165 protein-coding genes, 1 other RNA gene and 2 pseudogenes (1 of these 168 only partly in view) are annotated in these 176,702 nt (G+C 73.5%); 54 read left to right on the top strand and 114 right to left on the bottom strand.

Annotated elements, in window-relative coordinates; translation table 11 throughout:
* Positions 1–332: 332 nt before the first annotated feature.
* Together JOF41_RS38475 and glnA are read right to left on the bottom strand one after the other, a co-directional pair.
* Positions 333–3,980, bottom strand: a complete 3,648-nt coding sequence (locus tag JOF41_RS38475) for an FkbM family methyltransferase (protein ID WP_189224581.1) — start codon at positions 3,978–3,980, stop codon at positions 333–335.
* 59 nt (positions 3,981–4,039) lie between these two features.
* Positions 4,040–5,383, bottom strand: coding sequence for a type I glutamate--ammonia ligase (glnA, locus tag JOF41_RS36000; protein ID WP_189224580.1), 1,344 nt, complete (start codon positions 5,381–5,383; stop codon positions 4,040–4,042).
* A 98-nt stretch (positions 5,384–5,481) separates the two neighbouring features.
* Between glnA and JOF41_RS35995 the strand changes: the two genes are divergently transcribed.
* Both JOF41_RS35995 and JOF41_RS35990 read left to right on the top strand, forming a co-directional pair.
* Positions 5,482–6,126: an LppX_LprAFG lipoprotein gene (locus tag JOF41_RS35995; protein WP_189224579.1), complete on the top strand. Its 645-nt coding sequence runs from the start codon at positions 5,482–5,484 to the stop codon at positions 6,124–6,126.
* Positions 6,123–7,643, top strand: coding sequence for an MFS transporter (locus tag JOF41_RS35990; protein WP_209623958.1), 1,521 nt, complete (start codon positions 6,123–6,125; stop codon positions 7,641–7,643). Before JOF41_RS35995 ends, JOF41_RS35990 begins: the two co-directional genes overlap by 4 nt.
* On the opposite strand, the gene JOF41_RS35985 is transcribed toward JOF41_RS35990, so the two are convergent.
* A complete protein-coding gene (locus JOF41_RS35985; protein ID WP_209623957.1) occupies positions 7,618–9,333 on the bottom strand; it encodes an NAD+ synthase in 1,716 nt (571 codons plus the stop codon). The genes JOF41_RS35990 and JOF41_RS35985 overlap by 26 nt on opposite strands.
* Positions 9,334–9,405: 72 nt before the next feature.
* Between JOF41_RS35985 and JOF41_RS35980 the strand changes: the two genes are divergently transcribed.
* Together JOF41_RS35980 and JOF41_RS35975 are read left to right on the top strand one after the other, a co-directional pair.
* Positions 9,406–10,965 (top strand): alpha/beta hydrolase, encoded by a 1,560-nt coding sequence (locus tag JOF41_RS35980; protein WP_209623956.1) that lies wholly within the window; start codon positions 9,406–9,408, stop codon positions 10,963–10,965.
* A 179-nt stretch (positions 10,966–11,144) separates the two neighbouring features.
* Positions 11,145–11,924, top strand: a complete 780-nt coding sequence (locus JOF41_RS35975; RefSeq protein WP_209621087.1) for a transposase family protein — start codon at positions 11,145–11,147, stop codon at positions 11,922–11,924.
* 252 nt (positions 11,925–12,176) lie between these two features.
* On the opposite strand, the gene JOF41_RS35970 is transcribed toward JOF41_RS35975, so the two are convergent.
* From JOF41_RS35970 to JOF41_RS35960, 3 genes are all read right to left on the bottom strand, one after another.
* On the bottom strand, positions 12,177–12,860 hold the full coding sequence (locus JOF41_RS35970) for a response regulator (protein ID WP_189224575.1): 684 nt from the start codon (positions 12,858–12,860) through the stop codon (positions 12,177–12,179).
* Complete coding sequence (locus JOF41_RS35965; protein WP_209623955.1) at positions 12,857–14,083, bottom strand: sensor histidine kinase; 1,227 nt, start codon at positions 14,081–14,083, stop codon at positions 12,857–12,859. The genes JOF41_RS35970 and JOF41_RS35965 overlap by 4 nt, the downstream gene beginning before the upstream one ends.
* A 169-nt stretch (positions 14,084–14,252) precedes the next feature.
* The gene (locus tag JOF41_RS35960) at positions 14,253–15,113 is read right to left on the bottom strand and encodes a helix-turn-helix transcriptional regulator (protein ID WP_189224574.1); all 861 of its coding nucleotides are present in this window, start codon (positions 15,111–15,113) and stop codon (positions 14,253–14,255) included.
* A 102-nt stretch (positions 15,114–15,215) separates the two neighbouring features.
* Here JOF41_RS35960 and JOF41_RS35955 point away from each other — a divergent pair, with 102 nt between their 5' ends.
* Entirely contained in the window at positions 15,216–15,962 is a 747-nt protein-coding gene (locus JOF41_RS35955; RefSeq protein ID WP_189224573.1) for an SDR family oxidoreductase, read from the top strand.
* A 192-nt stretch (positions 15,963–16,154) separates the two neighbouring features.
* Here the strand turns inward: JOF41_RS35955 and JOF41_RS35950 are convergent, their stop codons facing one another.
* A complete protein-coding gene (locus tag JOF41_RS35950) occupies positions 16,155–16,517 on the bottom strand; it encodes a VOC family protein (RefSeq protein WP_189224572.1) in 363 nt (120 codons plus the stop codon).
* A 123-nt stretch (positions 16,518–16,640) separates the two neighbouring features.
* On the opposite strand from JOF41_RS35950, the gene panB reads away from it, so the two are divergent.
* The gene (panB, locus tag JOF41_RS35945; RefSeq protein ID WP_189224571.1) at positions 16,641–17,498 is read left to right on the top strand and encodes a 3-methyl-2-oxobutanoate hydroxymethyltransferase; all 858 of its coding nucleotides are present in this window, start codon (positions 16,641–16,643) and stop codon (positions 17,496–17,498) included.
* 35 nt (positions 17,499–17,533) lie between these two features.
* The gene (pip, locus tag JOF41_RS35940; RefSeq protein WP_209623954.1) at positions 17,534–18,469 is read left to right on the top strand and encodes a prolyl aminopeptidase; all 936 of its coding nucleotides are present in this window, start codon (positions 17,534–17,536) and stop codon (positions 18,467–18,469) included.
* Here pip and JOF41_RS35935 read toward each other — a convergent pair.
* The 11 genes from JOF41_RS35935 to JOF41_RS35885 all read right to left on the bottom strand — a co-directional run bounded on the left by JOF41_RS35935 (position 18,441) and on the right by JOF41_RS35885 (position 29,350).
* The gene (locus JOF41_RS35935; protein ID WP_209623953.1) at positions 18,441–19,211 is read right to left on the bottom strand and encodes a helical backbone metal receptor; all 771 of its coding nucleotides are present in this window, start codon (positions 19,209–19,211) and stop codon (positions 18,441–18,443) included. The genes pip and JOF41_RS35935 overlap by 29 nt on opposite strands.
* 4 nt (positions 19,212–19,215) lie before the next feature.
* Positions 19,216–19,887, bottom strand: coding sequence for an NADPH-dependent F420 reductase (npdG, locus tag JOF41_RS35930; protein ID WP_189224568.1), 672 nt, complete (start codon positions 19,885–19,887; stop codon positions 19,216–19,218).
* A 12-nt stretch (positions 19,888–19,899) separates the two neighbouring features.
* The gene (locus JOF41_RS35925) at positions 19,900–21,303 is read right to left on the bottom strand and encodes an RNB domain-containing ribonuclease (protein ID WP_189224605.1); all 1,404 of its coding nucleotides are present in this window, start codon (positions 21,301–21,303) and stop codon (positions 19,900–19,902) included.
* 21 nt (positions 21,304–21,324) lie between these two features.
* Complete coding sequence (locus JOF41_RS35920) at positions 21,325–21,510, bottom strand: hypothetical protein (protein WP_189224604.1); 186 nt, start codon at positions 21,508–21,510, stop codon at positions 21,325–21,327.
* A 94-nt stretch (positions 21,511–21,604) separates the two neighbouring features.
* Complete coding sequence (locus JOF41_RS35915) at positions 21,605–22,207, bottom strand: hypothetical protein (RefSeq protein ID WP_307867691.1); 603 nt, start codon at positions 22,205–22,207, stop codon at positions 21,605–21,607.
* 20 nt (positions 22,208–22,227) lie between these two features.
* A complete protein-coding gene (locus JOF41_RS35910) occupies positions 22,228–23,235 on the bottom strand; it encodes a C40 family peptidase (RefSeq protein WP_189224567.1) in 1,008 nt (335 codons plus the stop codon).
* A 2-nt stretch (positions 23,236–23,237) separates the two neighbouring features.
* Positions 23,238–23,846: a hypothetical protein gene (locus JOF41_RS35905; protein WP_189224566.1), complete on the bottom strand. Its 609-nt coding sequence runs from the start codon at positions 23,844–23,846 to the stop codon at positions 23,238–23,240.
* Positions 23,846–25,729 (bottom strand): hypothetical protein, encoded by a 1,884-nt coding sequence (locus JOF41_RS35900; RefSeq protein WP_189224565.1) that lies wholly within the window; start codon positions 25,727–25,729, stop codon positions 23,846–23,848. The genes JOF41_RS35905 and JOF41_RS35900 overlap by 1 nt, the downstream gene beginning before the upstream one ends.
* Positions 25,726–28,620 (bottom strand): ATP-binding protein, encoded by a 2,895-nt coding sequence (locus JOF41_RS35895; protein WP_189224564.1) that lies wholly within the window; start codon positions 28,618–28,620, stop codon positions 25,726–25,728. The genes JOF41_RS35900 and JOF41_RS35895 overlap by 4 nt, the downstream gene beginning before the upstream one ends.
* Positions 28,595–29,068 carry a hypothetical protein gene (locus JOF41_RS35890; RefSeq protein ID WP_189224563.1) on the bottom strand — a complete coding sequence of 158 codons (474 nt, stop codon included), beginning with the start codon at positions 29,066–29,068 and terminating at the stop codon, positions 28,595–28,597. The genes JOF41_RS35895 and JOF41_RS35890 overlap by 26 nt, the downstream gene beginning before the upstream one ends.
* Positions 29,069–29,071: 3 nt before the next feature.
* Entirely contained in the window at positions 29,072–29,350 is a 279-nt protein-coding gene (locus JOF41_RS35885) for a hypothetical protein (RefSeq protein ID WP_189224562.1), read from the bottom strand.
* Between the two features lie 504 nt (positions 29,351–29,854).
* On the opposite strand from JOF41_RS35885, the gene JOF41_RS35880 reads away from it, so the two are divergent.
* Positions 29,855–30,079 carry a ParB family protein gene (locus JOF41_RS35880; RefSeq protein WP_229795875.1) on the top strand — a complete coding sequence of 75 codons (225 nt, stop codon included), beginning with the start codon at positions 29,855–29,857 and terminating at the stop codon, positions 30,077–30,079.
* A 173-nt stretch (positions 30,080–30,252) separates the two neighbouring features.
* Here JOF41_RS35880 and rnpB read toward each other — a convergent pair.
* An RNA gene (rnpB, locus tag JOF41_RS35875) (RNase P RNA component class A) lies at positions 30,253–30,650 on the bottom strand.
* Positions 30,651–30,872: 222 nt separating this feature from the next.
* Between rnpB and ssuE the strand changes: the two genes are divergently transcribed.
* Positions 30,873–31,418, top strand: a complete 546-nt coding sequence (gene ssuE / locus JOF41_RS35870; RefSeq protein ID WP_189224560.1) for an NADPH-dependent FMN reductase — start codon at positions 30,873–30,875, stop codon at positions 31,416–31,418.
* Positions 31,419–31,758: 340 nt separating this feature from the next.
* On the opposite strand, the gene JOF41_RS35865 is transcribed toward ssuE, so the two are convergent.
* The 5 genes from JOF41_RS35865 to JOF41_RS35845 all read right to left on the bottom strand — a co-directional run bounded on the left by JOF41_RS35865 (position 31,759) and on the right by JOF41_RS35845 (position 36,982).
* A complete protein-coding gene (locus JOF41_RS35865; protein WP_209623952.1) occupies positions 31,759–32,883 on the bottom strand; it encodes a bifunctional RNase H/acid phosphatase in 1,125 nt (374 codons plus the stop codon).
* The gene (locus JOF41_RS35860; protein ID WP_189224558.1) at positions 32,880–33,617 is read right to left on the bottom strand and encodes a zinc ribbon domain-containing protein; all 738 of its coding nucleotides are present in this window, start codon (positions 33,615–33,617) and stop codon (positions 32,880–32,882) included. Before JOF41_RS35860 ends, JOF41_RS35865 begins: the two co-directional genes overlap by 4 nt.
* On the bottom strand, positions 33,614–34,759 hold the full coding sequence (locus JOF41_RS35855) for a Nif3-like dinuclear metal center hexameric protein (RefSeq protein WP_209623951.1): 1,146 nt from the start codon (positions 34,757–34,759) through the stop codon (positions 33,614–33,616). Before JOF41_RS35855 ends, JOF41_RS35860 begins: the two co-directional genes overlap by 4 nt.
* The gene (gene cobC, locus JOF41_RS35850) at positions 34,756–35,814 is read right to left on the bottom strand and encodes an Rv2231c family histidinol phosphate aminotransferase CobC (protein ID WP_209623950.1); all 1,059 of its coding nucleotides are present in this window, start codon (positions 35,812–35,814) and stop codon (positions 34,756–34,758) included. The genes JOF41_RS35855 and cobC overlap by 4 nt, the downstream gene beginning before the upstream one ends.
* Before the next feature lie 181 nt (positions 35,815–35,995).
* A complete protein-coding gene (locus tag JOF41_RS35845) occupies positions 35,996–36,982 on the bottom strand; it encodes a polyprenyl synthetase family protein (protein ID WP_209623949.1) in 987 nt (328 codons plus the stop codon).
* A 315-nt stretch (positions 36,983–37,297) separates the two neighbouring features.
* Between JOF41_RS35845 and JOF41_RS35840 the strand changes: the two genes are divergently transcribed.
* Genes JOF41_RS35840 through JOF41_RS35825 form a run of 4 tightly spaced genes read left to right on the top strand, consistent with a single transcriptional unit; the run spans position 37,298 to position 40,001 of the window.
* On the top strand, positions 37,298–37,750 hold the full coding sequence (locus tag JOF41_RS35840) for a low molecular weight protein-tyrosine-phosphatase (RefSeq protein WP_189224603.1): 453 nt from the start codon (positions 37,298–37,300) through the stop codon (positions 37,748–37,750).
* Positions 37,747–38,577 (top strand): fructosamine kinase family protein, encoded by an 831-nt coding sequence (locus JOF41_RS35835; RefSeq protein ID WP_209623948.1) that lies wholly within the window; start codon positions 37,747–37,749, stop codon positions 38,575–38,577. The genes JOF41_RS35840 and JOF41_RS35835 overlap by 4 nt, the downstream gene beginning before the upstream one ends.
* Before the next feature lie 7 nt (positions 38,578–38,584).
* On the top strand, positions 38,585–39,148 hold the full coding sequence (locus tag JOF41_RS35830; protein ID WP_209623947.1) for a DUF1349 domain-containing protein: 564 nt from the start codon (positions 38,585–38,587) through the stop codon (positions 39,146–39,148).
* A 16-nt stretch (positions 39,149–39,164) separates the two neighbouring features.
* Positions 39,165–40,001: an SURF1 family cytochrome oxidase biogenesis protein gene (locus JOF41_RS35825; protein ID WP_189224552.1), complete on the top strand. Its 837-nt coding sequence runs from the start codon at positions 39,165–39,167 to the stop codon at positions 39,999–40,001.
* 98 nt (positions 40,002–40,099) lie between these two features.
* On the opposite strand, the gene JOF41_RS35820 is transcribed toward JOF41_RS35825, so the two are convergent.
* Positions 40,100–41,038: a cobalamin biosynthesis protein gene (locus JOF41_RS35820; protein WP_189224551.1), complete on the bottom strand. Its 939-nt coding sequence runs from the start codon at positions 41,036–41,038 to the stop codon at positions 40,100–40,102.
* A 51-nt stretch (positions 41,039–41,089) separates the two neighbouring features.
* Here JOF41_RS35820 and JOF41_RS35815 point away from each other — a divergent pair, with 51 nt between their 5' ends.
* The 3 genes from JOF41_RS35815 to JOF41_RS35805 are packed head-to-tail and all read left to right on the top strand — an operon-like array spanning position 41,090 to position 47,759.
* The gene (locus JOF41_RS35815; RefSeq protein ID WP_189224550.1) at positions 41,090–42,571 is read left to right on the top strand and encodes a DUF2397 domain-containing protein; all 1,482 of its coding nucleotides are present in this window, start codon (positions 41,090–41,092) and stop codon (positions 42,569–42,571) included.
* Positions 42,571–43,737: a TIGR02678 family protein gene (locus JOF41_RS35810; protein WP_209623946.1), complete on the top strand. Its 1,167-nt coding sequence runs from the start codon at positions 42,571–42,573 to the stop codon at positions 43,735–43,737. Before JOF41_RS35815 ends, JOF41_RS35810 begins: the two co-directional genes overlap by 1 nt.
* Positions 43,734–47,759 carry a TIGR02680 family protein gene (locus JOF41_RS35805; RefSeq protein ID WP_209623945.1) on the top strand — a complete coding sequence of 1,342 codons (4,026 nt, stop codon included), beginning with the start codon at positions 43,734–43,736 and terminating at the stop codon, positions 47,757–47,759. The genes JOF41_RS35810 and JOF41_RS35805 overlap by 4 nt, the downstream gene beginning before the upstream one ends.
* Before the next feature lie 184 nt (positions 47,760–47,943).
* Here JOF41_RS35805 and JOF41_RS35800 read toward each other — a convergent pair whose 3' ends face one another.
* The 6 genes from JOF41_RS35800 to JOF41_RS35775 form a co-directional block, all read right to left on the bottom strand.
* Complete coding sequence (locus JOF41_RS35800) at positions 47,944–48,792, bottom strand: enoyl-CoA hydratase/isomerase family protein (RefSeq protein WP_209623944.1); 849 nt, start codon at positions 48,790–48,792, stop codon at positions 47,944–47,946.
* 229 nt (positions 48,793–49,021) lie between these two features.
* Positions 49,022–50,236, bottom strand: coding sequence for an ROK family transcriptional regulator (locus tag JOF41_RS35795; protein WP_209623943.1), 1,215 nt, complete (start codon positions 50,234–50,236; stop codon positions 49,022–49,024).
* Positions 50,237–50,372: 136 nt separating this feature from the next.
* The gene (gene nudC, locus JOF41_RS35790) at positions 50,373–51,332 is read right to left on the bottom strand and encodes an NAD(+) diphosphatase (RefSeq protein WP_189224545.1); all 960 of its coding nucleotides are present in this window, start codon (positions 51,330–51,332) and stop codon (positions 50,373–50,375) included.
* Entirely contained in the window at positions 51,329–52,717 is a 1,389-nt protein-coding gene (locus tag JOF41_RS35785) for a M16 family metallopeptidase (protein WP_209623942.1), read from the bottom strand. Before JOF41_RS35785 ends, nudC begins: the two co-directional genes overlap by 4 nt.
* Entirely contained in the window at positions 52,714–54,021 is a 1,308-nt protein-coding gene (locus JOF41_RS35780) for a M16 family metallopeptidase (RefSeq protein WP_209623941.1), read from the bottom strand. Before JOF41_RS35780 ends, JOF41_RS35785 begins: the two co-directional genes overlap by 4 nt.
* A 70-nt stretch (positions 54,022–54,091) precedes the next feature.
* Complete coding sequence (locus tag JOF41_RS35775) at positions 54,092–55,744, bottom strand: DUF2207 domain-containing protein (protein WP_189224542.1); 1,653 nt, start codon at positions 55,742–55,744, stop codon at positions 54,092–54,094.
* 75 nt (positions 55,745–55,819) lie between these two features.
* Here JOF41_RS35775 and JOF41_RS35770 point away from each other — a divergent pair, with 75 nt between their 5' ends.
* Positions 55,820–57,127 (top strand): neutral zinc metallopeptidase, encoded by a 1,308-nt coding sequence (locus JOF41_RS35770; protein ID WP_209623940.1) that lies wholly within the window; start codon positions 55,820–55,822, stop codon positions 57,125–57,127.
* Positions 57,128–57,240: 113 nt separating this feature from the next.
* The gene (locus JOF41_RS35765; RefSeq protein ID WP_209623939.1) at positions 57,241–58,152 is read left to right on the top strand and encodes a neutral zinc metallopeptidase; all 912 of its coding nucleotides are present in this window, start codon (positions 57,241–57,243) and stop codon (positions 58,150–58,152) included.
* Here JOF41_RS35765 and JOF41_RS35760 read toward each other — a convergent pair.
* Entirely contained in the window at positions 58,122–58,556 is a 435-nt protein-coding gene (locus tag JOF41_RS35760; protein WP_189224539.1) for a hypothetical protein, read from the bottom strand. The genes JOF41_RS35765 and JOF41_RS35760 overlap by 31 nt on opposite strands.
* A gap of 111 nt (positions 58,557–58,667) precedes the next feature.
* Here JOF41_RS35760 and JOF41_RS35755 point away from each other — a divergent pair, with 111 nt between their 5' ends.
* Both JOF41_RS35755 and JOF41_RS35750 read left to right on the top strand, forming a co-directional pair.
* Positions 58,668–59,345 (top strand): response regulator transcription factor, encoded by a 678-nt coding sequence (locus JOF41_RS35755; protein ID WP_189224538.1) that lies wholly within the window; start codon positions 58,668–58,670, stop codon positions 59,343–59,345.
* Positions 59,342–60,607: a sensor histidine kinase gene (locus tag JOF41_RS35750; RefSeq protein ID WP_209623938.1), complete on the top strand. Its 1,266-nt coding sequence runs from the start codon at positions 59,342–59,344 to the stop codon at positions 60,605–60,607. The genes JOF41_RS35755 and JOF41_RS35750 overlap by 4 nt, the downstream gene beginning before the upstream one ends.
* Positions 60,608–60,614: 7 nt before the next feature.
* Here the strand turns inward: JOF41_RS35750 and JOF41_RS35745 are convergent, their stop codons facing one another.
* Positions 60,615–61,298, bottom strand: a complete 684-nt coding sequence (locus JOF41_RS35745; protein WP_307867685.1) for a class I SAM-dependent methyltransferase — start codon at positions 61,296–61,298, stop codon at positions 60,615–60,617.
* Between the two features lie 90 nt (positions 61,299–61,388).
* Here JOF41_RS35745 and JOF41_RS35740 point away from each other — a divergent pair, with 90 nt between their 5' ends.
* The gene (locus JOF41_RS35740; protein WP_229795874.1) at positions 61,389–61,964 is read left to right on the top strand and encodes a helix-turn-helix domain-containing protein; all 576 of its coding nucleotides are present in this window, start codon (positions 61,389–61,391) and stop codon (positions 61,962–61,964) included.
* A gap of 16 nt (positions 61,965–61,980) precedes the next feature.
* Here the strand turns inward: JOF41_RS35740 and JOF41_RS35735 are convergent, their stop codons facing one another.
* Complete coding sequence (locus JOF41_RS35735) at positions 61,981–63,063, bottom strand: potassium channel family protein (protein ID WP_189224535.1); 1,083 nt, start codon at positions 63,061–63,063, stop codon at positions 61,981–61,983.
* Entirely contained in the window at positions 63,060–64,472 is a 1,413-nt protein-coding gene (locus JOF41_RS35730; RefSeq protein WP_209623937.1) for a M20/M25/M40 family metallo-hydrolase, read from the bottom strand. The genes JOF41_RS35735 and JOF41_RS35730 overlap by 4 nt, the downstream gene beginning before the upstream one ends.
* Positions 64,473–64,531: 59 nt before the next feature.
* Here JOF41_RS35730 and JOF41_RS35725 point away from each other — a divergent pair, with 59 nt between their 5' ends.
* Positions 64,532–64,909, top strand: a complete 378-nt coding sequence (locus JOF41_RS35725) for a DoxX family protein (RefSeq protein ID WP_209623936.1) — start codon at positions 64,532–64,534, stop codon at positions 64,907–64,909.
* An 83-nt stretch (positions 64,910–64,992) separates the two neighbouring features.
* A complete protein-coding gene (locus tag JOF41_RS35720) occupies positions 64,993–65,526 on the top strand; it encodes a hypothetical protein (protein ID WP_209623935.1) in 534 nt (177 codons plus the stop codon).
* On the opposite strand, the gene JOF41_RS35715 is transcribed toward JOF41_RS35720, so the two are convergent.
* Positions 65,523–66,101, bottom strand: a complete 579-nt coding sequence (locus tag JOF41_RS35715; RefSeq protein ID WP_189224532.1) for a TetR/AcrR family transcriptional regulator — start codon at positions 66,099–66,101, stop codon at positions 65,523–65,525. The genes JOF41_RS35720 and JOF41_RS35715 overlap by 4 nt on opposite strands.
* Before the next feature lie 68 nt (positions 66,102–66,169).
* Between JOF41_RS35715 and JOF41_RS35710 the strand changes: the two genes are divergently transcribed.
* A complete protein-coding gene (locus tag JOF41_RS35710; RefSeq protein WP_209623934.1) occupies positions 66,170–66,772 on the top strand; it encodes an NAD(P)H-dependent oxidoreductase in 603 nt (200 codons plus the stop codon).
* Between the two features lie 4 nt (positions 66,773–66,776).
* Here the strand turns inward: JOF41_RS35710 and JOF41_RS35705 are convergent, their stop codons facing one another.
* The gene (locus JOF41_RS35705; protein ID WP_209623933.1) at positions 66,777–67,526 is read right to left on the bottom strand and encodes an SDR family oxidoreductase; all 750 of its coding nucleotides are present in this window, start codon (positions 67,524–67,526) and stop codon (positions 66,777–66,779) included.
* A 91-nt stretch (positions 67,527–67,617) separates the two neighbouring features.
* Between JOF41_RS35705 and JOF41_RS35700 the strand changes: the two genes are divergently transcribed.
* On the top strand, positions 67,618–68,229 hold the full coding sequence (locus JOF41_RS35700) for a TetR/AcrR family transcriptional regulator (RefSeq protein ID WP_307867684.1): 612 nt from the start codon (positions 67,618–67,620) through the stop codon (positions 68,227–68,229).
* A gap of 36 nt (positions 68,230–68,265) precedes the next feature.
* Here the strand turns inward: JOF41_RS35700 and JOF41_RS35695 are convergent, their stop codons facing one another.
* The 3 genes and pseudogenes from JOF41_RS35695 to JOF41_RS35685 form a co-directional block, all read right to left on the bottom strand.
* Positions 68,266–71,730, bottom strand: a complete 3,465-nt coding sequence (locus JOF41_RS35695) for an ATP-dependent DNA helicase (protein ID WP_209623931.1) — start codon at positions 71,728–71,730, stop codon at positions 68,266–68,268.
* A gap of 75 nt (positions 71,731–71,805) precedes the next feature.
* A pseudogene (locus tag JOF41_RS35690) lies at positions 71,806–71,955 on the bottom strand (DUF397 domain-containing protein); the annotation flags it as partial.
* Between the two features lie 296 nt (positions 71,956–72,251).
* The gene (locus tag JOF41_RS35685; RefSeq protein WP_189224527.1) at positions 72,252–72,983 is read right to left on the bottom strand and encodes an SDR family oxidoreductase; all 732 of its coding nucleotides are present in this window, start codon (positions 72,981–72,983) and stop codon (positions 72,252–72,254) included.
* 70 nt (positions 72,984–73,053) lie between these two features.
* Here JOF41_RS35685 and JOF41_RS35680 point away from each other — a divergent pair, with 70 nt between their 5' ends.
* Positions 73,054–73,911, top strand: coding sequence for a LysR family transcriptional regulator (locus JOF41_RS35680; RefSeq protein WP_209623929.1), 858 nt, complete (start codon positions 73,054–73,056; stop codon positions 73,909–73,911).
* Between the two features lie 282 nt (positions 73,912–74,193).
* Here the strand turns inward: JOF41_RS35680 and JOF41_RS35675 are convergent, their stop codons facing one another.
* Positions 74,194–77,364: an ATP-dependent helicase gene (locus tag JOF41_RS35675; protein WP_209623928.1), complete on the bottom strand. Its 3,171-nt coding sequence runs from the start codon at positions 77,362–77,364 to the stop codon at positions 74,194–74,196.
* A gap of 56 nt (positions 77,365–77,420) precedes the next feature.
* On the opposite strand from JOF41_RS35675, the gene JOF41_RS35670 reads away from it, so the two are divergent.
* Positions 77,421–77,747, top strand: coding sequence for an MGMT family protein (locus tag JOF41_RS35670; protein WP_189224524.1), 327 nt, complete (start codon positions 77,421–77,423; stop codon positions 77,745–77,747).
* Here the strand turns inward: JOF41_RS35670 and JOF41_RS35665 are convergent.
* The 12 genes from JOF41_RS35665 to JOF41_RS35610 all read right to left on the bottom strand — a co-directional run bounded on the left by JOF41_RS35665 (position 77,710) and on the right by JOF41_RS35610 (position 93,038).
* A complete protein-coding gene (locus tag JOF41_RS35665; protein ID WP_189224523.1) occupies positions 77,710–78,099 on the bottom strand; it encodes a tetratricopeptide repeat protein in 390 nt (129 codons plus the stop codon). The genes JOF41_RS35670 and JOF41_RS35665 overlap by 38 nt on opposite strands.
* Before the next feature lie 431 nt (positions 78,100–78,530).
* Positions 78,531–79,196 (bottom strand): sirohydrochlorin chelatase, encoded by a 666-nt coding sequence (locus JOF41_RS38045; protein WP_189224522.1) that lies wholly within the window; start codon positions 79,194–79,196, stop codon positions 78,531–78,533.
* Positions 79,193–80,311: a uroporphyrinogen-III synthase gene (locus JOF41_RS35655; protein ID WP_209623927.1), complete on the bottom strand. Its 1,119-nt coding sequence runs from the start codon at positions 80,309–80,311 to the stop codon at positions 79,193–79,195. The genes JOF41_RS38045 and JOF41_RS35655 overlap by 4 nt, the downstream gene beginning before the upstream one ends.
* Positions 80,308–80,628, bottom strand: coding sequence for a nitrite reductase small subunit NirD (gene nirD / locus JOF41_RS35650; RefSeq protein WP_189224520.1), 321 nt, complete (start codon positions 80,626–80,628; stop codon positions 80,308–80,310). The genes JOF41_RS35655 and nirD overlap by 4 nt, the downstream gene beginning before the upstream one ends.
* Complete coding sequence (nirB, locus tag JOF41_RS35645; RefSeq protein ID WP_209623926.1) at positions 80,625–83,123, bottom strand: nitrite reductase large subunit NirB; 2,499 nt, start codon at positions 83,121–83,123, stop codon at positions 80,625–80,627. The genes nirD and nirB overlap by 4 nt, the downstream gene beginning before the upstream one ends.
* A 123-nt stretch (positions 83,124–83,246) precedes the next feature.
* A complete protein-coding gene (locus JOF41_RS35640; protein ID WP_209623925.1) occupies positions 83,247–84,599 on the bottom strand; it encodes an MFS transporter in 1,353 nt (450 codons plus the stop codon).
* A gap of 99 nt (positions 84,600–84,698) precedes the next feature.
* Complete coding sequence (locus JOF41_RS35635; protein ID WP_189224518.1) at positions 84,699–86,144, bottom strand: FAD-dependent oxidoreductase; 1,446 nt, start codon at positions 86,142–86,144, stop codon at positions 84,699–84,701.
* A complete protein-coding gene (locus JOF41_RS35630; RefSeq protein WP_372448514.1) occupies positions 86,141–88,156 on the bottom strand; it encodes a molybdopterin oxidoreductase family protein in 2,016 nt (671 codons plus the stop codon). The genes JOF41_RS35635 and JOF41_RS35630 overlap by 4 nt, the downstream gene beginning before the upstream one ends.
* Before the next feature lie 148 nt (positions 88,157–88,304).
* The gene (locus JOF41_RS35625; RefSeq protein ID WP_189224517.1) at positions 88,305–89,102 is read right to left on the bottom strand and encodes a TIGR02569 family protein; all 798 of its coding nucleotides are present in this window, start codon (positions 89,100–89,102) and stop codon (positions 88,305–88,307) included.
* Positions 89,103–89,558: 456 nt separating this feature from the next.
* Positions 89,559–90,731 (bottom strand): adenylyltransferase/sulfurtransferase MoeZ, encoded by a 1,173-nt coding sequence (gene moeZ / locus JOF41_RS35620; RefSeq protein WP_189224516.1) that lies wholly within the window; start codon positions 90,729–90,731, stop codon positions 89,559–89,561.
* A 99-nt stretch (positions 90,732–90,830) separates the two neighbouring features.
* Positions 90,831–91,871 carry a DUF3152 domain-containing protein gene (locus tag JOF41_RS35615; protein ID WP_209623924.1) on the bottom strand — a complete coding sequence of 347 codons (1,041 nt, stop codon included), beginning with the start codon at positions 91,869–91,871 and terminating at the stop codon, positions 90,831–90,833.
* A 159-nt stretch (positions 91,872–92,030) separates the two neighbouring features.
* On the bottom strand, positions 92,031–93,038 hold the full coding sequence (locus tag JOF41_RS35610) for an alpha/beta fold hydrolase (protein ID WP_307867682.1): 1,008 nt from the start codon (positions 93,036–93,038) through the stop codon (positions 92,031–92,033).
* A gap of 136 nt (positions 93,039–93,174) precedes the next feature.
* Here JOF41_RS35610 and JOF41_RS35605 point away from each other — a divergent pair, with 136 nt between their 5' ends.
* Positions 93,175–93,822, top strand: coding sequence for a TetR/AcrR family transcriptional regulator (locus JOF41_RS35605; RefSeq protein ID WP_189224513.1), 648 nt, complete (start codon positions 93,175–93,177; stop codon positions 93,820–93,822).
* Positions 93,823–93,940: 118 nt separating this feature from the next.
* On the opposite strand, the gene JOF41_RS35600 is transcribed toward JOF41_RS35605, so the two are convergent.
* Positions 93,941–94,798 (bottom strand): alpha/beta fold hydrolase, encoded by an 858-nt coding sequence (locus JOF41_RS35600; RefSeq protein ID WP_209623922.1) that lies wholly within the window; start codon positions 94,796–94,798, stop codon positions 93,941–93,943.
* Positions 94,799–94,858: 60 nt separating this feature from the next.
* Here JOF41_RS35600 and JOF41_RS35595 point away from each other — a divergent pair, with 60 nt between their 5' ends.
* On the top strand, positions 94,859–95,584 hold the full coding sequence (locus JOF41_RS35595) for a TetR/AcrR family transcriptional regulator (protein ID WP_189224511.1): 726 nt from the start codon (positions 94,859–94,861) through the stop codon (positions 95,582–95,584).
* A gap of 66 nt (positions 95,585–95,650) precedes the next feature.
* Here JOF41_RS35595 and JOF41_RS35590 read toward each other — a convergent pair whose 3' ends face one another.
* Entirely contained in the window at positions 95,651–95,881 is a 231-nt protein-coding gene (locus tag JOF41_RS35590) for a DUF3107 domain-containing protein (protein ID WP_189224510.1), read from the bottom strand.
* Positions 95,882–95,947: 66 nt separating this feature from the next.
* Entirely contained in the window at positions 95,948–96,625 is a 678-nt protein-coding gene (locus tag JOF41_RS35585) for a ferritin-like fold-containing protein (RefSeq protein WP_189224509.1), read from the bottom strand.
* A 344-nt stretch (positions 96,626–96,969) separates the two neighbouring features.
* On the opposite strand from JOF41_RS35585, the gene JOF41_RS35580 reads away from it, so the two are divergent.
* From JOF41_RS35580 to JOF41_RS35570, 3 genes are read left to right on the top strand one after another with little or no spacing between them, the layout of a single operon-like run.
* Complete coding sequence (locus JOF41_RS35580) at positions 96,970–98,640, top strand: DEAD/DEAH box helicase (protein ID WP_209624657.1); 1,671 nt, start codon at positions 96,970–96,972, stop codon at positions 98,638–98,640.
* Between the two features lie 34 nt (positions 98,641–98,674).
* Positions 98,675–99,994, top strand: coding sequence for an Rv3212 family protein (locus JOF41_RS35575; RefSeq protein WP_209623921.1), 1,320 nt, complete (start codon positions 98,675–98,677; stop codon positions 99,992–99,994).
* A 14-nt stretch (positions 99,995–100,008) separates the two neighbouring features.
* Positions 100,009–100,884 carry an alpha/beta fold hydrolase gene (locus JOF41_RS35570; RefSeq protein WP_189224507.1) on the top strand — a complete coding sequence of 292 codons (876 nt, stop codon included), beginning with the start codon at positions 100,009–100,011 and terminating at the stop codon, positions 100,882–100,884.
* A 13-nt stretch (positions 100,885–100,897) separates the two neighbouring features.
* Here JOF41_RS35570 and JOF41_RS35565 read toward each other — a convergent pair whose 3' ends face one another.
* The 7 genes from JOF41_RS35565 to JOF41_RS35535 all read right to left on the bottom strand — a co-directional run bounded on the left by JOF41_RS35565 (position 100,898) and on the right by JOF41_RS35535 (position 105,957).
* Positions 100,898–101,203, bottom strand: a complete 306-nt coding sequence (locus JOF41_RS35565) for a hypothetical protein (RefSeq protein WP_189224506.1) — start codon at positions 101,201–101,203, stop codon at positions 100,898–100,900.
* Between the two features lie 40 nt (positions 101,204–101,243).
* The gene (locus JOF41_RS35560) at positions 101,244–102,083 is read right to left on the bottom strand and encodes a RecB family exonuclease (protein ID WP_189224505.1); all 840 of its coding nucleotides are present in this window, start codon (positions 102,081–102,083) and stop codon (positions 101,244–101,246) included.
* A 62-nt stretch (positions 102,084–102,145) separates the two neighbouring features.
* On the bottom strand, positions 102,146–103,003 hold the full coding sequence (locus tag JOF41_RS35555; RefSeq protein WP_189224504.1) for a PHP domain-containing protein: 858 nt from the start codon (positions 103,001–103,003) through the stop codon (positions 102,146–102,148).
* Positions 103,004–103,017: 14 nt separating this feature from the next.
* Complete coding sequence (locus JOF41_RS35550) at positions 103,018–103,578, bottom strand: PH domain-containing protein (RefSeq protein ID WP_189224503.1); 561 nt, start codon at positions 103,576–103,578, stop codon at positions 103,018–103,020.
* A 38-nt stretch (positions 103,579–103,616) separates the two neighbouring features.
* Complete coding sequence (locus JOF41_RS35545; protein WP_189224502.1) at positions 103,617–103,775, bottom strand: hypothetical protein; 159 nt, start codon at positions 103,773–103,775, stop codon at positions 103,617–103,619.
* A 570-nt stretch (positions 103,776–104,345) separates the two neighbouring features.
* Entirely contained in the window at positions 104,346–105,452 is a 1,107-nt protein-coding gene (locus tag JOF41_RS35540) for a DUF2332 domain-containing protein (protein ID WP_189224501.1), read from the bottom strand.
* 1 nt (position 105,453) lies between these two features.
* Positions 105,454–105,957 carry a MaoC family dehydratase gene (locus JOF41_RS35535; protein WP_189224500.1) on the bottom strand — a complete coding sequence of 168 codons (504 nt, stop codon included), beginning with the start codon at positions 105,955–105,957 and terminating at the stop codon, positions 105,454–105,456.
* Between the two features lie 277 nt (positions 105,958–106,234).
* Here JOF41_RS35535 and corA point away from each other — a divergent pair, with 277 nt between their 5' ends.
* Positions 106,235–107,317, top strand: a complete 1,083-nt coding sequence (corA, locus tag JOF41_RS35530; protein ID WP_189224499.1) for a magnesium/cobalt transporter CorA — start codon at positions 106,235–106,237, stop codon at positions 107,315–107,317.
* 153 nt (positions 107,318–107,470) lie between these two features.
* Here the strand turns inward: corA and JOF41_RS35525 are convergent, their stop codons facing one another.
* Positions 107,471–108,559, bottom strand: a complete 1,089-nt coding sequence (locus tag JOF41_RS35525) for a DUF2332 domain-containing protein (protein ID WP_189224498.1) — start codon at positions 108,557–108,559, stop codon at positions 107,471–107,473.
* A gap of 98 nt (positions 108,560–108,657) precedes the next feature.
* Between JOF41_RS35525 and JOF41_RS35520 the strand changes: the two genes are divergently transcribed.
* Positions 108,658–109,335 (top strand): metallophosphoesterase family protein, encoded by a 678-nt coding sequence (locus tag JOF41_RS35520; protein ID WP_189224497.1) that lies wholly within the window; start codon positions 108,658–108,660, stop codon positions 109,333–109,335.
* Positions 109,325–110,164: a ParB N-terminal domain-containing protein gene (locus tag JOF41_RS35515; protein WP_189224496.1), complete on the top strand. Its 840-nt coding sequence runs from the start codon at positions 109,325–109,327 to the stop codon at positions 110,162–110,164. Before JOF41_RS35520 ends, JOF41_RS35515 begins: the two co-directional genes overlap by 11 nt.
* Positions 110,165–110,214: 50 nt before the next feature.
* On the opposite strand, the gene JOF41_RS35510 is transcribed toward JOF41_RS35515, so the two are convergent.
* The 13 genes from JOF41_RS35510 to JOF41_RS35450 all read right to left on the bottom strand — a co-directional run bounded on the left by JOF41_RS35510 (position 110,215) and on the right by JOF41_RS35450 (position 123,290).
* Positions 110,215–111,171 (bottom strand): hypothetical protein, encoded by a 957-nt coding sequence (locus JOF41_RS35510; RefSeq protein WP_189224495.1) that lies wholly within the window; start codon positions 111,169–111,171, stop codon positions 110,215–110,217.
* Between the two features lie 89 nt (positions 111,172–111,260).
* Positions 111,261–112,160 carry a nucleotidyl transferase AbiEii/AbiGii toxin family protein gene (locus JOF41_RS35505; protein ID WP_209623920.1) on the bottom strand — a complete coding sequence of 300 codons (900 nt, stop codon included), beginning with the start codon at positions 112,158–112,160 and terminating at the stop codon, positions 111,261–111,263.
* On the bottom strand, positions 112,157–112,747 hold the full coding sequence (locus JOF41_RS35500; RefSeq protein ID WP_189224493.1) for a type IV toxin-antitoxin system AbiEi family antitoxin domain-containing protein: 591 nt from the start codon (positions 112,745–112,747) through the stop codon (positions 112,157–112,159). Before JOF41_RS35500 ends, JOF41_RS35505 begins: the two co-directional genes overlap by 4 nt.
* A 174-nt stretch (positions 112,748–112,921) precedes the next feature.
* Positions 112,922–113,815, bottom strand: coding sequence for an SDR family NAD(P)-dependent oxidoreductase (locus JOF41_RS35495; protein ID WP_189224492.1), 894 nt, complete (start codon positions 113,813–113,815; stop codon positions 112,922–112,924).
* Between the two features lie 217 nt (positions 113,816–114,032).
* Complete coding sequence (locus tag JOF41_RS35490) at positions 114,033–115,217, bottom strand: ABC transporter ATP-binding protein (RefSeq protein ID WP_189224491.1); 1,185 nt, start codon at positions 115,215–115,217, stop codon at positions 114,033–114,035.
* Between the two features lie 7 nt (positions 115,218–115,224).
* Positions 115,225–116,070, bottom strand: coding sequence for a carbohydrate ABC transporter permease (locus tag JOF41_RS35485; RefSeq protein ID WP_189224490.1), 846 nt, complete (start codon positions 116,068–116,070; stop codon positions 115,225–115,227).
* Complete coding sequence (locus JOF41_RS35480; protein WP_229795880.1) at positions 116,070–116,975, bottom strand: carbohydrate ABC transporter permease; 906 nt, start codon at positions 116,973–116,975, stop codon at positions 116,070–116,072. Before JOF41_RS35480 ends, JOF41_RS35485 begins: the two co-directional genes overlap by 1 nt.
* 44 nt (positions 116,976–117,019) lie before the next feature.
* Positions 117,020–118,273 (bottom strand): ABC transporter substrate-binding protein, encoded by a 1,254-nt coding sequence (locus tag JOF41_RS35475; protein WP_189224489.1) that lies wholly within the window; start codon positions 118,271–118,273, stop codon positions 117,020–117,022.
* A 192-nt stretch (positions 118,274–118,465) separates the two neighbouring features.
* Positions 118,466–118,957: a YflT domain-containing protein gene (locus JOF41_RS35470; protein ID WP_189224598.1), complete on the bottom strand. Its 492-nt coding sequence runs from the start codon at positions 118,955–118,957 to the stop codon at positions 118,466–118,468.
* A gap of 255 nt (positions 118,958–119,212) precedes the next feature.
* The gene (locus tag JOF41_RS35465; RefSeq protein ID WP_209623919.1) at positions 119,213–120,409 is read right to left on the bottom strand and encodes an acyl-CoA dehydrogenase family protein; all 1,197 of its coding nucleotides are present in this window, start codon (positions 120,407–120,409) and stop codon (positions 119,213–119,215) included.
* Positions 120,410–120,519: 110 nt separating this feature from the next.
* On the bottom strand, positions 120,520–121,176 hold the full coding sequence (locus tag JOF41_RS35460; RefSeq protein WP_209624655.1) for a DUF4276 family protein: 657 nt from the start codon (positions 121,174–121,176) through the stop codon (positions 120,520–120,522).
* Between the two features lie 2 nt (positions 121,177–121,178).
* Positions 121,179–122,288 (bottom strand): AAA family ATPase, encoded by a 1,110-nt coding sequence (locus JOF41_RS35455; RefSeq protein ID WP_209623918.1) that lies wholly within the window; start codon positions 122,286–122,288, stop codon positions 121,179–121,181.
* Between the two features lie 42 nt (positions 122,289–122,330).
* Positions 122,331–123,290: an HpcH/HpaI aldolase/citrate lyase family protein gene (locus JOF41_RS35450; RefSeq protein WP_189224486.1), complete on the bottom strand. Its 960-nt coding sequence runs from the start codon at positions 123,288–123,290 to the stop codon at positions 122,331–122,333.
* Between the two features lie 113 nt (positions 123,291–123,403).
* On the opposite strand from JOF41_RS35450, the gene JOF41_RS35445 reads away from it, so the two are divergent.
* Both JOF41_RS35445 and JOF41_RS35440 read left to right on the top strand, forming a co-directional pair.
* Positions 123,404–123,739 (top strand): hypothetical protein, encoded by a 336-nt coding sequence (locus tag JOF41_RS35445; RefSeq protein ID WP_229795867.1) that lies wholly within the window; start codon positions 123,404–123,406, stop codon positions 123,737–123,739.
* On the top strand, positions 123,736–124,602 hold the full coding sequence (locus JOF41_RS35440) for an aminoglycoside phosphotransferase family protein (RefSeq protein ID WP_209623917.1): 867 nt from the start codon (positions 123,736–123,738) through the stop codon (positions 124,600–124,602). Before JOF41_RS35445 ends, JOF41_RS35440 begins: the two co-directional genes overlap by 4 nt.
* Here the strand turns inward: JOF41_RS35440 and JOF41_RS35435 are convergent.
* The gene (locus JOF41_RS35435; RefSeq protein WP_209623916.1) at positions 124,583–125,437 is read right to left on the bottom strand and encodes a PhzF family phenazine biosynthesis protein; all 855 of its coding nucleotides are present in this window, start codon (positions 125,435–125,437) and stop codon (positions 124,583–124,585) included. The genes JOF41_RS35440 and JOF41_RS35435 overlap by 20 nt on opposite strands.
* Positions 125,438–125,471: 34 nt before the next feature.
* Here JOF41_RS35435 and JOF41_RS35430 point away from each other — a divergent pair, with 34 nt between their 5' ends.
* Positions 125,472–126,725 (top strand): magnesium transporter MgtE N-terminal domain-containing protein, encoded by a 1,254-nt coding sequence (locus tag JOF41_RS35430; RefSeq protein WP_209623915.1) that lies wholly within the window; start codon positions 125,472–125,474, stop codon positions 126,723–126,725.
* A complete protein-coding gene (locus JOF41_RS35425) occupies positions 126,718–127,227 on the top strand; it encodes a DUF1003 domain-containing protein (RefSeq protein ID WP_189224482.1) in 510 nt (169 codons plus the stop codon). The genes JOF41_RS35430 and JOF41_RS35425 overlap by 8 nt, the downstream gene beginning before the upstream one ends.
* Positions 127,228–127,293: 66 nt before the next feature.
* On the opposite strand, the gene JOF41_RS35420 is transcribed toward JOF41_RS35425, so the two are convergent.
* Positions 127,294–127,728 (bottom strand): MarR family winged helix-turn-helix transcriptional regulator, encoded by a 435-nt coding sequence (locus JOF41_RS35420; RefSeq protein ID WP_229795866.1) that lies wholly within the window; start codon positions 127,726–127,728, stop codon positions 127,294–127,296.
* A 162-nt stretch (positions 127,729–127,890) separates the two neighbouring features.
* Between JOF41_RS35420 and JOF41_RS35415 the strand changes: the two genes are divergently transcribed.
* Positions 127,891–129,036, top strand: coding sequence for an Mrp/NBP35 family ATP-binding protein (locus JOF41_RS35415; RefSeq protein ID WP_189224480.1), 1,146 nt, complete (start codon positions 127,891–127,893; stop codon positions 129,034–129,036).
* A 98-nt stretch (positions 129,037–129,134) separates the two neighbouring features.
* Here JOF41_RS35415 and JOF41_RS35410 read toward each other — a convergent pair whose 3' ends face one another.
* From JOF41_RS35410 to sigE, 4 genes are all read right to left on the bottom strand, one after another.
* The gene (locus JOF41_RS35410) at positions 129,135–129,512 is read right to left on the bottom strand and encodes a sec-independent translocase (protein WP_189224479.1); all 378 of its coding nucleotides are present in this window, start codon (positions 129,510–129,512) and stop codon (positions 129,135–129,137) included.
* A gap of 56 nt (positions 129,513–129,568) precedes the next feature.
* Positions 129,569–131,107 (bottom strand): S1C family serine protease, encoded by a 1,539-nt coding sequence (locus JOF41_RS35405; RefSeq protein WP_189224478.1) that lies wholly within the window; start codon positions 131,105–131,107, stop codon positions 129,569–129,571.
* A gap of 93 nt (positions 131,108–131,200) precedes the next feature.
* The gene (locus tag JOF41_RS35400) at positions 131,201–131,809 is read right to left on the bottom strand and encodes a zf-HC2 domain-containing protein (protein ID WP_244989773.1); all 609 of its coding nucleotides are present in this window, start codon (positions 131,807–131,809) and stop codon (positions 131,201–131,203) included.
* Positions 131,806–132,387, bottom strand: a complete 582-nt coding sequence (gene sigE / locus JOF41_RS35395; RefSeq protein ID WP_189224477.1) for an RNA polymerase sigma factor SigE — start codon at positions 132,385–132,387, stop codon at positions 131,806–131,808. Before sigE ends, JOF41_RS35400 begins: the two co-directional genes overlap by 4 nt.
* Before the next feature lie 216 nt (positions 132,388–132,603).
* On the opposite strand from sigE, the gene JOF41_RS35390 reads away from it, so the two are divergent.
* Positions 132,604–133,230, top strand: coding sequence for an O-methyltransferase (locus tag JOF41_RS35390; RefSeq protein WP_189224476.1), 627 nt, complete (start codon positions 132,604–132,606; stop codon positions 133,228–133,230).
* Positions 133,231–133,537: 307 nt separating this feature from the next.
* On the opposite strand, the gene glgC is transcribed toward JOF41_RS35390, so the two are convergent.
* Positions 133,538–134,752, bottom strand: coding sequence for a glucose-1-phosphate adenylyltransferase (gene glgC / locus JOF41_RS35385; RefSeq protein WP_209623914.1), 1,215 nt, complete (start codon positions 134,750–134,752; stop codon positions 133,538–133,540).
* A 112-nt stretch (positions 134,753–134,864) separates the two neighbouring features.
* Between glgC and glgA the strand changes: the two genes are divergently transcribed.
* Complete coding sequence (glgA, locus tag JOF41_RS35380; protein ID WP_189224474.1) at positions 134,865–136,028, top strand: glycogen synthase; 1,164 nt, start codon at positions 134,865–134,867, stop codon at positions 136,026–136,028.
* A 1,319-nt stretch (positions 136,029–137,347) separates the two neighbouring features.
* Here the strand turns inward: glgA and JOF41_RS35375 are convergent.
* On the bottom strand, positions 137,348–138,631 hold the full coding sequence (locus tag JOF41_RS35375; RefSeq protein WP_189224473.1) for an MFS transporter: 1,284 nt from the start codon (positions 138,629–138,631) through the stop codon (positions 137,348–137,350).
* A 55-nt stretch (positions 138,632–138,686) separates the two neighbouring features.
* Here JOF41_RS35375 and JOF41_RS35370 point away from each other — a divergent pair, with 55 nt between their 5' ends.
* Positions 138,687–139,553, top strand: a complete 867-nt coding sequence (locus JOF41_RS35370; protein ID WP_229795864.1) for a LysR family transcriptional regulator — start codon at positions 138,687–138,689, stop codon at positions 139,551–139,553.
* Between the two features lie 65 nt (positions 139,554–139,618).
* Here the strand turns inward: JOF41_RS35370 and JOF41_RS35365 are convergent, their stop codons facing one another.
* Both JOF41_RS35365 and JOF41_RS35360 read right to left on the bottom strand, forming a co-directional pair.
* Positions 139,619–141,079, bottom strand: coding sequence for a leucyl aminopeptidase family protein (locus JOF41_RS35365; protein WP_372448513.1), 1,461 nt, complete (start codon positions 141,077–141,079; stop codon positions 139,619–139,621).
* 106 nt (positions 141,080–141,185) lie between these two features.
* Positions 141,186–141,353, bottom strand: coding sequence for a DUF3117 domain-containing protein (locus JOF41_RS35360; RefSeq protein WP_012783412.1), 168 nt, complete (start codon positions 141,351–141,353; stop codon positions 141,186–141,188).
* A 263-nt stretch (positions 141,354–141,616) separates the two neighbouring features.
* Here JOF41_RS35360 and JOF41_RS35355 point away from each other — a divergent pair, with 263 nt between their 5' ends.
* Complete coding sequence (locus tag JOF41_RS35355; RefSeq protein WP_189224471.1) at positions 141,617–142,396, top strand: PaaX family transcriptional regulator; 780 nt, start codon at positions 141,617–141,619, stop codon at positions 142,394–142,396.
* A gap of 17 nt (positions 142,397–142,413) precedes the next feature.
* Complete coding sequence (locus JOF41_RS35350) at positions 142,414–143,196, top strand: enoyl-CoA hydratase-related protein (protein WP_189224470.1); 783 nt, start codon at positions 142,414–142,416, stop codon at positions 143,194–143,196.
* A gap of 48 nt (positions 143,197–143,244) precedes the next feature.
* Here JOF41_RS35350 and JOF41_RS35345 read toward each other — a convergent pair whose 3' ends face one another.
* The 6 genes and pseudogenes from JOF41_RS35345 to folP form a co-directional block, all read right to left on the bottom strand.
* Positions 143,245–143,784, bottom strand: a complete 540-nt coding sequence (locus JOF41_RS35345) for a DNA-3-methyladenine glycosylase I (RefSeq protein WP_209623913.1) — start codon at positions 143,782–143,784, stop codon at positions 143,245–143,247.
* On the bottom strand, positions 143,781–144,197 hold the full coding sequence (locus JOF41_RS35340) for an SRPBCC family protein (RefSeq protein ID WP_189224468.1): 417 nt from the start codon (positions 144,195–144,197) through the stop codon (positions 143,781–143,783). The genes JOF41_RS35345 and JOF41_RS35340 overlap by 4 nt, the downstream gene beginning before the upstream one ends.
* 91 nt (positions 144,198–144,288) lie before the next feature.
* A pseudogene (locus JOF41_RS37575) lies at positions 144,289–144,579 on the bottom strand (DivIVA domain-containing protein); the annotation flags it as partial.
* A 73-nt stretch (positions 144,580–144,652) separates the two neighbouring features.
* Positions 144,653–145,324: a permease prefix domain 1-containing protein gene (locus tag JOF41_RS35330; RefSeq protein ID WP_209623911.1), complete on the bottom strand. Its 672-nt coding sequence runs from the start codon at positions 145,322–145,324 to the stop codon at positions 144,653–144,655.
* Positions 145,312–145,644, bottom strand: a complete 333-nt coding sequence (locus JOF41_RS35325; protein ID WP_189224465.1) for a PadR family transcriptional regulator — start codon at positions 145,642–145,644, stop codon at positions 145,312–145,314. The genes JOF41_RS35330 and JOF41_RS35325 overlap by 13 nt, the downstream gene beginning before the upstream one ends.
* Before the next feature lie 125 nt (positions 145,645–145,769).
* Positions 145,770–146,639, bottom strand: a complete 870-nt coding sequence (folP, locus tag JOF41_RS35320; RefSeq protein ID WP_209623910.1) for a dihydropteroate synthase — start codon at positions 146,637–146,639, stop codon at positions 145,770–145,772.
* A 105-nt stretch (positions 146,640–146,744) separates the two neighbouring features.
* Between folP and JOF41_RS35315 the strand changes: the two genes are divergently transcribed.
* Positions 146,745–148,223, top strand: a complete 1,479-nt coding sequence (locus tag JOF41_RS35315) for a CocE/NonD family hydrolase (RefSeq protein ID WP_307867674.1) — start codon at positions 146,745–146,747, stop codon at positions 148,221–148,223.
* A 115-nt stretch (positions 148,224–148,338) separates the two neighbouring features.
* Here JOF41_RS35315 and JOF41_RS35310 read toward each other — a convergent pair whose 3' ends face one another.
* The 3 genes from JOF41_RS35310 to dapE are packed head-to-tail and all read right to left on the bottom strand — an operon-like array spanning position 148,339 to position 150,737.
* On the bottom strand, positions 148,339–148,878 hold the full coding sequence (locus tag JOF41_RS35310; protein ID WP_209624653.1) for an LOG family protein: 540 nt from the start codon (positions 148,876–148,878) through the stop codon (positions 148,339–148,341).
* The gene (locus tag JOF41_RS35305) at positions 148,878–149,648 is read right to left on the bottom strand and encodes an LOG family protein (RefSeq protein WP_189224462.1); all 771 of its coding nucleotides are present in this window, start codon (positions 149,646–149,648) and stop codon (positions 148,878–148,880) included. The genes JOF41_RS35310 and JOF41_RS35305 overlap by 1 nt, the downstream gene beginning before the upstream one ends.
* Before the next feature lie 27 nt (positions 149,649–149,675).
* A complete protein-coding gene (gene dapE / locus JOF41_RS35300) occupies positions 149,676–150,737 on the bottom strand; it encodes a succinyl-diaminopimelate desuccinylase (RefSeq protein ID WP_209623908.1) in 1,062 nt (353 codons plus the stop codon).
* 25 nt (positions 150,738–150,762) lie between these two features.
* Between dapE and dapD the strand changes: the two genes are divergently transcribed.
* Positions 150,763–151,731, top strand: a complete 969-nt coding sequence (gene dapD / locus JOF41_RS35295) for a 2,3,4,5-tetrahydropyridine-2,6-dicarboxylate N-succinyltransferase (RefSeq protein WP_307867671.1) — start codon at positions 150,763–150,765, stop codon at positions 151,729–151,731.
* A 50-nt stretch (positions 151,732–151,781) separates the two neighbouring features.
* On the opposite strand, the gene dapC is transcribed toward dapD, so the two are convergent.
* On the bottom strand, positions 151,782–152,873 hold the full coding sequence (gene dapC / locus JOF41_RS35290) for a succinyldiaminopimelate transaminase (RefSeq protein WP_189224459.1): 1,092 nt from the start codon (positions 152,871–152,873) through the stop codon (positions 151,782–151,784).
* Positions 152,870–153,196, bottom strand: a complete 327-nt coding sequence (gene fdxA / locus JOF41_RS35285; protein WP_189224458.1) for a ferredoxin — start codon at positions 153,194–153,196, stop codon at positions 152,870–152,872. Before fdxA ends, dapC begins: the two co-directional genes overlap by 4 nt.
* Before the next feature lie 145 nt (positions 153,197–153,341).
* On the opposite strand from fdxA, the gene JOF41_RS35280 reads away from it, so the two are divergent.
* A complete protein-coding gene (locus tag JOF41_RS35280; protein ID WP_209623906.1) occupies positions 153,342–154,115 on the top strand; it encodes a GNAT family N-acetyltransferase in 774 nt (257 codons plus the stop codon).
* On the opposite strand, the gene JOF41_RS35275 is transcribed toward JOF41_RS35280, so the two are convergent.
* From JOF41_RS35275 to typA, 10 genes are all read right to left on the bottom strand, one after another.
* A complete protein-coding gene (locus JOF41_RS35275; RefSeq protein WP_209623905.1) occupies positions 154,091–154,813 on the bottom strand; it encodes a hypothetical protein in 723 nt (240 codons plus the stop codon). The two genes, JOF41_RS35280 and JOF41_RS35275, sit on opposite strands and share 25 nt — an antisense overlap.
* A gap of 155 nt (positions 154,814–154,968) precedes the next feature.
* Entirely contained in the window at positions 154,969–155,349 is a 381-nt protein-coding gene (locus JOF41_RS35270; protein ID WP_189224455.1) for a hypothetical protein, read from the bottom strand.
* The gene (mshB, locus tag JOF41_RS35265; protein WP_189224454.1) at positions 155,339–156,193 is read right to left on the bottom strand and encodes an N-acetyl-1-D-myo-inositol-2-amino-2-deoxy-alpha-D-glucopyranoside deacetylase; all 855 of its coding nucleotides are present in this window, start codon (positions 156,191–156,193) and stop codon (positions 155,339–155,341) included. The genes JOF41_RS35270 and mshB overlap by 11 nt, the downstream gene beginning before the upstream one ends.
* Positions 156,194–156,253: 60 nt before the next feature.
* Positions 156,254–157,324: an ABC transporter ATP-binding protein gene (locus JOF41_RS35260; RefSeq protein ID WP_189224453.1), complete on the bottom strand. Its 1,071-nt coding sequence runs from the start codon at positions 157,322–157,324 to the stop codon at positions 156,254–156,256.
* The gene (locus tag JOF41_RS35255; protein ID WP_189224452.1) at positions 157,321–158,499 is read right to left on the bottom strand and encodes an ABC transporter ATP-binding protein; all 1,179 of its coding nucleotides are present in this window, start codon (positions 158,497–158,499) and stop codon (positions 157,321–157,323) included. Before JOF41_RS35255 ends, JOF41_RS35260 begins: the two co-directional genes overlap by 4 nt.
* Positions 158,496–159,443 (bottom strand): ABC transporter permease, encoded by a 948-nt coding sequence (locus JOF41_RS35250; protein ID WP_189224594.1) that lies wholly within the window; start codon positions 159,441–159,443, stop codon positions 158,496–158,498. Before JOF41_RS35250 ends, JOF41_RS35255 begins: the two co-directional genes overlap by 4 nt.
* Position 159,444: 1 nt before the next feature.
* Positions 159,445–160,443, bottom strand: a complete 999-nt coding sequence (locus JOF41_RS35245) for an ABC transporter permease (RefSeq protein WP_189224451.1) — start codon at positions 160,441–160,443, stop codon at positions 159,445–159,447.
* A gap of 160 nt (positions 160,444–160,603) precedes the next feature.
* Positions 160,604–162,424 (bottom strand): ABC transporter family substrate-binding protein, encoded by a 1,821-nt coding sequence (locus tag JOF41_RS35240; RefSeq protein ID WP_189224450.1) that lies wholly within the window; start codon positions 162,422–162,424, stop codon positions 160,604–160,606.
* Between the two features lie 297 nt (positions 162,425–162,721).
* Positions 162,722–164,425 (bottom strand): ABC transporter family substrate-binding protein, encoded by a 1,704-nt coding sequence (locus JOF41_RS35235; RefSeq protein WP_189224449.1) that lies wholly within the window; start codon positions 164,423–164,425, stop codon positions 162,722–162,724.
* A gap of 95 nt (positions 164,426–164,520) precedes the next feature.
* A complete protein-coding gene (gene typA / locus JOF41_RS35230) occupies positions 164,521–166,422 on the bottom strand; it encodes a translational GTPase TypA (protein WP_189224448.1) in 1,902 nt (633 codons plus the stop codon).
* 161 nt (positions 166,423–166,583) lie between these two features.
* Here typA and JOF41_RS35225 point away from each other — a divergent pair, with 161 nt between their 5' ends.
* Positions 166,584–166,793 carry a hypothetical protein gene (locus tag JOF41_RS35225; protein ID WP_189224447.1) on the top strand — a complete coding sequence of 70 codons (210 nt, stop codon included), beginning with the start codon at positions 166,584–166,586 and terminating at the stop codon, positions 166,791–166,793.
* Positions 166,794–166,865: 72 nt separating this feature from the next.
* Here JOF41_RS35225 and JOF41_RS35220 read toward each other — a convergent pair whose 3' ends face one another.
* Positions 166,866–167,165 (bottom strand): YciI family protein, encoded by a 300-nt coding sequence (locus tag JOF41_RS35220; protein WP_189224446.1) that lies wholly within the window; start codon positions 167,163–167,165, stop codon positions 166,866–166,868.
* A 191-nt stretch (positions 167,166–167,356) separates the two neighbouring features.
* Here JOF41_RS35220 and trpS point away from each other — a divergent pair, with 191 nt between their 5' ends.
* Positions 167,357–168,322 carry a tryptophan--tRNA ligase gene (trpS, locus tag JOF41_RS35215; protein ID WP_209623904.1) on the top strand — a complete coding sequence of 322 codons (966 nt, stop codon included), beginning with the start codon at positions 167,357–167,359 and terminating at the stop codon, positions 168,320–168,322.
* Positions 168,323–168,706: 384 nt separating this feature from the next.
* Here the strand turns inward: trpS and JOF41_RS35210 are convergent, their stop codons facing one another.
* The 3 genes from JOF41_RS35210 to JOF41_RS35200 are packed head-to-tail and all read right to left on the bottom strand — an operon-like array spanning position 168,707 to position 171,557.
* A complete protein-coding gene (locus JOF41_RS35210) occupies positions 168,707–169,522 on the bottom strand; it encodes a (deoxy)nucleoside triphosphate pyrophosphohydrolase (protein ID WP_209623903.1) in 816 nt (271 codons plus the stop codon).
* Between the two features lie 50 nt (positions 169,523–169,572).
* Positions 169,573–170,841 carry an ATP-binding protein gene (locus JOF41_RS35205; protein WP_209623902.1) on the bottom strand — a complete coding sequence of 423 codons (1,269 nt, stop codon included), beginning with the start codon at positions 170,839–170,841 and terminating at the stop codon, positions 169,573–169,575.
* Entirely contained in the window at positions 170,838–171,557 is a 720-nt protein-coding gene (locus JOF41_RS35200; RefSeq protein WP_189224442.1) for a response regulator transcription factor, read from the bottom strand. Before JOF41_RS35200 ends, JOF41_RS35205 begins: the two co-directional genes overlap by 4 nt.
* Before the next feature lie 143 nt (positions 171,558–171,700).
* Between JOF41_RS35200 and JOF41_RS35195 the strand changes: the two genes are divergently transcribed.
* From JOF41_RS35195 to JOF41_RS35180, 4 genes are read left to right on the top strand one after another with little or no spacing between them, the layout of a single operon-like run.
* Positions 171,701–172,828: a LolA family protein gene (locus JOF41_RS35195; protein WP_209623901.1), complete on the top strand. Its 1,128-nt coding sequence runs from the start codon at positions 171,701–171,703 to the stop codon at positions 172,826–172,828.
* Positions 172,825–173,841, top strand: a complete 1,017-nt coding sequence (locus JOF41_RS35190; protein WP_189224440.1) for an ABC transporter ATP-binding protein — start codon at positions 172,825–172,827, stop codon at positions 173,839–173,841. Before JOF41_RS35195 ends, JOF41_RS35190 begins: the two co-directional genes overlap by 4 nt.
* Positions 173,838–174,677 (top strand): ABC transporter permease, encoded by an 840-nt coding sequence (locus JOF41_RS35185; RefSeq protein WP_189224439.1) that lies wholly within the window; start codon positions 173,838–173,840, stop codon positions 174,675–174,677. The genes JOF41_RS35190 and JOF41_RS35185 overlap by 4 nt, the downstream gene beginning before the upstream one ends.
* Before the next feature lie 2 nt (positions 174,678–174,679).
* Entirely contained in the window at positions 174,680–175,195 is a 516-nt protein-coding gene (locus JOF41_RS35180) for a GNAT family N-acetyltransferase (protein WP_372448512.1), read from the top strand.
* 399 nt (positions 175,196–175,594) lie between these two features.
* Here JOF41_RS35180 and JOF41_RS35175 read toward each other — a convergent pair whose 3' ends face one another.
* A complete protein-coding gene (locus tag JOF41_RS35175; RefSeq protein WP_372448540.1) occupies positions 175,595–176,566 on the bottom strand; it encodes an ABC transporter ATP-binding protein in 972 nt (323 codons plus the stop codon).
* Positions 176,563–176,702, bottom strand: the 3' portion of a protein-coding gene (locus tag JOF41_RS35170; protein WP_372448511.1) for an ABC transporter permease. It continues 1,480 nt past the right edge of the window; only the last 140 of its 1,620 coding nucleotides appear in the window; the start codon falls outside the window, past its right edge; its stop codon occupies positions 176,563–176,565. Before JOF41_RS35170 ends, JOF41_RS35175 begins: the two co-directional genes overlap by 4 nt.

Here is a 176,702-nt window from a genome sequence, read left to right as displayed (position 1 = left end):
GCGTTCCGCGTCTTACCGCGGTTCATTCCGGGGCTTGTGTTGAAAGCTTAGCTCGTTCGTTTTCGCCTTGTCAAATCGGCCGTTCCGACCTCTTCGGCTCAGCGGGAAACTCGCTTCGCATTCAGTTTTGCTTGTGTCCAGAAGCTATCCGAGCGGTATTTCGCGTGTCAAATCCGGTCTGTTTCCAGGTCCGGGGCGCACGAAGCCCGCTTGTTCAGTTCTGGTTGGTTTGACGCCGAACTACTCTACCCGGCCCGCTTCGCGGTGTCAACCGCTCGTTCCGGGGGTGTCGCTGGCGACTTGGAGAAAGTTACTCGTGACCTTCAGCCAAGTCAAATCGCCTGGTCAGCGGGGTGGCGGAGGGGCACGGACACCTGCGGGCCGGGGGTCTTGGCCTGGATCGGACGCGGGCGCAGCCACAGGGTGGTGCTGCGCATCCCCTCCATCGCCGCCACGATCTGCTCCGGCGACGCGGGCTCGCGGGTGGCCACCGGCACCAGGTCGTAGCCCCAGACGCGGAACTCCTTGAGCACCGTCACCGGGTCGTCGCCGAAGCCCTCGGTCGCCGAGGCGGAGAACTCCAGCAGCACGTGCGGCCGGTCCCGGCGCAGCAGCCGCACCAGCCCGGCCAGCGCGCGGTGGCCGCGACCGGGCGCGTCGACCCGCACCACGGACAGCTTCATGCCCTGCAGCGCGGGCATGTCCTCCAGCTCCTTGTCCAGCCGCGTCGAGCGCACCCGCAGCACGCCCTCCGGCGCGTCGTCGGGCACCGGCGCGACGGACACGCCGCCGGTCAGCGCGGGCTGCGCCACCAGCTCGCCCGCGCTCTCCCAGGCCGCGGCGTCGACCAGCACCAGCCGCTCGGCGATCCGCTCGGGCAGGTTGACGCCGACGTTGTGCCGCAGCAGCTCGCGCGCGGCGGGCGAGGGCTCGACCGCCACGACCGCGCCGCTGGTGCCGAGCCTGCTCAGCATCCGCACCGCGTGGTAGCCCACGTAGGCGCCGATGTCGACGAAGATCCCCTCCGGGTCCACCAGGGAGTCGACCAGCTCCGACAGCTCCGGCTCCCACACCCCGTTGCTGGACAGCAGCGGCAGCATGAAGGCGTCGTCGGAGGGCAGCCGCAGCAGGCCCACGTCGGTGAGCACCAGGGAGCTGCGCACGTCGGGCGCGGAGTCGGAGTGCCGCTCGTGCTCGCGCACCACCACGCGGCGCAGCGCGTCGGCGGTCAGCTGGGCCTGGTTGGCGGCGCGCAGGCCCGCGTCCAGCCTGCTGTCGCGCTCCCGCAGCACGTCGACGACCTTGGACTCCAGCGAGTCGATCCGGTCCAGGGTGCGCTCCAGCGCGACCGCGAGCTTGTCGATCCGCTGGGCCAGCGCGTCGCCCTGCTTGGCGCGCTTGGCCGCCTCGGCGACCAACGCGTCCTCGATCTCGCGCAGCCGCTTGCCCTGCCCGGCCATGTCCGCGCGGACCCGCACCACGCCGTCGTCCAGGCCGAGCACCTGGTCGGCCAGCTGGCCCTGGCGCTCGGCGTGGTGCTCGACCTCGTTGCGCAGCACCTCCAGCTCACCAAGGCCGATGCCGGTGCTCAGCTCGTCCTGCCTGGTGACCAGGTCGGCGACGGTGCGCTCGACCCCGTCGACCAGGGTGCCGAGCACGTCGCGCATGTGGTTGTCGTAGTGGTCCAGCACGCGCAGGACCACCTTGCGCAGCTGGGGAGCCATCGGGATGCGGCTGGCCACGCCCACGTCGGGCTCGCGCAGCAGCGCGTGCTTGGCGGAGTGCAGCGCCTTCATCGGGTCGGCGGGCGGCGTGGGCTTGGCCGCGGCGCGGCGCGCGCGCCAACCCCGGTAGGCGTGCTCGACGCGCTCGCGCAGCAGCTCCCCGACCTTGGCCACCGACCGCGTGGCGCGCAGGTGCTCCCGGCCCTTGGCGCCGATCGCCACCGCCGTGCCCAGGTCGTCGACCAGCGCGCGGAGCAGCTTCACCGCGGCCTGCACGTCCGGTTCGACGCCCTGGCGGCACGGCACGAACACCACCGAGGACTTGTCGAACAGCTCGGCCACCGCGCCGTGGTCGGAGGTCAGCACCGGAATGCCCGCGGCGACCACGCCCGCCAGGCGCAGCGCGACCCGGTCGCACGCGCCGCCGCGGTGCAGCGAGATCACGCAGTCGACCGGTCGGAAGTCCTCGGCCAGCTCGACGCGCGGGTCGGCGGCGGTGGCCAGGCGCAGCCGCTCGGCGGCCTCGGGGTGCTCGGCCGCGCCGGTCACGGTGATCCGCAGCCGCACGTCCGCGCGGTCGGGGAAGGCGGCCAGGAACGCCGAGACCGCGCCGAGGACGTTGCCCTCGCGGTCCGCGGCGTGGTCGGCGAACGCCCCGAAGATCACCCCTTCGTGGTCCTCCGGGAGGGCGATCTCGGCTTCCGGCACCGGCAGCGGGAGCACCCGCACGACCGGTCCGCCGGGGCGCTCGGCGGCGGCGCGGGTGGCGTCGGAGGGCACCCACACCTCGGTGGCCTCACGCGCGGGGCCGCCGCCGTCGACCACGAAGTCGACCAGGAACCGGTCGGCGGGCACCGGCTCGGCGGAGTCCACCCGCAGCACGACCGGGTAGCCGACGCCGTCGGCGGTGGGCAGTCCGGACGCGCGGGCGGCGGCCCGCAGCAGGTCGGCCACCTCGCCCTCGCCGAGCACGGACACGCCGAGCTGGTCCAGCAGCGCCGGGGCCTCGGCGCACGGGCCGGGCACCGCGGGCACGGGCAGCCTGCCGCCCGCCACGGCCACCGTCGCGCACCAGTCGCGGAACGCGGCGCTGTCCGCGCCGAACGGGTCGGGGAACTGGGCGCGCAGCGCCTCGTCCGAGCGCCACAGGGCGGCCGCCCAGCGGGTGCTGCCCGGCAGCTTGGGGGCGGGCTCGCAGGCCCAGGCCAAGAAGCCTGCGCCGCGGTCCGGGCCGAACGCGGGCGGCGGCACGTGCGGCTGCTCGCCCTGCGCCGGGGCCGCGCCGAACGCGCCCCACGAGGACTGGTCGCGGGCCGCGGCGCGGTAGTCGGCGCGCAGCTCGTCCGGGATCGGGGTGCCGTCGGCGAGCCTGCCGAAGCCGTAGGGCACCGGCTGGGGGGTGTGCCCGCAGCGGACCAGCTCGGCCCGGTAGGCGGTGCACAGCTCGGCCAGCAGCGGGTGCTCCGACAGCAGCACCCTGGGCCGGTCGGCGAACCGGGCCGACAGCAGCCACGGCCGCTGCGGGTCGAACCCCGCGAAGTGCACCGTGCGCAGCGGCTCGCCCAGCACGGTCAGCGTGCCGTCCTCCAGCCGGTGCAGGGCGCGCTGGCCCGCGTTCCACGCCGACAGGCCGACCGTGGCGTCCCGCAGCACGTGCAGGCTGACCAGCGCCGGGGCCATGTCCAGCACGGCCTTGGTGGCGTCCGGGGTGCGCCGCAGCTGCTCGCCCAGGGTGCGCAGGAACGGCTCCGCGCCGGGCGCGACGGCCAGGAAACCGGGGTCGAACACGCCGGTGCGCAGCAGCTCCGACGGGGTGGGGCGCAGGCCGTCGTCGGGCAGCGGGCGCAGCGAGCGGGGCAGCAGCACCAGCGGCCCGCGCCGGGTGGCGTCCAGCACCGGCTCGGTCAGCGAGCCCAGCACCTGCACCCACGGGTCCAGGTAGAGCACCGGCAGGCCCTGGCCCAGCAGCTGCTCCAGCAGCTTGGGCCGCAGCACGTCGCACAGCTGCTCGGCGGTGCAGCCGGTGGCCAGCACGGCCAGCTCCTCCTCGCCGACGCCCAGGTCGGCGGGGGTGACCAGGCCCGGCCCGGAGTTCTCCGGCGCGGCGTCGACCACCAGGGCGAGGAACCGCGCCTCCGGGTGGTGGGCCAGGAAGGAGCTGGAGAGCACCTTCACGGCGGGCAGCTCGGCGGCGGTGGCCACCGTGCAGCCGATGAGGGCGGGACGGGTCTCCGGGTTCGCGGGCACCTCGGTCACGGTCTGCAAACCTAGCTTTTCGGAGTGCTCGGTGTGGACCACGCGCACGGTTCGTCGACTCACAGGACCGGCAGCAGCGTGCGCAGCTCGTAGGGCGTGACGCTGCGGCGGTAGGCGTCCCACTCCGTGCGCTTGTTGCGCAGGAAGAAGTCGTAGACGTGCTCGCCGAGCACCTCGGGCAGCAGCTCGGAGTTCTCCATCTCGGTCAGCGCCTCCCCCAGGTTCTGCGGCAGGTTGTCGTACCCGGCCGCGCGGCGTTCGCGGTCGGTCAGCGACCACACGTCGTCCTCGGCGGCGGGCGGCAGCTCGTAGCCCTTCTCCACGCCCTTCAGGCCCGCGGCCAGGATCACCGCGAACGCCAGGTACGGGTTGCACGCCGAGTCCAGCGTGCGGATCTCCACCCGGCGCGAGGAGGACTTGCCCGGCGAGTACATCGGCACCCGCACCAGCGCCGAGCGGTTGGCGTGGCCCCAGCACACCGCGGTGGGCGCCTCGCCGCCGACGATCAGCCGCTTGTAGGAGTTGACCCACTGGTTGGTCACGCCGGAGATCTCCCGCGCGTGCTTGAGCAGGCCCGCGACGAACGCCTTGCCGATGTCGGAGAGCTGGTAGGGGTCCTCCGCGTCGTAGAAGGCGTTGCGGTCGCCCTCGAACAGGCTCACGTGCGTGTGCATCCCCGAGCCGGGCTGGTCGGTGAACGGCTTGGGCATGAACGAGGCGCGCACCCCCTGGGTGATCGCGACCTCCTTGATCAGGTACCGGAAGGTCATCACGTTGTCGGCCATGGTCAGCGCGTCGGCGTAGCGCAGGTCGATCTCCTGCTGGCCGGGCGCGCCCTCGTGGTGGCTGAACTCCACCGAGATGCCCATCGCCTCCAGCGACTCGATGGCCAGCCTGCGGAAGTGCGTGGCCATCTCGTGGCTGGTCTGGTCGAAGAAACCGCCGTTGTCCGCCGGGATCGGCTCGCTCCCGTCCGCGGGCAGCCCCTTGAGCAGGAAGAACTCCATCTCCGGGTGCACGTAGCAGGTGAACCCGGCCTCGCTGGCCCTGGCCAGGGTGCGGCGCAGCACGTGGCGCGGGTCGGCCCACGACGGGGAGCCGTCGGGCATCGCGATGTCGCAGAACATGCGCGCGGAGTAGTGGTTCTGGTCGGGGGTGCGCCACGGCAGCACCTGGAAGGTCGCCGGGTCGGGGCGGGCGACCATGTCCGACTCGTAGACGCGGGAGAAGCCCTCGATGGCCGAGCCGTCGAAGCCGATGCCCTCGTTGAAGGCGCCTTCGAGCTCGGCGGGGGCCACCGCCACGGACTTCAGGAAGCCCAGGACGTCGGTGAACCAGAGCCGGACGAACCGGATGTCGCGTTCCTCGAGGGTGCGGAGCACGAACTCCTGCTGGCGGTTCATGGGTCGCAGCCTAGGGAAGACCGGTGGACAACGTGTGGCCGACTCGCCCTTGACCTGTTCGCCGCTCCCGCGCGGGCCCGCCGTCCTAGGATCGCCGCATGTCCCCACGCGGTGCCCTGATCGGGTCGCTCCTGCTCGCGCTGGCCGCGGGTTGCTCCTCGTCGTCGCAGGACCTGCCCGCCGGGCCGGAGGTGCTGGAGAAGTCCTCCACCGCGATGCGCTCGGTGACCAGCACGCACTTCCGCATCAAGGTCGAGGGCGAGCTGCCCGACGTGGCGGTCAAGGACGCCGAGGGCGACCTGGACGCCCAGGGCCGGTCCGAGGGGCGGGCCAAGGTCGAGCAGTTCGGCCAGCTCATCGAGGTGGAGTACGTGCTGGTCGACTCGGACCTGTACTTCAAGGGGCCCACCGGCGGGTTCACCAAGCTGCCCGCCGCGCTGGCGGGCCAGGTCTACGACCCCACCGCGATCCTGGACCCCGAGCGCGGCGTGGCCAAGGTGCTGGCCAGCGCGAAGGACGCCAGGACGGTCAGCGCCGAGGACGGGGTGAACGTGGTCGAGGCCACCGTTCCGCGTGATGTCGTGGCGGGCCTGGTGCCGGGGATCGACGCCGACGTGGCGTCACGCTTCTCGGTGAAGGACGACAAGCTCTCGGGTGCTGTTTTCACGCTGCCGAGTGGTGCGAAGGTCGCCATCGACCTGGCCGAGTTCAACAAGCCCGTCGACGTGGCGCCGCCCGCGTGAGCTCCCGTCGCCTGGCGATCGGCGCGGGCGCCGTCGCGGTGCTGCTCGGGGCGCTGGACGCCTACGTGGTGGTCGGCGTGCTCATCGACATGGTGCGCGACCTGGGCATCCCGGTGAACCACCTGGAGCGCGCCACCCCCGTGGTGACCGGCTACCTGCTCGGCTACGTGGCCGGGATGCCGCTGCTGGGGCAGCTGTCGGACCGGTTCGGGCGGCGCTGGGTGCTGCACCTGTGCCTGCTCGGCTTCGCCGCCGGGTCGGCGGTGACCGCCCTGGCGGGCGACCTGCCGCTGCTGGTGGCCGGGCGGGTGGTGCAGGGCGTGGCGGGCGGCGCGCTGCTGCCGGTGACCATGGCGCTGGTGGCCGACCTGTGGGACCCGCGACGGCGGGCCGGGGCGCTGGGCGTGGTCGGCGCGGCCCAGGAGCTGGGCAGCGTGCTGGGCACGCTGTACGGCGTCGGGGTGGCGGCGCTGTTCAACGCCTGGTCGGTGTTCGAGTCGCTGGAGCCGCAGAGCTGGCGGTGGGTGTTCTGGGTGAACCTGCCGCTGGCCGCGGTCGCCGCGGCGGTGGTGCAGGCGACCGTGCCCGGCGGCGGCGGGCGGCGGGTGCGGATCGACTACCCCGGCGGGGCGCTGCTGGCGCTGGCGCTGGGACTGCTGGTGGTGGGCCTGTACAACCCCGACCCGGAGCACGCCGTGCTGCCGCCGTGGGGGTGGCCGGTGCTGGCCGCGTCGGCGCTGGCGTTCGCCGGGTTCGTGGTGTGGGAGCGGCGGGCGCAGGTGCGGCTGCTGGACACCTCCGGCGTGGCGATGCGGCCGTTCCTGGCCTCGCTGGGGGTGTCGCTGGCGGCGGGCGCGGCGCTGATGGTGACGCTGGTGGACGTGGAGCTGTTCGCGCAGGCGCTGCTCGGGCACGACTCCGCGGCGGCGGCGCGGATGCTGACCCGGTTCCTGGTCGCGCTGCCCGTCGGGGCCGTGCTGGGCGGGTGGGTCGCCGCCCGCTGGGGCGACCGGTGGATCACCGCCGGGGGCCTGGCCGTCGCGGCGGGCGCGTACCTGCTGATCGCCCGGTGGCCCGCCGACGTGGCGGCCTCCGTGGTGGACCGCGACCTGGCGGTGGCCGGGTTCGGCCTGGGGCTGGTCATCGCGCCGGTGTCCGCGGCCGTGCTGCGGGTGGTGCCCGCCGAGCAGCACGGCGTGGCCTCGGCGGCCGTGGTGGTGGCGCGGATGACCGGGATGCTGGTCGGCGTGGCCGGGCTGTCCGCGTGGGGCCTGCACCGGTTCCGGGAGCTGACCGCCGACCTGGCCACGCCGCTGCCGTTCGGGGTCTCCCCGGAGGAGTTCCAGCGGCAGGCGGCGGCCTACCGGGAGGCGCTGTCCGCCGCGCTGCTGACCGAGTACCACGAGATCTTCCTGATCACCGCGGTGATCTGCGGTCTCGGCGCGGCGGCAGCGCTGCTGCTGCCCGGCCGGGTCGGCCTCCCCCCGCAGGTCAGCCCTCGCGCCACCCGCTCGTGATCGGCAGGCGGCGGTCCCGGCCGAACGCCTTGAAGGTGATCTTCGTGCCCGGCGGGTACTGGCGCCGCTTGTACTCGGCCCGGTCGACCATCCGCAGCACCTTGTCCACCAGCTCGTGGGTGAAGCCCATGGCGATCAGGTCCCGATAGCCCTTGTCGCCCTCGACGTAGTCGTCGAGCACCGAGTCCAGCAGCTCGTAGTCGGGCAGCGAGTCGGTGTCCACCTGACCCGGCCGCAGCTCCGCCGACGGCGGCTTGGTGATCGAGTTTTCCGGGATCGGCGGCAGCTCGCCCAGCTTCTCCGCCTCCGCGTTGCGCCACCGCGCCAGGTCCCACACCAGGGTCTTGAGCACGTCCTTGATCGGCGCGAACCCGCCGACCGCGTCGCCGTAGATGGTGGAGTAGCCCACCGCCAGCTCGGTCTTGTTGCCGGTGGCCAGCACCAGGTGGCCGTGCTGGTTGGACAGCCCCATCAGGGTCACGCCGCGGCAGCGGGCCTGCACGTTCTCCTCGGCCAGACCGGTCAGCCCCAGCTGGTCGACGAACACCCCCACCATGTCCGCGATCGGCTGCACCGAGTAGTGCAGGCCGGTGCGCTGCGCCAGGTCGGCGGCGTCGGACTTGGAGTGCTCCGACGAGTAGTTCGACGGCATCGACACGCCGTGCACGGCGTCCGCGCCCAGCGCGTCCACCGCCAGCGCCGCGACCACCGCCGAGTCGATACCGCCGGACAGGCCCAGCACCACCGAGCGGAAACCGTTCTTGTGCACGTAGTCGCGCAGGCCCGTGACCAGCGCGTACCACACCTCGGCCTCGTCGGGCAGCGGCTCGGCGGGCTGCGGGACGGGCAGCGGCTCGTAGCGCGGCAGCGGCCGCTCCGACAGCGTCCGGCGGTGCACGGTGAACTCGCCGACCACGCCCTCGGCGCGCGCCGCGCCACCGGGCAGGTCCAGGTCCAGCACCACCAGGTGCTCCACGAACTGCGGCGCGCGGGTCACCAGCGCGCCGTCCGCGGTCACCACCATCGAGTCGCCGTCGAAGACCAGCTCGTCCTGGCCGCCGATGAGGTTGACGTAGGCCAGCGGGGCCTTCGCCTCGGCCGCCCGCCGGGTCACCAGCGCCAGCCGGGCGTCGTCCTTCTTGCGCTCGTAGGGCGAGGCGTTGGGCGAGACCACCAGGTCGACGCCCGCCTCGCCGAGCGCGGCGATCGGGCCGCCGTCCTGCCACAGGTCCTCGCAGATCACCATGCCGACCTCGACGCCGTGCACGCGCACGACGTCCAGCGAGTCACCGGAGGCGAAGTAGCGGCGCTCGTCGAACACGCCGTAGTTGGGCAGGTGGTGCTTGAACTGCCGGGCCACGACCTGCCCGCCGTGCAGCACCGCCGCCGCGTTGCGCACCCCGCCCGCGTCGCGGTCGAGGTAGCCGACGAACACCGCGATGTCGCCGCAGCCCTCCTCGGCCAAGCGCGCGGCCAGCCCGTCGAGCGCCTCCTTGGACGCCTGCGCGAACGACTCGCGCAGCGCCAGGTCCTCGACCGGGTAACCGGTGAGCACCATCTCGGGGAACACGGCCAGGTGCGCCCCGGCCTCGACGGCCTTGCGGGTCCACCGCACGACGAGATCAGCGTTGCCGGCCAGGTCGCCGACACAGGCGTTGACCTGGGCAAGGGCGAGTCGGAGCTGAGGCATGCGGCCATCTTCTCCCACTCCGGCCGCGCGTGGTGGAAGTTGTGGCCTGGCAGTCACACCTACGATCGACCCGTGCGCCGTTCACTGCTGCTCGCCCTCGCCCTGCCGCTGCTGGCCTCGTGCACGACCCTCGTGACGGGCGAGCCGCGCGCGGGCACCACGCTGGAGCAGCGCGGGCCCGCGGGCGCGGTGCCGTCCGGGCTGGAGCGCTTCTACGGGCAGCAGCTGGCGTGGGAGGACTGCGAGCCCTACGCCACCAACGAGACCACCCAGCGGCTCTACCGGGGCAAGAAGAACCTGGAGTGCACCCGGCTGGAGGTGCCGCTGGACTACGGCAAGCCCGACGGCCGCACGATCAAGGTCGGCCTGCTGCGGCAGCCCGCCTCGGGCGAGCGCATCGGCTCGCTGCTGCTCAACCCCGGCGGCCCCGGCGTGTCCGGCATGTCCACCGCCGCGCAGCTGGCCCCCGGCGTCCGGGGAGGCGAGCTGGGCGAGCGGTTCGACCTGGTCGGGTTCGACCCGCGCGGGGTCGGCTCCAGCGAGCCCAGGGTGCGCTGCCTCAGCGACGCCGACCGCGACGCCGAGCGGCTGGACGTCGACCTCGACACCTCCCCGCAGGGCATCGCGGAGACCGAGCGGGAGAACAAGGTCTTCGCCGACAAGTGCGCCGCGAGCACCGGCGTGGAGCTGCTGGCCGCCATCGGCACCCGCGAAGTGGTGCAGGACCTGGACGTGATGCGGTCCGCGCTGGGCGACGAGAAGCTGACCTACCTCGGCTACTCCTACGGCACGCACATCGGCGCCGAGTACGCGGAGAAGTTCCCCGGCAACGTCCGGGCGCTGCTGCTGGACGGCGCGGTCGACCCGGCGCAGAACCAGGTGGAGAGCCTGGTCGCGCAGGGCGCGGGGTTCCAGAAGGCGTTCACCGAGTTCGCCGCCTGGTGCGGGCAGCGCCAGGACTGCGCCCTGGGCTCGGGCGACCCGAACACCGCGTTCCGCGAGCTGACCCTGCCGCTGGCCGAGCGGCCGGTGGAGGTGGGCGACCGCAAGCTGTCCTACAGCGACGCCATCACCGCCGCGATCCAGGCGCTGTACTCCTCCCAGCTGTGGCAGGCGCTGAACACCGGGTTGAACGAGCTGCGCGACAACAACGGCGAGACCCTGCTGACCCTGGCCGACGCCTACTACGACCGGGACGGCCAGGGGCGGTACTCGACCCTGACCGACGCCTTCGTGGCGATCAACTGCGTCGACGACGAGCGGGTGACCGACCGCGCGGTGCTGGACGAGGTGGCCCGCCGGTACAAGCAGGCCGCGCCGTTCCTGGACGACGGCAGGCCCGCCGTGGGGGCGCTGGACCCGTGCGCGTTCTGGCCGGTGCCGGTGACCAACTCGCCGGGCGTCGGGTCGGTGCAGGGGCTGCCGCCGGTGCTGGTCGTCTCCACCACCGGTGACCCGGCCACCCCCTACCAGGCGGGCGTGTCGCTGGCCGGGGCGCTGGGCGGGCGGCTGCTGACGTTCGAGGGCACGCAGCACACCGTGTACCTGCAGGGCAACACGTGCGTGGACGAGGCGGGAGACGCCTACCTGATCTCCGGCACGCTGCCCGCCGAGGGCACCCGCTGCTCCTAGCAGCCGTCAGCCCCACACGCCCGGCGCTGATGTCACCCGGCTATGGGCGTGTTGGGCGTGTCGCCCCGCGAGTCGAAGAGCGTTATTCATAGCTTCTGAGCTGGGCTGGTAGCGCAACAGCCCTGTCCGGGTAGGGTCGGTTTCCTTCCACAGAAACGATCCACCACGAGGCAGGGCTGTTGCGCTACCAGTCTACGACCGGGCTCGACCATGATCAGATCCGGGAGTTGGTCGCCCGTGTCCACCAGCTCGTCCACTCCCGCCAACCGCCGGTGGGGCGGCCGCCGTTGCTGGGCCTGTACCGGCAGGTGCAGTTGACCCTGGTGCTGCTGCGTCAGAACCTGTCCCAGACCGTGGCCGCGGACTGGTTCGGGGTCAGCCAGCCCACCGTCTCCCGCGTCTTCCGGCGCATCACACCCCTGATCGAGCAGGCGCTGTGCCTGCACACTCCACCCCTGCCCGCAGCGCTGACCGGGCGGGTGGTGCTGGTGGACGGCACGTTGATCCCGACCGGCAACCGGGCCGGGCACAAGCAGAACTACAACGGCAAGCGCCACAAGGCCGGTCTGGGCGTGCAGGTACTGGCCACCCTCGACGGCGTCCTGCTCGACGTGGCCGCCCCGGTGGCGGGACGCACCCACGACCGACTGGCTTTCACCGAAGCCGGCTACGACACCCTGCCGGCCGACACCCCGACCATCGGCGACCTGGGCTACCAGGGCACCCCGGCCATCCGACCCCGCCGCAAACGCCCCGGACACAAGACCCACACCCCCGAAGACGAGGTGTGGAACACCGGCATCAAACAGATCCGCTGGGCCGTCGAACAGGCCATATCCCACTTGAAGAACTGGAAGATCCTCGCCACCGGCTACCGGGCACGTCTGGCCGAACTACCCGACATCATCCGCATCGTCGCCACCCTGGAGTACTACCGCCTCGGCTGGCAACCCCTCTGAATAACGCTCGAACGCTCAGACACCCTGAACTCAACATTCGCGCACCCCGACCCGCACTTTCGCACCCCGACCCGCGCTTCCGCGCGCTCCGCTCCGCGCTTCCGTGCCTCGGGTAGTAGTTACCGGCCCTGCCAACCCCGTCGGGTAGTACTTGCCCACGCACCAGGGGGGCGACCCGCCGTCCTTGGCGACCTGCCGCGCGGCGAGCGCGCTTTTAAATCCTCCAACGCTCAGTTCACCGTGCCTGAACGCTCAGTTCACGGTGTCCGGAGGTTCGACTCGCGGGGTGACCAGGCCGGTCTCGTAGGCGACGACGACGGCCTGGACGCGGTCGCGCAGGCCGAGCTTGGCCAGGACGCGGGCCACGTGGGTCTTCACGGTCGCCTCGGACAGGTGCAACCGCTTGGCCAGTTCGAGGTTGCTCAGCCCGCGCGCCAGCAGGCGCAGCACCTCCAGCTCGCGCGGGGTCAGCGAGGACAGGTCCCGGTGCACCGGGGGCGCGTCCTCGTTCCGCCGGGCGAACCGCTCGACCAGCCTGCGGGTGATGGTGGGGGCCAGCAGGGCGTCGCCGGAGCGGACCAGCCGGACCGCCGCGACCAGCTGCTCGGGGCTGACGTCCTTGAGCAGGAAGCCGCTGGCCCCGGCGGTCAGCGCGGCGTAGACGTAGTGGTCGAGGTCGAACGTGGTCAGGATGATCACCTTCGGGTCGTCCGCCGCCCCGGTCAGCACGCGCCGGGTCGCCTCGAGGCCGTCCAGCTCGGGCATCCGCACGTCCATCAGCACCACGTCCGGCCGGGTGCGGCGGACCGCCTCGACGGCCTCGGCACCGGTCGCGGCCTCGGCGACCACGTCGATGCCGTCGGCGGCGAGGATCATCCGGAAGCCGGTGCGCACCAGCGCCTGGTCGTCGGCGACCACCACGCGCGGGCCGGTCACGGGGCCTCCAGGGGGATCAGCGCCGTGACGCGGTAACCCCCGGCGGGGCGCGGCCCGGCGCGCAGGGTCCCACCGTAGACGGCCAGGCGCTCGCGCAGGCCGAGCAGACCGAGCCCGTTGCCGGAGGTGGACCCGTCCGGCTCGCCACCGGTGTCGGTGACCTCCACGCGCAGCCGGTCCGCGCCGTAGTCGACGGTCACCTCGGTGCTCGCGCCTGCCGCGTGCTTCACCGCGTTGGTCAGCGCCTCCTGCACCACCCGGTAGGCGGCCAGCCCGACCCCGGAGGGCACCGGGCGCCGCCTGCCGCGCACGGTCAGCTCGACCGGCACCCCGGTGTCGCGCACCCGGCCGACCAGGGCGTCGAGCTGGTCCAGGTCCGGCTGCGGGGCCAGCTCCGCGGCGGTGTCCGGCGCGAGCAGGCCCATGACGTGCCGCAACTCGGCCATCGCCGCCCGGCCGCCCGCCTCGACCGCCAGCAGCGCCTCGCGGGCCTGCTCGGGGGCGGTGTCCATGACCTTGCGGGCGGCCCCGGCCTGGATGACCATCACGCTGACGTTGTGCGTCACCACGTCGTGCAGCTCGCGGGCGATGCGGGCGCGCTCGCGCTCGGCCGCGCGGCGCACCGCCTCGGCCTGCTCGCGCTCCAGCGCCGTGAGCTGCCGCAGGCTCTCGTCCGTGCGCAGCTTCCACGTGCGCAGGCCGTTGGCGGCTACCACGATCGGCACCAGGACCAGCATCGTCACGTACTTGGTCGGCACGGTCGGCAGCGTCGTGTTCCCGGCCAGGCCGACCGCGGCGACCGCGCCCACCACGCTGGCCAGCGCCCATCCCCGGTGTGGGCTGTAGGCGGCGGCGCTGTAGGCGGCGATGACGCAGGCGTAGAAGGTGAGCCTGGCCCCCTCCGGGGGCGTCAGCAGGGTCGCGGCCAGCACGACCCACAGCACCGCCAGCGGGTAGCGGCGACGCAGCGCCAGTGGCACCGATGCGGCGACGGCCAGGAAGACGCCGAACGCCACCACTTCCTGAGTGGGCGTGGCCATGACCGGCAGGCCGCCGACGACCGAGGGAACGAGGTCGTCGGCGCGGTCGAGGGCGTAGTCGACCGTGCCGACGCACACGATCAGCGCCAGCGCCGCGTCGAAGGCGTAGCCGCGCCAGGTCGGTCGCGGTATCGGCCCCGGTGGGCCCAGCAGCAGCCCGGCCCAGTGCCGCAGTCGTTCCACCGGCTCATTCTGGTCGACCGCCGCGCCCGCGCGGCATCCTCCGAGATGATCATCCGCGTACACCGGACGCCTACGCCCCCAGGATGACGCGCCGGCAAGTACTACCCGGCGTGGTCCTGGGGGCCGGTAACTACTACCCGCCCACGGCGTCACCCCGGGCGGGTAGTAGTTATGCGCTCGGTGGGAGCCCTCGGGTAGTACTTGCAGGTGCGGGGATGGAGGCGGCCCAGCTCGCCAGCAGGCGCAGGCGCTCCTCGCTCGGCGAGCCCACCGGGGCGGCGTAGGTGTTGATCGTGATGTCCGGGTCGTCCGCGAGCACCAGCGTCTCGTAGTTCAGGTCCAGGTCCCCGACGACCGGGTGCCGCATCCGCTTGACCCCGTGGGTCTTCTCCAGCACCGAGTGCTGCGCCCACAGCTTCCGGAACACCTCGTCCTTCACCGACAGCTCCTCCACCAGCGCGGTCAGGCGCTCGTCCTCGGGGTGCCGCCCGGCGTCCAACCGCAGGAACGCGACGGTCTCCGCGGCGATCCGGTGCCAGTCGCGGTAGAAGGTGCGCGCCGCGGGGTTCAGGAACGTGTAGCAGACCGCGTTGTGCATGGACCGGGGCAACTCCTCGAAGCTGTAGAGGGCGCCCGCCAACCTGTTCCACGCCAGCACGTCCGTGCGGCGCCCCATGACGAACACGGGCATGTCGCCCATCATCTCCAGCATCCGCCGCATCCCCGGCCGCAGGCGCTGCGGGGCCGGGCGCTTGCGGGGCGCGGGGCGGACCAGGTTGCGCAGGTGCAGCCGCTCGGTCCCGTCCAGGCGCAGCACGCGCGCCACGGCGTCGAGGACCGCGTCCGACACGGCGGGCGTGCGCCCCTGCTCCAAGCGCATGTAGTAGTCGACGCTCACGCCCGCCAGCAGGGCCAGCTCCTCCCGCCGCAGCCCCGGCACGCGCCGCCTGCCGCCGCCGGGCAGGCCCACGTCCTCCGGGCTGATGCGAGCTCGGCGGGAGCGCAGGAATTCCCCCAGTTCGTGGCTCACGCAGCCAGTATGGCCCGGTCGCGAGCGCCGAACCTAGCCCTGCCGGACCTAGGGAAAAGCGGAGCCAACGGACCTCCGCGCCACCCGCCCCAAGGTTGGGCCATGACCACTCACGACCTCAGCAACCGCACCGCCGTCGTCACCGGAGCCGCCAGCGGCATCGGCGCGGCCACCGCCGTCGCGCTGGCCCGCTCCGGCGCGAAGGTGGTCCTGCTGGCCCGCCGCGCCGACCGGCTCGCCGAGCTGGCCGCCGGGATCACCGCCGAGGGCGGGCAGGCGCTCCCCTTCGCCGCCGACGTGACCCGCGACTTCGACACCGCGCCGATCCGCGACGCCTTCGGGCGGGTGGACATGGTGGTGAACGCGGCGGGCGTCATGCTCGTCAACCCCTTCACCGACAGCCGCACCGACGAGTGGGCGCGGATGCTGGACACGAACCTCGCGGGCCTGCTGCGGGTGACCGACACCTTCCGGCCCGACCTCGTCGAAGCCGCCCAGGAAGGCCCGGCCGACCTGGTGAACGTCTCCTCCATCGGCGCCCACCTGACCCTCCCGACCTTCGCCGTCTACTCCGCCACGAAGGCCGCCGTGACCCACCTGTCCGCCAACCTGCGCACCGAACTGGGGCCGCTGGGCGTGCGGGTGACCAACGTCGAGCCCGGTGTGGTCGACACCGAGCTGTCCCAGCACATCGACAACCCGGAACTCGTGGCGCAGCTGCCCGCGGTGTTCGCCGGGGTCCAGCCGCTGTCCGCCGAGGAGGTGGCCGATGCCATCGGGTACATCACCAGCCTGCCGCGCAACGTCAACCTGCCGCAGGTCGTCATCCAGCCGACCAGCCAGTTCTGACCGGCCAGGTCCGACCGGCCAGGTCCGACCGGCCAGGTCCGACCGGCCAGGTCCGACCGGCCAGGTCCGACCGGCCAGGTCCGACCGGCCAGGTCCGACCGGCCAGGTCCGACCGGCCAGGTCCGACCGGCCAGGTCCGACCGGCCAGGTCCGACCGGCCAGGTCCGACCGGCCAGGTCCGACCGGCTGAGCTCAGCCCGCCACGCGGCGGCTGAGCAGGCAGAACTCGTTGCCCTCCGGGTCGGCCAGCACGTGCCAGCTCACCTCGCCCTGGCCGATGTCGACCCGGCGGGCGCCCAGCGCCTCCAGGCGCTCCAGCTCGGCGGCCTGGTCGCGGTCGGTGGGGCTGACGTCGACGTGCAGCCGCAGCTTCCGCACCTTCGGCTCGTCGACGGGCTGGAACAGCAGCGTCGGGTGCTGGTCGGGCAGACCTATCTCCACCGAGCCGTCGTCGTCGCGGCCGAGCACCCGCCAGCCCAGCACTTCGCACCAGAAACCGGCGAGCGCTTCGGGATCGGTGCAGTCCAGGACGAGTTCCGTGATGCGGCAAGCCACGGCGTGTGAGGCTACTCGCACCGGGTGCACATCGCGGCCCGCCGGTGTCACGCTGGTCGGGTAACCGTGCAACGAGACCCGGAGACCCGCGACGGCGCGGGCTTCGAGGGAGGACGGTCGGCGATGACCTCAGCGGCTGAGGTGGCGGCGCCCTACGGCAGCGGGGCGGGCAACCAGGCCCCCGCCAAGCGGGTCCGCATCCACCACCTGCAGGAGCTCAAGGAGCGCGGCGAGCCGTGGCCCATGCTCACCGCCTACGACATGTACACCGCCGAGCTGTTCGACGAGGCGGGCATCCCCGTCCTGCTCGTCGGCGACTCCGCGTCGAACAACGTCTACGGGTACGACACGTCCCTGCCGGTGACCGTCGACGAGCTGATCCCCCTGGTCCGCGGCGTGACCCGCTCGGTGAAGCGGGCGCTGGTCGTGGCCGACCTGCCCTTCGGCTCCTACCAGGTGTCGGTCGAGCAGGCCGTGGCGACCGCCGTGCGGTTCATGAAGGAGGGCCGCGCCCACGCGGTCAAGCTCGAAGGCGGACGCCACTTCGCGCCGCACATCGAGGCCATCGTCAACGCGGGCATCCCGGTCATGGCCCACATCGGGTTCACCCCGCAGAGCGAGCACCAGCTCGGCGGCTACCGGGTGCAGGGCCGCAACGACAAGTTCGAAGCCGTGGTCGCCGACGCGCTCGCCGTCGAGGCGGCCGGGGCGTTCGCCGTCGTGCTGGAGATGGTCACCTCCGAGGTGGCCAAGCAGATCACCCACGAGCTGCGCATCCCGACGGTGGGCATCGGGGCCGGGCCGGACACCGACGCGCAGGTGCTGGTCTGGCAGGACATGCTCGGGCTGCGGCGCGGCCGGGCACCCCGGTTCGTCAAGCGGTACGCCGACCTGGCCGGGGTGATGACCTCCGCGGTCCAGCAGTTCGCCGCCGAGGTCCGGGGCCACCAGTTCCCCGGTCCGGAGCACGCCTTCCACTGATCGCGGTCGGGGCGGGGTCGGGCAGAGTAGGGGGCATGTACCCCGAGATCGAACCCCACGAGCAGGGCCTGCTCGACGTCGGCGACGGGCACCGCGTGTACTGGGAGGTCAGCGGCAACCCGGAGGGCAAGCCGGTGGTGTTCCTCCACGGAGGACCCGGCGGCGGCAGCACGCCCGGCCACCGCAGGCTGTTCGACCCCGCCGCCTACCGGATCGTGCTGCTGGACCAGCGCGGGTGCGGCCGGAGCACCCCGCTGGCCAGCGAGCCCGGCGCGGACCTGTCCGCGAACACCACCTGGCACCTGGTCGCCGACCTGGAGCTGCTGCGCGAGCACCTGGGCATCCAGCGGTGGCAGGTGTTCGGCGGGTCGTGGGGCAGCACGCTCGCGCTGGCCTACGCCGAGACCCACCCCGAGCGGGTCACCGAGCTGGTGCTGCGCGGCGTCTTCACGCTGCGCAAGAAGGAACTCGACTGGTACTACGGCGGCGGCGCCGGGTTCCTGTTCCCCGAGCTGTGGGAGAAGGTCGTCGCGCACGCGCCCGACGGGGACGTGATCGGCACGTACTCGCGGCTGCTCAACGACCCCGACCCGGCCGTGCACGAACCGGCCGCGGTGGCGTGGAGCGTGTGGGAGGGCTCGACGGTCACGCTGCTGGAGCGGCCCGATCTCGTCGCCCACTTCGCCGAACCCCAGTACGCCCTGGCGTTCGCCCGGATCGAGAACCACTACTTCGTCCACAAGGGCTGGTTCGAGGAGGGGCAGCTGATCCGCGACGCGGGCAAGCTCGCGGGCATCCCCGGCGTGATCGTGCAGGGGCGCTACGACGTGGCCACGCCCCCGGTGACCGCGTGGGAGCTGCACCAGGCGTGGCCCGGCTCGGAGCTGGTCATGGTGCCCGGCGCGGGCCACGCCTACGACGAGCCCGGCATCCTCGAAGCGCTCATCGCAGCGACCGATCGATTTCGCTGAGCAGCGCGGCCCTGGCCGCCACCAGTGACGGGCCGTACCAGGTGAGGTGGCGCCCGGAGACGTGCACCGGTGTCATGCCGGGGAACGACTCCGGGCCGTCCTCGGGCGTGAACCGGTACGGCTCGTCGGGCAGCACCACCAGGTCCGCCCCGCAGGACCGCAGCTCGGCCAGCGGCGGGCGCGGGTAGCGCTCGGGGTGGTCGGCGTAGGCGTTGGCCACCCCCAGCCGCAGCAGCACGTCACCGGCGAAGGTGTCCCGGCCGACCACCACCCACGGCCTGCGCCACACCGGCACCACCGCCGTGGCCCGCACCGGTTCGCGCTGCCGCCACAGGGTTTCCGCCTCGACCAGCCACCCCGGCTCCACGTCCCAGGCGGTGGCCAGCAGGCGGCGCAGCGACCCCAGCGCGGCCAGGACGGTCGCGGGCGCGACCGTCACCCACACCGCGATCCCGTTGGCGCGCAGCCGCTGCACGTCCTCTGGCCGGTTCTCCTCGCTGTTGGCCAGCACCAGGTCCGGAGCCAGCGCCAGCACCCGGTCCACGTCGGGGTACTTCGACCCGCCCACCCGCGCCACGTCCAGCTCCGGCGGGTGGGTGCAGTAGTCGGTCGCGCCGACCAGCACCGCCGGGTCGACGGCGTCGGTGAGCACGGCCTCGGTGAGCGAGGGCACCAGGCTGACCACGCGGCGCGGCGGGCCGGGCAGCGGGACCGGCTCGCCCAGGTCGTCGACGGGGATCACGGGGTCAGGGCAGGTCGGTGATCCGCAGGCCCGCGTGGGCCTTGTAGCGGCGGTTGATGGCGATCAGGTTGGCGGTGAACGCCTCCACCTGGTGGGCGTTGCGCAGCCTGCCGCCGTAGACGCCGCGGAAGCCGGGCACGGTGTCGGCCAGCGCCCGCACCAGGTCGGTGGCCTCGCGGTCGTCGCCCAGCACCAGCACATCGGAGTCCAGCTCGGTGACCGACAGGTCGGCCAGCTTGACCGCGGAGACGTGGTGGAACGCCGCGACCACGCGCGAGTCCGGCAGCAGCGCGGCGGCCTGCTGGGCGGCGCTGCCCTCCTCCACCGGCAGCGCGAACGGCCCCTGCTTGTCGAAGCCCAGCGGGTTGACGCAGTCGATCACGACCTTGCCCGCCAGCGGCTCCCGTAGCGACCGCAGCAGCTCGGCGTGGCCCTCCCAGGGCACCGCCACCAGCACCACGTCGGCCCGCTCGGCGCAGGCGGCGTTGTCCGCGCCGCTGACGTGGTCCACGCCCGCCGCGTCGCGGACCTCCGCGGCGGCGGCCTCCGCGCGCTCGGCCCCGCGCGAGCCGATGACCACGGTCAGCCCGGCCTTCGCCCAGCGCAGCGCCAGGCCCCTGCCCTGCGCCCCGGTTCCGCCCAGGACGCCGATGGTGAGTTCCCCGATCTCCGTCACCGGGCCATCACATCACACGCGCTCGAAGACGACCTTCCGGCGCTCGGGGTCGGCCTCCACCAGGCGAACCGCGATCCGCTCGCCCTCGGGCAGGTTCTCGCCGGTGCAGCGGCCCATCACCGGTGGCTGCGGGGTGAACACGTCCGCGCCGTTCGCGTCGGCGCGCAGCACCACCGCCTCGAACCGGTGGCCCACCCGGTCGGCCAGCACCCACGCCTCCACCTGGTCCAGGCACGCCCGCTCCACCTTGGCCGCCAGCGCGTCCGACCCGCCCATCAGCCCCGGCAGCCGCGGCAGCGCGGCGCGCAGCCAGTCCGGCACCTCGCGGCCCGCCGTCACCGCCAGGCACACCTCGGCGGCGAACCGGTCCACCAGCCGCCGCAGCGGCGCGGTGACGTGGGTGTAGGGGGCGGCGACGCCTGCGTGCGTGGTGACCGCCGGGATCTCGCCGTCGAACGCGGTGTAGCCCGCGCCGCGCAGCAGCTTGGTGGCGTCGACGAACAGCGCCAGCGACTCGGGCCTGCTCGGGTCCAGCCCGGCCAGCAGCCGCGACGGCGTCACCTCGGCGGGCCAGGGCACGCCCAGCGCGTGCGCGGAGCGGCGCAGCGCGGACACCGCCTCCCCGTCCGCGTCCGGCAGCGTGCGCAGCACGCCGACCCGCGCCTCCAGCATGATCTTCGCCGCGGACATGCCGGTCAGCAGCGAGATCTCGGCGTTCCAGGAGTCCACCGCGGCCCTGGGGCGCACGGCCAGCTTCCAGTCGCCGTCGCCGTTGGGCACGATCTCCTGCTCGGGCAGCTGCAGCTCGACCGCGCCCCGGTCGACCGCGCGCTCGCGGCGCAGCGCGCCGAACTCCGGCAGCGCCGCCACCGACGGGTGCGCGGCGCCCCCGTCGAACGCCGCCTGCACGCCCTCGTACTCGAACTGCGCGGTGGAGCGGACCACCGCCCGCCGCACCCGCACGTCGACCGGCTCGCCGTCCGCGTCGCACTCGAAGGTCCACAGCACCGCGGGCCGGATCTGCCCCGGCAGCAGGCTCGCCGCGCCCTCGGACAGCTCGGTCGGGTGCAGCGGCACGTTGCCGTCGGGCAGGTACAGCGTCTGGCCGCGCCTGCGCACCTCGGCGTCCAGCGCGCCGTCCGGCGGCACGAACGCGCCCAGGTCGGCGATGGCGTAGTGCACCCGGAAACCGCGTCCGGCGCGCTGGACCAGCAGCGCCTGGTCGAGGTCCTTGGCGCCGGGCGGGTCGATGGTCACCAGCGGGAGGTCGGTCGCGTCCTCGCGGTCCGCGCCGTCGAACCCGGCGGAGACCGCGCGCCGCGCTTCGGCCAGCGCGTCGGCCGGGAACTCCTCGGGCAGCGCGAACTCGCGCCGGATGCCGGTGAAGTCCAGGTCGGCGCGGCCGGTGCGGATCACCACGGAGGCCACGCGTGCACCTTAACGCGCGTTCCACTCCTCGTCGGCCTCGTCGGCGGCCTTCGTGCGCTCGCGGGCGATCTCCAGCGCCCGCGCGGCGGTGGCCCGGTCGGGGTAGGGGCCCATCCGGTCCATCGCCCGGCAGCCGAGGCCGTGCTCGGGCTCGCGGTGGGTCAGGCAGTAGTACCAGGCGTCCGGGTCGACCATGCCGTCAAGGTTGGCACGCCGCGTGTCCGCTGTCATGCCAGGAGCGTCTGCAAGTACTACCCGACGGGGGTCGGGTAGTACTTGCAGACGCCGGTCACCACTTCCACTTCTTGCGCGGGGCCTGGACCGGGACCTGGGGCGGGGCCTGGGGCGGCACGGGCAGCGGGCCCGAGGGCGGGCCCTGGTACGGGCCTGGGTGGGGACCGGGGTGGGAGCCTGGGTGCGGGCCGGGCTGGGGGTGCCCCTGCGGCGGGAAGCCGCGCGGCGGGGTGTTCTGGGTGGCGTTGGCGAACTCGGCCGGGATCGGGTCCAGGCAGGACACCAGCACCACGCGGTTCTCCGGGTCCTCGATGCGCTTGCCGTAGCGGTCGCGGTAGACCAGCTCGCCGTCCGAGTCGATCTCCGCGATCGCGCCGACCTCGGCCAACTGGTCCTCGTCCAGGTCCACCAGCCGCTCCCGGCGGGAGGGCACCACCCGGTACACCGGCCACCTCAGGTGCGCGTAGGACCGGTGGAACTCGGCCAGCAGGTGCGCCATCTGCTGCTGCCACGGCAGCGGCATGGCCTCCACCAGCGACCGGGGCAGCACCGCGTAGTGCTGGTCCACCCCCGGTGGCTGGGAGCTGAGGTAGTCCCTGGTCGGCGTGGTGGAGGCGGGCGGTCCCGCGGGGCGCTGGATGGGGTCGGGGGTGAACATCAGTGCCTCCCTCGCACGACTTACACGCCCGGCCGGACGGCCAGCGGCATCAGCTCGTGGTAGTCCCAGTTGATCTTGCTGATCTTCACCACGTCACCGGTCTGGGGGGCGTGGATGTACTCGTCGTTGCCCAGGTACATGGCCACGTGGTGCACGCTCACCGGGTTGGCCGGGTTGGTGGCCCAGAAGATCAGGTCGCCCGCCTTGGCCTCGCGCACCGGCAGGTGCGCCCCGCCGGACATGTACTGGTCGTTGGCCACGCGCGGGATCTTCACGCCCACGCTGGCGAACGCCTTGACCAGGATGCCCGAGCAGTCCCACTGGTCGGGCCCGTTGCCACCCCACTGGTACGGCTCGCCGAGCTGCTGCTTGGTGAACTCGATCGCCCCGGCCGCCACCGAGGACGCCAGCAGGAACTGCCCCGCCGCCTGGCCGCAGCCCGCCGGGTCGACCACGTCGCCCAGCTCGCCGATCAGGAAGGCCGCCATGGCCTCCCAGTTGTGGTACCGGTCCGGGAACGCCGAGCGCTCCACGGCCTGCGCCGAGTCGCCTGGCCTGCGCTCCTGCCAGTTCGGCACGGCCTCCAGCACGTCGTAGAACTTGTTGATGGCGTAGATCGGGTCCATGACCTGCTCGGGCGTGCCCCAGCCCATCGACGGCCGCATCTGGAAGATGCCCAGCGAGTCGCGGTCGCCGTAGTCCAGGCTGCGCAGCCCGGACTCGGTCATGCCCGCCTGGATGGCGATCTGCCAGGCCAGCGGCGGCAGCTTGCGCTCCTGCCCGATGGAGATGATCTTGGCGACGGTGCCGCGCTGCTCCTCGTTCAGCCTGCTCGCGTCGTGCCTGCCCTTCTCCGCGCCACCGCCCTCCCACGGGCCGATGGCCGCGTTGCAGCCGACGTTGCGGATGCCGAACGCGCCCCCGCCCTCGGTGGGCGTGGTGCCGCTGATCACCGTGGACACGCCGTTGGTGACGGCGACCGCGACCACGGCCACCACCGCGGTGACCACCAAACCGACCTTCAGCATCCTCAGCCCACCCTGCTGTACTTGTGCACGCGCCAGCCCTCGGGCAGCTTCACCACGGTCAGCACGAGCTTGCCGGTCTCCAGCGCCGCTTCGAAATCAGCCGAATCGGTGGTCGCCCCCGTCCGGGTGATGGGGCCCTTGATCTCGTTCGGCACGTTGGCCGGGTCGACCGACTGCAAGGTGGGCAGCAGCTCCTTCGACGTCCACGGCTCCAGCCCCTTGAGCCACTGCTCGTTGCTGGTGCCCGGCGGGTGGTCGACCCAGGCGTCCACCCAGTTCTCCGCGGTCAGCTGCACGTCGCCGGGCAGCTGGACGGCGGAGGAGGGCGGCGGGGTCGTGGGGCTGGGCGCCTTGGTGGGCAGCGGGCTGGAGGTGACCGAGGGCAGCACGCCGATCTGGTTGCCCGACGGCGGGGGCGCGGCCGGGGTCGAGCCGCCCGCCGGTGGTGTCGCGGACTTCGAGCCCACGGTGTTGGGCAGCACCACGCTGAGCGTGGCCACCAGCGCGGCGAAGCCCACGATGGTGGCGACGAGGTGGTTGGGTGAGCGCAGCGGCCAGCCCCACAGCCTGCGGTAGACCGCGGCCCGGCCCCGGTTGGTCCTGATCGGCATCAGCTGTCCCTGACTTCCAGCCCGCGCGACGGCCGGTAGATCACGTGCACCTGCCGCCCGGCCACCACTTCCGTCTCAGCCCGCCGCGGTCCCGGCACCACCGGGCTGTCCGCGGCCCTGGCGAAGGCGCCGGTCACCCGCGAGGGCACCAGCACCGCGTCGTCGACCCGGTCCCAGCCGCGGTCGGCCACCGGCGGGGCGTCCACCAGCCTGGACCCGCCCGCGACGGGCAGCGCCTGCGTCGGGCCGCCGTAGCCGCCCGCGGGCAGCGCCGCCACACCCGCGCCGCCCGACGCGGCGGGCAGCTCGCCCGAGGCGGGCCGCCGGTCCAGCCGCTGCGCGGTGGCCACCACCGGGTTGGCCGCCTCCGGCCGCACCCGCCGCCGGTCCCGCTGCGGCACCTCGACCTCGTCCGGGTCGCTGTCGCGCACCGTCTCCCAGAACTCGTCCTGCGGCGACGGGCCGGGCTTGCGCTTGCGCAGGCGGGAGAGCAGGCCGCCGCTCATCGGCAGCGCGTTGCTGGCCGAGCCGACCGACATCTCCACCATCTGCCACATCCGCCGCATCGGCTTGCCGATCACGAAGCAGACCAGCGTGAGCATCAGCGCCAGCAGCGTCCTGGTCAGCAGCGACAGCCCGCCGGCGTTGAAGATCGCCTGCAGCATCAGCGCGTGCGTGCCCGCCAGCACGGCCAGCACCAGCACGTTGAACACCGTCGCCGCCGCCGCCCGGCCCACCTTGCGCAGCAGGTCGTGGTGGATCAGCGCGACCAGGCCGATCAGCGGCCCGGCCAGGGTGAGGATGCGCAGCAGCAGCTGCGCCAGCAGCACCGCGGCCTTGGCGAACAGCTGGAACAGCGAGAACGCCACCGCCTGCAGCAGCGACAGGAAACCCGCGCCGGTGCGCCCGCCGTCGGCCCCGGTGAAGTAGCCCTTCACCGGCCCCAGCTGGCTGCCGATGGCCTTGTACTCGTTCCTCTTGGCCTCCAAGGCGGCCTGGTCGCCGTCCTTGTGCTCGGCCAGCTCCTGCGTCGTCCACGCCTGCGTGCCCAGCAGCCGGGGGCCGAACTCCTTGGCCTGCGGCGCTTCCGGCGAGCCGAACTCGCCGCGCAGCCAGCTCTGGTAGACCACCGCGTCGTGCAGCCGGGACGGCAGCACGTGCAGCGTGCCCTGCTCCTCCGGGGCCTCGATGAACCCGGCCTGGATCTCCGAGGTCTTGGTCACCAGCGTGCTGTCGAGCAGGTTGTAGAACTGCGGCAGCGCCAGCGTCGAGGTCGCCAGCCACATCGCGGCCAGCGCCCACAGCCCCCGCTTGCTGATCGAGGCCAGGTCGCCCTGCCAGATCTGGCGGAACATCAGCACCGCCAGGATCAGCGCCACCAGGCCGAACCAGCGCAGGTAGACGTTGTCGTAGACCTTCTGCACGCCGCTCTTCACCGCGTCGTCCAGCGGCACCAGCAGGCCCCGGCCCATCACCGTGTAGTGCAGCGCGTTGGTCGCGCCCACGATGTTCTTGCCGATGTTGAACAGCTCGTTGCCCATCCAGGTGTCGATCACCGCGGCGGTGTCCGGCAGCTGCAGGCAGCTCTCCTGGTAGACGTGCCACACCATGCCCGCGTACCCGTAGGTAAGGTACGGGGTGTCCTTCAGGCCGTTGCCGATCGGCGGGTCCAGCGCGCCGACCATGCCCGAGCCGGGGCGCTCCGGGTTCGGGGCCTCGCCGCAGGCCGCCGCCTGCGCCGCCGGGGCGCCGATGACCACCTGCAAGCCGAGGACGGCGGCCACCAGCAGCACGGCGCGCGCGCGGGGGCGGGGACCGCGCTTGAAACGCCGCCGCGCGTAGAGCGCGACGGCGACCAGCGCCACCAGCGACAGCAGCGTCATGCCCGTCCTTCCCGGCCGGTGCGGCGGTTTCCTCCCTCGCCGTGCGCGGAGTCGACCAGCTCGTCGACCAGCCCGACCTCCAGGTCCGCGGCCAGCTCGTCGTCGTAGTCGTCCGGGTAGCCGTCCGACGAGGCGGCGGCGGGCGAGCTGTCCTCGGTCCGGGCGAACGGGTCCTGCCTCGGCGCGGAGACCTCCACCTCGGCGGGCAGCCTGGTGTCGCGCAGCGCGTCCGGCGTGGTGTCCAGCGCGTTGCGCAGGTGCTCCAGGTGCGGACCGGAGAAGTCGATCCGGATGCGCTCCACGCCGCCCGCGCCGTCGGCGAAGATGAACTGCCGGGGCGCGCGGTCGCGCTCGGTGGCGTTGCGCGCGCCGCCGGGGCGGCGGCCCAGGCTGGCCACCACCTGCTCGTAGCCCGCCCCCACCGGCACCTTCAGCAGCCGCAGCGCGTCGGCCTGCGCCTGGTCGTCGTCCAAGCGGCCGACGAACACCGAGTCCAGCAGCGCCACGAAGCCCTGGATCTTGAGGAAGTCCGCGGGGATCTGCGAGGACAGCAGCACGCGGACGTTCCACTTGCGGGAGTCGCGGGCGAACCGGTTCATCAGCACCCGGCCGGTGGGCACCTCGGACAGGAAGAACGCCTCGTCGATCCAGACGCCCTTGCGCAGGTCCTTGGGCCGCTCGTAGATGGAGCGCTGGGTCAGCCACGCGGCCAGGTTCAGCATCTCCACGCCGAGCGCTTCCGCGTCGGTCCAGTGCTCGCGGCCCACCCCGTCCTTGGGCAGGTTCAACCCGGCCATGGTCAGCACGGTGAGCCGGTCGTCGCGCTGCTCGCGGTAGGGGTCGGCGTCCTGCTCGGGGATCAGCAGCGACATGCGCTCGCGCATCTCGTCGAGGAAGTCCGCGACCACCACCGCGTGCTCGTGGTGCTCGCTGGCGTCCCGGCGCAGCGCCTCGAACACCTGGCCGGGGTGGGCGTCGGGACGGCCGCCGACCGTGCGCACCGCGCGCAGCAGCACGATCCGGGTCTGCGGCAGCCTGGCCACCTCGTACGGCAGCAGGCCGGTCAGCGCGTCCAGCACCAGGCGGCGCCGGGTGGCCGCGGCCAGCGCGCGCTCGCGCCGCCACGCCCGCTCCGGGTCGTCCTCGTCCAGGAAGTGCTCCAGCAGCGGCTCGGCCACCACCCGGTAGGGGTTGAGGATGCCGGGCTGGGCGTTGAGCAGGTTGATCAGCCGGGCGTGCGGGCGCAGCTCGGGCAGCTCGCACAGCGCCGCCAGCGGGCCGGAGGGGTCCAGCAGCGTCCAGTGCGCGCCCGCCCGCAGCGTCTTGTAGACGATGCCGCCGCCCAGGAACGACTTGCCCGCGCCCAGACCGGCGACCATCGCGGTCAGGCCCGAGGCGTCGCGCAGCTCCTGCGCCATCCACGGGTCCCAGGCCACCGGGCGGCGGGTCGCGGTGCAGGTCTCGCCGAGCAGGATGCCGCGCCGGTCGCCGACCTCGGCGGTGGCCGTGGGCACCGCGCTGGCCGCCCACAGCACCGAACCGCGGCGCAGGTAGGCCGAGGACGACAGCGGCTCGCCGGGGATGAACTCCCGCGCCAGCGCGTACTGCGCCTCCGGGTGCTCGATGGCCACCTTGGGCTTGTAGAGGTCCAGTAGCGCCTGCGCCAGCCGCAGCGCCTCGCGCTCGGTCGGCCCGGACACCGCCAGCCGCCACCAGCTGCGCACGCGGGTGCCCAGCGAGGTGAAGCCGGAGGTCATCTCGTCGTCGATCTCCAGCACCCGGCTCGCCTGCCGGGCCAGCGACTGCGGCGGCTCCAGCTCGTGCTCGTCGGTGTAGTGCCGGACCTGCGAGCGGACCTTGTTCATCTGCCGCTGCAGCTCGCCCGCGACCTCCTCCGGCCTGCGCACGTAGATCCGCGCCGACCACTCCACCGCGGCGGGCAGCCGGTCCGAGCGCTGCACCCACGGGTCGTCGACCTCGGGGATCTGCAGGCCGTGCATCAGGCCCACGGTGAGCACCGCCACGTGGCGCTTCATCCCGGCGTTGGAGCCGGTGCGCCCGCGCACGGTGACCGTCGGCGAGTACGGCTCCTGGTGGAAGTCCGCCGCGTCGGTGAAGCTGGCCAGGTCCTCCGGCTCCCAGGGGGCGCCGGGCACGGCGGGCAGGTTGCGCGGCGCGGGCAGGCCCAGCGAGCACGACCGGTGCATCAGCCAGGACATCTCCTCGGCGGTGGCCGGGCGGCCCTCCAGGCCCGCCGAGCCGATCACCTGGTCCAGGTGGTCGACCTCGGACTCGATGGCCACCAGCTCGGCGTCCACCGCGTCCGGGAAGACCTTGCGCAGCACCGGGGCCGCGCGCTCGACCGCGCGGTCCATCATGTTGCGGGTCTGCACCTGGACGCCGAGGTAGACCTCCTTCTCCGCCATCGAGCGGCCCATCAGCTGCTGCTGCTCGCCGACCATGTAGTCGTCGAAGCTGAGCGTGCCGGGGGTGTCCGGGAGCCGCCGCACCGCGTTGTGCACGTGCGCCTCGGCCCACATCCTGATCGGGTACGGGCGCGTGGTCACCCGCAGGTGCATCCAGCGGCCCTGCAGCTCGGCGTACTGGCCCGCGATGGCCGCGATCAGGTCCTGGCGCTGCGAGTCCGACCGGAACGACCAGCGCTGCGGCGCCAGCTTGTACCAGGCGTAGACCTCCTGGCCGGTGCGCAGCAGGTGGCCGTCGATGCTGCGCGCGGCGATCGACGGCGTGTAGCTGGGCACGGCCTGCTCGCCCGGCAAGCGCCTGCCGCGCTTGCTGTAGACCTTGCGGTCCTGCCCCGCGGCAGCAGCGTGCTGGGCGACGTGCTGGGCCGCGGAGCGTCGGTCACGGTCTCGCCGGCGTCCGAACACCGCGAACCTCCTTCTTACGGCGGTCTGGCTGCCTGCGCTGGGATCGGGCGCTCGCGGCAGCGCGCTGCACACCCCTTGGACGTTTGCGAGGCCGCTGCTGGTTGACCCGGATTCGCGCGGCGCTGGCCGCGCCCCCGGCGCCGGAGGTCCGCTCGCGGGGCGCGGTCAGCTCCCGGACCCACATGGTCAGCACCGCGGACAGCGGCCGCTCGTGGCTGATCCGGGAGGTGATGAACCTGGTCAGGATGATCGTGCCGACGAACGCCCAGGCCGTGCTGAAGAAGCCGAACCCGACGCCCACCTGCCGCTCGACCGTCATGATCAGCAGGAACACCGCGATGCCGACGCCCCACGCGACGTAGCGGGCACGCCACGGGAAAGTCGCCTTGGGCGGGCCGAGCCAGACGGCGTCGACCCGGTAGACCTCGTCGTCAGTGCGTACCCGCAAGGGTCACCCGCCGGTGAACAGGCCGGCGATCCACTGGCCGATGTTGGCGCCCGCGTTCGTGGTCACGGCCAGCCCGATGATCGCCAGCGCGATGATGACGCCGCCGAGGCGGCGCATGACCCCGGCGTTGTCCCCCTTGCCGCCGCCCAGCCACAGCAGCAGCACGGCCACGGTGAGCAGCAGCAGGGGCACCAGGTTGTCGAGGATCCACTGGCGCACGCCGCCTGTGCCGAAGGTTGGCCCTTGCTGCTGGGCGAGTGTTACCAGGGTCATGGCGGTCATCTCGTACTCCTGAGTACGCGGGACTTCGCCGGACGGGCCGAGGGGGGCACGCCCGGTTGGTGCGCTATCGAGTAGAACACGTCTTCGTCACGAGGTGTATCGCTCGCTGAGCGCTCGGTAGGTCAAGGCCCGTTCCCCTCGCACTGGATTACGTCTAATCTGACCACGGACATCATGGGGTGGGGGGAGCGGGTGGAGAACCGGGAGCACCGGATTCTCCCGTTTGCTGGGACAGTTCACCTGACTGCGAACACGCTGGTCACGCACCGTGTGCACGACCCCGGCCCCCTGTCCGCCCGCCAGCTCGACTGCCCCGTTCGACCGGATCACCGTTGGTCCGTTCGGGTCAAAACCCGACAGGGACGACTCCGAGGAGGCGCCCGCATGGCACACCCACCCGAAGCCACGCCCGAACCAGCCGCCGGAGTGAACGAGATCACCACGCCGGTTCCTGGTTCGGCCACTGATCAGGTTACCGGGAGCGAGCGGTCCACGGGGCGTCGGGTGCAGCGGACGGTCAACTTCGACCAGGAGGTGCTGGAGCGGGCCCGCGCCGCCGCGACCCACCTGGCGGCCTACGAACCGGCGGCCGGGGTGCGCAGCCTCGCCGACATCGTCAACCCCGCGGTGGCCGCCTACGTGGCCGAGCTGGAGCGGGAGTTCAACCGGGGCGAGGCGTTCCGCCCGGTGCACCGGATGCCGCCGGGACGGCCGGGCAAGCGGACGTGAGCCGGTGCCGTGAGCCGGTGCCGTGAGCCGGTGCCGTGAGCCGGTGCCGTGAGCCGGTGCCGTGAGCCGGTGCCGTGAGCCGGTGCCGTGAGCCGGTGCCGTGAGCCGGTCCGGAAAACCGCCCGTTCGGCGGTAACCCGTCGGAGTCGACCCTCTGGAGGCGGCCCGGGGGGCGGAGGAGTCGGCATGTAAGCCGGATTCTGTTCGCGGGCGCCTCTCGGCGGCCCCGCTCGACGGCCATCCATCTGGGCCTGCCGTCGCCGACAGGCTCGTGCGGCCTACCCGCAGGCATCGGACGGGCCGCCCTCGATCGCCTGCGCAGGTGCCTGAGCACCCTCTTGGCCTTGCTCCGGGTGGGGTTTGCCTAGCCGCTCCCGTCACCGGGAGCGCTGGTGGTCTCTTACACCACCGTTTCACCCTTGCCCCGGCTCGCGCCAAGGCGGTCTGTTCTCTGTGGCACTGTCCCGAGGGTCACCCCTGGTTGCCGTTAGCAACCACCCTGCCCTGTGGAGTCCGGACTTTCCTCGGCGGCGGACCGGGGGCCCGCCGACGCGGCCGTCCTGCCGACTCATCCGCCCGCACAGGATAGAGGACCCCGTCCCGGGTGCTGGAACCCGGCTCCCGCACCCTTGTCGCGGTGGTCGAGGACTGCTCTACTCCCGGCCATGGCAGGAACAGCGGGGCTGACCCGCCGCCGCCACGTGGACTACGGCCGAACCGCCGCCGCGATCTGTCGCCGCTGACGCTTTTTACCTCGTGATCCGAGCCTTCTCCCAGTGAGGTGTCAGCGACCATGTCGACCGTTCTGGTGATCTCCGGCAGTCCCTCCCCCGCCTCGCGCGCGGGCGTCCTCGTCTCCCACGTGGAAGACCTGCTCACCGAGGCGGGACACGGGGTGAAGACCCTGCACGTGCGGCAGCTGCCCACGCTGTCGCTGCTCACCGAGGACCTCCAGGACCCCGAGATCGCCGACGCGATCGGCGCGGTGCTGCGCGCCGAGGGCATCGTGGTGGCCAGCCCGGTCTACCGGGCGGCCTACAGCGGGCTGGTCAAGGCGCTGCTGGACCTGCTGCCCAAGAAGGCGTTGCGGGGCAGGGTGATCCTGCCCCTGGCCACCGGCGGCAGCCAGGGGTTCCTGGTGGCGATGGACTACGCGCTCAACCCGCTGCTGGCGGGCAAGGGCGCGGACACCGTGCTGCGCGGCGAGTTCGTGCTGGACCAGGACGTCGTCGGCGGCGACCTGACCCCCGGCGCGGCCGAGGCGGTGCGCGGGGCGGTGGACCGGTTCGCCACCGCGCTCGACCGCGCCCGGTTCCGCCGCCTGCGCCCCACCGGCTGACCCACCCCCGCGAGTCGAACGCTCAGGACCCCTGAGTTCGTCGTTCGGGTTGGGTTATCCAGCAAGGGGTGCGCTCGCCGCGCGGCAGGTCGCCAAGGACGGCGCTCGCGGGCACCCCGCTGCGCGCTCTCCGCGCGCCCCCCTGGTGCGTCGGCAAGTACCACCCGACGGGGCTGGGGAGGCCGGTGGCTACTACCCGAGGCATGGAAGCGGGGCGCGCGAGCGCGGGCTGGGGCGCGGAAAGCGCGGGTCAGGGCGCGACAGTGCGGGTCGGGGTGCGCGAATGTTGAATTCGGGGGTTCTGAGCGTTCGACTCGCGGGGTGGGTGGGGGCTTGGAGGTCAAACGCAGTGGGAGGTGTCGTTGATCAGGCGGACGGAGGCGTGGCCGTCCGGGTAGAACTCCGCCACCGACAGCGACGCGAGGTCCAGGTGCAGTCGGAACAGCAAGGACGGCCCCACGTCCAGCGCCATCCGCAGCAGCGACTTGATCGGCGTGACGTGGCTGACCACCACGACGTCCGCGCCGCCGTAGCGGGCGATCAGCTCGGTGCGGACCCGCCGCACCCGGCTGTGCACCTGGTCGAAGGTCTCCCCGCCCGGCGGCGGCACGGACGGGTCACCCAGCCAGGTCCGGTGCACCTCCGGGTCGCGGGCGGCGGCCTCGGCGAAGGTCAGGCCCTCCCAGGCGCCGAAGTCGGTCTCGATCAGCCCGTCGTGCACCACCAGTTCCGCGCCGGTGGCGGCGGCGACCGCCTGGGCGGTGCTCCTCGCCCGGTCCAGCGGCGAGGTGACCACGGCGGCCAGCCCGTCGAGCTTGGCCAGCCTGCGCGCGGCGGCTTCGGCCTGCCGCCTGCCCACGTCGGTCAGCGGCGGGTTGCCGCGCCCGGAGTAGCGGCGGGCCACGGACAGCTCGGTCTGCCCGTGCCGCAGGAGGTGGAACCTGGTGGGCGTGCCGACCGCGCCGGTCCAGGACGCGGGCGGCGCGCTCTGGCTCGCGGGCTCGGCCTGCTGGGGCTCAGCCTGCTGGGGTTCGGCCTGCTGGGGTTCGGCGCGGGTGATCCCGGCCTGCTCGTCCATGGCCCGGTTCGCCAGCCGGTCGGCGTCCTTGTTGCGCTCGCGGGGGATCCACTCGTAGCCGACGCGGTCGAACCGCCGCGCCAGCTCCCGCGCCTCCAGGGCGAGCGGCTGCATCGCCGGGTGCTTGACCTTCCAGCGGCCCGACATCTGCTCGACCACGAGCTTGGAGTCCATCCGGACGGCCACCTCGCGCGCGCCCAGCTCGGCCGCCGCGCGCAGGCCCTCGATCAGGCCCCGGTACTCGGCCACGTTGTTGGTCGCGACGCCGACGCCGTCGAACCGCTCGGCCAGCACCTCGCCGGTGCCCGCGTCCCGGACGACCGCGCCGTAGCCCGCCGGGCCGGGGTTGCCGCGCGAGCCCCCGTCCGCCTCGACGACGACCTTCACAGCCCGGATTCCGCCGTTCGCACCATGATCGCGCCGCACTCCTCGCACTGCACGACCTCGTCCGCCGCGGCTTCCTTGACCTTGCCCAGGGCGCTGCGGTCCAGCTCGATCCGGCACGCGCCGCAGCGCCGGGACTGCAGCAGCGCCGCGCCGGTGCCCTTGTGCGCGCGCACCCGGTCGTAGAGCGCCAGCAGCGGCTCGGGGAACTGGGTGGTCATGAGCTTGCGGTCGGCGGTGCGCTTGGCCTCGGTGGACTCCAGGTCGGCCAGCGCGGCGTCGCGCCTGCGGGCGGCGTCGGACAGCGCCTCCTGCGCCTTGTCCAGCTCGACCCGCGCGTGCTGCACGTCGGCCTCGACCGCCTCGCGCCGCTCCATCAGCTCCAGCAGGTCGTCCTCCAGCGCGGACTGCCTGCGCACCAGCGTGGCCAGCTCGTGCTCCAGGTCGGTCAGCTGCTTGGCGGCGATCTTGCCCGACTGCAGCAGCTCGCGGTCGCGGGCCGCGCGGGCGCGCACCTGGTCGATCTCGGTCTCCTGCCGCTTGACGTCGCGGTCCAGGTCCCCGAGCGTGGTCTGCACGGTGGTCAGCGCGTCCTGCTTGGCGCGCACCAGCTTCTCCGCCTCGGCGATTTCCGCGATCTCGGGCAGCGTGCGGCGGCGGTGCGCGACGCGCGCCAGTTCGGTGTCGACCTGCGCCAGGTCGAGCAGCCTGCGCTGCACGGCGGGATCGGCTTTCACTTCAGCGGTCCTCCTGTTCGGCTCGTCGCGCCGACGGTCCACGGGTCGGTCCGGCGGGTGGAGACGAGGACTTCGACGGTACCGCCGAACGCGGTGCGCACGACGTCGGCCGCCTGCTCGCACCACGGCCACTCGCTGGCCCAGTGCGCCACGTCCACCAGCGCGGGTCCGCCCGAGGCCAGGTGCTCGCCCGCCGGGTGGTGCCGCAGGTCTGCGGTGACGTAGGCGTCCACGCCCGCCCTGGTGGCCGCGGACAGGTAGCTGTCGCCCGCGCCGCCGCACACCGCGACCCGGCGGATCGGCCGCTCGGGGTCGCCCGCGGCGCGCACGCCCCATGCGGTGGCGGGCAGCGCGTCGGCGACGCGCTGGGTGAACGCGCGCAGCGGTTCGGGCTCGGCCAGCTCCCCGATCCGCCCGATGCCGGTGTCGGCCGGGAGGTCGGCGATCTCGTTGAGGTTGAAGGCGACTTCCTCGTACGGGTGGGCGGCGCGCAGGGCGCGCACGACCTCGGCGCGCAGGGCGCGGTCGAGCACCAGCTCGACGCGGGTCTCGGCGACGCGCTCCAGCCGTCCGACCTCGCCGACGGCCGGGTTCGCGCCCTGGACGGGGCGGAACTGGCCGGTGCCGTCGACGGTCCAGGCGAAGTCGCGGTAGTCGCCCAGCGCCCCCGCGCCCGCCTCGTGCAGCGCGTCGAGCACCCGCTCCGCATCGGCGACCGGGACGTAGGTGGTCAGCACGTCCAGCCTGCGCGCGGGCGCCGGGACCAGCGGGCCGGTGACGCGCAGGCCGAGCGCGCCCGCGAGCGCGTCGGACACGCCGGGGTTGGCCGCGTCGGCGTTGGTGTGCGCGGTGTAGAGGGCGATGCCGCCGCGGATGAGGCGGTGCACCAGCGCGCCCTTGGGGTCGTCGGCGGGCACGCCGTTGACCCCGCGCAGCATCAGCGGGTGGTGCGCGACCAGCAGCTGCGCGCCCACCTCGACCGCTTCGTCCACAGTGGACTCGGTCGGGTCGACGCAGAACAGCGCGCGGGACACCGGTTCGGCCCGGTCCCCGCACACCAGCCCGACCGCGTCCCACGACTCGGCGGTCGCGGGCGGGTAGGCCGCCTCCAGCGCCTTCAGCACGTCCCCGAGGCTCGTCATCGCCGCTCCTCCAGCACCACGCGCAGCGCGTCGGTCAGCACCGCGAACTCCTCCGGCGGGCGCACCGCGACCCTCAGGTGGTCCGGCGTCAGACCGGGGAAGGTGTCCGCCCGCCGGACCGCGACCCCCTTGTCCCGCAACGCCTTGCGCACGCGCTCGCCGTCGGGCACGCGCAGCAGCAGGAACGGCGCGCTGGGCGGGACCACCACCAGCTGGCCCAGCTGCCGCGCGGCGTGCCGGGCGTGCTCGCGGCCCGCCACGGCCATCCGCTCGGCCTCGGCGACGGCGGCGGGCTCGCAGCAGGCGGCGACCGCTTCCAGGACCAGGCTGCCGACCGGCCACTGCGGGCGCGGGCTGGCCAGGCGGGTCAGCAGGTCGGGCGAGCCGAGCAGGTAGCCCGCGCGCAGGCCCGCCAGGCCCCAGGTCTTGGTGAGGCTGCGCAGCACCAGCAGCCCCGGCACGTCGCGGTCACCCGCCAGCGACTCGGGCTCGCCGGGCACCGCGTCGGCGAACGCCTCGTCCACCACCAGCACCCGGCCCGGCCGCGCCAGCGACCGCACCACGTCGGCCGGGTGCAGCACGGACGTGGGGTTGGTCGGGTTGCCCAGCACCACCAGGTCGGCCTCGTCGGGCACCAGCTCGGGGCGCAGCCGGTAGCCGTCGTCGGCGGAGAGCAGGACGCGGTGCACCGGCACGCCCGCGTCGCGCAGGGCGACCTCGGGCTCGGTGAAGGAGGGGTGGACCACGGCGGCCAGCGCCGGGTTCAACGCGGGCAGCAGCGCGAAGCCCTCGGCCGCGCCCGCCAGCACCAGCACTTCCTCCGGGAGCCTGCCGTGGCGGCGCGCGGCGGCGCGGCGGGCGCGGTCGTCGGCGGCGCGGGCGGGGTAGGCGCCCAGGTGGTCCAGGGCGGCGGCCAGCCGGTCCCGCAGCCACCTCGGCGGGGCGGGCGTCCGGACGTTGACCGCGAAGTCGGCGAGACCGGGCCCGGCGTCGACGTCCCCGTGGTGGCGCAGCAGGTCGCGCCCGCCGTCGTGCCCGGAATCGTGGCTGGTCATCGCCGGGAGTCTAGGCGATCAGGCCCGGCCCGCCGGACGGAGCCCGAGCCCGGCGGCGCGTGCAAGTACTACCCGCCCGGTCTCGTCGAGCGCGTAACTACTACCCGCCTGGGTCGACGTCGTGGGCCGGGTAGTAGTTACCGGCCCACGGAGGTGGGACGGGTAGTACTTGCAGGCGCGGTCAGGGGGTGAGCTGGGAGGTGGCCCAGGCCAGGTAGGCGGCGGGGAACTCGCGCAGGACGCCGAGGGCCTCGCCCTCGGGCAGGGCGGGCAGGGCCTCGACGGTCTGGGCGGCCAGGTTGGCGCAGTAGGCCAGGGTCTCCGGGACCAGCGGGCCGGTGCGCAGCTCGGCCAGCAGGTCCGCCACCTCCGCGTCGGTCAGCGCCGAACCGCGCTCGTCGAGCAGGGTGCGCTGGGCGGGGGTCAGCGCGCGCAGCAGGGGAAAGGTGTAGACGCCCTGCCGGATGTCCTCGCCCACCGGCCTGCCCAGCCGCTGCGCCGTGGACGCCAGGTCCAGCAGGTCGTCCAGCAGTTGGAACAGCAGCCCGAAGTGGGCGCCGTACTCGGCCAGGCGCGTGGCGGTCTCCTCGTCCGCCTCGGCGCAGTGCGCGGCCAGCACGCACCCCACGCGGAACAACGCCCCCGTCTTCAACGCGATCGAGCGCAGCGCGCTGTCCGGGTCGCGGTGCGCGTCGAACAGCTCCAGCGACTCCAGCACCTGCCCCTCGACCAGGTCCGCGGTGGCCGCCGCGAGCTTGGCCGCCGCGTGCGCCGAGATGCCCTCCAGCGCCGCCTGCCCCGCGCGCACCAGCATGAAGTCGCCGACCAGCACCGCGTGGCCGGTCCCCCACTCCTCGTCGACCGTGCGCACCCCGCGCCGCCGCGCCGCGCCGTCGACCAGGTCGTCGTGCACCAGCGACCCGGCGTGCAGCAGCTCGACGCAGGCCGCCGCGGTGATCACCTCGGCGGTGATCTCCCCGGTCAGCGCCAGCGCGCTGGACAGCACCAGCACCGACCGCAGGCGCTTGCCCCCGGCGGAGGTGACGCGGCCAGCGGAGGCGTTGAGCGCGGGCAGCGTCGAGGAGGTGGCGAGGGCGCGGATCTCGTCCTCGACCAGCGGCAGGGCCTGCGCCAGTGCCGGGAGGGAGGCGATGGTCGTGGCGGACACACCCCGATCGTGGCTCGCGCGAACTGAGAGGGGGCTGAGACCGGCTACAGGGCCGAGATCGCCACGGCGAGGGCCAGCAGCAGCGCGCCCGCCACCCAGTGCCACCGCACCGGCGGCCGGTCCGGGCACGCCGAGTCCCGCAGGAACGACCCCGCCACGACTGCCACCACCCCGGAGAAACGACTGGTCAACCCGCTTGCGGAGTCGCTGGGACCGCTCGGGTCGTTACCCCGCAAAGGTCTGGACCTTTAGGGTAGCCCCCGGCGCGGAACCGCTCCCCCGAGCACCCGGCCTGGCAGACTCGCCGCCGTGACGCTGCACGTGAGCTTCATCTGCACAGGCAACATCTGCCGCTCCCCGGTGGCCGCGATCGTCTTCCGCGAGCACCTGCGCCGGGCCGGGCTGACCGGGGTCGAGGTCACCAGCGCGGGCACCGGCGGCTGGCACGTGGGCGACCCGGCCGACCCCAGGGCGGCGAAGTCGCTGGCGGACAACGGCTACCCCACCGAGCACACCGCCGCCCAGGTCGAGCAGAACCACCTGGACGCGGACCTGCTGGTGGCGCTGGACTCCGGCCACGCGCGCACGCTGCGCCGGATGGTCGCCGACCCCGACAGGGTGCGGCTGCTGCGCTCGTTCGACCCGGACGCGGACGACACCGACGTGCCCGACCCGTACTACGGCGACGAGGAGGACTTCGACACCGTGATCACCATGGTCGAGGCCGCGATGCCGGGGCTGCTGGCGTGGGTGCGCGAGAACCGGTGAACCCCGCCGCCGCGGTCGCGGAGATCACCGGGACGCCCGCCGTCGAGGTGCGCCAACTGGCCGGGTCGGTCTACGAGGTCGACCTGGCCGACGGCGACCTGGTCGTGGTCAAGCACCACGGCGAGCCCGACGCGGTGCTCGCCGAGGCCGCGTCGCTGGAGTGGCTGGCCGAACCGGAGGGGCCGCCGGTGCCCGGCGTGCGCGGGCACGACGAGCACTGGCTGGTGGTCGACCAGGTCGAGCCGGGACGGCCCACCGAGCGCGCCGCCGAGGAGCTGGGCAGGCGGCTGGCCGCCCTGCACGCCACCGGCGCACCCGCGTTCGGCTCGCCCCCGCCCGGCGGCCCGGTCCACGCCGCCATCGGGCTCGCGCCCATGCCCAACGTCGAGTCCCCCACCTGGGCGGACTGGTTCGCCGAGCACCGCATCGCGCACTACACCCGGCTGGCCGTGGACCGCGGCGCGCTCACCCCGCAGGAAGCCCGCCGGATCGAGGCGGTCCGCGTGGCGGCCCCCGACGAGCCGCCCGCCCGGCTGCACGGCGACCTGTGGAACGGCAACGTGCACTGGGCCGCCGACGGCCGCGCGTGGCTGATCGACCCGGCCGCGCACGGCGGGCACCGGGAGAGCGACCTGGCGATGCTGGCCCTGTTCGGCTGCCCGCACCTGGAACGGGTGCTGGCCGCCTACCACGAGGTCGCGCCGCTGGCCGACGGCTGGCGCGAGCGGGTGCCGCTGCACCAGCTGTTCCCGCTGCTGGTGCACGCTGTGCTGTTCGGGCGCGGCTACGCCCAACAGGCCTTGGCGGCGGCCCGTTCGCCGGCATGATCGGCGGATGGCGATCACGGCGTTCGGACGCGACGACTGGCAGTGGCTCAACGAACCGGGGCGGTGGTCGGCCGAGGACGGCCTGACCGTCGTGGCCGACGCGGGCACCGACTTCTGGCGCACCACGCACTACGGCTACGACCGCGACACCGGTCACGTCCTCGGCGTGCCGCTGGAGGGCGACTTCACGCTGGTGGCGTCGTTCAGCGCGGAGTACGCCGCGCAGTACGACCAGGCCGGGATCGCGCTGCGGGTGGACGAGCGGAACTGGATCAAGGCAGGCGTCGAGCTGGTCGACGGCGGGTTCCAGATCAGCACCGTGGTGACCCGCGAGGTGTCGGACTGGTCGGTGCTCCCGGCGCCGCGCGCCGACCGCGTGACCATCGCCGCGGAGCGCTCCGGCGACGCGGTGACCCTGCGCTTCGGCGTGGGCGAGGAGGAGCCCGCGACCCTGCTGCGGCTGGCCTACTTCCCGCCCTCGGTGCGCGCGCTGGCGGGGGTCATGGCGGCGGCGCCGGAGGGCCCCGGCTTCACCGCCCGGTTCGACCGGGTGCGGGTCACACCGGCGTAGGGCTTACCGTGGTGACGTGCGGTTGAAGTTCCTGTTGCGGCCCGGCTGGCTGGCGTTGACGCTGGCCGTGTGGGTGTTCGCGGGCGCCTGCTTCGCCCTGCTCGCGCCCTGGCAGTTCCGCCGGGACGCCGACCGGGAGGCGCAGAACAACGCGGTGGTGCAGTCCATGCGCACCGACCCGGTGCCGGTGGCCGAGGTGCTGGACCGGCCGGGCGCCGAGGTCGAGTGGCGGCGGGTCGAGCTGACCGGCCGCTACCTGCCCGAGGCGCAGGCGGTGGCGCGGCTGCGGACCGTGCAGGGCGAGGCCGCCTTCGAGGTGCTGACCCCGTTCGCGCTGGTGGACGGTCCGACGGTGCTGGTCGACCGGGGGTACGTGCGGCCGGTGGACGGCATCAGGGTGCCCGACGTGCCCGCGCCGCCCACCGGTGAGGTGACGGTGGTCGCGCTCACCCGGTCGAGTGAGTCGGACAACCGCGACGCCTTCGACCAGGACGGGCACCGGCAGGTCTACGCGATCAACCCGGCCGTGGTGAGCCGCGCCACCGGCGTCGAGCTGCGGCCCGGCTACTTCCAACTGGTGGAGGGGCAGCCGGGGGTGACCGCCGCGCTGCCGCTGCCCAAGCTGGACGCGGGCCCGTTCTTCTCCTACGCGCTGCAGTGGATCGCGTTCGGCGTGATGGCGCTGGGCGGCTGGGTCTACTTCAGCTGGCGCGAGGTCCAGCCCGGCGGCGCGCTGGCCGGGGAGCGCCCGGAGCGGGGACCGCGCCCGCGCCGCAAGTCCGTCGCCGAGATGCTCGCCGAGGACGAGGCCCCCGCCGGTCCCAGTGCGTCGGCAAGTACTACCCGAGCCTGATCCGCGAGCGCACAACTACTACCCGCCCGGCGGCAGCGCTGAGCCGGGTAGTGGTCAGCGGCCCCGCGAGGGGGGTCGGGTAGTACTTGCAGGTGCGGTTAGCGGGGGCGGGCGAACAGGGCGATGAGGGCGGTGACCACCGCCGCCGACGCGCCGACCACCCGCGACAGCTCCACCGCGCGCGTGACGTGCCCGGCGTCGGGCTGGCGGCCGTGGCCCAGCACCGGCCGGTCCTCCGCGCCGTGCGCGTACACCGTGCGCCCGCCGAGGCGGATCTCCAGCGCGCCCGCGAACGCCGCCTCGACCTGGCCCGCGTTGGGACTGGGGTGCGCCGCCGCGTCCCGCCGCCACGCCGTCCACGCCTCCGGGGCCGAACCGCCGACCACCGGGGCGCCCGCCGCGGTCAGCAGCGCGGCCAGCCGGGACGGCAGCAGGTTGGCCACGTCGTCCAGCCGCGCGGCGGCCCAGCCGAACCGGCGGTAGCGCTTCGAGCGGTGGCCGACCATGGCGTCCAGCGTGTTGGCCGCGCGGTAGCCCAGCAGCCCCGGCACGCCCGCGACCGCGCCCCAGAACAGCGGCGCCACCACGGCGTCGGAGGTGTTCTCCGCCACCGACTCGACGGTGGCCTTGGCCAGCGCCAGGGTGTCCAGGTCGCGCGGCTCGCGCCCGCACAGGTTGGGCAGCCGCTCGCGGGCCGCGGCCAGGTCGCCGCCGTCCAGCTCGCGCCCCATCGCGGTGCCCTCGTCGGCCAGCGACGCGCCGCCCAGCACCACCCAGGTGGCCGCGGCCGTGGTCAACGCCCGCGCCACCGGGTGCCGAGCGGCCAGCCGCTCCACCGCGGCCCCGGCCAGCGCGGTGCCGCCGACCAGCACGACCGTGTGCGCGACCCCGGCGGCCCGGTGGTCACGGTACAGCTTGCGCTCCAACGCACCCGCCACGCGGCCGAACGCCGCCACCGGGTGATACCTCTTCGGGTCGCCGAACACCGCGTCCGCGGCCACGCCCAGCAACAGCCCCACCGCGCGTCCCACGCTCACACCGGCACGGTAGCCAAGTCGTGTCGGTGGTCCGCATTAGGGTTGCCCATCGTGGAACCAGCGGGCCGCCTCAAGCTCTACGCCTACTTGGACGCGCGCGAGCACCAGCGCACGTACCTGGCGATCATGCGGCTGTTCACGTCCACGCTGCTGGCCGACCTGTCCGCGGGCGAGGTCGCCGGGGCGCTGGCCGGGGCCGAGCGCGAGGGCCGGGTGGAGCCGGGCGAGTCGCGCATCGAGAACGTGATCAACCGGCTCAAGCAGCTGGTCGAGTGGGGCAACCTGGTGCAGGGCCGCCGCGAGGTGGTGGCCTCCAGCATCGCCGAGTTCCAGCACGGCAGCGTGCGCTACCAGGTGAGCAAGCTCGCGGTGCGGGTGCAGCGGGACGCGGACGAGCTGCTGCGGGTGCCCGAGGGCGCGCGGGAGGTCTCCCGCGAGCTGCTGCCCGCCGTGGAGCGCGGCCTCGGCCAGCTCGGCCGGTCGCTGTCCGAGGCGCTGGTCAGCGGCGCGCCCAGGGCCCGCGAGGTGCTGGCCGAGCAGGTCACCACGCTGTTCCTGCAGCACGCGGAGCTGGCCGCCACGGTCCGCGACTTCTACGCCTACCTCGGCCAGGTCGTCACCCGGCACCACCTGGACCCGGAGGAGATCAGCGGGTTCCGCAACCTGCTGGTCGAGTACATCCAGATGGTGGTGGAGGACGTGCTGCGGCACACCCCCGCCATCGCCGAGGCGCTGGCCGGGCTCAACGCCGCCCGCTCGGAGCTGCTGCGCCTGCTGGGCCGCGCCGAGCTGGGCGAGCGGGTGGAGCGGGCGCGCGGCCGGTCGGCGGAGGACTGGCAGGAGCTGACCGACTGGTTCGTGGACCGGCCGGGGCGGCCCAGCCAGGTCACCGCGCTGCGCGAGGCCACCGCGCGGGCCATCGGCTCGCTGCTGGCCAGCGTGAAGCGGGCCACCTCCGGCGGCGGGCTGCTGCCGGGGCGGCGGGCGGAGCTGCTGAAGCTGGCCGCCTGGTTCGACGCGAGCACCCGCGAGCAGGCGCACGAGCTGTACGCGGCGGCGTTCGGCCTGTACTCGGCGCGGCACGTCTCCCCCGCGCCGGAGCACGACAGCGACAACGAGCGCACGCCGTGGCGCGACGGGCCGGTGCACGAGGTGCAGGTCAGCGTGCGCAGCCGGGGCGATCGCGGGGCGCGCGGGCGCACCTCGCGCATCCTGGACGACCCGATGACCGAGCAGTCGCTGCTGGCCGAGGCCCGCGAGGCGGACGAGCGGCGGGCCGCGTCCGTGGCGGAGCTGGCCGCCGCCGCGCCGAGGCTGGCCGAGACCACCCTGTCCGGCGAGGCGCTGGGCGTGCTGTGCGAGCTGCTGACGCTGGCCATGGCGCAGCGCGACAGCGCGCAGGACTCGGGCTCGGCGTCGGACCCGGTGCGCGGGCTGCGGGTGACCGTCGAGCACGCGCGGGGCCGCACGGCCACGATCCGCTCGCACGCGGGCACGCTGACCCTGCACGACTCCACGCTGGTGCTCGACTGATGTTCGACGACCTCTCCGAGATCGACGCGGCCGACGTCGTGCGCTGCGCGCGCACCCTGCTGCGCAGGCCGTTCCTGCGCGCGGACGGCCCGGACGGCGAGCTGGTGGCCCTGGTGCACCGGCACCGGTTCGCGCTGCAGGACCTGTTCGCGGGCCTGCTGGGCTACCGGCTGGTGGTGGAGCGGCGGTTCGCCCGGCTCTACAAGGCCGGTCCCGGCGCGGACGACACGCGCGGGGTGCTCGGCCTGTCCCCGCGCGGCTACGCCTACCTGGCGCTGACGCTGGCGGTGCTGACCGGCGTGGCGCGGCAGACCCTGCTGTCCCGGCTGGTCTCCGACATCCGCGCGGCGGCGGTGGAGGCCGGCATCGCGGTGGTGGACGACGTGGCCGACCGGCGCGCGCTGACCGCCGCGCTGCGCCACCTGGTGTCGCTGGGCGTGCTGCACGAGACCGAGGGCACCGTCGACGCCGGGACCGAGGCGCTGATCACGGTGGACACCGACCTGCTCGGCCAGCTGCTGACCGGCCCGGTCGGCGAGGCGGACAGCGCGCGGCGGCTGGTGGAGCTGGCGGCCCGGCCGGGCCCGCGCGGCGTGGAGCACGCGGTGCGGCGCAAGCTGGTGGAGAACCCCGTGGTGCTCTACGCGGACCTGCCGCCGGAGCAGGCCGAGTGGCTGCGGCGCAACCAGCGCAAGGAGCGGGCGCTGCTGGAGACCGCGTTCGGGTTGCGCGCCGAGTGCCGCGCCGAGGGCGTGCTGACCACCGACCCCGAGGACTACCTGAGCGACCTGTCCTTCCCCGGCACGTCCACGGTGGCGCGGATCGCGCTGCTGGCGCTGCCCGAGCTGCTGGCCGACGAGCCGCGCGCGGACGGGCGGCACCCGGTGTCCCGGCAGGCGCTGCGCGAGCGGTGCGCGCGGCTGGTGGAGGACTACCCGGCGGCGTGGTCCAAGCAGTTCACCGACGACCTGGAACGGCTGGTCGACGAGGTGCTGGAGCTGCTGCGCCGGATGGGTCTGGCGGTCGCGGAGCAGGACGGCTGGGTGCTCAACCCGGCCGCCCACCGCTGGCTGCCCGAGCCGGACGGCGACCCGGAGCGCGAGGTCGTGGTGGCGGCGGCGCCGGAGGTGCCCAGCTGGTCCCTGTTCGATGAGGAGAGCGCGTGAACGACCGGTGGCGGCTGCACCGCGGCGGCATCGTCAACATCTGGCAGTACGCCGAGCAGACGTTCGACTTCTCCGGCGGGCGGGCGATCTTCCAGGGCACCAACGGCTCGGGCAAGTCGCGCACCCTGGAGCTGCTGCTGCCGCTGTGCCTGGACGGCGACCTGCGGCAGGTCGGCTCCAAGGGCTTCGACACGGTCAGCCTGCGGCGGCTGATGCTCGACGACTACGACGGCGGGCCGAACCGGATCGGCTACGCCTGGGTCGAGCTCAAGCGCGGCGAGGACGAGTACCTGACCTGCGGGTTGGGCGTGAAGGCGTCCAAGACCTCGCAGGCGATCACGGACTCGTGGCGGTTCATCACCCCGCTGCGGGTGGGCAGGCAGCTGCAGCTGGTCGGCGCGGAGCGCACCCCGCTGGGGCCCGCGCACCTGCGCGAGGCGATCGGCGCGGACTGCGTGCTGGAGGAGGCCGCGTTCCGCGCCAAGGTCGCCGAGACCGTCTACGGCGTGCCCGCCGCCCGCTACGGCGACCTGCTGCACCTGCAGCGCACGCTGCGCAACCCCGACGTGGGCCTGAAGGTGCTGGAGGGGCAGCTGGAGCAGATCCTGTCCGACGCGCTGCCGCCGCTGGACCAGGCGATGGTGGAGCAGCTGGCGACCTCGTTCGAGGACCTGGAGTCGATCCGGGAGAACATCACCCGGCTGTCCTCGGCGGACGCGGCGCTGGGCGCGTTCCTCAAGACCTACTCCGACTACGCCTTCGGCGGGCTGCGCGCGTCGGCGGACAAGCTCGGCGCGGCCGAGGACGCGGTGCGCAAGCTGGAGCGCGAGTCGGCGAAGCTGGCCGCCGCGCTGGAGCGGACCCGCGCCGCGCGGGCCGAGGCCGAGCGCTCGCAGGCCGAGCTGGAGAACGGCGAGCAGCGGGCCGAGGAGACCATCGGCGCGCTCAAGGAGCTGCCCGCGTTCCGCGACCTGCAGGACCTGCGCACCCGCGAGAAGCTGGTGGCCGAGAAGCGCTCCTCCGCGGTCAGCGCGCTGGAGGTGGCGGCCAGGCAGCGGGCGCAGGAGGACGGCGCGGTGGACGCCGTGCTGCGGCTGCTGCGCAGGCTGGCCGAGGACCTGGCGGCGGCCGACGAGCTGGCCGAGCCGCTGCGCCACCACCTGCGGGCGGCCGGGCTGGACCCGGCGCTGGCGCCGGAGGTGCCCAGGCCGGGCACCGTCGAGGCCCAGGCGCACGCCGAGTCGGTGCGCGCCAAGCCGGACCCCGAGGCCGAGCCGCTGCCCGTCGAGCGGCGGGTGCCGCCCGCCGTGCCCGACCTGCCGCTGGACGCGGTGGCCGGCCGCGCGGCGGAGGTCGCCTCGGCGGCCCGGCGGCACGGCGCGCTGGCGCTGGCGCTGGAGGAGCGGGCGGCCGGGCTGGACGCGGCGCGGCGCGAGCTGGACGCGCTGCGGCGGACCGCCCAGGACGCGGCGCGCGGCGCGGTGGAGTCGGCGGCGCTGCGCGACCGGGAGGCCGAGGAGCTGGCCGAGGTCGCCCAGGCGTGGCTGGAGGCGGTCGCGCGGTGGTGCGAGTCCGGGCCGCTGGTCGAGCAGCGGCCCGCCTCGCCGCTGGCGCTGCCTCCGTCGGTGGACCCGGCGGGCGCGCGGTCGGTGACGGCGGCGGCGCGGGAGTGGGTCGGGCCGCTGGTCGCGACCGCGCGGGAGGCCGCGCACGCGGCGACCGGGCGGGTGGGCGGGCTGCGCGCGGCCATCGACGAGGGCGACGCCGAGCTGGCCGGGCTGCGGTCGGGCACCGCGCGCTCGCCGGAGCCGGGCCGGTTCACCGCCGCCGAGCGCGATCCCGGCGCGGGCGCGCCGTTCTACCGGCTGGTCGACTTCGGGTCCGAGGTGGACGCCGACGCGCGGGCCGGGCTGGAAGCCGCGCTGGAGGCGTGCGGCCTGCTCGACGCCTGGGTCACCGCTTCCGGCGAGGTCGCTTCGGGCGATGTGGTGGCGGTGGCGGGCGAACCGGTGGCGGGGACGTCGCTGGCCTCGGTGCTGTTGCCCGCCGTGGAGCCCAGCTCGCCGGTGCCCGCCGAAGTGGTGGCGCGGCTGCTGGAGTCGGTGGCGCTGGACGAGGGACCGGCGGCGGTGTCGGTCACCGGGCGGTGGCGGGCGGGCGTGCTGACCGGTGGCTGGCACAAGCCCGCGGCGGAGTTCATCGGCGCGGGCGCGCGCGAAGCCGCCCGGCGGCGGCGCATCGCCGAGCTGGAGGACGAGCTGGCCGCGCTGCGCGCCGACCTCGGCGCGGCCGAGCGGGACCTGACCGCCGCACGTGACCTGGTCGGGCAGTGGGAGGCGCACCTGGAGCGGTTCCCCGCCGACCGCGAGCTGGTCGCCCGGCGCGGCAGGCTCCAGGCCGCGCAGGAGTCCGCCGACCGCGCCGCGCGCCGGGCCGAGGAGCTGGACGCGGAACTGGCGCGGGCGACCGAGCACGGCGAGGCCGCGCACGCCGAGGTGGTGCGGCAGGCCGGTGACGCCGGGCTGCCCGCCGACACCGAGGGGCTGCGGCAGGCCCGCCAGGCGGCGGCCGAGGCCCAGCGCACCGCCGACCGGCTGGCCGACGTGCTGCGCCGCCAGTGCCGGGGCACGGTCGCCGACCTGGCCGACGCCGGGCACCGCTACCGCTCGGCGGTCGCCGACCGGGTGGCCGCCGAGGCCGACGCCGACACCCGGTGCGCCGACTACGCCGCCCAGGCGGGCGCCGTGGCCGAGCTGACCGAGGCGATCGGCGGCGAGGCGCGGGCCGTGGCCGACCAGCTCGGCGCGCTGGAGACGTCCCGGCGCGACCTGCGCGCACGGCTGCGCGTCGCGCGCGAGGAGGTGGCGGCGGCGCGCGAGGAGGCGGCCAAGCTGGAGGCCCGGCTGGACGGCGCGACCGCGCAGCTGGCCGCCGCCCAGGACGCCGCGGCGCGGGCCGTCGAGCAGTTCGAGGCCGTCCTGCGGGCCCCCGGCGTGCTGGTGGCCGCGCTGCCCGACGTGCCGCAGGACGTGGCGTCGGTGCGGGCCGCGCTGGCCGAGGCGGGCGACCGGCGCGGCGCGGGCGAGGCCACCGTGATCACCAAGCTCCAGGCGCTGCAGACCGCGCTGGCGGGCAGCCACGACATCGCCGCCGAGCAGCACGCGGGCCTGCTGACGGTGACCGTGACCGGCGAGGAGGGGGCCCGGCCCGCGGCCGTGGCGGCCCGCCGGGTCACCGCCAAGCTGGCCGAGCAGCGCGGCTTCCTCGACGAGCGCTACCAGGGCATCTTCGCCGACTACCTGATCCGCGACCTGGCCGAGTGGCTGCGCGGGCAGATCGCGGTGGCCGAGGACCTGTGCAAGCGGATGAACGACGTGCTCGGGCGGGCCCGCTCCAGCCAGGGCGTGCACGTGAAGCTGGCGTGGAAGCCGTCGGCGGCGCTGGACGAGCCGACCCGCGACGCGCTGGCGCTGGTGCGGCTGCCCTACGCCGAGCGCGGCCCGGAGCAGGACGCCACCCTGCGGCGGGTGTTCACCGAGCGCATCGAGGCCGAGCGGGACTCGCGCACCGGCAGCTACGCGGAGATCCTGTCGCGGGCGCTGGACTACCGGACCTGGCACCAGTTCACCGTGACGGTGGCGGACACCGGCCCGGACGGCGGGCCGCGCGAGCGCAGGCTGCGGCAGCTGTCCTCCGGTGAGACGCGGCTGATCTCGTACGTGACCCTGTTCGCCGCGGCGGCGTCGTTCTACGACGCGGTCAGCGACGAGTTCTCGCCGCTGCGCCTGGTGCTGCTGGACGAGGCGTTCGAGCGGCTGGACGACCCGACCATCGCCCGGATGCTGGGGCTGCTGGTGGACCTGGACATGGACTGGGTGATCACCTGGCCGTCGGGCTGGGGCGTGTCGGACAAGATCCCCCGGATGCACATCTACGACGTGCTGCGCCCGAAGAACGGGCGCGGCGTCGCGTGCACCCAGACCACCTGGGACGGCGCCGCCCTCGACCGCGTGGACCCCTGACCCCCACTCCGCGAACCGAGCGTTCCGACACCGCGAACTCCGCGTTCGGGCATCCCGAACGCGGAGTTCGCGCTACCCGTCGAGCTGGTCCAAGGCTTTCGGGAACTGCGCGACGCACTGCTCCACCGACTTGGCCCGAGCCGCCCTGGCACTCCACCTCAACGCCGGATGAGGTCGGAAGGGCTCAACGCCGGACGAGGTTCGCCCGCAGGACCTCTTCGAGGTCCAGCTCCACCTCGCGCGTGTGAACCCCGGCCGCGAGCGCTGCCCTGGCGAGCTCTCCGGACGCGGACGTGAACGTTTCCCCGAGCAGGCGGTCTTCCGCGCGCAGTGCGTCCTCCAGCGTGCCGTCGGCCGCGTCGATCGCTTTGGTGGCCGCGGCGCGGACACCATCGGGCAGAGTCGCGATGGTCAGTGCGACCCGCTCGACGTACTCGTCCAGTTCCGCGGCGGGCAGGGCCCGGTTCACCCATCCCCAGCGCTCGGCGGTCGCCGCGTCGACCAGACCGCCTGTCAGCACGATTTCGAGGGCGCGAGCGCGCCCCACGAGGCGGGGCAGGTGGGCAGTCGCACCAGCTCCGGGGACGATGCCGAGCAATGCCTCGAACTGGCCGAACGCCGCGGTTTCGAGGGCCGCGAATCGCAGGTCCAGGCTGGAGGCCAGCTCGGCCCCACCGCCTCGGGCGAGTCCCGCGACCTTGGCGATGGTGGTCTGGGGCAGACGCCGCCAGCGTTCGTGGAGCCGCATCATCGGGCCGGTCCCGACAAGCGTCTCCTCCGCGACCGGCAGGGCGGCGTACGTCGCGGGGTCCTCCACGAACGACAGGTCGCCGTGGGCCAGGAAGAACTCCGGATTGGCGCTCTGGACCACGATGACGTGCAGGTCGGGATCTTCCTCCGCCGATGCGGCGACGGCGTCCAGGTCGAGCATGAGCTGGGCCGTCATCAGGTTGACGGGCGGAACGTCGATGGAGACCCACAGCACCCCGTCTTGGCGCTTGACGTGGAGGCTGGGCAGGGACTGTTCGGTCACGGGATTCCTTTCGACCGGCGGTATCCCTGGTGTACCAGGTATATAGCGGGTACTTCAAAGAAACCTGGTATCCGCGAAGGTCGTCGGCGAGGATCGCGGCAGCTTGATCGAGGTCGAGGACGGCCGCTCGACTTCTTCGACGCGAAGCCACGGGAGCGGGAGAAAGCGCGGAAGCCCGTCAGCGACAGCCGAAGCGCGCGTACGTGGATCTCCGAACGCGGAGTTCGCGCTACCTGAGCGTTGAACTCGCGCTACCCGTGCGTTCGACTCGCGGGGGGCGGCGGACGCCGCCGGTGGCCAGGAACTGGGCCACGGGCAGGGTGGCCGCGCCGAGGGCGACCGACTCGGGGCCCAGCTCGCACAGCACGATCGAGGTCTGCTCGAACGGGCGACGCAGGGCGTGCCGGGCGGCCTCCGCCCGCACGTCCGCCAGCAGCCGCCCGCCCAGCAGCAGACCGGCCCAGCCGCCGACGACCACCCGCGAGGGGTTGAACAGGTTGATCAGGTTGGCGATGCCCAGGCCGGCGTAGCGCGCGGTCTCCGCCAGCACCCGCTCGGCTTCGGGCGTGCGCGCGGACACCAGCGCTCGCAGCGCCTCCTCCTGGTCCTCCGGGACGCCCGGCGCGGTCGCGCGATACCGGTCCACCACGCCGTACGCGCCGATGTAGGCCTCCAGGCAGCCCAGCGCGCCGCAGCGGCACGGCCGGCCGTCCAGCGCCACCGCCGTGTGCCCCCACTCCCCCGCGCCGCCGGACACCCCCCGGTACAACGCGCCGCCCACGATCACGCCCGCGCCGACGCCGGAGCCGATGAGCGCGATCACCGCGTCGGACGCGCCCCGGCCCGCGCCGAACCACACCTCGGCCTGGCCCAGCGTGTTGGCCCCGTTGTCCAGGTACAGCGGCAGGTCGGTGCCCTCGCGCAGCATCCGCGCCAGCGGCACGCCGTGCCAGCCGACGGTCTGCGCGTGCACCACGCCGTCCTCGACCACGCCGGGCACGCCGACGCCGACGCCGAGCACCTCGCGCGGCCCGATCGCGGCCAGGCACCGGTGCAGGCCCTCCAGGACGCGGGCGGCGACCTCGTCGGCGGGCTGGCGGTCCGGCGACATCGGGAAGGTCGCCTCGGCCAGCCGCTCCAGGGTCAGGTCGAACACCTCGACCAGCACGCGGGTCTCGCCCACGTCCACGCCGACCACGGCGGCGTGGTGGGGGTTCACCCGCAGCAGCACCCTCGGCCGGCCGCCGTCGGACTCGACCTGACCGGCCTCGACCACGACGCCGTCGATGATCAGCTCGCCCACGACGGTGCTCACCGACGCCTGGCTCAGCCCGGTCAGCCCGGCCAGCTCCTGCCTGCTGCGCGGCTGGTCGAAGTACAGGGTGCGCAGGACCCGCGCCCGGTTGACGGTGCGCAGGTCGCGCACGGTCAACTTCCGCTGCACGGTACCCCCTATCGCCAGCCCAGACGGTACGGCACGGCGAGCACGCCACCACCGGGTGAACCGCCGGACGTCGGCGAGTACCACCCGGCACCCCGAAGGCTCGGTTCGGGGTGCCGGGACGCTCGACTCGCGCGGGTCAGGCGGTGGCGGCGGCCCAGGAGGTGAGCATCCGGTAGGCGATGGACGAGTTGGGCGGCAGCAGCAGGTCGGGGATGCCGCCGGGGTCGGCCAGCGCCCGCCGGACGTCGGCCCGGTCGACCCACTTGGCCTGGGCGATCTCGCCGTCGGCTGGCCGCAGCGGCTCGGCCGGGTCGGCGACCGCCTCGAACCCGACCATCAGCGAGCGCGGGAACGGCCACGGCTGGCTGCCCAGGTAGTGGATGGCGCCGACCCGCACGCCCACCTCCTCCTCGACCTCCCGCGCCACGCACGACTCCAGCGACTCGCCCGCCTCGACGAACCCGGCCAGCACCGAGTACCGCCCCTCGGGCCAGCCCTCGCCGCGCGCCAGCAGCACCCGGTCCGCGCCGTCGTGCACCAGGCAGATCACCGCCGCGTCGGTGCGCGGGTACTCCTCGCGCCCGCAGTCGGAGCACACCCGCGCCCAGCCCGACTTCACCGGCTCCGTCGTCCCGCCGCACAGCCCGCAGAACTTGGCCGTGCGGTGCCACTGGAACAGCGCGACCGCCGTGGTGAACAGCCCGGCGCCGGTGTCGTCCAGCAGCGCGCCGGTGGTGCGCAGGTCCAGCCACTGCGGCCGGTCGGTCAGCTCCGGCGGCGTCCACGAAGCCGTCCGACCGGGGGGTGCGGCCACGTCGGTCTCGTCGCCCGCCGACGGCACGGCCCAGAAGGCCACGCCGTCCTGCTCGCCGAGCAGCACCGCGTCCGGCGGCGGCCCGTCGCCGAACTCGGTGGCGGGCCGGTCCACCAGCCGGGTGCCCCGCTCCGCCACCAGCGCCCGACCCCACGGGTCGACTTCCACGACGCGCGCCTTGGGCCACAGCTGCGCGATGCGCTCGGCGTCACCGCGCAGCGGCTCCCTGCGGTCGACGGTGAACCGGGACAGCGCGGGCAGCCCCACCAGCTCGAAGCTCACGGCAGCGTCACGTCTCCCAGCGCGCGCAGCTGCGGGGCCAGCACCTCGGCGTCGCCGACCAGCACGCCGGTGAACGCGCTGGGCGCGAAGAACTCCAGCGCCGCCTCGGCGACCTGCTCGGCGGTCACCGCGGCCAGCCGCTCGGGGTGGCCGAGGAACCAGTCGATGTCCAGGCCCAGCCCGAGCAGGTTGACCAGGAACGAGGCCAGCCCGCCCTGCGAGGAGGTGGCGGTCAGCAGCGAGCCGATCGCGTACCGGCGGGCGGTGTCCACCTCGGCCTCGGTCGGCGGCACCAGGCCCAGCCTGCCCAGCTCGTAGCGGGTCTCCAGCAGGGCGGCGGCGGTCACCTCGCTGGCGGTGTCCGCGTCCACCAGCAGCGTGGCGCTGCCCGGCGTGAACTCCGGGTGCGAGCGGGCGCTGTAGGTGTAGCCCTTGTCCTCGCGGATGTTCTCCACCAGCCGGGAGGAGAAGAACCCGCCGAAGACCAGGTTGGCGATCTGCAGCGCCGGGTAGCGCGGGTCGGTGCGGGTCAGCCCCTGGCCCGCCAGCCGGATCTGCGACTGCACCGCGCCGGGGCGGTGCACCAGCAGCACGTCGCCGCCCCTGACCGGGGGCAGCGGGCGCAGCTCGACGGCGGCCCGCTCACCGGTCCACCCGCCGAGCGCGTCCTCCACCGCGCGCACGGCCGCGTCCGGCTCCACGTCGCCGACCACCACGAGCACCGAGCCGCGCGGCAGCACGGCATCGGCGTGCAGCGCCAGCACGTCCTCGCGGGTGACCTCGGCGACCTCGTCGGCCTCGGGCATCTCCTTGGCGAAGGGGTGGTCGCCGTAGAGGTGGCGCTGCAGCGCCTCCCTGGCGATCACGTTGGGCTGCGAGCGGGCCAGCCGGATGCGCTCGACCAGCCGGGCGCGCTCCCGCTCGACCTCGTCGGCCGGGTAGGTCGCGCCGGTCAGCGCGTCGCGCAGCACGTCGAGCACGGTGCCAAGGCCGGAGGCCAGCGCGTTGCCCGACAGCGCCAGCCGCTCGGGGTCGACCACCGCGTCCAGCTCGCCGCCGACCAGCGCCAGCTCGGTGTCCACGTCCACGCGGGAGCGCTTGGCGGTGCCGGTGAGGATGGTGTTGGCCAGCACCTCGGCCCGCGCGGAGTGCCGGGAGCCGGTGGAGCTGTCGGCCGGGTCGGCGAACGGGACGCGCAGCCGCACCTCGACCAGCGGCACCGAGGCGCGCCGCACCGCGACCACCCGCAGGCCGTTGGGCAGCACGGTGTCCACCGAGGACAGCTCCGGCGCGACGCGGTGCTCGCCCAGCTCCGGCAGCGGGCGCGGCCCGAGCTCCGTGCGGCCGATCTGCTCGGCGCTGCGGTGGGACGTCGGGGCGCTCACTCGGAACCTCCAGCGGGCTTGGCGGCGGGCTCGCCCGCGGGCTTGACGGTCAGGACGGCGCGCGAGTCCGGGCGCAGCGCCTTGGCGGCGGCGGCCACCTCGTCGACGGTGATCGCGGCCAGCTTGTCGGGCAGCTCGTAGAGCAGCTCGGCGCGGCCGAACAGCAGCTCGGCCGAGCCCAGGCCCAGGGTGCGGCTGGTCAGCCGGTCGTGCTCGCGGTGCATGGTGGACACCCAGCGCGCGGTGACCTTGGCCAGCTCCTGCTCGGTCGGCCCCTGCTCGGCCAGCCGCTGCAGCTCCTCGTCGATGGCGGTGATGACCTGCTCGGAGGGCACCTCGGGCGGGTGGATGGCGGTGATGTTGAAGGTGTCCGGGTCGCGCGCCTCCAGCGGCCCGAACAGGCCGCAGCCCGCGCCCACGTCGACCACGACGGCGTCGCGGTGCACCAGCCGCTGCTGCAGCCGGGAGCCGTCGCCGTCGGTCAGCACGCCCGCCAGCACCAGGTACGACAGGTACGCCTCGACCTCGCCCACCGGGTCCGGGACGCGGTAGCCCAGCGCGATGGCGGGCATCGGCGCGTGCTTGTCCTCGTGCTCGGAGCGCAGCTCCCCCTTGGGGGCGGGCTCGGCGAACGAGGGCCGCGGCGGCACCGGCCGCGCGGGCACGTCGCCGAAGTGCTTCTCCACCAGCTCGCGGGCCTCGGCGGGGTCGATGTCGCCCGCCACGGTCAGCACCGCGTTGCCGGGTGCGTAGTAGGTGTCGAAGAACGCCGCGCAGTCGTCGACCGTGGCGTTCTCCAGGTCGGTGAAGTCGCCGTAGCCGTTGTGCGCGTTGGGGAAGGTCTGGAACAGCACCTGGGGCAGCAGGATCCAGGGGAAGCCGCCGTAGGGCCGGTTCAGCACGTTGAGGCGGATCTCCTCCTTCACCACGTCGATCTGGTTGCGCAGGTTCTCCTCGGTCAGCTTGGGAGCCCGCATCCGGTCCGCTTCCAGGAACAGCGCCCGCTCCAGCGCCGCGGAGGGCAGCACCTGGTAGTAGTCGGTGTAGTCCGGGTGGGTGGACCCGTTGAACGTGCCGCCGGAGGACTGGACGTGGCGGAAGTGCGCCAGCTTCTCCAGGCTCTCGCTGCCCTGGAACATCAGGTGCTCGAACAGGTGCGCGAACCCGGTCCGCCCCTCCGGCTCGGAGCGGAATCCGACGTCGTAGTGCACGCTCACCCCGATCACCGGGGCGCTGGGGTCAGGGGCGAGCACCACCCGCAGACCGTTGGGAAGCGTGAACCTGTGCAGCTCGGGTAGCGCCATGCGGGCAGCCTACGGGTTCCGCGCCGGTCCGTGCTGGCGGTGGACCCGCCCGGCGGACCCGTGGCCGATCTCAGTCGCGCAGCGACCTCAGGTGGCCCGCCTGGGCCAGCATCCCGCCCACCGCGCCGAGGAAGGTCGGGAACCGCCGCGCGAACCGGCCCAGGTCACCGGTCCGCTCGGCCTCGCCGTACCAGTACAGACCCGGCCGCGCCGAGGCGAAGGCGGCCAGCCAGCGGTCGGTCTGGCCGAGCACCACCGCGTAGGGCAGCGACCGGGAGAAGACCATCTCGCGGTCGCCCTCCGGGATGTCCTCGGGCGTGGCGGCGTGCAGGTAGCCGCGCAGGCCGCGCACGTGCTCCAGCAGCGCGCTGCCCCGCTTGGTGCGGGCGGGCATCCACCGCGCGCCCAGCGCCAGCGCCGCACCGGCCACCGCGACCACCAGCCCGAACAGCGCCGGGCCGCGGACCGCCACCAGCAGCGCGGTCAGCGCCGCGCCAAGGCAGGCCAGCGCCACCCCGACCCACCACCACAGGCTGCGCTCGGCGTCGGGCCTGCGGGCGAACCAGTTCTTGGCGACCACGTCGGCGTACAGCGCGTCGCGCACCCGCGACAGGTCGACCCGGCGGCCGCGCAGCTCCGACAGCAGCACGGCGTCCGCGCCGGGGGGCAGCAGCGCGTCGTAGACCGCGCGCTCGTAGGCCGACAGCGAGTCGTCGGCGGGGTTGCGGCGGACGAAGCGCCAGTCCAGCTCGCCCACCTCCTCGACCCACAGGTAGTTGCGCACCGCGAGGTCGACGATCGTGGCGGTCACGTCCACCACGTCCACGTGCTCGTCCACCACGGTGCCCACCTGGCCGGGCAGCACGCCGTCCGGGGAGGCGAACGCCACCCGGCCGGACGGGTCGGTGACCAGCACGTTCACCGGCACCACGTCGCCCGCCACGGCACGCGCGTCACGCCCGCGCAGCGACCACAGCAGCACCGCGCCGCCGAGCAGCAGCACCACCAGCGCGGCCAGGCCCGCGCCGGTCGCCGGGGTCAGCGCGAACGCCGCGGCCAGCCAGGAGACCTCCTCGACGCGCGCGTTGGGCGGGGCGGCGCCGTCCTGCAGGCCCACCGCCACGTCCACCCGCTCGCCCGCGGCCAGGCCGATCTCGGTGGCCCGCACGCCGCGGCCGTCGCCGAGGTCGGCGGTGGTGCACGGCTTGTTCGTGCCGGGCGGGCCCGCCAGGCAGTTCACCGACTTGGCGGCGTCGGGGGTGATCACCGAGACCTCGACCGAGTCGATCGCGGTGTCCCAGCCGCCTGCGGGCTGCCAGCGCAGCTCCAGCGCGTCGCCGATCTTGGCCACCGCGCCGACCACCTGGTAGGTGACCGTGGCGGTGCCCGCCTCCAGCGCGACCACCAGCTCGTCGGGCGAGGCGGTGGCGCTGCCCCGGCCGCTCACCGCCGGTGAGCGGACCTCAAAGACGCGGTCGCGGTCGTCGCCCACGGCGATGCGCAGCGGCACCGAGCGGCGGGCGGTGCGGCCCTCGGGGACGGTGATCGTCTCGGTGACGCTGAGCACGCCGTCGCGCTCCAGCTTGAGCCGGACGTCGGCGGCCACCTCGCCCGGCAGGCCCGACGGGCTGCTGGGCTGGGCCGAGGCGGCGGGGGAAGCGGTGAGGGGGGCCGCGCACAGCGCCACGGCGCAGGCGACCGCCGCTCCCCTAATTCTCGACACGGCCGCGGAGGATAGCGGAGTCGGCCTATGCTTCAGTGCTGATTCGGGCATCCGCGACCTGGGGGACCACCAGCGATGACGCAACCACCGACGCCGGGTGGCTGGCCGCCGCCACGACCGGTCGGGCCACCTCCGGTGTCCGCGCCGCTGCACCCCCAGCAGGCGTCCCCCGCCCAGTTCCAGCCCCACCAGCAGCCCCACCAGCAACCCGGTCAGCAACCCTGGCCGCCGCAGGCCCCGCAGCAGACCGCGCAGCAGCCCTGGCCGCAGCAGCAGCCCCCGCAGCAGCAGTGGCCCCCACCGCCCCCCGTCGCGCCCCAGCCGCCACCCGCGCACTGGGGGCCGCCGCCCGCCGCGCCCGGCTGGGGGCCGCCGGGGTTCCAGCCCTACCCCCCGCTGCCGCGCAGGCGGAACAACGGGCCGCTGGTGGCGGGCGTGATCATCGGCGTGGTGGTGCTGGGCATCGCCGCGATCGGCGTGATCACCGCGGCCACCGCGACCAAGCGGATCAACGACTCCGCGTACTCCGGCTACTCGTCCTACAGCTACAGCCCCCCGCCGACCACCACCAGCCGGACGACGACCACCACGACCAGCCGCAGCGCCGAGCGCCCCAGCAGCTCCCCGCCCACCAGCACCAGCACCTCCGCGCGGCCCAGCCCCCGGTCGGTGATCGCCCTGGGCGACAACCCCATCCACGCCGCGGGCCTGGGCGCGTTCGACATCCAGGGCTGCCCGCTGCCCGGCATGGACTACACCCCCTCGGGCCAGGACCGGTTCCTGCGCGCGGCGCTGCCGTGCATCGAGCGGATGTGGCAGCCCTCGCTGGAGCGGGCCAACCTGCCCTACCAGCCGGTCGAGCTGGTCATGGTGACCTCGCAGATCACCAACCCGTGCGGCTCGATGGGCCCGGACCGCACCGCGATGTACTGCGACGGCACCATCTACTGGACGCCCGAGCACTACGCCCGCGAGCAGGGCGCGGCCAACCCCAACCACCCCGGCAAGTACCTCGGGCAGCTGGCCCACGAGTACGGCCACCACGTCCAGTGGCTGTCGGGCATCCTGCGGGCCACCGGCCAGGCCCAGTACGACAAGGGCGGCTGGGACACCCCCGAGGGCCTGGACATCAACCGCCGCAAGGAGTTGCAGGCGACCTGCTTCGGCGGCATGACGCTGGCGCCGCTGTCGCACGGCGCGGTGCCCTCGGACGTGATCTCGGTGGCGCTGATGGACGCGGGCAACCGCGGCGACTACCCGCAGTACCCCACCCGCGACCACGGCGCGCCCGAGCGCAACGCCGCCTGGGTCAACCACGGTTTCAAGACCAACGAGACCAGCGCGTGCAACACTTGGCTGGCCAGCGCGGCCGACGTCAGCTGAGCGGTGTTTCAACAGGACTGAGAAGCGGGAACCCCCGGCAGGCCCGCGCGCACGGAGTCACCGACACCCGGTCGCGGCCACACCAGGACACGACCCAGCCCACCGGGAGGAACGTGCACACGCCCGAGGCGCCCAAGAACAACCCGGTCGTGCTCGTCGCCGTGTTCACCGCGGTCGCGCTGTCCGTGCTGAGCCTGGGCCTGGTCGACCAGGTCGACGCGGGCCGCCGGGTGGCGGGCCGGGCGGTGCCCGCCGCGAGCGCGCCGGTCCAGACGGGCGAGATCAGGGCGGCCGAGGCCCAGCGCCCCCGCGCGGTGCACCGGCTGGCCGACCACCCGCTGCTCACCTCGGGCGCGCGGCTGGCGCCGGTGACCTGCGCGCTGCCCGAGTTCGGCACCTCGGACGCGCAGCTGGCGGCCTACTACCGGGCCGGGACCGCGTGCCTGGACCAGGCGTGGGAACCGGTGCTGGCGGTCGGGAACCTGCCGTTCGAGCCGCCCACCCTGGACACCTCCCCGGAGCTGGGCCCCGGCCCGTGCGGGGTCGCGCCCGCGCAGAGCGAGGCGGTGGCCTACTACTGCGGTCGCAACCGCACCATCTACATGCCGACCTCGCGGCTGCGCGACAACGGCGGCGGCCACCGGCCGGAGTCCCACCTGGCGACCCTGGCGCACGAGTACGGCCACCACGTGCAGTCGGTGTCCGGGATGCTGCGCGCGGCCGACACCCGCATCCTCGACGCGGGCGAGCAGACCCCCGCCGGGCTGGAGATGTCGCGGCGGGTCGAGCTGCAGGCCAACTGCTTCGCCGGGCTGTTCCTGGCCGCCGCGGCCGGGCGGGGCTCGATCACCAGGGCCCTGGCCGAGAACGCCGCGGCGGACTTCCGCTACGCGGTGGAGGAGGCGCCGGAGAAGAACGCCCACGGGTCGCCCCGCAACCAGGAGAAGTGGGCGGGCAGCGGCTTCTCGGACGGCACCACGGCCTCCTGCAACACCTACGCGGCCACCGTGGAAGCCGTGCGCTGACGCCGCAGGAGCAGGTAGGTGTAGAGGCCGCCCGCCAGGCCGCTCAGGCACATGAGCATCGCCGTGAGCCTGGTCCCGAACGGCAGGTCGTCGGACATGGTGCCCGCCGCCTGCACCAGGAACTCGCCGCTGGTGTCGGCGGGCACGACGACCTCCACCACCTCGTTCACCGAGTGCCCGCAGCCGTCCAGCCGGGCCCGCCTGGTCTGCTCGCCGACCTTGAGCTCCACCCGGTCGTAGGCGTCGCCGCCGCCGCACGAGGCGGGCTCGACCACGGTCGCGGTCGCCCGCTGCGCCGGGGCGGGCGCGGGCGGCCACCACAGCGCGACCGCCGCCCCGACCGCCGCCAGCGCCACGACCAGCGCGATCAGGGCCCACCGCACGGGAGCTGCGCCAACCGCCACAGCGTGGATGGTGGCAGACGGCGGCCGGGGTTGTCGTGCCGGCCTGAGCGAACCCCGAAGGACCGCGCGGAGGACCGGGACGGGCCGCCGGAGCGGCCCCAGAATGGGCGGGTGCCGACTGCTGCCAGGGTGCTGGTGATCGAGGACGCGGAGGCGATCGCCGCCGCGGTGGGCTCCGCGCTGCGGGAGGCGGGCTACCGGGTCCTGCTCCGCCCGGACGGCCGCGACCTGGAGGCCGAGCTGGTCCGGTTCCGCCCGGACCTGGTGGTGCTGGACGTGATGCTGCCCGGCCGGGACGGGTTCGCGCTGCTGGAGGTGGTCCGGCGGGCCTGCGACGCGGGCGTGGTGATGCTGACCGCGCGCGACGGCGTGGCCGACCGGCTGCGCGGGCTGGACCGGGGCGCGGACGACTACCTGGGCAAGCCGTTCGCGCTGGCCGAGCTGGTGGCGCGGGTGAGCGCGGTGCTGCGCAGGCTGGGGCGGACGCCGTCCACGGTGCGGGTCGGCGACCTGGTGGTGGACGCGGACTCGGCGGTGGTGCTGCGCGGCGGCGTGCCGGTCGAGCTGACCGCGACCGAGCTGCGGCTGCTGCGCTACCTGGCCTCGCAGCGCGGCCGGGTGGTCGGCAAGGCGCGCATCCTCACCGCGGTGTGGGGCTACGAGGACTACGACCCGAACCTGGTGGAGGTGCACGTCAGCGCGCTGCGCCGGAAGCTGGAGGAGCACGGGCCCCGGCTGCTGCACACCGTGCGCGGGCTGGGCTACGTGCTGCGGGCGGAGGACGCGTGAGGCTGCGCACGGTCTCGCTGCGCCGCCGGGTCACCCTGGCCGCGCTGGGCGTGGTGGCGGCGGTGCTGGTCGGGCTGGTGATCGGGGTGGACGCGCTGTTCGCCGCCCAGTCGCAGCACGACCTGGACCAGGTGATGGCGGAGAAGGCCAGGGTGGCGCAGCAGCTGGCCAAGCAGCGGGTGCGCGGCCAGGAGCTGGTCAACCGGCTGGAGAACCGCGGTGTGCGGGTGCGCCTGGTGACGGCGGACGGGCAGAGCTACGGGCGCGCGCCGGAGGGGACGCGGCGGGAGGTCGCCCAGGAGCTGCCGGACGGCGCGGTGATCACCTTCTACGGCGACACCTCCGTGCTCACCGAGGCCCAGTCCCGGCTGCGGCGGCTGCTGCTGCTGACCGCGCTGGCGGCCCTGGTGGTGACGGCTTTGGCGCTGGTCGGCGTGGTGCGGCGGGCGCTGGCCCCGCTGGACGAGATGACCGGCCTGGCCCGGTCGATCGCCGCGGGCGGGCGCGGCGCGCGGCTGGCCCCGGCGCGCACCGACACCGAGCTGGGGCGCACCGCGGCGGCGTTCGACGACATGCTGGACTCGCTGGAGGGCTCGGAGGCGCGCACCAGGCGGTTCGTCGCCGACGCCGCGCACGAGCTGCGCACGCCCGTGGCCGGTGTGCGGGCGGTGGCCGAGGCGCTGGTGCACAGCTCCGGGGCCGAGGAGCGGGAGCGGCTGAACCTGCTGCTGGTGCGGGAGGCGCGGCGGGCCGGGCGGCTGGTGGACGACCTGCTCGACCTGGCCAGGATAGACGCCGGGCTGCGGCTGCGGCGGGAGCCGGTCGACCTGCTGGAGCTGGCCGAGGCGGAGGCGGCCCGGACCCGCGTGCTGGCCCCCTGGCTGGACGTCGCGGTCTCCGGGACGCCCGCGGTGGTGTCGGGCGACCCGGAGCGGCTGGCGCAGGTGCTGGCCAACCTGTGCGACAACGCGCGGCAGGCGGTGGGCCCGTCCGGGCGGGTCCGGCTGACCACGTCGACCTCGGCGACCTCGGCCGTGCTGGTGGTGACCGACGACGGGCCGGGGGTGCCCGAGGCCGAGCGGGAGCGGGTCTTCGACCGGCTGGTGCGGCTGGACGAGGCCCGCGACCGGCGGCGCGGCGGCGCGGGGCTGGGGCTGTCGATCGCGCGCGGGGTGGTGCGGGCGCACGGCGGCGAGCTGTCCTGCGTGCCGCCGGACGACGGGCGGGGCGCGGCGTTCCGGGTGGTGCTCCCGCCCGCCTGAGTCGGGGTCACGCGGGCAGGCGGCGCAGCGCGAGGACGTTGTCGACCAGCACGCCGGTCTGCCCGTCGGGGCCGGTGCCCTGCCTGCGCGGCGAGCCCATGCGCTCGGTGCGCCACCGGGCGTCGTCCAGGCCGATGCCTGCCAGCGTCTCCTCCGGCGTGGGGAAGCGCACGTCCAGGTTCGGCGACCACGGTGGCGGCGCTCCGTGGTCGACGACCAGCAGCAGGCCCCCCGGCCGCACCGCGTCCGCCGCCCGGCGCAGCGCCTCGGCTCGGGGGAAGTCCACCGGCGACTGCAGGTACTGCGCGGACACCAGGTCGAAGGCGCCCTGGGGAAAGGTGTGCGCCAGGTCGTGGCGCTCGAAGCGGATCTCCACGCCCGCTTCGGCGGCGTGGGCCTCGGCCCGTGCCAGCGCGGTGGCGGAGACGTCGACCGCGGTGACCCGCCAGCCCCGGCGGGCCAGCCACACCGCGTCGCCGCCCTCGCCGCAGCCCAGGTCCAGCGCCGCACCGGTGGGCAGCCCGTCGGCCACGTCGGTCAGCACCGGGTTGGCCCGGCCGCTCCACAGCCGCCGCCGGGTGTTGTAGTGCGCTTCCCAGTACTGCTCCGACTCGCTCAGGCCGTGCCTGCGGTTGCCCATGACGCGCTCGCAGTTCTCCGCTTCGGCCTGCGCCGAGAAGATTTCGTGCATCGGTCCTCCCTGGTCGTCGGTGATGGCCCGATGCTGCGCCGGCGTTCGCGGGGTTGACAAGAAATGTTGCCGAGGTGGCAACATGGAGGGGTGACCGAGGAAGCGAACCCCGTCCTGGACGCGGTGGGCCCCCGGCTGCGGGCGCTGCGCCGCAAGCGGGAGCTGACCCTGGCCGAGCTGTCCGCCGCCACCGGCGTCTCGGTGAGCACCCTGTCCCGCCTGGAGTCCGGCGAGCGGCGGCCGACCCTGGAGCTGCTGCTGCCGCTCGCGCGGGTGCACCAGGTGACGCTGGACGAGCTGGTGGGGGCTCCGGAGACGGGCGACCCGCGCGTCCACGCCCGCCCCATGGTCCGCAACGGCGTCACCTACCTGCCGCTGACCCGGCGGCCCGGCGGGGTGCAGGCGTACAAGATGATCTACCCGCCGGGCACGCCCAGCCGGGAACCCGAGCAGAAGGTGCACGAGGGGCACGAGTGGTTCTACGTGCTGTCCGGGCGGCTGCGACTGCTGCTCGGACAGCACGACGTGATGCTGGGCCCCGGCGAGGCGGCCGAGTTCGACACCCGCACGCCGCACTGGTTCGGCAACCCCGGACCGGGACCGCTGGAGATCCTGAGCCTGTTCGGCCCGCAGGGCGAGCGGCAGCACGTCCGCGCCAGGGCCTGAACGCTCGGTTCGCGGGTCAGTCCTTGGACTCCCTGGAGTCCTTGGGCGGGGTCACCTTCTTGACGTAGAGCAGGCGGTCGCCCGCCTCCACCGCGTCGGCCTCGGGGGCGTCCACCCGGTACAGCACGCCGTCGCGCACCACGCCCAGCACGATGTCGGGCAGGTGCCGGGGCGAGCCGCCCACCTCGGAGCGCTCCACGTCGCGCTCGGCGATGGCCAGGCCCGAGTCGGGGGTGAGCAGGTCCTCCACCATGTTCACCACGGTCGGCGTGGCGGTGGCCATGCCCAGCAGGCGGCCCGCCGTCTCGCTGGAGACCACCACCGAGTCCGCGCCGGACTGGCGCAGCAGGTGCTCGTTCTCGCGCTCCCGCACCGACGCCACGATCTGCGCCTTGGGCGCCAGCTCGCGCGCGGTCAGCGTGACCAGCACGGCCGTGTCGTCGCGGTTGGCCGCCACGACCACCGCGCGGGCGCGCGGCACGCCCGCCACCCGCAGCACGTCGTTGCTGGTGCCGGTGCCGTGCACGGTGACCAGCCCGATCGCGGACGCGGCGTCCAGGGACTCCTGGGAGGTGTCCACCACGACCACCGAGCCGGGGTCGACGCCGTCGCCGAGCAGCGCGCTGACCGCGGAGCGGCCCTTGGTGCCGTACCCGATGACGACCACGTGGTCCCGCACCTTGGTCCTCCACTTCTGGATGCGCAGCGCCTGCCGGGAGCGCTCGGTGAGCACTTCGAGGGTCGTGCCGACCAGGACGATCAGGAACAGCACCCGCAGCGGGGTGATCACCAGCACGTTCACCAGCCTGGCCGAGGAGCTGGCGGGGGTGATGTCGCCGTAGCCCGTGGTCGACAGGGACACGGTGGCGTAGTAGACCGCGTCCAGCAGCGACAGGCCGTCGTTGTTGACGTCGCGGTAGCCGTCGCGGTCGAGGTAGACGATGAGCACGGCGGCGACCAGCGCCGTGGTCGCCCCGATGACCCGCTTGAGGATGGCCCGGACGGGGCTCTGCACCGTGTCGGGCATCCTGATGACGCCGACCAGCGAGTGCCCCGGCCGCTCGGTGAGCGTCTCGCCGGGGTGGTTCTTCCGGATCATCGCAGCCTCTCGGGCAGCAGCCGCCACAGCCGCGCCGCGGCCTCGGCCCCGCGCAGCAGCAGGGGCACCACGACGCGCTCGTTGGGCGCGTGGATGCGGTCGTCCGGCAGCGTCGCGCCGAGGTAGACCACCGGGACGCCGAGCCAGCCGTGCAGCAGCGCCGCCGGGCCGGAGCCGCCGGTGCGGCTGTAGCGGACCGGCTGGTCGAACGCGGCTTCCAGGGCGTCGCGGACCGCGCCGACCGCCGGGTGGGACACGTCCACCGCGTAGGGCGGGGCGCCGTCGCCCGCGGCGATCACCTCGGACCGCACGCCGTCGGGGGTGTGCGCGGCGACGAACTCGCGCAGCGCGTCGGCGATCCGCTCGGGGTCCTGGTCGGGCACCAGGCGGAAGGACAGCTTCACCGACGCGCTCGCGGGCACGATGGTCTTCAGGCCCGGCCCGGTGTAGCCGCCGAAGATGCCGTTGACCTCGGCGGTCGGCCGCACCCACACCCGTTCCAGGGTGGACCAGCCCGCCTCGCCCGCGAGCACCTGCGCGCCGCCGGAGTTGGCCAGCCACACCGCCTCGTCGAAGGGCAGCGAGGCGTAGTCGGCGCGCTCCCGCTCGGTCGGCTCGACCACGTCGGCGTAGAAGTCGCGCAACCGGACGCGGCCCTCGTCGTCGTGCAGCGCGGCCACCAGCCGGGCCAGCGCGGTGGCCGGGTTGGGCACGCTGCCGCCCGCGCGGCCGGAGTGCACGTCGGAGCCGCCGCCGGTGAACACCACCTCGGCGCCGTAGACGCCGCGCTGCCCGGTGCACACGGTCGGCGCGTCGCGCGAGTACAGCGGCGTGTCGCTGAACACCACCAGGTCGCACGCCAGCTCGTCGCGGTGCTCGTCGAGCAGCTTGGTGATGTGCGGGGAGCCGGACTCCTCCTCGCCCTCGACGAACAGCTTGATGGTCACCGCGGGCGCGCTCGCGCCGGTCGCCGCCAGGTGCGCCTTGACGCCCAGCAGGTGCATGGCGACCTGGCCCTTGTCGTCGCTGGCGCCTCGGCCGAACAGCTCCTCGCCGACCAGGGCGGGCTCGAACGGCGGGTGCCGCCACAGCTCCACCGGGTCGACCGGCTGCACGTCGTGGTGGCCGTAGACCAGCACGGTCGGCGCGTCCGGGTCGGCGGCGGGCCAGCAGGCGTAGACCGCGGGCAGCGCGGGGCCGGAGTCCCAGACGCGCACGTCGGGCCAGCCGTCGGCGCGCAGGGTGTCCGCCAGCCAGCGCGCGGACCTGGCCACGTCGCCGTGGTGGGCCGGGTCGGCGCCGATGGACGGGATGGTCAGCCAGTCGCGCAGGCCCGCCACGAAGTCGTCGGCCAGCGCGGCGACCGCCGTCCGCTCGGGACGGTCGGGATGTTCGGGATCACCGCTCACGGTGCGCGAGGATAGCCCTGGGGGCGTGCGGGCGGCGGGGGCATGACAGGGTGGGTCGCATGCAACCCACTCGGTCCCGCGCCCCGGCGGCCCTCGCGCTGGCCGGGTTGCTCGGCGTGGCGGGCGTGACGCACTTCGCCAGGCCGAGGCCGTACGACTCGATCGTGCCGCGGTCGCTGCCGGGCGGGCCCCGCGCCTGGACCTACGCGTCGGGGGCGGCGGAGCTGGCGCTGGCCGCCGCGGTGGCCGCGCCGCGCACGCGCGGGCTGGGCGGGCTGCTGGCGGCCTGGTTCTTCGTGGCCGTCTTCCCGGCGAACGTGAAGATGGCGCGCGACTTCCGCCACAAGTCGGCCAAGGCGCGGGCGATCGCGTACGGCAGGCTGCCGCTGCAGGTTCCGCTGGTCCTGTGGGCGTTGAGGGTCCGCCGCGACGCCTGACCGATAACGCTGCGCGCCGGGGTGAACACCCTGCGCGAACCCAACACTGTTGTTGACCCCACAACCAGCTCTAGGATGCCCGAGTGCAACCGCTCCTCCACCACGCCGCGACGGCACTGGGCTGGCAGGGCATCGTCGTCCCCGACGTCGCCGTGCTGGGCCACCAGGTCTCCGCGGTCGTGCGGGTCCGCACCGACGTGCACGAGTGGCGCAGCGCGAACGGCTGGCCCCCGCACGCGGACCCGTCCTGGTTCCGCTCGTGGTTCGAGCCGAACGCGCACGACCGGCTGCCGGTGGCCGCGGTCGACCTGGTCGGCGTGCTGGTCGGCGAGTCGACGGTGGACCGGGCGCTGCAGTCGTGCGGGACGCTGATGACGCTGGCCCCGTGCTCGGTGGTGCTGCCCGCGCCGCAGGGCTCGTCGTGGCCGCTGATCGAGCTGGACTACTACGGCATCGGCGTGGTGTCGGTGGACGGCGCGGGCGCGGCCGAGCTGCTGGTGCCGCCGGAGGACCGGTCGACCGAGTTCGGCCCGTCGCTGTTCGGCCGCTGGCTGCTGGAGGTCCTCTACGAGCGGGTCCTCAAGGGAGTCCCGCACCAGGCGGGCGTGACCACCTAGGGCGCGCGGCCGACCAGGCCGCGCAGCACCGCGGCGGTGGTCGACCGGGCCAGTTCGGGGCCGATCTCGCCACGGGCGGCGGCTTGGCCCAGCGCGTCCGCCGCGCCCAGGAACGCGATCGCCGCCGCCTCGTCCAGGTCGGCGTCGGCGTCGGCCTCGTGGATGGCCCGGCGGCACAGGTCCAGGTAGTGCCGCTCGGACTCCCGCCTGGCCCGCTCCAGCTCCGGCGTGCCGACCAGCGCGGCCAGCACCCCGCCGAGCTCGACGCCCTGGGAGACCGCGCACGCCACGTGCGCCGCCGCGATCGCCTCGACCCGCTGCCGCACGTCCGGCGGGGTGCGCTCCAGCGCGGCGCGCAGGTCGGCGATCTGCCTCCGGTCGAAGTCCTCGTACAGCGAGAGCAGCAGCGCCGCGCGCGACGGGAAGTGGTCGTAGACCACCGGTTTGGAGATCCCCGCCCGCTCCGCCAGTCGCCCGAGGGTGAGCGCGTCCGCGCCTTCGGTGGCGATCACGTCGCGGGCCACGCCGACGAGTTGGGCACGCCGGTCCGCGCTGGAAAGCCTTCGCCCGCTCATCCCCGGAGTCTCCCATCAAGCGTAAGCTACGGTTAGTAGGTTATCCCATCAGGTGAACGGAGCTGTCCATGCACGCCCTGCTGGTCGTCGCCCACCCCGAGCCCCGCTCCCTCACGCACCACGTCGTCGACCGGCTCAAGGCGGCGCTGCACCCCGTGCCGACCGAGGTGGCCGACCTGGCCGCAGAGGGGTTCGACCCCCGCTTCACCCTGGCCGACCGCCGCTCCTACCAGGAGGGCGCCCCCTACCCGCCCGAGATCGCCGCCGAGCACCGCCGCCTGGACCGCGCCACCGACCTCGTGCTGGTCTTCCCGGTGTACTGGTGGTCGATGCCCGCGCTGCTGAAGGGCTGGATCGACCGCGTCTTCATCAACGGCTGGGCCTTCGAGCACTCCCCGGCCACAGGCCTGCGGCCGAAGCTCCAAGCGCTCACCACGCACCTGCTGCCCATCGCGGGCGACGACCACGGCTCGTACGAGCGCCACGGGTACGAGAAGGCGCTGCGGACGCAGATCGAGCACGGGATCATCGACTACTGCGGCAGCAGGCGCGGCGCCACGGCGTTCATCCACGAGTCCGAGCAGGACTCCCCCGAGGCCACGGCGCGTCGCGTCGACCGCGCGGTGCGGGTCGTCAGCGAAGCCGTCCACGCGCGCCTGACCGTCGGGTAGCGGGTCAGAGCTGGTTCGCGCCCCCGTCCACGTAGAGGTTGGCGCCCAGCACGAAGCTGCTGTCGGCGGAGGCGAGGAAGGCCACCGCGGCGGCCACCTCCTCCGGACGCCCCATCCGGCCGATCGGCACCTCGGCGCCCTGCTTGGCCTTGTAGGCCGCCGCGTTCTCCTCGCCCACCAGCTCGGTGACCCCCGAGGTGTCGATCGGCCCCGGCGAGACGGCGTTGACCCGGACGCCCCGGCCCTTGAGCTCGTTGGCCCAGGTCCGCACGAAGGACCGCAGGGCGGCCTTGGACGCCGCGTACGCGCCGAACGCCGCCGCGCCCTTGTCGACGGTGGTGGAGGCGTTCACGATCACCGACGCGCCCTCGTTGAGCAGCGGCAGCGCCTTCTGCACGGTGAACACCGTGCCCCGGACGTTGACGCCGAAGACCCGGTCGAAGTCCTCCCCGGTGAGCTGCTCCAGCGTCGCGAACGACGCGGTGGCCGCGTTGGCGAACAGCACGTCCAGGCCCCGCCCCCGGTCGCGGACCGCGTCGTAGAGCCGGTCGAGGTCGGCCGGGTCGGTGATGTCACCGGGCACGGCGGTGACCGCCGGGCCGATGAGCTCGGCGGCCTCCTCCAGCTCGGCCTCGCGCCTGCCGGTGATGAACACGTGCGCGCCCTCGGCGACCAGTCGCGCGGCGGTGGCCCGGCCGATCCCCCGCGTGCCGCCGCCGGTGACGACGGCCGTCTTGCCTGCCAGCTTTCCCATTCCGACCTCCGCATTGTTCGGTACCGACCGGTACTGAAGTTGACCGTACCAGTTCCGGACCGGCCGGTACCGAAGGGGTAGGATGGGTGCCGTGGACGTCACGCGGAAGAGCGCGCTCGGCAGGCCGAGGAGCTTCGACGCCGACGAAGCCCTGGGGCGGGCCATGGTGGTCTTCTGGGAGCAGGGCTACGAAGGCGCCAGCCTGACCGACCTGACCAGCGCCATGGGCATCACCAAGACGAGCATGTACGCGGCTTTCGGCAACAAGGAGGAGCTGTTCCGGAAGGCCCTGCGGCGCTACGCCGAAGGCCCCGCCTCCTACGTGGCCGAGGCGCTGGCGCGGCCGACCGCCCTGGAGGTGGTCGAGGCGTTCCTCACCGGCGCGGTCGAGACCAGCACCCGCCCCGGCTGCCCCGCCGGGTGCCTGAGCGTCCAGGGCTCGCTGGCCGCCGGTGAAGCCGGGCGGCCCGCCCGCGACGTGCTGATCGCCTGGCGCGAGGAGTGCCGCGCCTACCTGCGCGACCGGTTCCGGCGAGCCGTCGACGAAGGCGACCTGCCTCCGGACACCGATCCGGAGCTGCTCGCCCGGTACGTCATGACCGTGGCGAACGGCATCGCCGTGCAAGCAGCGGGCGGCGCGGGCCGCGACGAGCTCCGGCAGGTCGCCGACCTGGCCATGCGGACCTGGCAGCCGGTGCGGTAGCCGCCGGTGTGGCAGCCGCCGGTGTGGCGGCGGGGATCAGGTCGGCACCGAGCGGATCAGGGCGCGCAGGCCGTCGGCGTCGAGCAGGTCCGCCGGGCGCAGCGTGAACCCGTGCCGCACGTAGTGGAACGCGGCCCGCACCTTCTCCACCGGCGAGCCGGACAACGCGGCCCACGCCAGCCGGTAGGCGGCCAGCTGCACCGACAGCGCGGGCAGCCGCTCCTCGTCCGGCACCCGGCCGGTCTTCCAGTCCACCACCGTCCACCCGCCGTCCGGGTCGGCGAACACCGCGTCCATCCGCCCGCGCACCGCGACCCCGTCCACCTCGGCCTCGAACGACACCTCGACGTCGTGCGGCGCGCGGTCGCCCCACTCGCTGGCCAGGAACGCCTCCTGCAACCGGCCCAGCTCGGAGTCCGGCGCGGCGTCCTCGTCGGCCGCGCCGGGCAGCTCGTCCAGATCCAGCAGCCGGGCCATCCCGAACCGCTGCTCCAGCCAGGTGTGGAACGCCGTGCCGCGACGCGCCAGCGGGTTCGGCGGGAACGGCAGCGGCCTGCGCAGCCCGCGCGCCAACCGCTCCGGGTCGGCGGCCAGCTCCACCAGCTGGCTCACCGACAGGTGCTCGGGCAGCACGACCCGCTCCCGGCGGTCCGCGGCGGCGGCCCGCTCGGCCAGCAGGACCTCCACGTCCCGCGCCCAGCCCTCGGGGTCCTCGTCCTCCTCGGCGGGCTCGGCCGGGCCGGGCTCCTCCGGCTCGGGGGGCAGCCAGTCGTCCGGCTCGTCGGGCTCCTCGGGGGGCGGCACGTCGTACTCGTCCGGCGGTTCCGGCGGCAGCTCCGCGTAGTCCTGCACGGCGAGCGGCTCAGCCCGCGCGACCTCCTGCGTGACCTCTGCTGCGGCTTTCTGCGCTGCGGCTTCCCCGGCGGCGAGGTGGCGCTCCAACGCCGCCAGCACCAGCTCCGCCCCCTCGGTCACCGCGTCCCGCCGCTTGCCCAGCGGGTCGGCAGGCCACTCGGCCGTCTTCACCCGCGAGGCCAGCGGGTTCGGCTCGTCCTCGGCGGGCGGCGGGGCCCAGTGGGCGATGTCGGCGGGCGGGTGCTCGGCGGCCAGCACGGTCTCCCGCAGCTCGGTCAGGAACGCCGACGGCCCCTTGGGCCGGTCACCGGTCTCGGCCCACCAGTGGCCGGACACCAGCAGGCTGTGCTCGGACCGGGTCAGCGCCACGTACAGCAGCCGCCGCTCCTCCACCAGCCGCCGCTCCTCGAACTCCTCGGCGTGCAGGTCCAGCGCCCGCTCGACCTCCTTGCGGTCGCTGCCGCCGGGGATGCGCAGCTTGGGCAGGTCCGCCGCGTCGCCGCGCAGGTCGGCGGGCAGCTCGGTGACCGACTTGAGCCAGGAGGAGGACTTCTTCCGGCCGGGGAACACGTCCCTGACCACGTGCGGCAGCGCCACGATGTGCCACTCCAGCCCCTTGGCCGAGTGCATGGTCAGCACCTGGACCCGGTTCTCGGCCACCTCGACCTCGCCCGGCTCCAGCCCGTCCTCGGCCTGCTCGGCGGTGTGCAGGTAGTCCAGCAGCGCGGGCAGCGTCGCCGACGGGCTGGCCGCGGCGAAGTCCGACACCACGTCGGCGAACGCGTCCAGGTGCGCGCGGCCCACCCCGCCCGGCCGCGCCAGCGCCTCGATGTCCAGCAGCAGCGTGCGCTCCACGTCCGCCACCAGCTCCGGCAGCGGCTGCTCCAGCCTGCGCCGCAGCGCCGCCAGCTCGGCCCCCAGCCGCCGGATGCGGCGGTAGCCCTCGGCGGAGTAGGCGGTCGGGTCGCCGGGGTCGTCCAGCGCGTCGGCCAGGCCCGCCTGGTCGGCGTGCTCACCGGGCAGCGCGTCGGCCAGCACCGCCAGCGGGTCGTCGGCCACCGCCTGCCTGCTCGGCGCGCCCGCCAGCTCGCGGGCCCGCTGCCACAGCGCGGCCAGGTCGTAGGCGGCGACCCGCCAGCGCGAACCGGTCAGCAGCCGCGCGGCGGCGGTGCCCGCCAGCGGGTCGACCAGCACGCGCAGTGCGCTGACCAGGTCCCGCACCTCCGGCTCGTTGAGCAGCCCGCCCAGGCCCACCACCTCGACCGGCAGGCCGCGGTCGCGCAGCACCGCCGCGATGGCCGTCATGTCCGAGCGCCGCCGCACCAGCACCGCCGCCGTGGGCGGCTCGTCGCTGGTCTCCAGGTGCGCCTCCCACTGCCCGGCCACCATGTCCGCCAGCCACTCCAGCTCCTGGCGCACGTCGGAGAACAGCGCGATGCGCACGTCACCCGGCCCCGCGCCGTCCCGCGCGCGCAGCTCCTCCACGTCCAGCCCGGCCGCGCGCAGCGGCGCGGACACCGCGTTGGCCAGCGCCAGCACCTCCGGCGGGTTGCGGAAGCTGGTCAGCAGCCCGTACTTGCGGGCGGGCGGGAAGTCCTGCACGAACCGGGGCAGGTTGGCCGCGCTCGCGCCGCGCCAGCCGTAGATCGCCTGGGCCGGGTCGCCCACCGAGGTCACCGGCATCGGCTCGCCCCGCCCGAACAGCGACCGCAGCAGCACGCGCTGCGCGTGCCCGGTGTCCTGGTACTCGTCGAGCAGCACCGCGCCGTAGCGCTCCCGCTCGCCCTGCGCGACCTCCGGGTACTCCGCGGCCAGCCGCGCGGCCAGGCTCATCTGGTCGGCGAAGTCCATCGCCGCCTCGCGCCGCTTGCGCGTCTGGTACGCCTCCAGCAGCGGCAGCAGGTTCACCCGCAGCCGCTGCGCGGCGACGATCTCGCGCAGCTTCTCCGGCAGGGCGTCGCGCTGCCGCGCGGTGCGGGGCGCGGACTCGATGGTCCTGGTCAGCCACTCGGCGTGCGCGCGCAGCGCGGCGGGCTCGACCAGGTGCTCCCCCAGCTCGCCCGCGATGGCCAGCAGGTAACCGGTGACCGTGGCCGGGACCTTGTCGGTCTCGATGTCCTCCACCCACGTCGACACCACCCGGTGGGCCAGCTGCCAGGCCGCGGTCTCGGTCAGCAGCCGCACCCCCGGCTCCACCGGCAGCCGCAACCCGTGCTCGCCGACCAGCCGCCCGGCGTAGGCGTGGTAGGTCAGGATCACCGGTTCGGTGGTCAGCACCGCGGCGCGGCGCTCACCGCTGGGGTCCAGCCGGTCCAGCAGCGCCGACCCGGCCAGCCTGCGCAACCGCGCCCGCACCCGCTCGGCGAGCTGCCGGGCGGCCTTGCGGGTGAAGGTCAGGCCCAGCACCCGGTCGGGCGTGACGAACCCGTTGGCGACCAGGTAGACCACCCGCGCGGCCATCGTCTCGGTCTTGCCCGCCCCCGCCCCCGCGACGACCAGCGCGGGCGCGGCGGGCGCGGCCACCACGGCGGCCTGCTCGGGCGTGGGCCTGGGCAGCCCCAGCGCCTCGGCGACCTCGAAAGGGCTGGCCAGAGCCGCGGGCTCACCCGCCGTCCGCGCACCGCCCGCCGCAACCACGTCGAGCATTCTCCGTTGCCGCTCCGCGACGCCTTCGGCGACCCGCACACCGGCACTCACCGGTACCGGTCGATCACGCGCCGATCAGCGCGAGTCCGCCTCGACCCCGGCCTTGATCCCGACCCTGACCCCGATCTTGATCCCGGCGACGAACGCCGTGCAGGAGGCGGGCGGGAACACCAGCGTCCCGCCCGCGCGGTTCTCGCTGTCGCGCACGCCGACCGCCTCGGTGCCACCACCAGTCCGACGCGCCGTCCTGGACGACTTCTCCCCTCACAAGCACCCGAACGTCCGCGCGTGGGCCGCGGCGAGCCGAAGACCGGCTTTGCCCCGACTCACCCATCCGCGCCTGGGCCGAGTACCCGGCCAAGGCCGCCTGACGGTCCGCTACCCCTCCGTCGGCTGTTGCCGGGGCGGTCCGGCGGGTAACCCTGGCGTTGCGGCCCGTCGGGCGCCTGCGCGGTCTTCGGCTCGCCCATCCCGTCCGGGCGACCCCCAGCACCCCGCTCCCCGGTTCCCTGACAGGCAGCTCACCAGGGAACCGGGCCGTGCTCGTCGAAGAAGCCGCCGGTCGGCCCGTCATCGGGCAGCGTGGCGAGCCGGACGACCACGGCCGCCCCGTCGGCCGCGGTGCGGGTGAGGCCGGGGAACGCGGTGGTGAAGTCGGTCGCGCACGGCCCCGGATCGGCGGCGTTGACCAGGATGTCGCGGCTGCGCAGTTCCTTGGCGTACTGCACGGTCAGCGAGTTGAGCGCGGTCTTGGACGGGACGTACGCGGCCAACGGGGGCCGAGTTGTGAAGTAGTCCTCGGGATCGGTCATCCGGGCGATGGAGCCCAGTCCACTGCTGACGTTGACGATCCGGGCGGCGGAGGAGCGGGCGAGCAGCGGCAGCATCGCGGTGGTCACGCTGATCACGCCGAACACGTTGGTCTCGAACACCTCGCGCACAGCGGGCAGTTCGGCACCGCTGGGGCTCTGCGCGGCGAGGTCGCCGGAGATGCCCGCGTTGTTGACCAGGATGTCCAGCCGGCCGAAGCGCTCCTCGATCCAGCGGGCGGCGGACAGGACGCTGGCGCGGTCGGTGACGTCCAGGGTGACCGGGTGCACCCGCGGGCCCAGGTCGGCTGCGGCTGCCGCACCGCGGCGCGGGTCCCGCGAGGCCAGCAGGACGTTCGCGCCGAGCGAGGCGAGCCGGGCCGCGACCTCGCGCCCGATGCCCTTGTTGGCACCGGTGACCAGGGCGATCGTGGTTTCTGTCATGCGTTCAGCCCACCACGGGGACGGCCGGGAGTTCCAACACCGACCAGGTGCGCGACGATACCGTGCGGGTATGGAAAGGCTGGAGGTCCGCGAGCTCGTCTACTTCACCGCTGTCGCCGAAGAACTGCACTTCGGTCGGGCGGCCGCCCGGCTGGGGATGACCCAACCGCCGCTCTCCCGCGCCATCCAGCAGCTCGAACGACGGCTGGGCGTAGCCCTGCTGGAACGTGGCAGTCGCCGGGTCGCGCTGACCGAGGCGGGGGCCGTCCTGCTCCGCGAGAGCCGTGCCGTGCTCGACGCCGCGTCGGCCGCGGCGCGCCGCACCCAGCGGGCAGGCCGCGCCGACCCGCGTCTGGTCCTGGTCATCAAGCCGGGCGGCGACGGTGGCCTGCTGCCCGCGATCCTCGACGCCTACCAGGCTGAGCCGGGTGCGCTGCCGGTCGAGCTGGTGTGCAGCTTCGGCGAGCGTGAGATCCTCCTGCGGGAGGGCCGTGCCGACGCCGCCCTGCTCCACCGCCCCCGCCACGACCTCACCGGCCTGGACACCCAGGACCTCATGACCGAGACTCAACTCCTCGTGATGCCGAGTTCGCATCGCCTCGCGGGCCGTACCCGCGTCTGCCTGGACGACCTCGCCGGGGAGCCCCTGCCGCGCTGGCCGGGCGCATCCGAGGGTGGCTCACACGGGCCCGAGGTCCACGACCTCGGGCAGCTTCTCCACCTCATCGCCTTGGGCCGCATGGTCGCCGTCCTCCCCTCCTCCATCCGCGACCAGCTCCGCGCCGACCTGGTCGCCGTCCCAGTCGACGATGCCGAGCCGACCACGCTCGTCCTCGCCTGGCCCGAGCACGCCACCTCCCCGGCCCTGGCCGCCTTCGTCCGCGCGGCCGCCGCCGTGGCGGGCAAGGCGACGGGCCACGGCGGGTAGAGCGGGCGGACACGCGGGGTGGGAGGCGCCCTCGCCCATGCTCGCGGGCGCCGGACGGCGAACCGATTACGCGGTCGACAACCCGAGCCAGGCCACTGGTCACCGAGAGCTGCCGACGGTGCCGGGGTCCTCTCCTCCGACAGGTCGATGCGCGCCACGACCGAGAACGCGGAATCAGCCTTGAGGTCCGTCAACACCACCGAGGGAATCGAAGGACGCCCGGTGCGGACCGGTCGACAGCGGAACCCCGCTCGCCGGGACGCACCCCGGCGAGCGGGGCGGTCACTCGCTGACCTGGCGGCCCGCGGCGTGGATGGGGCACGAGGTGCGGGCCGGGCACCGGTCGCAGTCGCCGTTCTCCTCGGCCCGGTAGACCGGCCCGACGCTGGACCCGGCGGCGGCCTGCACCGCCTCCAGCCACACCCGCACGCCCTGCTCGTCCAGCGGCGCCTGCTCCAGCTCGGTCGCCCCGGTCTTCTTGTTCTCCTTGGCCACGTACAGCAGCCGCGCGCCGCCGGGATCGGTGCCCAGCCCGAGGTGGGTGAACCCGCCCAGCGCCGTCGCCAGCTGGTACACCGCGAGCTGCGGGTGCTGCCGCGCCTCCTCGCGGGTCACCGGGTTCTTGCCGGTCTTGATGTCCACCACCACCGGCCGCCCCTCGCGGTCGGTCTCCAGCCGGTCCACCCGGCCGCGCACGCGCAGCCAGGGGCTGCCGTCCCGCTTGGGCAGCTCCACCGAGATGTCGTGCTCCACGGCGACCTGGGTGAGCTGGTCGCGGCTGGCCGCCAGCCAGGTGAGGAACGTGTCGAGCATCCGCTCCACGCGCATCCGCTCGCGCCGGGAGAACCACGGCGCGCCCGCGTCCACCGCGGCCCACGCCTCCTCCAGCTTGACCCGCAGCTCCTTCTCGTTCGCGCCGCTGGCGGCGGCCTGCGCCAGCGCGTGCACGAGCGTGCCGGTGATCGAGGACAGCTCCGCCGGGTCCTGCCCGCCGTGCCGCTCCACCACCCACCGCAGCGGGCACTTCGACAGCACCTCCACTGTGGACGGTGACACGCTGACCGTGTGCTCCTCGGTCCACAGTGGATCGTCGGTGGTCACCGGGGCCAAGCCGTACCAGGAGTCCGGGTGCGCGCCGGGCACGCCCGCGGCGGCGAGGCGGGCCAGCTGCGCGGCCGCGCGCGACCGCCGGGACGCGGACTCGTCCGGGTCGCACACCACCCGCCGCAGCTCGCCCACCAGCTCGGCCAGCACCAGGCCGCGCTGCGGCGTGAAGGTCGGCCGCTCGGTCTCCACCGAGCCCAGGTCCTCCAGCTCGTCGAGGAACCGCGACGGCTGCTCGTCCTCCCCGCGCACCGCGCTGACCAGCAGCGCCCGCCGGGCCCGGCTGGCGGCGACCAGCAGCAGCCTGCGCTCCTCGGCCAGCAGCGGCGCGATCGCCGAGACGCGGTCGGCCGGACCCACCCCGGACACCACGTCCACCATCCGCTCCACGCCCAGCAGCGACCCGCGCAGCCGCAGGTCCGGCCAGCTGCCCTCCTGCACGCCGGGCACCGCCACCACGGTCCACTCGCGGCCCGCCGAGGCGTGCGCGGTCAGCACCGACACGGCCTCGCCGACCGGCGCCGACGCGGCCAGCGTGTCCCCCACGATCTGCTGCGCGGCCAGGTAGTCGGTGAACTCGGCCACGCCCGAGCCGGGCAGCCGGTCCACGTACTTGGCCGCCGCCTCGAACAGCCCGACGATCGCGTCCAGGTCCCGGTCGGCCTGCGTCCCGGCGGTGCCGCCCCTGGCCGACACCGCCGTCCAGCGCGACTCCAGGCCGGTGGCCCGCCACAGCTCCCAGAGCACCTGCTCGACGCTCAGGCCCTCGGCGATCGCCTCGCGCGCCTTGCGGATCAGGCCCGCGACGCGCCGCGCGGGCTGCGCCTCGGCGTCCTCCAGCGCGGCCAGCCTGTCCTCGGACTCCAGCACCTCGACCAGCAGCTCACCGCTGGAGCGGTCGCGCCCGGCGGCCATCTCCAGCCTGCGCAGGCCGCGCCGCAACCGGCGCAGCGCCAACGGGTCCGCGCCGCCCAGCGGGGACGACAGCAGCATCGCCGCGGTGTCCTCGTCCAGCGATCCCGGCACCGCCGCGCAGCGCAGCACCGCCAGGAAAGGCACCACCGCGGGCTGCTGGGCCAGCGGCAGCTCGTCGGACAGCACCGCCACCGGCACGCCCGCGGCGAGCAGGGCGCGCTGCAGCACCGGCAGCGACCGGGTCGCCGACCGGGCCACCACGGCCATCTCCGACCACGGGATCTCGTCGATCAGGTGCGCGCGCCGCAGCTGGTCGGCCACCCAGGCGGCCTCCTGCGCGGCGGAGGCGAACACCCGCACCTGCACGCTGCCCCGCCCGGCGGCCTCGGCCACGTCGCGGGTGGGCGACGCGCCGGGCAGCCGGGCTGCCAGCCCGCGCACAGCGGTGCGCACCTCGGCGGTCATCCGGTGGCCCTGGGTGAGCACGACGGTGGGCCCGGAGGCGTCGGCCAGCAGGGACGGATCGGCCCCCCGGAAGGAGAACACCGCCTGGTCCGGATCGCCCACCAGCAGGAACTCCTGCGCGGCGGAGCCGAGCACGCGGATCAGCGCGTGCTGCAACGGGTCCAGGTGCTGGGCGTCGTCGACGATCACGTGCCGCACCCGCCGCCGCTCGGACTCCAGCAGCTCCGGATCGGTCTCCAAGGCCAGCAGGGCGCTGCCGATCAGCTCGGCGGCGTCATAGGCGGGAGCCACGCCCTGCGCGGCCAGCAGGGACACCTGCTCGTACTGCGCGCCGAAACCGCCCGCGGCGACCCACTCCGCGCGGCCGTGCTGCTCGCCCAGCTCGATCAGGTCCTCGGGGGCCAGGCCGCGCTCCGTGGCGCGCAGCAGCAGGTCCCGCAGCTCCGCGGCGAACCCCGGCAGCGGCAGCGCGGGCCGCAGCCGCTCCGGCCAGCCCCGCGCGCCGGAGTCCACGTCACCGGCCAGCAGCTCGCGCACCAGCACGTCCTGCTCCGGCCCGGACAGCAGCCGGGGCGCGGGCTCGCCCAGCAGCGCCGCCTGCGCGCGCAGCACCGCGAAGGCGTACGAGTGGACCGTGCGGACCAGCGGTTCGCGCACGGTGGGCAGCAGCTCGCCCTCGTCGTCGCGGCGGACCAGCCGGGTGATCCGGGCGCGCATCGCCTCGGCGGCACGCCGGTTGGCGGTCAGCACCAGCACGCTCTCCGGGTCCGCGCCCCCGCGCAGCACCCGGTCCGCGACCACGTCCGCGATCAGCGTGGTCTTGCCGGTGCCCGGACCGCCCAGCACCCGCAGGAACCCGCCGGCGTGGTCCAGGACCCGCCGCGCGGCCGCGTCCCACTGCGGCCGGGGGCGGATCTCCGGCGGCCTGCGGATCAGAAGGGGGGTTCTGGTCGCTGCCACGCGGGGCATCGAACCATGCCGCCCGCTGCGGCGGCGTTCCGGCTACGTCGTGGAAAGCTGTGCGCGTGGACGAACAGTTGCACGAGATGGTCCGCGAGGTCGTGCGGTCGATCCCCCGTGGCCGGGTCGCCACCTACGGCGACGTGGCCGAGCTGGCCAAGGCCCCGTCACCCCGGCTGGTCGGACAGGTGCTCAACCAGGACGGCCACGACCTGCCGTGGCACCGGGTCCTCCGGGCCAACGGCACGTGCGCGCCGCACATCGCCGACGAGCAGCTCCAGCGCCTGCGCGAGGAGGGCGTCGTCGACGACGGCGGCAAGGTCGACCTGCGCACCTACCGGTGGGAGGAAGCGGTCAAGGAGCCCGCGGCGGAGCCTCCGGGCCTGTGGTGACGCGGGCCTGGACCTTGGTCACCTCGGCCTGGACCTCGGGGTCGCGGGTCAGCGCGGCGGCCAGCTTCAGCTGGGGCAGCGCCTCGGCGTGCCTGCTCTGCCTGCTCAGGGTGCGCCCGAGCAGCAGCCGGGCGTAGCCGTCGGAGGGGTCCAGCTCGACCAGCTCCCGCAGCACCGCCTCGGCCCGGCCCAGCGCGGCGGACTGGAAGTGCGCCAGCGCCAGCTCGGTCAGCACGGTGCGGTCCCCCGGCACGGCCTCGGCGGCCTCGGTGAGGTAGCGGGCGGCCCCGCTCGGGTCGCCCGCGGCCCGGAACCCCCGGCCGATGCGCAGCAGCTCCACGACGTCGGTCATGGCACTCTCCTCTCCTCCGCCGCCGCCGTCCTGACGGGCGGCACCCCCCTCAACCTAGTTGAACCCTCAACCATTCCCCCGTCCCTTCGCGAGTCGAACGCTCAGGTACCGCGAGTCGAACGCTCAGGTAGCGCGAGTTCGTCGTTGGGGTGCGTGGGGGTGCGTTCGCCGCGCGGCAGGTCGCCAAAGACGGCGCTCGCGGGACCCGCTGCGCGCGCCCCCCTGGTGCGTGGGCAAGTACTACCCGGCGGGGCTGGGAAGGGCGGTAACTACTACCCGAGGTGCGGCGGAAGCGCCGGTGAGGGCGCGAAAGTGCGGATCGGGGTGCGCGAATCGCGGGGGTGACACGCCCATGATCGGGTGGCACCGAGGGCGGGCGTGGCCGTCCTGAGCGTTGAATTCGGGGGTTCTGAGCGTTCGACTCGCGGGGGTCAGGCGACGTGTTGGTGGCAGCGGGCCTCGTAGTAGCGGAGGAGGACGGCCTCGACCACGCGCAGGTGGGCGCCGATGGGGGCGGACACCACGGCGGCGCCGGACTCGGCGACGACCCGGTGGAACAGGCCGGGGGCCAGCAGCCAGGACGCCACGGCCACCCGGCCGGGCAGGGACGCGACCACGTCGGCCACGCGCGGGGAGGCGGTGGCGGCGTAGCCCACGGCCACCGGGCCGACGCGGCGGGCCAGGGCGTCCGCGACCTGCCGCACGTCGGCCAGGGCGCGCGGGTCGGACGAGCCGGCGGCGGCCAGGACGACGGAGTCGCCCGCGCGCCAACCGGCCTCGCGCAGGCGTGCCACGAGGGCGGGCAGCAGCGCGGGGCCGATGGGGGCGGTCACCACCGCGTCGGGGTGGCCGGACGCGGCGACCTGGGCGGGGATGTCGACCCGCACGTGGTAGCCGGCGGCCAGGAAGGCGGGCACGACGACGGCCGGTCCGGACACCGAGGACAGCACCGAGGTCACGTCCGGCTGACGCACGTCCGCGTAGGCGACCCGGACGGGCACCCCGGCCAGCCGGGCGCGGACGAGCGCGGCGACCTCTTCCACGACGACGGCCCCGGCGGGGTCACGGGTGCCGTGCGCGACCAGGACCAGCGTCATACCGCCACCTCGGAGGGTTCCATGGCCAGCCGGTAACCCCGCTTGACCACGGTGGTCACCATCCTGGGTTCGCCCAGCGCCGTCCGCAGCCGCCCGATGGCCGTCTCCACGGCGTGCTCCTCGCCGCCTCCGGGCAGCGCGGCCAGCAGGTCCCGCCGGGACACCACCCGGCCGCGCGCGGCGGCCAGCACGCGCAGCACGGCCATCGGTGCGGGGGCGACGGGGCGCAGTTCGCCGTCGACCACGACGGCTTGGCCGCGCAGCTCGATCTCCCGGCCCGCGATGCGCAGCCGGGTGGCCCGCGCGGGCAGCGCCACGGCCAGTTCGCGCGCCAGCGCCCCCATGCGGGCCCGCACGGGCTGCGTGACGGGGATGCCCGCGGCGACCAGGGGGCCCGCGGTGATCGCGCCCACGCCGACCACCAGGACGTCCCGCTTGAGCAGCGCCACCAGCTCGTCGAACCGGCCCATCGCGCGGGCCGTGCGCAGCACGGAGGCCGCGGCGGGGGCGGAGGTGAACGCCAGCGCGTCCACCTGCCCGGCCAGCACGGCCTCCAGCAGGCGCTCCAGCGGCGCCGGGTCGGCGGGGCCGGTCCACCGGTACACCGGGACCTCGACGACCTCCGCGCCCGCCTCCCGCAGCGCGGCGGCGAAGTCCGGCAGGGGCTCGCCGTGCAGCTGGACGGCGATGCGCAGGCCGGCGACCCCGGAGCGCAGCAGGTGGTCCAGCAGTTCGGCGTTGCTCTCCGACTCCGGCGACCAGGCGTCCACCAGTCCGGCCGCGCGCACCGCGCCGCGCGCCTTGGGGCCGCGGGCCAGCACGCGCGCCGCGCCCAGCCGGGTCAGCAGCCGCGCACCCAGCCCCCAGCCCTCGGCGGCCTCGACCCAGCCCCGGAAGCCGATGCCGGTGGTGGCCACCACGACGTCCACCGGCTGCTCCACCAGCCGCCGGGTGGCGGCCAGCAGCTCCGCGTCGTCGGGCAGCGGCACGATCCGGATGGCGGGGCCGTGCAGCACGGTCGCGCCCTTGCGCTCCAGCAGGGCGGACAGCTCGTCGGCGCGGCGGGCGGCGGTCACCCCGACCGTGTACCCGGCCAGCGGTCCGACCTCGGTCACGGCGAGCCGACCTGGACGACGCCGTCGGCCACCCGCACCGGGTGCACGGGCACCGCGGTCCCCGGCTCGTCCAGGCACTTGCCGGTGCTCAGCTCGAACGCCTGCTTGTAGATCGGGGAGACGACCACGGGCACGCCGCCCCGGTCGCCGACGATGCCCCTGGAGAGCACGGCGGCGCCGCTGAACGGGTCGACGTTGCCCAGGGCGTGCACCGTCCCGTCGTGGGTCAGGAACACGGCCACCTGGGAGCCGTCGGGCAGCAGCGCGGCCACCCCGCGCTCCGGCTGGAGCGCGCTCAACTCGCACACGGGCGTCATTTGGCCACCTCCGGTATTCCCAAAAGTACGGGCACCTTCTGGCCCCGCTCCTCGCGGAAGGAGATCGTGGGGTCGGGCGTGCCGGGCGCGTTGACGAACGTGGTGAACCGGGCCAGCTTCTCCGGGTCCTCCAGCACGCCGCGCCACTCGTCGGCGTAGCTGTCGACGTGCTTGGCCATCGCGGCTTCCAGGTCGGCGCAGATGCCGAGGCTGTCGTCCACGATCACGGCGCGCAGGTGGTCCAGGCCGCCCTCCATCGCCTCGATCCACGCCGACGTGCGCTGCAGCCGGTCCGCGGTGCGGATGTAGAACATCAGGAAGCGGTCGATGAGCTTGATCAGCGTCTCGGTGTCCACGTCGGAGGCGAGCAGGTCCGCGTGCCGGGGCGTGAAGCCGCCGTTGCCGCCGACGTAGAGGTTCCAGCCGTTCTCGGTGGCGATGACGCCGAAGTCCTTGCCCCGCGCCTCGGCGCACTCGCGGGCGCAGCCGGACACCGCGGACTTGAGCTTGTGCGGCGAGCGCAGGCCCCGGTAGCGCAGCTCCAGCTCCACGGCCAGGCCCACCGAGTCCTGCACGCCGTAGCGGCACCACGTGGTGCCCACGCAGGACTTCACCGTGCGCAGCGCCTTGCCGTAGGCGTGGCCGGACTCGAACCCGGCGTCCACCAGGCGCTTCCAGATCCGCGGCAGCTGGTCCACGGTCGCGCCGAACAGGTCGATCCGCTGCCCGCCGGTGATCTTGGTGTAGAGCCCGAAGTCGCGCGCCACCTCGCCGATGACGATCAGCTTGTCCGGGGTGATCTCGCCGCCGGGGATGCGCGGCACCACCGAGTACGTGCCGTTGCGCTGGATGTTGGCCAGGAAGTGGTCGTTGGTGTCCTGCAGGGCGGCCTGCTCGCCCGCGAGCACGTGGCCGTTCTCCAGCGACGCCAGGATCGAGGCCACCGCGGGCTTGCACAGGTCGCAGCCGCGCCCCCGGCCGTGCCGGGAGATCAGCTCGCTGAAGGTGGTGATGCCGGTGGAGCGGACGATCTCGAACAGCTCGGCGCGGGAGTGGTCGAAGTGCTCGCACAGCGCCTTGGACTGCTCCACGCCGCACTCGGCGAGCAGCTTCTTCAGCATCGGCACGCACGAGCCGCAGCCGGTGCCCGCCTTGGTGCACGCCTTGATGCTCGGCACGTCCACCGCGTCGCCGGAGTCGACCACGTCGACGATCCGCTGCTTGGTCACCGCGTGGCAGGAGCACACCTGGGCGTCGTGCGGCAGCGACAGCTCCACGCCGCCCGCCGGGCCGATCAGCGCCACCGGGTCGCCGGGCACCGCGCGGCCCACCAGCGGGCGCAGCACCGGGTACTTGGAGGCGTCGCCGACCAGGATGCCGCCCAGCAGGGTCTTGGCGTCGTCGGAGACCACGACCTTGGCGTAGGTGCCCGCCACGGCGTCGTTGACCACGACCTCCAGCGCGCCCTCCTGCTTGGCGTGCGCGTCGCCGAAGCTGGCCACGTCCACGCCGAGCAGCTTGAGCTTGGTCGACAGGTCCGCGCCGGGGAACACCGCGGCCCCGCCCAGCAGCCGGTCGGCCACCACCTCGGCCATCGAGTAGCCGGGCGCGACCAGCCCGTAGACCATGCCGCCCAGGTTGGCGCACTCGCCGATGGCGTAGACGTGCTCGTCGGAGGTGCGGCACGCGTCGTCGACCAGCACGCCGCCGCGCTCGCCGACCGCCAGCCCGGCGGCGCGGGCCAGCTCGTCGCGGGGCCGGATGCCCGCGGAGAACACCACGACGTCCAGGTCCAGCTCGGTGCCGTTGGACAGCTTGGCGATCAGCCGGTCGCCGTCGCGCTCGATGGACGAGGCGGAGGTTCCGGTGTGGACGGTCAGGTCCAGCTTCTCCACCAGCCTGCGCAGCAGCCCCGCGCCGCCCTCGTCGACCTGCAGCGGCATCAGCCGCGGCCCCAGCTCGACCACGTGTGGCGAGATGCCCATGCCGCGCAGCGCGTTGGCCGCCTCCAGGCCGAGCAGGCCGCCGCCGAGCACCATGCCCGCGCGCCTGCCCGGCCGCTTGGCCGGGTCGTGCGCGGCCTCGACGGTGGCGCGGATGCCGTCCAGGTCCTCGATGGTGCGGTAGACGTGGCAGCCGGGCAGGTCGCGGCCGGGCACCGGGGGCACGAACGGCACCGAGCCGGTGGCCAGCACCAGCGCGTCGTAGGACCGCTCCACGCCCGAGGCGGTGCGCACCACCCGGCGCTCGCGGTCGATCTCGCGCACCGGGTCGCCCAGGCGCAGCTCCACCCGCTCGTCGTGCGGGGGCAGGGCGAGCGCGTCGGGGTTCCAGCTGTCCACGTAGGACGACAGGGCCACCCGGTCGTAGGCGGGGCGGCTCTCCTCGGCGAACACGACGACGTGCCACTGACCGGTGACGTCGCGCTCGCGCAGTGCTTCGACGAGGCGGTGCCCGACCATCCCGTGACCGATCACGACCAGCGTTCGCGTCATGAGAACCGTCCTCCCTCCTCCGCCTGGCTATGCTCACCAGGCTCCGTGTCGTGCCAAGGTCGTGGATGTTGCGCAGGCGTTAAACGACGCTCACGCCGCACTTCAGCCGGTGATGCGCCGGGTTCAGACGCCCGCGTGCGCCAGGCTCGGCACCCGCACGAACACCCTCCGCCGCAGGTAAAACCACCACGTGGTGGCCACGCACAGGCCGTAGAAGACCAGGAACGCGGTCAGCGCGGGCGTGAGCGTCTTCCCGCCCTCCAGCGAGAACTTGAACACCAGGTTGACCAGCACGCCGCCGAACGCGCCGACCGCGCCCGCGATGCCCACCACCGCCGCGGCCTGCCGCTTGGCCGCCTTCACGTCGTCGGACTGGGTGGCGAAGATGGCCGGGATCATCCGGTAGGTCGAGCCGTTGCCCACGCCCGCCAGCACGAACAGGGCGATGAACGAGCCGAAGAACAGCGCGAAGCTGCCCCGGTCCAGGCTCACCAGCACCCCGACGCTGCCCAGCGCCAGCCCCAGGAACGTCGCCAGCGTGACGCGGGCGCCGCCGAACCGGTCGGCCAGCCAGCCGCCGAACGGCCTGCTCACCGAGCCGATGAGGGCGCCGAGGAAAGCCAGCGCCACGAACCCCTTGTAGTCGGCGAAGCTGAGCTTGATCAGCGACGGGAAGGCGAACGAGAAGCCGATGAACGAGCCGAAGGTCCCGATGTAGAGGAACGACATCACCCACGTGTGCTTGTTGGTCAGCGCCAGCTTGTAGGAGGTGCCGTCCGGCTTGGCCTGGGTGAGGCTGTCCATGAACGACCACGCGCACGCGGTGGCCACGACGACGAACGGCATCCAGAACAGCGCGGCGTAGGCGAGGTTGACGCCCGTGCCGACGCTGATCACGATCGGCACCACCAGCTGCACCATGGCCACGCCGAGGTTGCCGCCCGCCGCGTTCAGGCCCAGCGCCAGGCCCTTCTTGCCCTCCGGGTAGAAGAACGAGATGTTGGCCATGGAGGAGGAGAAGTTGCCGCCGCCCAGGCCGGTCGCCGCCGCCGTGAGCAGGAAGAACCAGTACGGCGTGCCCGGTGTGCTCACCGCGTAGGCGAGCATCGCGCAGGGCAGCAGCAACGCCCCCGCGCTGAACGTGGTCCACGCCCGGCCGCCGAAGCGCGGCACCGCGAAGGTGTAGGGGATGCGCAGCACCGAGCCCACCAGGTTCGGCACGATCAGCAGCCAGAACGTCTGCCCCACGGTGAAGGAGAAGCCCACCTGGCCCAGGCTGACCACCACGATGCTCATCAGGCTCCACACCGTGAAGCCCAGGTTCTCCGCCAGGATCGAGAAGGCCAGGTTCTTGCGGGCGATCCGCTTGCCGGTGCGCTCCCAGAAGGCCGGGTCCTCGGGCTCCCAGTGCTCGATCCACCGCCCCGCCCGCCTGGTCTTCGGTTCGGCGCTCGCGGTTTCCACCACCGTGCTCATCGGACCTCCCGGACCTGTGGTTCTGGTTGCCGGAAACCTAGAAAAGCCGCATTACCCCGGTGTTGGACCGCGTGTCGCGGGCGGCAACTCCCCCGCACATCAGACGGGCTGGGGCTGTGAGGCGGCCAGCCAGTCGACGATGCCGCACACCGCGTCCTTGCAGCCGCCGCAGCCGGTGGTCGCGCGGGTGGCCTCGGCCAGCGCCGACACCGTCGTCGCGCCCGCCCGCCACGCGCCCACCAGCTGGCCCTTGCTGACCGTGTTGCACCGGCACACCACGGCGCTGGAGGGCAGGTCGGCGGGGCTGGCGGTGGCGGACTCGCCGGGCAGGGCGCGGCCCAGCAGCAGCGCCAGCCGGTCGGTCGGCGCGGGCAGGCCCCGGTCGTAGAGCTGGGTGATGGCCGCCGCCGCGTCCGGCGCGCCGAGCACGATCGCGCCGGTCACCCGGTCGTCGCGCAGCACCAGCTTGGCGTACCGGCCGCGCGCCGGGTCCTGGAAGCACAGCACCTCCGCGTCCGGGGCGTCCACCTCCACGTGCACGTCGCCCAGCGCGGCCAGGTCCACGTCGCGCGCCTTGAGCCGGGTGACCACGGTGGTGCCCCGGTAGCGGGCGGCGGGCGCGGTCCCGGTGAGCCGGTCGGCCAGCACCGCCGCCTGGTCCCACGCGGGCTGCACCAGGCCGGACACCGTGCCGACGTGCTGGGCGCAGTCGCCGATGGCGTGCACCCTGGGGTCGCTGGTGCGCAGCGCGTCGTCGACCAGCACACCCCGGTCGACCTCGATGCCCGCCTCGGCGGCCAGCGCCGTCTGCGCCCGCACCCCCGCCGAGACCACCACCAGCTCGGCGGGCACGCGCGTGCCGTCGTCCAGCGCCAGCCCCTCGCCGGGCAGGTACTCCGCGGCCAGCGCGCCGAGCCGGAACTCGATGCCCAGCCCGGTCAGCGTGCGCGCCAGCACCCGGCCCGCGCCCGCGTCGAGCTGGCGCTCCATCAGGTGGCCGACCGGGTGCACCACGGTCACCAGGCAGCCGCGCGCGGCCAGCCCGCGCGCCGCCTCCAGCCCCAGCAGGCCGCCGCCCAGCACCGCCACCGGCGCGCCGGGCCCCGCCGCCGCGATGATCCGCTCGCAGTCGTCCAGCGACCGGAACGCCACCACGCCCGGCGCGGGCGTGCCGTCGGCGTCCACCAGCCCCTTCGTCGGCGGCAGCCACGAGCGCGCGCCCGTGGCCAGCACCAGCGCGTCGTAGGCGACCTCGGTGTCGTCCACGTGCACCACCCGGCGGGTCCGGTCGATCTTGCCCACCGACCCGCCCAGCCGCAGGTCCACGCGCTGGCGGGCGGCCCAGTCCGGGTCGTGCAGCCGCACCGCGTCGGCGGGCAGCGACCCCGCCACCACGCTGGAGAGCAGCACCCGGTTGTAGGCCGGGTGCGCCTCGTCGCCCAGCACGGTCAGCGCGACCCGCTCGGCCTCCGGGTCGCGGCGGCGGATCTCGTCGGCCAGCCGGGCCCCGGCCATGCCGTAGCCCACGATGACGACCTTCCTCATACCGGCTCCAATCGGACAGCGCAGACCTTGAACTCGGGCATCCGGCTGGTCGGGTCCAGCACCGGGTTGGTCAGCAGGTTCGCCCGCCCCTCGCCGGGGAAGTGGAAGGGCAGGAACACCACGTCCAGGCGCATGGAGGGCACGCACCGCACGCGCGCCACGGTCCGGCCGCGCCGCGACACCACCGCGCTGAGCTGCCCCTCGGCCAGCCCGGCCCTGGTGGCGGTGTCGGGGTGCACCTCGACGTAGGTCTCCGGCTCGGCCTCGGCCAGCTCCCTGACCAGGCGCGTCTGCGCGCCGGACTGGTAGTGCCGCAGGACCCGGCCGGTGGTCGCCTGCAGCGGGTACTCCGCGTCGGGCAGCTCGGCGGGCCCCCGGTGGTCCACCGGCACGAACCGGGCCCGCCCGTCCGGGTGCGCGAACCGGTCCAGGAACAGTCGGGGGGTGCTGTCCACCACGACCGGCCAGTGCAGCGCCTCCCCGCGCCGCAGCCGCTCGTAGCTGACCCCGGAGTAGTCGGCCAGGCCGCCCCTGGACGCCTCCCGCAGCTCCTCGAACACCACCTCGGGCTCGGTCGGGAACCGCTCGGCGGGCTGGCCAAACCGGACCGCCAGGCCGTGCAGCACGTCCAGGTCGCTGCGCACGCCCTCCGGCGGCGCGACCGCCCGCTGCCGCAGCAGCACGCGGCCCTCCAGGTTGGTCATGGTGCCGCTCTCCTCGGCCCACTGGGTCACCGGCAGCACCACGTCGGCCAGCGCCGCGGTCTCCGACAGCACCAGGTCGGCCACCACCAGCAGGTCCAGCGCGGCCAACCGGTCGGCGACGTGCGCGGCGCGGGGCGCGGAGACCACCACGTTGCTGCCGAACACCAGCAGCGCCTTCGGCCCGCCGGGCTGCCCCAGCGCGTCCAGCAGCTCGTAGGCCGACCGGCCGGGACCGGGCAGCTCGTCCACGCCCCACACCTTCTGGACGTGCTCCCGCGCCAGCGGGTCGTCGATCTTGCGGTAGCCGGGCAGCTGGTCGGCCTTCTGGCCGTGCTCGCGCCCGCCCTGGCCGTTGCCCTGGCCGGTGAGGCAGCCGTAGCCGGAGCCCTCCCGGCCGGGCAGGCCCAGCGCCAGCGCCAGGTTGATCCACGCCGAGACGGTGTCCGAGCCGCTGGCGTGCTGCTCGGTCCCGCGACCGGTGAGCACGTACGCGCCGCGCGCCTCGGCCAGCACCCGCACGGCGGCGCGCTGGTCGGCCACCGGCACGCCGGTCACCCGCTCCACCCGCTCCGGCCACCAGCTCGCCGCGATCCGCCAGGCCGCGTCGAACCCGGTGGTGCGCTCGCGCCGGTAGTCCTCGTCCAGGTAGCCGTCGGCGACCGCGACGTGCAGCAGGCCCAGCGCGAGCGCCAGGTCGGTGCCCGGCGCGGGCTGCAGGTGCAGGGTGGCCAGCTCGGCGGTGGCGGTGCGGCGCGGGTCGACCACGATCAGCTCGGCGCCGCGCAGGTGCTGCACGAACGGCGGCATCGTCTCGGCCGGGTTGCCACCGACCAGCAGCACCGCGCCCGCGCCGTCGAGGTCGGTGACCGGGAACGGCATCCCCCGGTCCAGGCCGAACGCCCTGTTGCCCGCCGCCGCCGCGCTGGACATGCAGAACCGGCCGTTGTAGTCGATCTGCGAGGTGCCCAGCGCGACGCGGGCGAACTTGCCCAGCAGGTAGGACTTCTCGTTGGTCAGCCCGCCGCCGCCGAACACGCCCACCGCGTCCGGCCCGTGCTCGGCGCGCAGCCGCCGCAACCCGTCGGCGACCACGTCGAGGGCTTCGTCCCAGGTGGCGGGCCGCAGCTCGCCGTCCCGGCGGACCAGCGGCGTGGTCAGCCGGGCGGGCGAGGTGAGCAGCTCGGCGGCGGTCCACCCCTTCTGGCACAGGCCGCCGCGGTTGGTCGGGAACTCCCTCGGCGACACCTTGCCGCCGGTGATGGACATCGCGCACTGCAGCGCGCAGTACGGGCAGTGGGTGTCGGTCACCTGGCCGACGGTAAGAACGGGCTGTTAACGCCGCGCCGTGGTGTGTTTCCTCCGTGCGAACTTGCCTGCTCATCCCGCGCCGCACGGCGGTGAGGATCGCTCGGTGAGGTAGCGGCGAGGGGTGGTGCTGAGGGGTAGTGGCGAGGGCTTACAGCAGGCTGATGACCTGCGCCGCCACCTGCTCCAGCCCGGCCAGCGACCGCGTGCTCGACCGCGCGTGCATCGCGTGCACGGCCAGGCGGAACAGGGTCGCGCGCAGCAGCGCCTGCGGCCACTCGGCCAGGTGCGCCCAGCGCCGCAGGATGCCGGGGTCGGCACCGCCCCAGGCCAGCGCGTCGACCACGACCACCGCGGCGGCCCACTCGGCGGGACGCCAGTAGGCGGTGAAGTCGATGATCGCGGGCGCGGCGTCCCCGGCGAACAGCACGTTGCCGAACAGGTCGCCGTGCACGACCTGCGGCTTGAGGGTGACCGGCTTGCGGTAGGCGGCGAGCAGCTCGAACAGCCGACCACCCAGCTCGGGGTTGAGGTCGACGTCCTCCTCGTCCCAGGCGCACCGGTCGGCGCGGGCGAACAGGCCGTTGCGGGCGTCGAGGAAGCGCGGCCGGGGCAGCCCGGCGGTGGCCTGGTGCAGCCGCACGGCCACGGACACGACCTCGTCGTGGCGCGGCTCGGCCCGGCCTGCCAGGTACTTGGTGGCCGCCCACCCGCCGACCACGTAGCGGCCGTCGGTCGAGCGGAGGGGGCGGGCGACGCGCAGGTCGTCCACGGTGAGCGCGTCGAGGGTCTTGGCGACCCAGGTCGCCTCGGCGGGGTTGCCCGCCGGGCGGATCGCGGCGTCGCCGCACCGCCAGGCGGGGCCGCCGTCGATCAACTCCGGCACGGCGTCCCTCGCGCCGAACGCGGCACGCACGTGCGACGGCGGTGGTTCCGGAGTGGTGCTCACGGCACGGCACGCTACCTGCAACAGCGGTCGCGGTGGTGGAAGCGGGGCGGCCCCGTGTTGCACCACCCCGCATTCGGCGTAACCGCATTAATGCGGTCTGGCGCACCTCGGCCCCCGCGAACGGCCACCACCCCGCCCCAACCACCGGCTGACAGTGCCGAAACACTCAGCCCACCGTGTCCCGAACCCTCAACTCATCGTGTCCGAACGCCCAGTTCGCACTGCCTGAACGCTCAACTCGCTGTGCCTGAAGGCGCGACTCGCGGTGCCTGAACGCGCGACTCGCGCGAACGGGTGGGCACGACGGAACCGGCGGAGGCCAGGTGGGCACCACGCGAGGCCGCGTCGGCCTGTCGGAATGCCTTTCCCGCCGATCACGCTTTTCGATCGGCGGGAAACGCGTCCCGATGGGCCGACTTCCAGGCGGCCTCGCCGCCGCGCCGGAGGCGCGGCAATTCAGTACTGCGGCAGGCTGGGGTCGATCTCGCGGGCCCAGGCCAGGACGCCACCGCCGACGTGGACGGCGTCCTTGAAGCCCGCGCGGTGCAGGGCGGCCAGCGCCTCCGCCGAACGGGCGCCGGACTTGCAGTGCAGGACGACCTGCTTGTCCTGCGGCAGTTCCGCCAGCGCCTCGCCGGAGAGGATGCGGTCCTTGGGGATCAGCACCGAGCCGGGAATCTTCACGATCTCGTACTCGTGCGGCTCCCGGACGTCGACCAGCAGGAAGTTCTCACCGCTGTCCTGCTTCTGCTTCAGCTCCAGCGGGGTGATGGTGCTGCCCGCCGCCGCCTGCTGGGCGTCGTCGGAGACCACGCCGCAGAACGCCTCGTAGTCGATCAGCTCGGTGATCTTGGGGCTCTCCGGGTCCTTGCGGATCTTGATGGTCCGGTACGACATCTCCAGGGCGTCGTAGACCATCAGCCGACCCAGCAGCGGCTCGCCGATGCCGGTCAGCAGCTTGATCGCCTCGGTCACCATGACCGAGCCGATCGACGCGCACAGCACGCCCAGCACACCGCCCTCGGCGCAGGAGGGGACCATGCCGGGCGGCGGGGGCTCGGGGTAGAGGTCGCGGTAGTTCAGGCCCAGCCCGTCCGGCGCGTCCTCCCAGAACACGCTGACCTGGCCCTCGAACCGGAAGATCGAGCCCCACACGTACGGCTTGCCCAGCAGCACCGCCGCGTCGTTGACCAGGTACCGGGTGGCGAAGTTGTCCGTGCCGTCCAGGATCAGGTCGTAGTCGCGGAAGATGTCGAGCACGTTCTCCGAGTTCAGGTGCACCTGGTGCAGGTTCACCTTCACGAACGGGTTGATCTCCGCGATCGAGTCGCGGGCCGACTCCGCCTTGGGCTTGCCGATGTCGGACTGGCCGTGGATGACCTGGCGCTGCAGGTTGGACTCGTCGACCACGTCGAAGTCGACGATGCCCAGCGTGCCCACGCCCGCCGCGGCCAGGTAGAGCAGCGCCGGGCTGCCCAGGCCGCCCGCGCCGACCACCAGGACCTTCGCGTTCTTCAGCCGCTTCTGCCCGTCGACCCCGACATCCGGGATGATCAGGTGGCGGCTGTACCGCGCGACTTCTTCCTTGGTCAGCTCCGCTGCGGGCTCCACGAGCGGCGGAAGCGCCATCTGATCCTCCTCGACGAAACATGTCCTACGCAGATGGACAACACCAGACTGCCCCGCCGTCTTCCCGCGTGGGAAGTCGTCCCACCCAGTGGGCAGGGGCTACTTGGGCGCCACCGGGAACGCGTTGGCGGTGCAGACCTTGCCGTCCGCGGCCACCACACCGCGATTGCTCGCGTCGACCTCGTTGAGCCGGGCGACGTAGTCGTTGGCCACACCGAAGGTCTGCTGCATCATCACGGGCGCGGGCTGGCCGTTGCCCCTGCAGCCCTCGTGCCCCTTGCCGATGGCGTGCCCGACCTCGTGGTTGATGGCGTACTGCCGGTAGCTGGACAGGTCGTTGCTGAACGCCTTCGCCCCGCGCACCCACCGCGCCGTGTTGATCACCACCCGCTTGGTGGTCCGGTCCCAGCACGAGGACTCGTACTGGATCTGGAAACCGCACAGCTGGTGCGTGGTGTTCGTGCTGGTCAGACTGATGACGAAGTCGGCCTTCCCGACGTCGTCGACGCGCCGCATGGCGACCTGGCCGGTGCCCACCCAGCTGCGGACGTCGGAGAGGAAGCCGTCGATGGTGCGCGCGAACGCGTCCCGGTCGCCGTTGTAGTCCTGCGGGTCGATGCCGTCCTCGATCGCGATCGCGTACTCCACCAGCACGCCCGAGCCCACCGGGTTCGTGCTGCCCGGCACCACCTGCCAGGTGCCCGTGCCCTGCTCGGAGAACTTCGGCCCGTCGGGCAGCACGGCGGTCGGGATGTCGACCAGGTCGGCGTTGGACGGCGGCGTCTCGTTCACCGTGGGCAACTCGGGCTGCGAGGAGGACGCGGCCGGTCCGTCCTGCGCCAGCGGGGACTGCCCACCGCCGTTGGCGCCCCCCGGCGCGGTGCTGTCCAGCACCACCAGCACGGTCAGCACCAGCAGCACCGGCAGGGCGTAGATGCGCCAGCCGTAGTTGCCGACCAGGCCCTTCACACCCCGACGACGCTTGCGGTGACCAACGCCGCCTGCGACGGGCTCCCAGGAAGCCGCCAGCGGCTCCCCCGCGGTGCGACGCGTGCCGCGGCGGTAGCGGTCCTCGGAGAGCGTCGGCCGGGCTCCCGCGGAAGGCGTCGGGTCACGCCGTTCCTCAGACGTCCGGTTCACGTCAGACAGGGTGCCACACCCGGACGGGCGGAGTTGCCCTCGGACAGCGGCGGCCGGTGGGGAGCGGGGCGGAGCGCGGGGCCATCTTCGTGGTCATACCCCCATTATCGAACAGGTGTTCGACTGTCTTGAGCTCCCCATCGAGTGAACCTTTCCCGGTCACCAAGCGCTCCGCTCGACCGCCTCCCACATCCCGACCACCGCGCGGGCCACCGACACCGGCCGCTCCATCTGCGCCACGTGCCCGGTCCTGGGCAGCACCAGCAGCCGCCCGCGCGGCAGCAGCCGGGCCACCCTCGGCGCCTTGCGCACGCTGACCAGGCGGTCCTCGGTGCCCCACACCACCAGCGACGGCGCGGCGACCTTCGGCAGCAGCAGCCACATCGACTTCGACCGGGGCACCAGCCAGCTGCGGATCAGCTCCACCGTGCTGCGGCCCAGCGCGTCGCCGGCCCACGCCTGCGCGGCCCGCTCGGCGTACTCCCGCTCGCTCTCCGCGATGCGGTGCTCCGGCACCAGGCTCGGATCGGCGAAGCACAGCCGCAGCATCTGGTCGGCGCGCTCGCGCGGGGTGACCGCGGCCAGCCTGCGGCGCACCGGCGTGCCCAGCACCGGCACGTACGCCAGCGGCAGCCGGGGGTCCGACACCCGGCGCAGGCTCGGCCGCAGGTCCGGCACGGCGGGCGAGACCAGCGTCAGGGTCCGCACCAGCTCCGGCCGGGTGGCCGCGACGATCAGCGCGATCGCCCCGCCCATGGAGTTGCCGAACAGGTCGACCGGCCCCCGGCCCAAGCCCGCCACGTACGCCGCCACCACCTCGGCGTGGCTGGTCATGCCGAAGGTGTAGCCGTCGACGGGCTCGGAGCGGCCGAACCCCGGCAGGTCCAGGGCGTGCCCCTCGGCGTGACCGGACAGCTGGGCGGCCAGGTCGGTCCAGTTGGTCGCCGAACCACCCAGGCCGTGCACGTAGACGGCGGTCCTCCCGGCGGACCCCGCAGAGGGGCCCGCAGAGGGGCCGGGAGTGCGCCGGACGTGCACGCGGTGGCCGTCGACCTCGACGTAGTCACCAGGCCACGGCTGGATCGTTGTGTCCAGCGGAGGTAGCGACTGGGTGGACAGGGGCACGTGGGTGATGGCGGTTCTGCTCGCCTCCAGGGCGTCGGTCACCGCCTCAGGATGCCTGCTCCCGCCCCCGGTGAAACGACGAGCTTCCCGGATCGCTCCTACCAGCGAGTAAGGTTGCCGACGAGCCGGCGGGGCATCCCCTAACCGGTTCCGCGATGATCGGTTGGCTGGAGGCACCATGACGGAGACGGCCCAGACCGCGGTCGGGCACCAGGGCACGGCGGCAGGACGGGGTGTTCGGCTGCCACGCACCGCCCGACGTGCCCAGTTGCTGGCCGCGGCGCAGGACGTGTTCGTGAACAACGGTTACCACGCCGCCGCGATGGACGAGATCGCCGAGCGCGCGGGCGTCAGCAAGCCGGTGCTCTACCAGCACTTCCCCGGCAAGCTGGAACTCTACATGGCGCTGCTGGAGTCCCACGTGGACGAACTGGTCGGCCGGGTGCGCGACGCGCTGGCGTCCACCACCGACAACAAGCAGCGGGTCAAAGCCGCCGTCGCCGCCTTCTACGACTTCGTCGACGGCGAAGGCCAGGCGTTCCGCATGGTGTTCGAATCCGACCTGCGCGGCGAGCCCGCCGTGGCGCAGGCCGTGGAGCGGGCGACCACCGACAGCGTGGACGCCATCACCGAGACGATCACCGTCGACGCGGGCCTCGACGAGCACCGCGCCCGCCTGCTCGCGGTCGGCCTGGTCGGGTTGAGCCAGGTCACCGCCCGCGCCTGGCTGGCCGACGACCGCAAGCTGAGCAAGGAGGACGCCGTCTCCCTGATCTCCAACCTCGCCTGGCGCGGCATCGGCGGCGGCTTTCCGTTGCAGCATTGACCCGGCTTCGCCGGGTCGGGCTCGGCCGCCTGGAAGTCGGCCCATCGGCACGCGTTTCGCGTGGGGGTCACCGAGGCCGTCGTGTGGAGTGAGGGCCTCGGGGCCGTCGCGTGGAGGGTCAGCTCGGCAGCAGGCGGGTGATGTGGGTGGTGACGGCTGCGGGGCGTTCCAGGGGGAGCATGTGGCCCGCGCCGGGGTAGATCGCCAGTTCGGCGTGGGGGAGTTCGTCGGCTAGGACCCGGGCGTGGGCCAGCGGGGTGAGGCGGTCCTCGGTGCCCGCCAGGACGACGCAGGGGATGCCCGCCAGTTCGGCCAGCGCCTTGCGGCGGTCGTGCTCGTCGAGGGAGTCGCGGAAGGCCACCATGCTCGCGGGGTGGCAGCGGCCCACCATGGCGGCGGTGCGCGCCACGTGCCGCCGGTCCGCGTCGCGGCCGAACAGGAGCCAGCGCAGTCCGGGGCGGGCCAGGCCGGGGCGGCGCATCAGGTGCGGTCGTCGGAGCTCGGCGATGCGGCGGTTCGCCGCCTTCTCGCCTGCCAGGACGGCGCGGGCGACGGCGCCGGGCAGGCCCAGGGTGCCGCCCGCCAGCTCGCCGCAGGAGGTGGCCACCAGCACCACCCCGGCGACGCGGTCCAGCAGCTCGGGGTGCCGCTCGGCCAGCGCCATGACCGTCATGCCGCCCATGGAGTGCCCGGCCAGCAGCACCCGCCCCGAGGGCACCCGGTCGGCGAGCAGCTCGGCCAGGTCGTCGGCGCACTGGGCGATGGTCGCCGAGCCGGGGGGCGCGGGCGCGGAAGCGCCGTGGCCGCGGTGGTCGTAGCGCAGCACCCGGCCCGGCAGCCCGGCCGCGACCAGGTCCCACGACGTGTGGTCGAGCGTCCAGCCGTGCAGCAGTACGGTGGTCGTCCCCGCGTCGCGCGGGCCGGTGTCGACGACGCGCAGCGCGGTGCCGTCGGCGGTGGTGAACCGGAACTCCATGCCCCCTCGAACGAGTTACTACTACTCAAGGTAACGGTTACTTCTGGTAGCGTTCGTCACATGGGGCGAGCTGTCAAGGGTGCGGGCGGGACCGACGCGCGCCGGGAGCGCTGGAAGGGCCACCGCGAGGCGCGGCGGGCGGAGTTCGTGGAGGCCACCATCCGCGCGGTGGCCGCGCACGGCCCCGACGTCGGCATGGACGAGATCGCCCACGAGGCCGGGGTCAGCAAGCCGGTGCTGTACCGCCACTTCGCGGACAAGTCCGACCTGTACCTGGCGGTCGGGCAGCGGGGCACCGAGATGCTGATGGACCGGCTCGGCCCCGCGCTGGCCCAGGACGGCCCGATCCGGCTGCGGATCAGCCGGATCGTGGACGCCTACCTGTCGGTCATCGAGGAGCACCCGAACCTGTACCGGTTCGTGGTGCGCGGCTCGTTCACCGACCGCCCGGTCGAGCAGGACGTGGTCGGCGAGGACAAGGCGATGATCGCCGCCGCGCTGGCCCGGCTGCTCGGCGACTACCTGCGCGCGTTCGGCCTGGACTCCGGCGGCGCCGAGCCGTGGGCGCACGCGCTGGTCGGCATGGTGCAGAACGCGGGCGACTGGTGGCTGGACCGCCAGTCCATGACGCGGGCGAGCCTGAGCGACTACCTGACCACGATCATCTGGCACGCCCTCGACGGGCTGCTGCGCTCCGCGGGCGTGGAACTCGACCCCGACGCGCCGCTGACCGGGGGATTCTCCGAGGAGCCGCGGTTGCGGCTGGTGAACGGGGAGCGGACGTGACGCCGTCCGCCATCGGCTGAGCTTGTCCGGACGGGGGATGCCACTCCCCCGTCCGGGCGGTCGCTCTCAGGCGCCCGCGACGAAGCCGACCCGACGCGAGTCGCTCGGGCCGATCTCCACGTAGGCGATGCGCGCCGTGGGCACCACGAACCGGGCGCCCTTCTGGTCGACCAGCGTGAGCTGCCCGCTGCCGTCCTTCAACGCGGCCGCGACCAGCGACTCCACCTCGTCGGGGGTGAGACCGCTGGACACCACGAGCTCCCGCGGGCTGTCCGCGACGCCGACCCTGACCTCCACGCTGACCTCCGTGCGCGTTGATGACGCCGCCGAACGGCGGCCGTCAGACAACTGTCGGAACCAACCCTAGCCGAGCCCGAGGGCCGTCATGCGCCGCGTGTGGCTCTGCTGCAGCCGCCGGAACAGCGCCGCGATGCCCGCCAGGTCGCCCGAGCCGCGCACGATCAGCTCGGCCAGCCCGTCCCGCTCCGCCACCACGTACTGGGCCTGCGTCAACGCCTCACCCAGCAGCCTGCGGCCCCACAGGACGAGCCGGTCGCGCAGCTTCGGGTCGGCGTCGCAGGCCGCCCGGACTTCGCGCTCGGCGAACGCGGAGTGGCCGGTGTCGGCCAGCACGGCCAGCACCAGCTCCCTGGTCGGCTCGTCGAGCCACTCGGCGACCTCGCGGTAGAAGTCCGCCGCCAGCCCGTCGCCGACGTAGGCCTTGACCAGCGACTCCGCCCACGTCTTGGGCGCGGTGGAGGCGTGGAAGTTGTCGAAGCCCGCGACGAACGGCGCCATCGCCCGCTCCACCGAGCGGCCGTGGTCGGCCAGGTGGCGCTCCAACAGCGCGTAGTGCCCGATCTCCGCCGCCGCCATGGCCGACAGCGCGGCGCGCCCGGCCAGCGTCGGCGCGGTCCGCGCGTCCTCGGCCATCCGGTCGAAGGCCGACAGCTCGCCGTACGCCAGCGCGCCGAGCAGGTCGACGACCCCCTCCGGGATCTCGCCGGTGCCCACCGCCTGTGCCGCCTCCACCTCGCTCATGCGACCGAGCCTAGTCGGTGGGCATGTCCGCACCGCCGCGCCCGAGCCCGGCTCGTTCCGGTCCGAACGGCCTAGTCACCGGGTAGACTGGCACTTCGACAAGCCCGGCGCTCGACGCCGCGCGGCCCCGACGGGGATTCGCGGCGGTGCCGACGGGCGATCACGGCGGCACCGTGCCGCCTGGTGAGGGTGCGCGCACAAACCTCGCAAGCCCTCCCGCGCCACGCCCGGTCCCCTTCGCGGACCGCGAGGCGGACGCGGTCGAGCGGCCCGTACAGGCCGTGCGCGCTGGTACGAGAGAGGCGATCATCCTGACCGCGACGAACGAACAAGACCTGGACCCGGTGGCCCTGGAGCACAGCGAGGCCGGAGTCCCCGACGAGGACACCTCCCGACCGCTGGTGGCGGACGCCCCGGTCAGCCCGCTGGCCCCGACCTTCGCCGAGCTGGGCGTGCGCGAGGAGATCGTGCACGCGCTGGCCGAGGCGGGCATCGAGCGCACCTTCGCCATCCAGGAGCTGACGCTGCCGCTGGCGCTGGCGGGCGACGACGTGATCGGCCAGGCGCGCACCGGCACCGGCAAGACCCTGGGCTTCGGCATCCCGCTGCTGCAGCGGCTGACCACCCCCGGCGACGGCACGCCGCAGGCGCTGGTCGTGGTGCCCACCCGCGAGCTGTGCCTGCAGGTCACCCACGACCTGACCGACGCCGCCAAGCACATGGGCGTGCGCGTGCTGGCCATCTACGGCGGACGTCCCTACGAGCCGCAGATCGCCGCCCTGCGCAAGGGCGTGGACGTGGTCGTGGGCACCCCCGGCAGGCTGCTCGACCTGGCCGAGCAGCGCCACCTGGTGCTGGGCAAGGTCCGCAACCTGGTGCTGGACGAGGCCGACGAGATGCTCGACCTGGGCTTCCTGCCCGACATCGAGCGCATCCTGCGGATGGTCCCCGAGCAGCGGCAGACCATGCTGTTCTCGGCCACCATGCCCGGCCCGATCATCACGCTGGCCCGCACCTTCCTCAACCAGCCCACGCACGTGCGCGCCGAGGAGAACGACGCGGGCGCGGTGCACGAGCGCACCGAGCAGTTCGTCTACCGGGCGCACGCGCTGGACAAGACCGAGCTGCTGGCGCGCGCCCTCCAGGCCCGCGACCGGGGCCTGTCGATGATCTTCACCCGCACCAAGCGCACCGCCCAGAAGGTCGCCGACGACCTGGTCGAGCGCGGGTTCGCGGCCGCCGCGGTGCACGGCGACCTGGGCCAGGGCGCCCGCGAGCAGGCGCTGCGCGCGTTCCGCTCCGGCAAGATCGACGTGCTGGTGGCCACCGACGTGGCCGCGCGCGGCATCGACGTCGAGGGCGTCACGCACGTGATCAACTACCAGTGCCCCGAGGACGAGAAGACCTACGTCCACCGCATCGGCCGCACCGGTCGCGCGGGCCGCACCGGCGTGGCGATCACCCTGGTCGACTGGGACGAGGCGGCGCGCTGGAAGTCCATCAGCGACGCGCTGGGGCTGGACAAGCCCGAGCCGGTGGAGACCTACTCGACCTCCGACCACCTGTTCGCCGACCTGGGCATCCCGGCGGGCTCGACGGGCAGGCTGCCGCTGGGCATGCGCACCCGCGCGGGCCTGGGCGCCGAGCCGGAGGAGAAGCTCGACGACGACCGCAAGTCCCGCAAGCGGCGGCGCGGCGGGCGCGGCTCGTCCTCCGGCGAGGGCGAGGCGGCCTCCAGCGCGCCCGGCCAGTCCGGCCAGTCCGGCCAGTCCGGCGAGTCCGGCGAGGAGCGCGCCACCCGGCCCCGGCGCAGGCGGCGCAGCCGAGGCGGCGTGGTCTCGGGCGCGGCCGGCGAGGCGGCCGAGCAGCAGGAGCAGCGGGCCGAGCCCGCGCAGGTGCCCTCGGGGTCCTCCGACGCCCCGGCGGGCGAGGCCGAGCGGCCCCGGCGGCGCAGGCGTCGCCGGGTCTCCGGGGAACCTGGTGGTTCCGCCGAGGCGACCCCCTCGGCAGACTGACCGACGACATCGGGCGAGCAGCGGGAGCCGGGCAGTGAGCCAGCCGGAGCAGGCGGAGTCGAACGGGCGGGCAGTGCTGGAGGGGGACGTGCTGGGGGAGGACGTGCTGGAGCCTGCCGCTCCGCAGGACGACCCCCCTCCGCCCGCCCGCTCGTGGCGGACCCGGCGCGACTTCGCCGCGGTCGCCCTGCTGGTGGTCGCCGTGCTGGTGGCGGGCTTCCTGGTCTGGCGGACCAGCGACGCCCGCGGCACGATCTCCCAGGTCGGGCCGAGCACGATCACCCCGCTGCCGCCCGCCACCGTGCTGCCGCCCACCCTGGGCGAGGTGTGGCGGGCACCCAGCGGCGCCACCCGGACCCCGGTCGCGCTGGACTCCGTGGTGGTCACCGCCGACGGCGGCGAGGTGCTGGGGCGGGACGCGGCCAGCGGCGAGGTGCGCTGGCGCTACCAGCGCGACCTGCCGCTGTGCACGGTCAGCAGCGCGTGGGGCCGGGTCTTCACCGTCTACCACAAGGGCACCAACTGCTCGGAGATCACCACGCTGGACGCGGCCTCGGGCAGGCGCGGCCCCCAGCGCAACGGCGACGCCGAGATGGGCACCCGGCTGCTCGACGAGGGCTCGCACGTGGTGACCACCGGCGGCGAGTACTTCGAGGTCTACCGCCGCGACGACCTGGTGCGGTCGCTGGAGTACGGCGAGCTGCGCGCGATCGTCAACCCCAACAAGCAGCCCCGCACCGGCTGCGACTACGGCTCCTTCGCGGTCACCGGCGGCAAGGTCGCGGTGATCGAGCGCTGCTACGCGATGGACACCGCCGACCGGCTGACCGTGCTCAAGCCCAACCCGGAGAAGTCCGACGAGCCCCAGGTGCTGGCCAGCGTGGTGGTCGGCGCCAAGGGCGCGCGGGTGATCGCGGTGACCGCCAACCGGGTCGCCGTGGCGCTGCCGGGCAAGCTGGTCGTGTTCGACGCCGACACCGGCGGCCTGATCAGCGAGTACCCGGTGCCGATCTCGGCCGAGGAGCTGGCGGGCGACCCGCCCGGCCGGGTGGTGACCACCACGACCAGCACCGCGAACGTGTACTGGTTCACCGGGTCGCGCACGGTCGCGCTCAACCCGGTGGAGCTGAACCCGGTGTGGACCGCCGAGGGCACCCTCGGCTCGGGCACCACGCTGGCGGGCAGGCTGCTGGTGCCGGTGCCCGCCGGGCTGAAGGTGCTCGACCAGGTCAACGGCGCGGAGATCGGCACCATCGCGGTGGACCGGGGCGGGTACGACGGCGTGGTGGAGATGGCCACCGAAGGGCCGCTGGTGCTGGAGCAGCGGGGGTCCGAGCTGGTCGCGCTGCGGTGAGGCAGACTGCTGCCGTGCACTCCCAGCTCAGCCCGCACCACGCCCAGCGCGTCGACCTGCCCGGCAGGCACGGCCCGGTCGCGGCCCTGCGCGCGCCCGCGACCGGCCCCGACCTCGGGGCCACGGCTCTGCTCGTGCCCGGCTACACCGGCTCCAAGGAGGACTTCGCGCCCCTGCTGGACCCGATCGCCGAGGCGGGGCTGGAGGCCGTCGCCATCGACCTGCCCGGCCAGTACGAGTCGGCCGGGCCCGCGCGGGAGCAGGACTACCACCCGGCCCCGCTGGGCGCGGCGCTGGCGGAGCTGGTGGAGAAGCTGGCCTCGGACGGCAGGCGGGTGCTGCTGCTGGGCCACTCCTACGGCGGGCTGGTGGCGCGGGGCGCGGTGCTGGCGGGCGCGCCGGTGTCCGGGCTGACGCTGATGGCGTCGGGGCCCTCCGAGCTGCCGCCGGGGCTGCGGCGCACCGCGCTGGACCAGGGCGAGCTGGCCATGCGGGACAAGGGCCTGGAAGAGGCGCAGCGGATCAACGAGGCCCGGCTCGCGCACAACCCGCGGTGGGCGGCGATGCCGCAGCGGCTGAAGGACTTCTACCGGGAGCGGTTCCTGCGCTCGACGCCCGAGGGCCTGCTGGGCATGGGCGCTGCGCTGCGCGCGGAGCCGGACCTGGTGGCCAAGCTGGGCCGGGCGCTGCACGCCGCGGGCGTGCCGTGCCTGGTGGTGTGCGGGGAGCTGGACGACGCCTGGTCGGCGGCCAGCCAGCGGGACATGGCCGAGCGGCTGGACGCCGACTTCGCCGTGCTGCCCGGCGTGCTGCACTCGCCGAACACCGAGGCCCCGGAGGCGCTGCTGGGCACCCTGCTGCCGACCTGGCGGACCTGGCTGGAGCAGTGAGACCTGCCGGGGGCTAAGCCCACCAGAACAGCCACAGCGCCACCGCGCCCGCCACGACCACCAGCAGGCTCAGCGCCGCCGCGGGCCAGCCCCTCCTGCGGTCGGCCAGCAGCTGCGCGACCACCGCGATCACGGCGGCCAGCACGTGCCCCAGCACCACGTCCAGGCCGGGGCCGGGCAGGTCCCTGGTGCCCGCGTAGACCTGCACGCCGATCATCACCAGCGCCAGCAGCACCAGGCCCGCGGCGAAGGCGCCGCTGAGGCCCCGCCAGACCCTGGCCAGCCGGGGCTCCGGCAGGTCGGTCTCCACTGTCGTCACGGATCTCCCCCTACGGTGCGGGCAAGCTACTGGCGGGCGGTCATGGTGCCAGCAGCGCCCACGGCTCCAGCGCGGGCGCGGCCTGCTGCCCCTCCGGGCAGCTGCGCCGGAAGTCGCACCACCCGCACCGCCTGCCGGTGCGCGGTGGGAACAGCACGTCGCGGTCGCCGCCCGCCGCCAGGGTGTCCCCGGCCAGCGCCAGCTCGTCGGCGGCTTCCTCGGCGCGGGCGACGTGCCTGCCCAGGCTCTCCTCGGTGTGCTCCCAGACCGCGACCTCGCCGGTCGGCAGGTGGTGCAGCTCCACCCGGTGGCAGGGCTTGCGCAGCGTCCGCCGCGCCGCCAGCGCGTACAGGGCAAGCGCTTGCGAGCCCCGCGCGTCGTCCACCGTCAGCGCGTGCCTGCCGGTCTTGTAGTCCACGATGACCAGCTCGCCGTCGCGCAGGTCGATGCGGTCCACCCGGCCCTCGGCGACGATCTTCGAGGTGGGGGTGGACACCCAGCGCTCGACGCCGATCGGGTCGACCGAGGTGTCGAGCTCGGCGACGTAGTCGCGCACCCAGACCACCGCGCGGTCGCGGTAGCGGGCCGCCTGCTCGGCGTCGCGGAAGCCGTCGTCCTTCCACTGCCGGTGCAGCAGCGCCACCGCCTGCTCGGGGCTGCGCCGGTCGGCGGGCAGGTCGAACAGCGCCTTGAGGGCGTTGTGCACCACCGCGCCCAGCGTGCTGTGCGCCCAGGCCCCGCCGCGCGGCGGGGTGGGGCGGTCCAGGTAGGCCATGCGGAAGCGGCGCGGGCAGTCCGTCCACGTGGCCAGCTTGGCCGGGGTGACCCGGACCAGCTTGCGCGGCTGCGCGCCGAAGTCGAACCCGAGCTGCTCCTGCACGGCACCACGCTACCGACAGGGACCGACAGCCCTCCACCGCCCCGCCCCGCCGGGCAGCGCGGTCAGCCGACCAGGACCTTGCAGCCGGTGGCGCGGTCGGCGATGGCGTCGAGCACCTCCGGTGACGTGGTCTCCGCGCCGAGCCGGACGGTCTTGTTGGTGCCGTGGTAGTCGCTGGACCCGGTGACCAGCAGCCCCAGCTCCTTGGCCAGGCCGCGCAGCCGGTCGCGGGTGGGCGCGTCGTGGTCGGGGTGGTCGACCTCCACGCCCGCCAGGCCGAGCGCCGCCAGGTCCGCCACGACCTGCTCGGTGACGACGGGCCCCCGCGAGCGGGCGAAGGGGTGCGCCAGCACGGTCACCCCGCCCGCGTCGCGGATCATCTCGATGGCGCGGGCCACCGGGGTGTCGGTGCGCGGCACGTAGTAGCGGCCGCCGGTCAGGTACTTGGCGAACGCCTCGTCCACGCTGTCCACCACGCCCGCCCTGATCAGCGCCATGGCCAGGTGGGGGCGACCGGCGGGGGCGTCCTCGGGCATCGAGGCCATCAGCTCGTCCGGGTCGATCGGGAAGCCGTCCTCCACCATGCGCACGGCCATCCGGCGCAGCCGCTGCCTGCGCTCCAGGCGCAGCCGCAGCTGCTCCTCGACCAGGGCGGGCGAGGTCGGGTCGTGCAGGTAGGCCAGCAGGTGGACGGTGATCACCCGGCCCCGACCGTCGTCCGACGCGCAGGACAGCTCCGCGCCTCGCACCAGGCGCAGCCCGGCGGGCAGCGCGGCAGCGGCCTCGGACCAGCCCGCCGCGGTGTCGTGATCGGTGATCGCGATCGCGTGCAGGCCGGCGGCGGAGGCCGCCGCCACCAGCGCGGCGGGGGTGTCGGTGCCGTCGGACTCGGTCGAGTGGGTGTGCAGGTCGATGCGCACCCGACCAGTCTGACCTACGGGACCATCTTCTTCCCGCGGGCCGCCCGCTGAGCCTTGATCATCGAGAAGCGCTCGGCCTGCGCCTTCTTGTCGCCGAAGGTCAACTCGGAGATCGCGTCGTAGACCTCCTCGGGGTTGGGCAGGTACTCGATCCGGTTCAACGCCTGGATCTGACCCGCCGACTCGACGACCAGGGTGCCGAAGCCGAACATGCGTCCCAGCACCGAGCGCTCGTAGGTGAGGTCGGTGACCTTGCTGATCGGCATCATGGCGACCTTGGTCTCGAAGACCCCCGAGGAGATCATGAACCTCTTGTCGGTGACCACGATCCGCTCCACCCACCACTCCATGACGAAGTAGGCCAGCCGGAGCACCACGAACAGCGAGGCGTACCAGAGGATGTTCTGGATCAGCCCCATGTTGTCCGGCAGCAGGTAGGAGATCATCATGGCGCCCGCCATCAGGGCCAGCGCCTCCAGAAGATCACCGAGCAGGGTGCTCCAGTGCCTGCGTACCCGGATGACCCGACGCTCCGTGGGCAGGAGGTACTCGTCTGGGTCTCGTGGTGCGAACATGCCTTCGACCTCTCGCCGTGGGGGAGGAGCCGGGCGACTCAGAACAATTGTTTCACGAAGGTGATCAGCGCCTCGGCGGCTTCCCTCAGCGTGTTCAGGATGTTCTGCACCACCAGAGCCGCCTGCTGCGGCTCGGCGATGAGGAAGAACAGGAGCAAGCCGACCCCGGCGAAAGTGAGAATCTTCTTCAGATTCACGGCGATCATCCCCGTTCGCTACCCGCACCCGTTTGGCGCCAGTGAAAACCGTTGTACCGCACTCCACGGCACGTTGGGAGCTTTGTACCGCACTTGGGTCAGCGGACTGCACCGCCGAACCGGTGTGGCTACTCTCCGCGATCGTGACGCTTGGCAATCGATTCCCGGTTCGCCGGGTCGGCGGTGTCGACCGGACCCCGCACCAGTGATCACTCCGCGTAGACAGCCGCAATCCTCCAGGTGAGGGACCCCGCCCCACCCCCGTCGGCCGAACGGTCGCCGGGACCGCCGGTGACCAGGCGAGGCGGCGGTCGGGATCGCGCGAACGACCACTCTGCGTGATTGTTCTAGACCACTACGGCCGTGTGCCCACCAACCGGCTCCCGGCCGCCCACGGCGCGAACGACCACCCCTGCCAGGTGCGATCCGGTGGCCCCCGAGCGGGCGACGAGCCCCCGAACGCGCGCCCGACGGCTACTGCGATCTTGGCCACAATCCGGCCCGAGCGCGACCTTCCAGGGGGCCGCGCCGATCAACTTCGCCCGATCGGGTGTGCGTTCGGCGCGCGTTTCAAGGGGTCTCCGGCAGCCACACGAGGCGCTGGCCGTGCAGCGCGGTCCTCGCCAGCGCCTGCGCCCGCACCACCTCGCCGCCCTCGAAGCGGACCAGGCCCAGCACGCCGAAGGTGCCCCCGCCCGGACCGGGCCGCAGGTCCTCGCGGTCGGGCAGCACGTGCACCAGGCCGTTGGCGAACCCCTCGTGGCTGATCCACCACACCGGCCTGCCCAGCCCGGCCAGCGCCGCGACGAACCGCTCCCCCTCCAGGTAGGCCAGCACGCTGCTGGTCAGCACCACCAGCGGCAGCTCGTCGGGCACCCGCGCCGCGGCCCGCCCCAGGTCCGCCACCGCGTCGCCGACGACGAACTCCGGCGGGGACTTGCGCTGCACCGCCGCCGCCACCCCGAACAGCCGCAACCGCTCCGGCTGGTCCGCCCAGACGCACGCCTCCAGCCAGGCGTAGGTGTCCTCGTCGGCCAGGTCCGCGGGCGCGCGGTCCAGGCCGACCTTGGCGGCGACCTTGACCGACTTGGGCAGCTTGGGCAGCCGCGCGCCGGGCGCCAGCTCCAGCGCGCAGTGCAGGCCCACCGCCGCCTTCGCGGGCCCGGCGGCCAGCTGGCCCGCCTGCTCGGTCTGGTACCGGTAGCCGTACTTGTCCAGGTTGAGCAGCAGCCCCGCCGAGCAGCCGACCTCCAGCAGCCCCACCGGTCCCCGGACCGCCGCGTTCACCGCCGCCACCGCCGGGTAGACCAGCGCGGCGCGGCGCACCTCGTTGGTCTGCGTGGTGCGGCTCGCGATCAGCGCGCGCATCCGGTCCGCCCGCTCCAGCACGAACTCCCGGAACAGCGGCCAGGTGCGCTCGTCCACCCCGTGGGTGCCGCCCAGCGAGGGGTAGTAGCTCGACAGCGGGTGGAACGGCTCGGCCTGCACCAGCCGGTGCGCCGCCGCCAGCAGCAGCGTGCCGTGCGCGAACCGCTCCTCGGCGGCGGTGAGCAGGCCCGCCACCTCCGGGTCGTCCGCCGCGCCGCGGCCGAGGTGCTCGTAGAGCGGCGACACCCCCGCCGCCTCGCGCTCGGCGAACCAGGCCAACCGGCGGCGCACCACGTCCAACGGGGTCACATCACTCCTCGGGCTCGGGCCTGCCCGGCTGCTCGCCGCCGCGCGCGGCCCCGTAGGCCCGCTTGGGCACCATCACCTTGCGGCGGAACACGCAGACGACCGTGCCGTCCTGCTTGTAGCCGCGGGTCTCGACGTAGACCACGCCCCGGTCGTCCTTGGACTTCGACGGGGTCTTGTCCAGCACCTCGGTCTCACCGTAGATGGTGTCGCCGTGGAAGGTCGGCTTCACGTGCCGCAGCGACTCGACCTCCAGGTTGGCGATCGCCTTGCCCGAGACGTCGGGCACCGACATGCCCAGCAGCAGGGAGTAGACGTAGTTGCCGACCACCACGTTCTTGCCGAACTCGGTGGTCTCGGCCGCGTAGTGCGCGTCCAGGTGCAGCGGGTGGTGGTTCATGGTCAGCAGGCAGAACAGGTGGTCGTCGTACTCGGTCACCGTCTTGCCGGGCCAGTGCTTGTAGACCGCGCCGACCTCGAACTCCTCGTAGTACCGCCCGAACTGCACCGCGCGCCTCCGTTGGCTGTGTGGTGATCGGGGATCACCCCGACCGGGACGCACAGTGTGAACGGGGCAGGAGTACCCTAGGCAACCGGTCTGTGAGCGACTCCACCGCCGGACCACCGACCCGAGGAGGTGAGGGCGATGAGCAACGACCCCCATCCTGCGAGTACCTCGCGCGTCCTCGTCGGCGGGTCGGCTTTGATCAGCTAGGCCCAGTGGTACCCGGTCGGGGACGTGCCGTCGTTTCGCCTGGAAACCGACGCCCCCGTCTGGAGGACCCGTGCCCAGCCTGCCCTCGCTCGGCGGCCTGAGAGGCCGCTCGACCGACCGCCTCCGCACGCCCGCGCCCGTCCCGGTGCCGCTGTCGGCGTACGTGGTCGACTGCGGCGTCTACGTCGACGGCAGTCGCCTGGCCGGCCGCTGGTCGCACACCGACGCGGTCAACGAGGTGCGCAAGCGCGGCGAGGGCTTCGTGTGGATCGGCCTGCACGAGCCCGACGAGGAGCAGATCCAGGGCGTCGCGGAGACCTTCGGCCTGCACGAGCTGGCCGTCGAGGACGCCGTGCACGCCCACCAGCGGCCCAAGCTGGAGCGCTACGACGACACGCTGTTCATGGTGTTCAAGACCGTGCGCTACATCCAGAACGCCTCGCCCGACACGGCCAACGAGATCGTCGAGAGCGGCGAGATCATGGTCTTCCTCGGCCGCGACTTCGTGGTCACCGTGCGGCACGGCAACCACTCCGGGCTGGCCGCCGTGCGGCGCGAGCTGGAGGCCGACCCGGAGCGGATGCGGATGGGCCCGGCCGCGGTGCTGCACTCGATCGCCGACCACGTGGTGGACAACTACCTCGACGTGACCGACCACATCGAGGACGACATCGACCAGATGGAAACGCTGGTCTTCGCGCCGCGCAGCGGGATCAGCGCCGACCAGATCTACCTGATGAAGCGCGAGGTGCTGGAGCTGCGCCGGGCGGTGATGCCGCTGGCGGTGCCGCTGCGCAGGCTGGCCGAGGGGTACACGCCGCTGATCCCCGAGCAGGTGCGCTCGTACTTCCGCGACGTCGACGACCACCTCACCGAGGTCTCCGAGCGGGTCCTCAGCTTCGACGAGCTGCTGACCACGCTGGTGGACGCGGTGCTGGCCAAGATCACGCTCCAGCAGAACTCGGACATGCGCAAGATCTCCGCCTGGGTGGCGATCATCTCCGTGCCCACCATGGTGGTCGGCGTGTACGGCATGAACTTCGACAACATGCCGGAGCTGCGCTGGAAGTTCGGCTACCCCATGGTGATCGCGGTGATCCTGGTGGCCTGCCTGACGCTGTACCGAATATTCCGTCGGAACCGCTGGCTGTAGCCCCCCGCCCACCCCGACCCGACGGGACACCCGACCATGACCAGATACCTCACCAACCTGCGCTTCTGGATCCTCACCTTCCTGCTCGGCTGGCTGGTCACGGTGACGCTGATCATCGCCTCCCAGCCGTAGCGGCCGAGGCGGCCGCCCGCGTCAGGTCCAGGGCCGCACGTCCCACGCGAAGGGCACGCCGTGCCCGGCGCCCGAGCCCAGCCGCAGCGACACGTCCGCGGGCCAGAGCTTGAGCAGCAGCTGGAACTCCCACGGGTCGTCCGGGTCGTGGCTGCGCCGCGGCTCGTAGACCAGCAGCGCCAGCGGGGCGGTCGGCGTGGCGCGGGCCGCCGCGCCCGCCAGCACCGCCCGGCCCGCGGCGCGGTCGGCGGGCGAGGCGTACTGCCAGACCACCGAGTGCCACACCACGGTCAGCACGCCGCGCTCCGGGGTGCGCAGCTGCTGGGCCAGCCACTCCGGCCCGGTCGCCCGGCGCACCGGCACCCGGTCCGCCAGCGCCAGGTCCAGCGCCGCCCGCAGCCGCGCCAGCCGCTGCACCTGGTCGGCCCACACGAACGACAGCAGGTGCAGCCTGCCGTCCTCGGTGGTCACGTCGACCGGGTTGAGGTCGCAGCCCGCCCGGCGCACCACGCGCAGGTCGTGCTCCAGGTCCACGTCCGGCCGCCCGGTCCAGCCGGGGTCCAGCTCGAACGGGCTGTCCCGGTCGCCGAGCACCCGGTCCCCCACCCGGTAGGCGATCCGGTGCGGGCGCAGGTTCAGCCCGCCGCTGGCGCCGACCTCCAGCAGCCGCACCGGGAACGGCGTACGCCTGCCCGCCGCGTCCGCGGCCAGCCGGGTGGCCACGTGCAGCCCGCCGAACAGCGGACCGCTGCGGCCAGGCTCGTTGGTCTGCACCACCGTGGTGGAGATCATCGCGCGCAGCTCGTCCGCGTGCTCCTCCAGCACCGGCACCGCGTCCCGCCACAACCGGTCCAGCCTCGGCGTGCCGCCGACCGACGGGTAGTGCTCGGCCAGGCCGGGGGCGCGGCCCTGCAGCACCAGGCGGTGCAGCGCGCCCGCGAACCGCAGCCCCGGCACGGTGCCCCGGCGGTCGCGCTCGGCGCCCGCCATCACCCGCGCGGTCACCCCGCCGCTCGCCAGGTCGCGGGCGGCGGCGACCAGCAGGGTGTGGGTCAGCGGGCTGGCCTCGCGGCAGGGGCGGGCGGCGTCGAGGAATAAGTCGGCGAGCACGGGCCCGACGCTAGCCGGATTTCCCTTGTGCGGCACCGGGGAGAGGCGCATTTCACCCGCGCACGGCCGAGCCGCGGGACAGCGCATAGGCTCGGTGGGTGCCCAGGGTGCTCGCGGTGTCGGACGAGGTGGTGGAGCAGTTGTGGAGCGACCAGGTGCGCAGGCACCGGGTCGACCTGGTGCTGGCGGCGGGCGACCTGCCGTTCGACTACCTGGAGTTCCTCTCCGGCGCGCTGGACCGGCCGTGCGTGTTCGTGCCCGGCAACCACGACGTGGACCTGTCCGGCTACGCCAACGTGCGCGGGCTGTGGACCAAGGCCGGGCTGCCCGCGCGGTGGCCGGGGCCGGCGGGCGCGGTCAACGCCGACCAGCGGGTGGTCGACGTGGCCGGGCTGCGCATCGCCGGGCTGGGCGGGTCCATCCGGTACAACGACGGGCCCAACCAGTGGACCGAGCGGCAGCAGGCGCGCAGGCTGCGCCGGGTGCTGCGGCTGGCGCGGTGGCGCGGGCTGCGCGACGGGCGCGGCGTGGACGTGCTGCTGACCCACTCGCCGCCCAGGGGCTGCGGTGACGAGCCCGACGCGCCGCACCGCGGGTTCGAGTGCCTGCACGACGCCGTGCGGCGGCTGCGCCCGCCGTTGCTGCTGCACGGCCACATCCACCCGCACGGCGAGCGCAAACCCGACCGGGTGCTCGGCGGCACGCGGGTGGTGAACGTGGTCGGCTACAAGGTGATCGACATCCCCGGACGGGAGGAGGTGGGCCGTGCGCCGTGACACCGGGTTCCCGCGCATCGACGCGGAGAACGACTTCCAGCGGGCGCGCCGCAACCAGGTGCTGTCGCGCCTGGCCGCGTGGCTGCGCCGCGAACCCGACGACGTCAACATCACGCTGCCGTTCCACGAGGTGGTCGAGGCGCTGGGGATGCTCAGCGAGCGGCGGCTGGGGCTGCGCACGATCCGGCTGGACTCGATCGTGGGCAGCGTGGACCGCACCCGCGACTTCGACCGCCGGTTCCGGCCGACCTCGGCGCGGGTGCGCGAGCGGTGGCAGCGCCTGGCCGCGGCGCAGCGGCGCGGCGAGCCGATCCCGCCGATCGACGTCTACCGGGTCGGCGACCTGCACTTCGTCCAGGACGGGCACCACCGGGTGTCGGTGGCGCACGCGCTGGGCCTTGAGGTGATCGACGCCTACGTCACCGAGGTGGTGACCCGGATCACCGCGCACGGCATCCGCCACCGCGGTGACCTCATCGTCAAGGACTACCGGCGGCTGTTCCTGGAGCGGGTGCCGCTGACCGGCCAGGCGCGGGCGGCGGTGGTGCTGTCCGAGCCGTGGGACTACGCGGCGCTCGGCGAGCACGTCGAGGCGTGGGGCTTCCGCCTGATGCAGGACGAGGGCGCGTTCCTGGACCGGGCGACCGTGGCGCGGCGCTGGTACGAGGAGGAGTACGTGCCGGTGGTGGCCATGCTGCGGCAGGCCGACCTGGTGGGCGAGCGCACCGAGACCGAGGCGTACCTGTGGGTCGCGGGCGAGCGCTACCGCCTGATCCGCACCCACCGCTGGGACACCGGCGTCATCGACACCCTGCGCTCCCGCCGCTAGCCCCGAACGCTCGGTTCGCGGTGCCTGGACGCTCAACTCGCGCGGTCAGGTCACCTGGGCAGGGGTCTGGCCTGGTCGAGGACCCGGTCGGCGTAGCTGTCGAGCAGGCGGGTGGCGACCTGCTGCGAGTAGCCGAGGATGACCGCCCACAGCAGCAGCGCGGCCTGCGAGGCGACGCCGATCAGGCCGGTGGTCACGCCCGCGCCCAGCGCCAGGATGCCGACCACGGCCAGTGCCGCGCCGAGCAGCACTTTGATCGCGGCCTGGTAGCCGATCATGATGTACGGCGACAGGCTCGGCCTGCGGCGCAGCAGCAGCACGACCGCGGACAGCACGGCCCCGAACGCGCCGAGGACCTGGATCAGCCACACGTCGGCGCCGCTGGGGGCGCGGCCGGACGGGCAGACCGTGGGCAGCCGCTCGGAGCCCACGCACATCGGCACCAGTCCCGGCCGGACCAGCCCGACCACGCCCAGGACCGTGTTGACCACGAACAGCACCACCGACGCGGCGATCAGCTTGTTGCGCAGCGCCCTTGAGCCCGCGTGGGCGAAGTCGGACTGGTCGAACGCGGCCCGCAGCGCGTCGACGACCAGCTCGCGCTCGACGCTGAGCGGGTACTCGCCGGGCCGCAGCTCCTCCAGCGCCCGGCGGCGCGGGTCCTCGGCGTCGAGCTGCTCGGCGACCCTGGCCCGCAGGCCGGGCAGCCTGCCCAGGAAGCCGCTGCCCGCGGCCACCACGGCGATCTCCGCTTCGTGCAGGGCGCGCCAGGCGCGTTCGATGTGCCAGCCGGACCACCACGACGCGATGGCCCGCCAGCGCGGCTCGTCGTGGGTGATCATCTCCTCCACCACGGCGGCGGCCTGCTCGGCCACCGCGCGCCACTGCTGGCTCTCCGGGTCCAGCGGGTCCGGCGGGCCCAGGGCGGCCAGGTCGGCGCGGACGCGGTCCAACCGCGACTGCACCACCAGCCGCCAGTCCGTGACCCTCGGTTTGCGGGTTGCCATATCACCTGATGGTGACAGGGTGTCGGGCCCAGACGATCACCCGGACGAGTGGTAGCAGGCGTTTTCCCGGCTCGACAGCGGAGCAGACCTCAGCGCCACGCCCTCTCGACAGGGCACCACGTCGCGCCGATGTCGTCGGCGAGCCGGTCGGCGAAACCGCTCACCGCGGCGACGACTTCGGCGAAGTCGGCGGGCAGGTGCTGTCCGTCCTCACCGAGGCGCGCTCGGAACGCCCGGTAAGCGGTCTGCCGCAGGACCGGCAGAGAACCCGTCACCTCGGAGAGCGGTCGGATTTCCACCCCGCGGTGCGCCGTGGTCGCGACCAGCGCTGCGCGGGCCTCCTCATGCTCCAGGCGATGTCTACCGGTCAGCACGAAGACGTCCGCGAAGTCGCGGACGCGCGTGTTGGCGTTGCCGAGCGCGATGGCCGTGCTCAGCTTCTCGGCGAGCACGGTTTCGACCGGGTAACCCAGCACCCGGACAGCCGGTTCGCCCGGTCGCTGCGAGGGCAGCGCGACGATTTCGGGCTCGGGGGTCACCGGATCACCGAAGTTGACGTCCAACCTCAGCTTCACCCGCGCGCCGGACAGCAGGCAGTCCATCGCCACCCGGACCCCGGCGTAGAGGTCGTCCTCCCGGATGCTCCGCGTGGTGACGGTGTCGGGCAGGTATTCCACCCCGTCATCCGGGTCGAGGGTCGTCCGGGCCACGGCGACGACGAGTTCGGCCACCGCCGCTTCGTCGTTGGTCAGCCGCTGGGCCAGCAGATCCGCGTCAGCGGTCGGGCGTCGGGCACCGAGGGCGGCCAGCAGCATCCCCCCTTTGAGGACGAGTTCTCCCGCGTGCGGCGACTCGGTGAGCCTGGCCAGCCAGCGCTCCAGGACGTACAGGACCAGCAGTTCCTGCGTGGTGCGGCGCTCGCGGCGTGCCCGGTTCCGCAGCTCCAGGTAAGCGCGCCCGCCGGGCGTGGCCTTCGTCGGGCGGTTCACTCGGCGATCAGCGCGTCCAGCGCGTTCCTGACCGGCCCGAACACGTCGAGTGCGCGGGCGATGTCGAGCACCAGCCCCGGACGGGCATCAGCGCGCCGGACGTAGCGGCGCAGCGCGGTCAGCGCCACCGGCTCGCCGTGCCGGTGGCGCAGTCTCATCAGGTCCACCACGGTCCTCGCCGGGTTGTAGACGCGGACGTACTCACCAGGGGCCGCCTCGACGGTTCCCACACCGAGTTCGAAGGTGGCCTCGGCGAACCGGAACACCTGCGTCGGGGGGTGGTCGATGCGCGGCGGCCGCTGGTGGCGCGGTACCGCGATCTGCGTCGTCAATGGGATCTCATCGGTCAACTCGTGCACAGCGGCGGCGGACAGGCAGCAGGTGATCGCACCGGGAACCCGGTAGGCCACGGCCAGCAGGTCCGGCAGGGACGCCTGTTCCGAGTCGGCTTTTCGGAACACCCCGCGGGAGAGCTCCACCACCGCCCCGCTGTCCCGGAGCCGGTACAGGTCGCGGTGGTGCATCCCCCGCCCGCAGGCGGTCGCCGTGGTGAAGGTGTCGGGCAGCTCGTCCAACGACACAGTCATGGATAGAAGTGTCACCATGTAGGACACACCTGGCAACACTTTCATCCACCCGCCGGCAAGTACTACCCGCCCCGTCCTCCTGGGCCGTTTTCCACTACCCGGCCGCCGCAGCGCTCCGGCCGGGTAGTAGTTGAACGCTCGTGGAGAGCCCACGGGTAGTACTTGCAGGTGGGGTCAGACGGCTTGGGAGGGCTCCACCAGCTCGCGCAGGCGCGGGGGCATCCGCTTCTCCAGCCCGTAGGGCTCCAGGTGGGCCTGCAGCACCCCGGTGAACGCCCGCTCCACCGACCCCGCGTCCCAGCTGTCGCTCTCCAGGATCGGCGGCTTGAAGTGCGGCTGGCCGATCAGGTGCAGCTGCCTGCCGTTGCACCGCACGACCTGCCCGGTGATGCCCGCCGCCGCGTCGCTGAGCAGGAACAGCACCAGCGGCGCCACCTTGCCCGGCACCCGGTCGGCCGGGATGGCGCGCAGCGAGCGCTCGGACTTCCACACCATCCGGGTGTGCGCCACCGGGCACACCGCGTTGACCCGGATGCCCTCGGTCTCCAGGTCCAGCGCCCACGAGCAGCTCAGCGACGCCACCGCGCCCTTGGTCGCCGAGTAGGTGGCCAGCTTGCGCTGGCCCAGGAACGCGCCGGAGGAGACGTTGACGATCGAACCGCCCCCGCCCCGCTCGCGCATGGCGCGCATGGCCGCGGTGCCGGTGTAGATCACGCCGAGCAGGTTGACCTCGACCAGCCGCCGGATGGCGTCCGGGTCGTCGTCCCACGGCAGGGCCTCGTAGTTCAGCCCGGCGTTGTTGACCAGGCCGTCGAGGCGGCCGAACTCGGCCACGCACACGCCGACGATCTTCTCCGCCTCGGTCGGGTCGGCGACCGTGTGCGCGCTGGCCACGGCCCGCCCCCCGTAGTCCCTGATCCGCTCCGCGACCCGCTCGGCGAGGTCGCCGTCCACGTCGTTGACCACGACCGCGGCGCCCGCCCGCGCGGCGTGCATGGCGTACGCCTCGCCCAGCCCCCGGCCCGCGCCGGTGACGACGACCGCCTTCCCGTCCAGCTCATTGCCCATGCGTCTGCCCCTATCCCCTGCGCGGTGGCCGATCACCCCCGCTCGCTCAGCGTGGAGATCGTCGGGGCGGGTGGGACGGGACTTGCGGCGAGTTGCCGCCGTGCTGCGCTGAATGGAGCACCGAATTCGTCCGCACCGATGAGCCGCACTGGTCAGCAACTCTCCGTGAACAGCGCAAAGGGGCTGTCCGGCGCACCGGACAACCCCTTCCCGGCATTCACTCTCCAGCGTAAGTGAGGTTCCGCCCGGTCGCGGGGTCGAACAGCTGCACCTTGTCGGCGTCGAACCAGATCTCCGCCTGCTCACCCTGCGTAGCCGACGAGGCGGCCGAGAGCCGGGTCACCAGCGCCACCCCGCTGCCCGGCACGTCCGCCGAGCCCGCGTCAGCGGCCAGCTCGGCCAGCTCCTCGGAGGTCGCCTGCTCACCGGAGAGGGTGAAGTAGGCGAACTTGTCCGAGCCCATCGACTCCAGCACGTCCACCTGGCTGGTGAACGTGACGCCGCTGTCGCGGACCGCCTCGTCGACCAGCCGGGCGTCCTCGAAGTGCTCCGGGCGCAGGCCCACGATCACCTCGCGCGGCGCGTCGGCGGCCTCCAGCATCGACCGCACCCGCGCGGTCAGCGGGATGTCGCCCAACGGCGAGCGCAGCGTGCCGTTCTCCAGCCCGGCGGGCACGAAGTTCATCGCGGGCGAGCCGATGAACCCGGCGACGAACAGGTTGGCCGGGTGGTCGTAGAGGTACTGCGGCGCGCCGATCTGCTGCACCGCGCCGCCGCGCATCACCACCACGCGGTCGCCCAGGGTCATCGCCTCGGTCTGGTCGTGGGTGACGTAGACCGTGGTGGTGCCCAGCTGCTTCTGCAGCCGCGACACCGAGGTGCGCATCTGCACGCGCAGCTTGGCGTCCAGGTTGGACAGCGGCTCGTCCATCAGGAACGCCTTGGGGTTGCGCACGATCGCGCGCCCCATCGCCACCCGCTGGCGCTGGCCGCCGGAGAGGTTGGACGGCTTGCGGTCCAGGTGCTGGGTCAGGTCGAGGATCTCCGCGGCCTCCTTGACCTTCTTCTCCACCGTGGCGTTGTCCACCTTGGCCAGCCGCAGCGGGAAGGCCATGTTCTCCTTCACCGTCATGTGCGGGTAGAGCGCGTAGGACTGGAACACCATGGCGATGTCGCGGTCCTTGGGGGCGCGCTCGTTGACCCGCTCCCCGCCGATGCGCAGCTCGCCCGAGGTGATGTCCTCCAGGCCCGCGATCATGTTGAGGGTCGTGGACTTCCCGCAGCCCGACGGGCCGACCAGGATGATGAACTCGCCGTCGGCGATCTGGATGTCCACGTCCCGCACGGCCACCGCGCCGTCCGGGTACTGCTTGCTCACCTTGTCCAGGACGATCTCGGCCATTGCGCACTCACCCCTTGACAGCGCCGGAGGTCAACCCGGCGACGATCCGACGCTGGAAGAACAACACGAACAGGATGATCGGGATCGTGATCACCACCGCGGCGGCGGCGACCGACCCGGTCGGGTCCTCGAACTGCGAGCTGCCGGTGAAGAACGACAGCGCCACCGGCACCGTCCGCGACGCCTCGGTGGAGGTCAGCGAGATCGCGAACAGGAAGTCGTTCCAGCAGAAGATGAACACCAGGATCGCCGTGGTGAACACGCCCGGCGCGGCCAGCGGCGCGATGACCCGGCGGAACGCCTGGCCCGGCGTCGCGCCGTCCATCTTCGCCGCCTTCTCCAGCTCCCACGGGATCTCGCGGAAGAACGCCGACAGCGTGTAGATCGCCAGCGGCAGCGCGAAGGTGATGTAGGGCAGGATCAGGCCCGGCCAGGTGTCGAACAGCCCCAGCGACCGCTCGATCTCGAACAGCGGCGAGACCAGCGAGATCTGCGGGAACATCGCGATCAGCAGGGACACCCCGACCAGCACCCGCTTGCCGGGGAAGTCCAGCCGGGCGATGGCGTAGGCGGCCATGGTGCCGAACACCACCGCGACGGCCGTGGCGATCAGCGCGATGCCGATGGAGTTCACCAGCGCCCGCACGAACTCCGTGGTGGAGAAGATGGCCCGGTAGTTCTCCAGGGTCCACTCGCGCGGGATGAAGTTGCCGTCCGCCAGGGTGGCCTTGGACTTGAACGACAGCGACACGATCCACAGCACCGGGAACAGCGCGTAGACCACCACGACGGCGTTGAGCAGCGACCAGCGGACCTTGCGGCCGGTGGTCTCGGCCCCACCGATGCCCGCCATCAGCGCCTCCCCCCGTTGTCGCTGCCCGGAGCGGCGGTGCCGAACAGCTTGATGAAGATGAACGCGATGATCGCCACCGCGATGAAGATGAGCACCGACATGGTCGAGCCGACGCCCAGGTTCAGGCCCTTGATCAGGTTGTTGTAGGTGATCATCGACACCGACGCGGTGCCCTGCGAGCCGCCGGTGAGCACGAACAGGTTGTCGAAGATGCGGAACGCGTCCAGGGTGCGGAACAGCAGCGCCACCAGGATCGCGGGCTTCATCACCGGCACCATGACCTTGGTGAACCGCTGCCAGGCGTTCGCGCCGTCCATCGCCGCGGCCTTGAGCAGGTCGTCGGGCACCAGCGCCAGGCCCGCCATCAGCAGCAGGGCCATGAACGGCGTGGTCTTCCAGACCTCGGCCAGGATCACCACCATGATCGACGGGATCTTCTCGGTCAGCACCGGCCCGCCGCCCGCCAGCTCGGCCAGGTAGCCGGTGCCCGGCGTCCAGGCGTAGCGCCACGAGAACGCGGCCACCACGGTCACGATGCCGTACGGGATCAGCGAGGACGTGCGCACCAGCCCGCGGCCGACCAGTGCGCGGTGCATGATCAGCGCCAGCGCCATGCCCAGCACCAGCTCGATCACCACCGACACCACGGTGATCACCACGGTGATCCACATGGCGTTCCACCAGTACGGGCTGCTGAGCACGGTGACGTAGTTGTCGAGGCCGACGAACTCGGTCCGGTCCGGGAACTTCAGGTCGTAGCGCTGGAGCGACAGCCAGACCGAGTAGACGATCGGCCAGCCCGCCACGCCCGCCATCACCAGGATGGCGGGCAGGCACAGCAGCAGCCCCAGCCTGCGCTCGGCCTTCTTGCCCTCGCTGAGCGCCGCCTTGGCCTTGGCGTCCAGCGGTGTGCGCGGTGCGGTCTCCGCCCGCGGGGTCGTCGCCTGGCTCACGGCAGCACTCCCTTCGAGTCCAGTGCGTCCTGCAGCTCGCCGCGCAGCCGGTCGGCCGTGGCCTGCGGGTCGATGCTCGCGGGCGGCGACAGGATGGTGGAGATCACCGTCGAGACGTTCTGGTAGGCCGGGGTGCGCGGGCGCACGGTGGCGCTCTTGAGCGTCTCCAGGATGGCTTCCTTCATCGGGTACGGCTCGGCCATCTCCGGGTCCTCGTAGACCGACTCGATGGTCGGCGGCACGCCGTCGTTGATCGCGGCGAACTTCTGGTTCTCCGCGCTGCGCAGGCACAGCACCGCGTCGAAGGACTCCTCCGGGTGCTCGGTGAACGCGCTGACCCCGTAGTTGACGCCGCCGACGGTGACCTTGGCGTCCCCGCCGTCGATCGACGGGAACGGCGCCCACTTGAGGTTCTTGGCGAACTCCGGGTTCGCCTGGGCCGCCGCGTAGACGTAGGGCCAGTTCAGCATGAACGCCGCGTCGCCGCGCTCCATGGCCAGGCGCGCGTCGTCCTCGGCGGCGTTGGAGAACGACGGGTCGACCACCTCGGAGGTGGCGAACTTCTTCAGCACCTCCAGCGCCTTCACGGCCTTGTCGTCCACGACCGCCTTGGTGCCGCTGTCGTCGATGATCTCACCGCCCGCCGAGCGCACCAGGGTGTTGAACAGCACCACCAGGCCCTCGTACTGCTTGCCGGTCGCCTCGACCAGGCCGGGCTTGCCCTGGGCCTCCAGCTGGGCGCCCATGTCGATCATCTCGTCCCACGTGCGCGGCGGCGTGGGCACCAGGTCGCCCCGGTACCACAGCAGCTGGACGTTGGTGTTGTCCGGAGCGCCGTACAGCTTGCCCTCGTAGCGGGCCGTCTCCAGCGGCGTCTCCAGCGTGCCGTCCTCGACCCGCGCCTTGGCCTCGCCGGTGAACTCCTTGATCCAGCCCGCCTCCGCCAGCTCGGCGGTCCAGGTCACGTCGAGCCCGAGGACGTCCATGCCGGTGTCCCCGGCGGCCAGCCTGCGCACCAGCTGCTCGCGCTGGCCGTCCGCCTCGCGCGGCAGCTTGTGGTACACGATCTCGTACCCGGCGTTGCGCTCGTTGCACTTGTCGACGATCTTCTGGAAGTTCTCCTGCGGGTACTTGTAGACGTTGATGGTGAGTCCACCACCACCTGAACCGCAGCCCGCCAGCGCCGAGGCCGCGATCAGCGCGGCTCCTCCCGCGGCGGCCAACCGGTGACGCGGTTTCGCGCCCCTCATCGGCCTCGCCTCCTTCTCAACAACGGAGGAGCCAGACCGCAGCGCCCGGCACCTCGTCGTGCCCCCACCGGTCGACCCAGGGATGGGCCAACCGGTGGGACGAACCTAGGCCCGGTGATCACTTGCCGCAACCACCCTGCGCAACGATTCAGACCCGAACCGTGCGCTACCCGGTGGAGGCGGTCGGCAAACCTACTCCTTTTGGGCGTCCGCCGGTCGCATGGCGAGTTTGGCGAGCAGGTCCCTGCCCCGTTCGGCCGAGCGGGGTTGGCACAGCACGTCGTAGCGGCCCGCGACCAACTGGCTGGCGGACTGGAAGTCGCGCTTGCCCCTGGTCGAGCTGTAGCCGACGGCCGCGAAGATCAGGCCGAAGCCGACGCCGGTGATCACGCCGACCAGGATCGGCCCGAAGCCCGCCCCCGGCGTGGTGTTGAACAGGCTCAGCAGCACGCCGACGAACGCGCCGAACCAGGCGCCCGAGGCCGCGCCGGTGCCCAGCACGCGCCCCCAGGTGAGCTTGCCGGTGACCCGCTCGACCAGCATCAGGTCCACGCCGACGATGGTGACCTCCTGCACCGGGAAGTCGCTGTCGGCCAGGAAGTCCACCGCGCGCTGGGCTTCCTCGTAGGTGCCGTACGAGCCGATGGGCCACCCCGTCGGGGGCGTCGGCAGGCGCGGTGGCATGCCCGGTCGGTTCTGGCCGGAGAAGGAACTCGTCACGGTGACCACCTCTTCGCGGTGCTGATCACCCCATCCTGCCAACAGCGGGCGAACGACGCGAAACGGATGACCGGGAAATCAACGCGACTGTGACGTCGGCCCCCTCGGCACCGCGTCCATGAGGGCGATCGGGGACGGCACCCGGCCCCCGCACCCGCTCGGCCGCCCACCGCACGGGTGAGCGGCCGGGAGCCCGGACGAGTGACCGCCGAGCCGTCCTCAGCCCCGCGACCGGTAGTCGCGCAGCAGACCGCGGCTGATGATGGTCTTCTGGATCTCGCTGGTGCCCTCGCCGATCAGCAGGAACGGCGCCTCGCGCATCAGGCGCTCGATCTCGTACTCCTTGGAGTAGCCGTAGCCGCCGTGGATGCGGAACGCCTCCTGCGTCACCTCGGCGCAGTACTCGGAGGCGATCAGCTTGGCCATGCCCGCCTCGACGTCGTTGCGCGCGCCGGAGTCCTTCAGCCGCGCGGCGTTGACCATCATCAGGTGGGCCGCCTCGACCTTGGTGGCCATCTCGGCCAGCTTGAACGCGATGGCCTGGTGGTCGGCGATGGGCTTGCCGAAGGTGCGGCGCTGCTGCGCGTACTCGATGGCCAGCTCGAACGAGCGCAGCGCGATGCCGCACGCGCGGGCGGCCACGTTGACCCGGCCCACCTCGACGCCGTCCATCATGTGCTGGAAGCCCCGGCCGGTCTGCCCGCCGAGCACCCGCCCGGCCGGGACGCGGAAGCCGTCGAACACCATCTCGGTGGTGTCGACGCCCTTGTAGCCCATCTTGTCGATCTTGCCGGGGATGGTCAGGCCGGGCGCGACCTCGCCGTAGCCCTCGGGCTTGTCCACCAGGAACGCGGTGAGGTTGCGGTGCGCCTTCTCCGCGCCCTCGTCGGTCTTGACCAGCACGGCCGTGAGGTTGGACGTGCCGCCGTTGGTCAGCCACATCTTCTGGCCGCTGATGACGAAGTCGTCGCCGTCCCGGACCGCGCGGGTGCGGATGGCGGCCACGTCGGAGCCCAGCTCCGGCTCCGACATCGAGAAGGAGCCGCGCACCTCGCCGGTGGCCATGCGCGGCAGGTAGTCCCGCTTCTGCTCGTCGGTGCCGTGCTGCTTGATCATGTGCGCCACGATGAAGTGCGTGTTGATCACGCCCGACACGCTCATCCAGCCGCGCGCGATCTGCTCGACCACCAGCGCGTAGGTCAGCAGCGACTCGCCGAGGCCGCCGAACTCCTCGGGGATGGTCAGGCCGAACAGCCCCATCTCCTTCATGCCCTCGACGATGTCGGCGGGGTAGGTGTCGGCGTGCTCCAGCGCCTGGGCGTGCGGGATGATCTCCTTGTCCACGAAGGCGCGCACCGTGGACAGGATCTCCTCCTGCACGTCGGTCAGTCCTGCGGTCTGGGCCAGGCGCGCCATCGCACTCTCCCCTTCGTAGCCGTGAGTTACCGGCGAGTATGGACCGGTTAACGACCGTTCGCGCTCGGAAGGTGCGCTACACCACGCGCTGTACCGAGACAGCCCCGAGGTCAGGTTTCGAACGTCCGGAGCCAAGCGTCGAGGTGTGGACACTGCTCGCGGAGTTTCTCCAGTCCCAGATCCTGGATGGCCAGTGGTCCATCGGAGGGCTTGGAGTAGCCAGGGCAGTACTTGGCCAACCGCTTCGAGGGGGCGGTGGCGAAACCGTCGTTGACGAGCTCCGGTCCTCCGGCTGCTTCGACGTCACGGCGCAATTTCAACGAAAGGGCTTCCCCCAATAGCTGCCCGAGCTCGTCGGCCGCGGCGAAAACCCAGCTCTCCAGCTCATGCAGGACCAGGTGAGGGCGGAACCGGCTATCTCCAATCCGCTCGGCGAGTGCGCGTTCGACATGCTCGACCCGGCGGTGCGCACTCGCAGTGGGGCGGTCATCCATGCCGGGCGCATCTGCGGGGAAGGCGTAGTAGTCGAACATCGTAGTCAGCATGGTGAGGCTGGAATTACCGAGCAGCAGCCGAATGTCCTTCTCGACCTGCCTCCAACTCGTGATGCCACCCTTGTGAGCCGGTCCTGACGCAGGCCGCTTGGTCGTGACCAGTGACGACGACACGCTCCAGCCCAGCGATTCCAGGTAGGGAGAGATCAGATTTCTGACCACGGTGTCCTCGGCGTGCCCCTCCAAGAGGATGTGCAACCGCCGGAGGGCCATGTTCACGAGTAGCCGCCCGGCCGTCCACCGAGGAGGTTCTTCTCCCACAACTCGCCGAGCGAGTACTCCTCCAGCCACTCTGCGAGCCGGACGTGGTCCGGGCGGGAGAAGACGGATGCGCCGTCGACCCGGTCCACCACGATCAAGTCCCCGATGCCGAACTGGTTCATCAGGGTGACCGACTGCGTCGCGATCAGGACCTGGCTACGTGCCGACGCCTGCTGCAACAGTCCGGCCAACTGCATGATCGCGTAAGGGTGCAATCCGAGTTCCGGTTCGTCGAGAACCACCAGTCCGGGCAGGTCCGGAGACAGCAGCAGGGTGGCCAGGCAGATGAACCGCAGGGTGCCGTCGGACATCTGGTCCGCGGAGAAGACCGCGTCCGAGTCCTGCTGACGCCATCGGAGCCGAAGCCTGTCCCGCTGTTCCGGCCTCAGCAGGAAGTCTCGGAAGAACGGCGCCACTTGGCGCACCACACCAACGATTCTCCGGTACGCGGCACGGCGAACCGGGTCGTCGCTGTCCGCCAAGGCGAGTAGGACGGCCGGGAGATTGCCCGCGTCATTGCGCAGCGCCAGGTTGTCCGCCGTCGGCACGAGCCGCTTCACCGGCGCGTCTCGACTTGTGTCGTGGAAGTGGTAGACGCGGCACCCTCTGAGCAGTTCAACCACGGAGGAAGGGGGTTCGTCGCTCCCCGTCCCGGCAACTTCGTGCAGCTTGGTTTCGCGGTTGCCGCTACCGATGGACCGGCTGTAGCGCTTGTTACCCGTCTTCCCGAGGAATTCGACGACTTCTCGCTCGAAGATCAACTCATCGTTGCTCGCCGGTACGAGCACTGCTTCGTAGCTGTTAGGCGGTTCGTCGAGGCGAATCCGGATGCCTGATCCACGCGCGGTGCTGTTGAGCAGCGCAGAGGCACCTCCGTTGAGCCCGACGAAGAGCCCGAGTTCTTCGTCGACGAGCCTGCCCAGCAGCTCGAAAACCCGGATGAAGTTGCTCTTGCCCGCCCCATTCGCACCGATCAGCACGTTGAGCCTGCCCAGCGGCACCGTCGCCGACCGGATGGAGGCGTAGCCCTGCACCTCGATCGACTTCAGCTCCCGGTCGGTCACGCGATCACTCTACGGCCACGTCCCGACCGGGAGCTGGACACGTCACTCCTCCGGCGGGGTCCACACGTCGTTGCGGGACATGCCCGCCGCGCGTCCCTTGCCCGAGATCACCAGGGCCATCTTGCGCGAGGCCTCGTCGATCATCTCGTCGCCCAGCATGACCGCGCCGCGCTTCCCGCCCGCCTCGGAGGTGTAGTAGGCGTAGGCGTCGAGGATGTTCTCGGCGTGGTCGTAGTCCTCCTGCTTGGGGCTGTAGACCTCGTTCGCCGCCTCGATCTGGCCGGGGTGCAGCACCCACTTGCCGTCGAAGCCCAGCGCGGCCGAGCGGCCCGCCACGCGCTTGAAGCCCTCCACGTCGCGGATCTGCAGGTAGGGGCCGTCGATGGCCTGCTTGTCGTGCGCCCGCGCGGCCATCAGGATGCGCATCAGGATGTAGTGGTAGGCGTCGCCCACGTCGTAGCCGGGCGGCTGCTCGCCGACGACCAGGGACTTCATGTTGATCGACGCCATGAAGTCGGCCGGGCCGAAGATGATGGTCTCCACGCGCGGGGACGCGGCGGCGATGGCGTCGACGTTGGTCAGGCCCAGCGCGTTCTCGATCTGGGCCTCGATGCCGATGCGGCCGACCTCGTAGCCCATGGTCTTCTCGATCTGGGTCAGCAGCAGGTCCAGCGCGTGCACCTGCTGCGCGGTCTGCACCTTGGGCAGCATGACGCAGTCCAGGTTGGCGCCCGCGCCCTCGACCACCTCGACCACGTCCCGGTAGGTCCACTCGGTGGTCCAGTCGTTGACCCGCACCACGCGCGTCTTCGAGCCCCAGCCGCCCTCGTTCAGCGACGCCACGATGGTCTTGCGCGCGTCCGGCTTGGCCAGCGGCGCGCACGCGTCCTCCAGGTCCAGGAAGACCTGGTCCGCGGGCAGCGTGCGGGCCTTGTCGATCATCTTCTGGCTCGATCCGGGGACCGCCAGGCAAGAACGCCGGGGACGCTGCTGGTCGACCACTGGGGTACCTCCTCGTACCGGCCGGTAACTCCTGTGCTGCGAAGGGTGGCACGCACCCGTGCACCCCGCTATCGCGTGAGTCCCGATTCACAGGGTCGTGGCAGGCTGAACCGGTGGAGATCGGACAGGTGCTGGACAACGCGCTGCGCAAGGCCGCCGCGATCTGGGTCGCCCCGGCGGGCGGGGCGCCCCGGCTGGTGTGGGCGCTGTGGCGCGACGGCGCGGTGCTGGTGGCCGTGGGCGGCACCGAGCAGGAGGTGCCGGGGCTGGCCGACGGGGTGCGCTGCGCGGTGACGGTGCGCTCGCCGTCCACGCACTCGCACCTGCTCGACGCCACCGCCACCGCCCGGCTGGTCGAGCCGGACGAGGTCACCGCGGCGGCGCTGCGCTCCGCCCGGCTCAACGCCGCGCCCCGCTGGGAGTCGGTGTACCGCCTGGAGTTCGCGTGATCACCGTGCCCGAGGGCTTCGGGCACGCGCTGCCCCCGGAGGCGGCGACGTGGCTGGCCGGTCTGCCCGCGCTGGCCGCGAAGTTCTGCGCGCGCTGGCGACTGTCGCCGGACGGGCCGCCGCTGCACGGCGCGGTCGGGCTGGTGCTGCCGGTGCGGCGGGCCGACGGGCACCCGGCCGCGCTCAAGCTGACCTGGGTGGACGAGGAGACCCGCGGCGAGCCGCTGGCGCTGCGGGCCTGGGACGGCGACGGCGCGGTGCGGCTGCTCGACCACGACGACGCGCACGGCGCGCTGCTGCTGGAGCGGCTGGACCACACCTGGTCGCTGCTGGACGTGCCGATCGAGCAGGCGCTGCTGGTCGCGGGCGGGCTGACGCGCAGGCTGCGCACCCCGGCGGGCCCGGAGTTCCGCCGCTGGCGGGTGCCCGACCTGGTGGCGCAGAACGCCGCGGCGGGCGGGCCGGTGCCCGCCCGGCTGGTCGCGATGGCCGTGGAGGTCGGCCGGGAGCTGGTCGCGGACGCGGGCGGCACGCTGGTCAACGAGGACCTGCACTACGCCAACGTGCTGCGCGGCGAGCGCGAGCCCTGGCTGGCCATCGACCCCAAGCCGCTGGCGGGCGACCGCGAGGTCGGGCTGATCGCGCTGCTGCGCAACCGGGTCGCCGAGCTGGACGGCGAGCGCGGGCTGCGCGAGCGGTTCGCCGCCCTGGTCGACATCGCCGAGCTGGACGCCGAGCGGGCGCGGCGGTGGGTGTTCCACCGCGCGGTGGCGAGCTGGCCGTGGTGCGTGGAGAAGGGGTACGCCGACACCGCCGAGGTGCTGGCGGCGATGGCGCGGCTGTTCAGCGGCCGGGTCGCCTGATCCGCCCCTGCGCCACCGGCACCACCCCGCCACCGCAGCGCACGCGCGTGGCCCGGCCGCCGACCGCGGCCACCCAGCCGTCCAATGTGGACGGCCGATCGATCTCGGCTCCTTGGCGCACCGTGAACTCGTGCTCGCCGTCGCCCGGCAGCAGCCCGCGGTCGACCAGCCACGCGGCCAGCGCCAGCGCCGCGCTCCCGGTGGCCGGGTCCTCGCCGCCGGTGGCGCGGAACATCCGCACCCGCGCCACCCGCCCCACCGGGTCGAACGCCACCGGCACCAGCCCCCGCCCCACCACCCGGTCGGCCAGGTCCGGGGCCGGACGCGCCCGCGCCACCGCCGCCTGCCGCACCGGCAGGAAGGTGAACTCCATGCCCGCCGAGGCCGCGCCCGCGGCGATCCCTTCGTCCACATCGGACGGTGACAGGCCCAGGGCGGCGGCCAGCGGCGCGCTGTCGAGGGACCGGCCGATCCCCGGCTCGCCGCCCGCCAGCGTCGCGCCGCGCGGCGTCACCACCACCTCGTGCAGCCCGGCCCCGGTCTGCTGCACCACCGGCCCGTGCCGCAGCAGCCCCTGCGAGGCGAGCACCCACGCCGCCCCGATGCCGGGCAGACCGGCGAACGGCAGCTCGGCCAGCGGGGTGAAGATCCGCAGCCGGTAGTCGGCGGCGGGATCGGTCGGCGGGAGCGGGAACGCGGTCTCGGAGAGGTTGAACTCGCGGGCGACGGCCTGCATCCCCGCGTCGTCGAGCCCCTCGCCGCCGTGCACCACGGCCAGCGGGTTGCCCGCGAAAGCGCGGGAGGTGAACACGTCCACGACGTCGTACCTGAGCACGGCACGGACCCTAGACCCCGGCTAGCCTGGCGGCGTGGTCGCCGTGAACCGGGTTTTCGCCGCTCAGCTCGCCGGACTGCCCGTGTTCGGGCCCGACGGCGAGGCCATCGGCAAGGTCCGCGACCTGGTGGTCGGCCTGCGCGTGGACCGGCAGCCGCCGCGCGTGCTGGGACTGGTGCTGGAGCTGGCCACCCGGCGGCGGATCTTCGTGCCGATGCTGCGGGTCACCTCCATCGAGCCCAACGCCGTCACGCTGGCCACCGGGTCGGTCAACCTGCGGCAGTTCCACCAGCGCGCCAACGAGGTGCTGGTGGTCGGCGAGCTGCTGGACGCGCGCGTGCGCACCGCGTCGGGCGCCGCCGCGGTGCTGGTGGACGCCGCCATGGAACCCAGCCGCACCCGCGACTGGCGGATGACCAGGGTCGCGGTGCGCGAGCGGACCGGCAGGCTGGCCCGCCGAGGCCCGGTGCAGGTGCTGCACTGGGAGGAGATCGGCGGGCTGTCGGTCACCGAGCTGGCGGGCCAGCCGCAGGGCGCGCAGCACCTGGTGGCGGTCTTCGAGACCATGCGCGCCGCCGACGTGGCCAACGCGCTGCACGGCCTGCCGCTCAAGCGCCGCTACGAGGTCGCCGAGGCGCTGGACGACGAGCGGCTGGCCGACATCATCGAGGAGCTGCCCGAGGAGGACCAGAAGGACCTGCTGGCGCACCTGGACGAGGAGCGCGCGGCGGACGTGCTGGAGGCGATGAACCCCGACGACGCCGCGGACCTGCTGGCCGAGCTGCCCGAGATCGACAAGGACCGGCTGCTGGGGCTGATGGAGCCCGCCGAGTCCGCGCCGGTGCGCAGGCTGCTGGAGTACAGCTTCGACACCGCCGGCGGCCTGATGACCCCGGAACCGGTGGTGCTCGCGCCGGACGCCACGGTCGCCGAGGCGCTGGCGCACGTGCGCAACCCGGACCTGACCCCGGCGCTGGCCAGCATGGTGTTCGTGTGCCGCCCGCCCACCGCCACCCCCACCGGCCGCTACCTGGGCTGCGTGCACATCCAGCGGCTGCTCCGGGAACCGCCGTCGGACCTGGTCGCGGGCGTGCTCGACACCGACCTGACCACCCTGTCGCCCGCCGCGTCGCTGGGCGAGGTGACCCGCTACTTCGCCGCCTACAACCTGGTGTGCGCGCCGGTGGTGGACGAGAGCGACCACCTGCTCGGCGCGGTCAGCGTGGACGACGTGCTGGACCACCTGCTGCCGGACAACTGGCGGGAAACGGGGCTGACCCATGCCTGAGCTCGTGCCGCGCAGGCGGTTGGACCAGCCGCGCAGCCAGGGCCGGTTCCGGCTGGCCCTGGACCCGGAGGCGTTCGGCCGGTTCTCCGAGCGGCTGGCCCGGTTCCTGGGCACCGGCAAGTTCCTGTTCTGGCAGACCCTGATCGTGATCGTCTGGATCACGCTGAACCTGTTCGCGGTGTCGCTGCGCTGGGACCCCTACCCGTTCATCCTGCTCAACCTGGCCTTCTCCACCCAGGCCGCGTACGCCGCGCCGCTGATCCTGCTGGCGCAGAACCGGCAGGACGACCGCGACCGGGTGTCGCTGGAGGAGGACCGGGCGCGGGCCGCGCAGACCAAGGCCGACACCGAGTACCTGGCGCGGGAGCTGGCCGCGCTGCGGCTGGCCGTTGGCGAGGTGGTCACCCGCGACTTCCTGCGCGGCGAACTGGACCGGGCGCTGCGGGAGAGCCGCAAGCGCCGGGCGCGCGACGACCCGAAGTGGGACGACGTGCCGTCCTGATCCGGTGCCGTCCTGAGCTGGTGCTGTCCTGAGCGGGCGCCGTCCCGCGTTCGCCCGGTGCGGGCGCTACGGCCCGTCGGCCAGGCGGTCGCAGGAGCGGCCGAACGCCTCCAGGTCCGGGGGCTCGAGCGCGTCGGCGAAGTGCCTGGCCACCCCGGCGAGGTGGGTGCCCGACGCGGTGCGCAGCCGTTCCATGCCCTGCTGGGTCAGCACCGCCACCACCCCCCGACCGTCCCCGTCGGCGCGCTCGCGCAGCACCAGGCCGGAGCGCTCCAGGCGGTCGACCAGGCGCGTCACGCCGGAGCGGGACAGCAGCACGGCGTCGGCCAGCTCCGTCATCCGCAGCCGGTACTGCGCCGCCTCGGCGAGCTGGATCAGCACGTCGTAGGCCGCGAGCGAGAGCCGCTGCTCGGCGATGAGCTCGGCTTCGAGTATCCGGGTCAACCGCGCGTGGGCCCGGAGGAAGGATCGCCACACCACGAGCTCGGATCGGGTGGGCAACCGGGCACTTCCCGTTTCCGGCACGGAGAGCAATGTTACGGAAAGCACGCAAGCCGCTGCGCGCTGCCCCCGAGTTCGAGGTGACCGACCGGTAGCTTGGAGGTGGACAACGCCGCCGTAGCATGGTGGCGAGCCGTACCCCCTCCCCGTAAGGCGATTCCCGTGACCACCACGCAGCCCGTTCCCACCGTTGCCGACGTGCAGAAGGCGCTGGCCGGTGTGCAGGACCCGGAGATCAAGCGGCCCATCACCGAGCTGGGCATGGTGAAGGACGTCGCGGTCGGCCCCGACGGCGCGGTCGACGTGGCCGTGTACCTGACGGTGTCCGGCTGCCCGCTGCGCGACAAGATCACCGCGGACGTGACCGCGGCGGTGTCGGCGCTGGACGGGGTGAGCACGGTCCGGGTGTCACTGGACGTGATGAGCGACCAGCAGCGCACCGAGCTGCGCAAGACCCTGCGCGGCGGGGTCGAGGAGCCGGTCATCCCGTTCGCCCAGCCCGGCTCGCTGACCCGCGTGTACTGCGTGGCCTCGGGCAAGGGCGGCGTCGGCAAGTCCAGCGTGACGGTCAACCTGGCGGCGGCCATGGCCGCGCGGGGGCTGTCGGTGGGCGTGGTGGACGCCGACATCTACGGCCACTCCATCCCCCGGATGCTGGGCACGGAAGCGCGGCCCACCCAGGTCGAGAAGATGATCATGCCGCCGCAGGCGCACGGCGTGAAGCTGATCTCGATCGGCATGTTCACCCCCGGCAACACCCCGGTGGTGTGGCGCGGGCCGATGCTGCACCGGGCGCTGCAGCAGTTCCTCGCCGACGTGTTCTGGGGCGACCTGGACGTGCTGCTGCTGGACCTGCCGCCGGGCACCGGCGACGTGGCGATCTCGGTGGCCCAGCTGGTGCCCAACGCGGAGATCCTGGTGGTGACCACGCCGCAGCAGGCCGCCGCGGAGGTCGCCGAGCGGGCCGGGTCCATCGCGCTGCAGACCCGGCAGCGGGTGGCGGGCGTGATCGAGAACATGTCGTGGCTGGAGCTGCCCGACGGCACCCGGATGGACGTCTTCGGCAGCGGCGGCGGGCAGGCCGTGGCGGAGTCGCTGACCAGGGCGGTCGGCTCCGAGGTGCCGCTGCTGGGCCAGGTGCCGCTGGACCCCAGGGTGCGCGAGCAGGGCGACGCGGGCACCCCGATCGTCGTGGCCGCCCCGGACTCGGCGGCGGGCCAGGTGCTGACCTCGGTCGCCACCAAGCTCTCGGTCCGCTCCCGCGGCCTGGCGGGCCGCCTCCTCAACGTCTCCCCCGCGGGCCGCTGACCCACCCGCGAGTCGAACCTCCGGAACCCCCGAACTCAACGCTCAGGCCCCCCGAACGCGCAGTTCGGGGGGCCTGAGCGCGTCTCAAGCGCCTGGGATCAGGTGGCGTCGGGGTCGTAGGGCGGGCGCTCGCCGTGCTGCAGCGGCCGATCCCGCTCGACCGCGGGCTGCGCCTGCGGCGCGGGGTAGCCGTTGGCCTTGGGGGTGGGCTCGTCGTCCCACAGGTGCTTGGTGATCGCGCGCTTCGGGTCGAAGTTGCGCAGCTCCCTCAGGTCCTCCAGGGGCTTGCGCAGCTGCTCGAACTCCGGCCCCATCTCCTGCTTGAGCTGGTCCCGCGCACCGGTCGCGTACTCCCGGACCTGGCGGATGGTGCGCCCCACCCAGGCCGCCGCCGAGGGCAGCCGCTCCGGCCCCAGGATGAACAGACCCGCGACGATGATGATGAGGATCTCAATCCACCCGATGCTGTCGAACACCCGCGCCCCACCTCCACCGACCGCACCGACTGCCTAGCGACCAGCCTAGTCGTCGGTCAGTCCGACCTGAGCGTGACCTGCACGGTCAGCTCACGGCCCTGCCTGGCCAGCACCACCGGGACCGTCTCGCCGATCTCGTGGTCCCGCACCGCCACGGTCAGCTCGGCGGCGTTGCGCACCATGCGGTCACCCACCCTGGTGATCACGTCACCCTCCTGGATGCCCGCCGCTGCGGCGGCCCCGCCCTCGGGGACGTTCTGCACCTGGGCGCCCTCCGCGGTCTCCGCCGAGGCCGACCGCACGTTGACGTTCATGTCCGCGTGCTTGACCTGGCCGTCGCGGATGAGCGCCTGGGAGATCTTGCGGGCGTAGTTGCCCGAGATCGCGAAGCCCAGGCCCACCGAACCGCCGGTCTCGGTGCGGATCGAGGAGTTGATGCCGACCAGCGCGCCGGAGGAGTCCACCAGCGCGCCGCCGGAGTTGCCGGGGTTGATCGCCGCGTCGGTCTGGATCGCGTCGTAGGTGATCGGCGGGCCGCCGTTCTCGCCCGCCGCGGTGACCGGGCGGTGCAGGGCGCTGACGATGCCCTCGGTGACCGTGTTCGACAGCGACAGCGGCGAGCCGATCGCCAGCACCGTGTCCCCCACCTGGAGGTCGTCGGAGTCGCCGAACTGGAGCACGGTCGGGTTGTCCACCTCGACCTTGATCACCGCCAGGTCGGTCTTGGAGTCGCGGCCCACGACCTGCGCGGTGGCGCGCTTGCCGTCGGTGAAGACCACGGTCAGCCTGGCCGACGAGTCCTGCACGGCGGGCGCGATCACGTGGTCGTTGGTCAGCACGTAGCCCTCGCCGTCGATCACCACGCCGGAGCCGACGCCCGCCACGCTGCCGCCCTTGAACTCGATCGACACCACGCTCGGCGTGACCCGCCGGGCGATGTCGGCCACCGAGCCCACCGGGCGCTCCTTGCCCGGCTTGACCTCGGCCAGCGTCACACCGCCGTCGGTCAGCGGGTTGTCCACCCGGCCCAGCAGCCACCCGGCCGCGCCGCCCGCCGCGCCCACCAGCAGGGCGGCCACCATCAGCAGCACCAGGCCCAGCGGCTTGACCCGGCGGCCGAACAGCAGCTCGGGGACGCTGAGCTGGGGACCGGGGGCTGTCGCGGTCCCGGTCTCGGCCGCGGGCTGCTCGGTGACCGCGGGCGGTCCGATGACCGCGCTCGCGCCCGGATCGCGCCAGGAGTCGCCAGCGGGCTCACCGTTCCAGAAGACCGGCTCGACCTCGGGTTCGCCGCTCAAGTCCACCGGCGGGCGCTGCAACCGCACGTCCCCACCGCCCGCCGGGCGGCCGAACGCGGTGCTCAGCGCCTCCGGGGTCGGCGGAACCAGCTGGACCGAGCCGTTGCCGTTGAGCACGGGCCGGTCGGCCGCGAAAGCGCCCTCCACACCCCTGGGCCTGCCGAACACGGCGGCCTGGGTGGGGTCCACCTCGGGGCGGTGCAGGGGACGCGGGGCGAGCCTGCGGTGCTGCCCGTCGTCCACACCGGAGACCGGGGTCGCGGACGGGTGACCGTTGCCCTGCTGTGGCTCGCTCATCGCTCCCCGAACGTTCTCATGCTTGCGTTGCGGGGCAATCGTGCCCGGTAGGCGGTGAAGTTGCCGTCAGCGGCCCTCAGTCAGCGATCCGGTTCAGCGACCCGGTCCGTCGTGGGCGGGTCCGCGCAGCGCGTCCAGACCGTCCGCGCCCTGGTTCAGCGACGGGGCGACCGCGGGCGTCGGCTCGGGAGCGCCGCCCTGGACGGGGGTGGGAGACGGGTCCTCGCTGCCCGGCACGACCAGCGCCAGCGCGCCGAGCATCAACCCGGACACGACGACGCCCGCGCCCTGGCGGGCCCGGCGGCTACCGAAGCGGCTGCCGCCGCCGGTGCCGAAAGGGCGCGACTGCCCCAGCACCGGTCCGCTGCCGAAGGAGGACGCGCGATCGGGGCGCAGCACCGTCACCAGCTGGCCGTCCTCGGTCACCGCGAGACCGTCCGGCGCGCTGGGCAGATCGACTTCCTGCGGGATCGCGCCCAGCTTGGCCAGCAGGCCGGCGGGCGCGCAGGGGGTCTCCGCGGAGCGCACCGCGGAGCGTGCCTGCTGCTGCGCGTACGCCTCGGCCGCGCAGAACGGGCAGCGCGACAAGTGCGCGGACGCCCGAGCGCGGGCCGACGGCGTGAGCTCGCCGTCGACGAAGGCGACCACGGCGTCGGGCAGCAGGTGCTGCTCGGGCAGTCCCCAACCACGCAGGTCGGTCATGCAGAGTCCTCCCGCAACTGCCCGCGACGGCGCTCCAAGGCGACCCTCAGGGCCTGCCTGCCCCGGTGGATCCGACTCCTCACGGTACCCAACTTCACCCCGAGGGTGGCACCGATCTCCTCGTAGGAGAGACCTTCGACGTCGCACAGCACCACCGCGGCGCGGAACTCCGGCGGCAGCTCGTCGAGCGCGGCCTGCAGGTCCGGGTCCAGGTGGGTGTCGGAGTAGACCTGCTCGGGGCTCGGGTCGTCGCCCGCCAGCCGGTCGGTGTCCTCGGGCAGGCCCTCCATGCGCAGCCGGGAGCGGCGCCGGGCCATGTCCAGGAACAGGTTGGTGGTGATGCGGTGCAGCCAGCCCTCGAAGGTGCCCGGCTTGTACGACGCCAGCGAGCGGAACACCCGGATGAAGGTCTCCTGGGTGAGGTCCTCGGCGTCGTGCTGGTTGCCGGTCAGGCGGTAGGCCAGCCGGTAGACCCGGTCAGCGTGATCGCGCACGACCTCGTCCCAGGTGGGCGGGGTCCACTCCGCCTCCTCGATCGGGGCGGTCGGCGCGGCGATGGAGATCGGCTGGGTTCGCATCGGGCGGTGTGGCACCTCCAGTGGGCTTGCTTGCCCTGTGCACGGGGTCAACGCCCGCGGCGGATCGTTTGTTCCCGTTGTCCTGCGCTGTCACCAGCGTGCCGGGTTCGCTTATAACGATGGTGAGAGTCGGCTGAGAGCACGCTGAGAATCCAGGGTTCCCACTTTCCCGCCGGGTTCACCCGATGCGGCCCCTCCGGCGCTAACCTCCTCGCTGTGGACGGGGCCCTGCGCGAGTACGTGGAGCGCTACCTGGTCGAGGACGAGGTCCTGCTCGCGGCCAGAGCCCGCGCCGAGGCGCTGGGCTGCCCGCCGGTCGGCGCGGGCGTCGGGGCGGCCCTGCGCTTCCTGGCGGCCGCGCTGCGGGCGCGGGCCGTGGTCGAGGTGGGCACCGGGGCCGGGGTCGGCTCGCTGCACCTGCTCAGCGGGATGCCCGCCAACGGGGTGCTGACCTCCATCGACGTCCAGCCCGAGCACCAGCGGGCGGCGCGGGTGGCGTTCGCCGAGGCCGGTGTGGCGGTCAGCCGCACCCGGCTGATCATGGGGCGGGCGCTGGAGGTGCTGCCCCGGCTCACCGACGGCGTGTACGACCTGGTGTTCGTCGACGCGGTCAAGCAGGAGTACCCCAAGTACCTGGTCGAGGCGGTGCGGCTGCTCCGGCCCGGCGGGGTGGTCGCGTTCGGCGACGTGCTGCGGCACGGGCGGGTGGTGGACCCGGCGCACCGCGACCCGGACACCCAGGCGGTGCGGGAGGTCGCGCGGGCGGTGCGGGACGACGACCGGCTCGTGCCGGTCATCCTGCCGCTGGGCGACGGCCTCCTGGTCGCCGCCAAGACGGACTGACCCCTCGCCCCAGTGCGTCGGCAAGTACTACCCGGCGGGACTGAGAGGGCCGGTAACTACTACCCGGCGTGGCCGCCTGCCCTGGTGCGCGGGCAAGTACTACCCGAGGGGCGTCCGGAGGCCGGTAACTACTACCGGTGGACGCGAAAGTGCGGGTCGGGGTGCGTGAACGCTCGGTTCGTGGTGTCTGGGCGCGCGACTCGCGGGGGCGACACGCCCGACACGCCCGCAACCGGGTGACACTGGAGCGGGCGTGGCCGTCCTGAGCGTTGAATTCGGGGGTCCTGAGGGTTCGACTCGCGGGGGGTTAGAAGGCTGTGACGCCCTTGCCGAGGACTGTGACGCCGCCCGCGCTCACCGTGTAGCGCTCGCGGTCCACCACCGGGTCCACGCCGATCAGGGCGCCGTCCGGCACGATCACGTTCTTGTCCAGGATCGCCCGCCGCACCACGGCCCCGCGCCCGATCCGCACGCCGGGCAGCAGGACGCTGCCCTGCACCACGGACCCGTTCTCCACGACCACGTCCGAGCTGATCACCGACCCGTGCACGGTGCCGGAGATGATCGACCCCGGCCCGACCATGGAGTCCTCCGCGCTGCCGCCCGCGACGAACTTCGCGGGTGGCAGGGGCGGGGTGGCGGTGCGAATGGGCCACGCCTCGTTGTAGAGGTTGAACACCGGGTTCACCGAAACGAGGTCCATGTGCGCCTCGTAGTAGGCGTCGATGGTGCCCACGTCGCGCCAGTAGCCGCGGTCGCGGTCGGTTTCCCCCGGCACGGCGTTGTCGGCGAAGTCGTAGACGTGCGCGCGGCCCTGGTCGACCAGCATGGGGATGATGTCGCCGCCCATGTCGTGGTCGGAATCCGGGTTCGCCGCGTCCGCGCGCAGCGCGTCGAGCAGCGCTTCGGTGGTGAACACGTAGTTGCCCATCGACGCGAAGGTGACCTCGGGGTCGCCGGGCACGTGCGGCGGGTCGGACGGCTTCTCCAGGAACCGGGTGATCCGGCCCCGCTCGTCGGAGTCGATGCAGCCGAACGCCTTGGCCTCGGCGCGCGGCACCCGGATGCCCGCCACGGTCACGCCCGCGCCGGTCTCCACGTGCTGGGCGACCATCTGGCCGGGGTCCATCCGGTAGACGTGGTCGGCGCCGAAGACCACCACGTGGTCCGGCCGCTCGTCGTTGACCAGGTTCAGCGACTGGAAGATCGCGTCGGCCGAGCCGGTGTACCAGCGCGGCCCCAGCCGCTGCTGCGCGGGCACCGGGGTGACGTACTGGCCCAGCACGTTGGACAGCCGCCAGGTGGTGGAGATGTGCCGGTCCAGCGAATGCGATTTGTACTGGGTGAGCACGCAGAGCCGGACGAATCCGGCGTTGACCAGGTTGGACAGCACGAAGTCGACCAGCCGGTAGTTGCCGCCGAAGGGCACCGCGGGCTTTGCCCGGTCGGCGGTCAGCGGCCACAGCCGCTTGCCTTCGCCACCGGCGAGGACAATTCCAAGTACGTGCGGTTGCCCTTTCACGGCAATGACCCTAACCGTGCGGGAGCCCGCCCACCAACGGCGGAGCAGGGGGAACGCCCGGCAGACCGCTCGTTCACCCGGCCGCCCCATTCCAGGGGGTTACGGTGAGGCCGTGCGAATTGGACTGCTGACACGGGAGTACCCGCCGGAGGTCTACGGCGGGGCGGGGGTGCACGTCGGTTTCCTGGTGCCGAGGTTGCGCGAACTGGTGGACGTGGAGGTGCACGCCTTCGGCGGGTCGCGGCCGGACGCCACCGCGCACGTGCCTGCGCCGGGCCTGGAGGGGGCCAACGCCGCCCTGGCCACGCTGTCGGTGGACCTGGGCATGGTCGCCGCGCTGGAGGGCGTCCAGCTGGCGCACTCGCACACCTGGTACGCCAACATGGCCGGTCACCTGGCGAAGCTGCTGCACGGCGTCCCGCACGTGGTCACCGCGCACTCGCTGGAGCCGCGCAGGCCGTGGAAGGCCGAGCAGCTCGGCGGGGGCTACCGGGTCTCCTCGTGGGTCGAGCGCACCGCCTACGAGGCGGCGGACGCGATCATCGCGGTCAGCGAGGGGATGCGGGCGGACGTGCTGGACTGCTACCCGGCGCTGGACCCGGCGCGGGTGCACGTGGTGCGCAACGGCATCGACACGGCGGCCTACCACCCGGTGACCGGGACCGACGCGCTGGTGCGCCACGGCATCGACCCGGACAAGCCGATCGTGGCCTTCGTCGGCCGGATCACCAGGCAGAAGGGCGTGGGGCACCTGGTGGCCGCCGCGCACCACATCTCCCCGGACGCCCAGGTGGTGCTGTGCGCGGGGGCGCCGGACACCCCGGAGATCGCCGAGGAGACCAAGGCCGCGGTGGACCGGCTGGCGCGGTCGCGGCCGGGGGTGTTCTGGCTGCAGCAGATGCTGCCCAACGAGGAGGTGCGCGAGGTCCTCAGCCACGCCGCGGTGTTCGTCTGCCCGTCGGTGTACGAGCCGCTGGGCATCGTGAACCTGGAGGCGATGGCGTGCGGCACGGCCGTGGTCGCCTCCGACGTGGGTGGCATCCCCGAGGTGGTCGAGCACGGCCGCACCGGGCTGCTGGTGCACTACGACGAGCGGGATGTCGAGGGGTTCCGGCGCGGGCTGGCGGAGTCGGTGAACGCGCTGCTGGCCGACCCGGAGCGGGCGCGGGCGTTCGGCGAGGCGGGCCGGGAGCGGGCGGTGCGGGAGTTCTCCTGGGCGAGCGTGGCCGAGCAGACGGTAGCCGTGTACGAAGCCGCGCTGAACAACGTTCAGTAATCGAGCGATTGCGGCATGTGACATTGCTCACAGGCCCCTCGGTGCAACTCAGGGCGTCTCCCACCGCCTTTAAGCAGTGGAGGACGAACTGCTGGGGGTCACATGCGGCACGCACTGCTCGTTGCGGGACTGGCGCTGGTCGCCGCCGTCGCGGGCTGCTCGACGCCACCCGCCAGGAGCGCTGAGCAGGTCAAGCTGACGATCAAGGGCCAGCCGGTGCTCGACGCCCAAGCGCTGCAGGCGCAGGCGGAGTCGGAGCTGAGCTACGCGCTCAACTTCGGCCTCGTCGCCCGCGCGGGCCGCACCGCCAGCTGCTGGTTCGCCCGCACCGGCGCGGAGTCCGAGGTGGACACCCGGCTGTGGTGCGGGCCGGTGCAGGTGCCCGGCACGGCCGCGGCGGGCGACTGGGTGCCGGTGCCGATGAAGGAGGTCGAGCGGAGCGAGGCGGGCGTGCGGCTGGTGGTCGAGCCCGCGCAGGTGCCCGAGCAGGGCAGCCGCAGCACGCCGGTGGGCAAGCTGGTGCGCACCGACGGCCTGGAGGCCGACCCGGCGAAGGAGGGCGTCAGCCAGGCCGGGCCGGACTTCCTGGCCGTGCTGCCCGACGACGGCCGCCCGCTCGACCCGGTGCCGGACGCCTGGATCAGGGACGACCAGCTGGAGGTGCGGGTGACCGGCTACGGCCGCCCGGAGTCGTGGCGCACCGAGCAGGGCGACCTGACCGCCGAGCACGGCGTGCGACTGCGGGTGCTGCGGCTGGAGGTGGACAAGCACACCGAGACCGACCCGGCGTTCGGCCAGTCCCAGTGGCACGGCTGGCAGCCGCAGCGGCCCGAGCTGGCGCTGGAGCTGCCGGGCAGGCACCACCCGCTGCCGGGTGACCGGCTGCCCGCGTCCGGCTCGGTGCTGGTGGTCTACACCGTGCCCGAGTCCGGCGGCACCGAGGCGCTGTCACTGGCCACGGTGGGCGCGAAATCGCTGGAGCAGCGGGTCGAGGTGCCCTCGGGCAAGGCGCTGACCGACATCCCGCCCGCGCTGCGCCGCGCTCACAGCCCGGAGCGGCCGCCCACCGCCCGGCAGCAGGTGCGGGTGGGCGACAAGACCGGCTCGCTCGGGGTGAGCGGCCTCCGGCTGGGCAGGCAGCGGCCGGTCAGCTACGGCGCGCAGTACGAGCTGGTCACCGCCTCGCAGCCGGACCGGGCGCTGCTGGAGCTGCGGTTGGAGGGCCGGGACCTGCCTCGGGTGGCGGGCGCGGCGATCACCCAGGACCTGGTCGCCGTGACGCTGCCGGACGGCCAGCGCGCGCCGCTGGTCGGGGCCCGCTACGACGGCGACACCTTCCCGGTGGCCGTGGTGGTGGAGGTACCGGCGGACACGCGCTCGGTGACCGTCGGCGTCACCGGGGCCACGGTCGCGCTGCCGCAGCTGGGCACCGTGCCGGTCGCCGGCGAGGGCTCGCCCGTCGCCGTGCCGCTGGACTTCTGAGCGAGCACCGCCGCCGCCCCCGCGAGCGCCAGCCACCCGGTGACCACCGCGACCAGACCCGGCCAGCCCCACGCGCCGTACGCGGCGCTGCCCGCCGTGCCGCCCGCGCTGCTGCCCACGTAGAACGCGAACAGGTACACGCCCGACGCCTGGCCCCTGGCGTGCGCGGGGGCCCGCGCGCCCACCCAGCCGCCGGCCACCGCGTGCGCGGCGAAGAACCCGCCGGTGAACAGGGCCAGCCCGGCGCACACCGCCGCCAGCGCGTCCGGCAGCGTGGCCAGCGCGCCCAGCACCGCCACGCCCAGCGAGGCCAGCACCACCGGTCCCCGGCCCAGCCGGTCGGCCAGCCGCCCGGCCACCGCCGAGCACACCCCGCCCGCCGCGTAGGCCAGGAACACCAGCGCGGCGAACCGGGCGGGCAGCTCCAGCGGTGGGCCCGCCAGCCGGAACGACACCACGTTGAACAGCGAGACGAACGCGGCCACGGCCAGCGCGGCGATCGCGTACTGGCACCACAGCACCCGGTCGCCCAGCGCCGCCCGCAAGCCGGGGCGGGGCGTCTGCGCCCGCCGCCGCCCGGCGGGCAGGAACAGCGCCGCGAGCACCGCGCACACCAGGCCGAACGCGCCCACCAGGGCCAGCGCGCCGCGCCAGTCCAGCCAGTCCGCGCCGACGCCCGCCACCAGCCTGCCGACCATGCCGCCCGCGCTGTTGCCCGCCACCAGCGCGCCGATGGCCGCGCCGACGCCCAGCGCGCCGACCTGCTCGGCCAGGAACGCCATCGCCACCGCGGGCACCCCAGCCGTGGCCACGCCCTGCAGCACGCGCAGCGCGAGGAACAGCGGGTAGCTGGGCGCGAGCGGCAGCAGCAGCCCGAGCACGGCGGCGGCCAGCACCGACCACACGATCACCCGCCGCCTGCCGATCCGCCCGGACAGGCTCGCCACCGGCACGACCACCACCGCCAGCGCGCCGGTGGCCGCGCTCACCGCGAGCGACGCCGAGCCGGGGCTGAGGTCGTACTCGGCGGCCAGTTGCGGCAGCACCGGTTGCGGCGCGTACAGCAGGGCGAACGTCGCGAAACCGGTCGCGGCGATGGACGTGGTCAACCGAGTGGGCACATACCGACGCTAACCAATACGTCCAATGCGCCAGTGGCGCACAATTGATGCTGTGATGGATGAGTTGGCACCGAAGTTGGCCGTGCTGCGCGCCTTGGCCGCCGACGAGCACGTGACGCGCGCGGCCGAGGCGGCGGGCGTGCCGCAGCCCACGGTCAGCCGCTGGCTGGCCGCCGTGGGCGCGCGGTTGGGCGCTCCGGTGGTGCGGCGGGACGGCCGCCGGGTGCGGCTGACCAGGGCCGGGCGGCTGCTCGCGGAGGCGGCGGACCGGGCGGCGGCGGTGCTGGAGGCGGGCTGGCGGGCCGCGGCCGAGGAGGTCGACCCGGAACGCGGGCAGGTGGCGCTGGGGTTCCTGCACCTGCTGGGCCGGTCGCTGGTGCCCGAGCTGGTGCGCGGGTTCCGCGAGCGGCACCCGCACGTGCGGTTCCGGCTGGTCCAGGACTCGCGACAGGCCGTGCTGGACCACCTGGCGGCGGGCGTGGTCGACCTGGCGCTGGTGGCCCCGCCGCCGGAGGACCCGGAGTTCGCCTCGGCCGTGCTGTGGTCGCAGGAGGTGCTGCTGGTGGTGCCCGCCGATCACCGGCTGGCCCGGCGCGCGGGCGTGCGGGTGGCCGAGCTGGCCGAGGAGGAGTTCGTCGGCCTGGAGCACGGCTACGGGCTGCGGCAGATCACCGACGACCTGTGCCGGGCGGCCGGGTTCACGCCGAGGCTGGCGTTCGAGGGCCAGGAGACCGAGACCGTGCGCGGGCTGGTCGCGGCCGGGCTGGGCGTGGCGCTGCTGCCACCCGCCGAGCACCCGACGGGGCTGGTGGAGGTGCCGCTCACGCCGCCCGCGCGCAGGCAGATCGGCCTGGTGTGGCAGGCCGACCAGCCGCTGCCGCCCGCCGTGCGCGCCTTCCGCGACCACGCGCTGGGCAGCTGAGCCCCCGCCGGGTGGTGGTCAGCGGCCCGCGCGGGGGCGTCGGGTGGTACTTGCGGGCGCGGGGGTCAGCGGGTGTAGGTCTCGGCGAGTTCGACGAGGGTGCGGGCGGCGAAGCCGGTCGCGCCGGGGGCCACCTCGTCGTAGGGCTTCTCCGCCCTGGCCGGGCCCGCGATGTCCAGGTGCGCCCACGGCAGCCCGCCGGTGAACTCGCGCAGGAACAGCGCCGCGGTGATCGCGCCCGGCCCGCCGGGGGCCTGCTTGAGGTCGGCCAGCTCGCCGCGCACGTCGTCCACGTGCTCCTCCAGCAGCGGCATCCGCCACCACGCCTCGCCGACCCGCTGCCCCGCCTCGACCACCCGCCGGGCCAGCTCGTCGGAGCCGGTGAAGAACCCGCCGGTGCGCAGCCCGAGGCTGACCTTCATCGCGCCGGTCAGCGTGGCCACGTCCACCATCAGGTCGGGCGCCAGCTCGCGCACCGCGTAGGCCATCGCGTCGGCCAGCACCAGCCTGCCCTCGGCGTCGGTGTTGCCGATCTCGCTGGTCGTGCCGCCGAAGTGGCGCACCACGTCGCCGGGCCGGTAGGCCGAGCCGGACACGTGGTTCTCCGCGCACGGCACCAGGCCGGTCACCCGCAGCGGCAGGCCGCGCCGGGCCACCGCGATCAGCGCGGCGATCACCGCCGCGCCGCCGGACATGTCGGTGCGCATCAGGTGCATCCCGTCGGCGGGTTTGATCGAGATGCCGCCGGTGTCGAAGGTGATGCCCTTGCCGACCAGCACCAGGTGCGGCCCGTCGCCGCCGCGCCAGGACAGCTCCAGCAGCCGGGGCGGCCGGGCGGACCCGCCGCCCACCGCCAACACCCCGCCGAAGCCGCGCGCGGCCAGCCACTTCTCGTCCCGGACCACGGCGTCCAGGCCGGGCACCGCGCGGGCCAGCTTGGCCGCCGTGGACGCCAGCCAGGCCGGGTCCTTGACGTTGGACGGCGCGTTGGCCAGGTCGCGGTTGAGCGCGGTGGCCGAAGCCAGCACGTGGGCCCGGCGGGCCTCCTCGGCCAGAACCTCGGTGTAACCGGGATCGGACACGACCAGCCGATAGGAGCGCACCCGTTCGGGGGTGGGCTGCTCGGTCACCTTGAACCGGTAGTCGCCCAGCACCGCGCCGAGCACGAACCCGCGCACCGCCTCGGCGTCGGCGTCCTCGGGCAGCAGCACGTCACAGGAGGGCGTCGTGCCGTCCTCGCCCAGCGCCCTGGCCAGCGCCGCGCCCGCCCGCCGCCACTGCGCGGCCGTGCCGTCGCCGACGCCGAGCACCCACCGGTCGTCCACCCGGCGGGTCACCCCCGCCTGGGCGCTGACGTCCTCCGGAAGTCCCTCGCCGCCCGGTCCGAGCACCGGCGGTTCACCCGCCGCGACGAGCACGACCCGCGGCACGCCCCGTCGGGCGGAATCGGCCACCTCGACGGCGGCCAGCGGGGTGGGCAGCGGCAGGCGCACGGCAGCGTCCTCCAGGGTCTGGCTGGTGTTCACTCGGTCACGGCGGCGGTCACGGCGGCGGTCACGGTGATGGCCGCACGTAGCGATGCCCCGGCTCCACTGTGGAACCGGGGCGTCTGGACTCCTGGGTTCCGGCTGGTCAGCCCGCGGCCGCCTTGAGTGCGTCGCCGAGCGCGTTGGCCTCGTCCGCCGACATCTCGACCACGAGTCGCCCACCGCCCTCCAGCGGAACGCGCATCACGATGCCCCGCCCCTCTTTGGTCACCTCAAGGGGACCGTCGCCGGTCCGGGGCTTCATGGCCGCCATAGCGTGCTCCCTCCGTCAACATCTTCCCCGCTCCGACCAGGGCCGGACACGAGGGCCATTCTCCCCTATGCGGACTCGACAGCGAAACCGAACCGATCTTTCGGCACGCCGGAAGGGGTGCCGATGATCTTGACGGGCGCGCCTGCCGGGTCCAGGACCGCCCAGCCGCAACGATTTTCCCCGACCGCGCCGACCGGCGCGCGTTCTCGACACGCCTCGGCGCTGTGGCGTGTCGCGGGGTCGCCCTGACAGACTCGGTCCTCGTGCGAGCCCGTTCCGCGCTCTTCGACGTCTACGGCGGCCACCTGCGCGAGCGGGGCGGCGCCGCGACGATCGCCGCCCTGGTCCGGCTGCTGGAGCCGTTGGACTTCGCCGCGCCCGCGGTGCGCACGGCGGTGTCGCGCACGGTCCGGCAGGGCTGGCTGACGCCCGTGCGGCTGCCCGACGGCCCCGGCTACGCCATGACACCCCGCGCGGAAAGGCGGCTGGACGAGGCCGCCGCCCGCATCTACCGCACCCGGCCGTCCACCTGGGACGGTCGCTGGCACGTCGTGGTGCCGCAAGAGCTGCCCGCCCGCGAGGCGCGCGAGCGGTTGTCCTCCTCTCTGCAACTGCTCGGTTACGGAGCGCTCGGACCGGTGACGTGGATCGCTCCCCGACCGTCCCCGGAGCTGGCCGACGTGCTGGCCGCCGAAGGCGTGACGGCCAGCACGTTCCACGGCGAGCACGAGGGCGACCCGGCCGAACTGGCCGCGCGGGCGTGGGACCTGGCCGAGCTGGGCCGCGACTACGCGCGCTTCGTGGCCGAGTGGGAACCGGCGGTGTCCGCAGTGGACGGTTCGTCGGCCGCGGAGGCGTTCGCCACGTCCCAGCGGTTCCTGCACGCCTGGCGCAAGTTCCTGTTCCGCGATCCCGGCCTGCCCCGCGAGCTGCTGCCCGAGGACTGGCCGGGCGCGGCGGCCGCGGAGTTCTTCGACCGGCACACCGCCCGCCTCGCGCCCGCCGCGCGCAAGTTCGTCGACGACTGCCTGGGCACCCACTGAGAACCGGAGGGCCTTTCGTGTCCGAACTCCTGACCGAGGACGCCGACGGCGTCCGCACCTTCACGCTGAACCGACCGGAGTCGTTCAACTCCTTCACCACCTCCCTCAAGGAGCGGCTGCTGGCGGCGGTCGAGGAGGCGGCCGGGGACGAGTCGGTGCGCGCCGTGGTGCTGACCGGGGCGGGGCGGGCGTTCTGCGCGGGGCAGGACCTCAAGGAGCACGTGAGCCTGCTGCAGGCGGGCGACCCCGCGCCGCTGCGCACCGTCGAGCAGCACTACAACCCGCTGATCAGGGCGATCACCGGGATGCCCAAGCCGGTGATCGCGGCGGTCAACGGCACCGCGGCGGGCGCGGGCGCCTCCCTGGCCTACGCCAGCGACCTGCGCGTGGTCGGGGAGTCGGCGAAGTTCCTGATGGCGTTCGCCAACGTGGGGCTGAGCGCGGACTCGGGCGCGTCGTGGACGCTGCCCCGGCTGGTCGGCCACGGCCGGGCGATGGAGATGATGATGCTGGCCCAGCCGGTGGACGCGGCGGAGGCGCTGCGCATCGGCCTGGTCAGCCAGGTGGTGCCCGACGGCGAGGTGGTGAGCACCGCGCAGGCGCTGGCCCGCAAGCTGGCGTCCGGCCCGACCACCGCCTACGCCAAGATCAAGGAGGCGCTGGGGGCCGCCTGGGGCTCCTTGGAGCAGTCGCTGGAGGTCGAGGCCCGCACGCAGGCCGAGGCAGGCGCGACGGCGGACCACCGCGAGGCGGTCGAGGCTTTCGTGGCCAAGCGCCCGCCCCGCTTCACCGGCCGCTGACCGCGCCCGGCAAGTACTACCCGACCCGCCGCGCGGGGCCGGTGACCACTACCCGGCGCGGAAGCAGGTGGCGATGTGGTCGTCCACCATGCCGGTGGCCTGCATCAGCGCGTAGCAGGTGGTGGGGCCCAGGAAGACGAACCCGCGGCGCTTGAGCTCCTTGGCCATGGCCTTGGACTCCGGGGTGGTCGCGGGCACGTCGGCCAGGGTGGCGGGGCGCGGGCGCGGACCGGTCGGCGCGAACGACCAGAGCAGCTCGTCCAGCGGCCGGTCCAGCTCGCCGACCGCGCGGGCGTTGGCGATGGTGGCGGTGATCTTGGCGCGGTTGCGCACGATGCCCGCGTCGGCCATGAGCCGGGCGAAGTCGTCGTCGCCGAACCCCGCCACCACCTCGGGGACGAACCCGGCGAAGGCGGCCCGGAAGTTCTCCCGCTTGCGCAGGATGGTCAGCCACGACAGGCCGGACTGGAACGACTCCAGGCACATCCGCTCGAACAGGGCCGTCTCGCCGTGCAGCTCGACGCCCCACTCCGTGTCGTGGTACTCGCGGTACAGGGGCGTGGTGTCGCCCCACGGGCACCGGTTCACCGGCGGTACTCCTTCGCGAAAGCGGCGAACTTGCGCAGCGACCACCGCACGCCGAGCAGGAAGGCGGGCCGGGCGAGGGCGGGCAGCGCGATGTCCTCGGACCAGACCAGTTCGCAGCGCTCGCCCAGCGGGACGACGCGGAACTCGCCGGTGCCCCGCACCACCCGCCCGGTGTGCAGCACCGCGCAACGGGTGGGCGGCTCCCACGCGGTGACGCGCATGGTGTCGGTGAACCCGATGGGCCCGATGCCGGTGAACGCCGCCAGCCCGGTGCCGGTGCCGGTGCCGTCGCCGCTGGTGACCCGGACGGTGGTGGCGAGCATCCACTCGCCTTGGCGGGGCCAGTCGGTCAGCGCCGCCCAGGTCCGCTCGGCGGGCGCGGCCACCGGGACGCGCAGCTCAAGCGCGGTCACGACCCGCCTCCAGCGCGGACTCCGGCTCCGGCTCCGGCTCCAGCGCCGGCTCGGGCTCCGGCTGGGGCTCCGGCTCCGGCTGGGGCTCCGGCTCCACGGCGGCCTCCAGCTCGGCCACCCGCTGCCGCAGCTGCCCGACCTCGTCGGCGAGCCGGTCCAGCGCCCAGTCGACCTCGGACATCTTGTAGCCGCGCAGCACGATCTGGAACTTCAGCCCGCGCACGTCCTCGGGCGACACGCCCTCGGCGGGCAGCCGGGTCGGCGACGCGCCGGGCGGCAGCGGCGCCATCTCCTCCCCCCGGCCGAAGACGAGCGAGGCCAACAGGAACACCACGGCCGCCACGAGCACCATGACGACGAGGTAGATGAGCGCGGTGGTCACACGACGATCGTGGCACACCCCACTTCCCGCCGTACCGCACTCCACCCGGAACCCGTGACCGGTGGGCGGAGTGTCAGGAGGCGGGGGTGAGCAGGAGGCAGCGGCGGGCGAGGACGGCCAGCCGCAGGGCGATGGCCAGCGGCACCAGGGTCGCGGCGGCGACCGGCGGCGGCAGCGCCAGCCGGGCGGCGTCGACCAGGGCGGTGGCCGTCATGATCGCCAGGTTGCCCGACAGCACCGCGGCCACCGACACCGCCGACACCGCCCCGGCCAGCCGCGCGAGCGTCCCCGCCGCCACTCCCCGGCGGACCAGCCACCGACCGGCCAGCAGCGACGCCACCGCCACCGCGGCCACCACCCACGCGGCCGAGTCGTTGGCCCGCGCCACCGCGAGGTACCAGTCCGGCGGCGGCACGTCGAAGCGCGGCCACGCGCCGACCCAGAACCCCCGGTTCAGCTCCCACCCCAGGTGCGCCACCGGCACCAGCAGCAGCGTCCGCAGCGTGCGCGCGCCGTGCGCCAGCGCCAGCAGCCCCTGGTACTCCCGCGCGATCACCGCCGCCGGGCCGAAGTCGGCCACCGCGCGCCGCTGCGCGGCCTCCTCGGCCAGCCCGCCGGACCGGTAGGCCGCCGCCGCGTCGTCCAGGCTGTCCCGCGCCTCGGCGAGCAGGTCCTCCTTGACGTGCTCGGGCCCGCGCAGCTGCTCGCGCAGCGACGTCACGTACTCGTCGATCACGCGGGCCACGGCCCGCCGCCCAGCACGCCCTCGATCGCGGTGGTGAACTCGCGCCACGCGGTCCGCTCGGCGGCCAGCGCGCGCTGGCCCGCCCTGGTCAGCCGGTAGGTGCGGCGCCGCCGTCCGCCCACGGTGCTCCACTCGCTGGTGACCAGCCCGGCCGTCTCCAGCCTGCGCAGCGCCGGGTACACCGTGCCGGTGGGCAGGTCGAGCACGCCGCCGCTGCGCAGCTGCAACGCCTCGATGATCGCGTACCCGTGCAGCGGCCCGCCGTCCACCGTGGCCAGCAGCAGCGCGTCGAGGTGGCCGCGCAGGGCGTCGGACTTCATGTACGCCGATTTTACGGACAACGGCCAGGTCCGACCGGCGCGTCCTCAGTGGACCGGCGCTGCCGAGCGTTCGACTCGCGGTACCCGAGCGTTCGACTCGCGGGTGGGAGCGCTCTCGCGCGGGGTCAGGCCATGGCGCGCAGGACGCGGGCGGGGGGTCGGGTGCCCGCGATGCCCGCCACCATGTCGAGCACGTGGCGGGTGCGCCGGACCTGGTGGGCGCGGAAGACCTTGGCCCCGGTCCAGGCCGCGACGGCGGTGGCCGCGAGGGTGCCGTCCACCCGGTCGTCCACCCCCACCCCCAGCGTCTCGCCGACGAAGTCCTTGTTGGACAGCGCCATCAGCACCGGCCAGCCGGTGGCCACCAGCTCGTCCAGCCTGCGCAGCAGCTCCAGCCCGTGCCAGGTGTTCTTGCCGAAGTCGTGCGTCGGGTCGATCAGCACGCCCTCGCGCGGCACGCCCAGCGAGACCACGTGCTCGGCGCGGCGCACCAGTTCCTCGACGACCTCGGCGACCACGTCGGTGTAGCGGACCCGGTGCGGGTCGGTGCGCGGCGGCAGGCCGCCGGTGTGCGAGCACACGATGCCCACCCCGAACTCGGCGGCGACCACCGCCAGCTCCGGGTCCGCGCCCGCCCAGGTGTCGTTGATCAGGTCCGCGCCCGCCCGGCACACCGCGCGGCCCACCTCGTGCCGCCAGGTGTCGACGCTGATCACCAGGTCGGGGTGGCGCTCCCGCACGGCGGCCACGAACGGCACCACCCGGCGGGCCTCCTCGGCGGCGTCGACCACCTCGCCCTTGGCGCCCGCCTTGACCCCGCCGATGTCGACGATGTCCGCGCCCTCGGCGACCGCCCGGTCGACCGCGGCCAGCGCGGCGTCGTCGTCGAAGGTGGCCCCCCGGTCGTAGAAGGAGTCCCTGGTCCGGTTGACGATCGCCATGACCAGGGCGCGATCTTGGGGCACCTCGCGCTCGCCGAACCGCATGGTCCTCATCGTGCCACGGACGCGGCCGGCGTGAGCTGCGCCACAGGCTGTTGCTACTCGCCAGTAGGTACTGGTTCGATCACCGTGATCCCGGTCACGGTCGAGGAGGACCACGTGCGCCGATCCCCGCTGCTCGCGCTGCTCTGCCTGCTCCTGCTCGCCCCACCCGCGCACGCCGCACCGGGGTTCCAGGTCAGCCACCACACCATCCCCGGTCAGGGCGGCACCCCGCTGCCCGCGTTCGTCGTCGAGCCCACCGGCCGAGGCGGCGGCCCGTTCCCGCTGCTGGTGCTCCCGTCCAGCTGGAGCATGAACGCCGTCGAGTACGTCGGCGCGGCGGCCAGGCTGGCCTACGAGTCCGGCTACGTCGTGGTCAGCTACACCAGCCGGGGCTTCCACGACGCGGGCGGCGAGATCGACGTGGCCGGTCCCGACACCGTCGCCGACGTCAGCCGGGTGATCGACTGGGCCGTCGCGCACGCGCGCGGCGACGCCACCAGGGTCGGCGTCGGCGGCATCTCCTACGGCGCGGGCCAGTCCCTGCTGGCCGCCGCGGCCGACCCGCGCGTCAAGGCCGTCGCGGCGCTGAGCACGTGGACCGACCTGGCCCGCTCGCTCTACCCGAACGAGACGGTCAGCGCGCAGGCCGTCGAGCTGCTGCTCGCCGCGGGCAAGCTCACCGGCCGCCCCGGCCCCGAGCTGCGCGAGGCCGAGGCCGCCTACCGCGCGGGCCGGTTCGCCGACGTGCTGCCCATCTCGCCGCCGCGCTCGCCCGCGACCAGGGTCGCCGACATCGACGCCGCGGTGCTGATCGGCAACGCCTGGAACGACGGCCTGTTCCCGCCCAGCCAGATCACCGACTTCTTCACCGCGCTGGACGCGCCCAAGCGGCTCATGCTCTCCCCCGGCGACCACGCCACCGCCGAGCTGTTCGGCGCGGCCGGGCTGCCCAACGAGATCTGGGCGTCGGTCGGCCGCTGGTTCGACCACCACCTGCGCGGCCTGGACAACGGCGTCGACCGGGAAGCGCCGGTGCGGCTCAAGCCGAACAACGGCGGCGGCTGGCGGTCGTTCCCGTCGTGGGGCGCGGTGACCACGCGGCGCGACACCGTGCCGCTGACCGCCGCCCGGATCGGCACGGGCAGGCCCACCCTCGCGGACAGCGGCGCGGTGCTGGTCAGCGGCGCGCTCCAGGGCTTCCTCCAGATCCCGACCGGCGTGGCGACGCCGTTGATCGACCGCACCGCGGCGGCCGTGTGGCACGGGCCCGCGCACAGCACCGCCACCACCGTCAGCGGCACCCCTCGGGCGCACCTCGCGGTGACCGCCTCGGCCCCCACCACGCTCCACGCCTACCTGTACGAGGTGAACGCGCTGGGCCTGGGCGCGCTGGTGACCCACAAGCCGGTCACCGTCGGCGCGGGCACCCACGCGCTCGACCTGGACCTGGAACCGGTGGTCTGGGAGGTCGCGGCGGGCAACCGGCTCGTGCTCGCCGTGGACACCGTCGACGCCCGCTACGGCGGGGTCAGCCGGTGGGGCGGCACGGTCGGCTTCGGCGCGGACTCGTGGCTGGAGGTCCCGCGACCCTGACAGCACCTGACGGGTATCGCCCGGTCAGGGAGCTCAAGGCGCCGCTCACCATCACCCGCCGGGACGGGACCGGCTGGGGCGGCGACGGGCGGGCGGGCCGCCTCGCCTGCCCGCGTCAACCGGCGCAGGCGTCCAGGGCCTCGGTCACGTCGCCGGTCACCACCAGCGAGTCCAGCGCGAACCGCGACACGAACCCGCGCTCGCGCAGCTCGTCCAGCCACGCCAGCAGGCCCCGGTAGTGGCCGTCCACGTCGAGCACCACCACGGGCTTGGCGTGCATCCCCAGCACCCGCGAGGTCCACACCTCGAACAGCTCCTCGCAGGTGCCGATGCCGCCGGGCAGCGCCAGGAACGCGTCGCCGTGCGCCTCCATCAGCGCCTTGCGCTCGCGCATGGTCTCGACCACCAGCAGGTCGTCGGCCTGGCTGTCGGCCAGCTCGCGGTCGACCAGCCCGCGCGGGATCACGCCCGTGGTGCGCGCCCCGCCCTCGCGGGCGGCCCGCGCCACCTCGCCCATCATCGACGTGCGCCCGCCGCCCCACGCCAGCGACCAGCCCCGCTCGGCGATGGCCGCGCCGACGCGGGAGGCCAGCTCCAGGTAGCTGCGCGGCACCGTCCTGAGCGATCCGCAGTACACCGTGACGGTCAGCGACATCAGTGCGCGTCCGCCCACGCCTTGTGCGCCTCGTTGACCACCCGCACCGCGTCGTCGATGTCGTCGGTCAGGTGCAGCAGCGCCAGGTCCTTCTCCCCGACCTTGCCGCTGGCCAGCACCGAGTCCTTGACCCAGTCGTACAGGCCCTGCCAGTAGGAGCGGCCGAACAGCACCACCGGGAACTTGGTGACCTTCTTGGTCTGCACCAGGGTCAGCGCCTCGAACAGCTCGTCCAGCGTGCCGAAGCCGCCGGGCAGGCAGATGAACGCCTGGGAGTACTTGATGAACATGGTCTTGCGGACGAAGAAGTAGCGGAAGTTCACGCCCAGGTCGACCCAGGGGTTCAGGCCCTGCTCGAACGGCAGCTCGATGCCGAGGCCGATGGAGAACCCGCCCGCCTCCGAGCAGCCCCGGTTGACCGCCTCCATCGCGCCGGGGCCGCCGCCGGTGATCACCGCGAACCCGGCCTCGGCCAGCGCGCCGCCCAGCTTGCGCCCGACCTCGTACTCGGGGTGGTCGCGGCCGGTGCGGGCGGAGCCGAACACGGTCACCGCGCTGGGCACCTCGGCCAGCGCGCCGAAGCCCTCCACGAACTCGGCCTGGATGCGCAGCACCCGCCACGGGTCGGTGTGCACCCAGTCGCTGGGGCCGCGCGAGTCCAGCAGGCGCTGGTCGGTGGTGGTCAGCTCGTCCCGGCGCTCGCGGCGCAGCACGACCGGTCCGCGCTGCTTCTCCCTGGGGTGCTCGTCCACGCCGTTGTGCTCGTCCACCCGGCCGAGTGTAGACGCGGCGGCCGGTCAGGCCACGAAGCGCCGCAACACTTCCAGGCACCGCCGGATCTCGTTCACCTGGACGTTCTCCTGCCGGGTGTGGGCCAGGGTCGGGTCGCCGGGGCCGAAGTTGACCGCGGGCATCCCCAGCGCGGCGAACCGGGCCACGTCGGTCCAGCCCAGCTTGGCCACCGGCTGCCCGCCCGCCGCCTCGACCAGCTCCCGCGCGGCCGGGGCGGACAGGCCGGGCAGCGCGCCCGGCGAGGAGTCGGTGACGGTGACCTCGTAGCCGTCGAACAGCTCGCGCAGGTGGGCCTCGGCGTCGGCCGGGGTCCGGTCGGGCGCGAAGCGGTGGTTGACGGTGAGCACGCACTCGTCGGGCACCACGTTGCCCGCCACCCCGCCGGTGATCCCGACCGCCTGGAGCCCCTCCCGGTAGGCGCAGCCGTCGATGTCGACCGTGCGCGGCCGGTACTCCTCCAGCCTGCGCAGCGCCTCCCCCATCGCGTGGATGGCGTTGACGCCCATCCACCCGCGCGCGGTGTGCGCCCGCACGCCCTTGGTGCGCACCTCGACCCGGATGGTGCCCTGGCAACCGGCCTCGATCACCGCGTTGGACGGCTCGCACACGATGGCCAGGTCGCCGCGCAGCCACTCCGGCAGCTCCCGCTCGATCCGCCCCAGGCCGTTGCGGACCGCCTCGACCTCCTCGCAGTCGTAGAACACGAAGGTCAGGTCGTGGCGGGGCTGGTCGACGGTGCCCGCGAGGGCGAGCATCACCGCGTCGCCGCCCTTCATGTCGACGGTGCCGCAGCCGTGCAGGACGTCGCCCTCGCGGCGCGACGGGTGGTTGTCGTTGATCGGCACGGTGTCCAGGTGGCCCGCCAGCACGACCCGCCGCTCGCGGCCCAGGTCGGTGCGGGCCAGCACGGTGTTGCCGGATCGGACGACTTCCAGGGAGGTCTGCTCGCGCAGGGCGCGTTCGACCAGGTCGGCGATGCGCTGCTCGTCACCGGAGACGCTGGGCACGTCCACCAGCGCGGCGGTCAGGTCGACGGGATCGGCGGTGAGGTCCAGGGTCTCGGGCACGGCCCGCACGTTACCGTTGACAGCCGTGAGCACCGCAAACCACACCGGCGCGTACGGCGTCGGACTCGCCACTGTCACCCCCGACGGGTCTGTGCTGGACACCTGGTTCCCGGCGCCCCGGCTCGGGGCCGCCGAGGCGGGCACCACGCGGCTGTCCTCGGCCGAGGTCGCCGCGGAGCTGGGCGAGGCCGCGGCCAAGCAGCTCGGCTACGACGAGGACCGCGACGTCGAGGTGGTCGGCGTGCGGGTCGGCGTCGAGTCGCTGGCCACCGCCCCCGCCGACACCTATGACGTCTACCTGCGGCTGCACCTGCTGTCCGCGCGGCTGGTCCAGCCGCACGGGGCGAACCTGGACGGCATCTTCGGCCTGCTGTCCAACGTGGTGTGGACCAACTTCGGGCCGTGCGCGGTGGAGGGCTTCGAGCAGACGCGGCTGCGGCTGCGCGGGCGCGGGCCGGTCACCGTGCACGGCATCGACAAGTTCCCGCGCATGGTCGACTACGTCGTGCCCACCGGCGTGCGGATCGCCGACGCGGACCGCGTGCGGCTGGGCGCCCACCTGGCCAGCGGCACCACCGTGATGCACGAGGGCTTCGTCAACTTCAACGCGGGCACGCTGGGCTCGTCCATGGTGGAGGGCCGCATCTCCGCGGGCGTGGTCGTCGGCGACGGCTCCGACGTGGGCGGCGGCGCGTCGATCATGGGCACCCTGTCCGGCGGCGGCAAGCAGGTCATCTCCATCGGCGAGCGCTGCCTGATCGGCGCCAACGGCGGGGTGGGCATCTCGCTGGGCGACGACTGCGTGGTGGAGGCCGGGCTGTACGTGACGGCGGGCACCAAGGTGACCACGGCCGACGGCCAGGTGGTCAAGGCCGGTCAGCTCTCCGGCGTCCCCGGCCTGCTGTTCCTCCGCGACTCCACCACCGGCGCCGTGAAGGTGCTGCCCCGCAAGGGCAACGGCGTCGAGCTCAACGAGGCGCTGCACAAGAACTGAGCCACCTCGCGGGTGGGGGCGTGGTCCACCACACCCCACCCGCGGACCGCTCAGGCGGTCAGGCGCTCCACCGCGGCGGCGATCCGCTCGTCGGTCGCGGTCAGCGCCACGCGCACGTGCCTGCCGCCCGCCGGGCCGTAGAACGTGCCCGGCGCGGCCAGGATGCCGCGCTCGGCCAGCCAACCGACGGTCTCCCAGGCGTCCTCGCCGCGCGTGGACCACAGGTACAGGCCCGCCTCGGAGTGGTCCACCGCGAAGCCCGCCGCCCGCAGCGCGGGCAGCAGCGCCTCGCGCCGCGCCCGGTACCGGTCGCGCTGGGCGGTCACGTGCTCGTCGTCCTCCAGCGCCGCGGTCATCGCCGCCTGCACCGGTCGCGGCACGATCATGCCCGCGTGCTTGCGCACCTCCAGCAGGTTCTTCACCAGCACCGGGTCGCCGGTGACGAAACCCGCCCGGTAGCCGGCCAGGCTGGAGGTCTTCGACAGCGAGTGCACCGCCAGCACGCCGTCCAGGCCGCCGCCGCGCACCGCCGGGTCCAGCACCGAGACCGGGTCCGCCGACCACGGCAGGGCCAGGTAGCACTCGTCCGAGGCCACCACCGCCCCGACCGCGCGGGCCGCCGCGACCGCCTCGGCCATCCGCTCGGCGGACAGCACGCGCCCGGTCGGGTTGGACGGGGAGTTCAGCCACACCAGCCGGGTGCCCTCGGGCGGGGCCTCGCCGTCGGCCAGCCGGACCGGCGTGGCGCCCGCCAGGCGGGCGCCCACCTCGTAGGTCGGGTAGGCCAGCTCCGGGATGGCCACCACGTCACCGGGGCCCAGCCCCAGCAGCGCGGGCAGCCACGCGACCAGCTCCTTGGAGCCGATCGTGGGCAGCACCGCGTCCGGGTCCAGCTCCGGCAGGCCGTGCCTGCGGCGCAGCGCGCCGACGGCGGCCGCGCGCAGCTCGGGCGTGCCGTGGGTGGTCGGGTAGCCGGGCTGGTCGGCGACCGAGGCCAGCGCCTCCCGGATCACCCGGGGCACCGGGTCCACCGGGGTGCCGACGGACAGGTCGACCACGCCACCGGGGTGCGTGCGCGCCTTGGCGGCGTGGTCGGCCAACGTGTCCCAGGGGAAGTCCGGGAGTGTCCGGGACGAGGTCACTCGTGGGACGCCTGGGCGGGCAGCGCCTTGATGAAGGCCGGGTCGGCCGAGACCTTGCCGACTTTGGAGGCGCCGCCGGGCGAGCCCAGCTCGTCGAAGAAGTCCACGTTCGCCTTGGTGTACTCCTTCCACTCGTCCGGGACGTCGTCCTCGTAGTAGATGGCCTCCACCGGGCACACCGGCTCGCACGCCCCGCAGTCCACGCACTCGTCAGGGTGGATGTAGAGCATCCGGTCGCCTTCGTAGATGCAGTCGACGGGGCACTCTTCGATGCACGCCTTGTCGAGCACGTCCACGCACGGCTGGGCGATCACATAGGTCACTGCGCTCTCCTGCTCTGTCCTGGTCCACACCGCGCAAGCCGGAGAGTACGCGGCGAGTGCCATTGTCCTCCGGTGAGGCTCGCCTTAGCAGCCGGTTGTCCCAGCTCACAGAACGGACTTCGGGGAACTGGAGGATCATGGGCGGGTGACGACCGTGCTGGAGCTGGAGGAGCGCTGCGCCGACGCGTGGCCCGCGCTGGTGGACGAGCGGCTGGGCGGCTGGCGGCTGCGCGCCGCGGGCGGCTTCACCGGCCGCGCCAACAGCGCGCTGACCACGGGTGATCCCGGTGTGCCGGTAGCCGACGCGCTGGCCGCGGTGTCCGGTTTCGCCCGGCGGCACGAGATCAGGCCGCTGGCGCACGTGGTCGTGGGCTCCCCGCACGAGGACGCCGTGGCGCGGACCGGGTGGCGGGTCGACCTGGATCACCCCGGCGGCGCGGAGTCGCTGGTGCTCACCGGCCCGCTGGCCGCCTTCGCGACGCCGAAGCCCGAAGGGGTCGCGGAAGGGGTCTCGGAAGGGGTCGCGGAAGGAGTCTCGGTGCCGACCTCGCCGTCGGAGGGCTGGTGGGAGCTGGCCGCGCAGGCCGAGCCGACGCCCGCGCAGCGGCACGTGCTGGGCTCCGGCGGTGTGGTGGGCTTCGGCCAGGTGGCGCGCGACGGGGTCGTGCTCGCGGTGGTGCGTGGCGCGGTGGTCGGCGACCTGCTGCACGTCGCCCGGCTGGCGGTGCGGCCCGAGGCGCGTCGGCGCGGGCTGGCGCGGGCGCTGCTGGGCGGGCTGGCGTCGTGGGCGCTGGAGCGCGGCGCCACCACGTGCGCGCTCCAGGTGGCCGAGCACAACACGCCCGCGCTGGAGCTGTACCGGTCGCTGGGGTGCGTGGAGCACCACCGGTACCGCTACTGGGCCCCGAACCACTCGTAGGCGGCCTTGCGGACGCGGCGCAGGCCGGACCGCTCGCCGAGGTAGTCGCCGACCACGCCGACGACGGGCAGCGCGCCCAGCGCCTGGTGGTAGAAGCGGCCGTGGGGGCGCTTGTCCAGCTCGTCCTCCAGCGACCACAGCACGCGGGCGAGCTTCCAGATGGTGCGGCCGATGGCCTTGAACGTGGAGCGGTCCAGCTCTTCGGTGAGCTCGGCGGTGCGGCGGTCCTCGTCCGGGTCCACCGCGCGGCCGTCCACCTCGCGCTGGAACAGCACGTGGGCGATCAGCCGGACGCGGTCCTCGGTGGTGGTGATGCCGCGCTCGCCCGCCAGCGCGGACAGCAGCAGCCCCTGGCCCGCCGCGCCCAGCGAGGACTGGATGGGCAGCCGGTCGGCCAGCGCGCCGCCGACGCCGGGGATCGCCGCCAGCAGCGACACCACCCGGCCGACCCGGTTGAGCCACCACTCGTCGCGCTGGTCCAGGTCCATCGCGGCCCAGCCCGCGGTGCCGGGGACCTTGACCCTGGCCAGCTGGTCCCACAGCTTGTCGACCACCTTGCGGTCGGCGCTCGCCTCCAGGGACCGGTCGCGCAGGCCGAGCAGGTTCACCTCGCGCAGCGCGTCCAGCACCGGCCCGGTGGCCCGCACGAACGGCCGCAGCGCCCGGACCACGTCCCGATCGCTGATCGCCTCACCCATCACGCCTCCCCAGCCACCACCCCCGACCACCGCGCGAGGCCGCGTCGGTCTGTCGAGTCGCCTTTCGGGAGGATCACGCTTTTCGATCCTCCCGAAACGCGGCTCGACTGGCCGACTTCCAGGCGGCCGAGCCGACCCGGCGGAGCCGGGTCAATTCAATGCGGTTTACCCATCAAGGCACCCACGGCAATCGCGCTGGGCAAAGCGCCGCCCGCGAACAGCAGCAGCGTGCGCCAGTCGTTGACCAGCACCACGTCGCCGCCGGGCCCGAAGGTGGCCAGCACCAGCAGCGTCCCCAGCCACACCAGCAGCGGCGAGGACGCCACGAGCAGGCCGCGCGCGTGCCGGGACGCGGCCAGCACCAGCATCGGGGTGGTCACGATCGCCACCACCACGCTGATCGGGAACGGCCAGTCGCGCACGTCGGGCAGCAGGGTGCCGTCCAGCCGCAGCGGCAGGAAGAACACCTCCAGCACCGCCAGCACGAACGCCTGGACCAGCACCGCCACCAGGGCGAGCCTGCGCTCAGCGGTCATCCAACCCCCCGAACAGATCGGTCTCCGCGCCCTCCGCGGAGCCCTTGGCCAGCACGTAGTGCTCGGTGGGCACGACCGGCTGGGCGATGCCGTTGGACAGCGCGTAGCTGGCCGAGCCCGCGCCGTCCTGCCACACGCTGACCTGGGTGGAGTGCGCCCGCAGGGCGCGCAGCTTGGCCACCAGGTGCTCGGAGACGTCGACGGTGGTGGTGATCTCGGCGTCGTCGGTCACCGGCAGCTCGCCCGGCTCGGGCAGCCGGAACGGCAGGTCGGGCAGCTCCGCCAGCGCCGCCGCGCCCGCCTCGGTGGCCGCGCGGGAGGTCACGGCGTGGAACACGCGGTCGACCTCCGAGGTGGCCGCGCAGGCGGCCGTGGTGATCTGGTGGGCACGGATGTGGTCGGGGTGGCCGTAGCCGCCGAAGGCGTCGTAGGTCACCACCACCTGCGGCTTCACCGACGCGATGATGCCGGACAGCTCCTCGACCTGCTCGTCGAAGGAGCCCTGGACGAACGCGCGGGGGTGCTCGTTGGCCGCGACGCCCGCCATGCCGGAGTCGCGCCAGCGGCCCATGCCGCCCAGGAACCGGTGGTCGGTCACGCCCAGGGCGGTGCAGGCGGCGCGCAGTTCGGCCACCCGGTAGCCGCCGAGCTGGTCGGCCGCGTCGGCGGCGAGCTGGCGCAGCGCGGGCGGGATGATCTCGCCCTCCTCGCCGAGGGTGCAGGTGACCACGGTGACGTGCGCGCCGGAGGCCGCGTAGCGGGCGATGGTGCCGCCCGTCCACAGGCTCTCGTCATCGGGGTGTGCGTGTACCAGCAGCAACCGGGGCGGGGCAGTCAGCGTCACCGGATCAGCGTAGAGGCCGGTCGGGGCCGCCGTGGTGGGCGGCCCCGACCCTGGCGGCGCTCAGCCGACGGTCGTGGGCCGGACCTCGGCGAAGTGGCACGCCGAGAGGGTGCCGGACTCGGCCACCCGGCGCTCCAGCTTCGGCTCCTCGACCGCGCAGATGTCCTGCGCCTTCCAGCAGCGGGTGCGGAACCGGCAGCCCGAGGGCGGGTTCACCGGGGAGGGCACGTCACCGGTGAGCACGATGCGCTGGCGCTGCCGCTCCAGCTTCGGGTCCGGCACCGGCACCGCGGACAGCAGGGCCTGCGTGTACGGGTGGGTGGGCCGGTTGTAGATGTCCTCGCGCTCGCCGATCTCGATGATCTTGCCGAGGTACATCACCGCGACCCGGTCGGAGATGTGCCGCACCACCGACAGGTCGTGCGCCACGAACAGGTAGGCCAGGCCGAGGCGCTCCTGCAGCTCCTCCAGCAGGTTCACCACGCCCGCCTGCACCGACACGTCCAGCGCGGACACCGGCTCGTCGAGCACGATCAGCTTCGGGTTCAGCGCCAGCGCGCGGGCGATGCCGATGCGCTGGCGCTGGCCGCCGGAGAACTCGTGCGCGTACCGGTTGCGGTGCTCCGGGTTGAGGCCCACCAGCTCCATCAGCTCGTTGACCCGCTGCTGGACCGTGCGGCCCTCGCCGCCGCCAACGCCGTGGATCTTGAACGGCTCGGAGATGAGCTCGTTGATCTGCCAGCGCGGGTTCAGCGACGCGTACGGGTCCTGGAACACGATCTGCATGTCCCGGCGGATGCCGCGCAGCTGCTTGCCCTTGAGCGTGGTCAGCTCGCGGCCCTCGAACTTCACCGACCCGGAGGTCGGCTTGTGCAGCTGGAGGATGGCCCGCCCGGTGGTGGACTTGCCGCAGCCGGACTCGCCGACCAGGCCCAGCGTCTCGCCGGGGTAGAGGTCGAAGGTCACCCCGGAGACCGCCTGCACCTGCCCGACCGTGCGCGGGATGATGCCGCCGCCGCGCACCGGGAAGGACTTGACCAGGTCCTTGACCTCCAGCAGCGGCGCCTTGCCGTCGCCGCCACCGGAGGCGGCGCCCCCGGCCTGGGGGTTCACATCGGTCGAGGTGGTCATGAGGTGGGCTTCTCCTCTTCGTGCAACCGCGCCTCCACGTCGGCCAGGTCCTCGGCGACGGGGACGTCGGGATCGGCCGCCGTGAGCGACGCGGGGTTCTCCACGGTGCCGATCTCGTCGTGCGCGAACAGCCGCTGCGGCTGCTCGATGGTGGCCAGGTGGTCGGACCGGTGGCAGCGGGCGTAGTGGCCCGCCCGGTCGGTCTCCAGCAGCTGCGGCTCGGTCTCCCGGCAGATGTCGATGGCCAGCGGGCACCGGGGGGAGAACGGGCAGCCCTGGGGCAGGTTCATCAGCGAGGGCGGCGCGCCCTTGATCGGGGTGAGCCGCTTGCCCAGCAGGTTCGGGTTCGGGATGGACCCGAGCAGGCCGACCGTGTAGGGCATCCGCTGGGCCTCGAAGACCTCGTCCACGCCGCCCTGCTCGACGACCGTGCCGCCGTACATGACCTGCACGCGGTCCACCATGCCCGCCACCACGCCCAGGTCGTGCGTGATGATCATGATGCCCGCGCTCGTCTCGTCCCGGATGCGCAGCAGCGTGTCCAGGATCTGCGCCTGCACGGTCACGTCCAGCGCGGTGGTCGGCTCGTCGGCGATGATCACGTCCGGGTCGTTGATGATCGCCATGGCGATCATCACGCGCTGCCGCATGCCGCCGGAGAACTCGTGCGGGTACTGCTCCGCGCGCCGGTCCGGCTGCGGGATGCCCACCAGCTCCAGCGCCTCGACGGCCTTGGCCATGGCGGCCTTCTTGGACACGTCGTGGTGCGCCCGGTGCGCCTCGGCCAGCTGCCAGCCCACCGTGTAGACCGGGTTCAGCGAGGTCATCGGGTCCTGGAAGATCATCGAGATGCCGTTGCCGCGGACCGGCTGCATCTGCTTGTAGCTCAGGCCGACCAGTTCCTTGTCCTTGAACCTGATCGACCCGCTGATCTTCGCGGTCTTGGGCAGCAGGCCCATCACCGCCATCGACGAGACCGACTTGCCGGAGCCGGACTCGCCCACGATCCCGAGCACCTCGCCGCGCCCCAGCGTGAACGACACGTCGCGCACGGCGTGCACGGTCCCGTCGTCGGTGGGGAAGTCCACGGAGAGGTTCTCCACGCGCAGCAGCTTCTCGCCCGCGAGGCCGTCCGCCGCCGTTCCTGGTGCGCCCATCACGTCCAACTCGCTCATGCCTTGACCCTCCTCTGGCGCGGGTCGAAGGCGTCCCGGAGGCCATCGCCGATGAAGTTCACCGACAGCGAGATCAGCACGATGAAGGTGAACGTGGTGAAGAACAGCCACGGGTGCAGCGTGAGCTCGTTCTTGTTGAGGCTGATCATCAGCCCCAGCGAGGTGTCGGGCGACTGCACGCCGAGGCCGAGGAACGACAGCGCCGCCTCCAGCAGCACCGCCTGCGCGATGGCCAGGGTGGCGTTGACGACGATCACGTCGACGGTGTTGGGCAGGATGTGCCGGAACACGATCCGCCACGTCGAGGCGCCCAGCGCGCGGGCGGCCTCGATGAACTCCTTCTCGCGCAGCGAGAGGACCATGCCGCGGATCACCCGCGCGATGGACAGCCAGCCGATCAGGCCCAGGTACAGGGCCACGATGACCCAGTTGCTGCCGCCGCTGCCGCCCGCCACGGACACCACGAAGCTGTTGCGCACCAGCACCGCGGCGATGACCAGGCCGGGGATGACCAGCAGCAGGTCGATGAACCGGCTGATCAGCGTGTCGACCCAGCCGCCGAGGTAGCCCGCCAGCGAGCCGAGCACCACGCCGACCACGGTGGACAGCAGCGCCACCACCATCGCGATCTGCAGCGAGAACTGGGTGCCTCGGATCAGCTGGGCGACCATGTCGCCGCCGAGCCGGTCGGTGCCGAACGGGTGGTCGGCGCTGGGCGGCAGGTACCGGCGGAAGCCCAGGTCGGTGTAGGAGTACTTCCACAGCGCGCCGCCCAGGAAGGCGAACAGCACCAGCAGCACGAACAGCACCAGCCCGAACACGGCGGCCTTGTGCCGGAAGAAGCGGCGGGCGATGACCTGCCACTGCTTGCGGGTGTTCGAGGAGTCGAACTGGCTCGCCTCGCCCGAGGTGGGCGCCGGGGCCTGCGCCACGGGGGACGTCATCTCAGTCAAGGCGGATCCTCGGGTCCAGGAACGCGTACAGCACGTCCGCGATCAGGTTGAACACGATGATGAACACCGCGGTCAGCATCATGAAGCCCAGCACCTGGTAGGGCTCCAGCTTGGTGACCGCGTCGACCAGGAACTTGCCCATGCCCGACCAGCCGAACACCGTCTCGGTGATGACCGCGCCACCGAAGGCGGCGCCGAAGTTCAGCGAGGAGACCGTGATGATCGGGATCAGCGCGTTGCGGAAGGCGTGCTTGAAGATGGCGCGGCCCTGCGAGACGCCCTTGGCCTGCGCGGTGCGCACGTAGTCGGCGTTGAGCGTCTCCAGCATGGAGGCGCGCTGGAACCGGCTGTAGAGCGCGAACTGGATCATCACCAGGCAGATCGTCGGCAGGATGTACGCGCCGGTGTACTGGTAGATCTGCTGGCCCAGGGAGCCGCTGAAACCCTCGCCGGGCGGACCCGCCATGGTCAGCCAGCGGCCCGCGCCGATGGACTCCAGCCAGTTGTTGAACTCGATGCCGCCCGCCTTGATGATCAGGGCGACGCAGAACAGCGGCATGGAGAACATGACGAACGCTATGCCGGTGGCCGTGTAGTCGAACAGCGAGTACTGCCTGACCGCGCCGATGACGCCCACCGCCATGCCGAGCAGCAGCGCGATCAGCTCGGCGGCCACGATCAGCCGCAGCGTGACGCCGAACGCCTTGAGCAGTTCTTCCTTGACCGGCTTGCCCGCGTTGCCGGGGACGACGGTCTCGCCCCAGTCGCCGGTGACGAAGTCGCCCGCCCAGTCGACGTAGCGGTCGAGGAACGGCTGGTTGTAGCCCGTCCGCTCGTAGGCGAGTGCGATCTCTGCCTCGGACCGGGGCTTCTGCAGCTTCCACTCGGCCAAGGGGTCGCCCATGGCCGTGGTGAGGCCGAAGCACAGGAACGAGGCGACGATCAACAGCGGAATCGAGATCAACAACCGCCGGATTATGTAACGGAACATGACGAGGTCTCTAGTCTCCCTAGGGCCCCGCGCTCCGGGCGCGGCACCCTACCGGACGCGGACGCCGTACGGGGGGCCGGTGCTCGTGGCACCGGCCCCCCGGCCGGATGAGTCGTTCGTGGCGGGCCCCGAAGTGGTGCGCCGACCGCTCTCTACCTGCTTACTTCTTCTGCCAGGCGTAGAGGTTCCACATGATGCCGCCGCCGACGCCGATGTAGCCGATCGGACCGATGTTGGCGTCCGAGGCGGCGAAGTCGGTCAGCTGGAACAGCGGGATGCTGTGCAGGTCGTCGCGCATCTTCTTGTCGATGTCGTTGAGCATCTGGATGCGCTTCTGGTAGTCCAGCTCGCGGTTCGCGGCCAGCCACTCCTCCGTCACCGCGGCGGAGTCGTAGTTGTTGTAGTTGGCCGTGCCGCCCTTGTTCTTCTGGGCGTAGTTGCCGTACGAGCCCGCCTTGACCGGCTGGCCGACCCACGCGAACAGGGCCGCGTCGAACTCGCTGGCCGGGAGGCGCTTGTCGTTGAAGTCCGCCGACTGGTCGCCGATGATCTCGATGCCCGCCTGGCCGCACTTGTCCTGCAGGATGCGGACGGTGTCGGCGCGGCGCTGGACGGTCTTGTGGCTGAGCTTGAACGACGCGCGGAACTCACCCTTGGTGAAGATGCCGTCGCCGCCCTTGGTCCAGCCCGCGTCCTCGAGGGTCTTCTGCGCCGCGGCCACGTCACCGTTGCCGACGTCGCCGTAGTGGTCCTCGTAGCCGACCTCGTTGGGCATGAACATGAAGTTGCCCAGCGGCTTGGCGTTCGGGTCGACGTCGTTGATCAGCTTCTCGACCACGTCGGTGCGGTCGAAGCACTGCGCGATCGCCAGGCGCAGCTCCTTGTTCTGGGCGAACAGGGGGCGGGCCATGTTGAAGTCGACGTGCTCGTAGGTCTGGCCACCGGCGGCGTAGACGAAGAACGAGCTGTCCGCGCGCAGCTGCTGCGCCACCGCGGGGTCGGCCTGCGGCGCGATCGCGACGACTTCCTTGTTCTGCAGCTGCTGGGCCGCCGACTGGGCGTCGGTGTTGGTCTTGATGATGACCTTCGAGGCGGCGGGCGGGTTGCCCCACCACTTCGGGTTGCGCACCAGGACGGTCTGGTCCTTGAGGTCGGTGGACTCGATCACGTACGGACCGCCGGACAGGCCGGTCTCGGCGTTCCAGCCCAGCCAGCCCTTGGTGTAGAACTCGGCGGCCTTGCGGACCGTGTCGTCGTTCTGCGAGGGCAGGACCTTGGTGATGTCGGCGATGCCGGTCTTGCTCTCCAGGACGTGCGCCGGGAGCAGGCTGTCACTGCCGATCTGCGAGAACAGCGAGCGGTAGTCCGCGTACGGCTTGTCCTTGAAGAACGTCGTGGTGACCGTCTTGTCCTCGTCCGAGCACTCCAGCTTCTCGATGTCCTGGTAGCCGGTGGGCGTGGTGTCGAACAGGTTCGCCTCGCCGCTGCCGCCGGGCAGGGTGGCCTTGCTCGTGGCCGCCAGCCACTTCAGGTAGAAGTCGTCGCAGTCGATCGGCTGGCCGTCGGACCAGACGGCGGCCTTGTTGACCTTCCACTCGATCGTCTGCGGGTCGGTCGAGGTGACCTTGATCGACTCCATCAGGTCGCCGTCGACCTTGATGACGACCTTGCCGTCGACCAGGTCGGGGATGTACGGCGAGGGCTGCACGTTGAACAGCGCGATGGTGCTGGAGAAGTTGTTCGTCGCGCCGATGTTGTTGTTGTAGTTGTGGAAGCCCTCTTCGACCGCGACCGCGATCTCACCGATGTCGTCCACCTTCGGACGCTTCAGCAGCTCGTCCTGACCCCCGATGCTGCCGGGGTCGGCGTTCTGCTGACCGCCACCGCCCTCGTTCGTCGTGCCACCGCCGCTGCACGCGCTCAGCAAGAGCGCGGAGCTGGTCAGCAGCGCGAGCGCCGAGACAGCTTTTGATCTCCTCATCGACACGTGCCCTCCTAGCACTGGGTTGGAGCGGACCTGTGAACCGAACTCCACACCCATAACCGTGATGTGCCAAACGCGCCCCGAACCGACACACCGTTGCAGCACGATAAGAACCCACAACCAGCAGGGTCACGACCCGGGGGCCGATCGTGACCAAAGGGTGACACGCCGGTAGCAGGGTGCTACTTCACCGTTACGGCGCGGGAGCGATCGTTAACCCGACGCCGGGAATACTGTCAATAGTGCCCCACTTGCGCACGCCGATCCAGTGGCAACACGGATTTCACAGAGAGGCTAACGGCCTTCCCGGCGCCACAGCGGGGCCTGCGACAGCGGGCCCGCGAAGGGCGGCCCGGCGCTCACCCCCTGCGCCTCCGGGAGCGCAACCAGCAGGTCAGCCACCTGGAAGAGGGGCAGCACGACCGCTTGCTGCCACAGCAGCGGCTCCAGTTGGGCCAGCGCGTCGGACAGCAGCGACCGCCCGGTCAGCGCCGCGTCGATGACGGGCTGCAGGGACTGATCACAGAAACCCGACAGATTCGCCGGAATGGGTTCACCACCGTCCCCGGAAGGGGCACGGCACCCGAAAGTTGATGCCAGAACGGCCGCGGAATCGCCGGTGTCCACCTGCGGCACGACCGCAATGTCCACCACCCGGCCCTGTTCCGCATTGCCCGCCGAGGTGCCCGCGAGATCTTGGCCGAACAACTCATTGGGCGGCGTTGTAAGGAGGCGCACAGCGATTCCGGACAATGTCAGCTGACGTTGTAGCTGGTTGGCGATGGTCACGTACGGCTCGATCCCGGCGGGCGCGGCCACCGTCAGCTCCAGCGGCCTGCCGTCCCGCCCCCACTGACCGCTCTCCGAACGGGTGTAACCCGCCTCGGTGAACAGGGCCGCCGGGTCGACCGACGACCGCGGCATGGTCGGCCGGTAGCCCGCCTTCGACGGCGGCACCACCAGCGAGTCGGCGCGCAGCCCCGCGCTCGGACCGCCCCGGCTGCCCGCGGCGATCAGCTCGTCGCGGTTGACGCTCGCCATCACCGCGGCGCGCACCTTCGGGTCCGCCAGCCGGGGGGAAGCCGGGCGCAGCAGCAGCTGCACCACCTCCGGCCGGGGCACCTGCGCGGTGCTCAGCTGCCGGGACCGGGCCAGCTCGGCCAGCTCCTCGACCGCGGCGGCGTCCGGCCGGATCAGCGCCACCTGGTCGTCGCCGGTGCGCAGGGCCGAGATCGTCCCGGACTGGCTCGCCCGGCGCAGCACCACCCGGTCCAGCGCGGGCGGCTGCTCCCAGTAGCGGTCGCTGCGCTCCAGCACGATCTCGCCGCGCGGCTGGTCCAGGGTGCGCACCGCGAACGGGCCGCCGGTGGCCGGGAAGCTGTCGGCCAGCGCCGCGCCCCAACCACCGGGGGCGTCCTTGAGCAGGTGGGCGGGCAGCAGGTTGGCGAACAGGCTGCGCCAGCCGGGGTAGGGCTGGTCGAAGACCACCTCCACCACCTTGCCGCCCTCGCGGGAGGTGATGTCGGAGATCAACCGGTAGCCCGCCGGGTCCACCACGCCCGGCTCGGAGCGCATCCGCTGCCACAGGTAGACGAAGTCCTCGGCGGCGATGGGCGCCGAATCCGACCACGAGGCGTCCCGGCGCAGCACGTAGGTCACCGTGTACGGATCTGCCCTGGTCACCTCGGCGGAGACCATCAGGTCCAGGTCCAGCCGGGGACTGCCGTCCGGGGCGGTGCGGAAGGTCGAGGGCAGCAGCAGCGACGCCAGCGCCGTGGTCACCGTCGACTGGCCCGCCAGGGTGTGCGGGTTGTAGCCGCCCCTGACGTCGTCGAGGCCGACCACGACCTCGTTCGCCTTCTCCTTGGGCACCACCGTCACACCGGGGGTGGAGGGCACCAGCGGGGGCGGCGGGGTGACCGTGCAGCCCGACACCACCAGCACCGCCGCCACCAGCGCGGCCAGCAGTCTCGCGAGCGTCCCCCCGGACCTAGTCATGCCCACGAGACTGCCACGCCCGTCCGGCGCCCCGAGCGCTGCCCCGTCCACCACCTGCGACGAGGGCAGAGCGCTCGGAGCCCCGAGTGCACCACTCAGCCCCGCAGCTTGGCGCGGTTGCGCTCGCGGCCGCGCTGGTTCGCGTCCAGCGTCACCTTCCGCACCCGCACGACCTCGGGGGCCACCTCGACACACTCGTCGGCGGCGCAGAACTCCAGCGCCTCCTCCAGCGACAGCTTGCGCGGCCGGGCCAGCGTCTCCATCACGTCGGCGGTGGAGGTGCGCATGTTGGTCAGCTTCTTCTCGCGGCAGACGTTGACGTCCAGGTCCTCCGCGCGCGGGTTCTCACCCACCACCATGCCCTCGTAGGCGTCCGCGCCGGGCTCGACGAAGAACGTGCCGCGGTCGGCCAGCTGGATCATCGCGTAAGCGGTGATCGAACCGGACCGGTCGGCCACCAGCGAGCCGTTGTGGCGGGTGCGGATCTCCCCCGCCCACGGGCCGTAGCCCTCGGACACCGCGTTGGCGATGCCGGTGCCGCGGGTCTCGGTGAGGAACTCGGTGCGGAAGCCGATCAGGCCGCGCGAGGGCACCACGTAGTCCAGCTTGATCCGGCCGCTGCCGTGGCCGGACATGTTCTCCATCCGGCCCTTGCGGTTGGCCAGCAGCTGGGTGATCGCGCCCAGGTGCTCCTCGGGCGCGTCGATGGTCAGCCGCTCGAACGGCTCGTGCAGCTTGCCGTCGATCATCTTGGTGACCACCTGCGGCTTGCCCACGGTCAGCTCGAAGCCCTCGCGGCGCATCTGCTCGACCAGGATCGCCAGCGCCAGCTCACCGCGGCCCTGCACCTCCCAGGTGTCCGGGCGCTCGGTGGGCAGCACCCGCACCGACACGTTGCCCACCAGCTCGGCGTCCAACCGGGCCTTGACCAGGCGCGCGGTCAGCTTGGTGCCGCCGCCGCGACCGGCCAGCGGCGAGGTGTTCACGCCGATGGTCATCGAGATGGCGGGCTCGTCGACGGTGATCCGGGGCAGCGGCTCCGGGTTGTCCACGTCGGCCAGGGTGTCGCCGATGGTGATCTCCGGGATGCCCGCGATGGCGACCAGGTCGCCCGCGCTGGCCTGCTCGGCGGGCACCCGCTCCAGCGCCTCGGTGATCAGCAGCTCGGTGATCCGGACCTTCTGCACCGAGCCGTCCTCGCGGCACCAGGCCACCGTCTCGCCCTTGCGCAGGCGGCCCGCCGCGATCCGGCACAGCGCGATGCGGCCCAGGAAGGTGGAGGCGTCCAGGTTGGTCACCAGCGCGCGCAGCGGCGCGTCCGGGTCGCCGGTCGGCGCCGGGATGTGGTTGAGCAGGACCTCGAACAGCGAGTCCAGGTTCTCCTCGTCCGGCAGACCGCCGTCCTCGGGCTGGTTGAGGCTGGCCCGACCCGCCCGCGCGGAGGCGTAGACCACCGGCAGGTCCAGCACGGAGTCGTCCGCGCCGACCTCGGTGGCCAGGTCCAGCAGCAGGTCGTGGGCCTCCTCGACGACCTCGGCGATGCGCGCGTCGGGGCGGTCGACCTTGTTGACCACCAGGATCACCGGCAGACCGGCGGCCAGCGTCTTGCGCAGCACGAACCGGGTCTGCGGCAGCGGCCCCTCCGAGGCGTCGACCAGCAGCACCACGCCGTCGACCATGGACAGGCCGCGCTCGACCTCGCCGCCGAAGTCGGCGTGGCCGGGGGTGTCCACCACGTTGATGGTGACCACGCCGTCCGGCGTGTGCCTGCGCACCGCCGTGTTCTTGGCGAGGATGGTGATGCCCTTCTCGCGCTCCAGCTCGCCGGAGTCCATCACCCGGTCCACGGGCTCGGCCCGTTCGGAGAAGGCGCCTGACTGGCGGAGCATGGCGTCGACCAGGGTGGTCTTGCCGTGGTCAACGTGCGCGACGATCGCGACGTTGCGCAGGTCGTTGCGGACCAGCGTTTCCTTGATCGACGCGGTGGCCGTGGGCACGCGGAACTCCTAGAGCTGTCTTCGGGGGAGGCCGGGCGCCGGACGTGGGATCGCGCACAGCCTCTGTCGAGCTTACCGGTCCCGGCGCATTACCACACGGGCGCGTCGGGTGAGGTCAGCCTCACCTAGTCTGGGGACAGCCGGAGGAGCGGGGTGCCGACGTGGGCAAGTCGAAGGTCAAGCGGAAGTGCTGCCGTTCCACGCCGCGCTGCGGGAAGTGCCCGGTGGTGGCTTTGATCGAAGCCAAGGAGAAGGCCCGGCGGAAAGCGGCGAAGGCCGAGAAGAGGGCCGAGGAGAAGTCCGGGAAGAAGGCGGAGAAGGTGGAGAGGGCGGAGAAGAAGGCCGGGAAGGCTGGGAAGAAGGCCGCTTGACAGCGCCCGCCCGGTGTTTCCGGAACCGGGTGGTGGCGGTTGCGGGTGGCTCGCGGATCAGGTGAGCACGGATCAGGTGAGCACGGCCTCGTTGACCCTCGCCAGCTCCGGCGCCGTGCGAGAGGCCAGGAACTCCACCACCTCGTGCCGGGCCAGGTGCTTGACCGCGAACGGATCGGTCGCCAGCAGGGCGTCCAGCCTCCGACGCGGCATCGGCCGGGCGATGATCACGCAGCCGTCGCAGGGCACCTGGCGGCCGGAGGCGAGGAAGTGGCCCTCCTCGTAGTGCCGGTTCAGCCAGCGCACGTGATCGGGCAGGTAGCAGTCGACTTGGTCCAGGGGTTTGGTGTACCGCACCAGCACTATGTACATGCAAGAAATGTAGACCTGCCGGGCGCGGCGAAACCGCGCTAGCATCACGGTTATGCGCGTTCTTTACACGTTCTGGTGGTCCGCCTCCCGGCGGCCCTAGTTCTGCGCGCACACCACCGCAGGCCGCCCGCCAGGGGCGGCCTTCGTGCTTTCGGGGGCGGGTCCGGGCGGGCGCACCCGAAGGGAAGACGATGACCAGGCTGTCCGCGATCACCCCGTCCGGCCACGTCCAGCTGGGCAACTACCTCGGCGCCATCCGGCGGTGGGCCGCCGAGGGCACCGGCGACGACGTGTACTTCATCAGCGACCTGCACGCCATGACCAGCTCGCACAACCCGGCCCGGCTGCGCGCGCTGACCAGGGAGCAGCTCGCCGTGCTCATCGCCGCCGGGGTGCCGCCGCGCAGCGTGGGGGTGCAGTCCGACCTGGTGCGCGAGCTGGGCGCGCTGACCTGGGTGCTGGAGTGCACCTGCACCTACGGCGAAGCCGCCCGCATGATCCAGTTCCGGGAGAAGTCCGTCGGGCGGTCCTCGGTGCGGCTGAGCCTGCTCACCTACCCCGTGCTGATGGCCGCCGACATCCTGCTCCAGGGCGCGCACGAGGTGCCCGTCGGCGACGACCAGGCCCAGCACGTGGAGCTGGCCAGGGCGCTGGCCCGGCGGTTCAACGGCACCTACGGCGAGGTGTTCGCGGTGCCGCGCGCGGTCGTGCCGCCCACCGCGGCGCGGGTGCGCGACCTGGCCGACCCGACGCGGAAGATGGCCAAGAGCGCCCAGGACGCGGCCGGGACGGTGTTCGTGCTCGACCCTCCGGACCTGGTGCGGCGCAAGATCAAGCGCGCGGTCACCGACGACCTCGGCGTGGTGCGGTACGCCCCCGACGAGCAACCCGGCGTGGCGAACCTGCTGGAGATCCTGGCCGCGTGCGCAGGCAAGGAACCCGCCGAGCTGGCCCCGGCGTTCGACTCCTACGCCGAGTTGAAGGAGGCCACCGCCGAGGCGGTGGTCCAGGAGCTGGCGGGTGTGCGGGAGCGCACCACGGCGCTGCTGGACGACCCGGCCGAGCTGGACCGCGTCCGGGCGCACGGGGCCGAGCGGGCGCGTGAGCGATCCCGGCACCGCCTCGACGCCGCCCTCCGCCTCTCCGGCCTCGGCTGACCCCACCCCCGTGAGTCGAACGCTCAGGGCCCCTGAGTTCTACGTTCGGGTGGGTCAAGGGCGTGCGCTCGCCGCGCGGCAGGTCGCCAAGGATGGCGGGTCGCGCCGCTACGCGCTCCGCGCGCGCCGGTGCGTGGGCAAGTACTACCCGAGGGGCGTGTGAGGGCCGGTAACTACTACCCGAGGGGCGTGGAAGCGCGGCCCAAGGCGCGGAAGTGCGGGTCGGGGTGCGTGAACGCTCGGTTCGTGGTGTCTGGGCGCGCGACTCGCGGGAGTGACACGCCCGACATGCCCATGGTCGGGTGACACCGGGGGCTGGCGTGGGCGTCCTGAGCGTTGAACTCGGGGGTTCTGGGCGTTCGACTCGCGGGGACGCGGGGCGGGTCAGGGGGTGAGCAGGGTGCGCAGGGCGGGGAGCAGGACGCGGTCGGCGGGCAGCCAGTCGAGGGTGTCGACCTCGGCCGGGGGCACCCAGCGGACCGCGCGGTGCTCCTTGGCCTCCGGCTCGCCCCCGGCCAGCTCCGCGGCGTAGACCCGCAGCAGCAGGTCGGCGCGCAGCGGCACGTCCGGGCCGAGCTGCTCGCCTGGCGTGACGGCCACGCCCAGCTCTTCGGCGCACTCCCGGACCACCGCCGCGCGGTCGTCCTCCCCCGGCTCCACGCGCCCGCCGGGCAGCTCCCACCGGCCCGCCGCGTCGGCCGGGTAGTCGCGCTGCTGGGCCAGCAGCAGGCCGTCGCGGACCACCGCCGCCCCCACCACGACGCGGGCGGTCAGCAGCTGCGCCGACCGGCGGGCCACCGCGTCGGCCCTGGCCCGCAGCACCTTCAACGCCAACCCGCGCCCCACCACGACGTCGGCCAGCCCGCCCAGCGGGCCGCCGGGGCTGGTCCACGCGACCGAGTCGATCACCACGGTGCCGCCGCGGGTGGGCCGCAGGTCCGTGGCCAGCGCGAGCCGGGGCAGCGGGCCGTTGACCAGCTCGGCGGCGACGCCGGTGGTGTCCGCCCTGGTCACCACGAGCGTGACGGTCACCGGGCCCACCGAACCGGTCAGCTCCGCGCCCTCGTGCAACAGGGGGCCGCCCGCCAACCGGACGCCCAGGCCGCGCACCGAACCCGCCAGCAGGGCGGTGTCCAGCAGCGCGGCCGCCACGGTGCGCGGAGGGGCGTCTACCAGGGTGGTCGCTCGAAGATCGGGCACGGGCGGCAATCTAGCGGCGTGCCGCCCGGACGCCCGGTTCGCGGGTGGGGTCAGCGGTAGGAGGGCCAGCGGACCTCGAAGCGGGCGCCACCTTCGGGGGACTCGGTGACCCGGACGCTGCCCCTGCGCCCTCGGACCAGGTGGGCCACCAGCGCCAGCCCCAGGCCGAAGCCGCCGGTGGCCCGGCCCCGGTCCGACTCGACCCGGTAGAAGCGGTCGAACACCTTCTCCCGGTGCTCCTCCGGCACGCCCCGCCCGTCGTCGTCCACCACCAGCCGCACTTCGCGCGCCGCGGGCAGCACCGAGACCCGGATGAACGAGCGCGCGTGCCTGGCCGCGTTGCGCAGCAGGTTGTCCACCACCAGCTCGACCTCGGACTTGGTCGCGGACACCATGCACGCGCTCATCGGCGCGGCGACCTGCACGAGCAGGTCCGTGTCCCCCAGCCGGTCCACCGCCGCCTGCGCCTGCAGCGCCAGGTCCACCGGTTCGGCCCTGGGCAGCTCGCCGGTGTCCGCGCGCGCCAGCAGCAGCAGCGCGTCCACCAGCGCGGACAGCCGCTCGGACTCCTCCACCACCGATTCCAGCACCTCGATGGAGAAGTCCGGGTCGGGGTGGGCCACCGCCACCTCTGCCTGCGCGCGCACCGACGTGACCGGTGACCGCAGCTCGTGCGCGGCGTCCCCGGTGAACCGGCGCAACCGCTCGGTGGCCTCGTCGCGCCGGGACAGCAGGCCGTTCAACGCCACCGCCAGCGCTTGCAGCTCGTCCCGCGCCTCGGGCACCGGCAGCCGCTCGCCCCTGGGCAGCGCCCCGGCGGCCAGGCGCAGCCGCTCCACCGGGCGCAGCGACGAGCGCACCGACAACCACGTGGCGATCCCGACCAGGCAGGCCACCAGCACGGCGGCCAGCAGCAACCACCGGGTGCCCAGCCGGTTCGCGTGCTGGTAGCCGACCAGGGTGTCGCCTACGACGTGCAGCCTCGGCGTGCCGTCGGCGGTGAACACCACCCGCCCGACCCAGCGGTGCGCGCTGCCGCCGTCCAGCCGCAGCACCCGCTGCCCGGCCTTGAGCTCGCGCACCTCCCCCGGCGTCAGGTCCAGCCGAGGACCGCCGTCGAGCGGGTTGCCCGCGGTGTCGAGCACCCGCTCCGCGCCGACCCGCTCCAGCTCCGCGTCCACCGCCCGCACCTGCACCGCGCCGATCAGCCGCGGCGCCAGCAGGGTGAACGCCAGCAGGCACAGCAGGGCCACGCCGGTGGCCACCACCGTGATCCGGAACCGCAGGGTGCGCCGCAGCCACCACCGGCGCGGGTTCACCGACGCCTGCCCGCCGCCCCCAGCACGACGTCCAGGTCCGGGGTGGACGCCAGGTAGCCGTGACCGCGCACGGTGCGCACCACCTCGCCCGCGCCCACCGCGTCCAGCTTCCGGCGCAGGTAGCCGACGTAGACCTCGACGGCGTTGCGGGTGGCGGCCTGCTCGTCGCCCCACACCGCGCGCAGCAGCTCGTCCTTGGTGACCACCGAGCCCGCCCGGCCCGCCAGCACGTCCAGCACCGCGTACTCGCGCGGCGACAGCGGCACCGGCTCGCCCGCCCAGCTGACCTCGCGCACCGCCCGGTCCACCACCAGCTCACCCAGCTTGAGCCTGCGCCGGACCAGCTCCGCGGCGTTGCGCCGCAGCAGCGCCCGCACCTGCGCCACCAGCACCACGAACGAGAACGGCTTGACCAGGTAGCCGTCGGCGCCCAGGTCCAGCCCGTCGGCCTGGTCCACCTCGCCGTCCTTGGCCGAGACCATCAGCACCGGGGTGCGCACGCCCTCCGCGCGCATCCGCTGCAGCACCCGGTAGCCGGACAGGCCGGGCAGCATGATGTCCAGCAGGACCACGTCGAACGCGCCGGTCAGCGCCACCCGCAGCGCGCTGGGGCCGTCCGCCGCGGTGACCACCTCCATGCCCTCCGCCGACAGCCCGCGCTCCAGCGCGCGGCGCACCCCCACCTCGTCGTCGACAACCAGCACCCGTGGTCTCACCCGCACAGCATGACCGTTCGGGGGGACAATCGGCAGCGGTTCCTCAGCGCTCTCTCAGACTCTCAGCTCCATCTCAGGGGGCCGGGGGGAGGGTCTGCGTTGTCGACGGGCACGAGGCCGGTCGACGCTGTGGAGGAGGGAACATGAACCGGAGAAGGGTCACCGTGGGTGTCGCGGCGGCCGGCGTTGTCGCCGGTGCCGCGGGCCTCGGGGTGCTCGCGATGCCCGCCGGTGCGGGGCCCGCCCCCGACCTGCCCGCGGTCAGCGCGGAGTCGCTGGTCGAGTCGGTGGTCACCGCCAAGCCCGCCGCGTTCGGCGGCACCGTCGAGGTCGCCAACGACCTGGGCATCCCGGCGCTGCCGGGGATGCCGCAGCTGTCCGACGGCGACAGCAAGGTGCGGATGTGGACCGACGGCGAGGGCCGCTTCCGGATGCAGCTGCCCGCGGGCAGCGCCGAGCGCACCGTCGTCGACGACGGTGCGCAGGTGTGGTCGTGGAACTCGGAGGACCAGACCGTCACCAAGCTGCCGCACGACGCCGAGGACAGGCGGCGGGTGGACGAGGCGGGCAAGTCCAGCGACCCGGTCGCGCTGTCCCGCGAGGTGGTCTCGGCGCTGCAGGAGTTCAGCGAGATCACCGTGGACGGCACCGCGCGGGTCGCCAACCGGCCGGTGTACGAGCTGGTCCTGACGCCCAAGCCCGCCGAGCGCACGGTGCTGCGCGAGGTGCGCGTGGCGGTCGACGCGGAGCTGCGGATGCCGCTGCGGGTGGCCCTGCTGACCAACGGCACCGCCGCGCCCGCCGCGCAGATCGGGTTCTCCGAGCTGAACGTCGGGCCGCAGGACGCGGGCCTGTTCAGCTTCACCCCGCCCGCGGGCGCCGAGGTGAAGGAGGAGACCGCCGCCGAGCCGACCGAGCAGGACAAGGCCAAGGCCGAGGAGGCGCTGGGCCAGATCTCGCAGCAGGTCGTGGGCACCGGGTGGGACACCGTGCTGGTGGCCAAGGCCACGCCCGAGCTGCTGACCCAGTTCGAGCAGTCGGGTCAGCGACCGCAGACCGACCGCGGGCCGCGGCGCGCCGAGGGCGACGTCCCGCAGGGCGACATCCAGGAGCTGATCAAGCAGCTGGGCAAGCCGGTCAGCGGTGACTGGGGCTCCGGCACGCTGATCACCAGCCGGGTCGGCGGCGCGCTGATCGCCGACGACGGCCGGGTGGCCCTGGGCGCGGTGCCCGAGCAGGTGCTGGTCGAGGCGATCGGCCAGGTGAAGTGACCGCCTCGACCAGCGCGCGGGAGTCGGCGGCCACCGCCGCCGGCTCCACGCCCGTCCTCGCCGCCCGGACGCGGGGACTGCGCAAGGTGTACGGGAGAACGGTGGCGGTGGACCGGGTGGACCTGGACGTGCCCGAGGGCGCGGTCCTGGGGATGCTGGGCCCCAACGGGTCGGGCAAGACCACCACCATCCGGATGCTGCTCGGGCTGGTGCGGCCGACCGAGGGGGAGGTCGAGCTGCTGGGGGAGGCGCTGCCCGACGGCGCCGCCACGGCGCTCCCGCACGTCGGCGCGCTGGTCGAGGGTCCGGGTTTCCACCCGTTCCTGTCCGGTCGGGAGAACCTGCTGCGCGCGGCGGCGTTCGAGCCGCTGCTGGCGGGCGGGGCGATCAAGCGGGCCGTGGAGGACGCGCTGGAGCGGGTGGGCCTGGCCGGGGCCGCGCACCGGCGCTACCGCGGCTACTCGCTGGGCATGAAGCAGCGGCTGGGCCTGGCCGCGGCGCTGCTGGTGCCGCGCAAGCTGATCGTGCTGGACGAGCCGACCAACGGCCTGGACCCGGCGGGCACCCGCGAGGTGCGCAAGGTGATCGCCGACCTGCACGGGGCGGGCAGCACGGTGCTGGTGTCCTCGCACCTGCTCAGCGAGATCGAGGCGACCTGCACGCACGTGGCGGTGCTGCACCGCGGCACCGTGGTCGCGCAGGGCGAGCTGGCCGAGCTGCTGCGGGCCGACAACAGCGCGCTGCTGGTCAGCACGCCGCAGGTGGACGAGGCGCTCAACGCGCTGCGGGCGGGCCGGATCTCGGCGCGGCCCAACGACGACGGCGTGCGCGTGGAGCTGATCGGCACCGACGCCCCCGAGGTGCTGCGGACGCTGGTCGAGGCCGGTGTCCCGGTGCACGAGGCGCGACGGGCCCGCACCGGCCTGGAGGAGCTGTTCGCCAGGCTGACCGAGGCCGAGGACGCCGACCACCACCTGTCGGCCGTCGACACGATCGAGGAGGGGACGCGATGACCACCGCGACCACCACCGCAGTCCGCGCTCCCCTCGGCAGGCAGCTGCGCTCGGAGCTGCGCTGGATCATCCGCAGGCCGCGCACGTTCTTCGGCCTGCTGTCGCTGTGCCTGGTCCCGATCGTCGCCGGGGTCGGCATGTGGGTGGCGATGGACGGCGACGGCCCGCTGGGACCGGGGCTGGCGGCGATCATCGCGGGCAACGGCCTGGTGCTGCCGGTGTTCACGCTGTTCCTGTCGCTGCCGCTGCTGCTGCCCCTGATCGGGGCGATCTGGGCGGCGGACGGCATCGCGGGCGAGGCCCAGCACGGCACGCTGCGCGGACTGCTGCTGGCCCCGGTCGGGCGCGTCCGGCTGCTGGCGATCAAGGCGTTCGGCGTGGCCGCGATGACGCTGATCGCGACCGCCCTGATGGCGCTGGTCGGCGCGGTCACCGGCGCGATCCTGTTCGGCGGTCAGGGGATGCTGACCCTGTCGGGCACGACCCTGCCGTTCGTCGAAGCGGTGGGCCGCATCGCGCTGACCGTGCTGCTGGTGACCGTCCAGGTGTGGGGGGTGGCCGCGGTGGCGCTGGCGATCTCCACCACGACCGAGCACCCGCTGGTGGTCATGGCCACCACGCTGGGCGGGGTGATCCTGTTCAACGTGCTGGGCGTGTTCGAGGCGCTGGACTGGCTGCACCCGTACCTGATCACGTCGTCGTGGAACAGCCTGGCGGACGTGATGCGCGACCCGCTGCCCACCGACCAGCTGTGGCGCAGCACGGCGCTGGCGGGTTGCTACGTCCTGATCGGCCTGTCCCTGGCGGCGATGCGCATGGCCACCAAGGACAACTGACGTTGTTCCTGGAGACCGAGCGCCTGGTGCTGCGCGAGTTCGCGGAGTCCGACCTGGACGACGTGGTGGCCCTCCTCGGTGAACCGGCTGTCATGCGGTTCATCGAGGACGGCAGGCCGGTGGACCGGGACCGGGTGGTGCGGGAGGTGCTGCCCAAGCTGCTCGGCAGGCCCACCGGCTGGTGGGCCGCGCACGAGAAGGCGTCCGGCGCGTTCGTCGGCTGGTTCGAGCTGAGCCCGGCGGGCGACGGCGTCGCCGAGCTGGGCTACCGGCTGCGCCCGGACTGCTGGGGTCGCGGCTACGCCACCGAGGGCGCCCGCGCCCTGGTCCGCAAGGGCTTCCAGGAGCTGGGCGTGACACGGGTCGTGGCCACCACCATGACCGTCAACACCGGGTCGCGGCGCGTGCTGGAGAAGGTCGGCCTGAAGCACGTCCGCACGTTCCACGAGCAGTGGCCCGTGCCCATCGAGGGGTCCGAGCACGGCGACGTCGAGTACGCCCTGGACCGCCCCACGTGACCGATCACGCCCGCTCCCCGCGTCACCCGATCATGGGCGTGTTGGGCGTGTCGCCCCCGCGAGTCGAACGCTCAGACACCCTGAACTCAACATTCGCGCACCCGACCCGCACTTTCGCGCCCTGCGCCGCGCTTCCGCCGCACCTCGGGTAGTACTTGCCGACGCACCACGGACCCACCCACGTCGGGTAGTAGGTACCGGCCTTCCCGCCCTCGTCGGGTAGTACTTGCCGACGCACCAAGGCTGCGCGCGCGAAGCGGGGGGCCCGCGAGCGCCGTCCTTGGCGACCTGCCGCGCGGCGAGCGCACCCTTCGATGGATAACCCAACCCGAACGACGAACTCAGGGCACCTGAGCGTTCGACTCGCGCTACCTGAGCGTTCGACTCGCGGGGGTGGGGTCAGCCGATGATGGCTACGCCGTCGGGGTCCACGGCCAGCCGCACCCGCTCCCCCGGCTCCCAGCGGCCGCCCACCGGCCCCACCGCCTCGTACCGCTCCCCGTCCAGCTCGACCAGCAGCCGCACGTGGTCCCGTCGGTGCACGCGCTCCACCACCACCCCCGCCAGCGGCCCGTCGCCCGCCACCCGCAGCGCCGTGGCCCGCAACCCGACCCGCGCTCGCACCCCCACCAGCGCGTGGGCCGCCTCCGGTGGCAGCACCTTGCCGCACCCCAGGAACCGCGCCACTTCCACGTCCACCGGCTCCCGCCACACCTGCGACGGCGGCCCGACCTGCCGAATCCGACCGGTCCTCATCACCGCGACCCGGTCGGCCAGCGTGAACGCCTCGTCGTGGTCGTGCGTGACGACCAGGGCGGTCGTGCCGGTCTCCCGCAGCAGCCGCGCCAGGTCCAGCGCGAGCTGCTCCCGCAGGGCCCGGTCCAGCGCCGACAGCGGTTCGTCCAGCAGCAGCAGCCTCGGCTCGGGTGCCAGTGCCCGCGCCAGCGCCACCCGCTGCTGCTCGCCGCCGGACAGCTCGGTGACGCGCCGCCGCTCGTACCCGGCCAGCCCCACCAGCTCCAGCAGCCGCGTCACCCGCTTGGCGCGCTCCTCGCGCTCGACCCGCAGCATCCGCAGCCCGAACGCCACGTTGCCCGCCACGTCGCGGTGCGGGAACAGCTGCCCGTCCTGGAACACCAGGCCGAACCCGCGCCGGTGCACGGGGGTGCCCGCCAGGTCCGCGCCGTCCCACGACACCGCTCCGGCGCTGGGCCGCTCCAGGCCCGCGACCGCGCGCAGCAGGGTCGACTTGCCGCACCCGGACGGCCCGAGCAGCGCCACCACCTCGCCGTCGCCGATGGTCAGGTCCACATCGGACACCGCGGTCACGTCGCCGTAGCGCACGCCCAGCCCGGTCAACTCCAGCATCAGAACTCCCCGCCGCTGGGCACCCGCAGCCGCTCCACCAGCAGCACGGCCACCGCCGTCACCACCATCAGCAGCGCGCACGCCGCGTAGGCCATCTGGCTGTTCAACTCCCCCGGCCGCGACATCAGCCGGGCGATCA

It is taken from the genome of Saccharothrix coeruleofusca (genome assembly GCF_017876325.1).
Taxonomy (GTDB): Bacteria; Actinomycetota; Actinomycetes; order Mycobacteriales; family Pseudonocardiaceae; genus Actinosynnema; species Actinosynnema coeruleofuscum.
The sequence above is the reverse complement of the archived record's forward strand: the minus strand, read 5'-3'. Positions and strand labels throughout refer to the sequence as shown.

Excerpts from the sequence above, each read along its gene's own strand:
- glnA (WP_189224580.1), bottom strand. The coding sequence starts at position 5,383 with ATGAACCGCCAGCAGGAGTTCGTGCTCCGCACCCTCGAGGAACGCGAC.
- JOF41_RS35995 (WP_189224579.1), top strand. The coding sequence starts at position 5,482 with ATGTCCCCACGCGGTGCCCTGATCGGGTCGCTCCTGCTCGCGCTGGCC.
- JOF41_RS35985 (WP_209623957.1), bottom strand. The coding sequence starts at position 9,333 with ATGCCTCAGCTCCGACTCGCCCTTGCCCAGGTCAACGCCTGTGTCGGC.
- JOF41_RS35955 (WP_189224573.1), top strand. The coding sequence starts at position 15,216 with ATGACCACTCACGACCTCAGCAACCGCACCGCCGTCGTCACCGGAGCC.
- panB (WP_189224571.1), top strand. The coding sequence starts at position 16,641 with ATGACCTCAGCGGCTGAGGTGGCGGCGCCCTACGGCAGCGGGGCGGGC.
- pip (WP_209623954.1), top strand. The coding sequence starts at position 17,534 with ATGTACCCCGAGATCGAACCCCACGAGCAGGGCCTGCTCGACGTCGGC.
- JOF41_RS35920 (WP_189224604.1), bottom strand. The coding sequence starts at position 21,510 with ATGGTCGACCCGGACGCCTGGTACTACTGCCTGACCCACCGCGAGCCC.
- JOF41_RS35915 (WP_307867691.1), bottom strand. The coding sequence starts at position 22,207 with ATGTTCACCCCCGACCCCATCCAGCGCCCCGCGGGACCGCCCGCCTCC.
- JOF41_RS35910 (WP_189224567.1), bottom strand. The coding sequence starts at position 23,235 with ATGCTGAAGGTCGGTTTGGTGGTCACCGCGGTGGTGGCCGTGGTCGCG.
- JOF41_RS35905 (WP_189224566.1), bottom strand. The coding sequence starts at position 23,846 with ATGCCGATCAGGACCAACCGGGGCCGGGCCGCGGTCTACCGCAGGCTG.
- JOF41_RS35900 (WP_189224565.1), bottom strand. The coding sequence starts at position 25,729 with ATGACGCTGCTGTCGCTGGTGGCGCTGGTCGCCGTCGCGCTCTACGCG.
- JOF41_RS35885 (WP_189224562.1), bottom strand. The coding sequence starts at position 29,350 with ATGACCGCCATGACCCTGGTAACACTCGCCCAGCAGCAAGGGCCAACC.
- ssuE (WP_189224560.1), top strand. The coding sequence starts at position 30,873 with ATGTCGACCGTTCTGGTGATCTCCGGCAGTCCCTCCCCCGCCTCGCGC.
- JOF41_RS35855 (WP_209623951.1), bottom strand. The coding sequence starts at position 34,759 with ATGACGAGCCTCGGGGACGTGCTGAAGGCGCTGGAGGCGGCCTACCCG.
- cobC (WP_209623950.1), bottom strand. The coding sequence starts at position 35,814 with ATGACCAGCCACGATTCCGGGCACGACGGCGGGCGCGACCTGCTGCGC.
- JOF41_RS35830 (WP_209623947.1), top strand. The coding sequence starts at position 38,585 with ATGGCGATCACGGCGTTCGGACGCGACGACTGGCAGTGGCTCAACGAA.
- JOF41_RS35810 (WP_209623946.1), top strand. The coding sequence starts at position 42,571 with ATGTTCGACGACCTCTCCGAGATCGACGCGGCCGACGTCGTGCGCTGC.
- JOF41_RS35780 (WP_209623941.1), bottom strand. The coding sequence starts at position 54,021 with ATGGCGCTACCCGAGCTGCACAGGTTCACGCTTCCCAACGGTCTGCGG.
- JOF41_RS35770 (WP_209623940.1), top strand. The coding sequence starts at position 55,820 with ATGACGCAACCACCGACGCCGGGTGGCTGGCCGCCGCCACGACCGGTC.
- JOF41_RS35745 (WP_307867685.1), bottom strand. The coding sequence starts at position 61,298 with ATGCACGAAATCTTCTCGGCGCAGGCCGAAGCGGAGAACTGCGAGCGC.
- JOF41_RS35735 (WP_189224535.1), bottom strand. The coding sequence starts at position 63,063 with ATGATCCGGAAGAACCACCCCGGCGAGACGCTCACCGAGCGGCCGGGG.
- JOF41_RS35725 (WP_209623936.1), top strand. The coding sequence starts at position 64,532 with ATGCAACCCACTCGGTCCCGCGCCCCGGCGGCCCTCGCGCTGGCCGGG.
- JOF41_RS35715 (WP_189224532.1), bottom strand. The coding sequence starts at position 66,101 with ATGAGCGGGCGAAGGCTTTCCAGCGCGGACCGGCGTGCCCAACTCGTC.
- JOF41_RS35710 (WP_209623934.1), top strand. The coding sequence starts at position 66,170 with ATGCACGCCCTGCTGGTCGTCGCCCACCCCGAGCCCCGCTCCCTCACG.
- JOF41_RS35705 (WP_209623933.1), bottom strand. The coding sequence starts at position 67,526 with ATGGGAAAGCTGGCAGGCAAGACGGCCGTCGTCACCGGCGGCGGCACG.
- JOF41_RS35695 (WP_209623931.1), bottom strand. The coding sequence starts at position 71,730 with ATGCTCGACGTGGTTGCGGCGGGCGGTGCGCGGACGGCGGGTGAGCCC.
- JOF41_RS35685 (WP_189224527.1), bottom strand. The coding sequence starts at position 72,983 with ATGACAGAAACCACGATCGCCCTGGTCACCGGTGCCAACAAGGGCATC.
- JOF41_RS35680 (WP_209623929.1), top strand. The coding sequence starts at position 73,054 with ATGGAAAGGCTGGAGGTCCGCGAGCTCGTCTACTTCACCGCTGTCGCC.
- JOF41_RS35675 (WP_209623928.1), bottom strand. The coding sequence starts at position 77,364 with ATGCCCCGCGTGGCAGCGACCAGAACCCCCCTTCTGATCCGCAGGCCG.
- JOF41_RS35665 (WP_189224523.1), bottom strand. The coding sequence starts at position 78,099 with ATGACCGACGTCGTGGAGCTGCTGCGCATCGGCCGGGGGTTCCGGGCC.
- JOF41_RS38045 (WP_189224522.1), bottom strand. The coding sequence starts at position 79,196 with ATGACGCTGGTCCTGGTCGCGCACGGCACCCGTGACCCCGCCGGGGCC.
- nirD (WP_189224520.1), bottom strand. The coding sequence starts at position 80,628 with ATGACGCCCGTGTGCGAGTTGAGCGCGCTCCAGCCGGAGCGCGGGGTG.
- nirB (WP_209623926.1), bottom strand. The coding sequence starts at position 83,123 with ATGACGCGAACGCTGGTCGTGATCGGTCACGGGATGGTCGGGCACCGC.
- JOF41_RS35640 (WP_209623925.1), bottom strand. The coding sequence starts at position 84,599 with ATGAGCACGGTGGTGGAAACCGCGAGCGCCGAACCGAAGACCAGGCGG.
- JOF41_RS35635 (WP_189224518.1), bottom strand. The coding sequence starts at position 86,144 with ATGAGGAAGGTCGTCATCGTGGGCTACGGCATGGCCGGGGCCCGGCTG.
- moeZ (WP_189224516.1), bottom strand. The coding sequence starts at position 90,731 with ATGGCGCTTCCGCCGCTCGTGGAGCCCGCAGCGGAGCTGACCAAGGAA.
- JOF41_RS35605 (WP_189224513.1), top strand. The coding sequence starts at position 93,175 with ATGACGGAGACGGCCCAGACCGCGGTCGGGCACCAGGGCACGGCGGCA.
- JOF41_RS35600 (WP_209623922.1), bottom strand. The coding sequence starts at position 94,798 with ATGGAGTTCCGGTTCACCACCGCCGACGGCACCGCGCTGCGCGTCGTC.
- JOF41_RS35595 (WP_189224511.1), top strand. The coding sequence starts at position 94,859 with ATGGGGCGAGCTGTCAAGGGTGCGGGCGGGACCGACGCGCGCCGGGAG.
- JOF41_RS35585 (WP_189224509.1), bottom strand. The coding sequence starts at position 96,625 with ATGAGCGAGGTGGAGGCGGCACAGGCGGTGGGCACCGGCGAGATCCCG.
- JOF41_RS35550 (WP_189224503.1), bottom strand. The coding sequence starts at position 103,578 with ATGTTCGCACCACGAGACCCAGACGAGTACCTCCTGCCCACGGAGCGT.
- JOF41_RS35510 (WP_189224495.1), bottom strand. The coding sequence starts at position 111,171 with ATGGCAACCCGCAAACCGAGGGTCACGGACTGGCGGCTGGTGGTGCAG.
- JOF41_RS35500 (WP_189224493.1), bottom strand. The coding sequence starts at position 112,747 with ATGACTGTGTCGTTGGACGAGCTGCCCGACACCTTCACCACGGCGACC.
- JOF41_RS35495 (WP_189224492.1), bottom strand. The coding sequence starts at position 113,815 with ATGGGCAATGAGCTGGACGGGAAGGCGGTCGTCGTCACCGGCGCGGGC.
- JOF41_RS35490 (WP_189224491.1), bottom strand. The coding sequence starts at position 115,217 with ATGGCCGAGATCGTCCTGGACAAGGTGAGCAAGCAGTACCCGGACGGC.
- JOF41_RS35485 (WP_189224490.1), bottom strand. The coding sequence starts at position 116,070 with ATGGCGGGCATCGGTGGGGCCGAGACCACCGGCCGCAAGGTCCGCTGG.
- JOF41_RS35475 (WP_189224489.1), bottom strand. The coding sequence starts at position 118,273 with ATGAGGGGCGCGAAACCGCGTCACCGGTTGGCCGCCGCGGGAGGAGCC.
- JOF41_RS35470 (WP_189224598.1), bottom strand. The coding sequence starts at position 118,957 with ATGCCACCGCGCCTGCCGACGCCCCCGACGGGGTGGCCCATCGGCTCG.
- JOF41_RS35465 (WP_209623919.1), bottom strand. The coding sequence starts at position 120,409 with ATGGCGCGCCTGGCCCAGACCGCAGGACTGACCGACGTGCAGGAGGAG.
- JOF41_RS35460 (WP_209624655.1), bottom strand. The coding sequence starts at position 121,176 with ATGGCCCTCCGGCGGTTGCACATCCTCTTGGAGGGGCACGCCGAGGAC.
- JOF41_RS35425 (WP_189224482.1), top strand. The coding sequence starts at position 126,718 with ATGCCTGAGCTCGTGCCGCGCAGGCGGTTGGACCAGCCGCGCAGCCAG.
- JOF41_RS35405 (WP_189224478.1), bottom strand. The coding sequence starts at position 131,107 with ATGAGCGAGCCACAGCAGGGCAACGGTCACCCGTCCGCGACCCCGGTC.
- JOF41_RS35400 (WP_244989773.1), bottom strand. The coding sequence starts at position 131,809 with ATGACCGACCTGCGTGGTTGGGGACTGCCCGAGCAGCACCTGCTGCCC.
- sigE (WP_189224477.1), bottom strand. The coding sequence starts at position 132,387 with ATGCGAACCCAGCCGATCTCCATCGCCGCGCCGACCGCCCCGATCGAG.
- JOF41_RS35370 (WP_229795864.1), top strand. The coding sequence starts at position 138,687 with ATGGATGAGTTGGCACCGAAGTTGGCCGTGCTGCGCGCCTTGGCCGCC.
- JOF41_RS35360 (WP_012783412.1), bottom strand. The coding sequence starts at position 141,353 with ATGGCGGCCATGAAGCCCCGGACCGGCGACGGTCCCCTTGAGGTGACC.
- JOF41_RS35325 (WP_189224465.1), bottom strand. The coding sequence starts at position 145,644 with ATGAAGTCCGACGCCCTGCGCGGCCACCTCGACGCGCTGCTGCTGGCC.
- folP (WP_209623910.1), bottom strand. The coding sequence starts at position 146,639 with ATGAGGACCATGCGGTTCGGCGAGCGCGAGGTGCCCCAAGATCGCGCC.
- JOF41_RS35310 (WP_209624653.1), bottom strand. The coding sequence starts at position 148,878 with ATGTCGCTGACCGTCACGGTGTACTGCGGATCGCTCAGGACGGTGCCG.
- JOF41_RS35275 (WP_209623905.1), bottom strand. The coding sequence starts at position 154,813 with ATGGGTGAGGCGATCAGCGATCGGGACGTGGTCCGGGCGCTGCGGCCG.
- JOF41_RS35270 (WP_189224455.1), bottom strand. The coding sequence starts at position 155,349 with ATGACCGCTGAGCGCAGGCTCGCCCTGGTGGCGGTGCTGGTCCAGGCG.
- JOF41_RS35260 (WP_189224453.1), bottom strand. The coding sequence starts at position 157,324 with ATGACCACCTCGACCGATGTGAACCCCCAGGCCGGGGGCGCCGCCTCC.
- JOF41_RS35255 (WP_189224452.1), bottom strand. The coding sequence starts at position 158,499 with ATGAGCGAGTTGGACGTGATGGGCGCACCAGGAACGGCGGCGGACGGC.
- JOF41_RS35250 (WP_189224594.1), bottom strand. The coding sequence starts at position 159,443 with ATGACGTCCCCCGTGGCGCAGGCCCCGGCGCCCACCTCGGGCGAGGCG.
- JOF41_RS35245 (WP_189224451.1), bottom strand. The coding sequence starts at position 160,443 with ATGTTCCGTTACATAATCCGGCGGTTGTTGATCTCGATTCCGCTGTTG.
- JOF41_RS35240 (WP_189224450.1), bottom strand. The coding sequence starts at position 162,424 with ATGAGGAGATCAAAAGCTGTCTCGGCGCTCGCGCTGCTGACCAGCTCC.
- JOF41_RS35235 (WP_189224449.1), bottom strand. The coding sequence starts at position 164,425 with ATGACTAGGTCCGGGGGGACGCTCGCGAGACTGCTGGCCGCGCTGGTG.
- JOF41_RS35220 (WP_189224446.1), bottom strand. The coding sequence starts at position 167,165 with ATGTACATAGTGCTGGTGCGGTACACCAAACCCCTGGACCAAGTCGAC.
- trpS (WP_209623904.1), top strand. The coding sequence starts at position 167,357 with ATGACCAGGCTGTCCGCGATCACCCCGTCCGGCCACGTCCAGCTGGGC.
- JOF41_RS35195 (WP_209623901.1), top strand. The coding sequence starts at position 171,701 with ATGAACCGGAGAAGGGTCACCGTGGGTGTCGCGGCGGCCGGCGTTGTC.
- JOF41_RS35185 (WP_189224439.1), top strand. The coding sequence starts at position 173,838 with ATGACCACCGCGACCACCACCGCAGTCCGCGCTCCCCTCGGCAGGCAG.